Source organism: Delftia sp. DT-2 (assembly GCF_028401915.1).
Taxonomy (GTDB): Bacteria; Pseudomonadota; Gammaproteobacteria; order Burkholderiales; family Burkholderiaceae_C; genus Comamonas; species Comamonas tsuruhatensis.
In genome coordinates, this window is sequence record NZ_JAQOTI010000006.1 from 1 (window position 1) to 227,412 (window position 227,412).

Sequence of the window (227,412 nt, forward strand, 5' to 3'; positions counted from 1 at the left end):
GGGCCGGCGCCGCCGCAGGGGCTGCCGCCGGGCGTGGGGGTGCAGGTGCCGCCGCCCGAGCCGCCACCGCCACCGCCGAGGTCGATGCCGCCGCCCGTGCCGGGGGCGCAGCTTTGCACGGTGGGGTCGCATTTGCTGGAGCCGCCGCCCAGGTTGGGGGCGGCAGTCGCCAGGGTGGGCGTGGCCTGGGCCAGCAGTGCAGCGAGGCACAGCAGGGCGCTGTGCAGCAACTGAATGAGGTACGTCCTAGTGAGCATCATGCTTTCCCCTCGCAACTGGGGCATTCGGCCCCTTTGCAATCCTTGTCGTTTCCATCGCCATCGCCTTCATTGCCTCCATCTCCATCTCCGTCACCGTCACCGTCTTCTTCACCCTCATCGCCCGGCCCCGGCGGCCCGACCGTGGTGCAGCCCACGGTTTCGCAATCGGGCGGTTCACCGGGTTCCGATGTATCGGGCTGGCCTGGGTCCTGCGGATTGCCCTTGTTGCCTGTGTCGGGGATGGATACCGTGGCATCGCTTTCCATAGCGTCGCTTTGCATGTGCAAGGTGGCCTGCGCGACGATGGGCAGCCGTCCGTGCCGTATGAGTTCGGTGTGGAAGGGGTCGCTGCCGTCGTCCAGCCAGCGCAGGTAGTGCTGGTAGATGCCGCGCACCAGCGGGATCTTGAGTTCGTAGCCGTGGGTGACGCGGATCTTGAGCAGGTTGGCGTCCTGCACGCTCTGGCCTGACTTGTTGCCTATGTTTTTGTCCCGGTGTGCCAGGCCGGCGTTGGGAATGGCTCGCACGCCGTATTTCTGCTTCAGGTGTGGAGCGCTCCAGTCGTCGAAGCTCTCGCGCGTGGGGTTGATGAGGTCGATGCGCAGGTGGCCTTCAAGGTCGGCCTTGGCCTTTGTCTTGGCATCCGCCAGTTCGGTGCTGTTGCTGCCACCGCCATACAGCGGAACCATGGCGCGCAGATAGGCCTCGCGGATATCGTCCATGCGCGCATGGGCCATGGTGCCCGCGCGGGCGGCCATGAAGCTGGCGTGATTGATCTGGTTCTTGTTGAAGAAAACCAGGCCGTACTGCAGCAGGGCCAGCCCCAGCAGGGTGATGATGGGGCCGACCACGGTGAACTCGACCATGGCGCTGCCGCGCTGGCGCGGCCTGCGGTATGAGGTGCTCTGGCGCATGAGGATGCCTGCAGGTTTGCGGCCAGCGGACGGGCTTGTATCCACCCGCTGGCCATGCTTCAGGGCCTGTTTGGGTGTGGCAGGGGGATGTGGATGGGCACGTCCGGTCCGGCCTTGTCCTTGCGCATCAGCATCAATTGCATGGTGCCCTGGGGGCCAGCGCCGAGGATGTGGATGATCTCGGCGTGCTTGCCGGTGATTTCGCCTTCGAGGCCATCGAGGGTGTAGTCCTGCCGGGTGAGGGGTGTGTCGGGCCGGGGGGCATCTGCGCGGACGTCGCTCGCAGGGCCTTCCAGCACGACGTTGATGCGTTGGCTGCGCGAGTCAGGGACCAACTGCGAGTTCACAAACGTCAGTTCGGGCACCTCCATCACCGTGCGCCTCCGGCTGACGGGATCCATGTGGTCGATCTTCACGCCAGTGAGCTTGCCCGTGGCGGTATTGAATTCCGCCTCGTAGTTGACGCCGGTGTCCAGTATGTCGGTGGTGTACGGGTCCAGCCGTTGTGCCGTGCCGGCCAGCGTGCTGACACTGCCGATATAGGTCACGGTCGGCTCGCTCGGCGCCTGGCTCTGGTCGGTGAGCAGTCTGATGGCGGAAATCCAGATGGTGTTTTCGCTGCGCATGTTGGGCATGCGGCCGACCATGCTGAGGTTCTGGCCTTCCGAGAAGGTGGTGCCCCAGATGCCTTCCTCATGCTGGTCCGGTGGTCCTACGAGGAAGATGACGCCTGCATCGCCGCTGATGTTCTTGTAGTGGCTCTGGCCCGCCTCCGGGTAGTGCGTGACCTGCGGGTACTGCCTGCCCTGCACGATGAAGGTGTTGCGCCCGACCTGGAAGTCGCGCCTTGCCATGCCGTAGGAGCTGTAGATGAAACTGCTTTCGATGGCCTGGCCCGGCTGCTGGCTATAGGTGAGTGTGGTGTTGTGGATCACACCCATGCCGCTGAAATCGATCAGCGGCGTTTGTTTGTCGGGGTCGATGATGAGTTTGATCAGGTCAGACTCCTCAATGGCCGATGAGGTGGGTTGCAGACAGTTGCCCGTGCTGCTGAGTTTGGTGCACAGCGGGCCTGAGGGGGCGATGAAGACGCCGGAACTGGTGGTGCCTCCGGGGCCTGGGTCTCCCGTGCCGCCTTCGTTGCCGGAGCCGCCACCGCAGGCGGTCAGGGCCAGGCCAGCGGCGCAGGCCAGCAGCCAGGATGCTGGGTATGTCAGCCGCGTGTGCGTGGCACCGTGGTCTGTGGGAGAGGTGATGGATGGATGGTGCATGTCCGTCGGTTTTTTCAATGCGTAGTGGAGGAAGGCCGGCAGGGCCGGCTGGCAATTCACTTTGGTGTGTTCTGGGCAATGCGTTGTGTGGGCACCTCCTCGGCGTTGCATTAGGAGTTGGACCCGTCAGGGGTGAAGGCGCAGACGTTCAGCGCAGCCCCGGCACCTTCGATGGGCCAGGGCTGCAACTGCATGCCCGGCACCAGGCCCTGGCAGGCGATGGCACCTGCACGCATCTCCAGCACATGCCTGCTGCCGCGTTCGCCCCGGCTGAAGCGCCAGGGGACAACGCCAGGGCGCAGGCCGGTGATGCGGCCCTGCCGGTCGAGGTAGACGATGTCGATGGCCTGCCGCATGAAGCAGGTGTGCACGCTGGTGCAGCGCGCGATGAGCAATGCGCAGCGGGCGGCGGGTTGGGCCTGGCCCATGAGGCCGGCAAGGCGCTGCCAGAAGCCGCAGGCCTGGCGCACCAGGAAGGGGGAGGGCGGCATCTGCATCACAGTCCCGAGTTCAGCAGCTTCATCGCTATGGGGAACAGCAAGACGATGAAGGTGCAGGGAAAGATGAAGGCGATCAGTGGAAAGAGCATCTTCACGGGCGCTTCCATCGCGAGTTTTTCCGCGCGCATGAAGCGTTCGGAGCGGCGCTGATCGGCCTGCGCCCGCAGCACGGGGCCGAGGTTCATGCCCATGCTCTCTGCCTGGATCACGGCGGAGGTGAAGTTGGCGACGCTCGGTTCGTTCAGGCGCTCGGCCATGCCGCGCAGGGCTTCGGCACGCGCCTTGCCGGCGCGTATGTCGCGCAGCACGCGCTGGAATTCGTCGCGCACCAGTCCCTGGGGGCCTTTGGCCACGGCCTGGGTCATGGCGCCCTGCATGTTCAGGCCGGCTTCCACGCACAGCGTGATGATGTCCAGGAAGAAGGGCAGCATGCGCAGCAGTTCGCGCCGGCGCACGGCGATGCGATCCCTGAGCCAGATGGCGGGGTAGGTCCAGCCCAGCAGTGCGCCTGCGGCCATGGCCTGCAGATAGATGGGCAGGGCGATGTGGCGTGTACCGCCATCGGCGCCCCGGGGCAGGCCGTCGAAGCTGGAGACCAGCCACCAGGCCGCCAGCGCGGCCACCCCGGCGCCGACGATGCGGCTGGCGATGAACTGCGCAGGACTGAGCGCATAGTCCAGTCCCGCCTGTCGCAACCGCAATTGCACGGCTTGCGCGGTTCTGCCCGTTCCGAGCCGGGGCGACAGGTGGTGGCTGATCCACTGGATGGGCCACCAGACCATGCGCAGGGCCAGTGGCGGCGGATCCTTGTAGCTGCGGTCCTCGGCGGGAACGCTGCTCATCGAGTGGCCCAGGAGCCAGGCCACCAGGGCAGCACTGAGTCCGGCTGCCACAGCGATCAGGGCGAGTATCACGGTGTTGGAGTCCATGGTGCGGCCTTCAGACGTCGATGGCGACGATCTTTCGGATGACATAGATGCCCATGGCCTCGAAGCAGGCGATCACGGCCAGCGCCCCCCAGCCCACGCGGGAGTGCCAGAGCATGGACATGGCTTCAGGCTCCATCCGGTCGAGGATGAGCATGAGGACCAGTGGCAGGGCGCCGACGACCCAGGCCTGCAGCTTTCCCTGGGCGGTGAGGGAGCCGATCTTGGCTTCCATTTGCAGCCGGCTGCGCACGGTGGAGGCGGTGCGCTCCATGGTTTCCGCCAGGCCGCCACCGGTTTCGCTGGCGATGCGCATGGCCGATGTGATGAGCACCGTGCTTTGGGTGGGCACGCGCAGGCTCAGGTGGTTGAGCGCCTGTTCCAGGGATACGCCCAGGCGCTGCTCGCGCAGCATCAGCGAGAACTCCTGGCTCAGTGGCGGGCGGGACTCGGCCACAAGCTGGGCGATGGCGCTGCTCAGGCCCAGGCCAGCGCGCAGGCCCCCGCTGAGCATCATCAGCGCATCGGGCAACTGCTCTTCAAACTTGCGCAGCCGGCGCTTGCGCATGTGCCGGTACAGCAGCCGGGGCAGCAGCCCCAGCGCGAAGAAGGCGGGCACCGCCAGCAGATGGCTGCCGCTGACCAGCCACACCAGGACGCCGCCCAGCGACATGACTGCCAGATTGGCCAGGAAGAGTTTGCGCGGGTCGATGAAGAGGAAGAATTCCGCGGCCTGAAAGCCGGCGCGCTCCGTGAAGCCGGCCCGGTAGCGCCTGAGCGTGGAGCCTCCCAGGTCCAAGGCCAGCCATGTCAGCAGACCGACGCAGAGGGCGACCACGGCCGTGATCAGGGCCAGGACGGTGTCTGGCGAGAGCCCGCTCATGGCCGCTCTCCGGCATGCAGGTCCGCGCTCTCGGAGCCCGGACGGAAGATATCCAGGTCCAGCGCATGGCCGCTGGCGCGCAGTTCGTCGTAGAAGTGGGGAACGACATCGCAGCCGGTGAACAGGCCCTGCACCTTGGCCAGGCCGTTGGCCTGGGCGGCATAGCCTTTGTTGGCAAAGCGGAACAGCTCCTGCAGCTGGATCTTTCCGCTTTCCATGCCGCTGACTTCGCAGATGTGGGTGACCAGGCGTGTGCCGCAGGCAAAGCGGGTCTGCTGCACGATGATGTCCACGGCGCTGGCGATCTGCTCGCGTATGGCCGCCAAGGGCAGTTCCATGCCGGCCATCAGCACCATGGTCTCCAGCCGGGCGAGCCCGTCTCGCGGGGTGTTGGCGTGCAGCGTGGTCAGAGATCCCTCATGGCCCGTGTTCATGGCCTGGAGCATGTCCAGCGCCTCGGCGCCGCGGCATTCGCCGACCACGATGCGGTCCGGGCGCATGCGCAGGGTGTTGCGCACCAGTTCTCGGATGGGCACGCCGCCCTTGCCTTCGACATTCGCGGGGCGCGACTCCAGGCTGATCAGGTGCTCGTGGGCCAGCTTGAGTTCGGCGGCGTCCTCGACGGTGATTACGCGTTCGCCGGACGGGATGAAGTTGGACAGGATGTTGAGCAGCGTGGTCTTGCCAGACCCCGTGCCGCCCGAGACGATGATGTTCTTGCGGGCCTCCACGCAGATGCGCAGGAAGTCGGCCATGGCCGGGCTGAGCGCGCCGAACTGCACAAGGTCGGCGGCATTGAGCTTGCGCCTGGCGAACTTGCGGATGGTCAGCGTGGAGCCCTTGAGCGCCAGCGGCGCGATGATGGCGTTGACGCGCGAGCCGTCCTTGAGCCGTGCATCGACCATGGGCGAGGATTCGTCGATGCGCCGGCCCAGCGGTGCCACGATGCGCTCGATCACGCCCATGACGGCGCGATCGCTGGTGAAGCTCAGGGCATGCTTTTGCAGGCGCCCCGCGCGCTCGACATAGATTTCGTCGAAGCGGTTGACCATGATTTCGCTGACCGTTTCGTCGGCCAGCAATTCCTCCAGCGGCCCCAGCCCCACGGCCTCGTCCAGAACCTGCCTGCGCAGCGCGTTGCGGTCCAGCTGGGCCGGTATCTCGTCGTCCATGTCCTGCAGCGTTCTGGCGATGAGCCGGTCCGCCTCGGCGCGCAGGTGTTCGTCGGACATGCTGGAGACGTCATGGCGGCGCAGGTCCATGGTGTCGATGAGCTTGGTGTGCAGGCGCTTGCGCCATTCGAATTGCAGCGCCTGAAAGTGGGCTTCCCCGGGCTCGGCTGCCGCAGGCTCGGGCGCGTCGGCAGGCACTGCCAGCGCCGTGTCCTGTGTGCTCTGCATGGGCGCTGTGGTGGCGGCATGCGCTGCGGCCGGTACAGGAAAAGGCGCGGCTTGCGGCTCTTCACCGCTGTTCAGGATGCGCAACTGGAACGGGCCAATGCCGATGAGGTCGCCGTTTTGCAGAGGGCCGTATTGGGCGGTGATGCGCTGACCGTTGACCAGCACGCCGCCGAAGCTGCCTGCGTCGTCGATCAGCACGCCCGAGGGGCTGGTGAAAAGGCGTGCATGCTCCTTGGCAAGGCGCCAGTTGTCCAGGCGGACTTCGCACTGGGAGCCTTTGCCGATGGAGCACATATCGGGCACGCTCAACGGCTGGCGCCGGCCGTCGGGGTGGATGATTTCAAGGTCGATCATGGGGGGCTGCCGGTTGCGGAGGTCAGGGGAGAAAGCCACTGGGTCTCGGCCCAGCCCAGCCGGTCATTGATGCGCACGGCCGAGAACTGGGCCTGCGGGGCCTGGGGCAGCACTTGCAGCAGGCTGCCTGCAGGCAGGCTTTGGAGGACTGGGGCGTTGATGTCGGGGGACACGCGCCTGAGGGGAGACAAAGGCGATTGCTCTGAGTCCAGGGTGAGCTGCTACGGCTTCAGCGGCGCAAGATCGACCTGTACAGGTCGGTTTCGACGTCCGGTCTTGCCATCGCCCAACTGACCGGAGTAGTTCAGACCCCAGGCCCATAGGCGACCTTGCTCATCGAGCGCCAAAGTGTGGTAGCTGCCTGCTGCAAACGCAACGACCTTGCTGCCATCCAACGGTGCAAGGTCCACCTGCACGGGCCGGTTTCGAGCTACGGTCGTGCCATCCCCCAACGTACCGTCGTGGTTATAACCCCAGGCCCATAGACGACCTCGCTCATCGAGCGCCAAAGTGTGGAAGGTGCCTGCTGCAAGCGCCACGACCTTGCTGCCGTCCAGCGGTGCAAGGTCCACCTGCACGGGCCGGTTTCGATCTATGGTCGTGCCATCGCCCAACTGACCGTAGGAGTTCTCACCCCAGGCCCATAGACGGCCTTGCTCATCGCGCGCTAGGGTGTGGGAGCCGCCTGCAGCAACTTCCACGACTTTGCTGCCATCCAGCGGCGCAAGGTCCACCTGCACGGGCCGGTTTCGATAGGCGTTCGTGCCATCGCCCAGTTGGCCGTAGGAGTTCAGACCCCAGACCCATAGACGGCCTTGCTCATCGTTCGCCACAATATGGTCGGCGCCTGCTGCAAGCACCACTACCTTGCTGCCGTCCAGTGGTGCAAGGCCCACCTGCACGGGCCGGTTTCGATCTATGGTCGTGCCATCGCCCAATTGACCACCGGAGTTCCAGCCCCAAGCCCATAGACGGCCTTGCTCATCGAGCGCTAGAGTGAAGTTGTCGCCTGCAGCAACTGCCACGACCTCGTTGCCATCTAGCGGTGCAAGGTCCACCTGCACCGGTCGGTTTCGATCGATGCTCGTGCCATCGCCCAACTGACCGGCGTAGTTCCTACCCCAGGCCCATAGACGGCTTCGGTTATCGAGCGCCAGAGTGTGGTTGCTGCGTGTAGCAAGCGCCACGACCTTGCTGCCGTCCAGCGGTGCGATGTCCATCTGCACGGGCCGGTTTCGCTCAGTGCTCGTGCCATCGCCCAACTGACCGAGGTTGTTCCCACCCCAGACCCATAGCACACCTTCACCATTCAGGATCAAAGAATGCGTTTCCCCCGCTACCAGCCTGCTGCCCTGGCCTGCGTCACCACAGAAAAGCGACTTTTCGCCCAGCAAGCGCGATGCAAACCCCGACAGTGGGTCCACGGCCCACAGTTGTACGGCACCATGGCGCGCCCAGGCATTGCCCAATTTCGCCCAGGCAGGGTCGGGCGTTTCGCACTGCACATCCACCGAAACCTCCAGACCGTCTATTGCCGCCAAGCTTTGCTTCAAGGCACCGGCACTGCCTGCGCTAAAGAAAGCCGAAGCGTCGCGTGGCGGTCGAATCGTCAGCATGAACTGGCCCTTGCCCCTTTGGTGCGCCACCTGGTACGCCTGCCGAAAGCCTCTGCCGGGGTAATCCGGGAGGCTGGCTCTTGCGCCCATGGACGACAGCACATACATCGGTAGATCCACACCGGGGGTCACCAGCTTGTCGGCCATGGCGTTCAGATCTGCGGTATTGGCGTAGTAATGCTTGATCAGTTCGATGGAGCCGGACAGGCCCACATCGTGGATGCAGGCTTCGCGGTAGTAGCCCTTCAAGCCCGCGCAAGCAATTTCGCCCGATGTGCGTTGCTTGTCGCTCAACACCACGGCCTTCTCTGGGAAGCTTGGCTGGGCCATGCAGCCGCTGCCAAACAAGCACTCCTGCGGCTTGACCAGCCAGTCGCCGCCAAACAGCGCATACAGCGCCGTCCAGCTCAAGGTGCTGCCATGCGCCAGCACCTCGCCATTGCGGCGGATAAGGTCGTTGCCGGGGCTGCCGTCGTTGTTGCCCAGCATGCCCCGGGCCGCGCCCTGCGCCGCCGCCGGCCGGATGATCTGAACCTCTATCAGCGAAAAGCTGTCTGCCTTGGCTGTGCCTTGTTCAAAATACGGCGTCGATAGCTTGACCGCATATTCCGCAAACGGGCCATTCTGCGGCCACAGCACCGTGACGGCGCGGGGCACCCAATAGGCACCGCCGCCACGTCCGGCAAAATCATCAAAATAGACCAGTCCGCCAGACGGCAGGTTTTGCACCCGTGTGCGGCGCAATCCGTTCCAAAAGCCGTCGTCGCTCAGGCTTGCCAACAGCTGCCCATTGACATGCAGCTCCAGCGTGTTGACATATCCGGCCCACTCCATTCCCGCTGGAGCGAACGGAACTGCCCGCACTTCCACCACATCATTGCCCACCTGCATGGCTGCCGCCTGCGGCCATGAAACGTCGTAGCCAAGCAAAAAACGGGACTGTACTTCAAACCCATGCACTGGCTCTTCATCGGCATCGTGCACGCGCGCCAGGATGTAGTCGCCGCTGGCCACATAGTCGTAGGCAAGGCCGTCGGCCGTCACCAAATGGGGCGAGGCCCAGGTGCGGTCGCAGTCCTTGCTGCCCGGCTCGCAGTTGCATACCAAGGTGTTCGGCTGCTCATCCGCCACCTTGCCGCCTACCGATAGCTGTATCTTGCCTTGGGTTACGCCGCGCGCGGTGCATGCCGCGCTGGCGCTAAAGCTTTGGCGGCCGCCACCGGGCAGCGTGAGCACGGCTGGCGCCGGCCGCAGCGGCGAGCCGGCCAGGCTTGCATTGACGCTTGCCGGTCCCTGGGTGCCAGCTGTGCCCGTGGCGCTGGCCGTATCGCCCACATAGGCCGATGCCATCACCGGCGACACCCAGGTGGCCTTGCAGAAATCAGCATTCCTTTCGGCCTTGCCGCAAAACAGGCCGCCCTTGCAGGCCACCAGCGGCGTGCTGATGGTGCCGCCCCGGGTATCGCATTCGTCCAGTTCGTAGGTGATGTTGCCGGTGGGGTCGTTGTATACCGAGCTGTTCTGCAGGCTGGCATAGCCCGCAGTGCTGCCGGCAAAAATGGATTTCAGCACCGACGGCAGCGTCAGTTCTTTGAATGACACCGAGCCTGTGCCGTCGCCTGCATCCTTTACCTCCTGGATGGCATAGTTAGCCTCTACTTTGCTATCGATGAGCTTGAGGGAAACGCCTGCGCCCACCTCGGCCTTCAGCCCCAGGAAGCTCAAAAAATCCACAAAACCTGATGATGCCAGCACGCTGACCTCGGGCTTGAGGCTGAACGATGCATTCGACGCATCGCTCCACTGCTTGACCGCCGCCGCATTGCGGTTGTCCACCGCCGTGCCCATGCCCAGTTCGGCCTTGGCCTCCAGGCTCACCACCTGAAAGGTGCCGCCAAAGAGGGAGAAAGGCTCAAGTTTGAGCGCCACGCCCACGCCCACACCGCTGCCCAGACCTACGTCCAGCCCCCAGGGCGCGCCGTCCAGTCCCTTGCCGCTGGCGGCGTCACCGCCGCTCATCTGCACTTGGGGCGATGCCATGCCGCCGCGATAGCTCACTTGGCCCGTTTGGCTGAAAAACACCGCCACCCCGGTGTCGGACTTGGGCGTCAGCCCGATCTTGGCCTCGCCATAGGGGCCGGCTTCGAGCTTAATCCCCACCAGCGACGCCAGACGCGCCAGTGGCAGCCCCGTGGATAGCGAGGAGACAATATCTGTTGCGCCATCGATCTTGGCCGAGCATTCCACCTTGGTACCGTTGGCCGCGACGGTGTATTCGATGCCCACGTCAACCTGCGGCGAAATCTGCAATATGGGGGTGAACGTCAGGCTCATGCTGCCGCTGGCATTGCAGCTGGGGGCCACGCTGATCTTGGCTTGCGCCAGTACATTGCCGTCCTGCCAGGCCTCTCGGGCCTTGATGCCGCTGCGCTCCTCGGGGCCAAAGTATTCCAGTTCGGGTTCGCTCATGTCCCCTGGGGCCTGCTGCGACGGCCCCTGGCGGTAGGTGACAAACTCGGGCATGACCCCTTCCCTCACCAGCGGGTCCCCCGGCAGCAGTTCATAGGTGGCGGCCAGGTCAAAGTCCAGAATGGCCAGTTGCTGTCCGCCACTGCCCTCCACCACGCGCAGCACCCTGCCGCCGTAGGGGTAGCTGCCTCCTTCGGGGTGCGGAATGCGTGCATCCACCAGCTGGCCTTCGGCCAGGCCGGCGCCCGCCACTACCAGCGGCTTGAGCAGGACTGCGCCCGGCAGCGCGGCATAGGCTTGGCGCAGGTGCTCGGCAATCTCGGGCATGCTGAAGGCGCTGCCTGGACTGGGCTGTATGCCTTCGCTGAAACGGGCCGGGTAGAGGATGCGGCCCACCTCGATCGGCCGTACGCCCGCACGCCTGGGCCATACCTCAACCACCAACGGCACGCTCCAGCGCTCGGCAATGGCGTTTTGCCCCTTGTCGCCCAGGTCGGGACGAATGCCGATGAGCAGGCGCCCCTTTTGCATGCCGGCTGGCACGCCGATACGCAAGCGGCCGGGGTTGGCGTCGTCCCAGCGCAGGTAGTCTTTGTGGGTATGCGCGGGCACGTAGTCAACTGTGCCGCTGCTTTGTTGCACACGCAGCTCAAAGCGCAGCCGCGCCTGATCGGCCTTGCGCAACGGGCCCAGGCTTTGGCCTGCCGGGTCGATTCTGGCAAGCTCGACCGCATAGCTGCCGCCCGGCTCGGCCACGATAAAACTGGTGCTGATCTGCGTTTTGTGCCAGCGGGGTTCGGGATCGACGGCCGCCAGTACCAGGCTGTGATTTCGCCGCAGGCGCTGACTGCGCGCGGCGCTGCCGGGGGTTTTGTCGGTCTTGAAGGATTGTTCGAGTTGCTCGGGCGTGCTGGGGGGCAGGCGCGAGTCTCCGTCGGCCAGCGCTTGGGCGCGGTCGGCAAAATCGTCAGGACCTTGCGGGTTATCGATAAAGCCACCGCTGCCACCACCGCCGCCGCCTCCTCCGGTGCCACCGCCGCCACCACCACTAGTGGTGTGTGTCACCTCCACGGCGCAACTCGCCTCGTTCTGCAGCCGCAGGCCTGGCTTGCAGATGGTCGTGGTGATGCTGTATTCGTTGGCACTGTCATCGCCCAGGCCAATGCTTCTCAGCACCACGGGATGGCCTGTTTTGTTGCGTACCAGCACGCTGTTATTCTGACCTGGCTGTATCTGCAGCATTGCGGGGCTGCGGCGCAGATCGAGCGTTTGCTGCGGAAGCTGCGCGCGCACCGTATCCATGCCCAACAACCCGGCAGCCACCGCCAAGGCGGCCATGCACGGCAAGGCGCCTGAACCGCGCAGCTTGCCCATGCGGGCCAGAACCAGTGCCAGCAGCATCACGCCCAAGGCTAAAAACAGGTGCGACGGCCCCAGAGGCACGGCCACCGGGGCGGGGCCAAAGGTGACGATGACCTGGGGTGGCAAGACCTGCGCCAGGGCCGAGCCGGGCGCGCTGACCGCCAGCGCAGCCACTGTCCCGGACAAGGCGGGGCTCCAGGCCGGGCGGGGGGTGGCGTGGGCAGCATTCATGGAAGTACCTTTCTTGAAACTCGTGACCATTCGCGGTCAGCCACCACCGTCAACTGCCGGGATTGGCCCAGGCACCGGCGTGCCTGCAAGATCGCGTTTTGCAAGTACATGGGCGCATCCAGCAGGTTCTGGGCCTGCTGCATGGTCTGTTTGTTGATCTCTACGGCTGAGACGGTTGCCTGGACCAGCGGCGGCGCCATTTCGGCCATTGGCTGGATGCACTGGCCCGCATGCTGTACGGTGGCGTTGCACATGAGTGCATACACGAGGCCATAGCGGGAAGCCGCGCCAATCGCAGAAAACGTGGAAAAGGGAAAACGCAATTCAGGCCGAAGCGGGCACCAGGGCGTTGGTTGGCGGTTCTTCCGAATTGCGCATGCGCAGGGAATCAGCCGTGCCCAGGCACAGGGCCTTGGCGTCAGCGCACTGCGTCAAGGCGCTGAATGAAAGCGATGCATGGATGGTCTCTCCCTCAAGGTTGGCGGTGGACTGCCGCTTTGGCGCTGCGCGCCAGGACAGTTCTGCGTGGGGCATTGGCAGGAAAAAGGCACCTGCCTATGCCTGACTTTCAGGCGGCGATTCATTGCTGCCTGAAGTCATTTCTTGTGCCGCCAAGCCTATGAACTTTTTTCTCGCTTGTCTCTAAGACAACTCCTGACGATGTTTCTGAATGCATCGACGGAGATTTTTGCTGCCATTTCAATAGCAAGCTATTTAGTGAATTCCGTGTTTTCGACGATCCATCCGTGGCAGATAAATCGAGGCGAAATAGGCTCAAATAGGGTGATCTGAAAAGTCAATCTGAATCGATGCAGGACGATTCCTGTTTTTCAGAATTCAGGTGCGGGCCGCCGACAGGAGCCTGGGCGCGGGGCTCGATGGGCAGGAGTGCGGGCATGCCGCTGCGGCGTCGGCATGCCGGTGAAAAGCTTGAAATGACGGCCGGCCTGAGGATGGCCGGCCGCCTCTTTTACTGCCGTGCAGAGCGCACGTTGGCCGGCAGCGCGCCAGGATGGCTGGTGCGGAATGGGTTGATGTCCAGGCCGCCACGGCGCGTGTAGCGTGCGTACACCGAGAGCTTGATGGGGCGGCAGCGGGTCCAGATGTCCATGAAGATGCGTTCCACGCATTGCTCATGGAATTCGTTGTGGTTGCGGAAGCTCACCAGGTATTGCAGCAGGCCTTCCTGGTCGATCTGCGCGCCGCTGTAGCGGATCTGCACGCTGCCCCAGTCGGGCTGGCCTGTGACCAGGCAGTTGCTCTTGAGCAGGTGGCTGACGAGGGTCTCGGTGACGGGCGCTTCCTCGTGGTTGGCGTGCAGCAGCTCTGGGGCGGGCTGGTACTGCGTGCATTCCACGTCCAGGCGGTCCAGCAGCAGGCCGTCCAGTTCCTGCACCATTTCCTGGTCGAAGCGGTCCAGGCCGATGATCTTCACGCCGATGCTGCCCTTTTGCTCGCTGCCTCGCCATAGCGCTTCGGCCAGGTCGGTGCGAAGGCGTGCCTGGACTTCGGCAGCGTCGGACAGGCGGGTGTTGTTGAAGCTGTTGAGGTAGAGCTTGAACGACTTGCTTTCGATGAGATTGGGGGTCTCGCAGGGGATCGTGAAATGCACGAGAGCCACCTGCGGCTTGCCGCGCAGGTTGAGCCAGGACAGTTCGAACGCCGTCCACAGGTCGGCGCCGAAGAAGGGCATCTGGCTTCCCTGAATGCCGATTTCCTCGCGCTTGGGCGCGCGGGGCAGGGGGAACAGCAGCGAGGGGGCGTACTGGTCGATGTAGGCAGAGCTTTTGCCCAGCTGGGATTGTTCGGGAGTGTTCATGGAAAAAGGGCCGGCCGTGCCGGCGCTGGTCAGGCCTGGACGGTCCGCGCGGAGCGCGTGGACCCAGGCTTTGAAGCTAACTGAATTTCCATGCCCGCAGGCATGGGCGGCCATATAAGGTCAATAAGGGTGGGTACGCCCGGGTTCGCTGGCTCTTCAGTGGAATTCGCGCTCGCGCAGCCATTTGGTGGCGATCCATTTTTCGCCGGCCAGCACGGGCGCGCCGCCGTGCAGGGTGCGCGTGGAGGGGTCGGGGCGTTCGTAGCTGAAGAAGACGGCGTTGCCCCGGCGCGGAACCACTTGCAGTGGCACTTCGGGAAAGATGGTGGCGCCGCCGCGCTCGGGCTCGTTCAGGTAGATGACCAGGGTGCCCACGCGCTGGCCGCCGCGCTTGAGGATGGTAGGCGTGCCGGGTTCGCCGGGCGCGAAGTAGTCGTGGTGGGGCTTGTACTCGGCGCCCGGGCCGTAGTGCAGCACCTGCAGGCCTTCGCCGTGGTCCAGCGGCCAGCGCAGCAGGCGGGCGATGCGTTCTTCCAGCTGGCGGACGATGCCGGTTTCCCCGCGCTGGAAGAACATGCCGTTGCTGGTGCGGTCGTCATTGATCTCTTCACCGCCGCTTTGCGTGGCCACGGTGAGCGAGCGCGCCATGCGCGGACGCGCGGCGGCGATGATGGCGTCGCACTCCTCATGCGAGAGCAGGTTGCCGAAGACCACGATGCGCGGGTTGCGCATGCTGACCAGTACCTGGACCTTGCGGTCGCCGACATCGATGCTGGTGGGGTCCTGGGAGAGGTCCGGCTCGGGCAGCGAGGAGGCCGAGACGACGACGGCCGGTGGCGCCGCTTCGCCTTGGTGGGGCAGGTCCAACGCCCGCCGGGCCAGTTCTTCGCTCCAGCCCACGTCGCGCATGGAGCGCAGCAGGGCCGCAGGCCCTATGCCGGATGCGCGCTGGTCGCGTACCCATTGCATGAGTTCAGGCGTGAGACCCGCCGGCAGGTCCTGCGCGGTGCTCGGGGAATCTGGTGAGGATTTGAGGCTCATGGCGTGCAGTGCGGCCCTTGCCGCAGTGAATGGACTCCAAAGGCATCGAGGCCGGGGCCGGCCGGTGGCCGGCGAGGCTCAGTCAGCGGTCTTGCGGCGGAACACCAGGCGCGCAGGCGTCGAGGAAGCTGGCGCCAGTGCGTAGCCTTCCAGATCGAAGGCTTCGAGTTCAGCCGCGCTGCGAGCGCGTTGCTGTATGGCAAATCGTGCCATCAGCCCGCGCGCGCGTTTGGCATGGAAGCTGATGATCTTGTAGGCGCCGTTCTTGTAATCCTCGAACGCGCATTCCACCACCGGGGGCTTGAGGTGCTTCAAGTCTACCGATTTGAAGTATTCCTGCGAAGCCAGGTTGACGACGACGCGCTCGCCCGCCGGCTGCCGGGCCGCGCGCTGGTTCAGGTACTCGGCAATGCGGCTGCCCCAGAACTGGTAGAGGTTGCTGCCATGCGCGGTCTCCAGCCGGGTGCCCATTTCCAGGCGGTAGGGCTGCATGCGGTCCAGCGGACGCAGCACGCCGTACAGGCCGCTGAGGATGGCGATGTGCTGCTGCGCCCAGTCCAGGTCTTCGGCGTCCAGGCTGCGCGCCTGCAGGCCTTCATAGACATCACCGTTGAAGGCCAGCAGCGCCTGGCGGGCATTTGTGGCCGTGAAGCGAGGGCTGAAGGCCTCGTAGCGCGCCACGTTGAGCGCAGCCAGCTTGTCGCTGATGCCCATGAGTTCCGACAGTTGCTGCGGCGATTGGCGGCGCAGCACTTCGATCAGCTCCAGCGGCTGTTCGGAGAAGACGGGAAGCGTGTGTGGCAGCTTCGGCGGCAGCGGTGTGTCGTAGTCCAGCGATTTGGCGGGGGAGAGCAGCAACAGCATGGCGGGACGCAAGCTCCAGGATAGAGAGGGAGAAAAGACAGATGGACGGGGGTGGCGGCAGAAACAAACAGGGGCCGCGAGGGCCCCTGTGTCGTCACTGTCTGTGGTCAGACATGGGCCACGCCCTGCGGTTGCTGCTCGAATGGCAGCTGCAGGTCGCTCAGGTCCTTGCGTGTTTCCACGAGGATCAGAGGACCGTCATCCAGCACGACCATGGGCGGGCGCTCGCGCACGACGCGCTCGGGCTGCGGTTCGGCCGCGATGGCTGCCTGCGCAGCGGCCACCTTGTCGGCATCGGAGCCCACCCATTGCAGGCCCGAGGCGGCGGCCAGCGCCTGCAGCTCGGACACGGGCAACTGGTAGGCCTGGACCTTGGGCAGGCCGCGTTCTGCGGTTGCCTCAGCGGCCTTGGCTGCAGCGGGCTCGGCTGCGGCAGAAGCAGCAGAAGCGGCAGGTGCAGCAGGTGCTGGCACGTCTGCCGTCACGGCAGGGGCCGCCACAGGGGCCGGTGCGACCGGCGCGAAGGCCGCGCTCTGCTGCTCGGGCACCGCGACGGGTTGCTGCACTTCCACAACTGCCGCAGGCTGTGCGGCCACTGGGGCTTCGGGGGCCTGGACTTCGGCAGCAGAGTTGGCGGCGTTGAAGTAGCTGCGACGGGCTGGCTGCTGGTCCTGCTCGGGCACGGAGGCCTCGAAGGACTGCACGGCTTCGCCTTCGGCTTCACGCGGTGCGCGCTCTGCACGGTCACCGCGATCGCCACGCTCGCGGCGGTCACGGCCGTAGCGGTCGCGCGAACGACGCTGGCGCGGCTGCTCTTCGCCGGAGGCGGGAGCAGCGTTGTCCAGGGACTGGTCCTGCTGCTGGCCCTGGTTGTCCAGCTTTTCTTCGGACTCGGGCGCGACTTCGAACTGACGGGGCTGGCGCTCGCTGCGTTCACCGCGTTCGGCGCGATCTCCACGCTCGCCTCGTTCACCGCGCTCGCGGCGGCCTTCGCCGCGTTCCTGGCGGTCGCCACGCGGCGCGCGCTCGGGGCGCTGCTCGAGGGTGCTGCCATCTGCCGCCAGGGCTGCGGAGGCGTTCACGGCCTCCAGCGGCTGGCGGTTTTCGCCGTCGCGGCTGCGCTCGCCTCGGCCGCGGCGTTCGCCGCGGTCGGTGCGTTCACCGCGCTCGCCACGATCCGGGCGCTCACCACGTTCACCGCGTTCCGTGCGCTCGCCACGCTCGGCATTGCGGCGGTTGCGATCACCACCGCCAGCCTGGCGCTCGGCGTTGGGGGCGCCGGCGCGCTCACCGCTGCGCTCGGTGCGTTCACCACCACGCTCGCCATTGCGTTCGTTGCGGCGGCCACGGCTGTCGTTGCGGCCGTCACGGCGACCTTCGCGTGCGGGGGCTTCGGCAGCCGGCACGGGCGCTGCGACCGGCGCAGGTGCCGCGCCAAAGCCGAACAGGCTCTTGAGCCAGGCAAAGAAGCCTTGTTCGCGGACCACGACGGGGGCGGCGGCCGGTGCGGGCGCTGCCGCCGTGGCTGCAGGCTTGGCGTCGCGCTGCTGGCCGTTGGCCGGGCGGTTGCGGCTGCCTTCGGGACGAGGCTCGGCAATGGGAGCCGGCATGTCCGGCAGCACACCCTTGATCATGGGTGTCTGCTTGTTGGTGGGCTCCTGCGAGCGGCGTGTCACCGTGGTTTCGGTGTCCAGCTCTTCGGCCAGCTTGTAGCTGGCTTCCATGCTTTCCAGGCGCGCATCGTCGTGCTTGAGGCGCTCGAGCTTGTAGTGCGGCGTGTCCATGGACTTGTTGGGGACCATGATCACGTTGACGCGCTGCTTGAGTTCGATCTTGGTGATCTCGCCGCGCTTTTCGTTGAGCAGGAAGCTGGCCACTTCCACGGGCACCTGGCAGTGCACGGCGGCCGTGTTGTCCTTCATGGACTCTTCCTGGATGATGCGCAGGATCTGCAGCGCAGAGCTTTCCGTGTCGCGGATATGGCCGGAGCCGCCGCAGCGCGGGCAGTTGATGTGCGCGCCTTCGGACAGGGCGGGCTTGAGGCGCTGGCGGCTCATTTCCATGAGGCCGAACTTGCTGATGGTGCCGAACTGCACGCGCGCACGGTCCTGGCGCAGCGCGTCGCGCAGGCGATTCTCGACTTCGCGGCGGTTCTTGCTCTCCTCCATGTCGATGAAGTCGATGACGATCAGGCCGCCCAGGTCGCGCAGGCGCATCTGGCGCGCGACTTCGTCGGCGGCTTCCAGATTGGTGCGGGTGGCGGTTTCCTCGATGTCGCCGCCCTTGATGGCGCGGGCCGAGTTCACGTCGATGGAGACCAGGGCCTCGGTGTGATCGATGACGATGGCGCCGCCCGACGGCAGGGTCACGGTGCGCGCGTAGGCCGATTCGATCTGGTGCTCGATCTGGAAACGGCTGAACAGGGGGGCATCGTCGCGGTAGCGTTTGACGCGGGCGGCATGCTCGGGCATGACGTGCTGCATGAACTGCTGCGCCTGCTCGTAGATGTCGTCGGTGTCGATGAGGATGTCGCCGATGTCGCCGTTGAAGTAGTCGCGGATGGCGCGGATCACCAGGCTCGATTCCTGGTAGATCAGGAAGGCGCCCTTGGCCGACTTGGCTGCGCCGTCGATGGCGTTCCACAGCTTGAGCAGGTAGTTCAGGTCCCACTGCAGCTCGGGCGCGGTGCGGCCGATGCCGGCGGTGCGCGCAATGATGGACATGCCCTTGGGGTACTCGAGCTGGTCCATCGCCTCCTTGAGTTCGGCACGGTCCTCGCCCTCGATGCGGCGCGAGACGCCACCGCCGCGCGGGTTGTTGGGCATCAGCACCACATAGCGGCCGGCCAGCGAGATGAAGGTGGTCAGGGCCGCGCCCTTGTTGCCGCGCTCTTCCTTCTCGACCTGGACGATCAGTTCCTGGCCTTCACGGATGACTTCGTTGATGCGGGCCTGGCTGGGCGAGACGCCTTCGGCGAAATACTGCTTGGAGATTTCCTTGAAGGGCAGGAAGCCGTGGCGGTCCTCGCCGTAGTCGACGAAGCAGGCCTCAAGGCTGGGCTCCACGCGCGTGACCACGGCCTTGTAGATGTTGCCCTTGCGCTGCTCGCGTCCTTCGATCTCGATCTCGTAGTCGAGGAGCTTTTGTCCATCGACGATGGCAAGGCGCCGCTCTTCCGACTGCGTGGCGTTGATGAGCATCCGTTTCATGATGCGTTTCCTTTATTCGTTTTCTCTGGGGCGCGCCGGGGTGCAGCCTCTGCTGCCAGACCGTCACGCCTTTGACTTGTAATCAAAGACAGGCTCGCGAGGGAGCCGAGATGCCGGACTGACGCATTGAAACGAAAGGAATCGCCGAATGCCTTGCTTCTTGAGACCTGGCTCAAGTCAGCAATGGGGGCAAGGGCAGGGGGACGAGAGCGATGAGAGAGGCACGCCGTCCAGCTTCAAGCGAAGCTGCTGCACGTGCAGGGCAGGCGGGAGGCTTGGGGGCGGCAATGATCCTGGGCGCAGGCGTTTTCCTGCTCCACAGCGTGACCATCCATGCCCAAAAGATCCACATGCTCGCTTTTGATCCGCTGGCAGCGGCGGACGCCGGGTCCGACCCCTTCTGCCAGCTTGAGATTCCGTATCAGTGTTTCAATTCGTCAGCCACAACCGATGCAACGACGAACTTCGCAGGCCATCTTTTCCTGCTGTTTCGCGTGCATGACACCGGATGGCATCGACCTGCCTGTGCGGGGAAATGGTTGTTTGGACTAAACTCCATGAGAATCAACCACTTATAAATAGTTCGGCACAGGTGAAACACATTATAGAGGGCAAACCGGCAGACGACCGTTCCCTGAACGCAGCCACTGCCGCAGTGCGGCTGATCGAAGTCGATGACGATTCGGCCGGACAGCGGTTGGACAACTTTCTCATACGCCATCTCAAGGGCGTTCCCAAAACCCATGTCTATCGCATCATCCGCAGTGGAGAAGTGCGCATCAACAAGGGACGCGTCAGTGCGGAAACCCGCGTCTCGACCGGCGATGTCGTTCGCGTGCCGCCCGTGCGCATTTCCGAAAAAGTCGCCGAAAAGGCCGAGCGGCCTGCACCCGCCAGGGACTTCCCCAGTCTGCTGGAAGACGAGCATCTGATTGCCATCGACAAGCCTGCCGGTGTGGCCGTGCACGGGGGCTCGGGCGTGAGTTTTGGCGTCATCGAGCAATTGCGCCAGGCGCGGCCGCAAAGCCGCTTTCTGGAGTTGGTGCATCGGCTCGACCGCGAGACATCCGGCATCTTGCTGGTGGCCAAGAAGCGCTCGGCGCTGACGCATCTGCAGGACCAGTTCCGCGAGCGCGAAACCGGCAAGACCTATCTGGCGCTGGTCCAGGGCACCTGGCCTGCCAATCGCAAGGTGGTTGATCTGCCGCTGCACAAATACCTGCAGGCCGACGGCGAGCGCCGCGTGCGGGTGACCACGGCCGATGATCCTGACGGCATGCGCTCCGTCACGCTGGTGCGCGTTCGCAGCACGCTGGCGCCCCAGCCCCTGCTGGGTCTGCCGGCCATGAGCCTGCTGGAGGTGACCATCAAGACCGGGCGCACGCACCAGATCCGCGTGCACCTGTCCAGCCAGGGGCACCCGATTGCGGGGGATGACAAGTACGGGGACTTCGACCTGAACCGCCGGTTGCAGAAACAGGGGCTCAAACGCATGTTCCTGCACGCATGGCGGCTACAGTTCACACACCCGTCCAGTGGTGAGCGGGTGGAATTGCGCGCCGAGCTTCCCGAGGAGCTGGCCCGTTTCGCCGGCTGACGCCGGATTTGACTCCTTGCAGACATGACAACTCCTGGTTCTTCCGAGATATACCGTGCGCGCCGCTTCGACCTCATCGCCTTCGACTGGGATGGGACGCTGTCGGATTCCACCGCGGTGATCGTCAAGTGCATTCAGGCGGCCGTGGCCGATGTGGGAGGCACGCCCCCCAGCAATGAGGCGGCCTCCTATGTGATCGGCATGGCGCTGATGCCGGCATTGGCGCGTGCGGCGCCCGATGTGTCGCCCGAGAAATACCCGGAGTTGGGCAACCGCTATCGCCACCATTTCATCAAGCACCAGGACGACATCAGCCTGTTCGTCGGCGTGCTGCCCATGCTGGCGGCGCTGCGCGAGCGCGGCCACCTGCTGGCCGTGGCCACGGGCAAGAGCCGGCGCGGTCTGAACGATGCGCTGCAGGACCCGCAACTGCGCGGCATGTTCGACAGCTCGCGCACGGCGGACGAAACCGCCGGCAAGCCCAACCCGCTGATGCTGCAGGAGCTGATGGCCGAATTCGGCGTGGAGCCTGGCCGCGTGCTGATGATCGGCGACACCACGCACGATCTGGAACTGGCCCGCAATGCTGGCTGTGCCAGCGTGGGCGTGGGCTATGGCGCGCATCCCACCGACGGCTTTGGCGTGCTGCAGCCGTTGCATGTGGCGCAGAGTGTTGCGGATTTGCATCAGTGGCTGCTGGCCCATGGTTGAGTCGTCATGCCCGCGTCAGCGCGGGAATCCATGCTTGTGAGGTGCGCTGGTGACCGTTGATCGCATCGTTTTGTGTGCCAGCGAGGCCTTGCAGGAAGGTGCGAATGCCGTGCCTTTCGACGTGGTCTACGCGGGGCATGCCTGCCGCGCATTCGCCATCCGCTTCGAGGGACAGGCGCATGCCTATCTGAACCGCTGCACGCACGTGGCCATGGAGATGGACTACCAGCCAGACCGCTTTTTCGATGATTCCGGGCGTTGGTTGCTGTGCGCAACCCATGGTGCGGTCTATGCGCCGGACAGCGGCGCCTGCGCTGGCGGCCCCTGCCGTGGCGGCCTGGTGAAAATCTCCCTGAGCGAAAGCGCGGGGGTGGTGCACTGGCATACTGCCGATAACCTGAAACCCGTCGAGTTCTGACATGACTTCCCCCATACCCCCGGAAAATCCTGGCTCCGCATCGCACCCTTCCCCGGGTGCGGACCTGTGGGCCCGGGCCACGCCCGCCGCGGCGGCTGCCGATGCGCGAACGGCGGCATCGAGCGGCTGGGAGCGGGACGTGCTGGAAAAGCTGGTCTTCGCCACCATCAACGAGCAGCGCGCCTCGCGCCGCTGGCGCCTCTTCGGCCGCCTGCTGTGGACGGCACTCATCCTGGTGGTCCTGTGGGTGCTGTTTGCCAAGGACACGGCGACCACGACCAGCTCCTCTCCGCATACCGCAGTGGTCGAGGTCAAGGGCGAGATCGCTGCAGGCGCCGACGCCAGCGCGGAATTCGTGGTGGCCGCCATGCGCAGCGCCTTCGAGGACTCGGGCTCGCGTGCCGTCGTGCTGCTGATCAACTCGCCAGGCGGCAGCCCGGTGCAGGCCGGCATCATCAATGACGAAATCGTGCGGCTCAAGGGCAAGTACGACAAGCCCCTGTATGCCGTGGTGGAGGAAACCTGCGCTTCGGCTGCTTATTACATTGCTGCCGCGGCCGACGAGATCTTTGTCGACAAGGCCAGCATCGTGGGCAGCATCGGTGTGCTCATGGATGGCTTCGGCTTCACGGGCGCCATGGAAAAGCTGGGCGTGGAGCGCCGCCTGCTGACGGCTGGCGAGAACAAGGGCTTCCTGGACCCGTTCAGTCCCATGTCCGAAGCACAGCGCGCCCATGCCCATCAGATGCTGGGTCAGATCCACTCGCAGTTCATCAACGTGGTCAAGGCCGGCCGTGGCGATCGCCTGCACGAGACGCCCGAGACGTTCAGCGGCCTGTTCTGGACGGGTCAGCAGGCCGTGGAGATGGGCCTGGCCGACAAGCTGGGCAGTCTTGACTACGTGGCCCGTGAAGTGGTCAAGGCGGAAGAGGTGGTGGATTACACGCGCCGCGACAACGTGGCCGAGCGCCTGGCCAAGCGTTTTGGCGCGGCCTTCGGTGGAGGTGCCGTTCAGGCGCTGCGCTCCAGCCTTCCGTCTCTGCGCTGATTTCCCTGGCGTCTGCCAAGATGCAAAAAGCCCGCCTTCTTGTGGAAGGCGGGCTTTTTTTGCTCATCGAGTAAGACAGTCTCAGCGACCGATGGAAAACACCACCGGCGTGCGGTTGTCCGGCACTTCCTTGTGCTGGCGCCATTCGCGCACCAGACGGCTTTCGATGCGGGCGCTCTCCAGTGTCAGGCCGCAGGCCAGCGCCAAGCGCGTATGGGGTTGCAGCGTCTGCAGCAAGGCCTGCCACAGCGCGGCGTTGCGGTAGGGCGTCTCTATGAACTGCTGGGTCTGGCCTTGGCGCAATGCCAGGGTTTCAAGCTCCTTGATGCGCTGAACCCGCCCGTCAGCGTCCTGCGGCAGGTACCCCACAAAAGCATAGTTCTGTCCGTTGAGTCCGCTGGCGGCCAGGGCCAGCAGCAACGACACCGGACCGATCAGGGGCACGACCCGTATGCCCAGATCATGCGCGGCGCGCACGATGGAGCTGCCGGGGTCGGCCACGGCGGGCATGCCGGCTTCGCTGACCAGTCCCATGTCGTGGCCCAGCAGCAAGGGGGCGAGCAGTGGCTTGGCATCGAAGACCGCCGCGCCCTTGTCGCCGTGGTCGCCCTTCTTGTGGGCCTCGCGCGGCAGTTCTGTGATCTGCTGGGCTTGCAAGGGCTGGGCCAGGGCGTGCAGTGCGTCAATGCGCTTCAGGTAGGCGCGCGTGCTTTTGGCGTTTTCGCAGATCCAGTGGGTCAGGCGTGCAGCGGTGCGCAGTGTTCCATCGGGCAGGACCTGCGTCAGCGGCGTTTGCTCGTCGCAGCCGAAGTCCAGCGGCGCGGGCACCAGATAGAGCGTTCCTCTGGTGGGTTGGGTTGCAGCATCGTTCATGGCAGCACGGCTCCTGCGGCGCGCAGCAGCTGGCAGGTGCGGATCAGCGGCAGGCCGATCAGCGCCGTGGGGTCGTCGCTGACGATGGCATCCAGCAGCGCGATGCCCAGTCCTTCGCTCTTGGCGCTGCCTGCGCAGTCATAGGGCTGTTCGGCGCGCAGGTAGCGTTCGATCTCCGCGTCGTTGAGATCACGAAACCGGACCTGGACGGTGACCACATCGGTCTCGGCAAAGCCGCTTTCCCGGCAGACCACGCTCACGGCGGTGTGGAAATTCATCTGGCGCCCGCTCATCTGGCGCAGTTGTTCGGTGGCGCGCTCGTGGGTGCCGGGCTTGGACAGCGGCATGCCATCCAGCTCGGGTACCTGGTCGGAGCCGATGACGACGGCGCCCGGGTGCAGCGCCGCCACGGCCTGTGCCTTGGCCAGGGCCAGTCGCAACGAAAGTGCATGCGGTGTTTCGCCGGTCAGCGGTGTCTCATCGACTTCCGGGGACACGGTCTGGAATGGTAGTTGCAGCCGCTCCAGAAGTTCGCGGCGGTAGCGTGAGGTGGAACCAAGGATCAGGGGGCGTGCCAGGCCGGGAGCCTGGGCTAAGGCGAGGTGGGAAGCTTGCATGCCCGGATTCTCTTACACTGCCCGCATGAGCAAGGAATTTTCTGCGGCCCGTCTCGATGTTCGCGCTTTTGCGCAATCGGCGGGCCATCTCCAGGGTCAGTCGGCGCTTTCGGCCTTTCCTCGTCTGGCCGAGGATGCGCAGCCGGATGCCGCTGATGGGCACGGCGAGGTGCACTGGCAGGCTGACGGCGAACTGGTCGAGCAAACCGGCGGCTCGGGTCAGGTCTGGCTGCATCTGCAGGCCGATGCTGTCGTTCCGATGGTGTGCCAACGCTGCCTCACTGTGGCACCCATCTCCCTCCAGGTCGATAGGTCTTTCCGCTTTGTTGCGGACGAGACCACGGCCGAGTCCGAGGATGACGAGAGCGACGAGGACCTGCTGGTGCTCAGCCGCGAATTCAACCTGCTTGAACTCATAGAGGATGAGCTGCTCATGGAGTTGCCCGTGGTGCCACGCCACGACAGCTGCCCCGAGCCGGTGAGCATGCAGTCCAGCGACGCAGACTTCGAGCAGGCCAGCGAGGACAAGCCCAATCCATTTGCCGTGCTGCGCGGGCTGGATGTGGGCAAGTCAGCCGACTGATTGCGATGTCCGGAAAAAAGGCCGAGGCCGGGAAAAGCGATTGCGCTATAATCAAGGGCTTCGCGCGAAACCCCCTCGTGTCTTTAATGGGCTGATCGCGTTTTTTACCAACCCTTTTCAGATACACAGGAGCCATCATGGCTGTTCAGCAGAACAAGAAGTCCCCCTCCAAGCGCGGTATGCACCGTTCGCACAACGCACTGAATGTGCCTGGCATTGCCGTGGAACCCACCACCGGCGAAACCCATCTGCGTCACCACATCAGCCCCAACGGCGTGTACCGCGGCCGTCAAGTGCTGAAGAACAAGTCCGAAGCCTGATCTTCGACCGTTCCCGCAGGGCCCGCGGCTACAGTTTTCGTAGCGCGGGCTTTTGTTTTTTCTGATGGTTGCTCCTATCTTTCCAGGCCTTGCAACAGGCTTGCCAGTCGCACATGATCACTTTGGCCGTTGACTGCATGGGGGGTGATCACGGCCCCCGCGTCACGCTTGCGGCGTGCCGCCAGTTCCTCGATTCCCACCCCGATGCCCGGCTGCTGCTGGTCGGCCAGCCCGATGCGCTGGCTGGCTTTGCGCATGAGCGCGCCAGTGTGGTGCCGGCCTCGGAAGTGGTCGGCATGGATGATCCGATCGAGATGGCGCTGCGCAGGAAGAAGGATTCCTCCATGCGCATCGCCATCCAGCAAGTCAAGGATGGCGCGGCTGCCGCTGCTGTGTCGGCTGGAAACACGGGTGCGCTGATGGCCATCTCGCGCTACCTGCTCAAGACACTCGATGGCATTGATCGCCCTGCCATCGCACCCCAGTTGCCCAATGCCAAGGGCGAGGCCACAACGGTGCTGGACCTGGGTGCCAATGTGGACTGCTCGGCCGAGCATCTGCTGCAGTTCGCCGTCATGGGCTCGGCCCTGGTGTCTGCCCTGAACAACGAAGAGGCACCCTCGGTGGGTTTGCTCAACATTGGCGAAGAGCAGATCAAGGGCAGCGAGGTCATCAAGCGCGCTGGCGAACTGCTGCGCGCGGCCGGCAAGGCCGGTCATCTGAATTTCTACGGCAACGTCGAAGGCAACGACATCTTCAAGGGCACGACCCAGGTCGTGGTCTGTGATGGCTTTGTGGGCAACGTGGCTCTCAAGTCTTCCGAGGGCGTGGCGTCCATGATCTCCAATGCCCTCAAGCAGGAGTTCAAGCGCAACATCTTCACCAAAATGGCAGCCATCGTTGCCTATCCGGTGCTAACTGCTTTGATGAGGCGCGTGGATCATCGCCGCTACAACGGCGCGGCGCTGCTGGGCCTTCGCGGGTTGGTCTTCAAAAGCCATGGATCGGCCGATGCCTTGGCTTTCGAGCACGCGCTGAAGCGCGCGTATGATGCGGCCCGCAACAACCTGCTCGACCGTGTCCGTACCCGTATCTCCGCAGCCCTGCCTCTGTTGCTGGCTGCGCAGTCGGAATCGGGACCGTCGGCGCCCTAATACAGATGAGACGCTACGCACGCATCACCGGCACGGGCAGTTACCTGCCACCCCGCCGACTCACCAATCACGATCTGGCAGCCGAACTGGCCCAGCGCGGCATCGAGACCTCGGACGAGTGGATCGTCGAGCGCACCGGCATCCATGCCCGACACTTTGCCGCGCCAGAAGTGGCCAGCAGCGATCTGGCCTTGGAGGCATCGAAGAAGGCGCTGGAAGCCGCCGGCTGCCAGCCGCAGGATATCGATCTGATCATCGTCGCCACATCGACGCCGGACATGGTCTTCCCATCCACGGCATGCATCCTGCAAAACAAGCTCGGCGCCAATGGCTGTGCGGCCTTTGATGTGCAAGCCGTATGCAGCGGCTTTGTCTACGCCCTCACCGTGGCCGACGCCATGATCCAGTCCGGCGCTGCGAGCCGCGCGCTGGTGGTGGGCTCCGAAGTATTCAGCCGCATCCTGGACTTCAACGACCGGACGACCTGCGTGCTGTTCGGTGACGGTGCCGGAGCCGTGGTGCTGGAGGCGTCCGAGCAGCCAGGCATCCTGGCTTCCGACCTGCATGCCGACGGCAAGCATGTCGGCATCCTGTGCGTGCCAGGCAATGTCTCCGGTGGCCAGATCCTCGGTGATCCGCTGCTGAAGATGGATGGGCAGGCCGTGTTCAAGCTGGCGGTCGGCGTGCTGGAGAAGGCCGCTCGCGCCACGCTGGACAAGGCAGGGCTCACCGATGCCGACATCGACTGGCTGATCCCCCATCAGGCCAACATCCGCATCATGCAAAGCACGGCGCGCAAGCTCAAGCTGTCCATGGACAAGGTGGTGGTGACGGTGGACCAGCATGGCAACACGTCGGCTGCCTCGATCCCCCTGGCGCTGGACCACGGCGTGCGCAGTGGCCAGGTCAAGCCCGGTCAGACCGTGCTGCTGGAAGGTGTTGGCGGCGGCTTCACCTGGGGTGCGGTACTTCTCAAGATGTGATGCGGGATGCCTGCCTGAGGGCAGGCGCCCATGGCGCGGCCTTTATTTTTGAAAATCATGAAGAAGTTTGCATTCGTCTTTCCTGGTCAGGGTTCGCAATCGGTGGGCATGCTCGACGGATGGGGTGACCATCCCGTCGTGGCCCAGACCTTGGTCGAAGCCTCCGATGCCCTCGGCGAAAACATCGGCCAGCTGATCCAGCAGGGGCCGAAGGAAGCTCTGGCGCTCACCACCAATACCCAGCCTGTGATGCTGGTGGCCGGTGTGGCTGCCTGGCGCGTCTGGCAGGCCGAAGGCGGCGCGCTGCCCGACGTTGTGGCGGGCCACTCGCTGGGTGAGTACTCGGCCCTGGTCGCGTCAGGTGTGCTGACCCTGGCCCAGGCTGCGCCGCTGGTGCGGCTGCGCGCGGCTGCCATGCAGGAGGCCGTTCCCGTGGGAACCGGTGCCATGGCTGCCATCCTGGGGCTGGATGCCGACAAGGTGCGCGCAGGCTGCGCAGAAGTCACGGCGGCATTGGGTGGTGCGGAAGTCGTCGAGGCCGTGAATTTCAACGACCCCTCGCAGACCGTGATTGCCGGCAGCAAGGCGGCTGTCGAGAAGGCCTGCGAGGCCCTCAAGGCCGCAGGCGCCAAACGTGCGCTGCCGTTGCCGGTGTCGGCGCCTTTCCATTCCAGCCTGATGAAGCCTGCGGCCGAAAAGCTCAAGGCGGCGCTGGCTGCCACCGTGCTGGCTGCACCGCGCATCCCAGTGCTCAACAACATCGACGTGACAGTGCAGCAGGATGCCGACGCCATTCGCGATGCGCTGTATCGCCAGGCCTTCGGTCCGGTGCGCTGGGTGGAATGCGTTCAGGCCATGAAGGCCCGCGGCGTCGTCCACCTCATCGAGTGCGGTCCCGGCAAGGTGCTGATGGGCCTGACCAAGCGGATTGACGCGGACCTGACGGCCGCTGCCCTCTATGACCCGGCCACGCTGGCCGACGTGAAAGAATCCCTCGCATGACTGACAACCAGAACAAGCCCCAGGTTGCCCTGGTGACGGGTGCCTCGCGCGGCATCGGTGCCGCCATTGCCCAGGAGCTGGCAGCACGCGGCTACCGCGTGATCGGCACGGCCACCACCGATGGTGGTGCCGAGAAGATCAGCCAGGCCCTGTCGGCCCATGAAGGCTGCCGTGGCGTGAACCTCAATGTCACGGACGTGACCGCCGTCGATGCCCTGATCGACAGCATCGTCAAGAATGACGGTGGCCTGCATGTGCTGGTCAACAATGCCGGCATCACACGCGACACCCTGGCCATGCGCATGAAGGACGATGACTGGGATGCGGTGATCGACACCAATCTCAAGGCGGTTTTCCGAGTCAGCCGTACGGCCATTCGGCCCATGATGAAGCAGCGCTTCGGACGCATCATCAACATCACCAGCGTCGTTGGTGCCTCCGGAAACCCCGGTCAAGCCAACTATGCAGCTGCCAAGGCCGGCGTTGCCGGCATGACGCGTGCGCTGGCCCGTGAACTGGGCAGCCGCGGCATCACGGTCAATTGCGTGGCTCCGGGCTTCATCGCCACCGACATGACGGCGGAGCTGCCTGAAGAGCAGAAAAATGCCCTGAAATCGCAGATCGCCATGGGTGATCTGGGCCAGCCCAGCGACATCGCCCATGCCGTGGCCTATCTCGCATCGGCGGGCGCAGGCTACGTCACCGGCCAGGAATTGCACGTCAACGGCGGCATGTACATGTAAGCGCTGCGGCGGCTGCGGGCAGATCCCTGCCAGAAGCCGCCGTTGCTTGCAACCGAAGAGGCCGTTTCCTCGCGACGGCCGGCTGAAGAGGGCGTAAGGTCCGAAACGGCTAGAATCGCGGGTTCATTCACAACCCCCAGAGGGAAACCATGAGCGATATCGAAGCACGTGTCAAAAAAATCATTGCCGAACAACTCGGCGTTGAAGAGTCTCAAGTCACCAACGAAAAGGCCTTCGTGGCTGATCTGGGTGCTGACTCCCTGGACACGGTGGAGCTGGTGATGGCCCTGGAAGATGAATTCGGCATCGAGATCCCCGACGAAGACGCGGAAAAGATCACGACGGTGCAAAACGCCATCGACTACGCCAACACCCACCAGAAGGCCTGACAGGGCCCTGACCCGAGCGATCAGCAGAAGGTTTTACGCATGAGCCGTCGTCGCGTTGTCGTGACCGGCCTGGGTTGCATCTCCCCCGTGGGTAACACGGTGGGCGACGCCTGGGCCAATCTTTTGGCCGGCCAGTCCGGCATTGACCTCATCACCAAGTTCGATGCCTCGAACTTTGCCTGCAAGATTGCGGGCGAGGTCAAGGGATTCGATGTGGAGTCGTACATGAGCGCCAAGGATGCGCGCTCCATGGACACCTTCATCCATTACGGCATCGCTGCTGCGGCGCAAGCCGTGCAGGACTCAGGTCTGCCCACGGGCGAGGCCTTGTCGGATGATCTGGCTACGCGCATCGGCTGTGTGATCGGTTCGGGCATCGGCGGCTTGCCGCTGATCGAGAACACCCACGCAGAACTGGCTGCGCGCGGACCGCGCCGCATCACGCCGTTCTTCGTGCCTGCCTCCATCATCAACATGGTGGCTGGCCATGTGTCCATGCGGTTTGGCTTCAAGGGGCCGAATCTCGCCGTGGTGACTGCCTGCACGACCGGGCTGCACTGCATAGGCGAAGCAGGACGCATGATCGAATACGGCGATGCCGATGTGGTGGTGGCTGGTGGCACGGAAGCCACGGTCTCCCCGCTGGGCGTCGGCGGCTTTGCCGCCATGCGCGCACTGTCCACGCGCAATGATGATCCCAAGGCCGCCTCGCGTCCCTGGGACAAGGACCGCGACGGCTTTGTGCTGGGCGAAGGTGCAGGCGTGCTGGTGCTGGAAGAGTACGAGCATGCCAAGGCCCGCGGTGCCAAGATCTATGCTGAACTGTGCGGCTACGGCATGAGTGCCGATGCCGGCCACATGACGGCGCCCAACATGGACGGCCCGCGCCGCGCCATGCTGTCAGCTCTGCGCAACGCCGGCATCAACGCCGACCAGATCGATTATCTGAATGCGCACGGCACATCCACGCCGCTGGGCGACCTCAACGAGACCAATGCCATCAAGGCGGCTCTGGGCGATCACGCCAAGAAAATCGTTGTCAGCTCGACCAAGTCCATGACCGGTCACCTGCTGGGTGGCGCTGGCGGCATCGAGAGCGTCTTCACCGTGCTGGCATTGCACGAGCAGAAGATTCCCCCGACCATCAATCTGGACAACCAGGATCCCGAGTGCGATCTCGACTACTGCGCCAACACGGCACGGGATGCGAAGATCGAAGTGGCAGTGAAAAACAACTTCGGGTTCGGCGGCACCAACGGAACGCTGGTGTTCAAGCGAATCTGAGGCCTGCACGCCTCACCATGAAAAGCCCGCCCCGCAAGGGAGCGGGCTTTTTTATTTCTCCCATGGGTCAGGGCGCGTCCGGCAGGGGTGGGATGCATGTCAGACACGCTGCGGTTTTGCGACACTGCAGGCATGATGTCACGCCATGCCCCGCCCGCAGTCCGCCATCCGCTGAATCCACCGCGTGGGTCGGTCGCATGCCTGTGCGCGCTTTGGCTGCTGGCGGCCATGCTTTTGCTGGCGTGGGCGCTTGATCTACAGTCCGGATGGGGGCCTGCCGTCGTGGCTGTCACGGGTTCTCTGGTTGCAGCTGCAGGCATGTGGCATGGATGGCGCGCCCTGGGCAGAGGCTTTGTTGCATGGGATGGCGCGCAGTGGTGGCTTGGTGAGGCAGCCGCTGCCCACGATGCGCAGCCGGTGCTGCTGCAGGTGCGCGCTGACGGTGGTCAATGGCTATGGGCGCAGGCCCGACCCGTTTCGACGGGGTCTTTGCGCTGGCGAAGTTCCCGCTGGCTGCTGCTGTCTTACAGGCAGAGTCCTGAAACCTGGGGTGATTTGCGGCGTGCTGTATATTTCCCGCCCAGACCTACAGAACGCGCGCAGTGACTGCGCCAGGGCCGCCACGGCCCGTCTTCACCGATTTCATGACGCCTCCCGAATTCCCGCCTTCTTCTGCCGACAGCGACCTGGCTCTGGTCGAGCGCACCAACGCAGGAGACATGCGGGCCTTCGAGCTGCTGGTCATCAAGTACCAGCGCCGCATCGAGCGCCTCATTGGCCGCATGGTGCGCGACGTGGACCTGGTGCCTGACATTGCGCAGGAAACCTTCATCCGGGCCTATCGGGCGCTGCACCAGTTCCGGGGTGATGCCCAGTTCTACACCTGGCTGTATCGCATCGCCGTGAATACTGCCAAGAAGGCGCTGCTGGACATGAAGCGCTCGCCGCTGATCACCGAAAGCGCGTTACACAACGGGGATGACGATGATGAAACTTCCCGGCTCAGCCAGGAACTAACCACCGAAGAAACACCCGAAACGATCCTGGCGGCCCAGGAGATTGCCCAGGCAGTCAACGCCGCCATGGAGGCCTTGCCCGAAGATCTCCGTCAAGCCGTCACGTTGCGGGAAATCGAAGGCCTGAGCTACGAGGAAATCTCGAGCGCCATGGGTTGTCCCATAGGCACCGTGCGTTCACGCATCTTCCGTGCACGCGAAGCGATTTCAGCGAGAGTCAAGCCTTTGCTGGAGCGCCAGTCTGGCAAGCGGTGGTAGCAACGGGTGATGGCCATCGGGTGGCGCATTTTTTGGGTACAGGGTCTCAGAGCAGACAGGCAGGTGATTGATCATGAATGACTATCTGACGAAGCGCGAACAATTGTCGGCATTGGCTGATGGCGAACTTTCTGCCGCGGAGCTGCAGGCCGCGCTGGCCTATGCGCAAAGCGATGCAGGCCAGCAGGAATGGCGCATGTACCACCTGGTGGGCGATGTGCTGCGCTCCCCTGAGCTGGCGCACCACAGCCGGCACGATCTGCTTTCCGGAATCCGCTCCCAGTTGGCCAACGAGCCGCGCCGCCCCCTGGTTCCCGTCGCCGCAGACGAGCTGGAGCAGGTCGCGCGCCCGGCGCACGGCAGGGCCGTCGTCAATGGCGCGCCGCTGCACGATGCAGCCAATGCGTCGGTATTCCGCTGGAAGATGGCTGCGGGTTTTGCTTCCGTGGCGGCCGTGGCTGCCATTGGCTGGAGCGTGATGCTCGGCGCGCCTGCAGGCCCCGGTGCGGCGCCGGGCCGGGCATTGGCCGCCCTGGAAACGGGGGCGCCTGCAGCGGCTGCTGTCGCTGGAAATGCCCAGGACTTCCCTCTCGGAGATACGGCCCAATCCTCTTCGGTGGTGGCTGTGGCAGGCCCTTACGGCCAAAGCGTCATGCTGCGTGATCCGCGCCTGGATGCGCTGCTGGCCTCCCATCCGCAATACAGTGGTCCGGCCACGTTGCAGATGCCGGCCAGCTTCCTGCGCAATGCCAACTTCGCCTCGGCACCGCGCGCGAACCAGCGCTGAATCCCGCAGGAGAGCATGGCTCTCCTGCCTTCTTTTGCACCCGCGTCCAGCCGTTCGGCATTGAAATGGACGCGGGTGCAGTCATTTGTGGCCCATGCACGGCGGTTCGCGCCGCATGCATGCTGCCGATTCGGGAACTAACAGCGTCTTTCAGGCTTCTGAGCCATCGTCTGGCCGGTGAATGCCGGGACTGCGCCAGAATGTGGCGTTCGTCCGAGATGCAAGTCGGCACCGCGTATCTGAACAGGCCGCCCGGGCGCAATGGGCACGGGGGCAACACAATGATTGAGAAGGAAAGGATCACCATGACCACAGTTCGATGGAAGACGCTGCAGTCCTGCACACTGGCAGGCGTTCTGGCGCTGGCTGCTGGCAGCGCCTCAATGCTGGTGCCGGTGAGTGCCGCTCATGCGCAAAGCGGTGCCGTGGTGCGGGGTCTGCCGGACTTCACCGACCTGGTCGAGCAGGTAGGGCCTTCCGTGGTCAACATCCGCACGTTGGAGAAGGCGTCGGCCAACTCTGCCGAGGCGCTGGGCATGGATGAGGACATGCTCGAGTTCTTCCGCCGCTTCGGCCTGCCCGTGCCCAATGTGCCGCGCCAACGCCCCCAGCCGCGTTCACAGCCTGACGAGGAACAGCCGCGTGGCGTGGGGTCGGGCTTCATCCTGACGGCGGACGGCTTTGTGATGACCAATGCCCACGTGGTCGAAGGTGCTGACGAGGTCATCGTCACGCTGACCGACAAGCGTGAGTTCAAGGCCAAGATCGTGGGCAGCGACAAGCGCACCGACGTGGCTGTGGTCAAGATCGATGCCACCGGACTGCCCGCCGTGAAGATCGGCGACGTGAACCGTCTCAAGGTCGGTGAGTGGGTGATGGCCATCGGATCGCCCTTCGGCCTCGACAACTCGGTCACCGCAGGCATCGTCAGCGCCAAGCAGCGCGACACGGGAGACTATCTGCCCTTCATCCAGACCGATGTGGCCATCAATCCCGGCAACTCGGGCGGCCCGTTGCTGAACATGCGCGGCGAGGTCGTGGGCATCAACAGCCAGATCTATTCGCGTTCCGGCGGTTTCATGGGGATCAGCTTCGCGATTCCGATCGACGAGGCCGTGCGCGTCAGCGACCAGCTGCGCGCCACCGGCAAGGTCACGCGAGGGCGCATCGGCGTGCAAATCGGGCAGGTCACCAAGGACATTGCCGAATCCATCGGCCTGGGCAAGGCTCAGGGTGCGCTGGTCTCTGCCGTGGAACCCGATTCCCCAGCCGCCAAGGCCGGCGTCGAGGCGGGTGACGTGATCATCAAGTTCGATGGGAAGGCCATTGAGAAGGTCGCCGACCTGCCGCGTCTGGTGGGCAATACCAAGCCCGGAACGCGCAGCACCATCACGGTATTCCGCCGCGGAGCCGCCAAGGATCTGACCATGGTGATCGCCGAAGTCGAGCCCGATGGCGCTCCCCAGGCAAAGGCTGCAGGCAAGGGCAGCACCCTGGTCTCTCAGTCGCTGGGCCTGACGCTGGCCGAACTCACGGATGCCCAGAAAAGGGAATTGGGCATCAAGGGCGGTGTCCGCGTGACGGCCGCTGTCGAGGCGGCAGCACGCGCAGGCCTGCGCGAAGGTGATGTGATCCTGCAACTGGCCAATGTCGAGATCACGGGGCTCAAGAGCTTCGAGGCCACGCTGGCCAAGGTGGACAAGAGCAAGCCGGTGAACCTTCTGGTGCGCCGCGGCGAATGGGCACAGTACGTGCTCATCCGTCCTGCCCGTTGAGGGGCTGGGGCAGGCCGGTTTTTCGGGGTCCTGGGGAATACCCTCGGAATCCGGATCAAGGCCTGCCCATGCCCCTTGGGGCATTGGGTAAAATGCCCCACCAAAGCGTGACGGCTCAAGGCGTCAGAAACCTGTTTTCAAAGAGGATTGTTGCGGTGCAAAAGCACCGCACTATCCGGTGATCGACGGGCTAGAAATGGCTTGTCGGGTCTGTTGATAAACTGTTGATAAATAATTGTGACAGATCAAGCCCGGAGCTTTGCAGGCCTTGTCAGGGCTTGGTTTCCAGCCCTTTTTGCCTACAATAAAGTCCCAACTATCGCAGTTGCCAGAGATTGTTGGTTCGGGGCGCGTCGTTCATGGACGCGCCCTTTTTTCTTGCGCGCCGACCCTGTCGTTTTCCACTTTCACTAGCAGTCCTTCTCGTTGATGAACCACATCAGAAATTTTTCCATCATTGCGCACATCGACCATGGCAAGTCGACGCTGGCCGACCGCCTGATCCAGCGTTGCGGAGGCCTGGCTGACCGTGACATGGAAGCCCAGGTGCTGGACTCGATGGATATCGAGAAAGAGCGCGGCATCACCATCAAGGCGCAGACGGCTGCCCTGCAGTACAAGGCCAAGGATGGTCAGGTCTACAACCTCAACCTCATCGACACGCCCGGCCACGTGGACTTCTCGTACGAAGTCTCGCGTTCCCTGTCGGCCTGCGAGGGAGCGCTGCTGGTGGTGGACGCCTCTCAGGGCGTAGAGGCACAGACCGTGGCCAACTGCTATACCGCGCTGGATCTCGGCGTGGAAGTGACGGCCGTTCTCAACAAGATGGATCTGCCGCAGGCTGACCCCGACAACGCCAAGGCAGAGATCGAGGACGTCATCGGCATCGATGCCAGCGATGCCATTCCCTGCTCGGCCAAGACCGGCATGGGCATCGACGAGATCCTGGAGGCCGTGGTTGCCAAGGTGCCGCCGCCCAAGGGCAATCCCAATGGCCAACTGCGCGCCATGATCATCGACAGCTGGTTCGACACTTACGTGGGCGTCGTGATGCTGGTGCGCGTGGTCGATGGTGAACTCAAGCGTGGCGAGCGCTTCAAGATGATGGCTTCGGGCGCTGCCTACGAAGCCAACAACCTGGGCGTGTTCACTCCGGCCGACGTGCCGCGCGACGCGCTGCGCGCCGGCGAGGTGGGTTACATCATCGCCGGCATCAAGGAGCTCAAGGCAGCCAAGGTGGGCGACACCATCACGCTGGAAAAGAAGCTTCCCAACAATCTGGGCCCTGCCACCGAGGCCCTGCCCGGCTTCAAGGAAATCAAGCCCCAGGTGTTCGCGGGTCTGTACCCCACCGAAGCCAGCGAATATGACCAGCTGCGCGATGCGCTGGAAAAGCTGCAGCTCAACGATTCGTCCCTGCAGTTCGAGCCTGAAGTCTCTCAGGCGCTGGGCTTCGGCTTTCGCTGCGGCTTCCTGGGCCTGCTGCACATGGAAATCGTGCAGGAGCGCCTGGAGCGCGAATTCGACCAGGACCTGATCACCACCGCGCCCAGCGTGGTCTACGAAGTGGTCAAGGGCGATGGCGAGGTCATCCAGGTCGAGAACCCGTCCAAGATGCCCGATGCCGGCCGTATCGAGGAGGTGCGCGAGCCCATCGTCACCGTCCACCTGTACATGCCCCAGGACTATGTGGGCCCGGTGATGACGCTGGCCAACCAGAAGCGTGGCGTGCAGATCAACATGCAGTACCACGGTCGCCAGGTGATGCTGACCTATGAGATGCCGCTGGGCGAGATCGTGCTGGACTTCTTCGACAAGCTCAAGTCGGTCTCGCGCGGCTATGCCTCCATGGACTACGAGTTCAAGGAGTACCGCGCCTCCGACGTGGTCAAGGTGGACATCCTGCTCAACGGCGAGAAGGTCGATGCGCTGTCCATCATCGTGCACCGCTCCCAGGCCACGTACCGCGGCCGGGCCGTGGTGGCGAAGATGCGCGAGATCATCAGCCGCCAGATGTTCGACGTGGCCATCCAGGCCGCCATCGGGGCCAACATCATTGCTCGGGAAACCGTCAAGGCCATGCGCAAGAACGTGCTGGCCAAGTGCTATGGCGGCGACATCACCCGCAAGCGCAAGCTGCTGGAGAAGCAAAAGGCCGGCAAGAAGCGCATGAAGCAGATCGGTTCGGTGGAAGTGCCTCAGGAGGCCTTCCTGGCCATCTTGCAAGTGGAGGATTGATGCAAGCCATGCAATGGATTACGGCCGTCGTGCTGGCGGCTTTCGTGGGCTATATCGGCGCCTGGTACACGGGCTTCATCGAGGGCAACTTCGCGTTGCTGCTGTTCCTGGCCACCGTGGTCACTGGCCTGTACTGGGTGGCCGAACGGCTGTATTTCCTGCCCCGCCGCCGCCGCGCCGCCGTGGCCATCGAGGAGGCTGCCGTGGCGCGCCGCGCAGAACTCGACCGCATGGGCATCGCCAAGACCGACATCGAGGTGTCGGAAGAGGCCAAGGGCCGCATCCTAATGCAGCCCTGGTGGCTTGACTGGACCGCGGGCCTGTTCCCCGTGATCGCCATCGTCTTTGTCCTGCGCTCGTTCCTGTTCGAGCCGTTCAAGATTCCCTCGGGCTCCATGATTCCCACGCTGCTCGTGGGCGACCTGATCCTGGTGAACAAGTTCACCTACGGCGTGCGCCTGCCGGTGATCAACACCAAGATCACCCAGGGCCAGCCGCTGCAGCGCGGCGATGTGGTGGTGTTCCGCTATCCTCCGCAACCCAGCCTGGACTACATCAAGCGCGTGGTGGGCCTGCCGGGTGACGAGATCTCCTATCTGAACAAGCGGCTGACGGTCAATGGCAAGGAAGTCCCGGTCAGCGAACTGCCGGACTTCTTCGACAAGGACGCGATGCGCTACTTCAAGCAGTACGAGGAGTCGCTGGGCGACAAGCCGCACCGCATGATCGTGAACCAGGACGTGCCCGCCTTCATCCAGGGTGCCAGCGGCTTCGAGTTCCGCGAGAACTGCCGCTACAGCGTCGAAGGCATCACCTGCAAGGTGCCCGAGGGCCAGTACTTCATGATGGGCGACAACCGCGACAATTCGCTGGATTCCCGATACTGGGGCTTTGTGCCCGACAAGAACATCGTTGGCCGGGCCTTCTTCGTCTGGATGAACTTCGGGGATTTCAAGCGCATCGGCGGCTTCCATTGATCACATGCATGCCTGAGGGCCGGATGCCCCCAGGCATGCGCGAGGGATTCACATCGGAGGAGGAAAAAGCATGTTGACATCGAACAACCGGCGTTCGCGCCAGCGCGGTCTGTCCTTTCTGGGACTGGTGTTTGTGATTGCCCTGGGCGTGGGTGTGGTGGCCGTGGGCGCACAATCCGTGCCGGTCTTCCTGGAGTACCAGGCCATCGTCAAGGCCGCCAACAAGGCGGCCCGCGAAGGCAATTCCGTGGCTGACGTTAAAGCCGGCTTCAATCGCTCAGCCCAGATCGACGACATCAAATCGATTACGGGGGAGGACCTCGAAGTGACCAAAATCAATGACCGTGTGGTGGTGGGGTTCGAATATTCGCGCGAGATCCATCTCGTGGGCCCCGCCTACCTGACTTACCGTTTTAAGAAGCAGACCCAATAGGTGCCTCCCTTACTGAATGCGCTGCAGCTGAGGCTGCAGCATCAATTTGCCGAGCCTGCATTGCTGCAGCGTGCCGTCACGCACCGCAGTTTCTCGGCAGACAACAACGAGCGCCTGGAATTCCTCGGTGACTCGGTGCTGAATCTTGCCATTTCCAGCCTGCTCTACCAGCGGCTCAGTTCCATGCCCGAGGGCGATCTGTCCCGCGTGCGCGCCAACCTGGTCAAGGAAGGCACGCTGCACCAGATCGCGCTGAGGCTGCAGTTGCCCGATCTGCTGCGCCTGGGCGAAGGCGAATCCAAGTCGGGCGGCAAGCAACGCCCCTCCATCCTGGCCGATGCGGTCGAGGCCCTGATCGGCGCAGTGTATCTGGACGCCGGCTACGCTGCGGGCGAGAAGGTGGTACACCATCTCTTCGAGGGCGTGGACATCAACCCCCACATGCGCGCAGCCGAAAAGGATGCGAAGACGGCCCTGCAGGAATGGCTGCAGGGGCGGCGCATGAAGCTGCCGCAGTACGAAGTGGTTGCCACCACGGGCGCCGCCCATCGCCAGACCTTCGAGGTGGCCTGCGCGATTGCCGAGTTGCAACTGCAGGCCCGGGGAACGGGTGCCTCGCGCAGGGCCGCCGAGCAGACGGCTGCCACAGCCATGCTGGAACTATTGAAAGCAAGACACGCATGAACCAAGACAAACCCCCGGCGCCGGCACAGACCGCCGCCGAACTCGACGCCCTGCTGGCTGCGGCCAAGCCCGGCGCTGGCGCAGCTCGCACGGCATCCGCTGCTGATGACACCCCGGCACCCGAGGTGCCGACCGGCCCGCAGCGCTGCGGCCTGATCGCCATCGTCGGCAAGCCCAATGTGGGCAAGTCCACGCTGATGAATGCGCTGGTGGGCCAGAAGATCAGCATCACCTCGCGCAAGGCGCAGACCACGCGCCACCGCATCACGGGCATTCGCACGCGCGCTGCGACGCAGTTCATCTTTGTCGATACGCCGGGTTTCCAGACCAAGCACAGCACGGCACTGAACAAGTCGCTCAACAAGACCGTGATGGGCGCCATCGGCGACGTGGACCTGATCCTGTTCGTCGTGGAAGCCGGCCAGTTCACGCTGGCCGATGCCAAGGTGCTGTCGCTGTTCAAGCCTGGCATCCCCACGCTGCTGATTGCCAACAAGCTGGACACCGTGGGCCGCCGTGCCGAGATCGCCCCCTGGCTCAAGGGCATGCAGGAGCGCCATCCGTTCGCCGAGTTCGTGCCCATGTCGGCCAAGAACAAGGGAGACATCGAGCGCCTGTTCGGTATCTGCGAGAAGTACCTGCCCGAGCAGGACTGGATGTACGCCGCCGACGAGCTGACCGACCGCAGCGAGAAGTTCCTCGCCTCGGAGACCGTGCGCGAGAAGCTGTTCCGATTCACGGGCGACGAGCTGCCCTACACCTCCACGGTGGTCATCGACAAGTTCGAGGAAGAGGCCAGCAAGCAGCACAAGCGTTTCATCCGCGTGGCGGCCACCATCGTGGTCGAGCGCGACGGCCACAAGGCCATGATCATCGGAGAGAAGGGCGAGCGCCTCAAGCGCATCAGCACCGAGGCGCGCCAGGAGCTGGAAAAGCTCATGGATGCCAAGGTCTTCCTCGAAGTCTGGGTCAAGGTCCGCTCCGGCTGGGCCGACGACGAAGCCCGCGTGCGTTCGTTCGGCTACGAGTGAGCACCCTTACCGCAAGGCCCTGGGTCCATGGCTAGCGCCAAGCGTGTCTCGGACGAGCCGGCCTTCGTCCTGCACAGCTACGACTGGAGCGAGTCCAGCCTGATCCTTGAGGTCTTCACGCGTCACCGGGGCCGCGTGGCGCTGGCGGCCAAGGGCGTCAAGCGGCCGACCTCGAACTTTCGCCCCGTGCTGCTGCCGCTGCAGCCGCTGAGCCTGAGCTACAGCCTGGGCGGCGAGGGCAATGGCGAGATCCATACCCTCAAGGGCGCAGAGTGGGTGGGCGGGCATGTCATGCCCCAGGGTGACGCCCTGCTGTCGGGCCTGTACCTCAACGAGCTGCTGATGCGCCTGCTGGCGCGCGACGATCCCTACGCGGCGCTGTTCGACATCTATGCCGGTGTGGTGCGCGTGCTGGCAGGCCAGCATGGCGATGCCATCGAGCCCGTGCTGCGCACCTTCGAGCTGCTGCTGCTGCGCGAACTGGGCCATCTGCCTGCCTTGAATGAGGAAAGCGCCACGCTGGCGCCGCTGGCCGAGGGGCGTCGCTATGCGCTGGTGGCCGAAGGCGGCCTGCGCCCGGCGCTGCAGGGCGAGCGCGCCGTGCTGGGCGCTGCGCAATGGCAGGCCATTGAGAGCGCGCTGCAGGCACGGCAGGCCTTCAACGCCACACTGCATGTGGTGGCCCAGCCCGAGGCGGCGCTGGCCCTCAAGCCCCAACTGAGGGCCTTGCTGCAATACCATTGCGGCAGTCCCATGCTGCGCACCCGCCAGCTGATGATGGATCTGCAATCGCTATGAATCTTTCCCACGCTTCGCAGCGCACGGCGCTGTCGGTCAATGTCAACAAGGTTGCGCTGCTGCGCAACACGCGCCATCTGGGCATTCCCAGCGTGACGCGCGCCGCGCGCATCTGCCTGGAGGCCGGTGCCCAGGGCATCACCATCCATCCGCGTCCCGACCAGCGCCATATCCGCAGCGAAGATGTCTATGAACTGCATGCGCTGATGAAGCATTGGCCGCAGGCGGAGTTCAACATCGAGGGCAACCCGACGCAGAACCTGATGGACTTCATCCGGGCCACGCGCCCGCACCAGGCCACCTTCGTGCCCGACAGCGAGGACCAGTTCACCAGCGACCATGGCTGGAACTTCCCGCAGGATGCCGAGCGCCTGAAGCCGCTGATCGCCGAATGCCGCCAACTCGGCGTGCGCGTCAGCCTGTTCATGGACCCGGTTCCCGCACAGATGGCCGCTGCGCGGGCCGTGGGCGCCGACCGGGTCGAGCTGTACACCGAGCCCTATGCGGCCGCCTGGGGCACGGCAGACCAGGAAGTTCAACTGCAGGCCTACGCGGCGGCGGCCCAGGCTGCGCTGGACGCCGGGCTGGGCATCAATGCCGGCCATGACCTCAGCCGCGACAACCTGGCCGCCTTCGTGGCGCGCGTGCCGGGCCTGCTCGAAGTCTCCATCGGCCATGCGCTGATCGCCGACGCGCTGGAGCTGGGCTACGCCCAAACCGTGCGCGCCTACCAGCAGTGCATAGACCAGGGCATGGCGGCGCGCGCCTGAAGCTTTCGCGGAGCGAATCCATGATCTACGGCATCGGTACCGACATCTGCGACGTGCGCCGCATCCGCGCCAGCCTGGAGCGCCATGGCGACCGTTTCGCCGAGAAGGTGCTGGCCGAAGGCGAACTGTCCACCTGGCGAGCCCGCCGCGCGCGCTGGCCCGAGCGCGGCATCCGCTTCGTCGCCACGCGCTTTTCCGCCAAGGAGGCCTTTTCCAAGGCCATAGGCATGGGCATGGTCATGCCCATGACCTGGCGTAGCTGCGAGGTCGTCAAGCTGCCCAGTGGCCAGCCAGCCATCGTGCTGCACGGCGCGCTCAAGGAATGGTTCGAGGCGCGCAACCTGCAGGTGCACCTGTCCGTGACCGACGAGAGCGACTACGCGGCCAGCTTCTGCGTGGTCGAGCGCCGCGCCTGACACCCGGCCGGCGCAGCGCTGGCTTTTTTGACTCCACAGGATTCATAGCATGACCGAGCACGCACCCCTGATCATCGACATCGCCGGCAAGGCGCTCACCGACGCGGACCGCCGGCGTCTTGCGCATCCGCTGGTCGGCGGCATCATCCTCTTCGCCCGCAACTGGGAAAGCCGCGAGCAACTGGTGCAGCTGTGCGCCGATATCAAGGGCGTCAAAGCCGACCTGCTGATCTGCGTGGACCACGAGGGCGGGCGCGTGCAGCGTTTTCGTGCCGACGGATTCACGCATCTGCCGCCCATGCGCGCCTTCGGCCAGATGTGGATGGACGACGGCAAGGGCAGCAAGCAGCGCGAAGGCAGCGGCGCCCTGGCTGCCATGAACGCCGCCACGGCGGCCGGCTACGTGCTGGGCACCGAACTGCGCGCCTGCGGCGTGGATTTCAGCTTCACCCCGGTGCTGGACCTTGACTACGGTGCCAGCAGCGTCATCGGCGACCGCAGCTTCCACCGCGACCCGCGCGTGGTGGCGGCGCTGGCCCGCAGCCTCATGCACGGCCTGCTGCAGGCCGGCATGGGCAACTGCGGCAAACACTTTCCCGGCCACGGCTTCGTCAAGGCCGACTCGCATGTGGACATTCCGGTCGATGGCCGCAGCCTCACCGCCATCCTGGGCGAGGACGCCGCGCCCTATCCCTGGCTGTCCAGCGTGCTCACGGCCGTGATGCCGGCCCATGTGATCTACCCCAAGGTCGACAGGCGCCCGGCCGGTTTTTCCGCCAAGTGGCTCAAGGACATCCTGCGCAGCCGCCTGCGCTACGACGGCGCCATCTTCAGCGATGACCTGAGCATGGAGGGCGCGCGCCGCATCGACGGGCAACTCATCGGCTACACCGACGCAGCCCTGGCCGCGCTGGAGGCCGGCTGCGACATGGTGCTGCTGTGCAACCAGAGCCTGGGCCTGGGCGAGCATGTGGACGAGCTGCTGGCCGGCATGGAGGCCGCGCAGCGCAGTGGCCGCTGGCAGCCCGATGCCGACAGCGAATCGCGCCGCCTGGCCCTGCTGCCGGAGACCGTGCCCCAGCCCTGGGACGACCTCATGCGCCAGCCGGCCTACCTCCAGGCGCTGGACCTGCTGCCTTGATGGATTGACGAGCGCAGCGGCTGGCCGGCTGAGGCCTGGCGGGCTTTGCAAAGGCTGTGCGGGCCATGGAGGACGCGCACGCCAAGTGTTTTCACAGGAGAGTTTTCCCATGCGCGTTGGCGTGCTGACCGGAGGTGGCGACTGCCCCGGCCTGAATGCGGTGATCCGTGCGGTCACCAAGTCCCTGATCAACCACGGCCAGTGCGAGGTGCTGGGCATTGCCGACGGCTTCGAGGGCCTGATGCTCGACCCGCCCGGCGTCAAGCCCCTGGGCTGGGACGAGGTCTCGGGCATCCTGCATGTGGGCGGCACCATCCTGGGCACCAGCAACAGCGCCAACCCCCTGCGCGATGCGGCCACGCTGGAGCATGTGGGCCGCAATGTCCGGGCACTGGGCCTGGACGTGGTGGTGGCCATCGGCGGCGACGGCACCATGAGCCTGGCGCATGGCCTGGCCGAACAGGTGGGCCTGACCTGCGTGGGCGTGCCCAAGACCATCGACAACGACATTGCCAATTGCGAGCGCAGCTTTGGCTTCGACACCGCCGTGGCCACGGCCACCGAGGCGCTGCGCCGCATCGAGAGCACAGCCAACAGCCACCACCGCGTGATGATCGTCGAGACCATGGGGCGCCATGCCGGATGGCTGGCGCTGGAGGCCGGCATTGCCGGTGCGGCCGACGTCATCCTGCTGCCCGAGATCGACTACGACCTGCAGGCCATCGTGGATTTCTGCCGCATGCGCGAGCAGCGCCAGCGCTACACCATCATCTGCATCGGCGAGGGCGCCAAGGAAAGCGGTGCCAGCCTCACGGTGCGTGAGCGCATAGAGCAAAGCCCGGACCCCGTACGCCTGGGCGGCGTCGGCCATGTGCTGCGCGAGCGCCTGCAGCCCCATCTCAGGAGCGAGGTGCGCACCACGGTGCTGGGCCATGTGCAACGCGGCGGCGACCCCACTCCCTTTGACCGCGTGCTGGCCACCCAGTACGGCCACCATGCGGCGCAGCTGGTGCTGTCGGGGCGCTTCGGCCGCATGGTCACGCTGCAGGGTGGCGAAATCGGCAGCGTGGAAATCTCCCGCGTGGCCAACACCCAGCGCACCGTGCCGCTGGACCACGGCCTGCTCACCATGGCGCGCGACATAGGCATTTGCCTGGGCGAGCCCCGCAAGCCTGCTGCGTCGCCGGCCGCCGCTGGCCGCCACTGAGCCCGCCATGCGGCAACAGGGGCGCATCACCGGCTGGAAGGACGAGCAGGGCTTCGGCTTCATCGAGCCCGATGGCGGCGGGGCGCCGGTCTTTGTCCACATCAAGTCCTTCACCGATCGCCGCCGCAGGCCCGAGGGGGGCGAGCGCGTCAGCTACGTACCCGGCCGCAATGCCCAGGGGAAATGGCGCGCCCAGGATGTCGCCTTCATTGGCGAGTCCAGGAGCGGCCATCCGCAGCCTGCGCGGCGACGCCGTGCCGGCATGTCCTCGCGGCCTCAGTCAACTGTGCGAGGCCAGGTGGCAGTGGGGCTGGCCGCTGCCTTCTTCTGCGTGCTGATGGCCGTTGCCTGGATTGGCCGCATGCCCTGGGCACTTGTCGGCCTGTATGCGGCGGCAAGCCTGGTGACCTTCATGGTCTACGGATTCGACAAGTCCGCCGCCGTGCACGACCGCTGGCGTACCAGCGAAGGCCGCCTGCACCTGCTGGCGCTGCTGGGCGGCTGGCCTGGCGCGCTGCTCGCGCAAGGGCTGCTGCGGCACAAGTCCAGCAAGGCCTCGTTCCAGTTGGTATTCTGGATCACCGTGGGGATCAACTGCGGCCTGCTGGCCTGGCTGCTGTCACCGGCGGGTGCGCCGTTGCGGGCTCTGGCACCCGGCATCTTCTGAAGACCCAAGGAGCAGGCGATGACCCAGGCTGGACCAGGGGCCGAAATGCCCAGCGCAAACGATGCATCGCTGCAGACCTGGCAGGCGTCTTGGGATAGCGCCTGGTCCGCACTGGGTGCCAGCGCACCGCAGCCTGTGCTGGCCGAGCTGCTGCAAAGCTACAGCGAGCCCCAGCGCCACTACCACACGCTGCAGCACTTGGGCGAGGCCCTGGCCTTGTTGCAGCCGGCGCTGTCTCTGGCCGAGCACCCCGGCGAGGTGGCACTGGCGCTGTGGTTCCATGACGCTGTCTACCAAACGCAAGCCAAGGACAACGAGGCGCGCAGCGCCGACTGGGCCGCCGCCGTGCTGCGTGAACAGGGTCTGCCTGCCGATGTGGCCGGGCGCGTGCACGGCCTGATCATGGCGACCTGCCACGCGGCACAGCCGTCCGGGATCGACGCCCAACTGCTGGTGGATGCCGACCTGGGCATTCTCGCGGCCGACCCTCTGCGGTTTGCCGAGTACGAGTTGCAGGTGCGGGCCGAGTACGAATGGGTGCCCTTGCCGCTGTACCGCGCCAAGCGCCGCGAGGTGCTGCAGGGCTTCATGCAGCGCGAGGCCATCTACTGCACCGACTGGTTCGGGCAACGGCTGGAGGCGCGGGCGCGGTGCAACCTCGCGCAGGCGCTGGGTTTGTAGGCGGCGCCTGTGTCGGCATCCTATGATCGGGGGCTGCTGCGGGCCGTGCAGGCCTGCCTCCCTCTCTTTCTTATCTTGCCCAGGCTCTGCCTGGCTCACCGGACGCGCAGATGACCACCCTTGGAACCCCTTACTCCCCCCATGCCACCAAAGTCATGCTGCTGGGCAGCGGCGAACTCGGCAAGGAAGTGCTGATCGCGCTGCAGCGCCTGGGCGTGGAAACCATTGCCGTGGACCGCTACGAGAACGCGCCCGGTCAGCAGGTGGCCCACCACGCACGCACCATCACCATGAGCGATCCGGCCCAGCTCAAGGCCTTGATCGAGGCCGAGAAACCCCACCTGGTCGTGCCCGAGATCGAGGCCATTGCCACGCCCATGCTCGAAGAGCTGGAAGCGGCAGGCGTGGTCACCGTGATCCCCACGGCCCGCGCCGCGCGCCTGACCATGGACCGCGAAGGCATTCGCCGTCTGGCCGCCGAGACGCTGGGCCTGGCCACCAGCCCTTACCGCTTCTGTGATTCGCAGCAGGAACTGCAGGCTGCCATCGACGGCACGGATGGCCAGCCCGCCATCGGTTTCCCCTGCGTGGTCAAGCCCGTGATGAGCAGCTCGGGCAAGGGCCAGAGCAAGCTGGACGGCCCGGACGACGTGGCCAAGGCCTGGGACTACGCCATGGCCGGCGGCCGCGTGAGCCATGGCCGTGTGATCGTCGAAGGCTTCATCGACTTCGACTACGAAATCACCCAGCTCACGGTGCGCGCCAAGGGTGCGGACGGCCAGGTGCAGACGCATTTCTGCGATCCCATCGGCCACATCCAGCAGTCCGGCGACTATGTGGAAAGCTGGCAGCCCCATCCCATGCACCCGGCGGCGCTGCAGAAGTCGCGCGACATCGCCAAGGCGGTGACCGATGACCTGGGCGGCCTGGGCCTGTTTGGCGTGGAGCTGTTCGTCAAGGGCGAGCAGGTCTGGTTCAGCGAAGTCTCTCCGCGCCCGCACGACACGGGGCTGGTCACGCTGGCCACGCAGTGGCAAAGCGAGTTCGAGTTGCATGCGCGCGCCATTCTGGGCCTGCCCGTGGATGCCTCGCTGCGCAATCCCGGCGCCAGCGCCGTGATCTATGGCGGGCAGGATGCCGAAGGCCTGGTGTTCGACGGCGTGGACGAGGCCCTGGCCGTGCCGGGCACGGACCTGCGCCTGTTCGGCAAGCCAGAGAGCTTCGTCAAGCGCCGCATGGGCGTGGCCCTGGCGCGCGCCCAGGATGTGGAGCAGGCGCGAACCAACGCCAAGCTGGCCGCCAGCAAGGTCCGGCCGCGCAAGCCCTGAGGCGCTGCCCAATGACAAAGCCGCCGTCCCTTTGCCGGGCGGCGGCTTTTTTCATGGGGTGCCGGCCTTAGTTGGTCGTGTGCATGGGAGGCTGCGAGGGCTGGGCATCATGCGGCGTGGTCAGCCGGATGGCGCGCTCCTCCTCGCCATGGCTGGCATGCTCGCCATCCGCGCCCAGGCCCCCCTTCCAGCGCCGGACCACGCGCTGGAAGATCAGCGAGTTGGGGATCTGCAGCAGATTGGGTGAGCCATCGGGCGCATGGGCGTCCTGCAAGGTGGTGTAGAGCATGTTGATGTCGATCACGCGGCCCTTGGCACCGGGCTTTTCGGCCGTGTCCAGCACCTCGATGTAGTCGCCCAGGCGAAAGGGCCCGACGATGACGATGAGCAGGGCGCAGAACAGGTTGGACAGCACGCTCCAGGCCGCAAAGAAGGCCACGGCGCCCACGGTGGCAAAGCCGGTGAAGGCCGTCCACAGCACGGTGGCCGAGACGCCCAGGCGCTCCAGTACCAGCGGCACGGTGGCGGCAATCAGAATCCAGCGGAACACGCCGCGCAGCGGCACCAGCAGCTCCGGCGGTAGGCCGTAGTGCCTGCCCGCGCGTGCGATCAGCCGGCGAACCAGGCGATTGAGCAGCCAGGCCGCACCGATGATCAGCAGGATCTGGGCACCGGGGATGATGAACTCCAGCCAATCCTGCATCCAGGCGGGCAGGTGCGCTTGAAAACGACGCATAACTTCAAACATTCAGGAAACAGGAATCCGCTTTCGGGACCCGGATGCGCAGCTCGCGCGCGCCCGGCATTGAGCTGCGATCGTAAGCGCAGGCGCAAGGCCCGGCAGTCAGGTGCGGCGCTGCTCCACCGTGTCCATCTGCATCTCGAAGCTGAAGAAGCGGTCGCGCCCCTGCGCCTTGGCCGCGTACAGTGCCTGGTCGGCGCGCATGAGCATGGCTTCGGCGCTGGTGTATTCGTCGGGGACGCAGGTGGTGATGCCGCCCGACAGCGTGAGACCCGATTCATGGGGTGAGTCGGGGTGGCGTATGCGCAGCACGCGCAGCATCTGGCCCACGGCGCGCGCAAACGTCATGGCGCCCGAGCGTGGCGTGCGCGGCAGGATGAGCGCGAATTCCTCGCCGCCATAGCGCGCCGCCACGTCACGGGGGCGTACGCAGACCTCGCGCAGCAGGCGTCCGATCTGTTTCAGGCATTCATCGCCATGCACGTGGCCATAGGTGTCGTTGTAGCGCTTGAAATGGTCCAGGTCGCAGAGCATCAGCGTCAGCGGCTGGCCTTCGCGGCGGGCCGAGGCGATCTCGGCATGCAGGATGCGGTCGAAGCCTCGGCGGTTGACCAGGCCCGTGAGCTGGTCGAGCTCGACCATTTCGTTGAGCTTCTGGTTGGCCTCATGCAGCTCGGCCGACAGCGATACCAGGCGCCTGCGCATGTCCAGCAGGCGGCGCATGGCGCGCAGCTTGGCCACGAGCACGATGGGCTTGACGGGCTTGACCAGGTAGTCGTCGCCTCCGGCCTCGATGCCGCGCCACACATCCAGGTCATTGTCCAGGCCGGACAGGAAGATGACGGGCGTCCACTCGCCGGGCTCTGCCTCGCGCAGCTGGCGGGCGACCCAGTAGCCATCCTCGCCGGGCAGGCGGATGTCCAGCAGCACCAGGTCGGGGCGCTGCTCGCGGAACAGGACCAGGGCGCTGGGGCCATCGGCAGCCTCCAGCACGCGGGTCACGCCCGCGTGCAGCAGCTCGCTGACCAGGCTGGTGCGCACCGAGGCCTGGTCTTCCACGACCAGCACGCAAAACGGCGATGCCTCGTCCGTCGGCTTGGCGAAGCGCGCTCCGGTGGGCTCGATGGCGGGAGAGTCGGTGCTGTCGGTGGGCGAAGGTGGTGGGGCAGCGGGCATGGCCTTCAGGGTTGTGAGACCAGAAATGGGTCAGGGGGCTGCGCAGTACGCGGCATGGGGGTGGCGCCAGTGTAAGTCGGTCGTTGTATTCGTGTGCGATTGTGGATGCCCGGCTTTCTTCAGGCCAGGGGCAGGTCCGTGCGGGCCCGGCTGGCTTCGTCGTGCCATTGCACGAAGGCGTCGGCGGCCGCACACAGGCGTGGGTTGCCAAGTTGCTGCAGCAGCCTGCAAGCTGCAAAGCCCTGGGCTTTTTCGTCATAGGCAAGCGCCCACTGGCGGCGCTCTTGCCGCGTCTGCTCGGGCTGGGGCCAGCGGCGCAGCGAGGTGGACAGTCCGGTCAGGCCCATGCGCCAGGGCTTGCCCGATACGCGGGCGCGAAAGCACTGCTGGCGCTCGCACAGCAGGGCATAGAGAGGGTCCACCTGCAAGGCGTCGAACAGCTGCGTGACGGCAGGGTCGTCGGGTGCGAAATCGATATGCGTGACGATGACACGCAGGCCCTTGGGCGTTTCATAGACGCGCAGCCCCCAGTCGGCATGGCTTTGGTGGAAGGCCTGCACGCGCTCCATGGCGCGTGCGGACGGCGAGTCCGTGGCCGCGCGCCGGCGCGCCTGCCGCGCCTCCCACCAGCGCTGCACGCGCCGCATGGCCAGGAACAGCAGCAGCACGACCAGCGCTGTGGCCACCATCCTCGAATTGTTCTTGTGCGGTGCCAGCCGGGCCAGCCAGGTGGCGGCCGAAGCCAGCAAAAGCAGGGTCACGACGGGAAAGCGCACAGCGCTCGGCGGCTCGGGCAGGTCGATATCGGCGATGGCCACGCGCTCGGTGTTCAGGCAGTGGGCGCCGTAGCTGTTGCGCGTCATCACCGTGCCGTCGCGGCGCTGCAGGACTTCTTCGCGTATGGGGGTGGTGACGCCGTCGAGCGCGTACTCGTTCTTCCATTCCATGCGCGGCTCGCCTGGGGGCAGCGCCGCATTGCGGGCGTCTTGCAGGGCCTTGGCGGCACGCTCCTGGGCGTGGGCCTGGGCAGCCTCCTGGCTGGTATCGGACCATCCCCAGCGCTGGACGGTGATGCCGTGGGTGGGGCGGCTTTCATGCCGCAGGCGCGCCTGCGCCCAGTAGGTGGGGATTTGCATGGCGAGCCAGTATAGGGAAAAGCCGCCTGGCTCCCAAGGGAACGCAGGCGGCTTCAGTTGGCCATGCGCGCAGGCGCTGGATGCCGGGGGTTTACTGTTCGCGGCGCAGGGCGGGGAACAGGATCACGTCGCGGATGCTGGCGCTGTCGGTCAGCAGCATCATCAGGCGGTCGATGCCGATGCCGCAGCCGCCCGTGGGGGGCATGCCGTACTCGAGGGCACGCACGAAGTCGTGGTCGAAGTACATGGCTTCGTCGTCGCCGCCGTCCTTGGCCTGGACCTGGGCGTTGAAGCGCGCGGCCTGGTCCTCGGCGTCGTTGAGCTCGGAGAAGCCGTTGCCGAATTCACGGCCCGTGATGTACAGCTCGAAGCGCTCGGTGACTTCGGGGCGCTCGTCATTGGCGCGTGCCAGCGGCGAGATCTCGGTGGGGTGCTCCATGATGAAGGTGGGCTGCCAGAGCTTTTCCTCGACCACTTCCTCGAAGTACAGCACCTGCAGGCTGGCCAGGGTACGGGTGGACAGGCGGTCCTTTTCTTCCGTCATGCCCAGCTTGCGCAGGGCATTGGTCAGCCATTCGCGGTCGGCCACCTTGTCACCGGCTTCGGTGAACTTGACGATGGCCTCGGGAATGGTCAGGCGCTGGAAGGGCTGGGACAGGTCCACGGGCTTGCCGCCGTAGGTCAGCTGCAGCGTGCCCACGGCCTTTTGCGCGGCGTCGCGCACCAGTGCCTCGGTGTAGTCCATCAGGTCGCGGTAGTTCCAGTAGGCCGCGTAGAACTCCATCATGGTGAACTCGGGGTTGTGGCGCACCGAGATGCCTTCGTTGCGGAAGTTGCGGTTGATTTCGAACACGCGCTCGAAGCCGCCGACCACCAGGCGCTTGAGGTACAGCTCGGGCGCGATGCGCAGGTACATCTCCTGGTCCAGCGCGTTGTGGTGGGTGACGAAGGGCTTGGCGTTGGCGCCGCCGGGAATGGGATGCAGCATGGGCGTCTCCACTTCCAGGAAGCCGTGCTCCACCATGAATTCGCGGATGCCCGAGACGGCCTTGCTGCGCGCGATGAAGCGGCGGCGGGCCTGCTCGTCCATCATCAGGTCCACATAGCGCTGGCGTACCTTCTGCTCCAGGTCGGCCATGCCGTGGAACTTGTCGGGCATGGGGCGCAGGCTCTTGGTGAGCAGGCGCAGCGTCTGCACCTTGACCGACAGCTCGCCGGTCTTGGTCTTCATCAGCGTGCCCTCGGCGCCCAGGATGTCGCCCAGGTCCCAGCGCTTGAAGGCCGCATAGACCTCCTCGCCCACGGTGTCGCGCGTGATGTACAGCTGGATGCGGCCGTGCGTGGGGCCCAGCGATCCGTCCTGGATGGTGGCAAAGCTGGCCTTGCCCATGACGCGCTTGAGCATCATGCGGCCGCCCAGGCTGACCTGCACGGATTCGGCGTCCAACTGCTCGGCGCTCTTGTCGGCATGGGCCTGCTGCAGCGCCTCGGCGCGGTCGGCCGGCTTGAAGTCGTTGGGGAAGGCCACGCCGCCCTGTTCACGCACCTGTTCGCGCAGGGCCTTGAGTTTTTCGCGGCGCTCGGCGATGAGTTGGTTTTCGTCCTGGGGAGCGGTCTGGTCCGCTGCAGATGGTGTGTTGTGTTCGGTCATGACAATGAGCGCCAGCGCAAAACGCCGAGGGGCCGGAAAAAAGCCGGAGGGGAAATCGGGGAAAGCCGAAAAAAAGCCAGGCGGGAAGGGCTGGAAAATGCAGCGGCAGCAGCAAATGCCACCGGCAGGCCCCGCAGCTGGCGGGCTGAATCCGCGATTTTAAGTTTTTTGCCGCGCTTTCGGTGCGTGGTGCCGTCAATGTGCCGGACCTTGCTGCGGTATGACGCCGCAGGACCGCCAATTCGTCAGTGCGCAGCGGGCGGGGGGCCGGGCGCCGTCCCCTGCGAATTGCCTATGCCGCTGCGTTCCAGCACATCCGCCACCAGCTCCAGCCGCACCAGCGGGCTGTCTAAGGCCATCAGTTGCTGCTTGATGGACACGGGCAGGGGCAGCAGCTCGGTCCAGCGGTTGGCCACCCAGCCGCAGTCGCCCATCTGTTCGGCGCTGGGCAGCCGGGCATGGTCGGCGTCGGTGGATCGTGCGTGCAGCTGCATCAGCACCTGGGCCAGGGCCTGGGCCGTGGCGAGCAGGTGATCGGGGACGGGGACGGCGGTGTCGGCAGGCAGCAACTGCACATCGGCCACCCACAGGCCGTGGGGCAGCTGCCGGTGATCCTGCATGCGAAAGCGCTGCGTGCCCTCGCACTGCAGGTGCAGCAGGCCGGGCTGGGGCTGCTGCAGCTGGACGATGCGTGCCAGCGTGCCCACGGCATGCAACTGCTCGGCGGCCGCACCGGCCTTGCGCACTTCGCTGCCGGCCTGCAATGCCACCACGCCGAAGGGGGCTCCCGTGCGCTCGCACTTGCGGATCATGTCGAGGTAGCGGACCTCGAAGACGCGAAGGCTCAGCAGGCCTTGGGGAAAAAGGACGCTGCCCAGAGGGAAAAGCGGCAGGGAGTGCAGTGCGGTAGGGGCGGTCATGTGATGGGCGGGATGCGGCAGCTATCATCCCATGCTGTGCCAAGGCCGGCTGGCCGTGGTCCGATCTTCCTCTCGCAGTCCTACAACGCCATGCTTTTTCAGATCGTTTCCTTTTTGCTCGACGTGGTCGTTGGCCTGCTGACCGGCGTCTGCCTGTTGCGCATGTACATGCAGGCCCAGCGCATTCCCTTCGGCAACCCGGTCGGCCAACTGGTGTTTGCGCTGTCCGACTGGATCGTGATGCCGCTGCGCCGCGTCATCAAGCCGGCCGGGCGCTGGGACATGTCCAGCCTGATCGCGGCCTTCCTGCTGCAGATGCTGCAGTTCGTGCTGCTGTGGCTGCTGATGGGCGGGCAGTCCAATGTGCTCGCCCTGCCGTGGCTGGCCCTGTGCGGCCTGGCGCGCGTGGCGCTGTCGGGCATGGTGGGCGTGCTGCTGATCTATGTCATCTTGTCGTGGGTGCAGCCGCAGTCGCCGATGTACGGCGTGCTGCAGCGCCTGTCCGAGCCCATGCTGCGGCCTATTCGCCGCATCGTGCCCCTGATCGGCGGTATCGATCTGTCGGCACTGGTGGCTCTGGTGCTGCTGCAGATTGCGCTGATGGTGCTGGGCTATATCCAGGGCTCGGGCCTGATGCTGCTGGCCTGATTTCCCCAGTTTCCCGGACGTGAAAAAGCCGCCGCAGGCACCCACCTGCGGCGGCTTTTCTGTGTCTGCGCGAGGCTTTACTGAACAGCGTCGGCCGGCAGGCGCTGCAGCATGGCAAGCGATGCGGCGATGCGGTCGCGCAGCTCGCGGCGGTCCACGATCATGTCCACGGCGCCCTTGTCCTGCAGGAACTCGGCGCGCTGGAAGCCTTCGGGCAGCTTCACGCGCACGGTGGTCTCGATCACGCGCGGGCCGGCGAAGCCGACCAGTGTCTTGGGCTCGGCAATGACGATATCGCCGACGAAGGCAAAGCTGGCGGAGACGCCGCCGAAGGTGGGATCGGTCAGCACCGAGACGTAGGGCAGGCCCTTCTTGGCCAGGCGCGTGAGCGCTGCATTGGCCTTGGCCATCTGCATCAGGCTCAGCAGGCCTTCCTGCATGCGCGCGCCGCCGGTGGCGGTGAAGCAGATGAAGGGGACCTTCTGCTCGATGGCGGTCTCGACGCCACGCACGAAGCGCTCGCCGACCACGGAGCCCATGGAGCCGCCCATGAATTCGAACTCGAAGCAGGCTGCGACCACGTTGACGCTCTTGATGGCGCCGCCCATGACGACCAGGGCATCGGTCTCGCCGGTGTTCTCCAGCGCTTCCTTGAGGCGCTCGGGGTACTTGCGGCTGTCCTTGAACTTCAGGGCGTCGACAGGAATGACTTCCTGGCCGATCTCATAGCGGCCTTCGGCATCCAGGAAATGGTTCAGGCGGGCGCGCGCGCCGATGCGGTGATGGTGGCTGCAGCTGGGGCAGACGTTCTGGTTTTTCTCCAGATCGGCCTTGTAGAGCACGGTCTCGCAGCTCGGGCACTTGATCCACAGACCTTCGGGGATCTGCTGGAGGCGATCCGTAGGGTTGGTTTGCTGGATTTTGGCAGGCAGGAGTTTTTCAAGCCAGGACATGGTGTTTCCTTTTCAGGCGCAGGGCATGCGGCACCGGGCCGCATGCAAGGGCTGCATTATGCGACCTACGCGTCGAGTGCCTTGCGCACGCCGCGCAGGAAGTCGATGGTCAGGGGGACGATCTTTTCGTGGGGTTGGCCGTCCAGCATCTCGATGATGCGGCTGCCGATCACCACCGCATCGGCCACGCGGCCGATGGCCTGTGCCGTGGCCGCGTCGCGGATGCCGAAGCCCACGCCCACGGGAATGCTCACGTGCTCGCGGATGCGCGGCAGCATGGCTTCCACGGCTGCCGTGTCTAGCGCGCCCGAGCCGGTCACGCCCTTGAGCGAGACGTAGTAGACATAGCCGCTGGCCACGCGCGCCACCTGCTGCATGCGCTCGGTGGTGGACGTGGGTGCCAGCAGGAAGATGAGGTCCATGTCGCGCGCGCGCAGTTGCGCGGCGAATGCCTCGCACTCCTCGGGCGGGTAGTCCACGATGAGCAGGCCGTCGACGCCGGCTTCGGCCGCATCGTCCACGAAGCGGTCCTTGCCGTGGATCTGGTCGTAGCGCTCCACCGGGTTGGCATAGCCCATCAGCACCACGGGCGTGGTCTGGTTCTTCTGGCGGAACTCGCGCACATAGGCCAGCACCTGCACCAGGCCCACGCCGTTGGCGATGGCACGGTCGCCAGCCTTCTGGATGGTGGGGCCGTCGGCCATGGGGTCGGAGAAGGGCACGCCCAGCTCGATCACATCGGCGCCAGCCTCCACCATGCCGTGCATCAGCGACGGCGTGATGGCCGCGAACGGGAAGCCCGCGGTGATGTAGGGGATCAGGGCCTTGCGGCCATCTTCCTGAAGTTTGGTGAAAGTCGTGGTGATGCGGCTCATTGAGCTGCTCCTCCCTTGACCGTGAGCCCGCGCATGGAGGGACGGTCGTAATAGTCGGCGCCCGAGAGATCGGCCACGGTGCCGATGTCCTTGTCGCCGCGACCGGACAGGTTCACGAGGATGGACTGGTCGGCGCGCATGGTCTTGGCCAGTTGCATGGCATAGGCCACGGCATGGCTGGACTCCAGGGCGGGAATGATGCCTTCGGTGCGGCACAGGTAGTGGAAGGCGTCCAAGGCCTCCTGGTCCGTGATGCCCACGTATTGGGCGCGGCCCAGTTCCTGCAGCCAGGCGTGCTCGGGGCCGACGCCGGGATAGTCAAGGCCGGCGCTGATGCTGTGCGTCTCGGTGATCTGGCCGTTCTCGTCCTGCAGGATGAAGGTGCGGTTGCCGTGCAGCACGCCGCTGCTGCCGCGCTGCAGCGAGGCCGAGTGCTTGCCGCTGTCCAGGCCCTCGCCCGCAGCCTCCACGCCGATCAGGCGCGTGTTCTCGAACGGGATGTAGGGGTGGAAGATGCCCATAGCATTGCTGCCGCCACCCACGCAGGCGACCACGGCGTCGGGCTGGCGGTCGGCGCCCAGGAACTCGGGCATCTGCGTGAGGCATTCCTCGCCGATGACCTTCTGGAAGTCGCGCACCATCGCGGGATAGGGGTGGGGGCCGGCCACGGTGCCGATGATGTAGAAGGTGTTGTCCACGTTGGCCACCCAGTCGCGCATGGCCTCGTTGAGCGCATCCTTGAGCGTGCGGCTGCCCGATTCCACCGGCACCACGGTGGCGCCCAGCAGGCGCATGCGGTAGACGTTGGGGCTTTGGCGCTTCACGTCCTCGGAGCCCATGTAGACGATGCACTCGAGGCCGTAGCGCGCGCAGATGGTGGCCGTGGCCACGCCGTGCTGGCCGGCGCCCGTCTCGGCAATGATGCGGGGCTTGCCCATGCGCCGGGCGAGCATGGCCTGGCCGATCACGTTGTTGATCTTGTGCGCGCCCGTGTGGTTGAGGTCTTCGCGCTTGAGGTAGATCTGCGCGCCGCCCATCTCGCGCGACATGCGTGCCGCGTGGTAGACGGGCGAAGGGCGGCCGACGAAATGGGCCAGCTCGGACTGGAATTCGGCAACGAATTCCGGGTCGTTCTGGTACTTGGCGTATGCGTCGCGCAGCTCGGTCAGAGCGTGTGTCAGGGTTTCGCTGGCAAAGCTGCCGCCGAAGCGGCCAAAGTGGCCAGATGCGTCAGGGTACTGGTATTCGAACATGGCTTGTCTGCAAAAGTTGGTCATCGGCCGCGCGCACGGCGGCGATGAATCGGTGTATCTTGCCGGCGTCCTTGATGCCCCTGAGGGGCTTGCCGTCGGGACCATCGGCCTCGACGCCGGAACTGACATCAACGGCCAGCGAGAGTCCTCGCGGGCGCACTTGCAAGATGCCATCGGTCACGTTTGCAGGCGTGAGTCCACCAGACAAAACGAGGTGAGAGGCGACGTTTGGTGGAAGGAGTGACCAATTGAATGCTTTTCCGCCACCACCATAGCCGTCGACATGGGCGTCGAGCAGTATGGCCTGGGCTTTCGAGTAACGCTGGGCATATTCTACGAGGTCGAAGCGCGCGGCATCGGGACCAAGGGGAATGCGCGCGGCGCGCAGGAAGGCGCGGGTGCCGCCCGATGTGGCGGCAAGGCAGTCCTCGGGCGACTCGTCGCCGTGGAACTGCACGCAGGCGCCCGGGATGGCGGCACAGGCGGCCATCACGTTGGCGGCGCTTTCATTGACGAACAGCAGCACCGGTGTCACGAAGGGCGGCAGGCGCCGCGCCAGCTCGGCGGCACGCTGCACCGTCACGGCGCGCGGGCTGGGGGCGTAGAGAACAAAGCCCACGGCGTCGGCGCCGGCGGCCACGGCTGCGTCCACATCCTGTTCGCGGGTGAGTCCGCAGATCTTGATTCGGGTGCGCTGCATGGGGGCTGAAGAATGGGGGAAGGCCTGCTCGTTCACGGGAGCCAATCATAGGCCGGGCTGCGCGAAGGAAGGCCCCATGAAGGATCGTATACGGGACCCAGGAAGTACAGGCCGTCCGGCGAGAAGGTGGGCGCGGCGGCATCGCGGGAGCGCGCCTCCAGCACCTGTTGCATCCACTGCGGCGCGTGTGTGCCCTGGCCTACGGCGAGCAGGCAGCCCATGATGTTGCGCACCATGTGGTGGAGGAAGGCGCTGCCCTCGAACTCGAATCGCCAGTAGCAGCATTCCATGGCTGCATCCCCGGGACGCATGGAGCTGGCCGCGGCCATCTGGGCGCCGTCGCCTGCCATGCGGCGGGTGATGGACAGGCGGTGCAGTGTCTTGACGGGGGATTTGGCCTGGCAACCCGATGCGCGGAAAGAGCTGAAATCGTGCTCTCCCAGCAGGTGCTGGGCGGCGGCCTGCATGGCGTCACCATTGAGTGCATGGAACACCCAGCCCACACGCCCGGCCTCCACGCTGGGCCGCACGGGCGACTGCAGCAGCACATAGGCATAGCGCCTGGCTGTGGCGCAGGCCCGTGAATGGAAGGAGTCGGGCACGGGCTGGGCCCATTGCACGGCGATGTCCGGCGGCAGGAAGGTGTTGGTGCCACGGACCCAGGAGAACGGGGCCCTGTCCAGCGGCGTGTCGAAGTGGACGACCTGCATGAGGCCGTGCACTCCGGCATCGGTGCGGCCCGCACAGAGGGTGTGGACCTCCTGAGCGGCAAAGCGGCCCAGGGCCGCTTCGAGATGGTCTTGAATGGTGTTGCCAGACAGCTGGCTTTGCCAGCCGCTGTAGCGCTGGCCGTTGTAGGCGACGCCGAGGGCTACGCGCATTACGAGGCCTCCGGCATGGGTTGGGTGTGCATCAAGTTGTCAGTTTTCCATGGTGGCATGTACCACCCTGTCACGCGAAACCGGCACGCGGCGCCTGGGCAGGCGCCGTCGGGCTTCAGTCTATCTCGGCAAGGAGGCGCTGGGCTTTGGCCTTGAGATCGCCGTGGGCCTCGGAGATCACTTCCTCGATGAGTGTACGGGCTCCGTCGCTGTCGCCGATGGCATTGAATTCCTGGGCCAGGGCGAGCTTGGTGGCCAGCGGGTCCTCGGGCGCCGAAGGCGGCGTTGCGGCCGTGGGAGTGTCATTGCCCAGGTCCAGGGACAGGCTGCCCAGGTCGAATTCCAGCGATTCGGCCGGTTCCGGCTTGGCCTTGGCCGCCGTTTCCAGCACGCCGCCCGAATGCGCTGCTGCCGGCGCTTGGGCTGGCGCCTCGGTGCCCAGGTCTTCCAGGTTGAACTCCATGGCGTCCAGCGACAGCAGATCGGTACTGGCGTGGCTGTCGTCCGTGGTGGAACCGGTCAGGGGCGAGGGTTCGGTGGCCGGGAAGCTGTCCGTGACCTGCCGTGTGACGGGCATGTCCAGCGGCAGCATCTCGGTCGGCTGCATGTCGCTCATGGCGCTGCTGTGGTTCAGGGCATCCGTCAGCGAGGCATGGGCCGTGGGCTGGAAGCCGGCCATGTCCAGCGATGCAGCAGGCGGCTCCACGCGGGGATCCATGCGAGGCGCCTCGCTTGCTGCGGGCTGCATGGGCTCCAGTGGTGCGCGCAGCGTGGGCTCCAGCGCAGCGAAGTCCTGTTCGCTGGGCATGGGGGCCGGTGCGGGCAGCGGGCTGGCGTGCTGCGCGGGCAGGCTGGCGTCGGCCAGGCCGCCGGGCAGGTCCATGTTGAGGTCCATGTCCAGGTCCATGGGCAGGGTGGCAGGGCCTTCGCGGTGCGCCTCCATGTCCAGGGGGCGGCTGGCCAGCGAGGCGGCCGCCAGTCCGGCAGCTGCCGCTGCGGCGCCGCCGGCAACGGCGGCAGCAGACAGGGGCGCGGCGCCGGCAGGCTGGTAGAGGGCGTTTTCCGGGTCCAGGATGCGGCCCTGGTCGGCCAGGCGCTGCCAGTCCACGCCCTTGCCCTGGGTCAGGCCGTGCAGGGTCTGCGCGACGGCCTCGAAGGCCTTGCGGTCATGGCGCTTGGCGTAGATGTCGGCCAGCTTCTGGTGCAGTGCGGTGCGGCTGGGATCGGTGCGCAGGGCTTCCTTGAGGATTTCCTCTGCCTGCAGGTCGCGGCCATAGGCCAGGTAGACATCGGCCTCGGCCACGGGGTCCACATCGCCGGCATCGAGCTGACTGGGCGAGTAGTGCATGGAGGTGCCCGACAGCTGGCTCGATGTGCCGGTATCCACGCGTTGGCCGCCGCTGGCGCCAAAGAAGGAATCGGCCGCGAGCTGGCTGTCGCCAAAGGCGCTTTCGCTGGAGGCTGCGGCAGCGCGGCGGCGCTGCATGACGCGGTAGCCACCATAGCCCAGCAGCAGGGCCAGCAAGGCGGCGCCGGCCAGCGGGATGGTGGGATCTTCCATCAGCGTATCGATGAAGCTGGGCTCGGCGATCGGTGCGACGGGGGCGGGTGCCGGCTTGGGCTTCGGCGGCTCGGCAGGAGCGGGCGTGGCGGGCACGGCTTCTGCCGCGGGCGCTGCCGGGCCGGCAGCATTGGCTGCGGCGTCTGGAGCAGCGGTGGCGGCAGCGGCCGCAGCGGCCGCAGCAGCTGCATCGGCAGGCGCTGCCGGGGCCGCGGGAGTTGTCTGGGGTGCTGCAGCTTCAGGCGCTGCAGGCACGGTCGGCGCGCCCGGCACAGCCACGCCGTTTGCCGTGCCGCTGGCTGCCGAGGCAGGTGCTGCAGCAGCACCTTCGGCGGGCTTGGCGGCGGCGGCGATCTGGCTCAGCTCGGACATGTTGCGCTGCAGTTCGGCCGTGCGCGATGCCTGGTCGTCGGACTGCTTTTGCTTGGCCAGGCGCTCGTCTGCCTCCACGCCCTTGACAGCACCTTTGGACAGGGTGAGCTTGTCGGGTGCGGCAGTGGACGGCTTGCGGTCTTCGACCTGGGCCTGGACGCTGCCCGATGCTTCACGATTGGCCGATGCCACGGGCGCGGCTGGTGCGGCGCTGGCCAGCTGGCGGCGGAACTGGTTGAAATCCCGGGACTGGGCTGCAACGATCTGGCGCGCCTCGCGCGGCGAGGTGGCCTGTGCCGTGGCCTCGTCAGGCACGGTGAGCACGGCGCCGGAGCGCATGCGGTTCACATTGCCGTTGATGAAGGCCTTGGGATTGGAGCGCAGCATGGCCACCAGCATCTGGTCCAGCGAAACGCCTGCGGGCAGGTGGGCGGCGGCAATGCGGCCAGCCGTGTCTCCGGTCTTGATGCGGACCTCGGATGCTTCGGACGGCGCCGGCGCTGCAGCAGCGCGCTCGCGGGCTGATGCGGTGCTCCGGCGCGGGGCTGCCGGAGCAGGGGCTGGACGGCTTTCCTCGGTGTTGCCTGCGGCAGCTGGCGAGGGGGCCGGCGCGGCGCGGCGCGGTGCGGCGCCCGGTTCGGGGGCGGAGGCCTGGGCCGCAGCCGTCACGGCAGGCGGCAGCTTTTGCAGGGTGGGCGGATCCAGCAGCAAGGTGTAGTTGCGCTGCAGGTTGCCCGAGGCCCAGCTGGCGTCGATCACCAGATCGACAAAGGGCTCGTTGACGGGCTGGGTGCTTGTGAGTCGCAGCACGGCCGATCCGTCCGCGCGACGCTGCACGCTGACGCGCACCTGGCTGGCCGTGGCGTTGTACTCCATGCCCTGGGTGCGGAAGACGCCGGGAGAGGCCACGCCCACGCGCAGGCCTTCGGCTTCAGCCGCCGTGATCTGGGGGATTTCGACTTCGGCACGCAGGGGCTCGCCCAGGGCCGATTGCACGTTCACCCGGCCCAGAGCCAGTGCCCAGGCCTCGGAGGCGGGCAGTGCGACCGAGACGACGGCCGCAGCGGCCAGCACAGAGAGTTTCCAACGATGCATAAAGCGTCAAACCTGTGTGGATGCAATTGGGCGGGCACTATTGTTATTGTGAGGATGCCCGCGTTTGCACATGTAATTGAAATTTACCCGGGGATAGATGGCACGCCATATACCAAGGTGCTTGGGTCGCATTGTCGGCCACGCTATAGGATCGCAAGCGTCTGGTTGCCGGTGAACGCTGCCAGTTGTTGTCGAACGGCAACGAGAAGAAACACAATGTATCTTCGGTGATTGTAGGCAACCGCCTACAGTCAGGGGACAAGAGACTTGGGCATTGTGCCCAATCGCACAGGGTTTAAAGCCGAAAAAAGCGCCATGTCCCGGGCCAGGACATGGCGCTTTTTGTGTTGGCTCAAGCCGGCGGTGCTCAGGCGGCCAGCAGGATGCGCAGCATGCGGCGCAGCGGCTCGGCGGCGCCCCACAGCAGTTGGTCGCCGATCACGAAGGCCGACAGGTATTCGGGGCCCATGTTCAGCTTGCGCACGCGGCCCACGCCGACTTCCAGGCCGCCGGTGATGGCGGCGGGCGTCAGTTCCTTGACGGTGATGGCGCGTTCATTGGGCACCCACTTCACCCAGGGGTTGCCGGACTTGATGATGGCTTCCAGCTCCTGCAGGGGCAGGTCCTTCTTGAGCTTGAGGGTCAGCGCCAGGCTGTGGCAGCGCATGGCGCCGATGCGCACGCACAGGCCGTCGACGGGAATGGTCTGCTCCGTGCCCAGGATCTTGTTGACCTCGGCCTGGCCCTTCCACTCTTCCTTGGACTGGCCGTTGTCCAGCTGTGCGTCGATCCAGGGGATCAGGCCGCCAGCCAGAGGCGCGCCGAAGAATTCGGTGGGCACATCGGTGCGGATGGTCTGGGCCACCTTGCGGTCGATATCCAGGATGGCGGAGGCGGGCGTGGCCAGCTCGTCGGACACGGCCGCATGCACCACGCCCATGCCCTTGAGCAGTTCGCGCATGTGGTTGGCGCCGCCACCGGAGGCTGCCTGGTAGGTCATGGAGCTGACCCATTCCACGAGACCGGCCTTGAACAGGCCGCCCAGCCCCATCAGCAGGATGGAGTTGGTGCAGTTGCCGCCAATCCAGTTCTTGCCGCCCGCGGCGAGCTTGGACTGGATCAGGCCTTCATTGACGGGGTCGAGCACGATGACGGCATCGCCTTCCATGCGCAGCGACGATGCGGCATCGATCCAGTGGCCGTTCCAGCCCGAGGCGCGCAGCTGGGGGAAGACTTCCTTGGTGTAGTCACCGCCCTGGCAGGTGATGATGATGTCGCACTTGGACAGCTCGGCAATGTCGTTGGCATTGCGCAGCTCGGTGTGGGTCTTCGCCATGGCCGGGGCCTTGCCGCCGGCGTTGGAGGTGGAGAAGAAAACGGGCTCGATCAGGTCGAAATCGCCCTCTGCCTGCATGCGGTCCATCAGCACGGAGCCGACCATGCCGCGCCAGCCCACCAGGCCTACCAATTGCTTGCTCATTTTTGAAACGCCCTTTCAGTGTGAAAACAGTGCTGGATCAAGACTGTTGTCGCCCGGCTCGTCTGGGCCAGGTGAGGGCGCACGACGAACCGGGCTGGGTCAGCCTTTGATTGTCGTAATGGTTGTGGATGTGATTGCGCGCACTGCCACACCAGCCTGGGCGGCGGGTGCAATGTTCAGCAGGAGGAACGGGCAGGCGGCAAACATAAGAGCAGTCATTCTAGCGAATACGCCAGGAAAGAGAATGTCTGTTTGATGAATATCTTCGTCGAAATGGCGAAAAGCAGACGTCTGTTTTGACGCTTTGCCAAGTTCTGGAAAATCCTGGCCAGGCCGGGCAGCCGCAAGCCCGGAGGCTCGCGGCTGTCGTGGACGTCAGGCCAGCGCGGCCACCACGGCGTCGCCCATCTCTCGGGTGGAGACCTTGGTCGTGCCTTCGCTGTGGATGTCGGCCGTGCGCAGGCCCTGGGCCAGGACCTTTTGCACGGCGGCTTCGATGCGCTGGGCGGCGGCTTCCTGGTTCAGCGAGAAGCGCAGCATCATCGCGGCCGACAGGATGGTGGCCAGCGGATTGGCAATGCCCTTGCCCGCAATGTCGGGGGCCGAGCCATGGCTGGGCTCGTACAGACCCTGGCCCTTGGCGTTGAGCGAGGCGGAGGGCAGCATGCCGATGGAGCCGGTGAGCATGGAGGCTTCATCGGACAGGATGTCGCCGAACATGTTGCCCGTGACCACCACGTCGAAGCGCTTGGGTTCCTTGACCAGCTGCATGGCGGCGTTGTCCACGTACATGTGGTCCAGTTGCACGTCGGGGTACTGCTGGCCCACCTCGGTGACCACGTCCTTCCAGAACTGGAAGGTTTCCAGCACGTTGGCCTTGTCCACGCTGGTCACGCGCTTGCTGCGCTTTTGCGCGGCCTGGAAGGCCACGTGGGCGATGCGCTCGATTTCGGGCTTGGAGTAGCGCATGGTGTCGAAGGCTTCCTCGGCGCCGGGGAAGTGGCCGTCGGTGGCCACGCGGCGGCCGCGCGGCTGGCCGAAGTAGATGTCGCCGGTCAGCTCGCGGATGATGAGGATGTCCAGGCCTGCGACCAGTTCGGGCTTGAGGCTGGAGGCATGGGTCAGCTCCGCATAGCAGATGGCCGGGCGGAAGTTGGCAAACAGACCCATGTGCTTGCGCAGGCCCAGGATGGCCTGCTCGGGGCGCAGCGGGCGGTCCAGCGTGTCGTACTTCCAGTCGCCCACGGCGCCGAACAGCACGGCGTCGGACTCCATGGCCAGCTTCAGCGTGGATTCGGGCAGCGGGTGGCCGGCAGCTTCGTAGGCAGCGCCGCCCACGGGGGCGGTCTGCATGTCGAAGTCCAGGCCCAGGGCGCCCAGCACCTTCACGGCTTCCGCAACGATTTCGGGGCCGATGCCATCACCGGGCAAGACTGCGATTTTCATGGTGTTCCTTTTGAGAGACTGTTCGGATGGTGGAAGGCCGCCGGCGGCTGGTTCAGCAACGCCCGCGGCCCATTGATGCACGCAAGTGGAGATCGATCAGCGCTGCACCAGCGTGTGGGCCAGCCAGGGCTTGGTGGCCAGGCGCTCGGCCTCGTAGGCGCGGATCTTGTCGGCATGGCGCAGGGTCAGGCCGATGTCGTCAAAACCGTTGAGCAGGCAGTACTTGCGGAAGGCAATGACGTCGAAGGGGATCTCCTCGCCCTGCGGGCGCACGATCACCTGGCGATCCAGATCGATGGTCAGCTCGTAGCCGGGGAAGGCGGCGATCTCGTTGAACAGCATGTCGATCGTGGCTTCGGGCAGCACGATGGGCAGCAGGCCGTTCTTGAAGCAATTGTTGAAGAAGATGTCGGCGAAGCTGGGTGCCAGGATGGCGCGAAAGCCGTACTGGTCCAGGGCCCAGGGCGCGTGCTCACGGCTGGAGCCGCAGCCGAAGTTCTTGCGTGCGACCAGGATGGAGGCGCCCGCATAGCGCGGCTGATTGAGCACGAAGTCGGGGTTGGGCTTGCGCGAGGCCGGGTCCTGGCCGGGTTCGCCATGGTCCAGGTAGCGCCACTCGTCGAACAGGTTCACACCGAAGCCGGTCTTCTTGATCGACTTGAGGAACTGCTTGGGAATGATGGCGTCGGTGTCGACGTTCTCGCGGTCCATGGGGGCGACAAGGCCCTTGTGCACGGTGAATTGTTGCATGGCAGTATCGAATTCAGGGTTCAGCGGGCGGCGCGTTCGATGGCGCTGCCCGCGCTTTGCACGTCCTGGCCAATGCCCTTGACGGTATTGCAGGCGGCCAGGGTGAAGGCCAGGCCGATCAGGAGGATCGAGAAGGAAGGCTTCATGGTGTGCTGGCGGGGCAGTTGCGGGTTCAGGAGAATCTGCGGATGTCCACGAAGTGGCCGTGGATGGCCGCGGCAGCGGCCATGGCGGGGCTCACCAGGTGGGTGCGTCCGCCCGCGCCCTGGCGGCCTTCGAAGTTGCGGTTGCTGGTGGAGGCGCAGCGCTCGCCGGGCTCCAGGCGGTCGGCGTTCATGGCCAGGCACATGGAGCAGCCGGGTTCGCGCCATTCAAAGCCTGCCGCCTTGAAGATCTGGTCCAGGCCTTCGCGCTCGGCCTGCTCCTTGACCAGGCCCGATCCGGGCACCACCATGGCCAGCTTGATGTTGCGTGCCACCTTCTGGCCCAGCTTCTTGACCACGGCGGCGGCTTCGCGCATGTCTTCGATGCGGCTGTTGGTGCACGAGCCGATGAAGACCTTGTCCACGAAGATGTCGTCGATGGCCTTGCCGGGTTCCAGCGCCATGTAGGTCAGCGCGCGCTCGATGGCGCCGCGCTTGCTGGCATCCTTTTCCTTGTCGGGATCGGGCACGCGGGCATCCACGCCCAGCACCATTTCGGGCGAGGTGCCCCAGGTGACCTGCGGCACGATGTCGCTGGCCTGCAGCTCGACCACGCGGTCGAACTTCGCATCGGCATCGGAGTGCAGCGTCTTCCAGTAGGCGACGGCGGCGTCCCATTCGGCGCCGGTGGGGGCCAGCGGGCGGCCCTTGACGTACTGGATGGTCTTATCGTCCACGGCCACCAGGCCGGCGCGTGCGCCGCCTTCGATGGCCATGTTGCAGACCGTCATGCGGCCTTCCATGCTCAGGTCGCGGATGGCCTCGCCTGCGAACTCGATGGTGTAGCCCGTGCCGCCGGCCGTGCCGATCTTGCCGATGATGGCCAGCACGATGTCCTTGGCCGTGATGCCGGGCGCCGCCTTGCCGCTGACGTTGATCAGCATGTTCTTGGCCTTCTTGGCCAGCAGGGTCTGGGTGGCCATCACGTGCTCGACCTCGGAGGTGCCGATGCCGTGGGCCAGTGCGCCGAAGGCGCCATGCGTGGACGTGTGGCTGTCGCCGCAGACCACGGTCATGCCGGGCAGGGTGGCGCCTTGCTCGGGACCCATGACGTGGACGATGCCCTGGCCCTTGTCCATGAAGGGAAAGAAGGCCGCAGAGCCGAACTCGCCGATGTTGGTGTTCAGCGTAGTGATCTGTTCCTTGCTGATGGGGTCGGCAATGCCGTCATAGCCGCGCTCCCAGCCGTCGGTGGGTGTGTTGTGGTCGGCCGTGGCCACCACGGAGCTGATGCGCCACAGCTTGCGACCGGCCATGCGCAGGCCTTCGAAGGCCTGGGGGCTGGTGACTTCGTGCACCAGGTGGCGGTCGATGTAGAGGACGGCGGTGCCGTCATCCTCGGTGTGGATGACATGCTCGTCGAAGATCTTGTCGTAGAGGGTGCGTCCCATGGCGTTCTCGAATGGTTGGTGTCGTGGGGAAATTCTTGGATGTGCATCCGGCTGGCAAGGGGCCTTCAGGATGCGCTGGCCGGCGGGCTCAGGTGCTCCACCAGCAGGCGGGCCGTAACGGGTAGCGCGTCGAAGTCGCGCGCCACGATGCTCAGCTCGCGCCGTGCCCAGTCGTCGCTGAGCTCCAGGGCGCGCAGATGGCCCACGCCGTGCATGAGCTCGAAGGCACGGTCGGGGATCAGTCCCACGCCCAGGCCGTTGTCGATCATGCGGCACATGGCATCCAGGCTGGTGACCTGGATGCGCTGGTGCAGCGCATGCCCGGCCTGGGCCGCAGCCGCACGCATGGCCAGGCTGATGGAGGAGCCGGCCTGCAGGCTGACGATGTCCCATTCGAGCACATCGGCAAAGGCCACGCTGTCGCTGTGCGCCAGCGCGTGCTGCTCGGGCACCACGACGACCAGCCGGTCCTCGCGGTAGGGGCGGTGCTGCAGCGCGGGAGTGGCCTGGCCATTGCCCAGCGGCATGTATGCCATGGAGCAGATGCCGATGTCGGCCGTGCCTTCCTGCACCGCCGCCAGCACGGCGGGGCTGAGCTGCTCCTGCAGGTCGATCTTGACCTGGCCATGCTTGCGCGCGAAGACGCCCAGATCTTCCGGCAGGAACTGCACGATGGCCGACATATTGGCGTGGATGCGTACATGGCCACGCACGCCATCGGCGTACTCGGACAGCTCGCCCTGCATGCGCTCCAGGCCATACAGCACGTTGCGCGCGTGGTGCAGCAGGCTTTCGCCGGCAGGAGTGAGTGTCACGCCACGGCTGTGGCGATACAGCAGGGCCGTGTCCACGGTGGCCTCGAGGTCGGACAGGCGCTTGCTCACCGCCGAAGCGGCGATGAACTCGCGCTCTGCCGCTCGTCCGATGCTGCCAAGTTCGCAGACAGCCACGAACAGCTGCAAGGAGGTAAGGTCTATGCGCCGTGCAAAACTGCGCTCTGAATTCTTCATGTGGTGGGGTTAAGGCTTCTCATTAGGAGAAGTTGAATGGATTTTCTCGCACAAGTCATCGATCTGTCATCTTCAAGCGCGATGTCTTTGGTGATGTCGTGCGATTTCATGGAGATGGGGGTCATGCCTCGTGGCGATGGCTGCGGGCAGCCATGCCCGCCGGAACGCCGGTTGCATACTGAAAGAATTTGTCAATCTTTGCGCCAGTCGCCTGCATGGATTGCTGCAAAAATAAGAGCATATGAACGATCGATACCCGACGGGCCTGCGAGCCCTGCCTGCAGGCCTGTCATTGCTGCTGGCCGCAGCCCTGTCCTGCATGGCCGTCCCGGCGTCTGCCAAGCCGCAGCCACCGGCGAAGAACACGGCCAAGAGCGGCGCGAAGGCCCCCGCCAAGCCTGCGGCCAAGGCAGCTGCGAGGCCGACAGGCAAGACCGCCGTCAAATCCAAGGGCAAGCCGGCACCTGCCACCACCCGCAGCGCACCTGCCAAGGCGGCCGCCGCTGCAGGCGTGGTGGGCGGCGCTGCCGCAGCGGGGGCTGCAGCTGCAGCCGCAGGTGGCGGCGCGTCCAAGGGTGAGTCCGGCCTGAGCGCTGCCGAGCTTGCAGCGCTGCAGCAGCATGCCGAGCAGGGCGAGGCCAGCGCCCAGTACGCGCTGGGCTCGCTGTACAAGCGCGGCCAGGGCGTTGCCCTGGATGCGGAGACTGCTGCCCGGTGGTATGAGAAATCGGCCCAGCAAGGCTATGCGCCGGCTCAGTCCGACCTGGGTTTGATGTACGCCAATGGCCGTGGCGTGGTGCGCGACGATGCGCAGGCCGTGCAGTGGTATCGCAAGGCGGCCGAGCAGGGTGACGCCGTGGCACAGAACAACCTGGGCCTGATGCTGGCCGAGGGGCGCGGAGCCGTCAAGGATCCCGTCCAGGCCGTGCAATGGTTCCAGCGCTCGGCCGAACAGGGGGAGGCGGCCGGCCAGTACAGCCTGGGCGTGATGTATGCCACGGGCCGGGGCGTGGCCGAGGATGTGGCGCAGGCGCTGCGCTGGTTTGTGGCGGCGGCAGGCCAGGGCCATGTCGATGCGCAATTCAACGCCGGCATGCTCTATGCCGAGGGTGGCGTGGTCGATCGCGACATGGCGCAGGCCGCACACTGGCTGGAGAAGGCGGCCGAGCAGGGCAGTGCCGCAGCCCAGTCCAACCTGGGCGTTCTGTATGCCAATGGCCAGGGCGTGCCTGCCAGCGACAAGCAGGCCGCGCGCTGGCTGGAGCGTGCCGCCCAGCAGGGCGACGCGCTGGCGCAGTCCAATCTGGCCAGCCTCTATTCCTCGGGCAAGGGCGTGGAGCGCAGCCCGTCACAGGCCTATTTCTGGATGCTGCTGGCAGCGGGCAAGGACAGCTCTCTGGCGGCCAAGCGCGACAGCATGGCCCAGCCGCTGAGCGCGGCAGAGCGCGCACGTGCGGAGCGGCAGGCGGCGGCCTGGAAGGCCAAACCCGCTCCCTGAGCCCTGTTGAGGATGCACCAATGAAAAACGCCTCGGAAGAGGCGTTTTTTTTGGGGGGCTCAGTGCTGCATCAGCTGAAGAAGCTCTTGAGCCTGTCGGTCCAGCTCTCGCCGCTGGGCGAATGCTTGGCGCCGCCCTTCTTGAGCGATTCCTCCAGCTCGCGCAGCAGCTTGCGCTGGTACTCGGTCAGCTTGACGGGCGTCTCGACCACGATGTGGCAGTACAGGTCACCGGGGTAGCTGGAGCGCACGCCCTTGATGCCCTTGCCGCGCAGGCGGAACTGCTTGCCGGCCTGGGTGCCTTCGGGGATGTCGATGGCCGCCTTGCCCGAGAGGGTGGGTACCTCGATCTCGCCACCCAGCGCCGCCGTGATGAAGCTCACGGGCACGTTGCAGTGCAGATCGTCGCCATCGCGCTCGAAGATGTCGTGGTCCTTGATGCGGATCTCGATGTAGAGATCGCCTGCAGGCCCGCCATTGGTGCCGGGTTCGCCATTGCCCGAGGAGCGGATGCGCATGCCGTCGTCGATGCCTGCGGGAATCTTCACTTCCAGCGTCTTCTGGCGCTTGACCTTGCCCTGGCCGCCGCAGCTGGTGCAGGGTTCGGGAATGATCTTGCCGGTGCCTCGGCAGTGCGGGCAGGTCTGCTGCACGCTGAAGAAGCCCTGGCGCATCTGCACGCTGCCCATGCCGTTGCAGGTGGTGCAGGTCTTGGCGCTGGTGCCGGGCTTGGCGCCGCTGCCGTGGCAGGTGTCGCAGCTGTCCCAGCTGGGGATGCGTATCTGCGCATCCTTGCCGTGGGCAGCCTCTTCCAGCGTGATCTCCATGGCATAGCTGAGGTCGTTGCCACGGTAGACCTGGCGGCCGCCACCTGCGCCGCCGCGCCGCCCGCCCTGGTTGAACATGTCGCCGAAGATGTCGCCAAAGGCCTCGGCAAAGCCGCCAAAGCCTTCTGCGCCGCCGCCCATGCCGCGGTTGGGGTCCACGCCTGCGTGGCCGTACTGATCGTAGGCCGCGCGTTTGTTGCTGTCGGAGAGCATCTCGTAGGCCTCCTTGGCCTCCTTGAATTTCTCTTCCGCCTCGCGTGCGGCATCCCCCTGGTTGCGGTCAGGGTGGTACTTCATCGCCAGCTTGCGATAAGCCTTCTTGATGTCGTCGTCCGAGGCGTTCTTGGCAACGCCGAGGACCTCGTAAAAATCGCGTTTGGACATGGTGTTTGCTAGCCAGTCAGTGAGAACAGGAACGCCGCGTCAGCCCCTTGGCAGGGCCGAGCGCGGCGGCAAGCGGTCGTCAAGGGACCACGCGCTGGGTTCAGTCCTTCTTGACTTCCTTGACTTCGGCGTCGACGACGTTGTCGTCAGCGGCTGCAGCACCGGCCGAGGCACCTGCAGCACCGGCGGCTGCTGCGGCGGCGGCTGCCTCGGGGGCGCCCGCTGCCTGTGCATCGGCGTACATCTTCTCGCCGAGCTTCTGGCTGACCGTCATCAGCGCCGTGGTCTTGGCGTCGATGGCGTCCTTGTCCTCGCCCTTGAGCGCTTCTTCCAGGTCCTTGACGGCGCTCTCGATGGCGGTCTTCTCGCCAGCGTCGAGCTTGTCGCCATGCTCGCCCAGGCTCTTCTTGACGCTGTGCACGGCAGCCTCGCCCTGGTTGCGGGCCTGGACCAGTTCCAGCTTCTTCTTGTCGTCGGCGGCGTTCAGCTCGGCGTCCTTGACCATCTTCTGGATCTCTTCCTCGGACAGGCCGGAGTTCGCCTTGATGGTGATCTTGTTTTCCTTGCCCGATGCCTTGTCCTTGGCGGACACGTTCAGGATGCCGTTGGCGTCGATGTCAAAGGCCACTTCGATCTGGGGCACGCCACGCGCGGCCGGCGGGATGCCTTCGAGGTTGAACTCGCCCAGCATCTTGTTGCCCGAAGCCATTTCGCGCTCGCCCTGGAACACCTTGATCGTCACGGCAGGCTGGTTGTCGTCGGCCGTCGAGAAGGTCTGTGCGAACTTCGTCGGGATGGTGGTGTTCTTGGTGATCATCTTGGTCATCACGCCACCCAGCGTCTCGATGCCCAGCGACAGCGGTGTCACGTCCAGCAGCAGCACGTCCTTGCGGTCACCCGACAGAACCTGGCCCTGCACGGCGGCGCCCACGGCCACGGCTTCGTCGGGGTTCACGTCCTTGCGGGGATCCTTGCCGAAGAATTCCTTGACCTTTTCCTGCACCTTGGGCATGCGGGTCATGCCGCCGACCAGGATGACGTCATCGATGTCGGACACGGACACGCCTGCGTCCTTGATGGCCGTGCGGCAGGGCGCAATGGTGCGCTCGATCAGGTCCTCGACCAGGCTTTCCAGCTTGGCGCGGGTCAGCTTGATGTTCAGGTGCTTGGGACCCGAGGCATCGGCCGTGATGTAGGGCAGGTTGATGTCGGTCTGGGCCGAGTTCGACAGCTCGATCTTGGCCTTCTCGGCGGCTTCCTTCAGGCGCTGCAGCGCCAGCACGTCCTTGGACAGATCGACGCCCTGTTCCTTCTTGAACTCGGTGATGATGTAGTCGATGATGCGCTGGTCGAAGTCTTCGCCGCCCAGGAAGGTGTCGCCGTTGGTCGACAGCACTTCGAACTGCTTTTCGCCGTCCACATCGGCGATTTCGATGATGGACACGTCGAAGGTGCCGCCGCCCAGGTCATACACGGCGATCTTGCGGTCGCCCTTGTCGGTCTTGTCCAGGCCGAAGGCCAGGGCCGCCGCCGTGGGTTCGTTGATGATGCGCTTGACTTCCAGGCCGGCGATGCGGCCGGCGTCCTTGGTGGCCTGGCGCTGGGCGTCGTTGAAGTAAGCGGGCACGGTGATCACGGCCTCGGTCACGGGCTCGCCCAGGTAGTCCTCGGCGGTCTTCTTCATCTTGCGCAGCACTTCGGCGGAAATCTGCGGCGGGGCCAGCTTCTGGCCGCGCACTTCCACCCAGGCGTCGCCGTTGTCGGCGCGCGAGATGGTGTAGGGCATCAGGTCGATGTCCTTTTGCACTTCCTTCTCGTCGAACTTGCGGCCGATCAGGCGCTTGGCGGCATAGATGGTGTTGCGGGGGTTGGTGACCGCCTGGCGCTTGGCCGAGGCGCCGACGAGGATCTCGCCGTCTTCCTGGTACGCAATGATCGACGGCGTGGTGCGCGCACCTTCGCTGTTCTCGATCACGCGCGTGGTGTTGCCGTCCATGATGGCCACGCAGCTATTGGTGGTGCCCAGGTCAATACCGATGATTTTTCCCATTTTGAGTTCTCTCCGCGTTCTGTGAAATGTTTGAATGACTGCTAACTTGTGGCCGGCTCGCGCAGCTTCAAGGGGCTTGTCCCCTTTTTTGTCAGTGCTGCCGTGAGTGCCCGCTTACTGGGGCTGGGCCACGGTCACGAGGGCCGGGCGCAGGATGCGGTCGGCGATCAGGTAGCCCTTTTGCAGCACCGATACCACGGTGTTGGCTTCCTGCTGTGCAGGCACCATGCTGATCGCCTGGTGCAGGTTGGGGTCGAATTTCTCGCCGGCAGCCGGATTGATGGTCACGACCTTGTTGCGCTCAAGGGCCGAGGTCAGCTGGCGCAGCGTGGCGTCGGCGCCTTCGCGCAGCTGTTCCGGCGTGGCCTGTTGAATGGCCAGGGCGGCATCCAGGCTGTCGCAGACAGGCAGAAGGCTTTCGGCAAAGCTCTCGATGCCGAATTTGCGCGCCTTGGAGACTTCGTCTTCCGCGCGGCGGCGCACATTCTCGGCCTCGGCCTTGGCGCGCAGGAACTGGTCTGCCAGCTCGGCGCTCTTGGCCTTGAGTTCGGCCAGCTCGGCCTGCAGGCGCTGCAGCTCGTCGGCTGCATTGGCCGCCATGGCGGCTTCGATTTCTTCCGGGGCTGCGTCTTGCAAGGGGTTGGAGTTTTGTTCAGACATGGATAGAGACTTCAGCTACAAAACAAAGCGGTCGCCAGACTGGAGGCCAGGCGATTGCACGATCTTGAATCGAGATGCGAGCGGATCGGTGTATTTTCAAGGGCTTTGTGCATGTGCATCCGCGCGGCAGAGGTACACGGTGAGGGCAAAAGCCGGGCGACGGGGCAAAAGCCCCACACAGATCCGGGGTCTCGGGCAGTGCGAAGTGTACAGATGGAAGAGGGCTGCGCTAGAATCCAATGCTTTGCCTTGCCGCACCGCTACAAGACGCAGTGGGCGGCGTTTTCCCAAAAGGAGTCGATATGCGTCATTACGAAATCGTTTTGTTGATCCACCCGGATCAGAGCGAGCAGGTTCCCGCCATGCTGGAACGCTACAAGGGCATGATCACCGCTGGCGGTGGCAAGGTCCATCGCGAAGAAGACTGGGGCCGTCGCCAACTGGCTTACATGATCAACAAGCTCGCCAAGGCCCACTACCTGTGCCTGAACATCGAAGCCGACCAGGCTGTGATGGCTGAGCTGGAGCATGCCTTCAAGTTCAACGATGCCGTGCTGCGTCACCTGACGGTTCAGAAGAAGAAGGCCGATACGGCTCCTTCCTCGATGATGAAGACCGTCGAGCGTGAAGAGGCCCGCAAGGCCAGCCAGACCGAACAGGCCTGAGCCCAGCCCTGTCAGAACCTGAAGGAGTGGAGAACCACGTTGTACTGACGGCCGCCATCGCAGAGCTTCAAGCACTGCGCTACACGCCGGCAGGGCTGCCAGCCCTTGAACTGCGACTCGAGCATGCGTCGCGGCAGAAAGAGGCGGGAAGCGAGCGCAGCGTGACGGCATCTGTCAAGGCGGTGGCCTTTGGTGCGCTGGCTGAAAAGCTGGCCCGCCAGGCGCTCGGCAGCCAGTGGAAGTTCCTAGGCTTCCTGGCAACGCCCCGCAACGGCAAATTGCTGGTTCTTCACATCCAGGACATTCAACAAAACTAATTTTCAAGAGGTCCAGAAATGGCCACGTTCAAGAAATTCAACAAGGACAAGCGCCCCAAGCGCAACACGCAGTCGCTGCTGTTCAAGCGCAAGCGCTTCTGCCGCTTCACCGTCGCCGGCGTCGAAGAAATCGACTACAAGGATGTGGACACCCTGCGTGACTTCATCGGTGAAAACGGCAAGATCGTCCCCGCTCGCCTGACCGGCACGCGCGCCATCTACCAGCGTCAGTTGAACACTGCCATCAAGCGCGCCCGCTTCCTGGCTCTGGTTCCTTACTCTGACCAGCACAAGATCTAAGGAATACAACCCATGCAAGTCATTCTGCTCGACAAGGTTGTGAACCTCGGTGGCCTCGGCGATATCGTCAAGGTCAAGGACGGCTACGCCCGCAACTTCCTGATCCCCACGGGCGCTGCCCGTCGCGCCACGGCTTCCGCCAAGGCCGAGTTCGAAGCCAAGCGCGCCGAACTGGAAAAGCAAGCGGCTGAAAAGCTGGCTGCTGCCCAGCAACTGGGCGAAAAGCTCAACGGCGTGAACGTCAAGCTGACCCAGAAGGCTGGCGTTGACGGCCGCCTGTTCGGTTCGGTGACCAATGCCGACATCGCCGAAGAACTGACCAAGGCCGGCTTCGCCGTTGCCAAGTCGCAAGTTCGCCTGGTCAACGGTCCCATCAAGACCGTGGGCGACGCCACCGTGGTCGTGGCACTGCACACCGACGTCAGCGTCGAAGTGTCGGTGTCGGTCTACGGCGACCACTCCTGATCCGGGGCTTGTCCCGTATCACCAAAAAGCCGCCTTCGGGCGGCTTTTTGCTTTGCCGCGCCCGGGTGATGACGCCGGGTGGCGCGGCCTTTTGCCAGCCGCTACGATGGCGGGCTCATCTCCAGGAATTCCATGTCGTCCGTAATGCCCCCGCTCGATCTCGATGATGCGTTCGCACCGCTGCTGCCCGCTGGCGACCAGCAGGTCGCGCAGTTGCGCGTGCCGCCGCATTCGATGGAGTCCGAGTCCAGCGTGCTGGGTGGCCTGCTTCTGGACAACAGTGCCTGGGACCGCGTGGGCGATCTGCTGGTGGATGGTGATTTCTACCGCCATGAGCACAAGCTGATTTACGAGGCCATCGGCAAGCTGATCAATGCCAGCAAGCCGGCCGACGTGATCACGGTGTACGAGCATTTGCAGGGCATGGGCAAGGCCGAGGAAATTGGCGGCCTGCTGTACCTGAACCAGCTGGCGCAGTACGTGCCCAGTGCCACCAACATCCGGCGCTACGCGGAGATCGTGCGCGAGCGCTCCATCCTGCGCAAGCTGGTGACGGCCAGTGATGACATCGCCACCAATGCCTTCAATCCGCAGGGCAAGACGGTGGACCGCATCCTTGACGAGGCCGAGCAGAAGATCCTGGCCATCGGCGAGGAGGGGGCGCGCAACAAGCAGGGTTTCCAGTCGCTCGACACGCTGGTGGTGGACCTGCTGGACCGTGTCCAGGAGATGGCCGACAACCCCATGGACGTGACCGGCGTGCCCACGGGCTTCGTCGATCTGGACCGCATGACCAGTGGCCTGCAGGCTGGCGACCTGGTGGTGCTGGCCGCACGCCCCTCGATGGGCAAGACCTCGTTTGCGGTGAATATCGCCGAGCACGTGGCGCTCAACGAAGGCCTGCCGGTCGCTATTTTCTCCATGGAAATGGGCGCGGCCCAGCTGGCGGTGCGTATCGTCGGCTCCATCGGCCGCGTCAACCAGGGCAATCTGCGCACGGGCAAGCTCAACGATGACGAGTGGCCGCGCCTGACGGAAGCCATCGAGCGGCTGCGCACGGTATCCCTGCACATCGACGAGACGCCAGGCCTGTCGCCTACGGAGCTGCGCGCCAATGCGCGGCGCCTGGCGCGTACCTGCGGCAAGCTGGGCCTGATCGTGGTCGACTATCTGCAGCTGATGAGCGGCTCGGGTTCGGCCGCCAGTTCCGACAACCGTGCGACCGAGCTGGGCGAGATTTCGCGGGGCTTGAAGATGCTGGCCAAGGAGTTGCAGTGCCCGGTGATTGCCCTGTCCCAGCTCAACCGTTCGGTGGAGCAGCGCACCGACAAGCGCCCCATGATGTCCGACCTGCGCGAATCGGGCGCCATCGAGCAGGATGCCGACATCATCATGTTCATCTACCGCGATGACTACTACAACAAGGACAGCAAGGAGCCCAACATTGCCGAAGTCATCATCGGCAAGCAGCGTAACGGCCCGACCGGCACGGTCAAGCTGTTCTTCCAGAAAAACCAGACGCGCTTCGAGAACCTGGCCGTGGGCTACGGTGGTGGCGACGAGTACTGATTGCAGCACTTGGCTTTCAGGCTTTCCATGAAAAACGGCCCCGAGGGGCCGTTTGGTTTTTTTGCAGTGGGCGGTCTATGTACGCCAGGCATGGATCAGCAGACCTGCCACGCAGGCGCCGAGGATGGCGCAGGCCCAGGCCAGCCGCTGGGCGCCCATGCGCAGCGCACCCACGGTGGCCACGATCTGGGCATTCTGCTCGGCCAGCTTCTCGATCAGTTCCAGCGACTGGCGCTGTGACTGCTCCAGCTGCGTGATGCGGGCTTCCTGGGCCTGGATCAGCAGCAGAGCCTGTTCGCCAGCCGAGCGCGGGGCTGCCAGCGGCTCGCCGGCTGCAGCCGGCTGCGCGCCGACCGCCTGCTCCGCATCCTTTTTGCGCAGCAGGCTCTTGGCTGCCTTGACGACCTGGGGGGTGGCCTCGATGACATCGCCCCAGGGCACCAGCTTCAGCGCCGTGATCCAGCTGATCGCCATGGCTTACAGCACCTCGCTGGCGAAGTCGGCCAGGCGCGAGCGCTCGCCGCGCGCCAGCGTGATGTGGCCGCTGTGGGGCCAGCCCTTGAAGCGGTCCACGGCGTAGGTCAGTCCCGACGAGCCCTCGGTCAGGTAGGGCGTGTCGATCTGCGCCAGATTGCCCATGCAGATGATCTTGGTGCCGGGGCCGGCGCGCGTGATCAGGGTCTTCATCTGCTTGGGCGTCAGGTTCTGGGCCTCGTCAATGATGACGTACTTGTTCAGGAAGGTGCGGCCGCGCATGAAGTTCATGCTCTTGATCTTGATGCGGCTGCGGATCAGCTCGTTGGTGGCGGCGCGGCCCCATTCGCCGGCATTGCCGCCATCGCCCTTGGCCAGGAATTCGAGGTTGTCGTCGAGGGCGCCCATCCAGGGGCCCATCTTCTCTTCCTCGGTGCCGGGCAGGAAGCCGATGTCCTCACCCACGCTGACCGTGGCGCGCGTCATGATGATCTCGGTGTAGCGGCGGTCGTCCAGCACCTGGGACAGGCCGGCGGCCAGGGCCAGCAGGGTCTTGCCCGTGCCGGCCGTGCCGGTCAGCGTGACCAGGTCGATGTCCGGGTTCATCAACAGGTTCATCGCGAAGTTCTGTTCGCGGTTGCGCGCCGTGACGCCCCAGACGGCGTACTTGGGATTGCCGAAGTCCTTGAGCGTCTTGAGCACGGCCGTCTTGTCGCGGATCTCGGTCACGCGCATGAACAGGCTGGGCTCGCCCGGTGCCTCGTGGTAGACGAACTGGTTGATCATCAGCTGGTCGACGATGGCGCCGCTGATGCGGTAGTAGGTGATGGCGCCTTCCTGCCAGCTTTCGACGTTCTTGCCGGCCTTGGCCCAGAAGTCCTGGGGCAGGGCCAGGGCGCCTGCGTACAGCAGGTCGCCGTCGTCCAGTACCTTGTCGTTCTGGTAGTCCTCGGCCGCAAGGCCCAGGGCGCGTGCCTTGACGCGCATGTTGATGTCCTTGGACACCAGCACGACTTCACGCTCGCTGAACTTCTTGCGCAGCGCGGCGACCACGCCCAGGATCTGGTTGTCCGCCTTGCCCTGGGGCAGGCTGTCGGGCAGCGAGGTCTCCAGCGGTTCCGTCTGGAAATACAGCATGCCGGTGGCGCTGCGCTGGCCCGTGGCATTCAGCGGCAGGCCCTTGTCCAGCGTCTCGGAGGGCTGGGAGGCGACCAGTGAATCCAGCGTGCGGCTGACCTGGCGGCCGTTGCGCGCCACTTCGGTCATTCCCTTCTTGTGGCCGTCGAGCTCTTCCAGCACCACCATGGGCAGGAAGATGTCGTGCTCCTCGAAGCGGAACAGGCTGGTCGGGTCGTGCAGCAGCACGTTGGTGTCGAGCACGAACAGCGTCTTCGGGCCTGTGCGCGTGCGGCGTGGGCGAACCGGTGCTGCCAGCAGTGCTGCCGGCTTGGCTTCCGTGGCCGACCTGTTGGCCGACCGGGCGCTGGACGGCGCTGCCGTTGCGTTGGAATTGTCGGTTGCGCGGCGCTGCCGATTGGCAGGGGCTGCAGTTGCGGGCGCAGGAGCCGGTGATGCGGCCTTGGTGTTGCGGCCGCGCGCCGGTGCGGGCTTTGCAGCTGTGGTGGTGGTGTTGGAGGCGGAGGCCGGGGCCGGCTTGCGCTTGCGTGGCGCGGCGGCAGCTACGGCCTCGACTGCATCGGGAAGATCGTCAGCGGGCAGGGGGTCTGCGTGCTGGGCACCGCGCACGGGAAGAAAGGCTTCGGGGGAGAGCTTGGCGGCACGGCGGCCGGGTGCGGGGGGCAGGGGCATGGTGGACGAACCGTTCCTCAACAAGGATCAAAAAGCACAAAGCCGCCTGGAAACCGAGGCGGCTTTGGAGGGGTGACAGGGAAAAGCGTCTTTGCTAAGAGGCATTGCCCCATTATGCATAGGCGGACGGCCTGAATATGTCGGCCGGCACTCTGTCACCTGTCGGATTGTTGCTATCAGGCAGCCTGCTTCAATGCCTTCAGGGTCTTGACAGCCTTGAGCACCTCGTCAACGTGGCCGGGAACCTTCAGGCCGCGCCATTCCTGCACCAGCAGGCCATCGGCTCCGACCAGGAAGGTGGAGCGCTCGATGCCCTTCACCTTCTTGCCGTACATGATCTTGTTCTTGACCACGCCGAACATGTGGCACATCTTCTCTTCCGTATCGGCGATCAGCTCGAACGGCAGTTCCAGCTTTTCCTTGAAGTCGTCGTGCGACTTCATGTTGTCGCGCGAGACGCCAAACACGGTGGCGCCAGCTTTCACGAAGTCCTTGTACTTGTCGCGGAACTGCATGGCTTCGGTGGTGCAGCCAGGCGTATTGTCCTTGGGGTAGAAATACAGGATCAGAATCTGGCCCGTGTGGGAGGTGTTGGTCACCTTGATCCCGCCGGTAGCGTTGGCTTCAAATTCGGGAAGGGGTTTGTTGACAACGATCGCCATGCGCTTATATCTCTCGGGTGTAGTCGTTGAAATGCCGAGGGCCGTGTTTGTGTTTTTGCTTTTATCGGAAATGCCCCCAACCGCAACCTGCAATTTTACCCTGAAAACGGAATTTCTCCCAATCAGGGGGGCAGGAGTCTACTCCAAGAGTAGGGCCGCGACGACGTTACGGCCTTCGCTGGCAAGGATGTTGTAGGTGCGACACGCGGCCTGCGTATCCATGCTTTCCAGGCCGATGCGTCGGGCCATGAGCGGGCGCAGCCAGGCCGCTGGCGGGAAGCGGTTGCGCTGGCCGCTGCCCAGGATGATGACCTCTGCATCCAGCTGGGACAGGGCCTCGAAATGCTCAGGCGTCAGGTCTTCGAAGCGGGCACAGTCCCAGGCCTGGCGCAGGCCTTTGGCGCCGACAAGCAGGCTGTGTTCGAACTTTTCCCGGTCCACGGCGACCCAGCCGGGGCCATAGCCCGTGATGCTCTGTGCTTCGGATTTGTCGGCGTGGAATTTCATGGATGAGGGTGGCGCGGTCTGCGCGATGGGGGTGGCCGCCACATGGGTCGGGGCCAGGGCGATGCTGCATTGCGGAACTGTGGTCAAATTATAGGTTTCACCAGGGTGCATGGGGCACTTTGGCGTGCATGAAGGCCGCAAGCCCGCGCCGGCCACTTTCATATTCTCAGCATGAAAACCGTTCTCAAATCCGCAAAACTAGCCAACGTCTGTTATGACATCCGCGGGCCCATCATGGACGCGGCCAAGAAGATGGAAGAGGACGGCCAGAAGATCATCAAGCTCAATATCGGCAATCTGGCCGTGTTCGGCTTCGACGCTCCTGAGGAAGTGCAGCAGGACATGATCCGCAACCTGCCCAATTCGGCAGGCTACTCGGACAGCAAGGGCATCTTCGCGGCGCGCAAGGCCGTGATGCACGAAACCCAGCGCCAGGGCATCCTGGGCGTGACGCTGGACGATATCTACCTGGGCAATGGCGCATCCGAGCTGATCAGCCTGGCCACGAACGCGCTGCTGGACGACGGCGACGAGATGCTGCTGCCGGCGCCCGACTATCCGCTGTGGACCGCCGTGACCAGCCTGTCCGGCGGCACGCCCGTGCACTATATGTGCGACGAGTCCAACGGCTGGATGCCCGACCTGGACGACATCCGCGCCAAGATCACGCCGCGCACCAAGGGCATCGTCGTCATCAACCCCAACAATCCGACAGGTGCCCTGTACAGCAAGCAGCTGCTGCAAAGCATCGTGGCGCTGGCCCGCGAGCATGGCCTGGTGATCTTCGCCGACGAGGTCTATGACAAGGTGCTCTACGACGACGTCGTGCATACGCCGCTGGCCAGCCTGTCCACCGATGTGCTGACGCTGACCTTCAACTCGCTGTCCAAGGCCTATCGCAGCTGCGGCTACCGCGCCGGCTGGATGGTGGTCTCGGGCGACAAGAAGGCGGCCAAGGACTATATCGAGGGCCTGAACATGCTCTCCAACATGCGCCTGTGCGCCAATGTGCCTGGCCAATGGGCCGTGCAGACGGCGCTGGGCGGGCATCAGAGCATCGACGAGCTGGTGCAGGAAGGCGGCCGGCTGCGCGTGCAGCGCGACCTGGCCTACCAACTGATCACCGAAATCCCCGGCGTGAGCTGCGTCAAGCCGCAGGCCGCGCTGTACATGTTCCCGCGCCTGGACCCCGAGATCTACCCGATCAAGGATGACCAGGCGTTCTTCCTGGAAGTGCTGCAGGAAACCAAGGTCATGCTGGTGCAGGGAACAGGCTTCAACTGGCCGCACCCCGACCATTTCCGCATCGTCTTCCTGCCGCACGACACCGACCTGCGCGAGGCCATCCGCCGCCTGGCCGTGTTCCTCGAGAAATACCGCAAGCGCCACGGCACGGACCGCGGCTGAGCTGTGCGGGGGCCGGCGGGGGAGAGGGCCTTGCGCCGACCATCGCTTTTTACCGGCTGCCGGCGCGCACCCTCTGGGCGCCGCAGCATTTTTTGACTGGCAAGTAGTTTATGAAACCGATCCAAGTAGGCCTTCTGGGCATTGGCACCGTGGGCAGCGGCACCTTCAACGTGCTGCAGCGCAACCAGGAAGAGATCCGCCGCCGCGCGGGCCGCGGTATTGAGATTGCCATGGTGGCCGACCTGGATACGGAACGCGCACGCTCCGTCGTGGGCGACACGGCCAAGGTGGTCGGCGATGCGCGCGAGATCATCGCCAACCCCGAGATCGACGTGGTGATCGAGCTGATCGGCGGCTACGGCATTGCCAAGGCCCTGGTGCTGGAGGCCATTGCCGCCGGCAAGCATGTGGTCACGGCCAACAAGGCCCTGCTGGCCGTGCATGGCAGCGAAATCTTCAAGGCCGCCGCCGAGAAGGGCGTGATGGTGGCCTACGAAGCAGCCGTGGCCGGTGGCATTCCCATCATCAAGGCGCTGCGCGAAGGCCTGACGGCCAACCAGATCCAGTGGGTGGCCGGCATCATCAACGGCACGACCAACTTCATCCTGTCCGAGATGCGCGACAAGGGCCTGGACTTCGACGTGGTGCTCAAGGAGGCCCAGCGCCTGGGCTATGCCGAAGCCGATCCGACCTTCGACATCGAAGGCGTGGACGCCGCCCACAAGGTCACGCTGATGAGCGCCATCGCCTTCGGCATTCCCGTGCAGTTCGACAAGGCGCATGTGGAAGGCATCACCAAGCTGTCTGCGGCCGACATCAAGTACGCCGAGCAACTGGGCTACCGCATCAAGCTGCTGGGTATCACCAAGCGCACGGACAAGGGCATCGAGCTGCGCGTGCACCCCAGCCTGGTGCCGACCAAGCGCCTGATCGCCAACGTGGAAGGCGCGATGAACGCCGTCGTCGTCCATGGCGACGCCGTGGGCACGACGCTGTACTACGGCAAGGGCGCGGGCTCCGAGCCCACGGCCAGCGCCGTGATTGCCGACCTGGTGGACATTGCCCGCCTGCACACGGCCGACCCCGAGCACCGTGTGCCCCCGCTGGCCTTCCAGTCGAACACGCTGGTCGCCGCAGGTGGCGAGCTGCCCGTGCTGCCCATGAGCGAGGTGGTCACCAGCTACTACCTGCGCATCCGCGTGGCCGACGAAGCCGGCGTGCTGGCCAAGATCACCAGCATCCTCGCCGGTGCCGGCATCAGCATCGATGCCCTGCTGCAGCGCGAGGCTGGCGAGGTGAGCGGCGACAGCGAAGGCAGCCAGGGCGTGCCGCAGACCGACCTGATCATCCTGACCCACGCCACGCGCGAAGGCGACATGGATGCTGCCCTGGCGCAGATCCAGCAGTTGCCCACGGTGCTGGCCCCTATCAACCGCATCCGCAAGGAAGAGTTGAACTAAGACACCCCCTGAGCGGCTGCGCCGCTTCCCCCTCTCTCGCACGCGGGAGGGGGACGACGCCCTCGCTGCGGGGCGGCCCTTGCTCGGCATCCCTGGCATCGGCCGCGCCCCGTCTCACAGAATACTGACGAGGAAGCGACATGCTTTATCTTTCCACGCGCGGCCACGCGGACCGCAAGCGCTTTTGCGACATCCTGCTCGAGGGCCTGGCGCCCGATGGCGGGCTGTACCTGCCCGAGCGCTATCCGCAGATCGATGCCGCCCGCCTGGGCGAGCTGCGCAGCATCTACAAGGAGCAGGGCTACGCGGCCCTGGCCTTCGAGATCCTGAGCCTGTACATCGACGACATTCCGGCCGAGGATCTGCGCGCCCTGTGCGCCAAGACCTATACGCAGCAGGTGTTCGGCACGGCCGAGATCACGCCGCTGCGCCCGCTGGAAGACGGCCTGTGGCTCGAAGCCCTGTCCAACGGCCCCACGCTGGCCTTCAAGGACATGGCCATGCAGCTGCTGGGCAACCTGTTCGAGTACGAACTGGGCCGCCGTGGCGAGGAGCTGAACATCCTGGGCGCCACCAGCGGCGACACCGGCAGCGCGGCCGAGTACGCCATGCGCGGCAAAAAGGGCGTGCGCGTGTTCATGACCAGCCCGCGCGGCCGCATGAGCCCCTTCCAGCAGGCCCAGATGTTCAGCCTGCAGGATGCCAACATCCACAACATCGCCATCGAGGGCGTGTTCGACGACTGCCAGGACATCGTCAAGGCCGTCTCCAACGACCACGCCTTCAAGGCGAAGTACAAGATCGGCACGGTCAACTCGATCAACTGGGCCCGCCTGCTGGCCCAGGTCGTCTACTACTTTGCCGGCTACCTGCAGGCCACGCAGAGCAATGACCAGAAGGTCAGCTTCACGGTGCCCAGCGGCAACTTCGGCAACATCTGCGCCGGCCATGTGGCGCGCCAGATGGGCCTGCCGATCGAACGCCTGGTGGTGGCGACCAACGAGAACGACGTGCTCGACGAGTTCTTCCGCACGGGCGCCTACGTGGTGCGCGGCAGCGAGCACACCTACGAGACATCGAGCCCCTCGATGGACATCTCCAAGGCCAGCAACTTCGAGCGCTTCGTGTTCGACCTGCTGGGTCGCGATGGACAGGCCACGCGCGAGTTGTTCGCCGAGGGCGTGGCACGCCAGGGCCGCTTCGACCTGGGCGGCAATCCGCTGTTCCAGGAAGCTGCTGCCCGCTACGGCTTCGTCAGCGGCAAGAGCACGCATGCCGACCGCCTGGCCACCATCCGCGATACCTTCGAGCGCTTCGGCACCATGATCGACACGCACACGGCCGACGGCGTCAAGGTGGCGCGCGAGCAGCTGCAGGCCGGCGTGCCCATGATCGTGCTGGAGACGGCACTGCCCATCAAGTTCGCCGCCACCATCGAGGAGGCCCTGGGCCGCCTGCCCGATCGCCCGGCCAAGTTCGAAGGCATCGAGGACCTGCCCAAGCGCGTGACCGACTTGCCGGCCGACGCCGAGCAGGTCAAGGCCTACATCGCCCGGCATTGCGACTGATGCCACGGCCGGGCTGTCCGCAGGTCCGCAGCTGGAGTGCATGGCGATGAAGGTCATCGGCTTCGCCGGCTACTCCGGCTCGGGCAAGACCAGCCTGGTGGAGCCCCTGATCACGCTGATGCGTGCGCAGGGGCTCAGCGTTTCGGTGGTCAAGCATGCCCACCACCATTTCGATGTCGATCACGAGGGCAAGGACAGCTGGCGCCACCGCAAGGCGGGTGCCTATGAGGTGGTGCTGGCTTCCGATCGCCGTCTGGCGCTGATGCGCGAATTCCCCCGGCCCACGGAGCTGTCGGTGCACGACATGCTGGCCGAGCTGGACCCCCTCGTGGACTGGGTGCTGGTAGAGGGTTTCAAGCACGCCGACCTGCCCAAGATAGAAATCTGGCGCGAGCAGCCCGAGCGCACCAGCGCCGGCAAGACCCAGGCGCCTTTGTTCCCGCACGATCCCCATGTGCTGGCCGTGGCAACCGATGCGCCGGCCCGCCTGCCCGAGCCGCCGCGCCAGCCCGTGCTGGACCTCAACGCGCCAGCGCAGATACTGCAATGGCTGCTGGATCAGGGGGAGCGCCTGCGCTACCGTGCACCTGACAGCGGCCAAGACTAGGAGAAAAACCATGCGAGCCCCGCTCAAGCCCCTCGATGAAGCGCTGGCCGAACTGCTGGCCCAGGCACTGCCGCTGGCTGGCGATGACACCGTGGACTGCTTTGACGCCGATGGCCGCGTGCTGCGGGCCGACGCCGTCTCGCCGCTGCAGGTGCCGCCCCAGGACAACAGCGCCATGGACGGCTACGCCGTGCGCAGCGCCGAATGCACGCAGGGCAATGCCGAGCTGCCCGTCTCGCAGCGCATCCCCGCAGGCGCCGTGGGCCAGCCGCTGGCCGTGGGTACGGTGGCGCGCATCTTCACGGGGGCTCCGGTGCCCGAAGGTGCCGATGCCATCGTCATGCAGGAAGACTGCGAAGTCCTGGAAGACGGTCGCGTGCGCATCAAGGCGCGGCCCGAGGCCGGGCAATGGATACGCCGCTCGGGCGAAGACATCCGGCGCGGCGCCACCGTCATCGCGGCCGGTACGCGCCTGTCGCCGGCCGAGCTGGGCCTGGCCGCCAGCATCGGCCTGGCCTCTTTGCGCGTGGCACGCAAGCCGCGCGTGGCCCTGTTCTCCACAGGTGACGAACTGGTCATGCCGGGCACCGTGGCGCCCGAGCAGATGCCGCCCGGCAGCATCTACAACAGCAACCGATTCTTCCTTCGCGCCCTGCTGCAGCGCATGGGCTGCGAGGTCACCGACTTCGGCATCGTCCCCGACCGGCGCGAGGCCACTGTGGATGCTTTGCGCGAGGCGGCCCGCGCGCATGACCTGATCCTGACCAGCGGCGGGGTGTCTGTCGGCGAAGAGGACCATGTCAAGCCCGCCGTGCAGGCGCTGGGCCAGCTCGACCTCTGGCAGATCGCCGTCAAGCCCGGCAAGCCCTTCGCCTATGGCCGCGTAAACCGCGAGGGCGAAGGCTTTGCCCACTTCATCGGCCTGCCCGGCAACCCGGTCTCCAGCTTCGTCACCTTCCTTTTGCTGGTGCGCCCCTTCGTGCTGCGCCTGCAGGGCGTGCAGCAGGCGCTGCCGCGCTCGGTCGAGGTGCGCGCCGACTTCCATTGGCCGCGCGGGGACAAGCGCCGCGAATTCCTGCGCGTGCGCTACAACGACAGCGGTGGCCTGGAGCTGTTCCGCAACCAGAGTTCGGGCGTGCTGACCTCGGCAGCCTGGGGAGATGGCGTGGTAGACAACCCGCCAGGCCAGGCCATTGCGCCGGGCGACCGGGTGCGCTTCATCGCCTTTTCGGAGCTGCTGTCATGAGCCAGGCCGTCCCCATCGCCATCACCATCACCGTGCGCTATTTCGCCTCCATCCGCGAAGCCCTGGGCACGGGCAGCGAAACCCTGTCCACCGAGGCCGCCACCGTGGGCGCGCTGCGTGAGGAACTGATTGCGCGTGGCGGTGCAGCCGCCGAAGCGCTGGCCCCTGGCAAGGCCGTGCGCATGGCGCTGAACCAGGTCCTGTGCGATGCCGGTGCCGCCATTCGCCAGGGGGACGAGGTGGCTTTCTTCCCTCCCGTGACCGGAGGTTGACCCAAATGACCACCGACAAGCCCGTGGACCAGGCCATCAGCGCGCGCACGCGCAAGGCCCTGTCCGAAGCCAAGGCGCGCGGCGTGCAACTGGGCCGCGCAGGCGCAGACAACCTGCGCGCCACCGTGGAAAAGCGCAAATCCACGGCCGATGCCTTCGCCCAGCAGCATGAGGCGCTGTTCGCCGAACTGCAGGCGCGCGGCCTGACGCACCGCGCCATGGCCGCCGAACTCAATGCGCGCGGCATTGCCGCGGCCCGGGGTGGCGAGTGGACGCACGGTCAGGTGCAACGCATCCTGAACCGCTATGCCGACCTGCGCTCTGCAACACCGTCTGCAGACGGCAGCAGCGGCAGCTGAATCCCGGCCAGCCGCTGCGCCAGCGCGGCCGATGCAGCCTGCATGGGCGCCCGCAGCGTTGCCCGCATTCGGCCCTGCTGCGCCAGCAAGGCCTTGATGGGTGCGGGATTGGGCTCGGCAAAGCAGGCGGCGATGTGCGGCTGCAGCGGCTGCCACAGCGCACGGGCAGCGGGCAGGTCGCCACGCTCCAGGCATTGCATCAACTCGACGAAGTGCCGTGTATGCGCGTGCGCGCTGGCAGCAATCGCTCCCGCACCGCCCAGGGCCAGCGTGGAAAAGATCTGCGCGTCTTCGCCAGCCAGCACCTGCAGCTGCCCATCGGCGATCAGTGCCTGGGTCTTGGCGGCATCGCCCCCGCAATCCTTGATGGCCACGATGCGCTCATGGGCGGCCAGCGCACGCAGCGTGGCCAGCTCCAGCACCACGCCGGTGCGGTAGGGAATGTCGTAGATGATGACCGGATGGGCGCTGCGCTCGGCAATCGTCGTGAACCACTGCAGCAGCCCCGCCTGCGACGGGCGTATGTAATGTGGCGCGGGCACCAGAATGCCGGCCAGCGGCAGGGCGTTCAGTGTCTGGACACGGGCCAGCGCATGCCCCAGGTGGCAGTCAGAAACTCCCATGACCACGGGCATGCCCTGGGCCGCTGAGAGGATGGTGGACAGGGCGGCATCGTGCTCCGCTTCGCTCAGCGCGGCGGCCTCGGCGGTCGAGCCGCAGGCCACGTAGCCGGCGATGCCGGTGGCGTTGTAGTGCTGCACCAGGGCGCGCAGAGCCTCGTGGTCCACTGCCGTCTCATCTCCAGGAAGAAAGGGCGTGACCAGCGGAAGCCACAGCCCCTTGAATCGGGCTTGCGGCGAGGTGGTGGAAGGCAAAGACATGGAAGATCCCTTCGGGTGATTCAAACAATGAACGACCGTACGCAGCCACCGGCCAGACCGAGGGCGGAAAGGCAGGCGCCTGAAGGGATGCGGGAAGGGGAGATGGAGGCTGCCGGGCCGGTTCCGTCGCTCATCTGGACGGAACCTCAGCTCCGGTCAGACGAGCTGGGGTTTGCAGGCTTTGCCCAGGCACAGGCGCACGGCATCACCGTGGCATGTGGGGAAGGCAAAGATTGAAGGCATGGCGCGCAGTGTAGCGCGCCTGAGCGCCTGGGTGAGGGGTGGTGGGTGACCTTCAGGCCGCGCCTTCGGCGCCGGGAGGGGGTGATGCATCGGGCAGCAGCGGTGCCTGCCACTCCAGCAGCTCGGCCAGGCGCTGCACGATCCAGCGCGCCTCGCCAGGGCTGACGATGGAGCCCTCGGCCGCCAGGCCCGCGTGCATGCCCAGCAGCACGCCTTGCTCCGAGGAGTTGCCGGAGTGATAGAGCGTCTGCGCCTGCTCGACCAGGTGGCTGGCCAGGTCCTCGCACAGTTCATAACGTCCGACCACGTCTGCAATCGATGCCTTGAGCCGGCCGTGCCGGTCGGCATACAGGGCGGCAAAGCTCGGCGGCGGCTGTATCTGGCTGGTCTCGTCCATGGCGCGCCTCAATCGGGTTCGAACAAGCGCTCGAAGCGTGCAAGGTCCTCGGCCAGCTCGCAGCTCACGAGCTGGCCCATCTTGCCGTCGGCCAGGCGGTGGGCTGCGAACAGCGTGGCCTTGCCGCGAAAGTTGTAGTCGGGCAGATGGATGATGGTGTAGGGATGGGACACGAACAGCTGATGCTCGTAGACCACGCGCTGCTCGTTGCGCGGCGACGGGTAGAGCGTGTATTCGGGGGTGGTGATCGTGAGTGTGGCCATGCATGGCCCGCTGCAGCAAAAGGCCGGCGGCGGGGGAGGGCAATGCTACCGCGTTCGCCAGTCCCTGGTGCGCCCTGGTGCGCCGCCGCCCTGCGACAATGCGGGCATGCAAGCAGCCCGTGTATCCATCCAGACCGAGGATTTCGACGTATCGGCCGAACTCGCCGCCCTGCGCGGCGGCGACGCGCGCGTGGGCGCGGTCTGCAGCTTCATCGGCACGGTGCGTGACCGCAACGAGGGCGCCGCCGTGGCCAGCATGGAGCTGGAGCACTACCCGGGCATGACCGAGAAATCCATCGAGGCCATCATCGACGAGGCCGTGCAGCGCTTCGGCATCCATGGCGCGCGCGTCATCCACCGCATCGGCCCGCTGCAGCCCATGGACCAGATCGTGCTCGTGGCCGTCACCGCATCGCACCGGGGCATGGCTTTCCAGGCCTGCGAATACATCATGGACTACCTCAAGTCGCTGGCGCCTTTCTGGAAGAAGGAGCAAACGCCCGAGGGCGCGCGCTGGGTGGATGCGCGCGTCAGCGACGAAGAGGCGCTGGCGCGCTGGCGCCAGTGAGGCGGCGGGCCTTCAGGCCTTGAGCGCGGCGCCCCGCAACCATTGCGGCGGGCGGAACACCAGCAGGTTGCCGAGCATCACCAGCAGCAGGCCACCCACGGCCAGCGGCGTCCACACATAGCCTTCGAAAAGGGCCGAGATACTGAGCGCAACGATGGGGAACAGCACCGTCGCATACGCCGCCTTCTCGGGGCCCAGGCGCCCGACCAGGGTCAGGTAGGCCGTGAACGCGATCACCGAGCCCGGAATGGCCAGGTACAGCCAGGCGCCCACATAGGTCCAGCTGGCATCGAAGCGCCAGGGCAGGCCTGCCACCAGCGCATAGCCTGTCAGCAGCAGCGTGCCGGCCAGCATGCCCCAGGCATTGGTCTGTGCGGGCCGCCAGCCCATGGACTGCAGCGAGGCCGACAGCATGTTCCCGCAGGAAAAGCACAGCGTGCCCAGCACGGCCCAGCCCAGGCCGGGCAGGCTGGCATGCCGGCCTTCTCGCAGCTCGGGCCAGAACAGCGCCACCAGGCCTGCAAGGCCGAAGAGGCTGCCGGCCAGCACATGGGGCGCCAGCCTGCGGCCGTGGATGATGCGCGCCAGCAGCGCGTTCCAGAGATTGGCGCTGGAGAACACCACGGCGGCCAGGCCGCTGGCCAGCGTCTCGCTGGCATGCATGAAGCACACGAAGTTGAAGCTGAACAGGCACAGGCCCTGGGCCAGCACGCGCGGCAGCGCCGGGCCGCGGGGCACGCGCAGCTGGCGCGACCAGGCCAGCCAGGCGAACATCAGCACGGCGGCCAGCGCAAAGCGGTAGGCAATGGACAGCTCCACGGGCACGGCGCCCAGCTGCAGCTTCAGGGCGATCCAGGTCGAACCCCAGATCAGCACGACCAGGGCATAGAGGGTGGCAGTCATGGCCGGTGATGATGGCGCCGCAGGCTGGGCGGGCATGGCAGATTCCTGCGGTTTGATGGCCTGGCGCCATGCGTCGGTATGGCTGCGGGACCACAATCGCTGCCATGACGCCCACGCCGCTGCCCGAGCTGCCCTCCAGCCACCTGTGCCAGGTGCTGTCACGCTCCAAGGCCCGGCTGCAGCGGCGCGTGCGCCTGAGCGAGGGGGTGGAGCTGGCCGTCTGGGCCAATGTGGACGACGAGGTGCGCTACTGCCAGCCCGGTCACCACACGCTGTCGGTCTACCTGGCCGGCGGCGAGGGCTCGCAACTCAAGGCGCGGCCCGAGGCCATGGGGGCGCCGGGGCGCATCTGCATCTTCACGCCAGAGGACGAATCGCACTGGCTGGTGCGATCGCCCGTGCAGTTCCTGCACCTGTATGTGTCCGACCTGGCCTGGGCGGGGCGCGTGGTCCGCATGCTGGATGCCGAGCCCCGCTCGCGCACCTTGCGTGCGCAGATCTACGGGGACGATCAGGCCTTCCACGCCGGTGCCCGTGCGCTGATGCAACTGGACTGGCAGGACCCGCAGCAGCAACTGGCGGCCGATGCCATTGGCCAGCAGCTGGTGGACCGGCTGGTGCTGCAGTCCGCCACGCCGCGCCAGGTGCAGGCGCTGCAGCGGCCGCTGGGCGGGCTCTCTGCGGCCGTGCGGCGCAGGGTGCTTGCCCATATCGAGGCGCATCTGCATGACTCCAAGGCCGTGTCGCTGCCGGCACTGGCGAGACAGGCCTGCCTTTCGGAATTCCATTTCGCACGCATGTTCCGCCAGAGCATGGGCTGCACGGTGCACGAATGGGTGCTGCAGCAGCGCCTGGCACGGGCACGGCGCGCCCTGTCTGCGCGCAACGTGCCGCCGCTGGCCGAGCTGGCGCTGGATTGCGGCTTTTCCAGCGCCAGCCACCTGGTGCGCAGCTTCCGGGCGCATTTGGGCGTTACGCCTACGCAGTTCTCGATCTTTCAGCGCAATGCTTGAGAAGGATGGCCGGCCTCGCCGGCCTTGATCTGGCGCAAGCGTCTGTCCTTGCGGGCCGGGCATGGCTTGAAATTTGCCCTGCCGGTATCAGATAAATCGCAATGACCCTGTTTCAGGAGCGAAAAGAAACACCATGCGAATCGACAAACTGACAACCAAGTTCCAGGAAGCCCTGGCCGACGCGCAAACGCTGGCCCTGGGCGGTGACCAATCCAACATCGAACCCCTGCACCTGCTCGTGGCGCTGCTGCGCCAGGACGACGGTCCGCGCTCGCTCTTGCAGCGCGCCGGCGCCAACGTGGGCCAGCTGCAGGCCGCGGCCGAGAAGGCTCTGGCAGACCTGCCGCGCGTGCAGCATCAGGATCAGGTGCAGGTCGGCTCCGAGCTGGGCCGCCTGCTGCAGGTGACCGAGAAGGAAGCCCTCAAGCGCGGCGACCAGTTCATTGCCAGCGAGCTGTTCCTGCTGGCGCTGACCGACAGCAGCGGCGCCTCCACGCGTGCGGGCCAACTGCTCAAGGAAAGCGGCGTGACGCGCTCCAGCCTGGAGTCGGCCATCAACGCCGTGCGCGGCGGCCAGACCATGGACAGCGCCGAAGGCGAAGGCCAGCGCGAGGCCCTCAAGAAATACACCATGGACCTGACCGAGCGCGCGCGCATCGGCAAGCTCGATCCGGTGATCGGCCGCGACGACGAAATCCGCCGCTCCATCCAGGTGCTGCAGCGCCGCAGCAAGAACAACCCCGTGCTCATCGGCGAGCCCGGCGTGGGCAAGACCGCCATTGTCGAGGGCCTGGCCCAGCGCATCGTGGCCGGCGAGGTGCCCGAAAGCCTCAAGAACAAGCGCGTGCTGTCGCTGGACATGGCGGGCCTGCTGGCCGGCGCCAAGTACCGCGGCGACTTCGAGGAGCGACTGAAGTCCGTGCTCAAGGAAGTGGCCCAGGAAGAGGGGCGCATCATCCTGTTCATCGACGAGATCCACACCATGGTCGGCGCCGGCAAGGCCGATGGCGCCATGGATGCGGGCAACATGCTCAAGCCCGCGCTGGCGCGCGGCGAGCTGCACTGCATCGGTGCGACCACTCTCGATGAATACCGCAAGTACATCGAAAAGGATGCGGCGCTGGAGCGGCGCTTCCAGAAGGTGCTGGTCGAAGAGCCTTCCGTGGAGGACACCATCGCCATCCTGCGCGGACTGCAGGTGCGCTACGAGGCCCACCACGGCGTGGACATCACCGACCCGGCCATCGTGGCTGCGGCCGAGCTGAGCCACCGCTACATCACCGACCGCTTCCTGCCCGACAAGGCCATCGACCTGATCGACGAGGCGGCGGCCAAGATCAAGATCGAGATCGACTCCAAGCCCGAGGTCATGGACAAGCTCGAGCGCCGCATGATCCAGCTCAAGATCGAGCGCGAGGCCATGAAGAAGGAAAAGGACGAGGCCTCGCAAAAGCGCCTGCAACTGATCGAGGAAGAACTCGGCAGCCTGGAGCGCGAGTACGCCGACCTCGAAGACGTGTGGAAGAGCGAGAAGGCCAGCGCCCAGGGCTCCGAGCAGATCCGCAAGGAGATCGACCAGATCCGTATCCAGATCGACGAGCTCAAGCGCAAGGGCGACTTCAACAAGGTGGCCGAGCTGCAGTACGGCAAGCTGCCCTCGCTGGAAAAGCAGCTCAACGAAGCCCAGGCCAGCGAGCAGGGGCAGGGCGGTGCGCCCGCCCACAGATTGCTGCGCACCCATGTGGGCGCCGAGGAGATTGCCGAGGTGGTCAGCCGTGCCACGGGCATTCCCGTGGCCAAGATGATGCAGGGCGAGAAGGACAAGCTGCTGCGCATGGAAGACCGGCTGCATGACCGCGTCGTCGGCCAGGACGAGGCCATCTCGGCCGTGGCCAACGCCATACGCCGTTCGCGCTCGGGCCTGTCCGATCCCAACCGGCCCACCGGTTCCTTCCTGTTCCTGGGCCCCACGGGCGTGGGCAAGACGGAACTGTGCAAGGCGCTGGCCGGCTTCCTGTTCGACAGCGAAGACCATCTGGTGCGCATCGACATGAGCGAGTTCATGGAAAAGCATTCCGTGGCACGCCTGATCGGCGCGCCGCCCGGCTACGTGGGCTACGAGGAAGGCGGCTACCTGACCGAGGCCGTTCGCCGCAAGCCCTACAGCGTGCTGCTGCTCGACGAGGTGGAGAAGGCCCATCCCGACGTCTTCAACGTGCTGCTGCAGGTACTGGACGACGGCCGGCTGACCGACGGCCAGGGCCGCACCGTGGACTTCAAGAATACGGTCATCGTGATGACGAGCAACATAGGCTCTTTGCTGATCCAGGCCATGGTCGGCGAGGATTACGATGATGTGAAAGACGCGGTCTGGGGGGAACTCAAGAACCATTTCCGACCCGAATTCCTCAACCGCATCGACGAGACCGTGGTGTTCCACGCGCTCGACGCGAAGAATATCGAGTCGATCGCAAGGATTCAGCTCAAGCTGCTGGAGCGGCGTTTGGAGAAAATGGACCTTGCGCTGCAGGTGTCCGACCAGGCACTGGCCGAACTGGCCAAGGTGGGCTTCGATCCCGTTTTCGGGGCCCGGCCGCTCAAGCGCGCGATACAGCAGCGGATCGAAAATCCGTTGTCGAAACTGCTGCTTGAAGGGCGCTTCCCGCCCAAGAGCACGATTGCGGTGCATGTGGACCCGGTACAGGAACCGGGCGTATTCCGGTTCGATGCGGCAGACTCCGCCTGACGCACCGGGCCAGCCAAGAAAGGCTTTGCTTTGAACGATTTCGTCGCCACCCTGACCCGCTGGGCCGTTCGCATCCTGCTGATGCTTGTGGGCCTGGTCTTCTTTGTCAGCCTGCTCACCGCAGCGGCGCTGCTGGCCCTGGTCTGGGCCGTGCGGGCGCTGTGGGCCAGGCTCACCGGCCAGCCGGTCATGCCCTGGGCCATGCGCATGAGCCCGCGGGCTGGCTGGCAGACCGTCTACCGCTCCGGCTCCGAGTGGATGGCCCAGCGCCCGCAGCGCGCCTACGGCGCGGCTGAAGGCGGTGGCCGTCGCGCAGGTGCAGGCGCAGGCGTGCTGCCGGGAGCGGGCGAGGTGACCGACGTTCAGCCCCGTGAAGTGCGCGAGCCCTGAAGCGTCTTGCTGCAGCCTTTACGCGGCCTGCGCATCTTCGCGCCCAGGCCGCGCATATCGGCCCGTATAGTCTGTAACCCTCGGGAGCCCGTGCAAGGCTCCCTTTTTTTTCTCCGAGCCGTTCTGGCTGCTTGCCGCCGTATCCAGCCAACCCGCAGGCGGCCTGTGCAGCATGAGAGCGTCTGCCGCGTCTTCTTACCATTGAGCCCTATGACCCAGATGGATCTTCATCGCGTCTTCGAACTTCAGTACCAGGCCAGCCGGGCGCAGGTGGACGTGCCGCTGCTGGTGCGCCGCGAGAGGCTGCTGCGCATGCAAAAGCTGCTGGACGAGCACGGCCCCGTGCTGGCTGCCGCAGTGCAGGCCGACTTCGGCATGCGCTCGCCACGGTTGACCGAGATGGTGGAGCTGTTCGTGCTGCGCAACCTGCTCAAGCACACGCTGCGCCATCTGGCGCGCTGGTCGGGGCGCCAGCGGGTGCGCACGCCGCTGATGCTCATGCCGGGCCGTGGGTGGATAGAGCGCCAGCCGCTGGGCGTGGTGGGGGTGATCTCCCCGTGGAACTATCCGGTGCAACTGGCGCTGGGGCCTGCCATCACGGCCCTGGCCGCGGGCAACCGCGTCATGCTCAAGCCCAGCGAACTCACGCCGCACACGTCGGCGCAACTGGCCGCGCTGGTGGGGCAGTTCTTTGCGCCCGAGGAGTTCGCCGTGATCGAGGGCGATGTGAGCGTGGCCACGCAGTTCTCGGGCCTGCACTTCGACCATCTGCTGTTCACCGGATCGACGGCCGTGGGCCGGCGCGTGGCCCAGGCGGCCGCAGCGCACCTGACGCCGACCACGCTGGAGCTGGGCGGCAAGTCGCCCTGCATCGTCTCCACCGACTGCGACCTGAAGGAGGCAGCGCTCAAGATCGCACATGGCAAGCTCGTCAACGCAGGCCAGACCTGCATTGCCCCCGACTACGTGCTGCTGCCGCGTGGACAGGAGGCCGAATTCGCCGAGGCCTTTCGCGCCGCCGCGCAGCGGCTGTTCCCGCGCTTTGCCGGCAACCCGGACTATGCCGCCATCCTCACCAAGCGCCACCTGGCCCGCCTGCGGCAGATGCTGCGCCAGGCCCAGGGCATGGGCGCCCATGTCGAATGGATGGAGGACGGCGGCGCCAGCCAGGAGGGGGCGGACATGGCCTGGGGTGATGCCGTGGAGCGCCAGATGGCACCGGCCCTGGTCTTCAATGCCACCAGCCAGATGCAGCTCATGCAGGAGGAGATCTTCGGCCCCATCCTGCCCGTGATCAGCTACGACAGGCTGGACGACGTGGTCTCGGCCATCAATGCCGGGCCCAGGCCGCTGGCGCTGTACTGGTTCGGCCGCGACGAGAAGGTGCGTGATGCGGTGCTGTCACGCACCATCAGCGGCGGGGTGACGGTCAATGACACCCTGCTGCACTTCGCGCACGAGAACCTGCCCTTCGGTGGCGTGGGCGACAGCGGTTGGGGTGCCTATCATTCGGAGCAGGGCTTTGCGCGGCTGAGCCATCAGAAGGCGGTGTTCGTGCAGTCGCGCTGGTCAGGGGCCGCCATGCTGTATCCGCCCTATGGTGCGAAGTTCGATCGCATCATGGAACTGATGCGCCGCTGGCTGTGAGCAAGGGCTCGATCGGGCGTGCTGCCGGGCATGCCTGCATCGTGAGGAATTGTCAACTGATTCCTTGGCGAGCCTTGTGTTGCATGCACTAGCTGCTCTTTTTTGAAGAGCACATAGCACATCCGATAGCCGAGGGCAAGAAAACGAGCACAGCCGTACTTGCGTGCATGGCTAAGGGGCTCGATGCACGCAAAAAGCGCGATTCCGGTGAAAATCACGCCCTTCTATTTTCACCTGTTTTCGTTTCGGTTTTTCCATGTCTAGTATCCAGGTTCGTCCAGCCACTCTCCGCGATGCAAAAGCGATTGCCCAGATCCATACTGCTTCCGCCATGGAGGCTTACCGAGGTCTGGTTCCCGATGACCAGCTCAAGAGCATGTCGTCGGTAGAAAAACGCCAGGCCTATTGGCGCGAAGCCATTGAATTTTGCGAGCCCCAGGTTCAGGTCGCCATCGATGGCGACAAGATCGTCGGCTTCGTCGGCTTCGACCGCTCGCGCGATGAGAAGTCGCGCCAGACCACCGGTGAAATCTGGGCCATCTATGCTGCACCTACCCACTGGAATCAGGGTGTGGGCGTGGCCCTGTGGGACGCCGCACGCGACGGCCTGCTTGAAGAAGGCTGCACCAATGTCACGTCGTGGGTGCCGCTGCGCAATGAACGCGCGCTGCGCTTTCACGAGCTCGCCGGCTTCAAGCGCGAAATGTCCACCGCCAAGACGGCCCAGGTGGGTGGTCTCAAGATCGAGGAAGTGCGGCTCAAGCGCGCACTGAACTGATCGGGTCTCCGACCCGCCTTCCCCCTAAATCACTCACGGAGCAGCAGGCCTTGTCCTCTTCCCAGAACTGGTCCCTGCTGCAATGGCAGGAGAACGAGGCCACGCAGGCAGCGCTGTGGCGCGCGGACAGCACCATGACCGCACCGCGCCGCATCGTCATCGCCGACGACAGCCTGTCTGCCGACAGCGCCTACCGCCTGGCCTGCGAAGGCCAGGCGATGCTGTGGCGCGGCGATTTCCAGAATGCCAGGCAATTGCTGTCGGCGCTGGGCCGCCGCCTGGACAAGCCTGCACGTGAGACGTCCGCCAAGGCTCGCCATCGGCGGGCCGGCAAGGAAGACGCCAAGCCTGTCTTTCCCCATGCCTTCCACCTGCACCGCCAGGCGCTGGCGCAGCGGGCACGCATTCTGTCCAGCGTGATGATCGAGCTCGATGCCAGCTGGCATTGCGCCCTGCGCCGCGCACCGGACTGGAGCGAGGCCTGCCGCGAGGCCTGGGGCGACATTCCCGCCGATCAGGGTGCGCGCAGCGTCATCGTTCCCTTGCGTGAACTGCTGGGCGCGCTGGGCGCGCATGAGTGGCGCAAGAAGGGCGTGGCCCTGGCTGTGCCGGGCATGCCGGAGTTCAGCATTCATCCGCACTACGGCGTGTTCTCCCCGGTGCGCGGCGAGTACCTGGATCTGGTGGCGCAGGCGCCCCTGCCGGCCGCAGCCCAGCAGGCCGATGCCGCAGTCTGGGATATCGGCACGGGCACGGGTGTGCTTTCCGCTCTCTTGCTGCACCGTGGCGTGCGGCAGGTGGTGGCCACCGACCTGAGCGACCGGGCCCTGGCCTGTGCGCAGGACAACCTGCAGCGACTGGGATTGGCGCAGCGCGTGAGCCTGCGCAAGGCAGACCTGTTCCCCGAAGGCCGGGCCGCCCTGGTGGTCTGCAATCCACCGTGGTTGCCGGGCAAGGCCAGCTCCCTGCTGGAGCAGGCCGTCTACGACGAAGGCAGCCGCATGCTGCGCGGCTTTGTGCAAGGCCTTGCAGCGCATCTGCTGCCGGGCGGCGAAGGCTGGCTGATCCTGTCGGATCTGGCCGAGCATCTGCAACTGCGCTCGCGCGAGCAATTGCTGGAGTGGATCGAGGCCGCTGGCCTGCAGGTCCTGGGCCGAGAGGACATCCGCCCACGCCATGGGAAGGCTGTGGACGCTGCCGATCCGCTGCACGCCGCACGCGCTGCCGAAGTCACCTCGCTGTGGCGCCTGGCGCCTCGCTGATCGCCGGCACCCACGCTTTCATCCCGGTCAGGCGCCTTGCGCTGCCATTGACTCGTTTGCCTGCTGGGGCAGCAGATGCTGCAGCCGCTCGCGCAGCGCATCCGCGCGCTCGTTGCCGGCATGCTCCTGCACGGTCTGCAGCAGCTGCAAGGCGGCGGCCTGCAGAGCCGCCAGGTCGCGCGCTTCGCGCAGCAGATGGCGCAGCACCTGGGCCTTGTCCTCATGGCGGTTGGCGAACATGCGCTCGCACAGGTCGAACAGATACATGCGTGTGCCGGCCAGATTCAGCGTGGCGGCAGGGCCTGGTGAAGCGGGTTGCCTGGCAGCGGCAGGCGCCATCGCGGGGCCCTGCGGCTGGGGCGATGTTTCGATGGCATTGCCGGCCAGGCGCTGAAGATGGCCGCTGTCTATCAGCTGCTGTACCAGCTCCCTGGCCTGGGCACCCAGCACCTGCTGCAGCTGCTCCTCGGTGCGGCCATCGGCCATCAGCAGCACCGAGCGCTCGCGCAGCGGCAGGCTGCGCCGGCCGGGCTGCAGCTCTTCAAGGGCCTTGGCGGTTTTTTGCAGCAGCATGGTTGGGGCAGGGGAGTCCGACAAGCCCCGATTGCACGTTACATGAATGACCGTGGCGTGAAAAAGCCATGACAACTGGTCCGGTGCAACTTGCTGCGGCAAGGGCACAATCGCCTGCCGCCGCCTTGATGAGGGGCGATTCGAAGGGGCAGGCGGCCAATACGGGCTGCAGGAATATTGTTTGATCTGTAACAGGAAGACGGGGCTGCAGGTCCCGGAACACAGCTGATGAGACTGTTGCTGGCGCCCATGGAGGGCTTGCTTGATTTCGTGCTGCGCGATGTGCTCACGCGCGTGGGCGGTGCGGACCGCTGCGTCTCTGAGTTCATCCGCGTCACGGGGACGCTGCTGCCCGACAAGGTATTCCTGCGCACCATGCCGGAATTGAACAATGGCAGCCGGACGCTGGCGGGGGTGCCCGTGCGGGCCCAGTTGCTGGGATCGGACCCGGACAGCATGGCGGCCAACGCGGCCAATCTGGCGCGCCTGGGGCCGGAGGGCATCGACCTGAACTTCGGCTGCCCGGCTAAGGTGGTCAACCGCCACGGCGGCGGCGCTGCGCTGCTGCAGGACCCGGAACAGATTGCGCGCGTGGTGGGCGCCGTGCGTGCCGCCGTGCCAGCGGCCATGCCCGTGTCGGCCAAGATGCGGCTGGGTTTCAATGACACCGCCCTGATGACCGAATGCGCCCAGGCCATGCAGGCCGGCGGTGCCTGCGAAATCGTCGTTCATGCCCGCACCAAGCTCGATGGCTACCGCCCGCCCGCCTACTGGGAGATGATCCCGCGCATCCGCGAATCCGTGACCGTGCCCGTGGTGGCCAACGGCGAGATATGGACGGTGCAGGAGGCGCTGCGCTGCCGCGAGCAATCGGGTTGCAGCGACCTGATGCTGGGGCGGGGAATCGTTGCCGACCCGGGCCTGGCGCTGGCCATTCGCGCCGCCGTTGAAGGTGAGCAGACCCCGGCCGCCGAGGTGTGCTGGAGCGACCTCGTGCCCCAGGTTCAGCGCTTCTGGGACATGGTCTGCGAGGACTTGGAGCCGCGCCAGCGCGCAGGCCGTCTCAAGCAATGGCTGAACCTGCTGCGCCGCCGCTTTCCCGAGGCCGAGCAGGCCTATCAGGAGGTGCGCACCCAGACCGATCAGCGCGAGATCACCCTCTGGGTCCAGGCGCTGGCTCGGCGCCAGGAGTGGGCGGGGTTGTAGCGCTGTCGTCCGCCTACAGCAGGTGGTCCGGAGCCAGCGGGCCCAGGAGCTTGAGCATCAGGCGCAGGCCCCAGCTGGCATCGGGCTCGCTGTGCTCGTCGGCGCGGTCGCTGTCTTCCGAGGCCCGCCAGACCAGTCCTCCATCCTTGTCGATCTCCACGCGCCAGCTGCCGTCCTGCAGGCCCTCGTCAATACTTTGCGTGGCCAGCCTGCCGAACTCGCGGCTGGCGATGAGCAGGGCGATCTCGGTGTTCTGCAGTTGCGAGCGCAGGTCCAGATTCATCGAGCCGACTGCCACCAAGTGACCATCCACCACCAGCAGCTTGGAATGCAGCATGGCGCGCGAGGCACCCGTGGCGCCTGAAGGACCGCCACCGCCACTGCTGCCCGAGCCAAACGCAGAGCGGACACTGGCCGCTGTGCTGCGCATCTCATAGAGTTCAACGCCCATCTCCAGCAACGCCTTGCGGTGGCGTGCATAGCCGGCATGGGCCAGGGGCGCGTCATTGGAGGCCAGCGAATTGGTCAGGATGCGCACGCGCACCCCGCGTTGCCGCGCGCCGCGAAACGCCTCCATCATGTCCGGACCGGGCACGAAATAGGGCGAGACCACCAGTAGATCGCGTCGCGTCTTGCGGACCAGGGCCAGCAGGCCGTCCACTACCGAATCGGCCTCCAGTACCGGGCGCGCCGCCTGGCGCAAGGCCGGAGTTGGCTGGCCCATGGGCAGCGTGCCAGCAGGCTTGGCCTGCGGGCTGTTCGGGGCGGGTGTGGCTGGCGCAGACGCGTCCGCACTGGTGCTCGGGCTGTCATCCCTGTCCAGCGGGATCTTGGCCGGCTGGTCCACCAGCACGGCGGCCGAGGCCCAGGTCCATGGCGCCTTGCGCAAATCCATGGGCTGCTGGTCCCAGATGATGCGGCTGTGTTCGGCGGCCTGCTCAGCCGTCTTTGCCTCTTTGGCGGCAACGGCTGGCGTAGGGTCCTCGTCCTGCGCCTGATCGCCATCATCGGCAAAGCGCTCGCGCAGCTGCTTGAGCTCCTTGAGACTGATGAGCGACTGAACCGGATAGGCGCGCGGGTTGTTCCAATAGCTGTCGAAGCTGCGTGACAGATCGCCGACCACCGGCCCCGAAGCCAGCACGTCGAGGTCCACGAAATTGCTGGCGCTGTCCGCGTCGAAATACGCATCGCCCAGATTGCGCCCCCCGATCACGCCCATGGCGTTGTCGGCAATGAAGAGCTTGTTGTGCATGCGCTGCTGCGCCCGCTGGAAATCCGTCAACAGCGTATAGGCCCGCCCCAGCACGGAACTGCGTGCGCCCGCCAGCGGGTTGAACATGCGCATCTCTATGCCCGGCACAAAGGCCAGCCGCATGACCTGCGCATTCGCACCCGTGCTGTGGAAGTCGTCCAGCAACACTCGCACCCGCACGCCACGCCGCGCCGCCTCCACCACGCCGCGCAGCAGGCGCTGCGTGCTCTCGTCGGCATGGATGGCGTAGTACTGCAGGTCCAGCGTCTGCTGCGCGCCCTCGACCAGGGCCAGCCGTGCGCCGTAGGCGGCCTGGGCGCCGGACAGGAGGGTGAAGGCAGAGGTTTGAGGCCTGACGCTGGCTGGCCGCAATTGCTGCACCAAAGAGCCCAATGGCGTGCTTTGCGGAGCTTCCAAGGCGGCAGTGACGGGGCGATCGACCTGAGAGGGCAAGCTGCTGGCGCAGCCGCAGACCACGGCGGACACCAGCAGGACAAGCGTGGTCCGCAGGCCTCGGAAGAGGCTGACGGATGGAAGAGGCTGTAGGTTGCGAGCGCCGGACATGATTCGAAGATTTGGCCCAAGGATCGGTCAATCGGGTGTCGGACGGCTGCGCCAGCCGCTGGTCCAGGAAGCTGCTGTCCGCGTCAGAAGCTGGCGCGCCCTTCAACACGAGCAACAACGCGCAGATCCGGCCCTATACGCTGCACATCGTGCAACTCTAGCGCAAGGGCCTCGGACAGCGCGTCCAGCGGCCCGAAACTGGCAATGCCCATGCCACCCGTGCCCAGCAGCTTGGGGGCCAGGTACAGCAGCAGTTCATCGACCAGCCCTTCGCGTATCAGCGAGCCATTGAGCTTGAAGCCTGCTTCCACATGCAGCTCGTTCGTACCGCGCGCGGCCAGGTCACGCAGCATGGCGGCCAAGTCCACCTTGCCGTGCGCGTTGGGCATGTGGATGATCGTCGCGCCAGCCGCCTGCAAATCTTCGGACCGCAAAGTATCCTGACTGCTGGTGTAGATAAGGCAGCCGCCGGGCGTCTTCAGCACCTGGGCGGTGAGCGGCGTGTCCAGCCGGCTATCCACCACCGCGATGCGCGGTTGGCGCTGGGTAGGCACTTCACGCACGTTCAGACGCGGATCGTCTTCCAGCACCGTGCCTATGCCCGTCAGCAGGGTGCAGGCCCTCGCGCGCCAGGCATGGCCGTCGGCACGTGCCTCGGGCGAGGTGATCCATTGGCTGACACCGTTGTGCAATGCGGTTGCGCCGTCAAGGGAACTGGCGGCCTTCATGCGCACCCACGGTATGCCGCGCAGCATGCGGCTGAAGAAGCCGATGTTCAGTTCGCGCGATTCGGCTGCACCTGGTCCCACCTCCACCTGTACACCTGCAGCACGCAGCCGCGCAAAACCTTGGCCAGCTACCTGGGGATTGGGGTCGGTGAGTGCGCCTACCACCTTGGCAACGCCTGCAGCGATCAGGGCATCGCAGCAGGGACCTGTACGGCCCTGGTGCGAGCAAGGCTCCAGCGTCACATAGGCGGTTGCTCCGCGCACATCCTCGCCCTGTGCTGCGGCATCGCGCAGCGCCATCACTTCGGCATGTGGGCCACCAGCCTGCTGGGTGAACCCCTGGCCAACGACCCGGCCATCAGGTGCCACCAGTACGCAGCCTACGCGCGGATTGGGGGAGGAAAGAAAAAGCGCCTGGGCGGCGAGCCCAAGCGCTTGGTGCATGTGTCGAGGGGAATCTGCCATGGCCGGCATGGTAAGGCAGCTTGGCTGTGTGTCTTACTTGCCCCAGCAATCGGCGTTGAATGCCGAGTCCGACGAGACCTTTCCATCGGCGCCGCGCAGCCCGGTGTTGCTCAGCGTATAGGTTCCGCATTTGTCGCCTGTCTGCGGGCCACGGGGCACTGCCGTCAAGGTGTAGCTTGCGTTGCTATTGTTTGCTGCGAATCCGATGGTGTAGCGCTTGCTGTTGTCGCCTGCCCAGGTGAGGGCGGCCGGCAGTGCAGTGGGATAGACGCCCGTGGCGGTAGAAGCCCTTTCCAGCCACTGCTGGGCCTGCAGCAGCCCCGCACGGGCATCGGCCCTGTGTCCGCGGCGTATGTACTCGGAGTAGCTGGGTATGGCAATGGCCGTGAGGATGCCGACGACCGCCACCACGATCATCATCTCGATTAAGGTGAAGCCTTGGTTCTTGCGTTTCATATATGGCTGCTCAACTGGGATGAAAGATAACATCCGCAAGCCTACTTGATGTGGCGCCAACTGGGGCGCAGGGATTCTTCAGGCATGGGTGCGAGCTTCTCCTTCTCGTTTTTCGAATCAATATCGATATTTATCTTGCTGCTGGAGAGCACGGTATGCGATCCCTTGCTGACCTGTGCGCGCGAGACACCGCCATCATTGACATTGAAGAAGCCATCCTTGTTCTTGTCCACGATCTGCACGGTCGGCCGCTTGCCGTCCATGATGTTGATCAGCGTGCGGTACTGGCGCTCCTCATCCACGGAAGTGGACTCGCAGCTTTCTACGCTGAGATCCACGTTCGAACCTTTGGCCGGCACCTGCGAGTACACCGTCAGGATGTTGCTTCCGTCATAGAACTCCATTGGCTTGAGCAGGCGTTCCCCAATGGCGGGCATGTCCATGAACCAGCCGTTGTAGTTGGCCCAGGTTTCCTTCTTAAGTTCGTTTTCCGCATTCCTTGCATCCACCGTGCCGTATTCGCCGTTGCCGAGTTCGCTGATTTTCTGTTCGGCCAGCTTGGCATTGGCTACGCCTTCGCCCAAGGCCAACGGTGAAGGCACGCAGGTGGTTGCTGATGGCGCGCAGACCCCGTCGCCAGGGTGCACCTCCAGGCGCTTGCCTTTGGCGGTGTCGATGATGCGGTAGCGTGTGTTGTCAAGAACTGAGTAAAGGCTTTGCACCTGTACGCTGTTGGGATCGTCCTGGGTGACGTTGCGGCCCGTGCCGAACGCGATCATCATGCCGGTCACGGGGACCGTCTTGGCATTTGTTCCCGTGCCTATCGTCATGGTGCGGTCATTGGTGCGCACCGTAGGTGCGACCGTGATGGGCTGTACATTGGTGCGTGCGGACGAGTTCAGTGCGGTCGGCCCCTTTGCCGTGAATAAGGGCTGACCTCTGAAGGCCACGTTCCAGTTGGAATCGTTGATGCTGGTCACATCGAACTTCCAGAGATTGCCCAGGTTGTCTCCGGCATAGATGACGTCGGGTCGGCCATCGCCGTCGATGTCCACCAGGCGCGGGGCCGACAGGCCGTTGTCTGCCGCCTTGCCTGTGCCAGCCGTTTCCGTGGTGACGGGGATACGCACCAATTCCTGTGCGCCATCCAGATACTGGACCAGCAGCACGGGGCGTTGATTGGCACTGTTGTAGCCATTGCCCATCACCACTGCCCAGCGGTTGTTGTTCATGCGTGTGATCTGCGTGGTGCGCATGGGGTCGTTTTCGTCGAGCACGGGGCGGGCGGTAATATGGCCGATATCCCTGTCCTCTTCCACGGCTTTCAGGCATGCGGCCTTCTCGGACACGCCTATACCCGTTCTTGCGCAGTCAAGCACCGTCTCCCCAGCGCCGCGGGTACGGTCGAGTCTCACCAGTTGCGAGGCATTGGCTTCGGTGAAGCCCAGAGCGCCATCCGTGGTGGTGGCTGAGTTTGGATTGGTGACATCCAGCACGAAGTAGCCCTTGCCTCCGGCGCCAAGGGCTCCCACCAGCAACGTACGCCATTTGGCCGCGTAGTTGATCGCATAGTTAGGATCGTCGGTCGCCTGGATGCCAGTGCCCAGGTCCACATCGCCAGTCATTGGCGAGCCATCCACGAAGTATTTGTGCGTGCTGTTGTAATCGGGAGATGTCAGCAGCTTGAGGTTGGGAATCACGCCGCGGGGGACATAGGCAATTTTCTCGCTGCCGTCGGCGGCCGAAAAACCGTGCAGCATGCCATCGTTGCCGCCCACATAGATCATGGGGGGGCGATCGGCATTGTTGCGTGTGAATTCGGCATAGCCGGTCAGGGCATAGCTGCTCGAAGGTTTGCCGAGATACCACACCACGGAATTGATAATATCGCCCTGGCGGCTCTTGCGTTCGCGGAATGGTTGGGATGTGGTGTAGCCATTGTTGTCGGAGCCTTCCAGGCTGCGGTCACCCCGGATGAAGTTGAGCCGGTTCTGTCCGTTCGTTGCCACGGTGACACTGGTGTCGCTGGGGTTGAACCCCAGCATTGCCTTTTGCGCCGTGCTCAGATTGGCCTCATCGTTGGCCCATTTGAAGGACGTGCCTCCTTTGTATTTGGTGGTGTCCCATTTGTCGCTCCAGCTCAGGATCAGACGGCTAGCCACGCTGGTCAGCGCATCGAGCTTGTCTGCCGTATTTTTTCCGCCCCATCCGGGGGCGGAAATCGTCGTGCCATCCTTTTGCACGGTCTCTGCCGTCACGAAGCCCTTCCAGGCGTTCTGCGGCTCATAGGCACCGGTGAATTTGCCGACATCGTTGCGTGAGGCGTTGGAGCCACTGGTGGCAGTGGATGTCAGGTCGGGTTCGGTCTGCGTGTTGATCTGACCAAAGATCTCACGGAAGGCCTTTTCCAGATCCTCGCCTTTTTCCACGGCATAAAAGCGTCCGCGACCATTGAGTGCCGCATGCCACAGATCCAGGGCATTGCGCGACTCCGTGTTGGCGGTCAGGTCAGGCCAGCCGATGGTGCCGTTGGCCAAGCCTGGGAAACTTCCGTCGTAGCCAAACGGTACCATTTGTGTCGGACGCGTGATGGATGAATAGCTCCATTCGAACGCCATCTTGCTGAAGCCGATGGTGTAGGTCACCATGTGGGGCCAGGTGGCCGGGTTGTAGCGTGGATTCCAATAGCGATCCAGCGTGGCAGAGGTGCCGCTGGCATTGGTGAAGGTTTCGGTGGAGGAGGCCTTGCGGTAGTCGGCGGTAGGCTGCATGGTCCCTGTCAACCCCGAAGTCTGCAGCGGATTGGCCCAGCTGTAGAACGCCCAGTCGGCCAAGGTCGTACCTTTGGATTCGTCACGGTAGAGGGCGGATTTCTTTTGGTCCGCCGTGCTGCCGCCGTACACCATGTTGTCGCTGAACTTCAGGTTGGTCGCATTGTCTCTCCAATTCGTATTGGGGACATTGGTAGCTGTGCCATTCCAGCGGCCATCGGTCATCATGATGTGGTAATTGCGTCGGCAGGCAAGGTAAGGCGCGCCGGTATTGCCTGGATCGCTGGCCCACGGTCCGTCCTTGCTGACTGCGCGGCGCATGTAACTGTCCGCCTGACTGAACATCAGGTGCGACGGTGTGCCGTTGCTGGGGCTCAGGTTGTTGATGAAGGAGATGAAGTTCGTGCGATGCGAACCTTGCAGCGGGCGCATGGAGTTCGTATTCATCTGGACGGCGCTTCTGCCACTGCCGCTGTCCACATTGCCGGCATCGGAAGAGCGACCGTTGTTCCACATGGCCTGCCAGGCCAGTCGGATTTTCTTGTCGGGCAGCAGCGTGGTGTCTCGGAAGATACCGCCGGATCCATTGTTACCGATGAGTGCGTACTTGAGTACGTTGACACGGCGGCTGCTCATGGGCCAAGTACCATCCGAGTTGGGTGTGGTCTGGTTGCTCGCGCCGCTGGTGCTTTCGCTGTCGAGCCGGAAATTCATACTTCCCGAATCGTCAATGGAGATGATGACGTTGGGTGAAACGTAAGGTTCCTTAGTGCCGGGCGGCGACTGCGAAAGATCCAGCGCCATGGCGCCTTGCGGCAGCAGCGCGGCTGCCGCGGCCAGCGAAAGCAAGGTCCGGCGGAAGGTGTGCAGCGAAACGGGGGGCTTGCATTTCATGGCGCTTGCTCCTCTTAGTGTCAATATGGTGAATGTGGAAGGGTTTGCATGCCTTGGCGGATGGCAAGGCGTGTTGGCCTAGTTCTTGCGTTTTTGCTGTGCGTAGGTCTGCTGCAGGACCACCATGGTGTTCGGCTTGCGCCCATAGGCCAGCGCCGTGACGCGATACACCACGAAGGGCTTGAGGTTCAGCGGCAGCAGGTTGTGCGGGCCGCCCATGATGAGGCTGGAATTCTTGTTGTCCTGGTAGGGAAGAACCTCCATCCAGTACCAGCCTCCCCGATTGGCGCTGCCTGTGTCCGTCAGGATGGGGTTGGCGGGCTGGGAACTGGAGCCTTTCGCTGCGCCCGTGTACTGGCCATAGCGCGCACCAACCGTACTGGCCGTCATCTGTGCCAACGTGGGCCCCTGAGATTCGTCCGAGTTGTTCCAGAAATCCTGCTTGCCCGTGCGCTTGGCGCAAAGGCCATTGCGGCATCGGGTGGGCTGTGCTTCCAGTTGGCCCAGCAAAGGAGTGACGTCCTGTGCCTCCAGAGGGATCTTGTCTGCGGTCGTCTTGCGGCAGACATCGCCGCTGCCACTGCATTCCGCGCCGTTGGACTGTTCGCCGCGTATATCCAACTCGGCATCCTGCAGCAGTGCCTGGGCGGCCTCATAGGCGCGCTGGTAATCGGCATCGTTGCCGACCACCATCTCATTGAACAGCGAGGTGCGGGTGGCCCACAATGCCAGGAGCATAGAGAGCATGACGAACACGAGGACGACGAACAGCGCCACGCCACGCTGCCGGCGGTCCTTTGAATAGAGTTGCATGCGCAGGTGCATGGAGGAGTTGGCAAAAAGGGTCACAGCACGGTCCCCACCAGCCCTTGGCTGCGGAGCTGGTAGACACTGCGGAACGTCAGGTGCATGCGTCGGGTCCGAGGGGCGGCCAGCGTCGTCATGTCGACGGCCGCACCGTTGCAGTTCACATAGGTGCTTCCGGCGGGCATGTCCACGGGCTCGTTGCCATAGATCTCCAGGCATACCTCTACCGCTTGCACCTTGCCCCAGTTGTCCACGTTCGTGGCAGTCACATACTGGATCTTGGGTTTGCCCAAGGTCGTGTTGTCCTGCAACGAGTAGCGAACCTGGAAGCTGGCGACGTTCTGCGCCAGGGTCTGAGGGGTTGACCCATTACCCTGACATTGGAGTTGGCTGCCACTGAGCTGGAACACACTTTCCACGCGCTGATCGGTGCTGGCATTGGCAGGGCCTCCCAGGCAATTGCGCGCCAGCGATTGCTCGTCGGCACTGCTGTAGACAGGCTCCTTGTAGCGGCGATAGCCCACCGCGAGTGTGGTCGGGCTGGCTGTGCCCAGAATGGCATTGGTGACCGGATCGAAGGTATTTCCCTTGTTCACTGACTCCGCCTTGGTCTCGAATGCCACCGGAGCGGCGGAACTGTTGGCCGCGATCGCGCTGGTCGGGTTGAGGTTGAGATACAGAGAGCCGGACTGGCGCAGCTGTAGGCCGATGACGCGTAAGGCGTAGGCGGCCTGCTGCTGCAGGCCGCTGGCATCGCTCACTGTGCCGGAGACACCGCGCGACACCATCAGTGCCGCCATGGACACAGCCACGACCAGCAGGCCTATAGCAATGCCCACCATCAATTCAATCAGGGTGACGCCGCGTTGCGCCATGGCGCGCCGAGGGCTTGCAAGCGCGGGCTTAGCACTTAGTGCGCCGGGCCGCGGGGTTTTAAAGAATTGGATTCGTGTGGCCATGGTTAGGCTCCCGGGCAGTAGAACTGGACTGGATTGCCTAGAGGTTGGTAAGGCGCGCAGCGGGCTGCGATGGGGATGTATTGCAGATGGCAGGTGAATCCATCCGGGCAGGTGGCAGCTGTGCCTGCCCCGGAACTGAGGGTGCCGTCGGCTGCCCGCACCTGGGTGGCGTCTATGTTGTCCTTGTAGGTTTTCTTGTCGGCTGCGTTGGCAATGTCCCGCTCGTTTTCACGCCAGCCGACCATAACGCCCAGTTGCCGACGATTCGTGGCGGAAGTATCTGCTGGTGCAATGAACACATTGGCCCGGCCCAGCGGAAGTGTGTCTCTGACGGACTGCTTCCATGAGCCTATGTCGTAGGTGGACAGCAGATCCTGAGTACACGCAGTGTTGCGGCAGTCACCGGGCGAAGGGCTGCTGGAGAAGTCGGAAACGTAGGCGTCAAGACTGGCCAATGCGTTGGGGTTGACCCTCATCCGCTCGCTCAGGTCTTCTATCAGACGAATGGCCTGCGCGCGGCGTAGGGTGGTTTGCGTATCGGTCAGCGTACGCATCTGTGTGCCTAGAATGCCAAGAATGCCCAGGGCAGCCACCACGATGGCCACCAGGGACTCGACCAAAGTGATGCCACCCTGTCGGCGGTGCGGGGTTGGCCGGGTGTGTTTCGGCTGGTGCATGGGATGGTCTCGGGTTGAATTCAGGGACATGCTTCGCTGCCCTTTGCCTGAACGATTCGTCCGCCCATGCCTGCACACAGGCGGATCGCGCTGTTGTCGCTGACATCTTTGCCTTTGGGGACGATGACGAACTCCATGGCCATGGCCGTGGCGTCTGCGCCACCGCTAGTCAGCATGCCCCAGCGGTCCACGGCAATGCTGCCCGTGAGGTTGGTCAGATTGACTTCTACGCGGTTGGGCGCAGAGCTTTGCTGTACCACGGTGCCGCCGCTGGTTACTACACGCCAGCCGCAGTCCCAGGAGGTGTTGCCGACGGTGCTGGTGCAACCATTGCCGCTGGCTAGTTTGTCGATGAGGACGTTGCCGCCGCGCTTGATGGCCTCAGAACGCGCAAGGTAGATCGTTGCTTGCAGGTCCTCAACCACTCCGCGCGCGCGCCAGCGTTCAATGATCAAGGTGAAGCTGGGCACAGCAAGCGCTGTGAGTATGGCCAGGATGGCTACCACCACCATCAGTTCCAGGGTGGTGAACCCTCTGGAGCCCTGTTTGGGAGACCTGGTTCGTGGTGGCCGTCGTGGAGACAATGCATGCATACCCGGATGCTAGGCATTGTGTCCAGAGGCAGGCGAAGGAGCCGGATGAATGGATGCAACCTCGGGATGAGTGGCTGGCGGAACTGCGGGTAGTTCCCGCATCACGAGGGTGCATGGGGCCCGTTGATCGCAATGGACCCTGGGTGATTGCCTGGGAAACAGGGCTGGTATGCGCAGGGTTATCTGCCCCAGCATTCAGCGGCTGTGGTGCTGGAGGCCACATTCGCACCACTGCGCTCTCCGGTATGGGTCAGCGTGAAATCGCCACATCGGTCACCGAACTGGGAGCCGCGGCGTGTGGCGATCAGGGTGTAGGTGTCGTCGTCGTGGCCGCTGGTTGACAGGAAGTCGATGGTGTAGCGCTTGCTGGAGTCGTGGGCCCAGGTCAGATCTGCTGGCAACTCGGTGGGGTAGGTGCCGTTGGCGGTGGCGGCGCGCTCCAGCCATTGCTGGGCCTGGAGCAGGCCGGCGCGGGCGTCGGCGCGGTGGACTGCGCGGATGTACTCGTTGTAGCTGGGGACGGCGACCGTGCCGAGGATGACGATGACGGCCACGACGATCATGAGTTCGATGAGCGTGAATCCTGGGGATCGAGGGCAGCGCATGTGGTGCCTCATTTCATTTGGCGCCAGCTGGGGCGCAGGGATTGCTCCGGCATGCGGGCGAGTACATTGCGGCGGCCTTCGGCGTCGTAGCCGATGGCGTGATGGCCCTTGTGGAGCAAGGCCTGGGATCCCCTGGCGACGCTTGCGCGCGAGACCTCCTCATCTGCCGTGCCGTAGACCCCATCGCCGTTGCTGTCCATCAACGGAACGCCGGGTCGCTTGCCATCCATGATGTTCATGAATGTCAGGAATTGGCGCTCCTCGCTCGCATTGCAGGCGTCGGGCGGGCTTGCGTTTTCGCCGGGGCGCCTGGGGGATCCGGCAGGTATCTGGCTGTAGATCGCGAGGATGTTGCTGCCGTCGTAGAAGCCCATTGGCTTGAGCAGGCGCTCGCCCGGCAGGGGCAGGTCCATGTACCAGCCTTTGTGCCGTGTCCAGTCGAGGTCGGTCGTGGAGTCAACGCGCCAGAAGCCTTGGCCGGCCGCCCCTGCCGGCTGATGGTTCACCGAGCGCCTGGCCAGTTCTCCGATGCCTGAAACGGGTGCCGCTCGCTGTCCGTCAGGCTGCCTGCAGTCCGAATCCTTGCCATCGAGGCAAGCTTGCACTCTGCCGTCCGCGAGCAGCCTGTAGCGGGTGCTGTCGAGGATGGAATAGATGCTCTGGACCGCTGTGTTGCCAGAATCCTGCCGCGTGATGTGGCGTCCGGTACCGAATGCCACCAGCATGCCGCCTGCCGTCAAGCGCTCGCGCCCTTCTTTGGCATTTTTGCTGGCCCTGCGCCGGTCATTGGCGCGTACGGAAGGAGGGGCGGTGATGGCTTGACGCAGGTTGCGAGTGGCCGATGGAGAATTGCCACCCCAGGCTGTGTACAGCGGCCGGCCGTCGAAGGCCACGCCCCAGCGGGAGGAGGCACCGCTGGCGATGAGGAATTTCCACAGATTGCCCTGGATGTCACCTGCGTAGACCACATCGGGCCGGCCGTCTCCATTGATGTCCACGAAGCGCGGGGCGGAGAGTCCGTTGCGGGTGGTCTCGGGGGTGGTGCCGGTTGGGGTATTGCCCGTGGCAACGAGGCGCAACAGCTCCTGGTTGCCATCGAGATACTGGATCAGCAACACGGGCCGCTGGTTGGTGCTGTGGTAGCCGTTGCCCGTCACCAGTGCCCAGCGGTGGTTGTTCAACTGCGTGATCTGAGTGCTGCGTTGCGGGTTGGCATCGTCCAGCACGGGCGCCGCCAAAATATGGCCCAGGTCCTTGTTTTCCTGGCAAGTGGCGCGCTGGCGCATGTCATCCAGGCTGGTGCAGTCGCCGGGATCGCTGTTGCGTGTCTGGGTTCGGTCAAGCAGGACCAGCGAGCTGGCACCGGACTCGCTGAAAGCCTCCGGATGGGTGATGTCCAGCACGAAGTAGCCCTTGGCTCCGGCGCCCGCCATGCCAGCCAGCACAGTGCGCCACTGCGAGGACGCAACGCTGCCCGAGGGGATGTCGCCGCTCATGGCGGAGCCGTCCACAAAGTAGCGATGCCGGGCGTCGTAGTCGGGGTCGGAAAGTCTTGCCAGTCCGGAGATCACGCCTCGTGGGATGTAGGCGATCTTTTCCCTGCCGTCGGTGGCCGAAAAGCCATGCAGCATGCCGTCATTGCCGCCTGCATAGATCATGGGCTGGCGGTTCTGCTGGGCGAGGGTATAGGCGGCATAGCCCGGCAGGGGCCAGTTGTCCACGGGATGGCCGGCATGCCAGATCTGGGAGTTGACGATGTCGCCCTGGCGCGAGCTGCGCTGGCGAAAAGGACGGGTGGGGCCAACGCGCGGCGGTTGTCCCGGCGCTTCCATGCGGCGGTCGCCGCGTATGAAGTTGAGCCTGTGCTTGCCCAGGTTGTCTGCTCTTCCTTCGACATCGATGCCCAGGGAGGCTTTCTGCCGGTGGTCGAGTTCATTCCACTTGAAGGACACGCCTCTTTGCAGTCTGTCGCTCCAGGTCAGGATCAGACGGTCATTGATTGCCTGTTCGTCGCTGAGTGCATCCAGGTGGCCGGCCGTGGTTTTGCCTTGCCAGCCGGCTGTTGCGGTGAGGCTGCCATCGGCCTGGACGGTTTCTGCGCTGATCCAGCCGCTCCAGGCCGCTTTTGCGCTGTAGCGGGCGCTGAATATGTCCACGCCGGCCCGCGTAATCACGCTGCCGCTGGAGGCCATGGAGCTGCTGCGGCCCTTGGCATCTGCCTGTTGTCCGACCGGGCAGTCTTCAATGGGCGCGGCGAATTCGGTGCCATCTGCCTGAACCCTGGCAACTGGAGTGTCTGCCTCCGAGACCTGCTGGACCTGGATGGGTGCCGGCAGGCCAGGCTTTATCGTGACCTTGACTCGGGGCCCAAGCGACGACTGAATCATGTCCATTGCCTGGCTGTTTTGCGCGGCCAGGACTGCAGCGGCCATGGCTGCGGCTGTCGGCGCTGGCAGCAGGATGCGCCGGAGCCAGGGATGGCAGAGGTGGGGCATGTCAGGTGTCCTGAGTCAGTCGCGGCGTTTCTGCCGGGCGTAGGTCTGCTGCATCACCACCTGGGTGTTGCTCTTGCGGCCATGGGCAATGGCCGTGATGCGATAGATCACCTGGGGCTGCATGTAAAGGGCCAGTCGGGGTGATCCGTTGGCGATGACGCCCGAGTTCCCTGCGTTGACGTCATAGGGCAGGATCTCTATCCAGTACCAGCCTCCCTTTCCTGCCTCACGATTTGCCAGGATGGAGTCGCTCTTTCCGCCAGCGATGGCGCCCGTGAACTGGCCGTAGCGTGCGCCGACGTCAGCGGCAGTCATCTGGCCCAGCGTGATCCCTTGGCCTTCGTCCGCGTTGTTCCAGAAGTCCTGAGGTCCCGTGCGCTTGGGGCACAGGCCATCGCGGCATCCAGTGGGTGTGGCCTCAGCGAGGCTGGCCAGCAGCAGGCCGACTTCCCCGGTTTCCCGGGGGAACTGTGCGATGCCTGCACCGCTGCGGCAGACGGATGGCTGGCTGCTGCTGGCGGCGCAGGCGGCGCCGCTGGCCTGTTCGCCCCGAATATCCAGTTCGGCATCCTGCAGCAAGGCCTGTGCAGCCTCCAGGGCACGCTGGTAGTCGGCATCGTTGCCCACGAACATTTCGTTGAACAGTGCGCTGCGCGACGCCCACAGGGCGAGCAGCATGGACAGCATGACCAGGACCACCACGATGAACAGGGCGATGCCTTTTTGGCGCTGCGCTGCGCAGGTGTGGGCATGTCGCATGCCTGCAGCCTTGTGCGTCATCCCGCCAACCCCTGGCTGCGCAACTGGTACACGCTGCGAAAGACCATGTGCAGGCGCCGCGTCCTGGGCGCAGGCAGCGTGGCCATGTGGATGGATTCGGCCGTACCGTCGCTGTCGGCGCAGTCGGTATAGCTGCTGTTGGCGGGCATGTCGATGGCCTCGTTGCCGAAGAGCACCAGGCAGACCTCGGCGCCGACGACGCGAGGCCAGTCCTGGCCTACGGCGGCTGCGTTGACATACTGGATGCGGGCGGCGCCCCCCGGCGCCTGGATCAGGTAGCGCACCTGGAAGTTGGCGACGTTCCTGGCGAGGGGCTGGGCACCCGCGGAGGGCGCTCCGGCGCAGCGCAGGGTGTTTTTACTGGCGTCCAGGACAAAGCGGCTCAGGATGAGGCTGTCGCTGTTGGTCTGTCCCAGGCAATTGCGCTGCAGTGAGGTCTCGATGGCCGATGTGTGCAGCGGCTGCGTGTAATTGCTGTAGCCCACGGCGAGCTTGTATTGGGAGCGCCCGGGTGCATCGAGGCCCTGGATGGTGTCGTGCGCGGGGTTGAAGTCCAGTGCGCCCACCTCGAATGCAACGGGGTCTGCCACGTCAATGGCTTCTGTTGCCTTCTTGTGTGATGCAAGAAGCAGCCGCAGGGACCCCGCCTGCCGGATCTGCCGGCCCATGACGCGGAAGAGATGGGAAGCCTGCTGTTGCAACTGACTGGCATCGCTGATGGTGGCGGACACGGCGCGTGACGCCATGAGTGCGCCCATGGCCACGCCGATGATCAGCAGTCCCAGGAAAAGTCCGACCAGCAGTTCGACGAGGCTCAGCCCGCGTTGACGCGGTCTGGCCGCAATGGCGGTGGCGATGCGATGGGGTTTCATGGGCCTGCGCAGAAGAACTGGACTGCGTTGTTTGCAAGGTAGGGAGCACAGCGAGCGCTGAGTGGGATGTATTGCAGGTGGCAGGTTCTGCCTGCAGGACAGGCCATGGCCTGGTCTCCGTGCATGAGATCGCCATCGCCATCAAGCCCGATGGGGTCCTTGTAGTCGGCCTTGCCGGACTTTTCGTTCTCGCGCCAACTGATCATGATCCCCAGCTGGCGCCCGTTGCCGGCGCTGGCGGCTGCCTCGTTTCCTGCGAGGAAGACCTTGGCGGCCCCGCCTGGCAGCAGTTGGCGAACGGATGCCTTCCATCGTGCGAGGTGGTAGCTGGCCATTGCGTCCGGGCCGCATGCGGCGGCACTGCAGTCGGCGACGGATTCGGGGGCGTGATTCCAGTCGGAAACGTAGCGGCCGATCTGTCCGAGGGAGTTGGGGTTGGCGTGCGTGCGCTCGCTGAGGTCCTCGATCAGCCGGATGGCCTGGGCGCGGCGCACGCCGCTTTGGTTGTCGGCCAGGGTGCGCATCTGCAGTCCCAGGATTCCCAGAACACCCAGGGCCGTGATGACGGTGGCGACCAGGGTTTCGATCAGGGTAAAGCCATTGGGATGCCGATTGCGGGTACGTGTCAGGCGCATGGAATACCCTCCTGGCCGACCACCCGGATGCGTCCGCCGGACGAGACGCAAATGCCTTGGGTTGCGGCGGAAGTGATTCCGGCCGGAGATGGCGCAATGGCGAAACCCATGGCGGTGAGTCCGCCCAACTGACCCCAGCGGTCCACACTGATGATGGAGGCAGACCGGGAGCGGGTGACGAGGGTGCGGGCGGGCGTGTCGAAGCGCTGCAGCTCCTCCTTGGGATCCCAGTGCCTGTTGCCATTGCGGTCGACGAACACCACCCAGCCGCAGCCCCAGTCGGCGTGCTGCGCCGCCAGGGTGCAGCCCTTGGTGCCTTGGGGCAGTTTCTGGATGAAAACGCCGCCACCGCGACGCACGGCTTCGGAGCGCGCGTACTGCAGCGTCGATTGCAGGGCCTCGACGGTCTGGCGAACACGCCAGCGCTCGATGATGAGGTTGAAGCTGGGAGCTGCCAGCGTGGTGAGCACGGCGAGGATGGCGACGACCACCATCAACTCGATGGCAGTGAAGCCTTTGGCGCCCGGGCGAGCCTGAGGCCTGGTCGATGACATCTCTTGAATCCCTCCCCGTCGATTGGCTTGCGCAACGCTGGTTGTTGCTGCTTGTTTCGTGCGCCGCTCAATCTATTGGGGTTGTTCGTGCATGTCTTTCAGACCAATCTGTTTCTTTGGTCAAAAAATAGGAGTTGTGCAGTGAATGGGGCTGAATTCAGGCGTGCAGAGGTGCGAAAAAATCCAATGATGGCAAGGCTTTGCCGGATTTTTGGGTATTCGAGGCCGGCCTAGGACTGTTTCTGGGAGCGTGTCAGCGCTGGCGCCTGCCCGGCGGCTGCCCGGTGTATCCGGCGCATGCTCCGGCGTTGTTCCTGCCCTGGCATTCGCGGTAAAGCCGCTTGTCGCGTTGCTCGGGCGACTCGTCGGAGCTGCTGCGCTGCGTCGGCACCCGGACCCGCTGCCCGCCCTTTTTGCGCTTGTAGCCTTGCGCAGCCGATGCGTCGGCGCGGTGGGACGCAGCCTGGGCAGGCAGGGCCAGGCCCAGGGCCGCGACCAGGCAGAGCAGGGCGCATTGCCGCCGCTGCGCTTGTCGGGTCGATGGAATGAATGAAAAACGCACTGCCATGGCGTGGCCCTCCCTTGGTGTATGGAATGCCTGCGCACCACATATCCGTGCTTCGTGACGGCATGCCTGTGGCGCGGGCTTTGCGGGATTCTGGGCGGGCAGCAGGCCGAAGTGGTAAAGGGCCGCAAATCAGGTGTGGATGCCGGTCCGGGCGTGCTTGTTATAATCCCAGGGTTTTGCATGGTGCAAGACGCACGTCGGGGCCTTTCCAGTCCCGGCGCAAGTAACCAAGGCTGCCTCCTTGCTTTTGTCTTTGAGGCGCCAATTTCCAAGGAAAAAAAATGATCGCATCTTCCGTGAAGGCTGAAGTCGTCAAGTCCAACGCACGCTCTGCCAACGACACTGGTAGCCCAGAAGTGCAAGTGGCCCTGCTGACCGCACGCATCAACGAGCTGACCCCTCACTTCAAGCAACACGCCAAGGACCACCACGGTCGTCGTGGCCTGCTGCGCATGGTGAGCCGCCGTCGCAAGCTGCTGGACTACCTCAAGTCCAAGGACGCTGATCGCTACACCGCACTGATCGCCAAGCTGGGCCTGCGCAAGTAAGCACGGTGGGAGATCGAAACGCCTGAGTTAGCCTGTCTAGCTCAGGCGTTTTTTACTTCGGAGAAAGCAAGACAGAGCGAAGCTGTGTCATTCCATTGCTGCGGATTTGATAGCAAGAAATCCAGCAATGGAATGGCATCGTGTTCTGAATTGCTCTCCATCATGGCCGGATGAGTGCATCTGGCCAACATTCCCTAGGAGCAACAATGTCCATCTTCAACAAAGTCACCAAGACCTTCCAGTGGGGCCAGCACACGGTCACCATGGAAACCGGCGAGATCGCCCGCCAGGCTTCCGGCGCCGTGCTGGTCAACATCGATGACACCGTGGTGCTGGCCACCGTGGTGGCGTCCAAGCAGGCCAAGTCCGGCCAGGACTTCTTCCCGCTGACCGTCGATTACATCGAGAAGACCTACGCCGCAGGCAAGATCCCCGGCAGCTTCTTCAAGCGCGAAGCCAAGCCCAGCGAACTCGAAACCCTGACCAGCCGCCTGATCGACCGTCCGATCCGCCCGCTGTTCCCCGAAGGTTTCTACAACGACGTGCATGTGGTTATCCACACCGTGTCGCTGAACCCCGAAGTCGATGCCGACATCGCCGCCCTGATCGCCACGTCGGCCGCCCTGTCCGTGTCGGGCATTCCGTTCAACGGTCCCATCGGTGCCGCCCGCGTGGGCTGCATCAATGGCGAGTACGTGCTCAACCCCGGCCAGACCCAGCGCAAGGATTCGCAGATGGATCTGGTCGTGGCCGGTACTGAAGCTGCCGTGCTGATGGTGGAGTCCGAGGCGCAGCAACTGCCTGAAGACGTGATGCTGGGCGCCGTGGTCTTCGGCCACGAGCAAGGCCGCATCGCCATTGACGCCATCCATGAACTGGTGCGCGAAGCCGGCAAGCCCGTCTGGGACTGGGTCGCTCCCGCCAAGGATGAAGAGCTGATCGCCAAGGTGGCCGCACTGGGTGACGAAGCCCTGCGCGCGGCCTACCAGATCCGCAACAAGCAAAGCCGCACGCAGGCCTGCCGCGAAGCCTACGCCGCCGTGAAGGCCGGCCTGACGGCCCAGGGCGTGGAGTTCGACGGCGTCAAGGTCGAAGGCATGCTGTTCGACATCGAGGCACGCATCGTTCGCAGCCAGATCCTGGCCGGCGAGCCGCGCATCGACGGCCGCGACACGCGCACCGTGCGCCCCATCGAAATCCGCAACTCCGTGCTGCCCCGCACGCACGGCTCGGCCCTGTTCACGCGTGGCGAGACGCAGGCCCTGGTCGTGTCCACGCTGGGTACCGAGCGCGACGCGCAGCGCATCGACGCGCTGGCCGGCGAGTTCGAGGACCGCTTCCTGTTTCACTACAACATGCCTCCCTTTGCCACTGGCGAAGTGGGCCGCATGGGCTCGACCAAGCGCCGCGAAATCGGCCACGGCCGTCTGGCCAAGCGCGCCCTGGCGGCCTGCCTGCCCAGCAAGGAAGAGTTCCCCTACACCATTCGCGTGGTGTCGGAAATCACCGAGTCCAACGGCTCCTCGTCCATGGCCTCGGTCTGCGGCGGCTGCCTGTCGATGATGGATGCGGGCGTTCCGATGAAGGCCCACGTGGCCGGCATCGCCATGGGCCTGATCAAGGAAGACAACCGCTTCGCCGTGCTGACCGACATCCTGGGTGACGAAGATCACCTGGGCGACATGGACTTCAAGGTGGCCGGCACCACCAGCGGCATCACCGCGCTGCAGATGGACATCAAGATCCAGGGCATCACCAAGGAAATCATGCAGGTCGCCCTGGCCCAGGCCAAGGAAGCGCGCATGCACATCCTGGGCAAGATGCAGGAAGCCATGGGCGAAGCCAAGGCCGAGATCTCGTCCTTCGCTCCCAAGCTGTACACGATGAAGATCAACCCCGAGAAGATCCGTGACGTGATCGGCAAGGGCGGCTCCACCATCCGTGCACTGACCGAAGAGACCGGCACGCAGATCGACATCGGCGAAGACGGCACCATCACCATCGCCTCCAGCGATGCCGCCAAGGCCGACGAAGCCAAGCGCCGCATCGAAGAGATCACGGCCGAGGTCGAAATCGGCAAGATCTACGAAGGCCCGGTCACCAAGATCCTGGACTTCGGTGCTCTCGTGAACCTGCTGCCCGGCAAGGACGGTCTGCTGCACATCAGCCAGATTGCCCACGAGCGCGTGGAGCGCGTCGCCGACTACCTGCAGGAAGGCCAGATCATCAAGGTCAAGGTCATGGAGACCGACGAAAAGGGTCGTGTCAAGCTGTCGCTGAAGGCGTTGACCGAGCGTCCTGCCGGCATGGAGCGCAGCGAGCGCCCCGCGCCTGCCGAGCGTGAGTTCCGCCAGCCGCGTGAGCCCCGCCAGCAACGCGAGTACCGCGAGCCGCGTGAACCTCGCGAGCCCCGTGACGGCGGCCGTCCGGCTGCCGAGGGCGAGCAGCAACAGCAACAGCAGCAGTAATGCCCGGCAAGGCCGTTCCCCAAAAAGGGGGGTGGCCTTGCAGGTGCATGCGGTGACTGGAAAAAGCGCTGACCTGTTCAGCGCTTGTGGCATTTTTGACAGGGATTGCGAGTTCGAAAAATGGAAAAGCAAATCATGCGTGCCGTGGAACTCACGGACTTTGGTGGTCCCGATGTCTTGCGCCTGGGCGAGCGTCCGCTGCCCGTGGCCGGCGCGCAGGAGTTGCTGATCCAGGTCTCGGCCAGCGGTGTCAATCGCCCTGATGTGTTGCAGCGCAAGGGGCACTACGCCCCGCCGCCCGGTGCCTCGGATCTGCCCGGGCTGGAAGTGGCCGGGGTGATCGTGTCGGGTGACGACGACGCCATGCGGCTGGCAGGCCTGCGCGTGGGCGACCGCGTGTGCGCGCTGCTGGCCGGTGGTGGCTATGCGGAGTACTGCGTTGCGCCAGTGGCCCAGTGCCTGCCCATCCCGGCGGGGCTCAGCGAGGTGGAGGCTTCGGCATTGCCCGAAACCTTCTTCACCGTCTGGAGCAATGTGTTCGATCGCGGCGCCTTGCAGGCGGGCGAAACCCTGCTGGTGCAGGGCGGCAGCAGCGGCATTGGCGTGACGGCCATCCAGTTGGCCAAGGCGCGTGGCGCCACGGTCATCGTGACGGCTGGCTCCGATGCCAAATGCGCCGACTGCCTGAAGCTGGGCGCCGACCATGCCATCAACTACCGTACCCAGGACTTTGCCGCGGAGGTGCAGCGCATCACCGACGGCAAGGGCGTGGACGTGATCCTGGACATGGTGGCGGGCAGCTATGTGGCGCGCGAAGTGCAGAGCCTGGCCGAGGATGGCCGTCTGGTCATCATTGCGGTGCAGGGCGGCATCAAGGCGGAGTTCGATGCGGGCCTGGTCCTGCGCCGTCGCCTGCTGGTGACGGGCTCCACGCTGCGTCCGCGTCCTGTCGCCTTCAAGGCGGCCATCGCCCAGGCGCTGCGGCGCGAGGTCTGGCCGCTCATCGAGGCAGGCGGTATCCGCCCTGTGATTCACAGCACCTTTGCTGCCGCTGATGCCGACAAGGCGCACGCGCTGATGGAGTCGAGTCAGCACACCGGCAAAATCGTTTTGACGTGGTAACCATGAAGAAGAAACTCATCGTCGGCAACTGGAAGATGAATGGCAGCCTGGCTGCCAATGCCGTGTTGCTCAAGGCCCTCAAGCAGGGGCTGCCCGAAGGTGGAAATGCGGGTGTGGCGGTGGCCGTGCCGGCCGCCTATCTGGCCCAGGCCCAGGCCGAGCTTGCAGGGTCGTCCATTGGCGTGGCTGCGCAGGATGTGTCGCAGCATGACTCGGGCGCCTACACGGGAGAGCTTTCGGCTGCCATGCTCCAGGATTTTGACGTGCGCTACACCTTGGTGGGGCACTCGGAGCGTCGCCAATACCATGGTGAAACCGATGCCGTGGTGGCCTTGAAGGCGCAGGCTGCGCTGGCCAAGGGCGTCACGCCCATCGTCTGTGTGGGCGAAACGCTGGCAGAGCGCGAGGCGGGGCAGACCGAGGAAGTCGTCAAGCGCCAGCTGGCAGCCGTGATCCATCAGGTGGGGCAGTGCATCAGTGAGCTGGTCGTGGCCTACGAGCCTGTCTGGGCCATCGGCACCGGCAGGACCGCAACACCCGAGCAGGCGCAGCAGGTGCATGCCGTGCTGCGCGCCCAGCTGGCGGCTGCCAGCCGGCAGGCTGACCGCATCCCCTTGCTCTACGGCGGCAGCATGAATGCCTCCAATGCAGCCCAGCTTCTGGCCCAGGCCGACATTGACGGTGGTCTTGTGGGCGGGGCGTCGCTCAAGGCGCCGGATTTCCTGACCATCATCGCTGCGGCCCAGTGAGCCGGAGCAGTTTCTCCATTCGCTTTTTTAGCTCTCGCGTTACTAGCAGGTACAACCAATGAATGCATTCGCAAGCGTGATCCTCGCCGTCCAGATGCTGTCGGCACTCGGCATGATCGGCCTGATCCTGATCCAGCACGGAAAGGGCGCCGACATGGGTGCCTCGTTCGGCAGCGGCAGCTCCGGCAGCCTGTTCGGTGCCTCGGGCAGCGCGAACTTTCTGTCGCGCTCCACGGCAGGCCTGGCCACGGTGTTCTTCGTGACCACGCTGGCGCTGGCCTATCTGAGCAATGCGCGTCCCGTCAGCTCGGGCAGCGTGCTGGAAGGCGCGGCCCCCATCACGGCACCGGCTCCCGCCGTCCCTGGCGCTGCTGGCGAAGTGCCTGCTCCTGCGGCAGGTCAGGCGCCTGCTGCCGGTGCTGAAGGTGCGGCCCAGATCCCCACGAAATAATTTCGAACAAAGCCCTCGGTCCTCCTGGTCCGAGGGTTTTTCAGAGTAGAATCTAGAGATTGTTCGGTAGGCGGAATCTTTGCAACGAAGATAAAGAGCCAGCCGAAATCGAGACGTAGCCGTCGTGGTGAAATTGGTAGACACGCTATCTTGAGGGGGTAGTGGCGAAAGCTGTGCGAGTTCGAGTCTCGCCGACGGCACCAAGATATAACTAAGAGCCTGCCCTGCTGATCAGGCTGATCGGTGCGGGCATGCCTTTCAAGGTAGCCGCACACGATGAACATCGACCAGTATCTTCCCGTTCTCTTGTTCATTCTCGTCGGCATGGGTGTCGGCGTAGTCCCCCTGGTACTGGGGTATGTGCTGGGTCCGAACCGGCCCGATGCCGCCAAGAACTCTCCCTACGAATGTGGCTTCGAGGCCTTCGAAGACGCGCGCATGAAATTCGATGTGCGCTACTACCTCGTCGCCATCCTGTTCATCCTATTTGATTTGGAAATCGCCTTTCTGCTGCCCTGGGCCGTTGCGCTTCGGGACGTGGGTGGGGCTGGTTTCGCCGCTGTCCTGATTTTCCTGACCGTTCTCGTCGTGGGCTTTGTCTACGAATGGAAGAAGGGTGCGTTGGACTGGGATTGATGCGGGTTCACTAAGGAAACACGATGATCGAAGGCGTGATGAAGGAAGGCTTCATCACCACGAGTTACGACTCGGTGGTGAATTGGGCCAAGACGGGCTCGCTGTGGCCCATGACATTTGGTCTGGCCTGCTGCGCGGTCGAGATGATGCACGCTGCGGCGGCGCGTTACGACATTGGCCGCTTTGGCTCGGAAGTCTTCCGTGCCAGCCCCCGCCAGTCGGACCTGATGATTGTGGCCGGCACCCTGTGCAACAAGATGGCGCCCGCCATGCGCAAGGTCTATGACCAGATGTCGGAGCCCCGCTGGGTCATCTCCATGGGCTCGTGCGCCAATGGCGGCGGCTACTACCACTACAGCTATTCCGTGGTGCGTGGCTGCGACCGCATCGTGCCGGTCGATGTCTATGTGCCTGGCTGCCCCCCCACGGCGGAAGCCCTGATCTACGGCATCATCCAGCTGCAGCAGAAGATCCGCCGCACCCATACCATCGCTCGCGTCTAAGGGCTAGATGATGACTGCTATTGCGATTCACCCCGAAGTGCTTCGGGATGTGGTGGCTGCTGCCTTGGGCGACAAGGCGCGCAGCGTGACCGTGGCCCTGGGCGAGGTGACGGTCGAAGTGTCCGCTGCCAACTATCTGGAGGCCATGCAGGTTCTGCACAGCGCCCCGGATTGCCGGTTCGAGGTCCTGGTGGACCTGTGTGGCGTGGACTATTCCACCTATGCGGAAGTCGGCCGCGAAGGGCCGCGCTTTGCCGTGGTGTCCCACCTGCTGTCGATCAGCCTGAACCAGCGCCTGCGCGTTCGCGTCTTCTGTACCGACGACGATTTTCCGGTGGTGGCTTCGGTCACTCCCATCTGGGCCGGCGCCAACTGGTTCGAGCGCGAGGCGTTCGACCTGTTCGGCATCGTCTTCGATGGCCATGACGACCTGCGCCGCATCCTGACCGACTACGGCTTCATCGGCCATCCCTTCCGCAAGGACTTCCCGCTGTCGGGCCATGTGGAGATGCGCTATGACCCCGAACAGCAGCGCGTGGTGTACCAGCCGGTCACCATCGAGCCCCGCGAGATCACGCCGCGGATCATCCGCGAAGACAACTACGGGGGCCTGCACTGAAGGCGCTGCAGGCGCCTTTTTGATGGACGACCATGGCTGAAATCAAGAACTATTCCCTGAACTTTGGTCCGCAGCACCCGGCAGCGCACGGCGTGCTGCGCCTGGTGCTGGAGCTCGACGGTGAAGTGGTGCAGCGTGCAGACCCGCACATCGGTCTGCTGCACCGCGCGACGGAAAAACTGGCAGAGAGCAAGACCTACATCCAGTCGCTGCCCTATATGGACCGGCTGGACTACGTGTCCATGATGTGCAACGAGCACGCCTACTGCCTGGCCATCGAGAAGCTGCTGGGCATCGAAGTGCCCATTCGCGCCCAGTACATCCGCGTGATGTATTCGGAGATCACCCGCATCATGAATCACCTGATGTGGCTGGGCTCCAGCGGCAACGATGCAGGCAGCTCCACGACGCTGATCTATACCTTCCGTGAGCGCGAAGACCTCATGGACATGTACGAGGCGGTCTCCGGCGCGCGCATGCACGCGGCCTATTTCCGTCCGGGCGGCGTCTACCGCGACCTGCCTGACACCATGCCGCAGTACAAGGCCAGCAAGGTGCGCAATGCGCGCTCGGTCGAGGTCATGAACCGCAACCGCCAGGGCTCGCTGCTGGACTTCATCGACGACTTCACGCAGCGCTTCCCCAAGTGCGCCGACGAGTACGAGACCCTGCTGACCGACAACCGCATCTGGAAGCAGCGCAACGTGGACATCGGCGTGGTGACGGCCGAGCGTGCCATGAACCTGGGCCTGACCGGCCCCATGCTGCGTGCCTCCGGCGTGGCCTGGGACATGCGCAAGTCGCAGCCCTACGAGGTCTATGACCGCATGGACTTCGACGTGCCCGTGGGCAAGACCGGCGACTGCTACGACCGCTACCTGGTGCGCGTGGCCGAAATGCGCCAGTCCAACCGCATCATCAAGCAGTGCGTGGACTGGCTGCGTGCCAACCCGGGCCCGGTGATCGTGGACAACCACAAGATCGCCCCGCCGCCGCGCGAAGGCATGAAGTCCAACATGGAAGAGCTGATCCACCACTTCAAGCTCTTCACCGAAGGTTTCCGCGTGCCCGAAGGCGAGGCTTACGCGGCCATCGAACACCCCAAGGGGGAGTTCGGCATCTACATCGTGAGCGACGGGGCCAACAAGCCCTACCGCCTGAAGATCCGTCCGCCGGGATTCGCCAATCTGTCCGCCATGGACGAACTGTGCCGAGGCCACATGCTGGCCGACGCCGTGATGGTGCTGAGTACCCTGGACATCGTGTTTGGAGACGTTGACCGATGATTACCGAAGCGACCAAGGAGCGCTTTGCGCGCGAGGTGGCCAAGTACCCGGCCGACCAGAAGCAGTCGGCCGTGATGGCCTGCCTGTCCATCGTGCAGCAGGAGCAGGGCTGGGTCAGTCCCGAGAGCGAGGCCGTGATCGCCGAGTTCCTGGGCATGGCCGAGATCGCGGTGCACGAAGTCACCACGTTCTACAACATGTACAACCAGCGGCCGGTGGGCAAGTTCAAGCTGAACGTCTGCACCAACCTGCCCTGCCAGCTGCGCGACGGCTACAAGGCGCTGCACCATCTGGAATCCCGCCTGGGCATCAAGATGGGCGAGACCACGCCCGACGGCATGTTCACGCTGCAGCAGTCCGAGTGCCTGGGTGCCTGCGCGGATTCGCCGGTGATGCTGGTGAACGACCGCTGCATGTGCAGCTTCATGAGCAACGAAAAGCTCGACGAACTGATCGACGGCCTGCGCGCCGCGGAGGGCAAGGCATGAACGCCGCCGCACAATCGGTCCTGGCCAGGTTTGCCGCCTCGGGCAGCGAGACCTGCTTCCACGACCGCCACATCAATCCCCAGATCTATGCCGATCTGACCGGCGCCAACTGGTCCATCAAGGACTACGAGGCACGCGGCGGCTACCAGGCGCTGCGCAAGATCCTGGGCAAGGACGGCAGCGAAGGCCTGACGCAGGACCAGGTGATCGCCACCGTCAAGGAGTCGGGGCTGCGCGGCCGCGGCGGCGCAGGTTTCCCCACGGGCCTGAAGTGGAGCTTCATGCCCCGCCAGTTCCCGGGCCAGAAGCACCTGGTGTGCAACTCGGACGAAGGCGAGCCGGGCACCTGCAAGGACCGGGACATCCTGGTGCACAACCCCCACATCGTGATCGAGGGCATGATCATCGCGGCCTACGCGATGGGCATCTCCCTGGGCTACAACTACATCCACGGCGAAATCTTCGAGGCCTATGAGCGCTTCGAGGCCGCGCTGGAGGAAGCCCGCGCTGCCGGCTACCTGGGCGACAACATCATGGGCAGCAGCTTCAGCTTCCAGCTGCACGCGCACCATGGCTTCGGCGCCTACATCTGCGGCGAAGAGACTGCGCTGCTGGAGTCGCTGGAAGGCAAGAAGGGCCAGCCGCGCTTCAAGCCGCCGTTCCCGGCCAGCTTCGGCCTGTACGGCAAGCCCACCACCATCAACAACACCGAAACCTTTGCGGCCGTTCCCTGGATCATCCGCAACGGCGGTGCTGCGTACCTGGAGTGCGGCAAGCCCAACAATGGCGGCACCAAGATCTTCTCGGTCAGCGGCGACGTCAACCTGCCCGGCAACTACGAAGTGCCGCTGGGCACGCCCTTCAGCAAGCTGCTGGAGCTGGCCGGTGGCGTGCGCACGGGCCGCAAGCTCAAGGCCGTGATCCCCGGCGGATCGTCCTCGCCCGTGCTGCCGGCCGACATCATCATGGAATGCACGATGGACTACGACTCCATCGCCAAGGCCGGCTCCATGCTGGGCTCGGGCGCCGTGATCGTGATGGACGACTCGCGCGACATGGTCGAGAGCCTGCTGCGCCTGTCCTACTTCTACCAGCACGAGTCCTGCGGCCAGTGCACTCCCTGCCGCGAAGGCACGGGCTGGCTGTGGCGCGTGGTCAACCGAATCGAGCACGGCGAAGGCCGTCCTGAAGACATCGAGCTGTTGGACTCGGTGTCCGTGAACATCATGGGGCGCACGATCTGTGCGCTGGGCGATGCGGCAGCGATGCCGGTGCGCGCCATGATCAAGCACTTCCGCCACGAGTTTGAAGCGAAGATCCAGAACGCTTCCAAGCAGACGGTCCACGCCGCCTGATCGCGAGAAAAGCATATGGTTGAAATTGAACTGGACGGAAAGAAGGTGGAGGTCGCCGAGGGCTGCATGGTCATGCATGCAGCCGAGAAGGCAGGCACCTACATCCCGCATTTCTGCTACCACAAGAAACTTTCCATCGCCGCCAACTGCCGCATGTGCCTGGTGGACGTGGAAAAGGCCCCCAAGCCCATGCCCGCCTGCGCCACGCCCGTGACGCAGGGCATGATCGTGCGCACCAAGAGCGAGAAGGCGATCAAGGCACAGCAATCGGTGATGGAGTTCCTGCTCATCAATCACCCGCTGGACTGCCCGATCTGCGACCAGGGCGGCGAATGCCAGCTGCAGGATCTGGCCGTGGGCTACGGCAGCTCCGCCTCGCGCTACGAGGAAGAAAAGCGCGTGGTCTTCCACAAGGACGTGGGCCCGCTGATCTCCATGCAGGAGATGAGCCGCTGCATCCACTGCACCCGCTGCGTGCGCTTCGGGCAGGAAGTGTCCGGCGTGATGGAGCTGGGCATGATCAACCGCGGCGAGCACTCCGAGATCACCACGGTGGTGGGCGATACGGTGGACTCCGAGCTGTCGGGCAACATGATCGACATCTGCCCCGTGGGCGCGCTGACCAGCAAGCCCTTCCGCTACAGCGCCCGCACCTGGGAGCTGTCGCGCCGCAAGTCGGTCTCGCCCCATGACTCCACGGGTGCCAACCTCATCGTCCAGGTCAAGAACCACAAGGTCCTGCGCGTCGTGCCCTTCGAGAACGAAGAGGTCAACGAGTGCTGGATCGCCGACCGCGACCGCTTCTCCTACGAAGCCCTGAACAGTGACGAACGCCTGACCCGCCCCATGCTCAAGCAGGGCGGCGAGTGGAAGGAAGTCGACTGGCAGACGGCCCTCGAATACGTGGCCAACGGCCTGCGCCAGATCAAGAACGACCATGGCGCCTCCGCCATCGGCGCGCTGGTCAGCCCGCACAGCACGCTGGAAGAGCTGTTCCTGGCAGGCAAGCTGGTGCGCGGCCTGGGCAGCGAGAACATCGACCATCGCCTGCGCAACGCCGAGTTCACCGCCGCCCAGGGCGTGCAGTGGCTGGGCACGCCCATCGCCTCGCTTTCCAAGCTGCAAGGCGTCCTGGTGCTCGGCTCCAACCTGCGCAAGGACCATCCGCTGTTCGCGCAGCGCATCCGCCAGGCGGCCAAGCAGGGCTGCACCGTGCTCGCCATCAATGAGCGTGTCTACGACTGGGCCATGCCGGTGACGGCGTCCATCGTGGCAGCCCCGGACTGGGCCCAGGCGCTGGCCGATGTGGCCGCCGCCGTGGCGCAGGAAAAAGGTGTTGCCGCTCCCGTGGCCGCCGCCGACGTGCATGCCGAGGCCCAGGCCATTGCCACCGCGCTGCTGCGCGGCGAGCGCAAGGCCATCTTGCTGGGCAATGCCGCTGCGCACCACGCACAGGCATCGACCCTGCTGTCGCTGGCCAACTGGATTGCCGAGCAGACCGGCGCCTCGGTCGGCTACCTGACCGAAGCCGCCAACACGGTGGGCGCGCAGTGGGTGGGCGCACAGCCTGCCGCTTCGGGCCTGAACGCAGGCCAGATGCTGGCCGGCGGCCTCAAGGCCGTGCTGCTGCTGAACAACGAACCCGTGTTCGACTCCGCTGCCGGCGCCCGCGCCGCAGAGGCACTGGGCAAGGCCGAGATGGTCGTGACCCTGAGCCCGTTCAAGGCCAACATGGAATTCAGCGACGTGCTGCTGCCCATCGCCCCGTTCACGGAAACCTCGGGCAGCTTCGTCAACGCCGAAGGCCGCCTGCAGAGCTTCCATGCCGTGGTCAAGCCGCTGGCCGAAGCCCGTCCGGGCTGGAAGGTGCTGCGCGTTCTGGCCAACCTGCTGGGCGTGCAGGGCGTGGACTACGAGACGTCGCAGGATGTGCTCGCAGCCGCCACCGCCGGCGCCACCAGCGTGCCGGCCAACCTGCTGGGCAATGGTGCGCCTGCCGTGAATTCCATCGCCAACGGCGCCGGCCATGCCGCGCCCGTGGTGGCCAGCATTTATCAGCTCGACAGCATCGTGCGCCGCGCGACGTCGCTGCAACTGACGGCAGATGCACGTCAGGCTCGTGAGGGAGGCGCCGCATGATTGACGCACTCAAGACGGCCGGTGCCGGCCTGATCGCCGCCCCCTGGTGGACCGACGTGGCCTGGCCCGTGCTCTGGATCCTGCTGGGCATCGTCGCCATCGTCGCCCCGCTGATGGGCGCCGTGGCCTACCTGACGCTGTGGGAGCGCAAGCTGCTGGGCTTCATGCAGGTTCGCATGGGTCCCAACCGCGTGGGTCCCTTCGGCCTGCTGCAGCCCCTGGCCGACGGCCTGAAGCTGCTGACCAAGGAACTGATACAGCCCACGGCCGCCGCCAAGGGCCTGTTCTACGTGGGTCCCGTGATGGCCATCATGCCCGCCCTGGCGGCATGGGTGGCGATCCCCTTCGGCCCCGAAGTGGCGCTGGCCAACGTCAACGCCGGCCTGCTGCTGATCATGGCCATCACGTCCATTGAAGTCTATGGCGTGATCATTGCCGGCTGGGCCTCCAACTCCAAGTACGCCTTCCTGGGCGCGCTGCGCGCCTCGGCGCAGATGGTCAGCTACGAGATCGCGCTGGGCTTCTGCTTCCTGGTGGTGATCATGGTCACGGGCAGCATGAATCTGACGCAGATCGTGCTGAGCCAGGGCCAGGGCCAGTTCGCCAGCATGGGTGCCAGCGTTCTGTCGTGGAACTGGCTGCCGCTGCTGCCGATCTTCGTGGTGTACCTGATCTCGGCCGTGGCCGAGACCAACCGCCACCCCTTCGACGTGGTCGAAGGCGAAGCCGAAATCGTGGCCGGCCACATGGTCGAGTACTCGGGCATGGGCTTTGCCATCTTCTTCCTGGCCGAGTACGCCAGCATGTGGCTGGTGTCCATCCTGGCCGTGATCATGTTCCTGGGCGGCTGGCTGCCTCCGTTCGACTTCCTGTCGTTCATCCCCGGATGGATCTGGCTGGCGGCGAAGACTTTCCTGGTCGTGTCCATGTTCATCTGGATCCGTGCCACCTTCCCGCGCTTTCGCTATGACCAGATCATGCGTCTGGGCTGGAAGATCTTCATTCCCGTCACCCTGGTGTGGCTGGTCATCGTGGGTGGCTGGATGCACTCGCCTTGGAACATCTGGAACTGAGCGGAGCAAGAATGTCTGCGGTTGCTGCTACCCCATTTTCGATCAAAGATTTCTTCAAGAGCTTCATGCTCTGGGAACTGGCCAAGGGCATGGCCCTGACTGGCCGCTACACCTTCCGCCGCAAGGTCACGGTGCAGTTCCCCGAAGAAAAGACACCTCTGTCGCCGCGTTTTCGCGGACTGCACGCCCTGCGCCGTTATGACAACGGCGAAGAGCGCTGCATCGCCTGCAAGCTGTGCGAAGCGGTCTGCCCGGCCATGGCCATCACCATCGAGTCCGATGTGCGTGACGACGGCTCGCGCCGCACCACGCGCTACGACATCGACCTGACCAAGTGCATCTTCTGCGGCTTCTGCGAGGAAAGCTGCCCGGTGGATTCCATCGTCGAGACGCATATCTTCGAATACCACGGAGAAAAGCGCGGCGACCTGTACTTCACCAAGGACATGCTGCTGGCCGTTGGCGATCGCTACGAACCCGAGATTGCCGCCGCCAAGGCTGCGGACGCCAAGTACCGCTGAAGCGGCTCCTTGATCACTTGAAAAGATTCGATCCATGGACGCCAAAACTGGTTTCTTCTATCTGTTCTCGGTCGTGCTGCTGTTTGCAGCCTTCCGGGTCGTCACGGCGCGCAACCCCGTGCACGCCGTGCTCAACCTGATCCTGGCCTTCTCGCAGGCTGCCGGCATCTGGCTTTTGCTCAAGGCCGAGTTCCTGGGCGTGACCCTGGTGCTGGTCTACCTGGGCGCCGTGATGGTGCTGTTCCTGTTCGTGGTGATGATGCTGGACATCCGCATCGACGCCGTGCGCCAGGGCTTCTGGAAGCATTTCCCCTTCGCTGCCCTGATCGGCGCACTGATTGCCTTTGAAATGGGCATGGTGCTGATGGGCGGCTTCAGCGGCGTCGAGGAGCCCAAGGCCATTGCGGCCACGGTCAACGCTGCCGGCCAGACCGTGCAGTACTCCAACACCCAGGCCCTGGGCAAGCTGCTGTACACCGAATACCTGTACCCCGTCGAGATCGCTGCCGTGATCCTGCTGGTGGCGATGATCGCCGCCATCGCCCTGACCCTGCGCAAGCGCAAGGACAGCAAGGCAGTGAACCCGGCCCAGCAGATCCGCGTGCGCGCAAAGGATCGCCTCGAGCTGGTCAAGGTGCCGGTCACCCAGGCGCCGCAGGCACCGGCCGCCGAGGCAACCCCCGCCGTGGAGACAAAAGCATGACGCTGACTTTGGGCCATTACTTGACGCTGGGCGCCATGCTGTTCGCGCTCTCCGTCGTTGGCATTTTTCTGAACCGCAAGAACCTGATCGTGCTGCTGATGGCCATCGAGCTGATGCTCCTGGCCGTCAACATGAACTTCGTGGCCTTCTCCAGCTATCTGGGTGACATGCACGGACAGGTGTTCGTGTTCTTCATCCTGACAGTGGCAGCGGCCGAGTCGGCCATCGGTCTGGCGATCCTGGTGCTTCTGTTCCGCAACAAGACCAGCATCAATGCGGAAGATCTCAACTCCCTCAAGGGTTGAGTCCGCCGTAACTTGCAAGGTTCTTAAGAATGAGTCAAACACTCTCTGCATCCATGCTCCTGGCGGTGCCGCTGGCACCGCTGGCGGGTTCCGCGCTCGCGGGTATCTGGGGCACGGCCTTCGGCGGCAACAAGATCGGTCGCGGCGGCAGCCATTCCCTCACGATTTTGGGCGTGCTGATCGCCTTCATCCTGTCGGCCATCACCTTCAACAGCGTGATCTTCGACGGGGCGCGCTTCGACCAGTCCATCTACACCTGGATGGAAATCGGCGGGCTGAAGATGGAAGTCGGTTTCCTGATCGACAGCATCACGGCCATGATGATGTGCGTGGTGACCTTCGTGTCGCTGATGGTGCACATCTACACCATCGGCTACATGCAGGAAGATGACGGCTACAACCGTTTCTTCTCCTACATCTCGCTGTTCACCTTCTCCATGTTGATGCTCGTCATGAGCAACAACCTGCTGCAGCTGTTCTTCGGCTGGGAAGCCGTGGGCCTGGTGTCGTACCTGCTGATCGGCTTCTACTACAACAAGCCCTCGGCCATCTTCGCCAACATGAAGGCCTTCCTGGTCAACCGCGTGGGCGACTTCGGTTTCATCCTCGGCATCGGCCTGATCGCTGCCTACACGGGCACCATGAACTACGGCGAGATCTTCGCCAAGCTGCCCGAGATCCAGAACACCCTGCTGCCGGGCACCGGCTGGCTGCTGGTGACGGTGACGGCCATCTGCCTGTTCATCGGCGCCATGGGCAAGTCGGCCCAGTTCCCGCTGCATGCCTGGCTGCCCGATTCGATGGAAGGCCCGACCCCCATCTCGGCACTGATCCACGCCGCCACCATGGTGACGGCCGGCATCTTCATGGTCTCGCGCATGTCGCCGCTGTACGAGCTGTCGGACACCGCGCTGAGCTTCATCCTGGTGATCGGCTCCATCACGGCGCTGTTCATGGGCGTGCTGGGCATCATCCAGAACGACATCAAGCGCGTGATCGCGTACTCCACGCTGTCGCAGCTGGGCTACATGACCGTGGCCCTGGGCGCCTCGGCCTACTCGGTGGCCGTGTTCCACCTGATGACCCACGCCTTCTTCAAGGCCCTGCTGTTCCTTGGCGCCGGCTCGGTGATCATGGGCATGCACCACAACCAGGACATCCGCTGGATGGGCGGCGTGCGCAAGTACATGCCCATCACCTGGATCACGTTCCTGCTGGGCAACCTGGCGCTGATCGGCACGCCGTTCTTCTCGGGCTTCTACTCGAAGGACGCCATCATCGAGGCCGTGCACGCCACCAACCTGCCGGGTGCTGGCTTCGCCAACTTCGCGGTGCTGGCCGGCGTGTTCATCACGGCCTTCTACTCCTTCCGCCTGTACTTCATCGTCTTCCACGGCAAGGAGCGCTACGACCAGAATCCCGATGCGCACCACCATGGCCACGATGACCACCACGCCCATGACGACCACCACGGCCATGGCCACGATGCCAAGCCGCATGAGTCGCCGCTGGTCGTGACCGGCCCACTGATGCTGCTGGCCATCCCCTCGGTGGTGATCGGTGCCCTGGCACTGATGCCCATGCTGTTCGGTGATTTCTTCAAGGGCGTGATCCACGTCGATGGCAGCAAGCACGGCGCCATGGCCGAGCTGGCCGAGAAGATCCACGGCTGGGTGCCCATGGCGCTGCACGGCTTCACGGCCGCGCCGTTCTGGCTGGCACTGGCAGGCGTCGTCGTCTCCTACCTGTTCTACATGGTCAAGCCCGAAGTGCCTGCCGCCATCAAGTCGTCCATGCAGAAGATCGGTGTCTACCAGGCACTGGAAGGCAAGTACGGCGTGGACTGGGTCTACGAGAACATCTTCGCCCGCGGCGCACGCGCCTTCGGCAGCTTCTTCTGGAAGGTTGGCGACCAGGCCATCATCGATGGCGGCATCGTCAACGGCTCGTGGAAGCTCATCGGCCGCATCGGCCAGTGGGTGCGCAAGCTGCAGTCGGGCTATCTCTATCACTACGCGTTGGTCATGCTGCTGGGCGTGTTCGCTCTCATGACGTATTTCGTGTGGCTCAACAAGTAGTAGGGGAAGAACAAAAATGCATTGGTTGAGTCTTTCAATCTGGGTGCCGATCGCCTTCGGCGCTCTCCTGCTGGCCCTGGGCCGCGAGGATCAGGTCAAGGCAGTGCGCTGGCTGGCCCTGGTCGGCGCGCTGGCAGGCCTGGCAGTCACGCTGCCGCTGATACAGCAGTTCGACAACAGCACGGCTGCCATGCAGTTCGTGGAGAAGGCGCTGTGGATCGAGCGCTTCAACATCCACTACCACCTGGGCGTGGATGGCATCTCGTTCTGGTTCGTGCCGCTGACCGCCTTCATCACCGTGATCGTCGTGATCGCGTCGTGGGAGAACATCACCGAGCGCGTGAACCAGTACATGGGCGCCTTCCTGATCCTGTCCGGCCTGATGGTCGGCGTGTTCAGCGCGCTGGACGGCCTGCTGTTCTACGTGTTCTTCGAGGCCACGCTGATCCCGATGTACCTGATCATCGGCATCTGGGGCGGTCCCAACCGCATCTATGCGGCCTTCAAGTTCTTCCTGTACACGCTGATGGGTTCGCTGCTGACCCTGGTCGCCGTGATCTACCTGTACACCCAGTCGGGTGGCAGCTTCGAGATCCTCGACTGGCACAAGCTGCCGCTGTCCATGACGGCCCAGACGCTGATCTTCTTCGCCTTCTTCGCGGCCTTTGCCGTGAAGGTGCCGATGTGGCCGGTCCACACCTGGCTGCCCGACGTGCACGTGGAAGCGCCCACCGGCGGCTCCGCCGTGCTGGCCGCCATCATGCTGAAGCTGGGCGCCTACGGTTTCCTGCGCTTTTCCATGCCCATCGCACCCGATGCCTCGCACAAGTGGGCATGGCTGATCATCGCCCTGTCGCTGATCGCCGTGATCTACGTGGGCGTGGTCGCCCTGGTGCAAAAGGACATGAAGAAGCTGGTGGCCTACTCGTCCGTGGCCCACATGGGCTTCGTGACCCTGGGCTTCTTCATCTTCAATCCGCTGGGCATTGCCGGCGGCATCGTGCAGATGATTGCCCACGGCTTCGTGTCGGGCGCCATGTTCCTGTGCATCGGCGTGCTCTACGACCGCGTGCACTCGCGTGAAATCGCTTCCTACGGCGGCGTGGTCAACACCATGCCCAAGTTCGCGGCCTTCGCGCTGCTGTTCGCCATGGCCAACTGCGGCCTGCCCGCGACGGCCGGCTTCGTCGGCGAGTGGATGGTGATCCTGGGCGCCGTGCAATACAACTTCTGGATCGGCCTGGGCGCTGCCACGGCGCTGATCTTCGGCGCGGCCTACACGCTGTGGATGTACAAGCGCGTCTACCTGGGTCCTGTCACCAATGACAATGTGCGCGGCCTGACCGACATCGGCAACCGCGAGTTCCTGGTGCTGGGTCTGCTGGCCATCGCAGTGCTGTACATGGGCCTGTATCCCAAGCCCTTCACTGACGTGATGGATGTGTCCGTGGCCGAGCTGCTCAAGCATGTGGCCATGAGCAAGCTGCAGTGACCAGACTGAAACGAGAGAATCGAGATGATTGACAACATCAGCTGGCTGGCCATCTATCCGGAGATCCTTCTCCTGGTCATGGCCTGCGTGATCGCCCTGGTGGACCTGGGCGTCAAAAGCCCGCGCCGCACGGGCACCTATGTTCTGACACTGCTGACCCTGGGCGTGGTGGCCGTGCTGCAAGGCATGTATGCCTCCAGTGGCAACACGTTCTATGGCTGGGGCAACATGGTCGTCTCCGACGCCATGGGCAACTGGCTCAAGTGTTTCGCCACCGTGGCCATGATGGTCACCCTGGTCTACGGCCGACCCTATGCCGCCGACCGCGACATGCTGCGCGGCGGCGAGCTCTTCACGTTGGCCATGCTCGCGCTGCTGGGCATGTTCATCATGATCTCGGGCAACAACTTCCTGGTCATCTACCTGGGCCTGGAGCTGTTGACGCTGTCCAGCTACGCCCTGGTGGCGCTGCGCCGCGACCACACGGCTTCGGTCGAGGCCGCGATGAAGTACTTCGTGCTTGGCGCCATGGCCAGCGGCTTCCTGCTGTACGGCATGTCCATGCTCTACGGCGCGACCGGTTCGCTGGACATCGGCCAGGTGTTCAAGGCCATCAACTCGGGCGAAATCAAGCACCAGGTGCTGGTGTTCGGCCTGGTCTTCGTGGTCTCCGGCCTGGCCTTCAAGCTGGGCGTGGTTCCCTTCCACATGTGGGTCCCCGACGTGTACCAGGGCGCTCCCACGGCCATCACCACCATGATCGGTGGCGCGCCCAAGCTGGCGGCCTTCGCCATCGTCATCCGCCTGCTGGTGGACGGCCTGCTGCCGCTGGCCATCGACTGGCAGCAGATGCTGGCCGTGCTTGCCATTGCCTCTCTGCTGATCGGCAACCTGGCCGGCCTGCAGCAGACCAACCTCAAGCGCATGCTGGCCTACTCGACCATCTCGCAGATGGGCTTCGTGCTGCTGGGCCTGATGTCGGGTGTGGTCGACGGCAAGGTCGATCCGGCCACCGTCGAGAACGCCTACAGCTCGGCCATGTTCTACGTGGTGACCTATGTGCTGACCACGCTGGCCGCCTTCGGCGTGATCCAGCTGCTGGCCCGCGAAGGCTTCGAGAGCGAAGAGGTCGCCGACTTTGCCGGCCTGAACCAGCGTAGCCCGCTGTATGCCGGCGTGATGGCGATCTGCCTGTTCTCCATGGCCGGCATTCCGCCCCTGGTCGGCTTCTACGCCAAGCTGTCGGTGCTGCAGGCGCTGGTGGCTTCGGGCCACAGCCTGTACATCGCCCTGGCCGTGTTCGCCGTGGTCATGTCGCTGATCGGCGCCTTCTACTACCTGCGCGTCGTCAAGGTCATGTACTTCGATGAGCCCATCACCGCCACCAGCGTTTCCGCTTCGCTGGACGTGCGCGTGGTGCTGACCCTCAATGGCGCCCTGGTGCTGGGTCTGGGCATCCTGCCCGGCGGCCTGATGGCCCTGTGCGCCGACGCCGTCGTGCGCGCCCTGGCTTCCTGATCCACTTTCCCTGTGCAGGGCCTTGCGCGCAAGGCCCTGCGGTGAGGACATCGGCTTGTCGCAAACCGCTTCGATCTGGCTCGTGATATTGGCTGCCCTTGTGGCAGCCAATTTGCCTTTCTTCAACCCCCGCTGGCTGCAGCTGGGGCCGCTGCGCACCCAGCGCAAGCCGCTGGCCCTGTGCCTGCTGGAGATGGTGCTGCTGTACTTCATCGTCGGCGGCGTGGCGCTGCTGCTGGAGCGCCGCGTGGGGCAGATTGCACCCCAGGGCTGGGAGTTCTATGCCATCACGGGGGCGTTGTTCCTGACACTGGCATTCCCGGGTTTCGTCTATCGTTTCCTGATTCACCGCCGCGGCTGAGGCCGCGGTGCCGGTTGCTTCATGGATGAGGGTGCGCGATGAAAGTGCTCGACCTCCATTGCCCGCAGGGCCACCTCTTCGAGGGCTGGTTCGCCTCGGAAGAGGATTTCCAGAGCCAGCTGCAGCGCCAGCTGGTGCTGTGCCCCGTCTGCGGCCACAGCGACATCACCAAGCGCCTGAGCGCCCCCCGCATCAATCTTGGCGCCAAGCCTGCAAGCTTGCCCCCGGCGGCGGCGGCAGAGCCTGCTGCAGCCGCCTCGGCCGCCAGCGCGGCAGCCGCTGCTTCAACGGCCATGCCGCCCCAGGCGCGTGAGCAATTGCAGGCCATGCAGGCCGCCTGGCTGCAGTGGTCGCGCAAGGTCGCGCAGCAGACCGAGGACGTGGGCGAACGCTTTGCCGATGAAGCCCGCCGCATGCACTACGGCGAGACCGAAGAGCGCGCCATCCGCGGCAAGGCGAGTCCCGAGCAGGCCATGCAATTGCTGGACGAAGGCATTGCCGTGGTTCCATTGGCCTTGCCGCAAGGCAGCAAGGAAACGCTGCAGTAACTTGCTCCGGGCACATGCTGTCTTGGCGGCGACAATTGCGCTCATGGCGATCGATCGCCAATTCCCATGCCAGGCAATCACCTGGTGCTATTAATTGAATAGCGCTTTGAGTCGCTTTGTCGCCATTCAAATGATGGGGCGACAAACCCAAGCATATCCGCGGCTTTTCGCATAGTGACTGAGCAGGCCACAGGGAGATTGCCCACCTGGGTGTTTCCCGTAAGGCAGCAGACATTGGTCGCTGTCTGCCAAGCCGCAAAAAGGGTAGTTTGCTATCTCTTTGGAAGCGCTCTGGCCTTCCGCGTGGGCGTCGCCGGGCCGAGGTGATGGAGAACCCTAGGGCCCGCCTGCAGCCGCGGCGCCTTGCAGCCCCGTGACTGCTTGATTATTTCAAGTGTGAGTGGTTGCTTCTTGTTTTTGCGGCGACTCGTCTTGATGCGCCATGCTGCAGTGCGGGGCAGGGCCTGTGCTTAGGAGCACCTACGTAGGCGTTTTCCCGCTGCGGTGCACAACGTCGGCAAGCCTACGATGCGTCCGACCCTGCACAACGCCCACCAGAGCCTCTGGCGACGCGTTGGCGGCTGGCAGCATCAACGGAGCAGGCGAAGCGCACATGAGCGACGTTATTCTCGAAACCCGGAACCTGACCAAAGAGTTCAAGGGATTTACGGCGGTGAGCAAGGTGGACCTTTCGGTGCGCCGCGGCTCCATCCATGCCTTGATCGGCCCCAATGGCGCAGGCAAGACCACCTGCTTCAATCTGCTGACCAAGTTCCTGGAGCCCACCTCCGGCACCATCCGTTTCAACGGCGAGGACATCACGCAGGAGGCGCCGGCGCAGATCGCGCGCCGTGGCGTGATCCGGTCCTTCCAGATCTCGGCCGTCTTCCCGCATTGCACGCTGCTGGAGAACGTGCGTATCGGCCTGCAGCGCAAGCTGGGCACCGAGTTCCATTTCTGGCGCAGCGAAAAAAGCCTGTCCATGCTCAATGACCGCGCCATGCAGCTGCTGTCCGAAGTCGGCCTGCAGGACCTGGCCGACGAGGTCACCGTCAACCTGCCCTATGGCCGCAAGCGCGCGCTGGAGATCGCCACCACGCTGGCCATGGAGCCCGAGCTGATGCTGCTGGACGAGCCCACCCAGGGCATGGGCCACGAAGACGTGGACCGCGTGACCCAGCTGATCAAGAAGGTCTCGGCAGGCCGCACGATTCTCATGGTGGAGCACAACATGAAGGTGATCTCCACCATCGCCGACCGCATCACGGTGCTGCAGCGCGGCGCCGTGCTGGCCGAGGGGCCATACGAGGAAGTTTCGCGCAACCCGCAAGTGATGGAAGCGTATATGGGCACCACCGACGGCCAGTTGCAGGGGGCGCATTGAGATGACTGCACCGGCATTGGAAATCAAGGGCCTGCAGGCCTGGTATGGCGAATCCCATGTGCTGCACGGCATGGACCTGGTGGTCCAGCCCGGCGAGGTGGTCACGCTGCTGGGGCGCAACGGCGCGGGCCGCACGTCCACGCTGCGCGCCATCATGGGGCTGACGGGCGCACGCAAGGGCTCGATCAGGATCAATGGCGTGGAGGCCATCCACCTGCCCACGCACCGCATTGCCCACCTGGGCGTGGGCTACTGCCCGGAAGAGCGCGGCATCTTCTCCAGCCTCTCGTGCGAGGAGAACCTGATGCTGCCGCCGCCGCTCAAGACCGGCCAGCAGGGCATGAGCGTGGACGAGATCTACGCCATGTTCCCCAACCTGGCCGAGCGCCGCCACAGCCAGGGCACGCGCCTGTCGGGCGGCGAGCAGCAGATGCTGGCGGTGGCGCGCATTTTGCGTACCGGCGCGCGGCTGCTGCTGCTCGACGAGATCTCCGAAGGCCTGGCCCCCGTCATCGTGCAGGCGCTGGCCCGCATGATCACCATGCTGCGCACCAAGGGCTACACCGTGGTGATGGTGGAGCAGAACTTCCACTTCGCGGCGCCGCTGGCCGACCGCTTCTACGTGGTCGAGCACGGCCATGTGGTCGAGCGTTTCGGCGCGGCCGAGCTGCAGGCCAAGATGCCCGTGCTCAACGAACTGCTCGGAGTCTGACCCGGATATCCATCGTGGCTGGCGCCTGGGGCTCGCCGGCTGCATTCCTGCCATGGCCCTGTGACAAAAAACCCAAGACATCAACGCGAAGGAGACACCAATGAAAGCAAAACTGACCGCACTGTCGTGCATGCTGGCCGCCGCCGGCCTGGCCAGCCCGCTTGCCATGGCACAGGAGAAGGTGAAGATCGGCTTCGTGACCGACATGTCCAGCCTCTATGCGGACGTGGAAGGCAAGAATGCCGTCACCGCCATGCAGATGGCCATCGATGACTTCGGCGGCAAGGTGCTGGGCCAGCCCATCGAGCTGCTGAGCGCCGACCACCAGAACAAGGCCGACATCGCCGCCTCCAAGGTGCGCGAGTGGGTGGACACGCAGGGTATCTCGCTGGTGTTCAGCGGCACCAACTCCGGAACGGCCCTGGCGGTGTCGCAGGTGGCCAATGAGAAAAAGCGCGTGCACTTCAACAGCGGCGCAGGCTCGTCGGCGCTGACCAACGAGCAGTGCAATCCCTACACCGTGCACTACGCCTATGACACCGTGGCCCTGGCCAAGGGCACGGGCACGGCCGTGGTGGAGCGCGGCGGCAAGGACTGGTTCTTCCTGACGGCAGACTACGCCTTCGGCCACGCGCTGGAGAACGACACCACGGCGGTGATCAAGGCCAAGGGCGGCAAGGTGGTGGGCGGCGTCAAGCATCCGCTCAATGCCTCGGACTTCTCGTCCTTCCTGCTGCAGGCGCAGGCCTCCAAGGCCCAGATCCTGGGCCTGGCCAATGCCGGTGGCGACACCATCAACGCCATCAAGGCGGCCAAGGAATTCGGCATCAACAAGAGCATGAAGACCGTGGGCCTGCTGGTGTTCCTGACCGACATCCACAGCCTGGGCCTGAAGAACACCGAAGGCATGCAGTTCACCACCAGCTGGTACTGGGACCAGAACGACGCGGCGCGCAAGTTCGCCGAGCGCTTCTTTGCCAAGACCAAGCGCATGCCCACCTCCATCCAGGCCGCCGACTACTCGGCCGTGACCAGCTACCTCAAGGCCGTGCAGGCCGTGAAGTCCACGGATGCCGACAAGGTCATGGCCCATCTCAAGAGCACGCCCATCGACGACTTCTACGGCAAGGGCTCGATCCGTCCCGACGGCACCTTTGCCCACGACATGTACCTGGTCGAGGTCAAGAAGCCCGCCGAGTCCAAGAAGCCCTGGGACTACCTGAAGGTCGTGGCCACGCTGCCCGCCGACCAGGTCTGGACCACCAAGGCCGAGACCAAGTGCGCGCTGTGGAAGTAACGCCGCGCCGCCACTGACCCCCAACCGCCACCCGGCCAACCACGACAGCTGCATCCCATGGAAATCTTTGGTGTTTCCCTGCCAGGCCTGATGAGCCAGCTCCTTCTGGGGCTGGTCAACGGCTCGTTCTACGCCATCCTCAGCCTGGGGCTGGCGGTGATCTTCGGCCTGCTCAATGTGATCAACTTCGCCCACGGCGCGTTGTTCATGCTGGGCGCCATGGTCACCTGGATGGCCATGAGCTACTTCAACATCAACTACTGGGTGATGCTGGTGCTGTCGCCGCTGCTGGTGGGCCTGCTGGGGGTGCTGATCGAGCGCTTCCTGTTGCGCTGGATCTACAAGCTCGACCATCTCTACGGCCTGCTGCTGACGCTGGGCCTGTCGCTGCTGATCGAGGGCCTGTTCCGCTCGGTCTACGGCGTCTCGGGGCTGGGCTATGACACGCCCGAGCTGCTGGAGGGCGCGACCAACCTGGGCTTCATGATCCTGCCCAACTACCGCGCATGGGTGGTGCTGGCCTCCATCGTGGTCTGCGTGGCCACCTGGTTCATGATCGAGAAGACGCGCATTGGCGCCTACCTGCGGGCCGGCACCGAGAACCCGCGCCTGGTCGAGGCCTTCGGCGTCAATGTCCCCGTGATGATCACGCTGACCTATGCCTTCGGCGCGGCCCTGGCCGCCTTTGCCGGCGTGCTGGCGGCGCCCGTCTACCAGGTCACGCCGCTGATGGGGCAGAACCTCATCATCGTGGTCTTCGCCGTGGTGGTGATCGGAGGCATGGGCTCCATCATGGGCTCCATCCTCACCGGCCTGGGCCTGGGGGTGATCGAGGGCCTGACCAAGGTCTTCTGGCCCGAGGCATCGTCCACCGTGGTGTTCTTCATCATGGTCATCGTTTTGCTCATCCGCCCCGCCGGCCTGTTCGGCAAAGAGAAATAACAAGAACGAGGACAAGGGGCCGACCACATGAAATCCAAGACTCTCGTTCAACGCATTGCCCCCTGGGGCTATGGCCTGCTGCTGCTGGGCCTGCTGGCGGCGCCCCTGCTGGGCGCGTATCCGGTGTTCGTGATGAAGCTCATGTGCTTCGCACTGTTCGCCTCGGCCTTCAACCTGCTGCTGGGCTACACGGGCCTGCTGTCCTTCGGCCACGCGGCCTTCCTGGGCGGCGCGGCCTATGTGACGGGCTACGCTATCAAGGGCTGGGGCTTCACGCCCGAGCTGGCCATGCTGGCCGGCACGGCCGGCGGTGCGCTGCTGGGGCTGATCTTCGGCTGGCTGGCCATCCGCCGCCAGGGCATTTACTTCTCGATGATCACGCTGGCGCTGGCCCAGATGCTGTTCTTCGTGTGCCTGCAGGCGCCCTTCACGGGCGGCGAGGACGGGCTGCAGGGCGTGCCGCGCGGCAAGCTGTTCGGCCTCATCGACCTGGCCAGCGACATGACCATGTACTACGTCACGCTGGTCATCGTGGTCCTGGCCTTCCTGCTGATCGTGCGCACCATCCACTCGCCCTTCGGCCAGGTGCTCAAGGCCATCAAGGAGAACGAGCCGCGCGCGACCTCGCTGGGCTATGACGTGGCGCGCTTCAAGCTGCTGGCCTTCGTGATCTCGGCCGCGCTCACGGGCCTGGCCGGTTCGCTCAAGACCGTGGTGCTGGGCTTTGCCACGCTGTCGGATGTGCACTGGACCACCTCCGGCCACGTGATCCTGATGACGCTGATGGGCGGCCTGGGCACGCTGTCCGGCCCCATCCTGGGATCGGCCGTGGTGGTCATGCTGGAGAACAAGATCGGCGAGTTCGGCCTCTTCCTGCAGCGCCTCACGGGCGTGGAGTGGTTCTCCACGCTGGGCGAGTCGGTGACCATCGTCACGGGCCTGATCTTCGTGGTCTGCGTGCTGCTGTTCCGCAAGGGCATCATGGGCGAGCTGATCGTCCGGCTGCAGAAGAAGCGCACCCCCTGAGCGGCTGCGCCGCTTCCCCCTCTCTCGCTGCGCGGGAGGGGGACGACACCCTCGCCGCGAGGCGGCTCTTGCTCGGTGTCCCTTGTTTTAGCCGCGCCAGTTTTGTGGGTTGTGCCCATCATTCGGATTCGATGGGGTGATGCGAAATGCTGCTACATCCGCAGCGGCCGGGCGTAGCCCGTCATCTCCAGGTATCCCTGACCGGCTCGCGCCTCCTGGCCCGGGCCGGTGGGCTTTTGCAGGCTGCACAGGCCCTCCCAGTAGATGGCGCCGGTGGAGGCGCTGCTGTCCAGCTCCTGGTCATCGACCAGGGCGTTCACGGTGAAGCGGCCTGCGGGCGTGTCCACCTGCCATTGCACGGGGTAGCGAGCTCCGCTGGCAGGGCTGCTCCAGTGGCGCAGCGGCGTGAACTGCACTGCATCGTGGGCGAAGACCTGCAGCGTGCCATCCACACCGCGCAGCGAGCCGCCGGCCCACAACGCGCTGCCATCCGCCCGTCGCACGCGAAAGGCCGTGAGCGCGCCGCCGTCGAACAGGTTCATGCCTATCCAGTCCCAGCCCACGGCCTCGGGGTGCAGCAGGGCCTGGCTCCATTCATGGTCCAGCCAGGCGCGGTTGTCGCCGGGCTCGCGTGCGGCTTCTATCGCCATGCGCTGGCCTGCCAGCTCCAGCGTACCGCTCACCTGCAGCTGCGGGCGGCTGTAGTAGTAGCTGGCCTGATCGGGTTCGGGACCCTTGCGCGACAGGCCGGCGCGGCCCTGCAGCAAGGGGGGCAGGTGGGTGTCAAAGCGCAGGTCCAGGGCGAATGTGCTGCTGCGCAGGCGCGTGGTATAGCGCTCGGCAGCGCCTTCATCGGTGCGGGCCAGCGACCAGTCCTGCAGCCGCACGTCGGCATCGGTCTCGCTGGCCTGGGCAATGCCCAAGCCTGCGCGCGCAATGCGCTGGTCGTGGTGCAGGCGGGCGCCCTGCACATCGCACAGCGCCGCGTGGGCAAACAGCAGCTGGCGCGCCGCAAAGGCGGAGCGCAGCTCCTGCGTGGCCTGCACGCGCGACCGGAAGAAGGTGATCTGGAAACCCCAGGCCCGGCCCGCCGCGCGTGCCTGGCCGGTGATGTACCACCACTCGGTGCGCAGCCCGGGGTGGCTGCCGTGGTCGCGCGGGAAGACCAGCGTGCGTGGCGGCAGTGCCTGGGCGGGCAGTCCTGCCGCCCCCAGGCCCAGGCCGGCAGCCAGGCCCAGAAGATGGCGGCGGGGCAGGGGCATCATGGATCAGCCTTGCAGCTGCGCGATGCGCGCCTGGGCCGGCCCGCAGTCGCCGATGCGCTGCATCACCCAGTCCGCATCATGGTAGGTGGGCAGGTAGCGCTCGCCCGCATCGCACAGCAGCGAAAGAATGGAGCCCTGCTCGCCGCGCTGGCGCATCTCGCTGGCCAGCCTGAGCATGGCCACGTAGTTGGTGCCCGTGGACGGCCCCACGCGCCGGCCCAGCAGTGCGGACAGGCTGCGCATGGCGGCCAGGGAATCGCAGTCCGCCACTTCCTCCATGCGGTCCACCAGCGTGCGCACAAAGCTGGGCTCCACGCGCGGGCGGCCTATGCCCTCGATGCGCGAGCCCGGCGCGGTGAGGGTGGCATCGCCCGTGCGGTGGTAGGCGGCGAACACCGAGCCCTCGGGGTCGGCCACGCAGATGCCCGTGGCATGGCGCTGGAAACGCACGTAGCGGCCGATGGTGGCACTGGTGCCGCCCGTGCCCGCGCCCACCACGATCCAGCGCGGCACGGCATGGCGCTCGCGCCGCATCTGGGTGAACATGCTCTCCGCAATATTGTTGTTGCCACGCCAGTCGGTGGCGCGCTCGGCATAGGTGAACTGGTCCATGTAGTGGCCGCCGGCCTGCGCGGCCACGGCGCGTGCCTCGTCGTAGACCTGGGCGGCGCTGTCCACCAGATGGCAGCGGCCGCCGTAGAACTCGATCAGTGCAATCTTCTCCACCGAGGTGCTGCGCGGCATCACGGCCACGAAGGGCAGGCCCAGCAGGCGCGCGAAGTAGGCCTCGCTCACGGCCGTGGAGCCGCTCGATGCCTCGACGATGGTCGATCCCTCGTGCACCCAGCCATTGCACAGCGCATAGAGAAACAGCGAGCGCGCCAGCCGGTGCTTGAGGCTGCCCGTGGGATGGGTGGATTCGTCCTTGAGGTAGAGGTCGATCCCCAGGCCGGCAAAGCCGGGCAGGGGCAGCGGTATCAGGTGCGTGTCGGCACTGCGCTGGTAGTCGGCCTCGATGCGGTTGATGGCTTCATGCAGCCAGGGGGAGGTGGTGTGCGGCATGGCGGCCATTGTCGCAGGCTGCCTCTTACCAATCCTCCTTGACCGCCAGCACTGCCTCGCGCCCTGCAGCCGCACGCCCGGCCAGCCAGGCCGTCAGCGTGCCTGCCGCGATCACGCTGGCAGCCAGCGCCAAAAGGCGGGGCCACGGCAGTGACAGCTCCATGGTCCAGTGAAAGCTTTGCGGATTCACCACATGCACCAGGATCACGGCCACACCCAGGCCCAGCAGGCTGCCGGCGATGGCGCCGGCCGTGGTCCAGGCCATGCCTTCGCCGGCCACCACGGCCAGGATGTCGCGCCGCGTCAGGCCCAGGTGGGCCAGCAGGCCGAATTCCTTGCGCCGCGCCAGCACCTGGGCGCTGAAGCTGGCCGCGATGCCGAACAGGCCGATGCCGATGGCCACGGCCTGCAGCCAGTAGGTCACGGCAAAGCTGCGATCGAAGATGCGCATGGAGCGCTCGCGCAGCGCGCCGCTGCTGGCGAACTCCAGTGCCTGCGCGGCGCCCGGCCCGGTCATCAGCGACTGGATGCGCGCCTGCAGCTGCTGCTCCGTGGCCGTGTCGTCGCCGTCCGGCCAGATGGCGATTTCGGTGGGGCCTGCTGTGGTGGCGCTGCCGTCGGCAAGCCGTTGGTAGTCGTCCCAGTCCATGGCGATGGCGCCGAACTGGCGCACATAGTCGCGCCAGATGCCGGCCACAAACACGCGGGAATCTTCCGACGGCAGGGCCTGGGCCAGCAGCGGCCACTCCTGGCCCGGCCGCACGCCATAGAGTTGGGCCACGGCTTCACTGACATAAACGGGCGTGCTGCCAGCGGGCGCTTGCACGGGGCCTTGTATCCACGGCAACTGCTGGCCCTGGGGGCCATGCAGCGGACGCAGCAGCAGGCTGACGGCAGGGCGATCCGGGCTGAGCCACAGGCTGGTGCTGCGCATGGGCTGGGCGCGCTGCACGCCAGGCAGGGCGGCAATGCGCGCGGCCAGATCGGCGGGCAGGGGCGCGGCATCGGCACGGCCTGCGCTGCCGGCCGTGCGCAGGTACAGCGGGGCGGGCAGCACGGCATCCAGCCAGGCGATCATGCTGTCCCTGAAGCTGGCCACCATCACGGTCAGCGCCACGGCCAGGCTCAGGCTGGCCACCACGCCGCCCACGGCCACCGTGGTGCTGCGGCGCATGCGCCGTGCGCGTTCCACGGGCAGCAGGGCCAGCGGCTGGCGCAGCAGCGATTGCGGCACCAGGCGCAACAGCTGGCCCAACAGCCAGGGCAGGGCGGCCATGCCACCCAGAAGCAGCAGGGCCACGGCGACATAGGCGGCCAGGGGAATGCCGGCCACGGGCGGCACAAAGGCCAGGGCCACGCTGGCTGCCATCAGCAGCAGGGCCGGCAGGCCGCGCGCCGCGCGTTCGGAGCCCGCACCCTGGCCCTTGAGCGTGGCCGCAGGCGGCAACTCCATGGCCTGGCGCGCCGGCCACCAGCCGCCAGCCACGGTGGCGGCCACGCCCAGCAGGCCAAAGGTCAGCGCGGCGCCGGCACTCCACTGCAGCGCGGGCTGCACGCCGGCAAAGTAGCCGCCGCCCAGGTCACCGCCCAGCAGGTGCAGGGCCAGCCAGGCCAGTCCCGCACCCAGCGCAATGCCGGCCGCGCTGCCCACCATGCCCAGCAGCAGCGATTCCAGCAGCACCAGGCCCAGGCGCTGGCGCGGTGTCAATCCCAGCACGGCCAGCAGGGCGAACTGCGGCGCGCGCTGGGCCACGCTGAGCGCCAGCACCGAGAACACCAGGAACGCCCCCGTGAACAGCGCCACCAGGGCCAGCACCGTGAGGTTGACGCGGTAGGCGCGCGACATCTCGGCAATGCGCTGCTGGTCGTCGCCGGGGCGGCTGGCGAGGGCCTGGGCGGGCCAGTCGGGCAGGCGGCGCAGTTCGGCCAGCAGGGACTCGCGCGTGGCGCCTTCGGCCAGCAGCACATCGATGCGGTCCACCTGGCCCCAGCGCTGCAGGCTGTCCTGCAGCGCACCGATGTCCATCACGGCCAGCGGCGGGCCGGATGCGGCCACCGTGCCCGCGATGCGCAGGGTCTGCGCGCGCCCGCCCAGTTGCCATGGCAGGGGCGTGTGCCGCGCCTGCTCCGGCGTCAGGCCCAGGGCTTCGAGTGCCGTTGCATTGAGGAAGACCGCATCGGGCGCGAACAGGTCCAGCCGCCCGCCGCCATCGAACAGCCGGGGCATGAGCGCAGGCGCCACGGGCGCCAGCCGCAGCGCATCGCCGCCCAGCACGCGCAACTGCACCGGCGTGGCGGTGCCGGCCAGGGCCGTGGCTTCGATCCAGGGTGCGGCCAGGCTGACCTGGGGCTGCTGCGCAACACGGCCATACAGCGATTCGGGCAGGCCGCCCTGCATGGCACGCAACTCCAGGTCCGGCTGGCCGCTGACCGTGCGCACGGCGCGCGAGAACTCATCGAGCGCGGACTGGTTGATCACGTGCACGGCAAAGCCCAGGGCCACGCCCAGCATGATGGCCACCAGGGCGGTGGCCGTGCGCCAGGGATGCTGGCGCAGCTCCTGCCAGGAAAAGGTGCGAAGCAGGGCGAGCATGGGCGGATGGTCTCTGGCGCTAGGCGGGCTGCATGCCCTGTGCGGTCAGGCGCAGCAGGCGGTCGGCACGGCGAGCGGCCTCGATGGAGTGCGTGACCAGCACCAGGGCGGCCTGGTGCTCGCGGGTCTGCTGCAGCAGCAGCTCCATGACCTGTGCGGCCGTGCCGGGGTCCAGGTTGCCCGTGGGCTCGTCGGCCAGCAGCAGGGCCGGGCCGTGGACCAGGGCACGCGCAATCGCCACGCGCTGCAGCTGGCCGCCGCTGAGCTGCCAGGGCAGGCGCTGCTCCAGCCCCTGCAGCCCGACGGCCTGCAGCAGTTGCTGAACGCGCTGGCGGCCCGCCGCATCCAGCCGCTGCAGCAGCATCAGCGGCAGGGCCACGTTGTGCCAGACATCCAGGTGCGGCAGCACATGGAAGGCCTGGAACACGAAGCCGACATGGCTGCGCCGCCACAGCGCACGGCCGGTTTCATCCAGGGCCGACAGGTCCTGGCCTTCGTGCAGCACGCGGCCCTGCTGCCACTCATCAAGCCCGGCCAGGCAGTTGAGAAAGGTGGACTTGCCCACGCCCGAGTCACCCACGATGGCCACGAACTCGCCGCGCGCCACGCTGCAGTCCACGTTCTCGAAGACGGCGGTTTCCGTGCCGCCGTCGTTGCGGTAGCGCCGCGCCAGGCCCTGGACCTGAAGCAGCGGCGGCTGAGTCAGCGGCGTGTTGTCCTGGGGCACGGCAGTCATGAAGGCGGTTTCCTGTTCAGCCGTTGCGGGCCTGGGTTGCTGCGGCCACCACGGCCATCGCTGCCTGCAGCAGTTGCTGCTGGGCATCGGGCATATCGCAGGCAATGGCATGGCGGGCGGGCATGCTGCGCAGCCAGGTGATCTGGCGCTTGGCCAGCTGGCGCGTGGCGGCAATGCCGCGTTCGCGCAGCGAGTCCATGGAGTACAGGCCGTCCAGCGATTCCCAGGCCTGGCGGTAGCCCACGCAGCGGATGGAGGGCAGGTCCAGGTGCAGGTCGCCGCGCGCGCGCAACTGCTGCACTTCGTCGATGAAGCCGGCGCTCAGCATGGCGTCGAACCGCTGGGCGATGCGCGCATGCAGCCAGGCGCGGTCCTGCGGCTCCAGCGAGAAGAAGCCGCCGGGGCTGATCAGGCCCTGTGCCGCACCCTTGCCCGCTCGTGTATGAAAGCTGGACAGCGGTTTGCCCGACACCTGCCAGACCTCCAGCGCGCGCTGTATGCGCTGGCTGTCGGCCGGCGCCAGGCGTGCGGCCGTGGCGGGATCGACCTGGGCCAGCAGCGCATGCATGGCGGGCCAGCCGATCTCGGTGGCCTGGGCGTCCAGCCGCTCGCGCACGGCGGGGTCGGCGGCCGGCATGTCGTCAATGCCATCCTGCAGGGCCTTGAAATACAGCATGGTGCCGCCCACCAGCAGCGGCAGGGCGCCGCGCGCGCGGATCTCGGCCACCAGGCGCTGCGTGTCCTGCACGAACTCGGCCGCGCTGTAGGCCTGCAGCGGGTCGCGGATATCGATCAGGTGATGGGGGCTGGCAGCCAGTTCTTCGGGCGTGGGCTTGGCCGTGCCGATGTCCATGCCGCGATAGACCAGGGCCGAGTCCACGCTGATGATTTCTGCGGCCTGGCAGCGTTCGGCCAGCAGCCTGGCCAGGGCCAGGGCGGCAGCGGTCTTGCCGGAAGCGGTGGGGCCGGCGATGGCCAGGCAGGGGAGCGAGGAAGCGGTGGACATTCAAAAAACGCAAACGCAGGAAATGAAAATCAGCGGTGGCCATCGACCCCGCCGTGGCGGCGCACCAGCCCCCAGGCGACCAGGGCCGTGCACACGCCCCAGAACCAGATGCCGAAGGCCATGGGCCGGGTGGACTGGCCGTCCAGGTGCAGGCCCAGCCAGTGTCCCATGGCAAAGGCGATGAGCATCATGGTGAAGCCGTTGAGCGCCGAGGCCGTGCCCGCCGACTGCGGGAAGGGCGCGATGGCATTGCTCTGGCCGCAGGGCATGTGCACGCCATGGGCGATCTGGAAGATATAGAAGGGCAGGGCATAGGCCCAGAGGCTGCGCGCATCGGCCAGCGCCGCAATGCCGATGGCCGTGGCCGACAGCAGGCTGGCCAGCCCGGCAATCTGCACGGCGCGCCGCACATCCATGCGCTGCAGCAGCCAGCGGCACAGGAAGGTGCCCGCGATGTAGCACAGCGCATTGCTGCCCATCAGCAGGCCGTAGCCCGTGCGGCTCACGCCCAGCACATGGATATAGGTGAAGGAAGATGCGGCCAGGTTGGTGAACAGGGCCGCATAGGTGCAGCAGGTCAGCAACTGGTAGGACTGGAATCCCGGGTGGCGCACGATGGTGATCCAGTTGCGCGCCAGGGCCAGCGGCTGCAGCGCCGTGGGATTGGTGCGGGCCAGTGTCTCCGTGAAGCGTAGGGCCACCAGCAGCAGGGCCAGCGCACCCATCACCGCCTGGGCCAGCATGGTGGCGCGCCAGCCCAGCGAATCCACCAGCAGGCTGCCGCTGACGGGGCTCAGGAAGGCGATCACGCCCAGCCCGGTCAGCGCCTTGGACATGACCTGGGCGCCCAGGTGCGGCGCGAACAGGTCGCGCACCATGGCGCGTGCGCACATCACGCCGGCGCCCAGCGATGCCCCCTGCAGCGCGCGCCAGGCAATCAGCGATTCCATGGTCTCGGCGCTGGCGCTGCCCAGCGCGGCCAGCACATAGATGGACATGCCTGCCAGCAGGATGGGCCGGCGCCCGAAGCGGTCGGACAGCGGCCCCCAGGCCAGCTGCGAGCAGCCGAAGGCCAGCAGGAAGGCCGTCAGCGTGAGCTGCACCTGGGACACCTGGGTGGAGAAGGCTGCCTGTATCGAGGGCAGGGCGGGCAGGTACAGATCTGTGGCCAGCGGCTGAAGCCCCAGCAGCAGGCCGAGCAGGATGACGACCAGGACGGGGGACATGGCCGGCTGCGCTTGCGCGACGGCGGGAGACAGGGGCGCTGACATAGGCGCCCGAGGGTAGCAGAGAACCCGGGGTGCCGCTGTCCATGCCTTGGCGGCGCATATCCATCTGCGGATTGCGCAGTTGGGAACCGGCCCGCCCCTGCCTACATTGCATTGCAGAGCAACCCGACCCCAACCGAGCAACCAACGCAACTGCGAACAAAGGACCGTGATGGCAACGCCGACCGCTTTCTCCACCATCCCCGCCACCCTGCGCCAGGGTGCCTGCACCGTGCTGTACGTCGCGGCCCTGATCGGCGGCACGGCCCATGCCAATGCGCCCGTTCCCGAAGGTCCGCTGGTCAGCACCGAATGGCTGGCGGCCAACCTCAACCGCGCCGACGTGCGCATCGTCGAAGTCAGCGTCAACCCCGGCCTGTACGAGCGCTCCCATGTGCCGGGCGCGGTCAATTTCTCGTGGCACAACGATCTCAACGACAAGGTGCGCCGCGACATCGTGGGCAAGGAGCAGTTCGAGAAACTGCTGTCGCAGGCCGGCGTGAAGGACGGCACCACGGTCGTGCTGTACGGCGATACCAACAACTGGTTCGCGGCCTGGGGGGCCTGGGTCTTCGACATCTATGGCGTGCAGAACGTCAAGCTGCTGGACGGCGGCCGCAAGAAGTGGGAGGCCGAGAACCGCCCCCTCAACAACCGCGCCCCGGAATATGCGGCCACCACCTACCGCGTGGGCAAGGTCAACACCGCGCTGCGCGCGCGCCTGACCGATGCGCTGGCCTCGGCCGAAGGGCGCAGCGACGCCAGGCTCGTCGACATCCGCTCGGCCGACGAATACCAGGGCAAGGTCTTCGCCCCGGCCGGCGTGCCGGAGCTGGCCATCCGCGCCGGCCACATTCCCGGCGCCGTCAACGTGCCCTGGGGCCAAGCAGTGCGCGAGGACGGCAGCTTCAAGTCCGCCGAAGAACTCAAGAAGCTCTATGCGGGTGTGGGCATCGACGGCAGCAAGCCCGTCATCACTTACTGCCGCATCGGCGAGCGCTCCAGCCACACCTGGTTTGCGCTGTCCAAGATCCTCGGCTACCAGGTGCGCAACTACGACGGTTCGTGGACCGAATACGGCAACTCCGTGGGTGTGCCGATCAACAACCCGGCCGGCACGGTCTGGGCCGCGAAATGAACCTGCAGTCGATCAACCTGTCTTGAAGGCGGGGGCCGGGCGAGGGGTGTCAGTGCTCTTGGTTCGACGGATCAGGTGCGTGACGTGTGGCTTTGGCAAAAGCTCGGCTCCTTTGGGGCCCGCAGGCTGCGGGCCCCTTTTTTATGGGTGGATGGCAACAAAAGGGGGAAGCAATGACAAGCGTGACCGGTGAGCACACGCAGAACGTGAATGGCAGGCACAGGGCAAGGGACTGGACCAGATGGCTGCCCTTGGCCGCCGTGCTGGCCGCAGCCTGGCCTGTGGCGGCGCAGCTGCAGCTGCAGCTGCAGCTGCAAGGCGGCGGGCGCACCCTGGTCTTTGCGCTGGCGCTGGGCCTGCTGCTGGGGCTGGTGCTGCAGCGCTCGCGCTTTTGCTTTTACTGCCATGCGCGCGACTGGTTCGAGTTCGGCGACCCGCGCGGCGTGCTCTCCATCCTGCTGGCGCTGGCCGTGGGATCGGCGGGCATGACCGTGGTGCTGGGCAGCTGGGTGGCCGTGCCCCAGCCGGGCCAGTTGCCGCCCGACATGCACATAGGCCCCGTGAGCTGGGTGCTGGTCCTTGCGGGCCTCGCCTTTGGCGCGGGCATGTCGGTCTCGGGCTCGTGCATCAGTGCCCACTGGTACCGGCTGGGCGAGGGCTCGCCCGTGGCGCCGTTTGCCCTGGTCGGCACGGGCCTGGGCTTCGTGCTGGGGTTTCGCAGTTGGAACCCGCTGTACAGCCTGGCCATTGCCGATGCACCCGTCATCTGGCTGCCGGCCCATCTGGGCTATGGCGGCGCGCTGGCGCTGCAACTGGCCGTGCTGGGCCTGCTGGCGGCCTGGGTCTGGCGCATTCATGGGCGCTCGGGCCGCGCACGGCCCCGGCCTGCGGCAGAACCGGCGCAGCCACCGGGCCTGTGCCAGCTGTGGCTGTCACTGTGGCAAGGCCGCTGGAACGCCGCGCTGGGCGGCCTGGCCGTGGGCCTGATCGCGGCCGCCGCCATCGTGCGCATGCGGCCGCTGGGCGTGACCACCACGCTGGGCAGCACCGTGCGTGGCTGGGCCCAGGCAGGCGGCTGGGTGCCCGAGCGCCTGCATGGCCTGGATACCCTGGGCGGATGCGCCACGGCCGTGCTCAACAGCCTGCTCACGCCCCATGCCGTGCTGCTGCTGGGCCTGGTGGCCGGTGCCTGGGGCGCCGCCGTGGCCAGCCGCCAGTGGACGCCACGCCGCCCCACCTGGCGCGATGCGGCTCGCGGCCTGGCCGGTGGCGCCTTGCTGGGCTGGGGCGCCATGACGGGGCTGGGCTGCACCATCGGCACGCTGCTGTCGGGCAGCATGGCGGGCGCGCTGTCGGGCTGGGTCTTTGGCGCGGCCGTGTTCACGGCGCTGTGGCTGGGTTTCGTGCTGCGGCGCTGGCAGGCCAGCCGGGACTGAGGGCCTTCAGCCGGCAGCCACACCCAGCAGCAGATCCGCGATCTCCTCCGGATACCGCTGCCGACGTCCGTCGATGAGCACGCAGCCGGGCGCCTCGGGGTCGGGCCTGGCCAGGGGCATGCCGTGGTCCAGCAGGGCCTGGGCGCAGCCCAGCCAGTCGCCGCCGCCGGGTTCCGTGGATTCGGGCCGGTTCAGCGATGCCCAGCACAGGGTTCCTGCGCAGTTGTCGCCATAAGCGTGGCGTTCGGTCCACTGTGCGCCGTGCTCCAGCAGGAAGCGCGCCATGGCGGCATCGCCACGGAAAACGGCCTGGTTCAGTGCGGATGCATCCCAGTCGCCGCCGCGCGCAGCAATGGGCCAGCCCAGTTCCACCATGCAGCGCACGGCCTCCAAGCGGCCCAGGGCTGCCAGTTCGGGCAGCATGCGCAGCTGCTCGTGAGACAGTCCTTGCAGCAGACCCGGGTGGGACGCGAGAAGCCCTCCGGCCCGGGCCCGGTCGCCCATGGCGCAGGCGGCAACGAACTGTTCTTCGGGCGTGGCGGTTTCAGCGCCCGTGGCCTGTTCCAGCAGGACGGCCACGTCTGCCAGGCCAAAGCGCCGTGCCAGGCGGGCGGCGCCCAGGCCTTGCGGTGTGCGGGTGGCCGGGTCGGCTCCTGCATCCAGCAAGGCCTGCACGTGGGCGGGCGAGCGCAGCCGGCGTATGGCCCACAGCAGCGGGCGGCCCCATTCGCCCTGGCCGTTGTCCTCGTTCGGATCGGCGCCGTGGTCCAGCAGCAGGCGCAGGGCCTGCACATCGTCCATGTCCAGCACGCGGAACAGGGCATTGCTGCCCTCCACGCGCGCGCCCGCCTGCAGCAGCAGCCGCGTGCATTCGCGGCTGGCCGGCGTGCCTTCCAGAGAGTGGTAGAGCGATTCGCCGTCGTTGGGGTCGGCCCCGGCCTGCAGCAGCATCTGCGTCAGTTGCGCATCATGGTTCTGGCCTGCTGCGCCATAGAGTGCTGACAGCCGCTCGGTCTCGGAGGGCGCCTGCAGCGAGGCCGGCGGCCAGCGATTGCCCACGGTCTGCAGCGGGTCGGCTCCCGCGTCCAGCAGCCAGCGCGCGCAGGCGCGCAGCGGCTCGGCGAACTCGGGCAGACGCAGCAGGCACGAGTGCGTGACGGCGACCAGCGGCGGCAGTCCCAGCGGCCCGCCTGCGCGCTGCAGCCAGCCGGGATCTCTGTGCGTGGCTTCGCGCAGCGCGGCCAGGTTGCCGATGGCGCAGGCCATCCAGGGATCATTGCCCGGCAGCTCCGGCCGCTCGTCCAGCAGGCGCCGGGCCAGCGCGGGCTGCGCGCGGTGCGTGCCGCCCGCCACATCGCCGGCATAGACCAGGGCCAGCCAGTGCAGCCGGGATGTCTCTAGGTCCGCCGCCAGGCGCTGGCATGCCTCGACGTAGCCTGACAGCTCGCTCCATGAGGCGAAACCGTGCTCGCGCGCCACGGCGGACTGGGCGTCGTGCAGCCGCAGGTCCATGGCGGCCAGCGCTTCATCCGTGCGACCCCGGGCAGCGGGCAGGTGGGCGCGCAATTGCTCCATGGCCTGGGCCGAGCCTGCGCGATAGGCGGCCAGCAGTTGCTTGGCCTGTTTCTTGAGATGGCCCATGTCGGGCCGGGCGGGGATGCGTTTCACAGGGATACCTCCGTGCACGAAGGCCAATGACCTGCAGCTTGGCGCACAAAGGCATGTGGCAAGAGAAAAACGCCGAGAGGCGCATACAGGTGGGTTCAACCCTTCCCGCAGGTCCGGGTGCGGCCTGCACCGCAAGCGCGGATGTTATCGCAAGGCGACAGTCATCTGGGTGACAGCCGGCAGCCCCTGCTTGCGGGTTCCTACCCGCATGGCGGGCCAGTTGTCTGGCATAGGCTGCGTCGGCACTCCCCCTTGAAACGGATTTTTTGCGCGCGTTCCCCTTCAAACCTTCATCCCAAGGAGACAGTCTTATGCGAGCCCTGCGTTGGAATCGTTGGAAGTATCTCGGTCTGCTGGCGGTCACGGGCCTTGCGGCCTGCGGCGGGGGGGACGGTGATGCGCCCGAGGAAACCCGGGCCCAGGACAGCCGCAGCTTTGCGCCGGCCAATCCTTCTGCCACCACGTTCGATGCGCTGGCGGCTGCCGCTGGCGACACGGTGGACAATGCCAGCACCAGCCGCTGGGCCGGAGTGCTGGAAGGCGCGGCCTACCGCATCGAGGTGCCGGCCAACTGGAATGGCCGCCTGGTGATGTATGCCCACGGCTATGCGGGCGAGGGCAGTGCGCTCAACGTCACCAATCCGTCCATACGCCGCTACCTGATCCAGAACGGCTATGCCTGGGCGGCGTCCAGCTACAGCAGGAACTACTACGACGTGCGCGCCGGCGTGGAGGACACGAATGCGCTGGCCCTGGCCTTCAACCGCCTGGCCGCATCCCACGGCCGGCCGCTGGCGCAGCCGCAGCGCCTGTACATCACCGGCCATTCCATGGGCGGCCATGTCACGGCGGCGGCCATCGAGGCCGAAGCCCAGTCAACGGCCCGCAACAAGGTGCGCTACCAGGGCGCCGTGCCCATGTGCGGCGTGATGGGCGATACCCAGCTGTTCGACTACTTCGCGGCGGCCCAGGTCACTGCCCAGGCCCTGGCGGGCGAGGCCCAGCATACCGTCACCGACTGGGCGGCCATCCAGGGCAAGGTGACATCGGCCCTGTTCACGACCTTCCCGTCTGCACCTACCGCGACGGGCCGCGCCTATCTGTCGGTGATCCAGAATCTCACGGGCGGTCCGCGCCCGCTGTTCGACCTGGGTGTGGCCGTGGGCGGCTCGTTCGCTCCGGTCTGGGGCGTGTTCGGCAGCGACGGCTCGGTCAACGGCATCCTGAACCGCAACGTGACCGATACCAACCGCTTCACCTACCGCATCGATGGGGATGCAGCGGCCTCGGCCGCGCTCAATGCCGCCGCGCAAAAGCGCACGGCCGCGCCCGATGCCAACCGGCTGCGCCGCGACGGCCTGCGCTGGATTCCCGTGAGCCCAGGCGACATCGGCATTCCCGTGGTGACGCTGCACACGCTGGGCGACCTGTATGTGCCGTTCAGCATGCAGCAGATCTACCAGCGACGTGTGGCCGACAAGGGCAAGGACCGTTGGCTGGTGCAGCGCGCCATCCGCGGCGCATCGCACTGCGACTTCACCGTGGCCGAGCAGGTGGAGGCCTTCGATGCCATGGTGCAGTGGGAGCAGGGCGGCGCCAGGCCGGGCGGTGACGATGTGCAGACGGCCGCCACGGTGGCCGCGCCGACCTATGGCTGCCGCTACACGCGCAACACCCTGGGCCCGGATGACAGCACCACCACGCGGCAGTTGCGCGCCGTGATCTCGCAGAACGCGGCAAGCTGCCCGTAGCGCGGAAGGCGGCGCAGGCTGCGCCGCTCAGCGCGGGCTTGCTGGCGCGGTGGGCGCCTGTGCGAGCAGGCGCAGGCCGAACAGCTCGCCCAGCGCCTGCCGGTACTGCTCCATGGCGCGCGACTGGGTGTTGTGGTGGTTGCCGCCTTCGATGAGCACGAAGCGCTTGGGCTCGCTGGCCGCGTCGAACAGCTGGCGGCCCAGCGTGGCGGGGATCAGTGGGTCGGCGCTGCCGTGCACGACCAGCAGCGGCGAGCCTATGCCGGCCACCTTGTCGATGGAGGCAAAGCGCTGGGTGATCAGCGGCCCCACGGGCAGCCAGCCCCAGCGGAAGCTGCGGACCACGTCGGGAATGCTGGTGAAGGTGGCCTCGACCATGACGCCGGCCTCATCCTGAACGCTGCGCGCCAGGTCGATGGCGATGGCGCCGCCCAGCGAATGGCCGAAGATGAAGCGCGGCCGGTCCGGAGCGTGCCGGCCCAGCCAGTCCCAGCCGGCGCGGGCATCCTCGGCGGCCGATTCCTCGGACGGCAGGCCGGCGCTGCTCTTGCCGAAGCCCCGGTAGTCGATGGCCAGCACCGAAAAGCCCAGCTCGTGCAGCCGCCGGATGCGCGGCGAGGAGCCGGCAACGTTCCAGCGCGCGCCATGCAGGTACAGCAGCACGGGGGCGTTGCCGGCCGTGGCCGGCTGGGGCAGCCACAGCGCATGCAGGCGGGCGCCGTCCTGCGTTGGCATGTCGATCCAGACATCTTCCATGCCGGCCGTGTTGGCGCCGGGCCAGCTGCGGTCGCTGGGCTGGAAGATCCATTCGCGCTGCTTGGTATCCAGCACGGAGCAGCCGCTGGCCGCCAGCAGCGCGGCCACGCCCAGCGCTGCCGTGAGCCGGTGCAGGCGCCGTCGGGGCCACAGGTGGGAAAGCAGTGAGGGCATGACGCAACAATGGATGCACGGGCCGGCCAAAAGTTCAGCGCCGCTGCCGTGCCGGCCGGCGTTGTCATGGATTGGCGCTATTCTTGCCGCTGGTCCGCAGGCTGTCCTGGCTGCACGGGCCTCTCCCCACTGTTGATGAGTGAACCTGTATGCCGATACGCCTGGGCCTGGCCGCCAACCGAATCCACCACCAAACCGAGGATGCCGCACTGTTCGGCTGGCTGCGCGCCTGCGAGTCCGGCATCCGCGAGCTGCAGCTGGGCCTGCATGCCGTGGGCCGCACCTTCGATGCCATCCAGGCGGCCGGCATGCTGGCGTCCTACCGGGGCCTGCGCCGCTATCCCTATGGCCGCGAAGGCGGGCTGATGAAACTGGTGGCCGAGGTGGTGGGCGTGGAAGGTGACGAGCGCACCATCGACGGGGCCATCTATTTCACCGACCCGGTGGATCCGTCCTCCATCTTTCCCGAGGCCGTGGCGCTCAAGCGCCAGTGCGTGATCCATGGCAAGCCCTTCCTGTCCACCGTGGCCTCGGCGCGGGACTGGGTCGAGATGGAGCGCATCCAGGCAGGTCTGCCCAAGGATGCCGGTGCGCAGCGCTTTCACGACTACGCACAGCAGACGCTGGCGCTGATCGCCCACGATGCGCTCAAGCCCACCATGCTGGATTTCGCGGCGCGCAACTTCGAGCTGCTGTCGCGCTTTGGCCGGCGCGTGGGCACGGGCACCACGGGACAGAGGCTCAACGAAATGGCCTGGAGCCGTGGCTGGCCCGAGGACCGGCCCTGGGTGGACCGCTACAACAGCGGCCCGCTGGGCGGCGATGCGCAGATCGCCGACCTGGTGCTGGACCGCCGCTGCCAGCGCGTGATCTTCTTCGAGGACCCGCATGTGGCGCGCCAGCACGAGGCCGACATCCAGCTGCTGGAGCGCGCCGTGACCACGGTGACGCACGACACGGTCTGCACCACTTCTCCGGCCGTGGCGCAGCGCTGGTGCGATGCGGCCTTGATGCGCCGCTGAAACCTTCGTCACGCAGACGACAGCCCGCCGGCCTGCGGGTGGGCGAACACCCGTGACCGGCCGAGGGCTTTCTGCAAGACTGGCCGTTTCCAAAAACCAAGGAGACAACGATGGTCAGTCCGCTCTTTCGGCGTTCCCGGCATGCCATGGCCCTGCTGGCACTGCTGCCCGGCTGGGTGGCGGCCCAGGCACAGGCCCCCGCAGCGCCCGCGCTGCCGCCGCCCGACAGCGTGCGCCTGGAGCAGCTGGGGCTGATGCAGGGCTTTCCGCCGGCCGCCGACAAGCGCGTGGACGTGTCCAACGGCTACCGCTATCCGCAGCTGCGCTGGGTGGTGCAGCACCTGCGCGAAATCCAGCCCACGCAGAACATCCGGCGCGGCGCGGCGGGGCCCTCGGCACTGCCCGAAGCGCCCATGGCCCTGGGCGGCCTGCGCTTTGACGACGACAAGGGCCAGCCCATCACCGTGGACCAGTGGCTGGACCGCACCTATACCGACGCCATCGTGGTGCTGCACAAGGGACGGGTGGTCTTCGAGCGCTACCAGAACCAGATGCAGGCCAGCTCGCCCCACCTGCTGTTCTCGGTCACCAAATCGTTCACCGGCCTGATGGCCGCGCAACTGGCCCACGATGGGCGCATCGATCCCCAGGCCCTGGTCACTAAATACGTGCCCGAGCTGGAAGGCTCTGCCTGGGGCGACATGACGGTGCGCCAGGTCATGGACATGACCGGGGCCGTGCGCTTTCGCGAGGACTACACCGACCCCAGGACCGAGATCTTCGGCTACTCCTGGGCCTCGGGCATGCTGCCGCGTCCGCCCGGCTACGCGGGGCCGACCAATGTGTACGACTTCCTCAAGACGCTGCCCAAGGAAGGCACGCATGGCGAGGGCTTTGTCTACCGCACCGTGCATTCCGAGGTGCTGGGCTGGATCGTCTCGCGCGTCACGGGCCGGCGCTGGAGCGATCTCATGAGCGAGAACATCTGGCAGAAGCTGGGCATGCAGGAAGACGCCTATGTGATGGTGGACAGCACCGGCACGCCGCTGCAGGGCGCGGGCCTGAACGCCACGGCGCGTGACCTGGCGCGCGTGGGCGAGATGCTGCGCCTGGGCGGCAGCTTCAACGGCCACAAGGTCTTCGACAAGGCGGTGCTGGACGACATTGCGCGCGGCGGCGACCGCGAGCAGTTCAAGTTCCGCGGCATCCAGGCCGCGCGGCCCGGCTACAGCTACCGCAACCAATGGTGGGTACTGCACAACGCCGATGGCGCCTACGAGGCCGCCGGCATACACGGCCAGTTCATCCACGTGAACCCGGCCGCGCAGATGGTGGTGGTCAAGCTGTCATCGCACCCGGTGGCGGGCGCGGCCTTCACGCATGCGCTGACGCTCAAGGCCTGGGCGGCGCTGGCCGATGCGGTGCGCGACAGGTAAGGCGCGCGAATCCATCTCTTTCAATGAAAAAAGCCCATGCAGCAGGCTGCATGGGCTTTCGTCAGGGATGGGGAGCGCTGATGCTCAGATCACGCCCTGGGCCAGCATGGCATCGGCTACCTTGACGAAGCCGGCGATGTTGGCGCCGTCGATGTAGCTGACCGTGCCGTCCTCGCGCTTGCCGTACTTCAGGCAGGCGGCGTGGATGCCTTGCATGATCTGCAGCAGGCGGGCATCGACTTCCTCGGCGGGCCAGGACAGGCGGGCCGCGTTCTGGCTCATCTCCAGGCCCGAGGTGGCCACGCCACCGGCATTGCTGGCCTTGCCCGGTGCGTACAGCACGCCGGCCTTCTCGAAGGCCTTGGCGGCTTCGATGGTCGAGGGCATGTTGGCGCCTTCGGCCACGCAGACCACGCCGTTGGCGATCAGCACCTTGGCATCTTCCTCGGTCAGTTCGTTCTGCGTGGCGCAGGGCAGGGCCACGTCCACCTTCAGGTGCCACGGCGTCTTGCCGCGCAGGAACTCTGCGCCCACCAGCTTGGCGTACTCGTCCACGCGGCCGTAGCGGTGGTTCTTCACGTCCATCAGGATGGCCAGCTTCTCGGTGGTGAAGCCGTCCTGGTCATACACGGTGCCCGAGGAGTCGGAGACCGACACCACCTTGGCGCCCAGCTGCATGGCCTTTTCCACGGCGTACTGGGCCACATTGCCCGAGCCGGAGATGGAGACGGTCTTGCCTGCGAAGGACTGGCCGCGCGTGGCCAGCATTTCCTGGGCGAAGTAGACGGTGCCGTAGCCGGTGGCTTCGGGGCGGATCAGCGAGCCGCCGAAGGACAGGCCCTTGCCCGTGAACACGCTGGCGGCGCTGTTGGACAGCTTCTTGTACATGCCGGCCATGAAGCCCACTTCGCGGCCGCCCACGCCGATGTCGCCTGCCGGCACGTCGGTGTCCGGGCCCACGTGGCGGAACAGCTCGGTGACGAAGGCCTGGCAAAAGCGCATGACTTCAGCGGGGCTCTTGCCCTTGGGATCGAAGTCCGAGCCGCCCTTGCCGCCGCCCATGGGCAGCGTGGTCAGCGCGTTCTTGAAGGTCTGCTCGAACGCCAGGAACTTGAGCACGGACAGCGTGACCGAGGGGTGGAAACGCAGGCCGCCCTTGTAGGGGCCGATGGCCATGCTGTGCTGGATGCGGAAGCCGCGGTTGACCTGCACCTGGCCCTTGTCGTCGGTCCAGCTCACGCGGAACATGACCACGCGCTCGGGCTCGACCAGGCGCTCCAGCAGTCCGTGCTCGGCGTACTTGGGGTTCTTCTCGATGAAGGGCCACAGGCTTTCCATCACTTCGGTGACGGCTTGCAGGAATTCGGGCTGGCCGGGATTGCGTTGCGCGACTTCATCAAGGAACTGGCCGACGGACTCGTACTTCATGGAAAAAACCTCTGACTAAAAACGGCTGCGGGAAGGGGTGAGTGCAAACCAAGATTATGCCTAAAAGTTATGCCGTCATGCATCGTTTTGGTGAACGGCGCCCGAGCTTGGTGCCTTCGTGCCGTGTTTCGGTGCATCTTCAGAGGAGGTTGACGGTATTTGGTGCATGGCAGAAAGCTGCGTGCAGCAGTGGGCGGGCAGGCAGGCTCCTGGATCGGCCGTATCCGGTGGCGTGCATGGTCATGGCGAATGGGAATGGCTGGCGCCATGCCCGCTGACATGAAGAATGGCTAGGAAGGCCTTGCAGCCGGACGGGGCTTGGGCCCGCCCGGCCATCCCATCGCCGGCCTTTCAGCTGCGCTGCAGCTGGGGATGGCGCGCGAACAGGTCGGCCGCCCAGTCCACGAAGGCCCGCACCTTGGCGCTGAGGTGGCGGTTGGGCGGGTAGACCACGTGTATGGGCAGCGGCGGCTGGGTCCAATCGGGCAGGACCTCGACCAGTTCGCCGCTGTCGATCAGCGGCTGGGCAAAGGCCGTGACCAGCTGCGCGATGCCAAAGCCCGCCAGCACGGCGGCCGTGTAGGCATTGCTGTCGTTGGCCGCGATGCGGTAGTTGCCCGCCACCTCGATGGATTCATCGCCCCGCTGGAATTCCAGCGGGTACATGCGCCGCGTATGGCCCGAGAAGAAGGCGACGATCTGGTGCTTCGTATCCAGTTCGGACGGATGCTGGGGCACGCCATGGCGTGCCAGGTAGGCGGGCGAGGCCACGGTGACCCAGTTCATCGAGCCGATGCGCCGCGCCACCAGGGACTGGTCGCTGAGCTCGCCCCCGCGGATCACGCAGTCCACGTTGTCGCTGATCAGGTCCACCAGGCGGTCGCCCACGCCCAGGTCGATCTGTATGTCGGGATAGCGTTCGCAGAATTCGGTCAGCGCCGGAATGATGATCAGCCGGGCCATGGAGCTGCCCACGTCCAGCCGCAGCCGCCCGCTGGGCGCGGTCTGGGTGTTGACCATGCTGGCTTCGAGATCGTCGAAGTCGTTGAGCAGGCGTGCCGCGCGTTCGTAGTAGGCGGCGCCATCGGGCGTGACGGTGACGCGCCGCGTCGTGCGGTTGAGCAGCTTGACGCGCACGCGCGCCTCCAGCGCCTGGATCTGTTTGGTGACCGTGCCCTTGGGCAGGTCCAGCGAATCGGCGGCGCGGGTGAAGTTGCCGGCTTCCACCACGCGAACGAAGACACGCATGGCCTGGATCTGGTCCATGGAAAGTTGCTCCTGCAGCGCCCGGCAAGGGAATGCCGGCTCGGCGGAATTCTCACACGCGCCGTGTCGGGCGATTGTTCGTGAAACGGAAACAGAGCGATGGCTGCGTTGCTATTTCAGACATGGCCGGCGCCGCCTATATTCCAACCATCGACCATTGCCGCAGGTTCGCGCCATGTCCACTTCCTCGTCGCCTCCGAACGGCCCCGCCGCCGGGGCGCAGATTGCCGAAACAGAATTCTCCATCGAGCTGCCCGAGCACGGCACCGTGGCTGCGCGCGCCTATGGCCAGCGCAGGCCCGGCACGGTTTCGCCTCTGGTGCTGCATTTCCATGGCGGCACCTTTGTCTGCGGCACGCTGGACAACGGCCGCTACATCGGCCGGCTGCTGGCCGAGGCGGGCGCCGTCGTGGTGTCGCTGGCCTATCCGCTGGCGCCCGAGCATCCGTTTCCCCAGCCCATCGAGGTGGGCTACGCCGTGCTGCAGTGGCTGTACAAGCACCGCGTGAAGATGGCGGGCAAGGGCGCGCCGCTGTTCCTCGCGGGTGAAGAAGCCGGCGGCAACCTGGCCGCCGCCGTGGCCGTGATCTCGCGAGACCGGGGCCACCCTCCGCTGGCAGGCCAGATCCTGGTGTCGCCCATGCTCGATCCCTGCACCGGCACCGCCTCGCAGCGCGAGGCCACGCCCGAGGCCGGCGAATGCCGCTGGGCCACGGGCTGGCGCGAGTACCTGAGCTGCCCCAAGGACGCCATGCATCCCTATGCCGTACCCGGCAGCTCGCTGCGCCTGGCCCAGCTGCCGCCGGCTCTGGTGCTGGTGGGCGGTGACGACCCGCTGCGCGACGAGGCCCAGGCCTATGCGGCCCGCCTGCGCGCGGCCGGCGTGACGGCCAGCAGCCATGTGCTGCCCAGCGCGTCGAACTGGCCGCAGGCCCTGTCCGAGGCCGAGGCCTGTACGGCCTGCAGCGCCGCCGTGTTCCAGCATGTGCATGACTTCTTCGAGGCCGCCATGAACAAGCCCGCAGCACCGGGCTAGGCCCCGCGCCGCCGCAGCCGGCGAACCTTGCTGCCCCCGTTTTCCCATTTCGATTCCGCCTTCCCGGCGCGTTCAGGCGCCGGGCGGGCATCGTGTTCCCTGAATTACGCAAAAAAACACCATGTCCACCCAATCCACCTCATCCTCCTCATCCTCTTCTTCCGCCTCGGCCCAGCGCAAGGGCTGGAAGCTGCCGGCCGCCGCTGCAGCCATCCTCGCCGTCAGCGCCGGCCTGTTCGGCCTGCACGGCTTCGATGCCAAGGCCGATGACGCGCCCGCCAGCGCCCAGCCCGCCGCCACGCCCGTGTCGGTGGCCACGGTCGCCGAAAGCGAAGTCACCGCCTGGGACGAGTTCTCGGGCCGCCTTGAAGCCGTGGAGCGCGTGGACATCCGCTCCCGCGTGGCCGGCGCCGTGCAGGCCGTGCACTTTCGCGAGGGCGCGCTGGTCAAGCAGGGCGATCTGCTGATCACCATCGACCCCGCACCGTATGCGGCCGAGGTCGAGCGGGCCGAAGCGCAGGTGGCCTCGGCCCAGGCACGCCAGTCCTATGCGCGCAGCGAGCAGGAGCGTGCACGCCGCCTGTGGGACGAGCGGGCGATTGCCCAGCGCGAGCTGGACGAGCGCATCAACGCAGGCAGCGAGGCCGAGGCCAATCTGCGCGCGGCCCAGGCGTCCCTGCAATCGGCGCGGCTGAACCTGGGCTACACCCAGGTGCGCGCCCCCGTGTCGGGCCGCATCGGCAAGCGCGAGATCACCGTGGGCAACCTGGTGGCCGCAGGCCCGGGCGCGCCGGTGCTGACCACGCTGGTCTCGGTCAGCCCCATCTACGCGAGCTTCGATGCCGATGAGCAGGTCATCACGCGCGCGCTCAAGGAGCTGGGCGGCGGCGCGGGCAACCGCACCAGGATCGACAGCATTCCCGTGCAGATGGGCACGGCCACGGCCGGCAGCACGCCCTTCGAGGGCCGGCTGCAGCTGATCGACAACCAGGTCGATGCCCGAAGCGGCACCGTGCGCGTGCGCGCCGCCTTCGACAACAAGGACGGCGCCCTCATGCCCGGCCAGTTCGCCCGCATCCGCATGGGCCAGGCGCGCGACAGCAGCATGCTGCTGGTCAGCGAGCGCGCCATCGGCACGGACCAGAGCAAGAAGTACGTGATGGTGGTGGGCGGCGACAACAAGGCCGTCTACCGCGAGGTGGTGCTGGGCGCCTCGGTCAACGGCCTGCGCAACGTGACCCAGGGCCTGCAGCCCGGCGAGCGCGTGGTGGTCAACGGCCTGCAGCACATCCGCCCCGGCGCCCTGGTCGCGCCCAAGGAGGTGTCCATGGATGCGCGGGCCGATGCCCGCCAGCCGGGCACCCGGCAGGCAGCCGAACAAGTGGCTGACGCAACCAAGTCCTGATCTAGCCGCACACCTTTCCTGCCTCTGAAATGCCGCCTGACCGCAGGCGGCATGGGCCGCGCTTTGCCGTGGCGGAGCCAAACACCATGAACCTATCCAAATTCTTCATTGACCGGCCGATCTTCGCGGGCGTGCTTTCGCTGCTGATGCTGATCGCCGGCCTGATCGCCATGGGCGGGCTGCCGATCTCGGAATACCCCGAGGTCGCGCCGCCATCCGTGGTGGTGCGCGCCCAGTACCCGGGCGCCAATCCCAAGGTGATCGCCGAGACCGTGGCCACGCCGCTGGAAGAGCAGATCAACGGCGTCGAAGGCATGCTCTACATGGGCAGCCAGGCCACCAGCGACGGCGTGATGACGCTGACCGTCACCTTCCGCCTGGGCACCGACCCCGACAAGGCGCAGCAGATGGTGCAAAACCGCGTCTCGCAGGCCGAGCCGCGCCTGCCGGAAGAGGTGCGCCGCCTGGGCATCACCACGGTCAAGAGCGCACCCGACCTGACCATGGTGGTCCACCTGGTCTCGCCCAACCAGCGCTATGACATCAACTACCTGCGCAACTACGCGGTGCTGAACGTGAAGGACCCGCTGGCGCGCATCGAGGGCGTGGGCCAGATCCAGATCTTCGGCGGCGGCGACTACGCCATGCGCGTGTGGCTGGACCCGCAGAAGGTGGCGCAGCGCGGCCTGTCGGCCAGCGATGTGGTGGCCGCCATCCGTGGCCAGAACGTGCAGGCTGCGGCCGGCGTGGTCGGCGCCTCGCCGGGACTGCCGGGCGTGGACATGCAGTTGTCCATCAACGCCCAGGGCCGGCTGCAAAGCGAGGAGGACTTCGGCGACATCATCGTCAAGAGCGGCGCCGACGGCGCCGTGACCCGCCTGCGCGACATCGGCCGCCTGGAGATGGGCGCGGCCGACTATTCGCTGCGCTCGCTGCTGAACAACGACCCGGCCGTGGGCATGGGCGTGTTCCAGGCGCCGGGCTCCAATGCGCTGGAGATCTCGGCCAATGTGCGCAAGACCATGGAGGCCCTGAACAAGAACATGCCCGAGGGCCTGGAGTACCGCATCGCTTACGACCCCACGCAGTTCGTGCGCGCCTCCATCGAATCGGTGGTGCACACGCTGCTGGAGGCCATCGTGCTCGTGGTGCTGGTGGTGATCCTGTTCCTGCAGACCTGGCGCGCCTCCATCATCCCGCTGCTGGCCGTGCCGGTGTCGGTGATCGGCACCTTTGCCGTGCTGCATCTGCTGGGCTTTTCCATCAACGCGCTGAGCCTGTTCGGCCTGGTGCTGGCCATCGGCATCGTGGTGGATGACGCCATCGTCGTGGTCGAGAACGTGGAGCGCAACATCGAGGCCGGTCTCACGCCGCGCAACGCCACCTACCGCGCCATGCGCGAAGTGTCCGGGCCCATCATCGCCATCGCCCTGGTGCTGGTGGCGGTGTTCGTGCCGCTGGCCTTCATCAGCGGCCTCACGGGCCAGTTCTACAAGCAGTTCGCGGTGACCATCGCCATCTCCACGGTGATCTCGGCCATCAACTCGCTGACCCTGTCGCCCGCGCTGGCGGCCCTGCTGCTGCGCGGCCACGATGCGCCCAAGGACGCGCTGACGCGCGGCATGGACCGGGCCTTCGGCTGGCTGTTCCGCGGCTTCAACCGCATGTTCCACCGGGGCTCCGAGGCCTACAGCGGCGGCGTGGGCCGCGTGATCTCGCGCAAGACGCTGATGCTGGCCATCTACCTGGCGCTGATCGCCGTGACCTTCGGCCTGTTCAAGGCCGTGCCTTCGGGCTTCGTGCCGGCGCAGGACAAGCAGTACCTGATAGGCTTTGCCCAGCTGCCCGACGGCGCCACGCTGGACCGCACGGACGAGGTGATCCGCCGCATGGGCGAGATCATGAAGGACAACCCCAACGTGGAGGACACCATCGCCTTCCCGGGCCTGTCCATCAACGGCTTCACCAACAGCTCCAACTCGGGCATCGTCTTCGCCACGCTCAAGCCCTTCGACGAGCGCAAGCGCGCCGACCAGAGCGGCGGCGCCGTGGCCGGCCAACTGAACCAGGCCTTCGCAGGCATCCAGGACGCCTTCATCGTCATGTTCCCGCCGCCACCCGTGGCGGGCCTGGGCACGACGGGCGGCTTCAAGCTGCAGCTGGAAGACCGCGCCTCCCTGGGCTATGACCAGATGGATGCGGCCGTGAAGGCCTTCATGGCCAAGGCCTACCAGACGCCCGAGCTGACCGGCATGTTCACCAGCTGGCAGGTCAACGTTCCCCAGCTGTATGCCGACATCGACCGCACCAAGGCGCGCCAGCTTGGCGTGCCGGTGACGGACATCTTCGACACCATGCAGATCTACCTGGGCAGCCTGTATGCGAACGACTTCAACAAGTTCGGCCGCACCTACAGCGTCCGCGTGCAGGCCGACGCGCCCTACCGCGCGCGTGCCGAGGACGTGGGCATGCTCAAAGTGCGCTCCAGCTCGGGCGAGATGATTCCGCTGTCGGCGCTGATGAAGGTGGACTCCAGCTTCGGCCCCGAGCGCGCCATGCGCTACAACGGCTACCTCACGGCCGACATCAACGGCGGTGCCGCACCGGGCTTCTCTTCGGGCCAGGCGCAGGATGCCATCAAGCGCATCGCGGCCGAGACCCTGCCCAAGGGCATAGCCTTCGAATGGACCGACCTGACCTACCAGGAAATCCTGGCCGGCAATTCGGCGGTGATCGTGTTCCCGCTGGCCCTGCTGCTGGTCTTCCTGGTGCTGGCCGCGCAGTACGAGAGCCTGACCCTGCCCATTGCCATCATCCTGATCGTTCCCATGGGCCTGCTGGCGGCCATGACCGGCGTCTGGCTGTCGGGTGGCGACAGCAATGTCTTCACGCAGATCGGGCTCATCGTGCTGGTGGGGCTGAGTGCGAAGAACGCCATCCTGATCGTGGAATTCGCACGGGAGCTGGAGTTCGAGGGCCGCACGCCCATACAGGCCGCCATCGAGGCCAGCCGGCTGCGCCTGCGCCCCATTCTGATGACCTCGCTGGCCTTCGTCATGGGCGTGCTGCCCCTGGTGCTGTCCACGGGCGCGGGCTCGGAAATGCGCCGTGCCATGGGCGTGGCCGTGTTCTCGGGAATGATCGGGGTGACGGCCTTCGGCCTGTTCCTCACGCCCGTGTTCTACGTGCTGATGCGCCGCCTGGCAGGCAACCGGCCGCTCAAGCAGCATGGTCCAGAGATGGAGGAAGAGGCCCCTGCACAGGCACCCGCCCACGGCCATGCCTCGGGTGGTGGCGCACTGCCCATGCCCTCTGCTGCGCGTGGCGAGCATGAATGAGCCCACACCACAAGAACAGGAACCGATCATGAAGATCCCATCGCTTTCGAAACTGTCCAGGCGTCTGCTGCCCCTGGTGGCGGCGCTGGCCCTGGCCGGCTGCGCCAGCGTGTCCCAGAGCCTGCCCGAGCTGCCGGCCGCCCCCGCCTTCAAGGAGCAGGGCGCCGCGCCGCAGGCGGGCTGGACCCAGGCCCTGCCCGTCGAAGCCCAGGCACGCGGCCAATGGTGGCTGGCCTTTGCCGACCCGGCGCTGGACGCGCTGGTGGACAAGGCCACGCTGGACAACCAGAGCATCCAGGCCGCGGCCGCACGCTTGGCCGAGGCCCGCGCCCTGGCGCGCAGCGCCAATGCCGAGCGCATGCCCCAACTGGGCCTGGGCGCAGGGGCCACGCGCGGCGCGGGGCTGGACAAGGCCTCGGGCACGCGGCCTGCCACCCTGGTCAATGCGGGACTGAACCTGTCGTACGAGGTCGATCTGTTCGGCCGCATTTCCCAGGCGGCCGACGCATCGCGGCTGGACGCCGAGGGCCGCGAGGCCCTGCTGCAAAGCACGCGGCTGGCCGTGCAGGCCGAGGTCGCGCAGACCTATCTGCAGCTGCGCGCGCTGGACGCCGAGCGCGCCCTGATGCGCGAGACCGTGGAGGCCTACCGCGACACGCTGCGCCTGTCGGAGCGAAGGCTGCAGGCCGGCGACATTGCCGAACTGGACGTGGCGCGCATCCAGGCCGAGCTGTCGGCCACCGAATCGGACGCGCTGGCGCTGGACCGCCAGCGCGCCCAGGTCGAGCATGCGTTGGCAGTGCTGGTGGGCGACTCGGCCTCGCGCTTCGGCCTGGGCGAAGGCGCCTGGACCACGGCTCTGCCCGCCATCCCAGCCGGCGTGCCGGCCACGGTGCTGATGCGCCGGCCCGACATCTCGGCCGCGCAGCGCGCCGTGTTCGCCGCGCAGTCGCGCGTGGGCGTGGCGAAGACGGCATGGTTCCCCAGCATCTCGCTGACCGGCGCGGCCGGCCACGCCTCGCCCGAGGTCGGTGACCTGTTCAAGTGGTCCATGCGCTCCTGGGGCGTGGGCGCCCTGCTGTCGCTGCCGCTGTTCGACGGCGGCCGGCGCGAGGCCGGCGTGCAGGCTGCCGGCGCACAGCTCGATGCCGCGCTGGCCGCCTACCGCCAGCAGGCGCTGGTGGCCTTCCAGGAGGTGGAGGACCAGCTGTCTTCCATCCGCATCCTGCAGGAGCAGTCCACCGTGCAGGGCCAGGCCGTGGTGGCCGCCCAGCGCGCCACCAGCCTGTCGGACACGCGCTACCGCAATGGCTACGTCAGCCAGCTGGACCTGCTGGATGCGCGCCGCAGCGAGCTGCGCAACCGCCGCCAGGCGCTGCAGGTGAAGTCCGCGCAGTACCAGGCCGCCGTGGGCCTGATCCGCGCGCTGGGCGGGGGCTGGGATGTGCCGGCTGACGTGCCGGCCGGCGAATCGGCGAACGTGCCGGTGGCCCAGGCCACGTTGCGCTGAGGCACCCTCAGGCCAGCACGTCAATGGAGCGGAACACGCGCTGCAGCACCGGGTCCGGGCTGTGGCGGCAGGCGTGGACCTGCTCCATGAGGTGGTGCACGAAGCGCTCGGCCACCCAGGGCAGGGGGCCGTGGCCGCGCTGGACCACGCCCACCGTGTGGGGCTCGAACTGCTCGCGCAGGGACAGCGGCACCAGGGTGCCCTGGGGCACGCCCGATTCGATCAGCGGCCAGGGGCACAACGAGAGCATGTCGCTGTGCGCGATCAGGTGCAGCAGCAGCGATGCCGAATGCACCAGGTGGATGTGGCCCACGGGCACGGGCAGGCCGTGGCGCAGGAACAGGCGCCGCACCAGGTCGTCTTCTTCAGGCGGCGTGTAGTTGAGCAGCCAGTCGCAGTCCATCAGCTCGGCCAGTGAGCGGGCGCCTGCCAGCGGATGGCCCGTGCGGGCCACGACGGTGGCGTCGTAGCGGAACAGCGGCGTGCCATGCAGGTCGCCGCCCGAGGGGCCCGAGGGCACGCGGCCGATCAGCAGGTCCAGCGTGCCTTCGCGCAGGCGCGGATGGGCCACGGCCGACAGGCCCTCGAACAGCTCCAGCCGCACCTGGGGCAGTTCGGCGCGGAAGGCGCGCAGCACATGGGGCAGCAGGCTCTGGCCCACCCAGGGCGTCACGCCCACGGACAGGCGCGCCACGGCGCAGGTGTCGCGCAGGCGGGCCATTTCATCCTCGGCCTGGGCCATCTGCCCGGTGATCAGCTGGGCATGGCGCAGCAGCGTGCGCCCGGCCGGCGTGAGGACGATGCCGCTGCTTTGGCGCTCGAACAGCGCAAGGCGGTGGCCTTCCTCCAGTTCGCGCAGGGCCTGGGTGATGGCCGACTGGGTGATGCCCAGCGCGCGTGACGCGGCGCGCACGCTGCCGCAGCCGGCCACTGCGACGAGGTAGCGCATCTGGTGCAGCTTCATGGCGGGACCGGCATCGGGGTGGGGCTGGGAATTCATGGGCCGATCTTGCAGGTTTCGTGCCATGTGTGCCATGCCCGTGATTGGCGCGTGCAGGTGTTCAGGGGATGACAGGCAATGCCTGGCAGGGCAGGCGCTGGCGGTCTTCCGCCCGCTGCCCACGCTTCCTAGACTGCGGGCATGAACATTGACCCGCCCGTTTCCACCACGGCCGAAGCCGCCGATCCGGTGCTTGCCGGCATTCGTGCCACGCAGGCCGAGATGGTGGCCCTGCGCCATCACCTGCATGCCCATCCCGAGCTGGCCTTCGAGGAGTTCGCCACCAGCGACTTGGTGGCCGAGCGCCTGGCCTCCTGGGGCTACGAAGTGCGCCGGGGCCTGGGAGGCACGGGCGTGGTCGGCACGCTGCGCTGCGGTACGGGCACGCGGCGCCTGGGCCTGCGCGCCGATATGGATGCGCTGCCCATCCACGAGCAGACCGGCCTGCCCTACGCCAGCCGCCATGCGGGCCGCATGCATGCCTGCGGGCACGACGGCCATACCGCCATCCTGCTGGCCGCCGCGCGGGAGCTGGCCCAGGCACGCGGCTTCGACGGCACGCTGCACCTGATCTTCCAGCCGGCCGAGGAGGGCCTGGGCGGCGGCCGCAAGATGGTGGAGGACGGCCTGTTCGAGCGCTTCCCCTGCGATGCCATCTTTGCGCTGCACAACATGCCGGGCTTTGCCGAGGGGCAGTTCGGCTTTCGCGAGGGCTCGTTCATGGCCTCGTCGGACACGGTGATCATCACCGTGCGCGGCAAGGGCGGCCATGGCTCGGCCCCGCACCTGTCGGCCGACCCGGTGGTGGCGGCGGCCCACCTGGTGCTGGCGCTGCAGACGGTGGTCTCGCGCAATGTCGATCCCCGCGACATGGCCGTGGTCAGCGTGGGCGCCATCCATGGCGGCGATGCGCCCAACGTGATCCCTGGCGAGGTGGAGCTGCGCCTGTCCGTGCGCGCCTACCGGCCCGAGGTGCGTGCCCTGCTGCGCGAACGCATCACCGCGCTGGCCCATGCCCAGGCCGCCACGCTGGGGGCCGAGGCCGTGGTGGACTACCGCTGGCGCTATCCGGCCCTGGTCAACGATGCGGCCAGCACGGCCTTCGCCCGCGAGGTGGCGCGCGACTGGCTGGGCGAGCAGGCGCTGATCCCCGGCCTGCAGCCGCTGACGGGCAGCGAGGACTTCTCCTTCATGCTCGAACAATGCCCGGGCAGCTACCTGATCGTGGGCAACGGCGTGGGCGACACCCATGGCACGGGCGGCTGCATGGTCCACAACCCCGGCTACGACTTCAACGACCGCATCCTGCCGCTGGCTGCCACCTACTGGGTGAAGCTGGCCCGGCGCTTTCTGTCCGCCGCCTGAGGCGCCGCGCCCGCACCGGATTCCTTTCACGACTTCACCTGCGATTGCCACCATGCGCACTGCATTTCCTCTCTCCTCCGAGGCCCGCCAGGTCCTGAGCCGCCGCAGCCTCCTGGGCGCGGCCGCGCTGGGGCTGGTCCTGCCGGCCGCTGCTCAGGGCAGCTTCCCCTCCAAGCCCTTGAAGCTGGTCGTCGGATACCCGGCCGGTGGTTCGGTGGACCTGGCCGCCCGCGTGGTGGGGGATGGGCTGGCCGCGCGGCTGCGCGGCACGGTGGTGGTGGACAACGTGGGCGGGGCGGCCGGCGCCATTGCGGCCCAGCGCGTGGCCTCGGCACCGGCCGATGGCTACACGCTGCTGGTGGGGGCCAGCAACGAGCTGGTGGCCACGCGCATCGTCAACCCCGCGCAGCGCTATGACGGGCGCCGCGATTTCACGCCGCTGGGCCTGGTGGCCACCAGCCCGCTGATCCTGGCCGCACGCCCCGGCCTGGGCGTGAAGACCCTGGCCGAGCTGCTGGAGCTGGCGAAGCGCCAGCCCGGCAAGCTCAGCTACGGCAGCTCGGGCGTGGGATCGACCCTGCATTTCGCGGGAGAGCTGCTCAACCAGCGCGCGGGCATCTCCATCGCCCATGTGCCCTACCGCGGCGTGGCGCCGCTGACCAGCGACCTGGCGGGCGGCAGCCTGGACCTGGCCGTGCTCTCGCCCACGGCGGCGCAACCGTTCCTGCAGAGCGGGCGCATCGTGCCGCTGGCGGTCACCAGCGCGCAGCGCCTGTCCGCCTTGCCCCAGGTTCCGGCCATGGCCGAGCTGGCGCCGCTGCGCGGCTATGAATTGGTGGGCTGGTTTGCGCTGATGGCGCCGCGCGCCCTGCCTGCGGACACGGCCCAGCGCATCACCGCTGCGCTGCAGGAGGCGCTGGCCGAGCCCGCCGTGCGCAAGCGCCTGGAAGATGCCGGCATGGTGCCGGCCACGGGCCGCGAGGACCTGGCGCGCCTGATCGCCGAGGAAGACCGCAAGTACGAGCAACTCGCGGCCTTCGCAAAAATGCGTGACTGAGTGTTGCCGGGGCGGTTTACCGGCCGCGCAGGAACAGCGCGTCCAGCTCCTTCATGCTCATCTGCCGCCAGGTGGGGCGGCCGTGGTTGCATTGGTCGGAGCGTTCGGTGACTTCCATCTGGCGCAGCAGGGCGTTCATCTCGTCCAGCGTGAGGCGGCGGTTGGCGCGCACGGCGCCGTGGCAGGCCATGGTGGCCAGGATCTCATTGCGCGCGCGCTGCACCACGGTGCTGGCGTCGTGCTGGGCCAGCTCGGCCAGCACGCTGCGCGCCAGCTCCACGGCATCGCCCTGGGCCAGGGTGGCGGGCACGGCACGCACGGCCAGGGTCTTGGGAGAGAAGGGCGAGACTTCCATGCCCAGCGCCTGCAGCGTGTCGCCATGGGCCTCGGCCGTGGCCACTTCCTCGGGCGTGGCGGCGAAGGTGGCGGGAATCAGCAGCGGCTGGCTGGGGATCTGTTCTGCCGTATTGACGGCATTCTTGAGCTGCTCGTAGACGATGCGCTCGTGCGCCGCATGCATGTCCACCACGACCATGCCCTGGGCATTCTCGGCCAGGATGTAGACGCCGTGGATCTGGGCGACGGCGCGGCCCAGGGGCCAGACGGGCTCGTCGGACGCTGCCGGGGCCGCTGCGGATGATGTGCGGGGCGCAGAGAAATCCGCAGGAGCAGGCTCGGCAACGGCAACAGTCGGGGACTGGACGGCCGGCGCGTAAGCCGGGGGCGCGTAGCTGACGGGGGCCAGGGCAGCAGTGGGCACAGCGGGTACGGCGAGCACGGCTGGCTGCTCGGCGGCCAAGGCCTGGGCCGGACTTGCAACCGTTGCGGCTGCGGACTCGCGCATGGGGGCCCACAGCCCCGCCATATTGCTGACCTTGTGGCCGCCTTGCTCATCGCCAAAGCTCATGCGGGCCTGGGGCCAGGCGGGCATGGATGCCTTGGGCGCCGTGGCCGGCGCTGCCGCAGCGGCGGGCGCAAGCTCGGGCGTGCGTGCGGCCTCTTCGGCAGCCGCAGCGGCTGCTGCGGCGGCACGCGGTGCGGCCAGCGCGTTCTCTATGGCGTGGCGCACGGCCTGGTGCACCTCGCGGCTGTCGCGAAAGCGTACTTCGATCTTGGTGGGGTGCACGTTCACGTCCACGCGCGCGGGGTCGATCTCCACATACAGCGCATACACGGGCTGCTTGTGGCCGTGCAGAACATCCTCGTAGGCGCTGCGCGAGGCGTGGGTCAGCACCTTGTCGCGCACGAAGCGGCCATTGACGTAGCAGAACTGGTGGTCGGGACGGGAGCGCGCCGCATCGGGAATGCCCGCGCGGCCCGTGACATGGACGGCGCCCGACCAGTGCTCCACGGTCACGGAGTTCTGCACGAAGGCGTCGCCCAGCACATCGCCCAGGCGGCGCGCAAGGGCTTCGTCCGACATGCTGCCGGCGGCACGCCACTGCTCGACCAGCTTGCCTTCGTGCCAGATGGCAAAGCCCACGTCGGGCCGGGCCAGGGCATGGCGGCGCACGGACTCTATGCAGTGGGCCAGCTCCGTGGCATCGCTCTTGAGGAATTTGCGGCGGGCCGGCGTGGAGAAGAACAGCTCCTTGACCTCGACCGTCGTGCCCTGGTTGCGCGCGGCGGGGCGCAGCTCGCCGCTGCGCGCGTCGAGCAGATAGGCCGAGTCCTGGCCCGCAGGGCGCGAGAGGATGGACGCCTCCGACACCGAGCAGATGGCCGCCAGCGCCTCGCCGCGAAAGCCCATGGTGGCCACGGTCTCCAGGTCGTGCAGATCGGTGATCTTGCTGGTGGCATGGCGGCGCAATGCCACGGGCAGCTCATCGCGCGGGATGCCGCCGCCGTCGTCCTCCACCGAGATCAGCCGCACGCCGCCGGCCAGCAGCCGCACGTTGATCTGGCGGGCGCCCGCATCCAGTGCGTTGTCCACGAGTTCGCGCACCACCGAGGCAGGACGCTCGACGACTTCGCCGGCCGCGATCTGGCTGATCAGCTCGTCGGGCAGGTCGCGGATGGGGCGGCGGGGGAGGGTGTCGGAGGAGGGGATGGATGCGTTCACGCGGCAATTCTAGGGGCTCGCATCCACCGCTTGCGGGCTGTGGGAATGGGGGTGTGCGGCGCCGGCACCCTCAAAAAAAAGGAGCCGCGAAAGCGGCTCCAAGAGGCGTCCCCGGCAACAAAAGCCGGAGCCGGGGGCACTCTTTGAATGAGGGTGGCTGCAGGGTCAGCGGCGGCGGCCTGCGCGGTCGCTATTGCTGCCCATCTGGTTGCCGACCAGCGCACCGGCCGCGGCGCCGCCCACGGTGCCCAGCGTGGTGCCGAACAGCGCGCTGCCCAGCACACCACCGGCCACGGCACCCACGCCCGTGCCCAGTTGCGCGTTGTTGGGACGGTGGGCGCAGCCGCCCATCGCGAGCGCGCCGGTCAGCAGGGCGGCGATGGCCAGGGTGCGGCCCATCGTGGAGCCGGACTGGCGTTCGGACTTGTGCGCGAAAGTGCGAAGGGTCTTGTTCATGGCTTGCTTCCTTGTGTCTTGGCGATGGTGGTGAGGCCGGGCCGGCATTGCCGACGGCATGGAAGCACTTTGCCTGCAAAAAGCTGACGCACTCATGAGTTTTTCGTAGAGTTTTATCAAGTTGTGTAACAAAACAAGCTTGATTTCAAGCATTTGTAGATTCCTGCAAGCGCCGGTGTGTGCGATGGCGTAACCGGCTCCGGCTCGGCCGTGGGGGCATGCCGGCGAAGTACAGTACGGGCCGGTGCGGCGCCCGCCGCGGAGGACTCTCTTTTGGAAATCATTCAGTTCCTGATCGACTTCATCCTGCACATCGACAAGCATCTGGAGGCCTTTGTCGTGGCCTATGGACCCTGGGTGTATGCGCTGCTGTTTCTCATCGTCTTCGTGGAGACGGGCGTGGTGGTCATGCCCTTTCTGCCCGGCGACTCGCTGCTGTTCATCGTCGGCGCGCTGTGCGGCGTGGGGCTGATGGACTATTCGATCGCCTGCACCGTGCTGCTGGTGGCGGCCGTGCTGGGCGACCAGTGCAACTACACCATAGGCCGCTACATAGGGCCCAAGGTGTTCCAGTGGGAGGATTCGCGCTGGTTCAACCGCCGCGCCTTCGACCAGGCCCATGCGTTCTACGAGCGCTACGGCGGCATCACCATCGTGCTGGCGCGCTTCATGCCGTTCATTCGCACCTTTGCCCCCTTCGTGGCCGGTGTGGCTGCCATGGACCGGGGCAAGTTCACGGCATTCAACGTGGGCGGAGCCATTGTCTGGGTGTTCGGCATCAGCGCCGCCGGCTATTTCTTCGGCAACCTGCCCTGGGTGCGCGAGAACCTGGAGAAGATCATCTGGGGCCTGATCCTGGTGCCGGGCCTGATCGCCATCTTCGGCGCATGGCGCGCGGGCCGCGCGCCCAAGACGGCTTCCTGAGCCTTCAGCGCCCAGCAAAAAGCCCCTTGCGCCATGATGGCGCAAGGGGCTTTTTCGTTCAGTGGCCGAACGGCGGCGGCAGCGGTCAGCGGCGGTCGTTGCGCTTGCCCACCTCGTTGCCGATGAGTGCGCCGGCGGCTGCGCCGCCCACGGTGCCCAGCGTGCTGCCGAACAGTGCGTCACCCACCACACCACCGGCCACGGCGCCGACGCCGGTACCGATCTGGGCGTTGCTGGGGTTGGTGGAACAGCCGGCAGAGAACAAGGCAATGGCGGCAGCGGCGGCAATGGAATAAAGGCGTGTCTTCATGTTCATCTCCTGTCGTGGCCTGCGTTGCTTCGGCGGATGGATGGTGGCGCAAGCATTGTGTGGAACATGTTGGCATGCTCTCATTCACGGCCTGCGGCCGTGGTAGGAGAGTTGCCCGAGCTGGGGCCGGGCGGTTTGGAAGCGTCCGGTCCTGCCTGTCCGACAGCGGCGGCGGACGGCATGCCGCCGTGCCTGTGGTAACCCTCGCGGCTCAGACGGAGCGGCTGCGGGCCAGCGGCGGGTTGTGCGCGAAGTAGTTGCGGATGCCGCGCATCAGCGCGTCGGCCAGCTGCACCTGGTAGGCGCTGCTGCGCAGCCGGGCTTCTTCCTCGGGGTTGCTGATGAAGGCGGTCTCCACCAGCACGCTGGGGATGTCGGGCGCCTTGAGCACGGCAAAGCCGGCCTGCTCCACGCGCGGCTTGTGCAGCTTGGCCATGTTGCCGATCTCGCCCAGCAGGGCGCCGCCGAGCTTGAGGCTGTCCTTGATCTGGGCCGTGGTGCTCATGTCCAGCAGCATGCGCTGCACGTGCTGGTCCTGCGAGCCCATGTTCAGCCCGCCCACGAGGTCGGACTGGTTTTCCTTGTTGGCCAGCCAGCGCGCGGCCGTGCTGGAGGCGCCCTTGTCGCTGAGCGCAAAGACGCTGGCGCCACGCGCGGCCGGCGTTGTGAAGGCATCGGCATGGATGCTGATGAAAAGGTCGGCCTGAACGCGCCGGGCTTTCTCGACGCGGGTGGCCAGCGGCACGAAGAAGTCGGCGTCGCGCGTCATGAAGGCGCGCATGGGGCTGCCGCCGATGCGGGTGTTGTTGATGCGGTCGCGCAGCAGGTGGGCGATCTTGAGCACCACATCCTTCTCGCGCGTGCCGCTGGGGCCGGTGGCGCCGGGGTCCTCGCCGCCGTGGCCCGGGTCCAGCGCCACGATGATGATGCGGTCGGTCTGGCGCGAGGTGGCGATGTTGGGCGCGGCAATGGGGGCAGGGGCCGGAACGGGTGCAGGCGCTGGGGCAGGAGGACGCGGCGCAGCCGCGGGAGCCGGCGCCTGCGCGATCACGGCAGGCGGCGGCGCAGGCGTCTTGCCGCCCGTGCCGCCGCTGTGCTGGGCGATCAGATCGCCCAGGGGGTCGGGGGCCGGCGCCGCGGCGCCTGGGGGGCGGGGCATTGCGGGTGCAGGAGGTGGTGGAGGTGCCGACGCCACGGCGGTGTCGTCGCCGGAGGCATCACGCAGGCGCTCGCTGATCAGCGCCTCCAGCGGGTCCACGGCCTTGGCCGGGTACAGGTCGAACACCAGCCGGTGCTTGTAGGCCGCCACCGGCTGCAGGGTGAAGACCTGGGGCTTGGCGGGCTGCTTGAGATCGATCACCAGGCGCACCACGCTGGGCGAGTTCTGGCCCACGCGGATGGATGCGATGTTGGGGTCGTCGGAGCGCACCTTGGCGACCAGCTCGCGCAGCGCGGGATTGAGGTCGATGCCTTCGATGTCCACGGCCAGCCGAGGCGGCTGGTCCACGAAGAACTGCTTGGCAGCCAGCGGCCGGTCGGACTCGATGGTCACGCGCGTGTACTCTGGCGCAGGCCAGACGCGCACGGCCACGATGGTGGCGCCGTGCGCAATGTGCTGGCGGCCCAGCAGCAGCACGATGGAGCCCGCCTGCAGCAGGTTGCGGCGCGACAGGCCGGACGGATAGGAGAAGGGTTGGGCGTCGCTCATGCCTTGAGTGCTTGGATCACGGCGCGGCCGACGGGCGTGCCGGCGATCAGGCTCACCTGGCGCTGCGTCTCGTCGATTGCTTCGATATGAATAGCTATATCTGCCGCAGGCGTAAGCGCTGCGGCCTTTTCGGGCCATTCTGCCAGCTTGAGACCGGGGCTGGCGAAAATATCGCGAAATCCTGCATCCTCCCACTCGCGCGGATCGTCGAAGCGGTAGAAGTCGAAATGCCAGATGGACAGGCCCGGCGCCTCATGCGGCTCCACCACGGCATAGGTGGGGCTTTTGATGCGGCCCTGCACGCCCAGTGCGCGCAGCCAGTGCCGCACCAGCGTGGTCTTGCCGGCGCCCAGGTCGCCGTGCAGCGTGACGTAGGCATTGCGCAGCGCCGGATGGTCCGCGAGCTGCTGCGCAAACCGCTGCGTGTCTTCCTCGCTGCTCCATATCCAGCGATGGCCCGCAGTTTCCGCATCCTGCGGCCGGGCGCTTTCTACAATCGAGGGAGTATGTTGTGCAGCAGTCAATTGGTTCCTTTGATGCAAGGCTGGGCCCGCGAACTGGGATTTTCCCAAATTGGCGTGGCTGGCGTGGATTTGTCGTCTGCGGAGCCGGGTTTGATGCAGTGGCTGGCCCAGGGGTTCCATGGCGAGATGGACTATATGCAGGCCCACGGACTGCGCCGCGCGCGGCCTGCCGAGCTGGTGCCAGGCACCGTGAGCGTGATCACGGCCCGCATGGACTACCTGCCGCGCGACACGCCCGCCGACGCGCCCGGCGCCTGGCAGGCCATGGAGTGGGAGAGGCTGCAGCGGCCCGCCGAGGGCATCGTCTCCGTCTATGCCCGGGGCCGTGACTACCACAAGGTGCTGCGCAACCGGCTGCAGAAGCTGGCAGAGCGCATCGCCCAGGAGGTCGGCCCCTTCGGCCACCGCGCCTTCACCGATTCCGCTCCCGTGCTGGAGGCCGAGCTGGCCCGGCGCAGCGGCCAGGGCTGGCGTGGCAAGCACACGCTGGTGCTCAACCGCGAGGCAGGCTCCATGTTCTTCCTGGGCGAGATCTATGTGGATCTGGCGCTGGAGCCCACGGCGCCGGTGACCGCGCACTGCGGCAGTTGCGCAGCCTGCATCACGGCCTGCCCCACGGGCGCCATCGTGGCGCCGCACAGGGTGGACGCGCGGCGCTGCATCTCCTATCTGACCATCGAGCACGCGGGCGCCATTCCCGAGGAGCTGCGGCCGCTGATGGCCAATCGCATCTATGGCTGCGACGACTGCCAGCTGGCCTGCCCCTGGAACAAGTTCGCCCAGCCCAGCCGCCTGCCTGACTTCGATGCGCGCGAGGCCCTGTCCGGCGGGCAGCTGGTGCACTTCTTTGCCTGGGACGAGCCGACCTTTCTGCGCCTGACCGAAGGCAGTCCCATCCGGCGCATAGGCCATGCGCGCTGGCTGCGCAATGTGGCCGTGGCGCTGGGCAATGCCTGGCGTGAAACCGGCAACGCGGCATTGCAGCAGGCGCTGGCCAGCCGCGCCGAACATCCGGACGCCCTGGTGCGCGAGCACGTGGCCTGGGCGCTGTCGCAAAGATCGGATTGAGCTGATAAGACCAGGGCGCTTGTGTGTGAAACAATTGTTGCGCTCTGTCGGAGTGCCCCCCGGCGGCCTGTTGCGGGCCACTGCCCTTGAAGGCGCGGGGCCTGTGTGACTCAACATGATGTTTGATATGCGCGCAAAGCCTCCCCGCAGCCTGTCCCGCCTGCTGAACGCAGAACCGCTGACCCAGACCACTGTGGCCGTCTGGGTGGGCCTGTGCTGCGTGCTGCTGGCCACGGTGGCGTACTGGACGGTGCTGGTGGACAGCCACCGCACGCAGCGCAGCTTTACCGAGTCCCAGTCCTGGCTGCGGGTGGGGCAAATGTCGCATGCGGTGTCGGTGCAGGTGCAGACCCTGCTGTCCGGCCTGGACTACACCATGCGCGGGCTGGAGTCCGACTTTGCCGATGGCGATGTCGACGGGTTCCGGCGTGCCGTGCAGACCACGTTCGACGCCTACCCGGCCGGCACCTTCCTGCAGATCGCCGTGGCCGACGAGAACGGGGACATCGTGTATTCCAACCTCCAGCAGGAGGTGCAGACGCGGGCTGCCAAGGTCTCCATCCGGGACCGCGAGCATTTCCAGGTGCATGCCAACCGCGAGAACATGGGCATGTTCATCGGCCGCCCCGTACAGGGGCGTGTCTCCCACAAATGGACCATACAGCTGAGCCGCGCGCTGTACCGCCAGGGGCAGTTCTCGGGCGTGCTGGTGCTGTCGCTGTCGCCCGAATACATCTCGCGCTATTTCCAGTCCATCTTCGATGGCGCCAACGACGTCATCCTGCTGCTGCGCACCGATGGAGCCTACCTGGCGCGTTCGCAGGGGCAGGAGCAGGTGATGGGCCGCTCGGTCTCCGATGTGCGCGTGGCGCGGTTCGCACCGGCCCTGGAGCGCGGCACCTACGAGGCCGAATCGTCCGTCGATGGCGTGCAGCGCATGTATGCCTGGAGCCGGGTGGAGGGCTATCCGCTGATCGTCAGTGCAGGGCTGGACAAGGAAGCCATCTTCGAGTCGCTGGAGGCATCGCTGGAGCGCGGCCTGCTGCGCAACGGCATAGGCACGGCCGTGCTGCTGCTGGGCATGCTGCTGACGCTGTGGCTGGCGCGCCAGCGCCAGCTCAGCGAGCGCATGCGGCTGCAGGGTGAGCGGCGCTTTGCGCGGCTGGCGCAGGAGGTGCCGGGCGGGCTGTTCCAGTTCCGCATAGGCGCGGATGGACAGTTCCGGTTCCCTTTCACCAGCCCCGGATTCTTCGAACTGCATGGCGCCAAGGCCGATGCCGCCCGGTTTGCCGACCATGAACTGCTCAAGCGGGTCCACCCCGAGGATTTGCCGGCCCTGGCGGCCTCGGTGCAGGCCAGCGTGGGCAGCAAGGGTGTCTGGGAGCACAAGTACCGCGTCTACGGCCCTGCAGGCGAGCTGCGCTGGCTGCATGGTCACGCCCGGCCGCAGCAGGAGGAAGACGGCTCCCTGCTGTGGCATGGCTATGTGCACGATGTGACGCAGGACCAGGCCATGCAGGAATCCATACGCCACAGCGAGGAACGCCTGCGCCTGACCGTGGGCGCCGTGCGCGACGGCCTGTGGCAGTGGGACTGCCGCAGCGGCCATGTGGAATGGGATGCCCGCTGCTACCAGATGCTGGGCTTCGAGGCCGCGCAGTTCCCCATGAACTATGACGCCTTCTGCGCGATGGTCCATCCCTCGGACAGGGCGCGGATGCTGGCGCGGCTGCAGCGCCATGCCGAGGCCGGGGCCGATTTCCGCGTGGAGATGCGGCTGCGTAGCTCGGCCGACAGCTGGCTGTGGGTGGAGTCGCGCGGCGAAATCACCCAGCGCGATGCCGACGGCAAGCCCGTGCGCATGCTGGGCACGCACACCGACATACAGCAGCGCGTGGAGCAGTCCCGGCTCATCAAGGCCTTGCTGGACCGGGGAAGCGCCCTGATCGTCATGGCCGGTCCCCAGCGCGAAATCCTCTATGCCAACGAGCGCGCGGTGCAGACCTTCGAGATCGAGACAGACCGGCTGCCCGGCGGCGTGAACTTTCGCTCCCTGCATGTCAGCGACGAGAGCTCCGAGCGCTTCGGCCAGCTCTACGGACAGCTCAACGCACGCGGCACGGTGCGCACGGAATGGATTTTGCGCATGCCTTCGGGCTCGGGCCACTGGTTCGACATGCAGGGCTCGCTGCTGGACCCCGACGAGGACGACGGCCGCGTCATCTGGACCATGATCGATACCGACGCGCGCCGGCGCGCCGAGACCGCGTTGGCCGAGACCCAGCACCGGCTGGAGGCCATCATCGACCGCTTTCCCGCCGGCATTCTGGTCACCGACGCCCAGGGCCGCCAGGTGCTGGCCGCCAACCGCATGCTGGCGGCCGCGCTGCGGCTGGACATGGCGCCTGCCGCCCTGGTGGGGCTGGGCATGCCGGCGCTGATCCAGCTGCTGCCGCCTTCGGTGGCTGGCGTGCTCAGCGCGGGGCCCGTGGCTGGCCGGTCCCTGCATGCGCTGCCCGACGACCACTATGTGGAGATCGAGGGCATGCAGCTGCGCGACGGTGATCGCTCCATCGGCCACTGCTGGGTCTTCCACGATGCGACGGAGAGGCAGCAGCGCGAATCCCAGCTGGAAACGCTGGCGCTGACCGATGCGCTGACGGGCATTCCCAACCGCCGCGCCTTCCTGGAGCGGCTGGCGATGGAGCTGGACCATCTGCGCAGCGGCCTGGTCGCGCATTCCACGCTGATCATGCTGGACATAGACCACTTCAAGCAGGTGAACGACGGCTACGGCCATGCGGTGGGCGATATCGTGCTCAAGGAGCTGCTGGCCTCGGTGGCGCAGGAAATGCGCAAGGAAGACATGGTGGGCCGGCTGGGCGGCGAGGAGTTTGCCGTGCTGCTGTCCGACACCGATGCCGAGGTGGGCCTGCGCCGCGCCGAAAGCCTGCGCGAAACCGTTGCCGCGCGCGCCATCGATGCGGGCCTGGCCGGCGACCTGCGCATCACCATCAGCCTGGGCGTGTACGAGCTGCAGCGCAGCGATGCCTCGGCCCAGGGCTGCCTGGAGCGTGCCGACGCCGCGCTGTACTACTCCAAGCGCAACGGCCGCAACCAGTCCACGCTGTGGAGCGAGCGGCTGCCTGCCATCGCGCGGTGATCCGGGCCGCTTCGGCGCAACGGCCTAGGAATTCATCCCGGTCGACTGCCGATTTTCAGAATGGTCCAATGGCCTGATGGCGCCGGAATCCCGAAAATCCAGGGTTCATGCTGCCGCGTGGCCCTGTCGTCGGTCCGTCTGCCCGAGTCCCCGGGGCGCGATCGACTTCCCCGCACAGCCCCTCACAAAAACAGGCCGCGCGCTGCGCGCCGGGCGAGGAATGTATGACATACAACCGGTGGTCCACGATGCATGTCGCCCCCCTGGGGCGAGCGCAATTCTGGAGCGATGCCAGCCGTGAGGCGCAGATGCCGCACACGCCCCTGGTGGCGCGGCCCGAGCGCTTCGAGGCCGTGCTCACATCGCGTGGCGTGGGCGCGGTGGTGTTCAACCGCATCCAGATGGCGGCGGGCCACGGTATGCAGCGCCTGCAGGCGGGTTGCCAGCGCGCGAGCCCGGCCAGCCTGCTGTGCCTGCTCTACCTCAAGGGTCGCGCCCGGGTGTCTGCGCTCGATGGGCCGGGCGCGGCGGTTGCGGGCGGCGAGTCGCATGCGCAGCCCGGCCAACTGTTCCTGTTGGACGAGCGGTGCGGCTACCGCATCTGGCAGGACGAAGCCGTGGACCTGCTCGTGCTGGCCGTGCCGCTGGCGCTGATCGATTCGTGCGCAGGCATGGCTTCGCAACTGCTGGCACGCAGCCTGCCTGACTGCGCGTCGTTGCAGCTGCTCGTCCAGCAGATGCAACTGATCCATGCATGGCAGGCGCCCCTGCCCGAGGGCGAGTCCGCGCAGCTGTCCGATCTGGTCATCAACACCTTGAAGACCGTGCTGCAGGCCGGGGCCGAAAGGGCTGCAGCCCGGCCTGACGCGCCCATGCACGTGCTGTTGTGCCGGGTGCGCCAATTGATCGCCCGCCAATATCCGGACCCGGCGCTGGGGCCGGAGCGCGTGGCATCGAGGCTGGGACTTTCCGTGCGCTCGCTGCAATCGCGGCTGTCGCGCGAAGGCACCAGCCTCAGCGCCGAACTCATGGACTATCGACTGGAGCGCGCCCATGCGCTGCTGCGCGCAGCGAAGCCGGGAACGCTGGGCGTCACGGAAATCTCGCAGCGCTGCGGCTTCAACTCGCTCGCGCATTTTTCCCGGCGCTTCAGGGCACGCTACGGCAGCACGCCGCTGGAGCTGCTGCGTGAGCCGGGGGCGGAGGGCATGGGGCCGTCCACCTGGCACGGGGACGGGGCGGGCACCTAGACAGGGCTTGCGGCGCCTCGGTCAGCGTGGCGTGCGCAGATCAGGCTGAGGATTTCGAACAGCATCTGCGCGCCCGCATGGGCGGTGTTGGTGGTGGCGTCGTAGGCGGGCGAGACCTCGACCACGTCACCGCCCACGATGTGGATGCCGGCCAGGCCGCGTACCATGGCCTGGGCTTCGCGCACCGTCAGGCCTCCCACCTCGGGCGTGCCCGTGCCGGGCGCAAAGGCCGGGTCCAGGCAGTCGACGTCGAAGGAGACGTAGACGGGCGCATCGCCCACCACCTCGCGTGCGCGGGCAATGACGCCGTCCACGCCCAGCGCGGGAAGGTCCTCTGCGTGGATCACCGTCATGCCCGACTCGTAGGAGAACTCCCAGAGATATTCGGCCGCGCCGCGTATGCCGATCTGGATGGTCCGCGTGGGGTCGAGCACGCCATCCAGCACGGCCTGGCGAAAGGGGCCGCCGTGGTGGAAGCGGCTGCCGTCGAAGGGGCCGCCAGTATCGCAGTGGGCATCGAAGTGGACCAGGGCCAGTGGCCGGTCGCGGCCCAGCGCGCGCAGTATGGGCAGGGTGATGGAGTGGTCTCCGCCCGCAGACAGCGGAATCACGCCGGCCGCATGGATCTTCGCGAAGGCCGACTCTATGTCGCGGTGCGACTGCTCCAGGCTGTAGCGGCTGGACAGCGGCACGTCGCCGATGTCCGCCACGCGCAGCTCGCGCGTGGGCGCGGATCTGAGTACATGGTTGTAGGGGCCCACGCGCTCTATCGAGCGCAGCGCCCTGGGCCCGAAGCGGCAGCCGCTGCGGTTGCTGATGCCCAGGTCCATGGGCACGCCGATCAGCGCGGCCTGCAGTTCGCCGAAGTCCGGGCGGCTCCAGTCCATGGGGTGCATGGGGGCATCCAGCAGCGTGGGAATGCCTGCGTAGGGTGCGCTGCGCGTGCCGCTGGCGTCGATGATGTGGGCGGCCACGGTGCGGAAATGCGGATCGTGGATGACGGACTCGTTGTCTCCGCCGAAGCGCGCACGCAGCGCGGCCAGCCTGTCTGCAGTAAAGAGGGTCATGGGTGTCCCTTGGTTCAGGATTGGATGCCCGACAGGGAGCGCTGCTGCGAGCGCTGCGCCAGGCTGATGAGGATGAAACTGGCCGTGCTCATGGCCAGGCTGGCGTAGATCGGCGTGTTGGCGGCCAATCCGTCGCGGACCATGAAGACCACTGCCGTGGCGCAGCCCAGCAGCATGCTGGCAATGGCGCCCGCCGTGGTGGCCCGGCGCCAGTAGATGGCGCCGATCAGCGGCACCAGCATGCCGCCCACGAGCAGGTTGTAGGCGGTGGTCAGGGCATTGAGCACGTCGTCCACCACCAGGGCGATGCCGAGCACGGCAAGGCCCACCAGCAGCGTCAGCAGCCGGTGCCAGCGCACATCGGCCAGCGGCTTGCCTTGCCGCAGCAGGGGCACGAGGTCTTCGGCCAGCACGGTGGAGCCCGCCAGCATGGCCGCGCTGGCGGTGGACATCATGGCGGCCAGCGCGGCAGCGATCACCAGGCCGCGGACGCCGTCCGGCAGGCTGGCCTGCACGATGGCGGCAAAGGCGTTGTTGGGGTTGTCCAGTTCCGGCAGCAGCACCCGCGCCGCCATGCCCACCAGGGCGCCGACCAGCCCGTAGACCACGCAGTACAGGCCGGCGAGGCTGCCCGCCACGGCGGCCACGCGTTCGCTGCGGGCCGTGAACACGCGCTGCCACACGTCCTGGCCGATCATGATTCCGAAGAAATAGATGACGAAGTAGGTGGCGATGGTGTCCCAGCCGATGTGTGTGACATCGAAGCTGGACGCAGGCAGCCGTGCAACCAGCTGGTCCCAGCCGCCCACGCGGTACAGGCAGATGGGCAGCAGGATCAGCATCAGGCCCGCGGTCTTGATCACGAACTGCACGATGTCCGTCAGCGTCAGCGACCACATGCCGCCCACGGCCGAGTAGATGACCACGACGCCACCGCCCACCAGGATGGAGATCCACAGAGGCAGGTCGAACAGCACCTGCATCACGGTGCCGATGGCGATCACCGACGTGGCCGCCAGCATCAGCGCATAGGCCAGCATCACCAGTGCGCTGGCCTGTTGGGTGCGGGCGCTGTAGCGCCGCTCCAGCACCTGGGTCACGGTGCAGATGCGCAGCCTGAGCAGGGGCTTGGCCAGGAACAGGTTCAGCACCAGCAGGCCCGCACCCAGAGCCGCGCACAACCACAAGCCCGAGATGCCGTACACGTAGCCCAGGCGTACCGTGCCCACCGTGCTGGCCCCGCCGATCACCGTGGCAGCCATGGTGCCCATGTACAGGCCCGGCCCGAGGTTGCGGCCCGCCACGAGAAAATCCTCCTGCGTCTTCGCGCGGCGCATGCCGTACCAGCCCAGCAGCAGCATGGCTGCCGCGTAGATCACTACCACCGAGATATCAAGCACCATGGTCTCTCTCCCCTTTTTGTTCCGACCCCGTGTGCAGGGTCCTTCTGAAACAGCGGTATTCACGCAAGTGAATGTCACGGACCGCCCCTCTTGTTCTGCGCTGGCGGCGTGCTCCGGTGAACCGAAGCGCGCCGCAACAGCCGTGAATGCTAGACAGCAGCCGGGCTTGCATCCATTTCAAGTTCCATCTACAAACATCGATGAACATCGATCTTTGCTGAGTGAAAACCCCATGCTCCATACCGTTTCAGATCTCGACCTGCGGCTGCTGCGCGTTTTTCTGGCCATCGTCGACGCGGGCGGTGTATCGGCTGCGCAGGCCATTCTTGGCGTGGGGCAGTCCACGCTCAGCAGCCAGCTGTCCACGCTGGAGACACGCCTGGGGTTCAGCCTGTGCGAGCGCGGGCGCGGCGGCTTTCGCCTGACGGCCAAGGGCCGGCGCTTCGTCGACCTGGCCCGCGCTGCGCTGCAGGGCCTGGAAGGATTCAGCGCGCAGGCGCGCAACATGCACCGGCAGCTGGTCGGCAGCCTGGCCATCGGCCTGATCGGCAATGCACCCACGGAATACAACGCGTTGATGGGGCGGGCCATACAGCGCTTTCGCCAGCGCGACGAGGCCGTGCGGCTGTCGGTGCTGGTGCGCGGGCCGCGCGAGCTGGAGGAAATGCTGCTGCGCGATGAGCTGCAGGTCGCCGTGGGCTATTTCCTGCACCGCGCCCCGGCGCTGGAATACACGCGGCTGTTCAGCGAAAGGCAGGTGGCCTATTGCAGCGCCAGCCATCCCTTTGCCGCGCGCGCGGGCCGCATCGGCGCGCAGGAGGCGGGCGAAGCCGACTGGACCTGGCGCACCTATCCGCTGCCGCAGGCGCCGCTGACGGGGCGCCCGCGCCATGTCACCTCGGAGGCGGACAACATGGAGGCGGCCGCCATCCTCATCCTGTCAGGTGCCCACCTGGGCTACCTGCCCGAGCACTACGCGGCGCCCTATGTGGCTGCCGGCCTGCTGCATGCGCTGGACGAATCCCTCTTCAGCTATGACGTGGACATCACCCTGGTGGCCAGGAAGCGCGCACGCCAGGACGACATCACGGCCGCCTTCACGGACGACATGCGTGCCGTGCTGTAGGGGAGCCGCGGCCCAGCGGCATCAGAACTGCAGCAGGCTCAGCGCAAACGGCAGGCTGAGCACGCCCAGCAGCGTGGACAGCGTGACCAGCCCCGCAACATATGAGCCGTTGTAGCCCATGCGCGCGGCCAGCACATAGCACGACGATGCGGTGGGCAGGGCCGAGAAGGCCATGAGGATCAGGGCCTGCGCACCGCTGAGGCCAAATGCCCGCACCATGGCATAGGCGATCAGCGGCTGCACCAGATGCCGCACGGCCAGCAGGCACACGGCCAGCAGCTTGCCGGCGGCCAGCGCGCCGAACTGCATGCCGGCGCCGGCCGACATCAGGCCCAGCGCGATGGAGGCTGCGCCTATGCGGGAGATCGAAGGCTCGATCAGCGCGGGCAGCTTCAGCCCCAGCGCGCTGAACACCAGGCCCGACAGCGTGCCCACGATCAGCGGATTGCGCACCAGTTGCCCCAGGAAATGCTGGTTGCTGCCGCGCGCCATGGGCCAGACGGCCGCGATATTGCACAGCGGCACGCTCACGCCGATCAGCACCGAGACGAACAGCAGGCCCTCAGGCCCCGCCAGCCGGCTGGCCAGCGCCAGGCCGATGAAGGAGTTGAAGCGAAACGCCACCTGCACGGCGCCGGCATGCTCGCGCACATCGATGCGGCCGCGCAGGCCCGGCCACCAGGGCAGGCTGTAGGCCAGGCCGATGCCGACCAGGGCCGCACACACGCCAGCGGCCAGCAAGTGGGAGGTGGCACCCCAGTCCACCGGGCTCTTGACGATGGAGTGGAACAGCAGCACGGGGAACAGCAGGTAGTACACCAGCGCCTCCACCGCCTGCCAGACCGTGCGGTTGAGCTGTGTGAAACGGCACAGCACGTAGCCAAGCACGATGAGCGAAAAATCGGGGAAGAGCAGCACGGCGTAGTTCACGGGGGCTGAGCATAAGCGCAACCCCGCAGTCGCCGCGTCTCCCGAGAAACCATGGCGCGAGGCTAGGGGTAAACACCGGGAAATCAGTGCTGCGACAAACTGTGACAACCGGGCCCCGGGCCTTAGCATCGCTGGGGTCCACACAGCCGATCCGAAAGCGCAGGTCCTGACGACCGTCAAGCGCGCAGCGGGCTCCAGGCCCCAACATGGCTGTTCCGTGGCAGCGTTTGCGAGCCTTCATTTCGCAGACCATCCATCCGCAGGCACGGCCTTGCGGATGTCCATGAAAACCTCTTCGTCAACACGACCCCCAAAAGGAGATCCTGTATGAATCGTCGCAGCTGGATGGGACTGACCCTGGTCCTCGCAAGCACCGGAGCCCTGGCCCAGGCCTACCCCACCAAGCCGATCAAGCTGGTGGTGCCCTTCGCCCCCGGTGGCACGACCGACATCATCGCCCGCGTGATCGCCGAACCCCTGACCAAGGAACTGGGCCAGCCCGTGGTGGTGGACAACCGCGGCGGCGGCGGTGGCGTCATCGGCGCCATGGAAACCGCGCGCTCGCAGCCCGATGGCTACAGCCTGGGCATCGCCACGGTCTCGACCACGGCGACCAACCCCGCGATCAATCCCAAGATCTCCTACAACACGCTGACGGACTTCACGCCCATCATCAACGTGGCGGCCACGCCCAACGTGATCGCGGTGAACCCCAAGTTCCCCGCCAAGGACTACAAGAGCTTCGAGGCCGAACTCAAGAAGTCCCAGGGCAAGTACTCCTATGCGTCCTCGGGCACGGGCGGCATCCAGCACATGCTGATGGAGCTGTACAAGAGCCTGACCAACACCTTCGTCACCCACATCCCCTACCGCGGCGCGGGCCCTGCGCTCAACGACGTGGTGGCGGGCCAGGTGCCCATGGTGCTGGACAACCTGCCCTCGGCCCTGCCGTTCATCAAGGACAACCGCCTGGTGCCCATCGTGGTGGCCGCGCCCCAGCGCCTGGCCGTGCTGCCCAATGTGCCCACCTTCAAGGAAGTGGGCCTGGAGCCGGTGAACCGCATGGCCTACTACGGCATCCTGGGCCCCAAGAACATGCCCAAGGACGTGGTGGACAAGATCAACGCCGCCGTGCGCAAGGTGCTGCAGGACCCGGCCGTGCGCAAGCGCATCGAGGACACGGGCTCCCTGGTCATCGGCAACTCGCCTGAAGAGTTCGCCAAGCAGATCAAGGAAGAGTACGAGACCTACAAGAAGGTGGTTGCCCAGCAAAAACTCACGCTGGAGTAAGCACCGCCCTGAGCGGTTGGATCAGAGCCCGAGGTTCCTTGCGGACCTCGGGTTTTTTCGTTGTAGGCTTGATGGGATGTCCCAAGTGCCCGCCGCTTCCATCGTGTCCCCCTCGGCTGCCGAAGCCGAACCTGCTGCCGATCCTGCATCCTGGCCCGCGCCGCTGCCGGCCAGCCTGGATGCGCTGGACCTGTTCATGGATGCGCTGCTGCTGGAGGACGGGCTGTCGCGCAATACGCTGGCGGCCTACCGCCGCGATCTGATGGCCTGGGGCCGGTGGCTGGCGCACCAGCGGCCGCCGCTGGCGCTGGATGCGGCGGGCGAGCTGGAACTGCAGGGCTATTTCGCGGTGCGGGTGGAGCAGACCAAGGCCAGTTCTTCCAACCGGCGGTTGACGGTGCTGCGCCGCTACTACCACTGGGCGCTGCGCGAGCAGCGCATTGCGGCCGATCCCACGGTGCGCATGCTGGCGGCACGGCAGCCGCCGCGCGTGCCGCATACGCTGACGCAGGCTCAGGTGGAGGCGCTGCTCAAGGCGCCCGATGTCGATACGCCGCTGGGCCTGCGTGACCGCGCCATGCTGGAGCTGATGTACGCCAGCGGCCTGCGCGTGAGCGAGCTGGTGGATCTGCCGATGCATGGCATCGATCTGCGCTCGGGCGTGCTGCGCGTGACCGGCAAGGGGCAAAAGGAAAGACTGGTGCCTTTCGGTCAGGAGGCACATTGGTGGCTGGAGCGCTATCTGGCCACGGCACGCGGCGCCATCCTGGGCGGGCAGCGCAGCGATGCGGTCTTCGTGACCCAGCGAGGGGCTGCGATGAGCCGCGTGATGTTCTGGGTCATCGTCAAGCGCTGTGCGCAGATGGCCGGCATTGCGGCACCGCTGTCGCCGCACACGCTGCGCCATGCCTTCGCCACGCATTTGCTCAACCACGGCGCTGACCTGCGCGTGGTGCAGATGCTGCTGGGCCATGCCGATATTTCCACCACCACCATCTACACCCATGTGGCGCGCGAGCGGCTCAAGGCCCTGCACGCTTTGCACCATCCGCGTGGTTGATTGGATGTGGTCGGTTCGCCGGATTGCCTATTTCTGGCGTTGAAACCGTCGAAGTGGCAAAGCCCGCCTCGGGGATATGTGCTTTGCACAACAATCACCGCCGTGTTCGATGTGTTTCTGCGGAGTTCTCGATGACTGATTTCCTGCGCCGGCATGTGCTGGTGACTTCCATGCTGGCGGCGACGGTGGCTGCCGCGGCCCTGCCGATGTCTGCGTCGGCTGCCGATGCGGCATGGCCCAGCCGGCCCATCCGCGTGGTGGTTTCCTACCCGGCCGGCGGCGTCAGCGATGTGGTAGCCCGCGCCCTGGGCGAGAAGCTGGCCGCCCGCCTGGGCCAGCCCGTGGTGGTGGACAACAAGGCCGGCGCCGGCGGCGCCATCGGCCTGGACCTGGTGGCCAAGGCCGCACCCGATGGCTACACGCTGGGCTTTTCCTCCATCAGCCCGCTGACGCTGAGCCCGCACCTGGGCAAGCCCCTGTTCGATCCGCAGCGCGACCTGGTGCCCGTGACCAGCGTGATGTACTCGCCCGTGCTGCTGCTGGGCACGGCCCGCTCCACGGCGGCCGACTTCAATGCGCTGGTGGCCCAGGCCAAGGCGCAGCCCGGCGAAGTGCGCTGGGCCACGGCCGGCCTGGCCTCGCTGGGCCACATCATGCTCGAGCAGATCATGCATGCCTCGCAGGTCCGGATCACGCACATTCCCTACAAGGGCGGCGGGCAGCAGCTCAATGACGGCCTGAGCGCGCAGTTCGAAGTGCTGTCCACCAATGCCGGCCCGGCCGTTTTGCAGCACATCAAGGCGGGCAAGTTCAAGGCCCTGGCCGTGGGCGCACCCCAGCGCCTGGAGTCGCTGCCCGGCGTTCCCACGCTGGCCGAACTGGGCTACAAGAGCGCCAACATGACCTCGGTGTTCGGCATCTTCGCGCCCGCTGGAACGCCTGCGCCCGTGCTGCAAAAGCTCAATGCCGAGATCAACCAGGTGCTGGCCCAGCCGGACATGCGCGCCAAGCTGGAGGCCACCGACAACGTGGCCATGGGCGGCAAGGCCGAGGACTTTGCACGCCAGATCGAGGCCGAGTCCCAGTCCAACGCGCGCATCATTCGCGCAGCCGGCATCAAGCTCAATTGATGGAGCGCAGGGCGCCACCGGCGCCCATGCAAAAAGGGCTTGCAGCCGTCATGGCCGCAAGCCCTTTATCTTTGGTGCCGGATGTGCGGGGCCCGCCTATGCCATGGGCTCGTCCGCCGTGAGATTGTCGGCCCAGGCCAGGGCCTGCAGATGCGCCCAGTTGACCTGGTGGTTGGACAGCTGCAGTGCATTGGCTGCGCGCGCGAAGCCTTCGTCATCGCCGCTTTCGCAGGCACGCGTCAGCTCCAGGAAGGGAGCGAACACGCCCTTGTTGTGCACCAGCGCATCGATCACGGGCTGGGGCAGGGCGATGGACTCCAGCGCCTTTTCCATGGGCTGGCCCAGCATCACGTCCAGCAGCGAGAACACGCCGACCACGAAGGCGTTGTCGCACTCCTCGGGCGAGAGCAGCTCGGCCGTCAGCAACTCCATCAGGCGCCCGCGCACCACGGCGGTCTGGCCCACGGCCGGCGGCGTGCCGCCCGCGCGCGAAGTGGTCAAAAGCAGGGCCGCCCAGCGGAACAGCTTCTTGAGGCCCAGGATCATCACCGCGTGGCGGAACGAGGTGATCTCGCACGACAGGCCGAAGCCCGAGGAGTTGATGAAGCGCAGCAGGTTGAAGGACAGCGTGGGATCCTTCTTGAGCAGGGCTTCGATCTCGTCCGTGCTGGCCTGCTGGCGCACCAGATTGATCAGCTGGATGATGGTGGCCTGCGTGGGGCGGATGGTGCGCGCCTGCACGAGTTGCGGCTGGGCGAACCAGAAGCCCTGGAACAGCCGCACGCCCAGGTCGCGCATGCGCTCGAACTGCTCGGAGGTCTCGACCTTTTCGGCCACGATCTGGGCGTTGGTATGGGCGCGCGCAAACTTCACCAGGGTCTCGGCATCGGCCAGTGCGAAGGTCTGCATGTCCAGCTTGATGAAGGCGGCCGCAGGCAGCCAGCTGGCATAGGCGCGGCGCAGCAGGTGCTGGTTGAAGGCCAGGCGGAAGCCGCGCTGGCGCAGGGCCTGGAAGGTGGGCAGGCGTTCCTCGATATCGGCAGCCGTGGCGTTCTCGCCCAGCGTGGGCACCTCCAGCACCACCTTGTCGGGGTGGATCAGTTCCAGGTGGCCGCCGGCCAGGCTGTCATGCGTGCAGTTGATGAAGACTGTCTTCTTGCCCACCAGCGCTTCGGCGCCCGCATACGACAGCGCGTTGAAGAGCAGGGCGGCATCGGAGGCAGCCGTGTGCGCATGCTGGGCCGTGGAGCGGTCGAAAAGCTCATAGCCGAAGACATCGCGCGCCTCGTTGACGATGGCCTGGCGCGCAATGACGGCCACCTGCCCGTCCTCCACCCCGGCTGGCAGGGGGGGCGGCGGAGCGGAGGAGTTGTCGTTGGTAGTCATTTGGAAGCTGAGAAAGATGGATGAGCGATGGCTTTCGATGGCGTTCTATAGCTTATAGCTATAGCGAGCTGTCTGCCAGTTGGTCGGTCCAGGCCAGGGCCTGCAGATGGGCCCAGTTGATCTGCTGGCTGCTCAGGCGCAGCGCGCCTGCGCTGCGGTGGAAGGCTGCATCGTCGCTGGCTTCGCAGGCCTGGGCCAGGATCAGCAGCTCGCCCAGCACGCCTTCGTGGCGCAGCACGGCGGCGGAGACGGCGTCGGGCACGGGGATCAGGCTCATGGCCACGTCCTGCGGCAGGTCCAGCATGCTGCCCAGCAGCGAGAAGATGCCGACGACGAAGGCCTGGTCGGAGTCTTCCTCGCTCAGCGATTCCTGGGCCAGCAGCTCCATCAGCCGCCCGCGGATCACGGCGGTCTGGCCGATGGCCGGCGGCGGGCCGCCGTTGCGCGATGCGGTCAGCAGCATGGCCGCCCAGCGGAACAGCTTCTTGAGGCCCATGAGCATCACGGCCTGGCGGAACGAGGTGATCTCGCGCTGCACGCCGAAGCCCACGGAATTGATCAGGCGCATCAGGTTGAAGGCCAGGCCCGCATCCTTCTTGAGCACATCCTCGATGGCATCGGTGCTGGCCTGCTGGCGCACCAGATTCAGCAGCTGGACAATGCTTTGCTGCGAGGGTGACAGCAGCTTGGTGCGCACCACCGTGGGCCGCGCGAACCAGAAGCCCTGGAACAGCTGTATGCCCAGGCGGCCCACCTGCTCATGCTGCTGGGCGCTTTCCACCTTCTCGGCGATCAGCTCGGCGCGCGTGTGGCGGCCGGCAAAATTGACCAGCACGGCCAACTGGTCAGGGGCCAGCACGGACAGGTCGAACTTGATGTAGTCGGCCAGGGGCAGCCAGGCTGCATAGGCGGACTCCAGCACCGTGTGATTGAAGGCCAGGTTGAAACCGCGTGCGCGCAGATTGCTGAGGATGGGCAGGCGGGCCTGTACCTCCTGCTGGGCGGCCAGGCCCAGCGGAGGTATCTCCAGCACCACCTTGTCGGGGTTGAGCAGCTCCAGATGCCCGCCGGCCAGGCTTTCATGCGTGCAGTTGACGAACATCAGCTTGGTGCCAACCAGATCTTCTTCGCCCGCATGCGACAGGGCCGTGAACACCAGGGACACATCCGAGGCCGCCGTATGGTCCGGGTAGGCGCGCGAACGGTTGAAAAGCTCATAGCCGATGATCTGCTGCACCCCGTTGACGATGGCCTGGCGCGCAATCATTCCCCGATCCGTGGACGCGGGGCTGGCCACAGGGGCATCGTTGAAGAGATGGACAGGCAATTCGGTCATGGAGTGTTCGGTCGAAGGGACACGGGAAGCAGCAGATCTGATTGTAGGAATGTTCTGAATAAATATGCCGACAGGCAGTGTCTGCTGGGACAAGTCCGATTGCGGAGTCGGACCCATCCTAGTTTGTAAACCATTGTGTGGCTTCACGAGCGGCCTGGGCCTGTCCGCAAGGCGCAGGCAGGCTTTCTTCAGACCTGATGCAACCAGGCCAGTTCAGTATCGGTGAAGCCTGCGGCGCGGCGTGCGCGTTCGTTGAAGGGCGGGCGCAGGCGCGGCGCCTCGTAGCGCAGGGTCAGCGCCTGGTAGTGGGCCTCGGGCTCCAGGCCTTCGCGCTCGCACAGCCAGCGGTACCAATGATTGCCTATGGCCACGTGGCCCACTTCCTCGCGCAAGATGATGTCGAGGATGTCCACCGCCGCCAGCGCATCGGGCGCGCGCGTGTTGCGCAGCTTGTTCTGGATCTGGGGCGTGGCGTCCAGGCCGCGCGCCTCCAGCGTGCGCGGCACCAGGGCCATGCGGGCCACCACGTCATGGGCGGTCTTCTCGCACATGGTCCACAGGCCCTGGTGGGCCGGGAAATCGCCGTAGTCGTGGCCCAGGTGCGCACGCAGATGCTCGCGCAGCAGGCGAAAGTGCTTGGCCTCCTCGGCGGCCACCTGCAGCCAGTCCAGGTAGTACTGCTGCGGCATGCCGTCAAAGCGCCAGACGGCGTCCAGCGCCAGATTGATGGCGTTGAACTCGATGTGGGCTATGGCGTGGATCAGCACGGCCCGGCCTTCCGGCGTCGCCGGCGAACGCCTTGCAACGGCGGTGTGGTGGCGCAGCTCGGGCCGCAGCGGGCGGCCCGGCAGGTCCGGCACGGGATCCGGCAGGGCCGGTGCCTGCGGTGCTATTGAATAAAGCGCCTGCCGCGCATACATGTCCAACGCGGCGGCGGCCTTTTCTTCGGGGTCCGTGAGGCACAAGACCTCAAGGGCGCGGTGACGTAACTCCATCCCTACAATTCTAGGTTTCCTGCCATCACCAATAATTGACGGAGACAAAGACCCATGGCGATCTATGAACTGGATGGAGTGGCCCCTGAAGTGGCGGCGTCGGCCTGGGTGGCCGACAGCGCCGAAGTGATGGGCAATGTGCAGCTGGCCGAAGACGCCAGCATCTGGTTCGGCGCCGTGCTGCGCGGCGACTGCGAGAGCATCACCATCGGTGAGGGCAGCAACATCCAGGACGCGAGCGTGCTGCATGCCGACCTGGGCAAGCCGCTGGTCGTGGGGCGCCACGTGACCGTGGGCCACCAGGTCATGCTGCATGGCTGCACCATTGGCGACGAGTCGCTGATAGGCATCGGTGCCGTGGTGCTCAACGGCGCGAAGATCGGCCGCAACTGCCTGGTCGGCGCAGGCGCCCTCATCACCGAAGGCAAGGAATTTCCCGATGGCTCGATGATCATCGGCAGCCCGGCCAAGGCCGTGCGCCAATTGACGCCCGAGCAGATCGAGGGCTTGCGCCGAAGCGCCCAACACTATGTCGACAATGCGCGCCGGTTCAAGACCGGGCTGCGCAAGCTGGGCTGAGCGAGGCCCGGCACTTTTTTACGGAATCCATCAGCGTGTCTGAACTGCATAAATTCATCTTCGAAGGCCTGCCCGTGCGCGGCTCCATCGTTCGCCTCACCGATGCCTGGCAGGAAATCCTGCAGCGCCGCGCGGGCAACGGCGAGACCGGCGCCTACCCCGCTGCCGTGAGCGAACTGCTGGGAGAAATGGCGGCTGCGGGCGTGCTCATGCAGTCCAATATCAAGTTCAACGGCGCCCTGGTCTTCCAGGTCATGGGCGATGGCCCGGTCAAGCTGGCTGTGGCCGAGGTGCAGTCCGATTTCGGCCTGCGCGCCACCGCCACCCTGATCGGCGACCCTCCCGAAGGCGCCACGCTGGAACAACTGCTCAATGTGCACGGCGGCGGCCGCTGCGCCATCACGCTGGACCCCAAGGGGCGCCAGCCGGGCCAGCAGCCCTACCAGGGCGTGGTGCCGCTGCAGGATGCGCAGGGCCGGCGCTTTACCAAGGTGTCCGACGCGCTGCAGCACTACATGCTGCAGTCGGAACAGCTGGACACCGTGCTGGTGCTGGCGGCCGACGACCAGGTGGCCGCCGGCCTGCTGATCCAGCGCATGCCGGTCAAGGGTGAGGCCAACCTGGCCGCTGCCACCGAAAGCGAGCAGTCGGGCCAGGATGCCATCGGGCTGAACGAGGACTATAACCGTATCGCCACGCTGGCCTCCAGCCTCACGCGCGACGAGCTGCTCACGCTGGATGTGGAGACCATACTGCGCCGCCTGTTCTGGGAAGAGAAGCTGATGCGCTTCGTGCCCCAGCAGGACGAGGAGCATCCGCGCTTTGCGTGCACCTGCAGCCGTGACCGTGTGGCGTCCATGCTGGTGTCGCTGGGCTCCGAAGAGGTGGAGAGCATCCTGGAGGAGCGCGGCAGCATCGAGGTGGGCTGTGACTTCTGCGGCAAGCAGTACGAATTCGATCCCATCGACGCAGCTCAGCTGTTCACCGAGGCCGGCAAGCAGCCGCCGACCTCGACGAACGTCCAGTAAATACGCCCGGCTTCAGTCTCGCCCGCTGCGCAGCGCGTCGAACAATCGCCGCTCGCAGTCCGGGTCGCTGCATTGCTCGCAGCCGTAGGGGCGAAGGCGGGCGCCGCGTTGCGCGGGGCTTGCGGGTAGCCAGGACCAGTCCATTTGCGGAGCCTTGAGCCTGAGCGACTCGGCCAGCTGTTGCCATTGCCGGGCGGTATTGCCGTAGAGCACCACGTAGTCGCGTGACTGGCTTTGCAATTGGTCGCGCCAATGCTGGAGCTGTGCGGCAGGGCCATCGCTCACCCCTTCGTGCTCGGTGACGGAGGCTCTCCAATCCAGTCCCAGCAGGTAGACGGCCCCATGTTCCGGCAGAGACTGCCCCGGCTCGGCCGCCAGGCATTGCCAGTCGGCAGGAGATGCTCCGTGGTGCCGCCAGGCCTGGCGCAGTGCATGGGCCATGGAAAGCGCTAGCGCGGGTGGCGATCCCAGAAGAATCACCGGGGGCGGGGGCAAGCGGTCTGTGTCCAAGTACCTGTCTCGGCTTGCGCGCAGGCCCGGGCAAGGGGCGCAGGCGCCTTGTTGCAAAAGCACAAGGCCGGCATGAAGCCGGCCTTGGTGCAGGAAATCCCAATCCTCAGCGCCGCACGATCTGCACGAAGATCTCGTTGGGCTTGACCATGCCCAGCTCGCTGCGGGCCTTTTCCTCGACCATGGCCAGGCCGTCCTTGAGGTCGTTGACCTCGGAGGCCAGGCGGTCATTCTCGGCTTTTTCCAGCGCGTTGGCCACGTTCTGGTCGTGGATCTGCTGCTGCAGTTCCTTGACGTAGGCCACGCTGCCATGGCCCAGCCACAGCTGCGCGTGCACGGCGGCGAGCAGGGCGAGCAGGACAAGGGGGACGACGCGGTTGACCATGGCAGCAGATGTTGCGGAAAGGAAAAAGGCTTGCAGGCCGGATGGCTTGCAAGCCTAACGCTTTTCAGCGCAGGTTGTAGAAAGCCTCGCGGCCGGGGTAGTGGGCGATGTCACCCAGGTCTTCCTCGATGCGCAGCAGCTGGTTGTACTTGGCGATGCGGTCCGAACGGCTCAGCGAGCCGGTCTTGATCTGGCCTGCGTTGGTGCCCACCGAGATGTCGGCAATCGTCGAATCCTCGGTTTCACCCGAGCGGTGCGAGATCACGGCCGTGTAGCCGGCGCGCTTGGCCATTTCGATGGCGGCGAAGGTTTCGGTCAGCGTGCCGATCTGGTTGATCTTGATCAGGATGGAGTTGGCGATCTTCTTGTCGATGCCTTCCTTCAGGATCTTGGTGTTGGTGACGAACAGGTCGTCGCCCACCAGCTGGACCTTGGCGGCCAGACGGTCGGTCAGGATCTTCCAGCCATCCCAGTCGCCTTCGGCCATGCCGTCCTCGATGGAGATGATGGGGTACTTGTCGCACCAGCCGGCCAGCATGTCGGTCCACTGGGTGGCGGTCAGCGTCAGGTTGCCTTCACCGGCCAGCACGTACATGCCGTCCTTGTAGAACTCGCTGGCGGCGCAGTCCAGGCCCAGGGCGATCTGTTCGCCGGCCTTGTAGCCTGCGTTTTCGATGGCCTGCAGGATCAGCTGGATGGCGGCTTCGTGGTTTTCCACGGAAGGCGCAAAACCGCCTTCGTCGCCCACGGCCGTGCTCATGCCCTTGTCGTGGATGATCTTCTTGAGCGCGTGGAAGACTTCGGCACCCCAGCGCACGGCTTCGCGGAACGAAGGCGCGCCCACGGGGATGATCATGAATTCCTGCAGGTCCAGGCTGTTGTTGGCGTGTGCGCCGCCGTTGATGACGTTCATCATCGGCACGGGCAGCTGCATGCCGCCCATGCCGCCCAGGTAGCGGTACAGCGGCAGGCCGGCCTCTTCGGCGGCGGCGCGGGCCACGGCCATGGAGACGGCCAGCATGGCGTTGGCGCCCAGGCGGCCCTTGTTGTCCGTGCCGTCCAGGTCGATCAGGGTTTTGTCCAGGAAGGCTTGCTCGGAGGCGTCCAGGCCCAGCACGGCTTCGGAGATTTCGGTGTTGATGTGCTCGACGGCCTTGAGCACGCCCTTGCCCAGGTAGCGGCTCTTGTCGCCGTCACGCAGCTCGATGGCTTCGCGCGAGCCGGTGGACGCGCCCGAAGGCACGGCGGCGCGGCCCATCACGCCCGATTCCAGCAGCACGTCGCACTCGACGGTGGGGTTGCCGCGGCTGTCCAGCACTTCGCGGCCTACGATGTCAACGATTGCACTCAATTTTTACCTCTTGTCAGAGAGTTGGAGAATACGATTAATAAGGCTGACCGTTCCGGGTCAGTTCTTCAGTTGTCAAGATGGTCTTGCCAGTGCCATCATCCATCTTGATGAGTATTCCTTTATAGATCCATTCGCGGTGTGTGCTGTAATTGAATCTGCAGGCAGTGACCGATCTGGATCCAATGGCTACTGCATTTTTTCCTTCAAAAACCACCTCTATTTCAGTGCTGATGTCCTTGCTCACCGGGATGGAGCTACTGATGGAGGATGTTGTGCTATTGCCGGCTATGGAATATTTCAGAGATTCGCCTTGCTTTAGCTTGAATTTTTTATCTGTCCACGCGGGGGTGTAGATTACTTTTTCAAATGATTTTAATTGCGCTGCGGTAAATTCTGATTCTTTTCCATGAGTTGTAAGCTCCTTTTCTGTTATTGGGCTTAGGTAGCTTGTCTGGAGTGAGCTACCAAATCCCATTGGCAGATATTCGGTAGGACTTCTCATCTCCTCATATGCAAGAAGATCCGATTTTCCATTGAATGTGGCATTGGTGCTTGCAATGCTGATCGAGAGAGATCTTCCTGGTGGGCTTGACCTCGTATCCTCGTATTTTTGCTGGATCGCGCTCCCAGGGGAATACGTTGCGATGTCAAAACAGCTTTCCGCAGATACTGTCTCGTGAGGACCATCGCTGCCGCCGCCGCAAGCGGCCAGGATGAAGGCAATGCTCGTCGATGAAATAATTTTTGTGGCTTTTTTCAATGTGTCCTCCTCCGGAAGTGATGGATTGATTGATCTGGTCAGACACCCTCGACGCAGACCATGCGCATGATGGCCGCGCCTTCGCGGGCTTCGCGGGCACGCAGGTACTCGGGCGTGTCGTAGAAAGCCTTGGCGGCCTCGAAGCTGGGGAACTTGAGGATCACGGTGCGGCCGGGATTCCAGTCGCCTTCGAGCACTTCGACCTTGCCGCCGCGCACGCAGACTTCGGCACCATGCGCGCGCATGGCCTCGGTGCTCCACTTGCGGTACTCCTCGTACTGCTCGGGCTTGGTGACGGTGACGGACGCAATGATGTAGCCGCTGGCCATGGGTCAGACTCCAAAATCGTTTTCGAGGAAGCCGTTCTTCTTGGTCACGTCGTCGAGCGCGACCAGGGTTTCGAGCAGGGCCTTCATGTGCTTGAGTGGCACGGCGTTGGGGCCGTCGCTGAGGGCGCAGGGAGGATTGGGATGGGTTTCCATGAACAGTCCGGCCACGCCCACGGCCACGGCCGCACGCGAGAGCACGGGCACCATCTCGCGCATGCCGCCGCTGCTGGTGCCGTTGCCGCCGGGCAGCTGCACGCTGTGCGTGGCATCGAAGACAACGGGCGCACCGGTCTCGCGCATGATGGACAGGCTGCGCATGTCCGAGACCAGATTGTTGTAGCCGAAGCTGGCGCCGCGCTCGCAGGCCATGAAGCTGTCCTCGGGCAGGCCGGCCTCCTTGGCGGCGGCGCGGGCCTTGTCGATGACATTCTTCATGTCATGCGGGGCCAGGAACTGGCCCTTCTTGATGTTCACCGGCCGGCCCGACTGGGCCACGGCACGGATGAAGTCGGTCTGGCGGCACAGGAAGGCCGGCGTCTGCAGCACGTCCACGACCTGGGACACGGCCGGGATTTCGGACTCGGTGTGCACGTCGGTCAGGATGGGGACCTGCAGGTCCTTCTTCACCTTGGCGAGGATCTCCAGGCCCTTGTCCATGCCCGGGCCGCGAAAGCTGGCGCCCGAGCTGCGGTTGGCCTTGTCGTAGCTGCTCTTGAAGATGAAGTGGATGCCCAGGGCCGCCGTGATTTCCTTGAGCTGCCCCGCCACGTCCATCTGCAGCTGTTCGGACTCGACGACGCAGGGGCCTGCAATGAGAAAGAAGCGCCGGTCGAGGCCGACGTCGAAGCCGCAGAGTTTCATGGTGGGGATTCCTTGGGAAATGGTGGGCGGCGTTGCGGGGCTCAGGACTTGCGCGGTGCCTTCTGGCGCTCGATCGCAGCCTTCACGAAGGCATTGAACAGCGGGTGGCCGCTCCACGGCGTGGACTTGAACTCGGGGTGGAACTGCACGCCGATGTACCAGGGGTGAACTTCCTTGGGAAGTTCGACGATCTCGGTCAGCTGCTCACGCTGGGTCAGCGCCGAGATCACCAGGCCCGCTTCGCGCAGCTGGTCCAGATACTGGACGTTGGCTTCGTAGCGATGGCGGTGGCGCTCGGTGACCACGTCACCGTAGATGCTGTGGGCCAGCGTGCCGGCCTGCACGTCGGAGGACTGCGCGCCCAGGCGCATGGTGCCGCCCAGGTCGGAGTTCTCGTCGCGGGTCTTGACCGTGCCGTCGGCATCCTTCCACTCGGTGATCAGGGCGATCACGGGGTTGGCGGACTTGGGGTCGAACTCGGTGGAGTTGGCGCCTTCGAGGCCGGCCACATGGCGGGCGTATTCGATGGTGGCCACCTGCATGCCCAGGCAGATGCCCAGGTAGGGCACCTTGTTTTCGCGGGCGTAGCGGGCCGTGGAGATCTTGCCTTCCACGCCGCGAGAGCCGAAGCCGCCGGGCACGAGGATGGCGTCGTACTGCGAGAGCTTGTCGCGCGCATTGGCGTCGCTGATGGTCTCGGAGTCCACATGGGTGATCTTCACGGCCACATGGCTTTGCATGCCGGCGTGCTTGAGCGCCTCGTTGACGGACTTGTAGGCGTCCGACAGCTCGACGTACTTGCCGACCATGGCGATCTTGACCTCGCCCTGCGGGTGCTCGGTCTCGTGGACCAGGTCATCCCAGCGCTTGAGGTTGGTGGGCGGCGTGTTCAGGCGCAGCTTGTCGCAGATCAGGCCGTCCAGGCCCTGCTCGTGCAGCATGCGGGGCACCTTGTAGATGGTGTCCACGTCCCACATGGAGATCACGCCCCATTCGGGAACGTTGGTGAACAGCGAGATCTTTTCCTTTTCCTCGTCCGGCACGCGGTGCTGGGCGCGGCACAGCAGGGCGTCGGGCTGGATGCCGATCTCGCGCAGCTTCTGCACGGTGTGCTGCGTAGGCTTGGTCTTGAGCTCGCCAGCCGTGGCGATCCAGGGCAGGTAGGTCAGGTGCACGAAGGCCGTGTTGTTGGGGCCCTGCTTGAGGGCCAGCTGGCGCACGGCTTCGAGGAAGGGCAGGGACTCGATATCGCCCACCGTGCCGCCGACTTCACAGATGGCCACGTCCACGGCATCCGGCGTGCCGATGCCGGCGCCGCGCTTGATGTACTCCTGGATTTCATTGGTCACGTGAGGGATCACCTGCACGGTCTTGCCCAGGTAGTCGCCGCGGCGCTCCTTCTCCAGAACGCTCTGGTAGATGCGGCCGGTGGTGAAGTTGTTGGACTGCTTCATGCGCGTTTCGATGAAACGCTCGTAGTGGCCCAGGTCCAGATCGGTCTCTGCGCCATCGTCGGTCACGAACACTTCACCGTGCTGGAAGGGCGACATGGTGCCCGGGTCCACGTTGATGTACGGGTCCAGCTTGATGAGAGTGACTTTGAGGCCGCGCGATTCGAGGATCGCAGCAAGGGAGGCTGAGGCGATTCCCTTGCCCAGGGAAGACACCACACCGCCTGTGACGAAGACAAATTTGGTCATGTCTTTTATTGGTGGTGGTAAAGCAGGATTATAGATGCGCCGCCGAATTCGCCGCGCCGCGCGGGGCTGCTCGGATGCTCCGGCTCTGCTAAATTGCGCGCCATGACTGAAGTGTTCGCAGGTAAACATCTGGTGCTCGGCCTCTCCGGAGGCGTGGCTTGTTACAAATCTGCCCAGCTGGTGCGCCTGCTGGTGCAGGCCGGGGTCACCGTGCAGGTGGTGATGACCGAGGCGGCAGAGCAGTTCATCACGCCGGTGACCATGCAGGCGCTGTCGGGCCGTCCGGTCTATGGTTCGCAGTGGGACGCGCGCGAGCCCAACAACATGCCCCACATCAACCTCAGCCGCGAGGCCGACGCGATGCTGATCGCGCCCTGCAGCGCCGACTTCATCGCGCGCCTGGTGCAGGGCCGCTCCGACGAGTTGCTGAGCCTGATGTGCCTGGCGCGCCCCATGGACCGCGTGCCCCTGCTGTTGGCTCCGGCCATGAACCGCGAGATGTGGGCACACCCGGCCACGCAGCGCAACCTGGCGCAGGTGGCCGCCGACGGCGCACTGGTGCTGGGCGTGGGAACGGGCGACCAGGCCTGTGGCGAGGTGGGCGACGGCCGCATGCTCGAGCCCGAGGAAATCATGGAGGAGCTGGCCGCCTTCTTCACGCCCAAGCTGCTGCAGGGCCGCCAGGTGCTGGTCACGGCGGGCCCGACCTTCGAGGCCATCGACCCCGTGCGCGGCATTACCAACCATTCCAGCGGAAAGATGGGCTTTGCCATTGCGCGCGCCGCACGCGAGGCGGGCGCCCAGGTGACCCTGGTGGCCGGGCCCGTGCACCTGCGCACGCCGCGTGGCGTGCAGCGCATCGACGTGCAGTCGGCGCAGCAGATGTTCGATGCCGTGCAGCAGCAACTGCCCCAGGCTGGCGTGTTCATCGCCACGGCGGCCGTGGCCGACTGGCGCCCGGCCACGGCGTCAGACCAGAAGATCAAGAAGGACGGCTCGGGCCAGACCCCCACGCTGACCTTCGTCGAGAACCCCGACATCCTGGCGGCCGCCGCGCAGTCCGAGCCCGCACGCAGCGGACGGCTGTACTGCGTGGGCTTCGCCGCCGAAAGCCATGACCTGCTGCAGCACGCCAGCGCCAAGCGCCTGCGCAAGCAGGTGCCGCTGCTGGTGGGCAATATCGGTCCCGCAACCTTTGGGCGGGATGACAATGCCCTGCTGCTGATCGACGAGTCCGGCACCCAGGAGCTGCCGCACGCCTCCAAGTCCCTGCTGGCGCGCCAGCTGGTGGCCGAGATCGCCCGGCGCCTGCCACCCGTCCGTTGACACCACCGAAGGCCCGCATGTCACAGAACACCTACGAAGGCCCCCGCCACGGCGACTATGTGCGCTATGTGGATGAGCTGCTGCGCGCCAGCCCCCTGTACCGCTCTGCGGCCCACGGCTGGATGGCGCAGGGACGCAGCGATTTCACCGATGCGGTGGCCACGCCGGGCGCGCAGTCCCAGTCCGTGGTCGAGCGCGTGCGCGAGCAGGTGCAGGCTGCGGCCGAGAAGGCGCGCATCGCCGCGCAGCAGGCTTCGGTGCCCGCCTTGCCGGGACGCCAGCCGTCTGCAGGCGACAGGCATGGCGACAGGAACGGCGATAGAAATGGTGGCAGGGCCGATCGCGGCCGGCAGGCGGCCCGGGCACAGCAAGCCCAGGCCTCCTCCGCCGCCAAGGCCGTCAAGAAGACGGTCTTCAAGATAGGTCCGGGCCAGTTGCTGGGTATCGTGATCGGCCTGATCCTGGCCGTGGTGATTCCGGGCATCGGCCCCTTCATCCTGCTGCTCACCATCATCAATGCCATCGTCAAAGGCTTTCGCAGCGGGCTCAAGTCGTCCGGGTGACGGCGCGGGGCACAATGCGCGCTTTGCTTTTCAAGAGAGCCTGCCGTGAGGCGCTCCCCAGATTGTTTCCATGAACGTTGATATCAAGATCCTTGACGCGCGCCTGCGCGAGAACATGCCCGCCTACGCCACGCCGGGAAGCGCGGGCCTGGACCTGCGCGCCTGCATCGATGCGCCGCTGACGCTGGAGCCCGGCCAATGGCAACTGGTGCCCACGGGCATGGCCATGTACCTCAAGGACCCCGGCTACGCCGCCATGATCCTGCCGCGCTCGGGCATGGGCCACAAGCACGGCATCGTGCTGGGCAACCTGATCGGCCTGATCGACAGCGACTACCAGGGCCAGCTCATGGTCAGCGCCTGGAACCGCTCGGCCACGGCCTTCACGCTGCAGCCCATGGACCGCCTGGCCCAGCTGATCATCGTGCCCGTGGTGCAGCCCAGCTTCAATGTGGTCGAGGAGTTCGAGTCGGCTTCCGAGCGCGGTGCGGGCGGCTACGGCTCCACCGGCAAGCAATAAGGCTTTCCGCCAGACATCGCCCGCAGCTGCGCTGCCAGGGCATCGCTTCAGGGAGGAGTCCGCATGGCCAGGCCATCCCGGCGCACTCGCCATCGCCCATCCGCGTCGTGGACGCGCGTGGTGCTCACGCAGGAAGACCGCATGCGCCGCCGCCTGCAGCAGCGCCACTGGCTGCGACTGCATGCGGCGTTGACGGGCGGCCTCAGCCTGGCCGGCATGTCGCTGCTGAGCCTGGCCTTGCTGCATGCGGGCGTGCACAGCATGGCGCTGCGCTACGGCGTGGCCCTGGTCTGCGGCTATCTGCTGTATCTGCTGCTGGTACGCCTGTGGGCCGAGTGCATGCTGCGCCGCGACTGGGATGGGCCGGATGTGCCCGATGCCGCGCCCGGCGGCAGCGGTTCTTCACCGGCCCGCACGCCCGGGGCTGGCGGATTCGAGAGCGGGCAGGGCGGCTCTTATGGCGGCGGTGGCTCCAGCGGCAGCTGGGACGACGGCGGTGCCATGTCCGAGGCCGCTTCCTCGGCGTCGCAAGGCTTTGACGTGCCCGGCATCGATGGGCTGGACGAAGGCGCTGTCGTCCTGGTGCCGGTGCTGCTGGTGTTTGCCGCGCTGCTGGTCGCGGTCACGGGGGCAGGGTCGCTGCTGTGGCTGGTCTTTGGGGCCGACCTGTTCCTGGCTGTGGCGGTGGAGGTGGCCTTTGCGCTGCTGATGGCGCGCACGCTCTACGTGGTGGAGCGCGAAGGCTGGCTGCTGGCCGCGCTGCGCCTGAGCTGGAAGCCGGTGCTGGGCGCGCTGGTGGGCGCCGTGGCGCTGGGCGCTGCGGCCGACTGGCTGTTTCCCCAGGCAGACACCCTGGTGCAGGTGCTGCGAGCGCTGAGAGGGGGGTGAGCCGCTGCCCTGCGGCCTCCCGCGCTCATGCCTCTCGTCGCGCTCCGGGCAGGTGCAACTGCATGCGCAGGCCGCCCAGCGGCGAGCGGCTGGCTGCAATGCTGCCGCCATAGGTCTGCACCAGGTCACGCACGATATCCAGGCCCAGCCCTGCGCCGGGCCTGCGCTCGTCCAGACGCTCGCCGCGCTCGAAGATGCGGTCGAGGTCGGCGTCTTCGATGCCAGGGCCGTCATCGTCCACCGTCAGCAGCAAGGGGCCGCCGGCCTGATCGTGCTCCAGGCCCTGGACTTCCAGGCTCACGGCCTGGGCCGCCCATTTGCCGGCGTTGTCCAGCAGGTTGCCCAGGATTTCCATCAGGTCCTGGCCGTCGCCCAGAAAGTCCCAAAGCTGCGCATCCCCCTTCAGCGTGAAGCGGATGCCGCGTCCGGCATGCAGGCGCTCCATGGTCCGCACCAGCGAGGCCAGCGGAGGCTCCAAGGGCGTGCGCAAGCCGGTGGCCTGGCGCGCTGCGGCGCGGGCCCGGGCCAGATGGTGGTCCACCTGGCGGCTGGCGCTGGCCACCTGCTCGCGCACCAGTTCGGCCAGCGCTCCGCTTTCCTGCGCGGCGGCGTTGCCAAGAATCGACAGGGGCGTGTTCACGGCATGGGCCAGATTGCCGGCCTGCGTGCGCGCGCGCTGGACCATGTCGGCGTTCACATCCAGCACATGGTTGAACTCCTGCACCAGGGGGCGCAGTTCCTGCGGAAACCGGCCTTCAAGGCGCGGCGTGGCGCCCTTGCGCACGTCGGTCAGGCCTGTGCGCAGCAACTGCAGCGGCCGCAGCGCCAGGCGCAGCTGCAACACCACGGCCAGCACCAGCCCGGCCGCCAGCGTGCCCAGTGCGGCGATCAGCATGGTGGTGAAGCGCTGCATGGGCTCGGCCAGCAGGGCGCTGTCGGCCGCAACGATCAGGCGCAACGGCGGCGCCTCGGCTTCGGGCAATTGCAGGGGGCGTGCCACGGCCACGAGCGGGTGGCCCTGACCATCGGGCAGCATGCCCGTGCTCAACGCCGTGTCTTCCCGGTGTTCGCCGGGATTGCCGGTATCGGCACGGAACTGGCGCCAGTCCAGCGTCTGGTCCCACAGCGAACGAGAGCGCAGCAAGCCGGCCTTCTCGGGCGGACCCGCACCATCGCTCACCTGGTCGATCTGCCAGTACAGGCCCGACAGCGGCTGCGCCAGGCGCGGGTCGCCCACGGCCAGTCCGACTTCGATGCGCCCTCCGGGCAGGCTGTTGACGGCTGCGCTGAGCTGGTCGAGCTGCAGCACCAGCTGCGCCTGCAACTGCTGCGCGATGTGGTCGCGGAACAGGCCGCGCAGCCCCCAGCCGGCCAGCAGCACGGCCGCCAGCACCCAGGCCAGCGTGCCGGCCAGCAGGCGCAGGCGCAGCGAATCACCGAGCCGGGATACCTGTCCTTCCTGTGGTGCGTTCATGCAGCGGGCGCGCCTTCCACCAGCCGGTAGCCCATTCCGCGCACGGTTTCTATGCTGCCGGCCGGCAGTTTCTTGCGCAGGCGGCCGACGAAGACCTCGATGGTGTTGGAGTCGCGGTCGCTGTCCTGCGGGTAGATGTGTTCGGACAGCTCGGTGCGCGATATCACCTGGCCCACGCGCTGCATCAGCAGGGCCAGCACCTTGAATTCATGGCTGGTGAGCGTGAGCGGCTGGCCGGCGACGCTCACGCGGGCATGGCGCGAGTCCAGCACGATGGGGCCGCATTGCCACTGGGCGCTGGCGTGCGGGCTGAGCCGGCGCAGCAGGGCGCGCAGGCGGGCCATCAGCTCTTCCATGTGGAAGGGCTTGGCCAGATAGTCGTCGGCGCCGGCATCCATGCCGGCCACCTTCTCATGCCAGGCGCCGCGCGCCGTGAGGATCATCACCGGCATGACCCGCCCTTGTTCGCGCCAGGCGCGCAACACCGTCAGGCCATCGCGCACGGGCAGGCCCAGGTCCAGCACGGCGGCATCGAACTCCTCGACCTCGCCCAGGTACTGGGCCGTTGCGCCGTCCGCGGCCGTCTCCACCGTATGGCCTGCCTGCTGCAAGGCCTGTACCAGTTGCCCGCAGAGCGTGGGCTCGTCTTCCACCACGAGGATTCGCATCTGCGTCTAGTCCTTGCGCTTGAAGCTCAGCACCTTGCCATCGCGTGCATCGATCTTGAGCTTGGCCACGCGGCCGCCCGATTGCAGCAGCCGGATCTCGTAGATGAAGCGGCCGTCGTCATGCTCGAACTCGACCTTGATGACCTGGCCCTGGTAGTCGCGCTCGACCTGGTCGAGCACGGTGCGCAGCGGCAGCACGCGGCCTTGCTGCAGGGCCTGGCGAGCGAGTTCATGGTCGCTGTCGCCGGCATCCGAGGGCGTGGTCCAGGAGGCCAGGGCCGCCGCCATCAGCAGCAGTGCGGCCAGCAGCATCCAGGACCTGCGAGGAATGGAGAAGGATGGAGTGGGCATGGAAAACTTTATAGCCCAGCGTGGATGAACCTCGGATGAACGGCTGCTTCAGCTTGCGTTCATGGCCTGCATCGAACAATGGCTGCACGCCGTCGCAATCCACCGGAAACGAAGGCGCAGCAGCCGGCAGATGCGGTCTTTTCAGATGCATCGCCGACCCAATCGCCGACCTTCACATGCCAAGGAGAACCTCATGCCTTCCATCCGACAACTGATTTCCCGCGCTGCACGCCATGGCCTGACGGGCCTGGGCATTGTTCTGATCGCCACTGCCGGGCTGGTCGCCCAGGTGCAGGCTCAGGCCGCCGCCACGGGCGGTCCTTCGGTGACCGTGCAGGCCGGCGAAGCCGTGGCCACCACGGTGGCCTCCGTGCGCGGCGCCTTCCAGGGGCCGGGCCTGAGCATCCGCGAAGTCTTCGAGCGCATGGAAGGCCTGGGCTACCGCGACCTGCGCGAGATCGAGTGGGAAGACGGCCTCTACCAGGTCAAGGGCCAGACCGGCGATGGCCGTCCCGTGAAGCTCTATGTCGATGGCAACAACGGCAACGTGCTCAGCATTCGCGCACGCAATTGAGGCCGGGCCGGCGGGCTGATTTTTGTCAGCAAGTGTTCAGTCCGGTCGGCGCACATGCAGCCTGGGGCGTTGCAGTGGTATGCAGCCGCAGGCCGGGTCGGCGGCTGCCCTTGATCGATCCACGGACAGTACACAGGAGATTTCCATGCCCCCTTCCATTCATCGCTTGGGCGCCATCGGCACCAGCTGCATTGCAGCGCTGATGCTCAGCGCCTGCGCGGGCTATCCACAGCAGGGCGGATATCCGGGTGGCGGCTACCCTGCAGGTGGCTATCCCGCTGGCGGATATCCCGCCGGGGGCTACCCCAGCGGGGGCTATCCCGCCAGCGGCCAGCCCGGCACGGCCTACCCGGGCGGCGGTGGCTATGTGCAGCAGGGGCGCGTGACCAATGTGCAACTGGTTCAGATCCAGCAGCCCAGCGGCATCGGTGGCTCGGGCATAGGTGCCGGGGCCGTGGTGGGTGGCGTGGTCGGCGGGGTGCTGGGCCGTCAGGTGGGCAAGGGCAGCGGGCGCGACATCGCCACCATTGCGGGCGTGGTGGGCGGTGCCATGGCGGGCAATGCCATCGAGAAGAACACTGGCCCTGGCGACCTGCGCGATGTCTACCGTGTCACCGTGCAGTTGAACGACGGCAGCATGCGCGTGTTCGACTACCAGAGCAATCCGCAGCTGCGCGTAGGCGAGAGCGTGCGCGTGGACAACAACCAGCTTCTGCGCTGAGTACCAGGCTCGCTCCATGCAAAAGGGCTCCCCGAAGGGAGCCCTTTGCCATTTCAGCGCGGCAATTTCAGTGCAGCGTGTCGTTGCCCGGTGCCATGGGCTGGATGCGGAAGAAGCCGGTGCCGGCCGAGCCGCGGCCGATTTCCTCCTCGGTGGCTTCGCGCACGCCTTCGACCTTCAGGTGCAGGCGCAGCGCGATGCCGGCCAGCGGATGGTTGCCGTCCAGCACCACATGCTCGGGATAGATTTCCGTGACGGTGTAGAGCAGGTCGGGCTGCACGGCGCTGCAGCCCTTGGGCAGGGCGCTGGCCTCGAAGCTCATGCCTTCCTCCAGCTCGGCCGGGAACAGGGCGCGCGGCTCCAGGAAGATCAGGCTTTCGTTGTAGTCGCCGAAGGCTTCCTCGGGCTCCAGGTGCAGGTCCAGGACCTTGCCCTGGCCGTGGCCCTGCAGGGCCTCCTCGATGCGCTTGAGCAGATCGTCGCCGCCGACCAGGAACTCCACGGGCTCATCGAGCACGTCCAGTTCCTCGCCCAGGGTGTCCTTGAGGGTCCAGGTCAGAGCGACCACGCATTGTTCTGTGATTTCCATGGTGTGCAGCTTGTGCGGCCCATGCCGCAGTGGGGAAAAAGAAAGACCGCCGCGCGCGCCCGTGTTTGACGAAGGCGTGCCGGCGGCCGCGTTGGCGCGATTTTCCCACGGCGGCCCGGCCGCTGCGCAGGCCGGGCGGCGAGTCCTGCCGATCAGAACGGGTAGTGGCGGGGCGCGGTCTGCATGGTGATCCAGCGCGTCTCGGTGAAGGCGTCGATGCCTGCCTGGCCGCCGAAGTGGCCGTAGCCCGAGTTTTTCACGCCGCCAAAGGGCATCTGTGCCTCGTCATGCACGGTGGGGCCGTTGACGTGGCAGATGCCGGCCTCGATGCGCGCGGCCACGCGCCAGCCGCGTGCAGTGTCGCGGGTGTAGACGGACGAGGACAGGCCGAATTCGTTGTCGTTGGCCATGGCGATGGCCTGCTCCTCGCCGCGTACGCGCACGATGGCCTTGACGGGGGCGAAGGTTTCCTCGCGGAAGATGTCCATCTCGGGCGTGACGCCGTCGATCAGCGTGGCTGCCATGAGCGTGTTGGTGGCCTTGCCGCCGCACAGCAGTTTTGCGCCCTTGGCCAGCGCGTCGTCGATCAGGCGGTTGGCGCGCTCCACGGTGGCCATGTCCACCACCGAGCCCAGCACCACGGGACCCTTGCGCGGATCGCCCAGCGGCAGCGAGGTGGCACGGGCCACCAGCTTGTCCAGGAAATCCCCGGCCACGGCCTCGTCCACGATGATGCGTTCGGTGGACATGCAGATCTGGCCCGAGTTGGCAAAGGCACCGAAGGTGCAGCCGGCCACGGCGGCGTCGATGTCTGCATCGTCCAGCACCACGAAGGGCGCCTTGCCGCCCAGCTCCAGAATGGCGGGCTTGAGGTACTTGGCGCAGGTCTGGCCGATGATGCGGCCCACGCGCGTGGAGCCCGTGAAGTTCACGCGGCGCACGGCCGGGTGGGCCACCATGGCCTCGACCACGGCGCCGGCATCTTCGGGCGCATTGGTCACGAAGTTGACCACGCCGGGCGGCAGGCCGCCTTCCTGCAGGGCCTCGATGATCAGGCCGTGCGTGGCGGGGCACAGCTCCGAGCCCTTGAGCACCACGGTGTTGCCGCAGGCCAGCGGCGTGGCGATGGCGCGCACGGCCAGGATGACGGGCGCATTCCAGGGCGCAATGCCCAGCACCACGCCAGCGGGCTGGCGCACGGCCATGGCCAGGCTGCCGGGCACGTCCGAGGGAATGATCTGGCCATTGATCTGGGTGGTCAGCGATGCGGCCTCCAGGAACATGTTGGCGGCCAGGTGCACGTTGAAGCCGGCCCAGATGCCCGAGGCGCCCGTCTCGGCGGCCATGGCGGCGGCAAAGGCCTCGGTTTTGGCCTCCAGCGCCTGCGATGCCTTCATCAGCATCTGGCGGCGCTCGGTCGGGCCCAGCGCGGCCCAGGCGGGGAAGGCCTGTTGCGCGGCTTCGACCGCGCGCACGGCATCCTGCGGCGTCGCGGCCGGTGCGCGCGTGGCCACCGATCCGTCCAGCGGATTGCGGCGCTCGAAGGTGGCGCCGTTGCCGGCCTGGACGGCCTGGCCTGCGATGAGCATGGTTTGTTCGATCATGACTGTCTCCTTGGTATGCGGTTGTGGCCTGGGCGTTGGCGCAGCCGGGCGTGCCGGTCATCGTAGAAGCAGGCGATGGCGCAGGCAGCCCGCTGGGCGCACAAAGCGCATGACGGATCGTGCACGGGCTCCGGGGTTTACCCTTGTCCTGGCTGTCCGCGGGGAAAGCCATGGGGCGCGACGGGCCTGCACTTTCCCATAATCACGTCCATGGCCGCACACAGATCCTTCACCCGTGCGGCGATCAGGAGAGACCGCACATGACCGATGCCATGGTGTTGAGCACCGACGGACTGCCGCCCGGCGAGACGGCGTCGGCCTGGCATGCCTGGATGTCGAGCCTGTTTGCAGGCCTGGATACCGATGTCTATGGCGAACGCCTGTTCGAGGGCCATGTGCGCGTGGCCAATGCCGGCGATGTGGTCCTGACCCGGCTGGAGGCGGGCCGCCACCGCGTCATGCGCAGCATGCAGGGCCTGCGTGCCCATGAGTCGCCCTATCTGAAGATCGTCGCGCCCTGGGAGGGCGTGGCCAGCGTGCGCCAGCACAACCGCGAGGCCAGCGTGCGCAAGGGCAGCTGGGTCATCTATGACACGGCGCAGGAGTACGAGGTGGCCAATCCCGAATGGTCGGAGCACCTCATCGTGATGCTGCCGCGCCAGGCCATCGTGGACCGGGGCGTCCGGCTGGAAGGACTGATGGGGCGCAACGTGGGCGGCAGCTCGGGCATCGCCCGCATCGCGCTGGAGACCATGCGCAGCACCTACCAGGAGCTGCCCGGCATGGCCCCGCATCTGGCGCGCCGCGCGGGCGAGCTGCTGGTGGACATGGTCCACCTTTCGCTGCAGGAGCTGGCCGGGCAGGGCACGGCAGGCACCCAGCAACTGGCGCTGCAGGACCGCATACGCGCCCATGTGGTGGCCCATCTGCGCGATCCGGGCCTGTCGGTGGAGTCCGTGGCCGCCGCGCTCAACTGCAGCAAGCGCCATTTGCACAACGCCTTTGCGGACAGCCAGACCAGCCTGGGCGCCTTCATACAGCACAGCCGGCTGGAGCTGTGCATGCGCGAGCTGCTGCTGCCCGAGCACGCGCAGCGTACCATCACCGAAGTCGCCATGGACTGCGGTTTTGGCAGCAGCGCGCATTTCAGCCGGGCCTTCAAGGCCTATACGGGCCTGGCGCCCTCGGATTTCAGGGCCATGCGCAAGGCTGCGGGCTGAGCGTCGTCCGGCCATTTCGGGCCGGCTTGCGCTGGCGCCAGGACAGGGCAATGGCCGCATAGGACAATGCCGCCCTGTCTTTCTGCTCATTTCGGACCATTCCATGGACACCAACACCCCGCTTGCCCTGCTGGGCGGGCTTACCGCTTCCCAATTCATGCGCCGCCACTGGCACAAGAAGCCCTTGCTGGTGCGCCAGGCGATCCCGGGCTTCAAGCCCCTGATTCCGCGCGCCAGGCTGCTGGCCATGGCAGGCGAGGACGGGGTGGAATCGCGCCTGATCCAGCAGCACGACGGCGGCAGCTGGAAGCTCAGCCAAGGCCCGCTGTCGCGCCGCAGCCTGCCTTCGCTGCAAAAGCCCGGCTGGACCGTGCTTGTGCAGGGCGTGGACCTGCACGACGACGGCGTGCACCAGTTGATGCAGCAGTTCCGCTTCGTGCCCGAGGCGCGGCTGGACGACCTGATGATCAGCTTTGCCACCGACCAGGGCGGCGTCGGCCCGCATTTCGACAGCTACGACGTCTTCCTGCTGCAGGCCCATGGCCGCCGGCGCTGGCGCATCGGCCGCCAGAAGGACCTGTCGCTGCAGCCCGATGTGCCGCTGAAGGTGCTCTCGCATTTCGAGCCGGAAGAGGAATTCGTGCTCGAGCCCGGCGACATGCTCTACCTGCCCCCGAAGTGGGCCCATGACGGCATCGCCGAAGGCGAGTGCATGACGTACTCCATCGGCTTTCGCTCGCCCGCGCGCGACGAGCTGGCCCGCGAGCTGCTGCTGCGCATGTCCGACGAGCCCGATGAGCCCGAAGTGCCGGTCGTCTACCGCGATCCCGACCAGCCGGCCGTTGAAGCCCCGGGCGAGATTCCCGCCAGCCTGCACGATTTCGCCCGCAAGTCGCTGGAACGCGCGCTGGCCGAGCCGCTGGCGCTGGAGCGCGCTCTGGGCGAGTACATGACCGAGCCCAAGGCCAATGTGTGGTTCGAGCATGGCGAGGAAAACGGCATGTTCGAGAGCGTGGTCCTGGACCGCCGCACCCGCATGATGTATGACGCCAGGCACATCTTCATCAACGGAGAAAGCTATCTGGCCGGTGGCCGCGATGCCACCCTGATGCGCAAGCTGGCCGATACGCGGGCCCTGTCACGCGCCGATCTGGCCAAGGCCAGCGATGACGCGCTGGAGCTGCTGTCCTCCTGGTTTGACGCCGGCTGGGTGCGAGGCGGGCCGCTGTCCTGATCCGGGTAGACGCTGTGACTCAGTCATGCTAAGTTCGGGCATTCACCGTTGACAGCGTTCTGTTGATTCAAGGCGGACTCCGATAGATTTGTAAAGAATTGTCTTGGGTTCGTCAGTAAATTGACAGCAACCTGGTTTTGTTACACAGTGGACGCCAAGGTAGCTTCTTGCTGCCCCATTCGGACTTGGCAAGAGGATTTGTGCGGAATTGTTCAGAGGTTGTCAGTTTCAGTCAGCCTCGAAAAAATCTCCCTATAATTCGTTCCAAGTCGAATGAATGTGTTTGACGTGGCCTGGCCGCCGCGTACCGGTTGCCCGCATCCGGTGGCGCAAGTGGCGGGGCCCCTCCTGTGTACTGTCTTCTTACCTACTCTCTAGGAAACTGTGATGAAGAACTCTCTGATCCTGGCTACCGTGATCGCTGCTGCAGCTCTGGCCGCTTGCGGCAAGAAGGAAGAGGCTCCGGCCCCCGCTCCCGCACCCGCCGTTGAAGCTCCCGCACCGGCAGCTCCCGCTCCCGCAGAAGCCGCTCCTGCTGCTCCCGCCGCCGACGCAGCTGCTCCCGCAGCGCCCGCCGCTGACGCAGCTGCACCTACAGCGGTTGCTCCTGAAGGCGCTGCTGCAGACGCCGCCAAGGCGGCTGCCGACGCTGCCGCCAAGGAAGCCACCAAGCAGTAATCCGGCCTTCGCCGATGGCACAGGCTTAGGCTTGTGCTGCGAAAAAACCGCATCCTTCGGGCTGCGGTTTTTTTTCGTCCACCGGGGCCCGGTCATGCAAATCCATGGTTTATGCACGACGGCCCGGATGCAAAAAAGCCACCGGCAAGTGAATGCGCGGTGGCTGCAGGCGAGGGCTGCCGCCTTAATCCCGACGTGAGGATCGCCTACTTCATGTCGTCGGTGATGACGCGCACGATGCGCTGGGCATTGGCCGAGGTCTCTGGCTGGCCCTGGGTGTTGAGCACGGTGACCGTGGACTTGTCGCCCTCGCTGCGCACCTGGATCTGGTACTTGACCGGCGCGGCCGCGTCGGGCGAGCGGCTGAACAGCTTGCTGAAGAATCCCTTGGGCTCGACCTTGGCATCGGGCGCCACATAGCGCACGAAGTAGATGCCGCGGCTGCGGTCGCGGTCTTCCACGGTGAAGCCCGTGCGGTCCAGGGCCACGCCGACACGGCGCCAGGCGCGGTCAAAGCCTTCGTCGATCTGCAGCACGGGCTGTCCGTTGGCGGATTCCATGCGCACGCTGCCGGTGGCGGCTGCCGTGGTGGTGTTGGCCTTGGCCACGGCGTCGGCCTGCTCCTGGCTCACGCCGAGCTTGACCATCAGGCGGCGCAGGAATTCGGTTTCCAGTTCCGGATCGGAGGGGCGCGGCTGCCAGATGGTCTGGTCCTTCTGGGCGCTGGTGTACACCTCCTGCATGCCGCGGTGCGTGATGTAGACCTCGGTGGAGCCGTCGGCCGAGCGCTCCAGGCGGGTGCGGAACCTGTCGCGCTCGCTGGTGGAGTACAGGCCGTCGAAGACCTTGCCCAGCGTCTTGCGGATCACGTCCTGCGGGATCTTGGCGCGGTTCTCGGCCCAATCCGTTTCGATGATGCCGAGCTGGCGGTCTTCAGTAGTGAAGATGAAGCCGTTTTCCAGCCAGAAGTCGCGCACGGGCTCCCACAGCTGGTCGGCCGGACGCTTGATCACCAGCCAGCGCTGCTCGCCATTGCGCTCGATGCGCACATCGCCCAGGGCGGCGGTGGCCGTTCGGCCCTCTGCCGGCTTTTGCGCCTTGGAGTTGGCTTCCATGGCGGCGGCGGAGACCACGCCGCCGGGCACGGCGTAGCGGGAGTCCGTGGACAGCTGTGTCAGGTCTGGCGGGACTTCCAGGGTGGGCGCCTGCTGCTTGCCGGCGCTCTTGTAGTCGATCTTGCTCTCTTGGAACGTGGTCGTGCAGGCTGTCAGGCCGATGGCCAGGCTCAGCAGGCTCAGACGTGCAATGGGCTGTTTCACGCGAATATCCTTGGTGCGTTCGGTCGGTGGGGCGGGGCGCCTCACAGCAGGCCAGCGGAGCTCAGGGCGGCTTCCACGGTGGCTTCCAGATTCTTGCTCAGGGGTGTCATCGGCAGGCGCATGGCCGGGCCGCAAAGGCCCAGGCGGGCTGCGGCCCACTTGACGGGAATGGGGTTGGCCTCGACGAAGAGGTTCTTGTGCACAGGCATCAGGCGCATCTGGATGTCCATGGCGGTGCGCACGTCGCCGGCCAGGGCCGCCTTGCACAGATCGCTCATCAGGCGCGGCGCCACGTTGGCCGTGACGCTGATGTTGCCGTGGCCGCCGCACAGCATCAGTGCCACAGCGGTGGGATCATCGCCGGAGTACACGCCGAAGCCTTCGGGCACTTCACGGATCAGCCACTGGGCGCGTTCGATGTTGCCCGTGGCTTCCTTGATGCCGATGATGGCGGGAATCTGTGCCAGGCGCAGCACGGTGTCGTGCTGCATGTCGGCCACCGAGCGGCCGGGCACGTTGTAGAGCACCACAGGCAGGTCGCCCACCGCTTCGGCAATGGCCTTGAAATGCTGGTACTGGCCTTCCTGCGTGGGCTTGTTGTAGTAGGGCACGACCTGCAGCTGGCTGTCGGCACCGACCTTCTTGGCGTAGCGGGCCAGCTCGATGGCCTCGTGCGTGCTGTTGGCGCCGCAGCCTGCCATCACGGGAACGCGGCCCGCAGCCTGCTCGACGGACACGCGGATGATTTCGCAGTGTTCCTCCACGTTGACGGTGGGGGATTCGCCTGTCGTTCCCACCACGCCGATGCAGTCCGTGCCCTCGGCCACATGCCAGTCGATGAGTTTTCGCAGCGCCGGGTAGTCAACACTACCGTCCTCGTGCATGGGCGTGATGAGGGCAACGATGCTGCCAGTGAGAGCGACGGAGGAGGATGTCATGTCCGCAAGAAAAAACGGGAAAGGATCATTCTAACGAGTGTCGGAGGCAGGCCCAAGGCGGTCGCCTGTAGGGATTCAGGCGATTGCAGAGCCTGACGCCTTCTGATGCGCCAGCATGGCCACGGGTTCCCGGCCTGTTGCATCGGGGCGCAGTGCCGCAATGCGCTGGACCACGCGATCGGGCTCGCCCAGCTGGCCGTGCTCGTAGGCCACGATGTGCCAGCCCGCGCAGGCCTGCAGCAGCTCGCCGGGCGCCAGCAGGAAATCGGGCCGGGAAGGCTTGCCGAAGGCCTCGTTGCCCTGGGCAAAGGTTTCGTACAGCAGCACGCCGCCGGGGGCCACGCTGTCCAGCAGCGACGGCCACAGCGGGCGCCACAGATAGTGGGTCACGACCACGGCGCCGAACTGCCTGCCGGGCAGGGGCCAGGGGCCGTTTTCAATGTCGGCGCACAGCAGCTCGCCCACGCCCTGCAGGCCGGCCAGGGCCTGGGCGTCGCGGTCCACGCCCGTCACTGCATGGCCGCGTGCATGGAACCAGCGCATGTGGCGGCCAGGGCCGCAGGCCACGTCGAGCACGGTGGCCTCGGGTGCCAGAAGATGCGACCAGCGTTGGATCCAGGGCGAAGGCGGCGTGGCTGCGTGCATGTGAAATTTCGGAAATGAATTGAAAGCGGCCGCCATTGTGCCGCCAGGCCTTTGCCGCGCTTCAATTTCAGAAGCAGGCCCAGAGCTGGTCGGCCATGCCCAGCATGAACTCGGGCTGCAGATAGAGCATGAAGACCAGGCCTAGCACCAGCAGCACGGCGGCCCACAGCGCCAGCCTGCGCAGCAGCTGTGGGCGGGGCGTGGTGGCTGTCGTCATGTCAGGCCGCCGCCTGCGCCGCGCGCGGCCTTGCCACCGGGGCTTCGCGTATCGGCAGGTTCAGCAGGCCGGCGGCCACGCCCAGGCCGATGGCCAGGTACCAGACCACCTGGTAGCTGCCGGTGTGGTCATACAGATAGCCGCCCAGCCAGACACCCAGAAAGCTGCCGACCTGGTGGCTGAAGAACACCATGCCGCTCAACATGGACAGATGCTGCACGCCGAAGATCTGGGCCACGGTGGCATTGGTCAGCGGCACGGTGGACAGCCACAGCAGTCCCATGGCGGCCGAGAAGATGTAGACCGACCAGGGCGTCAGCGGCGCGAGCAGGAAGAGCACGATCACCACCGAGCGCGTGAAGTAGATGGTGGACAGCAGGTAGCGCTTGGGCAGGCGCTGGCCCAGGTTGCCGGCCACGTAGGTGCCAACGATGTTGAACAGCCCCACCAGCGCCAGCGAGATGCTGGCCACCTGCGGTGCCAGGCCGTAGTCCTTGAGGTAGCTGGGCATGTGCACGCCGATGAACATCACCTGGAAGCCGCAGACGAAGTAGCCGGCCGTCAGCAGCACGAAGCTGGGCGTGCGCAGCGCTTCGGCGACGGCCTGGCCCGCGCTCTGGTCGCGCACGGGTCGGGTATTGCCGGCCGTGAAGCCCGGCTCGCGCAGGCCGAAGGCCAGCGGAATGATCATCAGGGCGCACAGCGACAGCAGCAGCAGGGCGTTGGACCAGCCGAAGTTCGAGATCAGGCTGCCTTCCACGGGCACCATGAAGAACTGGCCGAAGGAGCCCGCCGCCGCCGTCACGCCCATGGCCCAGCTGCGCCGCGCCACGGGAATCTGGCGGCCCAGCACGCCGTAGATCACGGCATAGGTGGTGCCGGCCTGGGCTGCACCTATCACCACGCCGGCCGTCAGGGCGAACCAGGTTGTCGTGGGCGCCATGGCCATGCCGGCCAGGCCCAGCGCATACAGCAGCGCGCCCACCAGGAGCACGCGGAAGGCGCCGAAGCGGTCGGCCAGCATGCCGCCGAAGATGCCGAGCACGCCCCAGGATAGGTTCTGGATGGCAATGGCCAGCGCGAAGGACTCGCGCGTCCAGCCCATCTCCTGGGTGATGGGCTGCAGCCACAGGCCGAAGCCGTGCCGGATTCCCATGGACAGCGTCACGACTGCGCCCCCGCACAGCAGTATCTGCACCATGGACATGGGTTGGTTGTTTTTGTGCATGCGGCAAACTTTAGCGAAACTCCGGGTTTTGCGCTGCGACGCGTGGGTCGCCCATGCGCCAGCGCGGCACTTCGTAGCCCTTGGCGGCACTGGCCTTTTCGGGATAGTCAATGTCAATGACTGTGAATGTATCCAGCACTGAGCCGGGCCGCGCACTACAATCCGCCCCCATGGCAGTCAAACCATCTCCCACTTCCGCCAGCGAATACTCCGAAGGCTCGATACGCGTGCTCAAGGGCCTGGAGCCCGTCAAGCAGCGTCCCGGCATGTACACGCGCACCGACAACCCCCTGCATGTGCTGCAGGAGGTGATCGACAACGCGGCCGACGAGGCGCTGGCCGGCTTCGGCAAGAAAATCCGCTTCACCCTGCATTCCGACGGCTCCTACAGCGTCGAGGACGACGGCCGGGGCATCCCCTTCGGCATGCACCCCGAGGAAAAGGCGCCCGTGGTGGAGCTGGTCTTCACCCGCCTGCATGCGGGCGGCAAGTTCGACAAGGGCAAGGGCGGCGCCTACAGCTTCTCGGGCGGCCTGCATGGCGTGGGCGTCTCGGTCACGAATGCGCTGGCCACGCGCCTTGAGGCCTGCATCCACCGCGAGGGCAAGGTGGCCACCATCGCCTTCTCGGGCGGCGACGTGGTCGAGCCCCTGCAATCGCGGCCGCTGGCCGCGGGCGAGCGCAAGCAGGGCACGACCGTGCGCGTGTGGCCCGATGCCCGCTACTTCGAATCCTCCCAGCTGCCCATGGGCGAGCTGATGCATCTGCTGCGCAGCAAGGCCGTGCTCATGCCCGGCGTGTCGGTGACCCTGGTCAACGAGAAGACGCGCGACACTCAGACCTGGCAGTTCAAGGGCGGCCTGCGCGACTATCTGCAGCAAAGCCTGCATGGCGAGGCCGTCATCCCCCTGTTCGAAGGCGAGGGCTTTGCCGACCGCAACCACGACAGCTTTGCCGAAGGCGAGGGCGCCGCCTGGTGTGTGGCCTTCACCGAGGATGGCGCGCCGCTGCGCGAAAGCTATGTCAACCTGATCCCCACCACGGCCGGCGGCACGCACGACAGCGGCCTGCGCGACGGCCTGTTCCAGGCGGTCAAGGCCTTCATCGAGATGCATTCGCTGCTGCCCAAGGGCGTCAAGCTCATGCCTGACGACGTCTTCGCGCGCGCCAGCTACGTGCTCAATGCCAAGGTGCTGGACCCGCAGTTCCAGGGCCAGATCAAGGAGCGCCTGAACTCGCGCGATGCCGTGCGCCTGGTCAGCGGCTACGTTCGCCCTGCGCTGGAGCTGTGGCTCAACGAGCATGTGGAATGGGGCCGCAAGCTGGCCGAGATCGCCATCAAGGCCGCCCAGACCCGCCAGAAGGCGGGCCAGAAGGTCGAAAAGCGCAAGGGCTCGGGCGTGGCCGTGCTGCCCGGCAAGCTCACCGATTGCGAAAGCCGCGACTTGAGCCTGAACGAGGTCTTCCTGGTCGAGGGCGACTCGGCCGGCGGCAGCGCCAAGATGGGACGCGACAAGGAAACCCAGGCCGTGCTGCCCCTGCGCGGCAAGGTGCTCAACACCTGGGAAGTCGACCGTGACCGCCTGTTCGCCAACAACGAGATCCACGACATCTCGGTGGCCATCGGCGTGGACCCGCATGGCCCCCATGACACGCCCGACCTGTCCGGCCTGCGCTACGGCAAGATCTGCATTCTTTCGGATGCCGACGTGGACGGCTCGCACATCCAGGTGCTGCTGCTCACGCTGTTCTTCCGCCACTTCCCCAAGCTCATCGAGGCCGGCCACATCCATGTGGCGCTGCCGCCGCTGTTCCGCGTCGATGTGCCTGCGCGCGGCAAGAAGCCAGCAGCCAAGATGTACGCGCTGGACGAGGGCGAGCTGACCGCCATCCTCGACAAGTCCGCCAAGGATGGCGTGCCGCGCGAGAAATGCCAGATCAGCCGCTTCAAGGGCCTGGGCGAGATGAATGCCGAGCAGCTGTGGGAAACCACGCTCAACCCCGACACGCGCCGCCTGCTGCCCGTGCAGTTCATGAATCTGGACTTTGCGGCGGCCGAGCAGGTCGTCACCAAGCTGATGGGCAAGGGCGAGGCTGCGGCGCGCCGCGAGCTGATGGAGTTGCACGGCGACGCCATCGAAGTGGATATCTGATCCCCATGCCCCTGCGCCCGGCTGCCCCACAGCACCTTCCGCACCTTCCGCACCGCCCGCACCCTGCGCGCGCCGCTGCCGCGCGCGCGCTTGCAGCGCTGGGCGCGGCCCTGGCGCTGTGGGGGGTGGCGCAGCCCGCGCATGCCGATCTCTGGGCCTTCGTGGACGAGCGCGGCATCACGCACTTCGCCGCGCAGGCGCTGGACGAGCGCTACAAGCTCTACTTCCGCGGCTCGCTGTATGACAGCACCGAGCAGGGACTCAAGCCCCCGCTGGTGGAAGCCGAGGCCGCTGCCGACGATGACGGCGGCAGCGATGCCGGGCGCAGGCTGCAGGCGAGCACGCGGATGCAAAGCTTCTTCGACATCTCGCCGCGCTACAAGAGCGTGCGCGGCCACCTGCGCAAGGCGGCGGACCACACGGGGGTGGACTACGACCTGCTCAAGGCCGTGATTGCCGTCGAGTCGGGCTTTGACGCGCAGGCCATCTCGCCCAGGGGCGCAGTCGGCCTGATGCAGTTGATGCCCGCCACGGCCCAGCGCTTCGGCGTGGAGGCCAGCCGCCAGCGCAGCGTGCAGCAGCAACTGGCCGACCCGGCCGTCAACGTGCCGGCCGGCGCGCGCTACCTCAACCATCTGATGGGGCTGTTCCCCGGGCGGCTGGACCTGGTGCTGGCCGCCTACAACGCGGGCGAGGGTGCCGTGCGGCGTGCGGGGCAGGCCATTCCTCCCTATCAGGAAACCCGCAATTACGTGAAGGCCGTGCTCGGTATCTACGAGCAGCTGCAGGGCGGGCGCCAGCGTGCGGGCCAGGCAGCGCCTGCGGTGGCGGCACAGCCTGGCACAGCGCCCCGGATACGGATGACCTTGTCCACAGGGCTGCCATCGCCGCGATGAGCGGCCTTCACTGCATTTATTGAGATCACGAATTTCTTCATGAGCGATCAAAACACTCTGGATCTGGCCCAACAGGCGGCCGGCGATGCCCTGGACCTGGGCCAGTACGCACAGCGCGCCTACCTTGAATACGCACTGTCGGTCGTCAAGGGCCGGGCACTGCCCGATGTCACCGACGGCCTCAAGCCCGTGCAGCGGCGCATTCTGTATGCCATGGACCGCATGGGCCTGAGCTACAGCGGCCCCAACCACAACACGGCGGCCAAGCCGGTCAAAAGCGCGCGCGTGGTCGGCGATGTGCTGGGTCGCTTTCACCCGCACGGCGACCAGTCGGCCTACGATGCGCTGGTGCGCATGGCCCAGGACTTCAACCAGCGCTATCCGCTGGTCGATGGCCAGGGCAATTTCGGCAGCCGCGACGGCGACGGCGCAGCGGCCATGCGCTACACCGAGGCGCGCCTGTCCAAGATCACGGGCCTGCTGCTCGACGAGATCGACATGGGCACGGTGGACTTCGTGCCCAACTACGACGGCAGCACGCAGGAGCCGCAGCAGCTGCCCGCGCGCCTGCCGTTCGCCCTGCTCAACGGCGCCAGCGGCATTGCCGTGGGCCTGGCCACGGAAATCCCCAGCCACAACCTGCGCGAGGTGGCCGACGCCTGCGTGGCCCTGATCAAGCGGCCGCAGCTCAGCGACGAGGAGCTGTTCCAGATCATCCCCGGCCCCGACTATCCGGGCGGCGGGCAGATCATCAGCAGCGCCTCCGACATCCAGGATGCCTACCGCACGGGGCGCGGCAGCCTCAAGCTGCGCGCGCGCTGGAAGATCGAGGAGCTGGCGCGCGGCCAGTGGCAGATGGTGGTGACCGAGCTGCCGCCCGGCGTCTCGGCGCAGAAGGTGCTCGAAGAGATCGAGGACATCACCAATCCCAAGGTCAAGACCGGCAAGAAGGCGCTGAGCCAGGAACAGACCCAGCTCAAGGCCAGCATGCTGGCCGTGCTCGACGGCGTGCGCGACGAGTCCAGCAAGGATGCGCCCGTGCGCCTGGTCTTCGAGCCCAAGACCGGCAAGGTGCCGCAGCAGGAGCTGGTCACGGCGCTGCTGGCGCACACCAGCCTGGAGTCGTCCAGCTCCATCAACCTGACCATGATCGGCCTGGATGGCCGGCCGGTGCAGAAAAGCCTGCGCCTGATGCTCGAGGAATGGATCGCCTTCCGCCAGACCACGGTCACGCGGCGCAGCCAGCACCGGCTGGCCAAGGTGCTGGACCGCATCCACATCCTCGAAGGCCGTCAGGCCGTGCTGCTGAACATCGACAAGGTCATCGCCATCATCCGGGCCAGCGACGAGCCCAGGCAGGCGCTGATCGATGCCTTTGCGCTGTCCGAGCGCCAGGCCGACGACATTCTGGAAATCCGCCTGCGCCAGCTGGCGCGGCTGGAGGCCATCAAGATCGAGCAGGAACTCAAGGAACTGCGCGTCGAGCAGGGCAAGCTCGAAGACATCCTGGGCAGCGAGAGCGTCATGCGCCGCCTGATCTGCAAGGAGATCGAGGCCGACGCCAAGCAGTTCGCCGATGCGCGCCGCACGCTGATCCAGGAAGAAAAGAAGGTGGTCGCCGAAGTCAAGGTGGTCGATGAGCCCGTGACGGTCATCATCTCGGACAAGGGCTGGGTGCGCACGCGCCAGGGCCATGGCGTCGATGCGGGCACGCTCAGCTTCAAGGCCGGCGACAGCCTGCACGGCACCTTCGAGTGCCGCACGGTGGACCAGCTGCTGGCCTTCGGCAGCAATGGCCGGGTCTATTCGGTGCCGGTGTCGCAGCTGCCCGGCGGGCGCGGCGATGGCCAGCCCGTGACCACGCTCATCGAGCTGGAGGCCGGCACCCAGATCCTGTACTACTTCGCGGGAGCCGAAGGAACGGCGCTGCTGCTGTCGGGGTCGGGCGGCTACGGCTTCGTGGCCATGGTGGGCGACATGGTCTCGCGCCAGAAGGCGGGCAAGGCCTTCGTGACGCTGGCCGACGGCGAGACGCTGTGCGCCCCGTCCACGGCCTACGGCGTGCCCATGGGCGCACGCGCCGAGCCGCAGGAAGGCGAGCAGGGCGCGGGCCTGCTGCTGCCGGCCACGCATGTGATCTGCGCCTCCACGGGCGGCCGCATCCTCACCTTCGAGATCGCCAGCCTCAAGCACATGGCCAAGGGCGGTCGCGGGCTGATGCTGCTCGACCTGGAGGACAAGGACACCCTGGCGGGCGCTGCCGCCTACACGCGCAGCATCCGCATCGATGGCCTGGGCCGCGGCGGCAAGGAGCGCAGCGAGACGCTGGAGATCCGCAGTCTCAACAATGCCCGTGGCACGCGCGGCCGCAAGGGCAAGTCGGCCGACCTGGGCTTCAAGCCGCAAAGCGTGACGCGCGTGGAGTAAAGAGCGCAACTGCCCCTGCAATGCCTTCCGCGAAAGGGGTGGATCAGGGGTTTTCTCTGGGTTTTTCCGACCTCCGGGCCCTGCTGCAGGCCTCAACATGGAGTCTTCCAACATGAGGGAGACTGGATATGCTGCGACTTCGCATGGCACACAAGCTGTGGCTTGCCGTGGCCGCCATCGTGGTGGCGCTGGTGGGCGTGGTCGGCTTGTCGGGTTATCGCTCGGCCCAGGTCCAGGCCCGGTCCGAGGCCGTCACCCAGGAGATGCAGGCGCGGGTCCAGGCCGCCGTGCGCTGGATGGGGCTGACCGAAACCAATGCGGCCCGCACCCAGGCCCTGGTGGTCAGCAGTGATGCTGCCGTCGAGGCCGAGTTCAAGGACGTGATCAGCGCCACCTCGGCGCGGATCACCGAAGTGCAGAAATCACTGGAAGCCATGCCCCTGTCCGACGCAGACAAGGCGCAGATGGCCAGGATTGCGGCAGCCCGCAAGACCATGATCGAACTGCGTGCCCAGGCACGCCAGCTCAAGGCCGATGGCCGGCAGGAGCAGGCGTTGGCCTTGGTCAAGCAATCCTACAACCCTGCCGTGGATGCCTATCTGCAGTCGCTGCGCGACTTCGTGCAGATGCAGGAGCAGGTGGTGCGCAGCAGCCAGGAAGAGACGGCAGCCTCGCGCAGGCTCACCGTGGGTTTTGCCGCTGCGGCCGTGGGCGTGCTGCTGCTGTGCATCGTCATCGGCGCCCATTTCCTGATTGCCAGCATCCGCCGCCCCCTGGCCCAGGCCAGGGAACTGGCCGAACGCATTGCCGCAGGCGACCTGAGCGCAGCGGCGCAGGGACAGACACAGCGCGCTGACGAATTCGGCGACCTGCTGCGCTCGCTGCAGGCCATGAGCGAATCGCTGTCGGGCATGGTGCAGCAGGTGCGCCAGAGCACGGACAGCATTGCCATCGCCAGTGCCGAGATTGCCACCGGCAACCACGACCTGTCCGTGCGCACCGAGCAGACCTCCAGCAACCTGCAGGAGACCGCAGCCGCCATGGAGCAGTTCACCAGCACGCTGCAGCAAAGCGCCCGCAGTGCACAGCAGGCCAGCAGCCTGGCGGCGGGCGCGTCACAGGTGGCCCAGCGCGGCGGTGAGGTCGTGGCCCGGGTGGTCGAGACCATGAAAGGCATCAACGACAGCAGCCGCCAGATTGCCGACATCGTCGGCGTCATCGACTCCATTGCCTTCCAGACCAATATCCTGGCGCTGAACGCCGCCGTGGAGGCGGCCCGCGCAGGCGAGCAGGGCCGGGGCTTTGCCGTGGTGGCCAGCGAGGTGCGCACGCTGGCCCAGCGCAGCGCGGCGGCTGCCAAGGAGATACGCCAGCTCATCGGCGCTTCGGTGGAACGGGTGGAGGACGGCGCCCGCCTGGTGGGCGATGCCGGCACCACCATGGAGGGCATCGTGCAGTCCGTGCAGCGCGTGGCCGACACCATCGGCGAGATCACGGCGGCCTCTTC

Annotated in this window: 208 protein-coding genes, 1 tRNA gene and 1 pseudogene (1 of these 210 only partly in view); 111 read left to right on the plus strand and 99 right to left on the minus strand. The window is 66.1% G+C overall.

The window, feature by feature from the left end; genetic code table 11:
- The 14 genes and pseudogenes from PO605_RS11525 to PO605_RS11590 form a co-directional block, all read right to left on the minus strand.
- Positions 1–257, minus strand: a pseudogene (locus PO605_RS11525) (hypothetical protein); the annotation flags it as partial.
- Entirely contained in the window at positions 257–1,174 is a 918-nt protein-coding gene (locus tag PO605_RS11530; protein ID WP_047473665.1) for a TadE/TadG family type IV pilus assembly protein, read from the minus strand. The pseudogene PO605_RS11525 and the gene PO605_RS11530, both read right to left, overlap by 1 nt.
- Positions 1,175–1,233: 59 nt before the next feature.
- Entirely contained in the window at positions 1,234–2,445 is a 1,212-nt protein-coding gene (locus PO605_RS11535; RefSeq protein ID WP_052195846.1) for a hypothetical protein, read from the minus strand.
- Between the two features lie 110 nt (positions 2,446–2,555).
- Positions 2,556–2,936: a DUF192 domain-containing protein gene (locus PO605_RS11540; RefSeq protein WP_272206513.1), complete on the minus strand. Its 381-nt coding sequence runs from the start codon at positions 2,934–2,936 to the stop codon at positions 2,556–2,558.
- Positions 2,937–2,941: 5 nt separating this feature from the next.
- Entirely contained in the window at positions 2,942–3,874 is a 933-nt protein-coding gene (locus tag PO605_RS11545) for a type II secretion system F family protein (protein WP_047473667.1), read from the minus strand.
- Between the two features lie 10 nt (positions 3,875–3,884).
- Complete coding sequence (locus PO605_RS11550; protein ID WP_047473668.1) at positions 3,885–4,754, minus strand: type II secretion system F family protein; 870 nt, start codon at positions 4,752–4,754, stop codon at positions 3,885–3,887.
- Positions 4,751–6,508, minus strand: a complete 1,758-nt coding sequence (locus tag PO605_RS11555) for an ATPase, T2SS/T4P/T4SS family (protein WP_047473669.1) — start codon at positions 6,506–6,508, stop codon at positions 4,751–4,753. Before PO605_RS11555 ends, PO605_RS11550 begins: the two co-directional genes overlap by 4 nt.
- Positions 6,505–6,699 carry a hypothetical protein gene (locus tag PO605_RS11560; protein WP_272206514.1) on the minus strand — a complete coding sequence of 65 codons (195 nt, stop codon included), beginning with the start codon at positions 6,697–6,699 and terminating at the stop codon, positions 6,505–6,507. The genes PO605_RS11555 and PO605_RS11560 overlap by 4 nt, the downstream gene beginning before the upstream one ends.
- 30 nt (positions 6,700–6,729) lie before the next feature.
- Positions 6,730–12,186: an RCC1 domain-containing protein gene (locus PO605_RS11565; protein WP_272206515.1), complete on the minus strand. Its 5,457-nt coding sequence runs from the start codon at positions 12,184–12,186 to the stop codon at positions 6,730–6,732.
- A complete protein-coding gene (locus PO605_RS11570) occupies positions 12,183–12,440 on the minus strand; it encodes a hypothetical protein (RefSeq protein WP_047469956.1) in 258 nt (85 codons plus the stop codon). Before PO605_RS11570 ends, PO605_RS11565 begins: the two co-directional genes overlap by 4 nt.
- 716 nt (positions 12,441–13,156) lie before the next feature.
- On the minus strand, positions 13,157–14,005 hold the full coding sequence (gene queF, locus PO605_RS11575) for an NADPH-dependent 7-cyano-7-deazaguanine reductase QueF (RefSeq protein ID WP_043791423.1): 849 nt from the start codon (positions 14,003–14,005) through the stop codon (positions 13,157–13,159).
- 156 nt (positions 14,006–14,161) lie between these two features.
- Entirely contained in the window at positions 14,162–15,046 is an 885-nt protein-coding gene (locus tag PO605_RS11580; protein ID WP_016447807.1) for a 2OG-Fe(II) oxygenase, read from the minus strand.
- A 78-nt stretch (positions 15,047–15,124) separates the two neighbouring features.
- Complete coding sequence (yaaA, locus tag PO605_RS11585) at positions 15,125–15,910, minus strand: peroxide stress protein YaaA (protein ID WP_016447806.1); 786 nt, start codon at positions 15,908–15,910, stop codon at positions 15,125–15,127.
- A gap of 107 nt (positions 15,911–16,017) precedes the next feature.
- Positions 16,018–19,119, minus strand: a complete 3,102-nt coding sequence (locus tag PO605_RS11590) for an Rne/Rng family ribonuclease (protein WP_272206516.1) — start codon at positions 19,117–19,119, stop codon at positions 16,018–16,020.
- Positions 19,120–19,711: 592 nt separating this feature from the next.
- On the opposite strand from PO605_RS11590, the gene PO605_RS11595 reads away from it, so the two are divergent.
- From PO605_RS11595 to PO605_RS11610, 4 genes are read left to right on the plus strand one after another with little or no spacing between them, the layout of a single operon-like run.
- On the plus strand, positions 19,712–20,716 hold the full coding sequence (locus tag PO605_RS11595; protein ID WP_082001524.1) for an RluA family pseudouridine synthase: 1,005 nt from the start codon (positions 19,712–19,714) through the stop codon (positions 20,714–20,716).
- 24 nt (positions 20,717–20,740) lie between these two features.
- Entirely contained in the window at positions 20,741–21,427 is a 687-nt protein-coding gene (locus PO605_RS11600) for an HAD family hydrolase (RefSeq protein ID WP_047471131.1), read from the plus strand.
- A 49-nt stretch (positions 21,428–21,476) separates the two neighbouring features.
- Positions 21,477–21,845 carry a Rieske (2Fe-2S) protein gene (locus PO605_RS11605; RefSeq protein WP_016451170.1) on the plus strand — a complete coding sequence of 123 codons (369 nt, stop codon included), beginning with the start codon at positions 21,477–21,479 and terminating at the stop codon, positions 21,843–21,845.
- A 1-nt stretch (position 21,846) separates the two neighbouring features.
- Complete coding sequence (locus PO605_RS11610; RefSeq protein ID WP_016451171.1) at positions 21,847–22,893, plus strand: S49 family peptidase; 1,047 nt, start codon at positions 21,847–21,849, stop codon at positions 22,891–22,893.
- Positions 22,894–22,974: 81 nt separating this feature from the next.
- Here PO605_RS11610 and PO605_RS11615 read toward each other — a convergent pair whose 3' ends face one another.
- Together PO605_RS11615 and PO605_RS11620 are read right to left on the minus strand one after the other, a co-directional pair.
- The gene (locus PO605_RS11615) at positions 22,975–23,766 is read right to left on the minus strand and encodes an SAM-dependent methyltransferase (RefSeq protein WP_047471133.1); all 792 of its coding nucleotides are present in this window, start codon (positions 23,764–23,766) and stop codon (positions 22,975–22,977) included.
- The gene (locus PO605_RS11620) at positions 23,763–24,383 is read right to left on the minus strand and encodes a Maf family nucleotide pyrophosphatase (RefSeq protein ID WP_016447799.1); all 621 of its coding nucleotides are present in this window, start codon (positions 24,381–24,383) and stop codon (positions 23,763–23,765) included. Before PO605_RS11620 ends, PO605_RS11615 begins: the two co-directional genes overlap by 4 nt.
- 25 nt (positions 24,384–24,408) lie before the next feature.
- On the opposite strand from PO605_RS11620, the gene PO605_RS11625 reads away from it, so the two are divergent.
- From PO605_RS11625 to purT, 24 genes are all read left to right on the plus strand, one after another.
- Positions 24,409–24,966, plus strand: a complete 558-nt coding sequence (locus tag PO605_RS11625) for a YceD family protein (RefSeq protein WP_047217386.1) — start codon at positions 24,409–24,411, stop codon at positions 24,964–24,966.
- A gap of 137 nt (positions 24,967–25,103) precedes the next feature.
- Positions 25,104–25,286 carry a 50S ribosomal protein L32 gene (rpmF, locus tag PO605_RS11630; protein ID WP_012207072.1) on the plus strand — a complete coding sequence of 61 codons (183 nt, stop codon included), beginning with the start codon at positions 25,104–25,106 and terminating at the stop codon, positions 25,284–25,286.
- Between the two features lie 113 nt (positions 25,287–25,399).
- Entirely contained in the window at positions 25,400–26,440 is a 1,041-nt protein-coding gene (plsX, locus tag PO605_RS11635; RefSeq protein WP_016451174.1) for a phosphate acyltransferase PlsX, read from the plus strand.
- A 5-nt stretch (positions 26,441–26,445) separates the two neighbouring features.
- Positions 26,446–27,423, plus strand: coding sequence for a beta-ketoacyl-ACP synthase III (locus PO605_RS11640; protein ID WP_016447796.1), 978 nt, complete (start codon positions 26,446–26,448; stop codon positions 27,421–27,423).
- Positions 27,424–27,480: 57 nt separating this feature from the next.
- A complete protein-coding gene (fabD, locus tag PO605_RS11645; protein WP_047471135.1) occupies positions 27,481–28,425 on the plus strand; it encodes an ACP S-malonyltransferase in 945 nt (314 codons plus the stop codon).
- Entirely contained in the window at positions 28,422–29,168 is a 747-nt protein-coding gene (fabG, locus tag PO605_RS11650; RefSeq protein WP_016447794.1) for a 3-oxoacyl-ACP reductase FabG, read from the plus strand. The genes fabD and fabG overlap by 4 nt, the downstream gene beginning before the upstream one ends.
- 149 nt (positions 29,169–29,317) lie before the next feature.
- Positions 29,318–29,557: an acyl carrier protein gene (gene acpP / locus PO605_RS11655; protein ID WP_003058049.1), complete on the plus strand. Its 240-nt coding sequence runs from the start codon at positions 29,318–29,320 to the stop codon at positions 29,555–29,557.
- Positions 29,558–29,596: 39 nt separating this feature from the next.
- Positions 29,597–30,841, plus strand: a complete 1,245-nt coding sequence (gene fabF, locus PO605_RS11660) for a beta-ketoacyl-ACP synthase II (protein WP_016447793.1) — start codon at positions 29,597–29,599, stop codon at positions 30,839–30,841.
- Between the two features lie 644 nt (positions 30,842–31,485).
- Entirely contained in the window at positions 31,486–32,115 is a 630-nt protein-coding gene (gene rpoE / locus PO605_RS11665) for an RNA polymerase sigma factor RpoE (RefSeq protein ID WP_047471139.1), read from the plus strand.
- 73 nt (positions 32,116–32,188) lie between these two features.
- The gene (locus tag PO605_RS11670; RefSeq protein ID WP_047471141.1) at positions 32,189–32,902 is read left to right on the plus strand and encodes a sigma-E factor negative regulatory protein; all 714 of its coding nucleotides are present in this window, start codon (positions 32,189–32,191) and stop codon (positions 32,900–32,902) included.
- A gap of 305 nt (positions 32,903–33,207) precedes the next feature.
- Positions 33,208–34,677 carry a DegQ family serine endoprotease gene (locus PO605_RS11675; protein WP_026062374.1) on the plus strand — a complete coding sequence of 490 codons (1,470 nt, stop codon included), beginning with the start codon at positions 33,208–33,210 and terminating at the stop codon, positions 34,675–34,677.
- Positions 34,678–35,106: 429 nt separating this feature from the next.
- Entirely contained in the window at positions 35,107–36,915 is a 1,809-nt protein-coding gene (gene lepA, locus PO605_RS11680; protein ID WP_016447789.1) for a translation elongation factor 4, read from the plus strand.
- On the plus strand, positions 36,915–37,892 hold the full coding sequence (lepB, locus tag PO605_RS11685; RefSeq protein ID WP_016451178.1) for a signal peptidase I: 978 nt from the start codon (positions 36,915–36,917) through the stop codon (positions 37,890–37,892). The genes lepA and lepB overlap by 1 nt, the downstream gene beginning before the upstream one ends.
- A 70-nt stretch (positions 37,893–37,962) precedes the next feature.
- On the plus strand, positions 37,963–38,325 hold the full coding sequence (locus PO605_RS11690) for a DUF4845 domain-containing protein (protein ID WP_016447787.1): 363 nt from the start codon (positions 37,963–37,965) through the stop codon (positions 38,323–38,325).
- Positions 38,326–39,009 carry a ribonuclease III gene (rnc, locus tag PO605_RS11695; RefSeq protein ID WP_012207060.1) on the plus strand — a complete coding sequence of 228 codons (684 nt, stop codon included), beginning with the start codon at positions 38,326–38,328 and terminating at the stop codon, positions 39,007–39,009.
- Entirely contained in the window at positions 39,006–40,040 is a 1,035-nt protein-coding gene (era, locus tag PO605_RS11700; RefSeq protein WP_016447786.1) for a GTPase Era, read from the plus strand. Before rnc ends, era begins: the two co-directional genes overlap by 4 nt.
- Positions 40,041–40,067: 27 nt before the next feature.
- Positions 40,068–40,838: a DNA repair protein RecO gene (gene recO / locus PO605_RS11705; RefSeq protein ID WP_016451180.1), complete on the plus strand. Its 771-nt coding sequence runs from the start codon at positions 40,068–40,070 to the stop codon at positions 40,836–40,838.
- A complete protein-coding gene (locus PO605_RS11710) occupies positions 40,835–41,608 on the plus strand; it encodes a pyridoxine 5'-phosphate synthase (protein WP_047471146.1) in 774 nt (257 codons plus the stop codon). The genes recO and PO605_RS11710 overlap by 4 nt, the downstream gene beginning before the upstream one ends.
- A 20-nt stretch (positions 41,609–41,628) precedes the next feature.
- Positions 41,629–42,024, plus strand: coding sequence for a holo-ACP synthase (gene acpS / locus PO605_RS11715; protein ID WP_016447783.1), 396 nt, complete (start codon positions 41,629–41,631; stop codon positions 42,022–42,024).
- A 49-nt stretch (positions 42,025–42,073) separates the two neighbouring features.
- Positions 42,074–43,165, plus strand: a complete 1,092-nt coding sequence (gene nagZ, locus PO605_RS11720) for a beta-N-acetylhexosaminidase (protein ID WP_016447782.1) — start codon at positions 42,074–42,076, stop codon at positions 43,163–43,165.
- A gap of 109 nt (positions 43,166–43,274) precedes the next feature.
- Positions 43,275–44,372: a 6-phosphofructokinase gene (locus PO605_RS11725; RefSeq protein ID WP_047471148.1), complete on the plus strand. Its 1,098-nt coding sequence runs from the start codon at positions 43,275–43,277 to the stop codon at positions 44,370–44,372.
- A 7-nt stretch (positions 44,373–44,379) separates the two neighbouring features.
- The gene (locus PO605_RS11730; protein WP_016451183.1) at positions 44,380–45,039 is read left to right on the plus strand and encodes a DUF1294 domain-containing protein; all 660 of its coding nucleotides are present in this window, start codon (positions 44,380–44,382) and stop codon (positions 45,037–45,039) included.
- A gap of 18 nt (positions 45,040–45,057) precedes the next feature.
- Positions 45,058–45,720: an HD domain-containing protein gene (locus PO605_RS11735; RefSeq protein WP_047471151.1), complete on the plus strand. Its 663-nt coding sequence runs from the start codon at positions 45,058–45,060 to the stop codon at positions 45,718–45,720.
- Positions 45,721–45,830: 110 nt separating this feature from the next.
- Positions 45,831–47,048 carry a formate-dependent phosphoribosylglycinamide formyltransferase gene (purT, locus tag PO605_RS11740; RefSeq protein WP_016447778.1) on the plus strand — a complete coding sequence of 406 codons (1,218 nt, stop codon included), beginning with the start codon at positions 45,831–45,833 and terminating at the stop codon, positions 47,046–47,048.
- A 67-nt stretch (positions 47,049–47,115) separates the two neighbouring features.
- On the opposite strand, the gene PO605_RS11745 is transcribed toward purT, so the two are convergent.
- The 5 genes from PO605_RS11745 to PO605_RS11765 form a co-directional block, all read right to left on the minus strand.
- Positions 47,116–47,784: a mechanosensitive ion channel family protein gene (locus PO605_RS11745; RefSeq protein WP_174538860.1), complete on the minus strand. Its 669-nt coding sequence runs from the start codon at positions 47,782–47,784 to the stop codon at positions 47,116–47,118.
- Between the two features lie 108 nt (positions 47,785–47,892).
- Complete coding sequence (locus PO605_RS11750; protein WP_047471153.1) at positions 47,893–48,966, minus strand: GGDEF domain-containing response regulator; 1,074 nt, start codon at positions 48,964–48,966, stop codon at positions 47,893–47,895.
- Between the two features lie 119 nt (positions 48,967–49,085).
- Positions 49,086–50,102, minus strand: coding sequence for a hypothetical protein (locus tag PO605_RS11755; protein ID WP_047471155.1), 1,017 nt, complete (start codon positions 50,100–50,102; stop codon positions 49,086–49,088).
- A 91-nt stretch (positions 50,103–50,193) separates the two neighbouring features.
- Positions 50,194–51,753 carry a lysine--tRNA ligase gene (gene lysS, locus PO605_RS11760; RefSeq protein WP_016447774.1) on the minus strand — a complete coding sequence of 520 codons (1,560 nt, stop codon included), beginning with the start codon at positions 51,751–51,753 and terminating at the stop codon, positions 50,194–50,196.
- A gap of 245 nt (positions 51,754–51,998) precedes the next feature.
- A complete protein-coding gene (locus tag PO605_RS11765; protein ID WP_047471158.1) occupies positions 51,999–52,673 on the minus strand; it encodes an LON peptidase substrate-binding domain-containing protein in 675 nt (224 codons plus the stop codon).
- A 90-nt stretch (positions 52,674–52,763) separates the two neighbouring features.
- Between PO605_RS11765 and PO605_RS11770 the strand changes: the two genes are divergently transcribed.
- Positions 52,764–53,321 carry a YggT family protein gene (locus PO605_RS11770; protein ID WP_016447772.1) on the plus strand — a complete coding sequence of 186 codons (558 nt, stop codon included), beginning with the start codon at positions 52,764–52,766 and terminating at the stop codon, positions 53,319–53,321.
- Positions 53,322–53,398: 77 nt separating this feature from the next.
- On the opposite strand, the gene accD is transcribed toward PO605_RS11770, so the two are convergent.
- From accD to PO605_RS11830, 12 genes are all read right to left on the minus strand, one after another.
- Positions 53,399–54,274 (minus strand): acetyl-CoA carboxylase, carboxyltransferase subunit beta, encoded by an 876-nt coding sequence (gene accD, locus PO605_RS11775; RefSeq protein WP_016447771.1) that lies wholly within the window; start codon positions 54,272–54,274, stop codon positions 53,399–53,401.
- 65 nt (positions 54,275–54,339) lie between these two features.
- Complete coding sequence (gene trpA / locus PO605_RS11780; RefSeq protein WP_016447770.1) at positions 54,340–55,149, minus strand: tryptophan synthase subunit alpha; 810 nt, start codon at positions 55,147–55,149, stop codon at positions 54,340–54,342.
- Positions 55,146–56,402, minus strand: coding sequence for a tryptophan synthase subunit beta (trpB, locus tag PO605_RS11785; RefSeq protein ID WP_016447769.1), 1,257 nt, complete (start codon positions 56,400–56,402; stop codon positions 55,146–55,148). Before trpB ends, trpA begins: the two co-directional genes overlap by 4 nt.
- Complete coding sequence (locus PO605_RS11790) at positions 56,380–57,102, minus strand: phosphoribosylanthranilate isomerase (RefSeq protein WP_016447768.1); 723 nt, start codon at positions 57,100–57,102, stop codon at positions 56,380–56,382. Before PO605_RS11790 ends, trpB begins: the two co-directional genes overlap by 23 nt.
- A 32-nt stretch (positions 57,103–57,134) precedes the next feature.
- On the minus strand, positions 57,135–57,983 hold the full coding sequence (gene truA / locus PO605_RS11795; RefSeq protein ID WP_016447767.1) for a tRNA pseudouridine(38-40) synthase TruA: 849 nt from the start codon (positions 57,981–57,983) through the stop codon (positions 57,135–57,137).
- Positions 57,984–58,098: 115 nt separating this feature from the next.
- Complete coding sequence (locus tag PO605_RS11800) at positions 58,099–61,011, minus strand: FimV/HubP family polar landmark protein (protein ID WP_272206517.1); 2,913 nt, start codon at positions 61,009–61,011, stop codon at positions 58,099–58,101.
- A gap of 367 nt (positions 61,012–61,378) precedes the next feature.
- On the minus strand, positions 61,379–62,491 hold the full coding sequence (gene asd, locus PO605_RS11805; protein WP_034363802.1) for an aspartate-semialdehyde dehydrogenase: 1,113 nt from the start codon (positions 62,489–62,491) through the stop codon (positions 61,379–61,381).
- Positions 62,492–62,866: 375 nt separating this feature from the next.
- Positions 62,867–63,937 (minus strand): 3-isopropylmalate dehydrogenase, encoded by a 1,071-nt coding sequence (gene leuB / locus PO605_RS11810; RefSeq protein ID WP_016447764.1) that lies wholly within the window; start codon positions 63,935–63,937, stop codon positions 62,867–62,869.
- A gap of 96 nt (positions 63,938–64,033) precedes the next feature.
- Positions 64,034–64,687 (minus strand): 3-isopropylmalate dehydratase small subunit, encoded by a 654-nt coding sequence (gene leuD / locus PO605_RS11815; RefSeq protein ID WP_016447763.1) that lies wholly within the window; start codon positions 64,685–64,687, stop codon positions 64,034–64,036.
- Between the two features lie 20 nt (positions 64,688–64,707).
- Complete coding sequence (locus tag PO605_RS11820; RefSeq protein ID WP_012207035.1) at positions 64,708–64,833, minus strand: entericidin A/B family lipoprotein; 126 nt, start codon at positions 64,831–64,833, stop codon at positions 64,708–64,710.
- Between the two features lie 26 nt (positions 64,834–64,859).
- Positions 64,860–66,281: a 3-isopropylmalate dehydratase large subunit gene (gene leuC / locus PO605_RS11825; protein ID WP_047469104.1), complete on the minus strand. Its 1,422-nt coding sequence runs from the start codon at positions 66,279–66,281 to the stop codon at positions 64,860–64,862.
- A gap of 65 nt (positions 66,282–66,346) precedes the next feature.
- Positions 66,347–67,291 (minus strand): LysR substrate-binding domain-containing protein, encoded by a 945-nt coding sequence (locus PO605_RS11830; protein WP_016447761.1) that lies wholly within the window; start codon positions 67,289–67,291, stop codon positions 66,347–66,349.
- Positions 67,292–67,532: 241 nt separating this feature from the next.
- Here PO605_RS11830 and PO605_RS11835 point away from each other — a divergent pair, with 241 nt between their 5' ends.
- On the plus strand, positions 67,533–68,789 hold the full coding sequence (locus PO605_RS11835; RefSeq protein WP_272206518.1) for an SEL1-like repeat protein: 1,257 nt from the start codon (positions 67,533–67,535) through the stop codon (positions 68,787–68,789).
- A gap of 70 nt (positions 68,790–68,859) precedes the next feature.
- Here the strand turns inward: PO605_RS11835 and dnaJ are convergent, their stop codons facing one another.
- The 3 genes from dnaJ to grpE form a co-directional block, all read right to left on the minus strand.
- Positions 68,860–69,999, minus strand: coding sequence for a molecular chaperone DnaJ (gene dnaJ, locus PO605_RS11840; RefSeq protein WP_017405356.1), 1,140 nt, complete (start codon positions 69,997–69,999; stop codon positions 68,860–68,862).
- A gap of 100 nt (positions 70,000–70,099) precedes the next feature.
- Positions 70,100–72,049, minus strand: a complete 1,950-nt coding sequence (dnaK, locus tag PO605_RS11845) for a molecular chaperone DnaK (protein WP_016447758.1) — start codon at positions 72,047–72,049, stop codon at positions 70,100–70,102.
- A gap of 114 nt (positions 72,050–72,163) precedes the next feature.
- Positions 72,164–72,709, minus strand: a complete 546-nt coding sequence (gene grpE, locus PO605_RS11850) for a nucleotide exchange factor GrpE (RefSeq protein WP_016447757.1) — start codon at positions 72,707–72,709, stop codon at positions 72,164–72,166.
- 302 nt (positions 72,710–73,011) lie between these two features.
- Between grpE and rpsF the strand changes: the two genes are divergently transcribed.
- The 5 genes from rpsF (at position 73,012) to dnaB (ending at position 76,025) form a co-directional block, all read left to right on the plus strand.
- Entirely contained in the window at positions 73,012–73,374 is a 363-nt protein-coding gene (gene rpsF / locus PO605_RS11855) for a 30S ribosomal protein S6 (RefSeq protein ID WP_012207028.1), read from the plus strand.
- A 26-nt stretch (positions 73,375–73,400) separates the two neighbouring features.
- Positions 73,401–73,691 (plus strand): primosomal replication protein N, encoded by a 291-nt coding sequence (gene priB, locus PO605_RS11860; RefSeq protein WP_047469148.1) that lies wholly within the window; start codon positions 73,401–73,403, stop codon positions 73,689–73,691.
- Positions 73,692–73,709: 18 nt separating this feature from the next.
- Positions 73,710–73,991, plus strand: a complete 282-nt coding sequence (rpsR, locus tag PO605_RS11865; RefSeq protein ID WP_012207026.1) for a 30S ribosomal protein S18 — start codon at positions 73,710–73,712, stop codon at positions 73,989–73,991.
- 12 nt (positions 73,992–74,003) lie between these two features.
- Positions 74,004–74,456, plus strand: coding sequence for a 50S ribosomal protein L9 (gene rplI / locus PO605_RS11870; protein ID WP_016447755.1), 453 nt, complete (start codon positions 74,004–74,006; stop codon positions 74,454–74,456).
- A 132-nt stretch (positions 74,457–74,588) separates the two neighbouring features.
- Positions 74,589–76,025 (plus strand): replicative DNA helicase, encoded by a 1,437-nt coding sequence (gene dnaB / locus PO605_RS11875; protein ID WP_016447754.1) that lies wholly within the window; start codon positions 74,589–74,591, stop codon positions 76,023–76,025.
- 75 nt (positions 76,026–76,100) lie between these two features.
- Here the strand turns inward: dnaB and PO605_RS11880 are convergent, their stop codons facing one another.
- The 4 genes from PO605_RS11880 to PO605_RS11895 form a co-directional block, all read right to left on the minus strand.
- Positions 76,101–76,499: a hypothetical protein gene (locus PO605_RS11880; RefSeq protein WP_047469151.1), complete on the minus strand. Its 399-nt coding sequence runs from the start codon at positions 76,497–76,499 to the stop codon at positions 76,101–76,103.
- A 3-nt stretch (positions 76,500–76,502) separates the two neighbouring features.
- Positions 76,503–78,308: a PhoH family protein gene (locus PO605_RS11885; protein ID WP_047469152.1), complete on the minus strand. Its 1,806-nt coding sequence runs from the start codon at positions 78,306–78,308 to the stop codon at positions 76,503–76,505.
- A 176-nt stretch (positions 78,309–78,484) separates the two neighbouring features.
- Positions 78,485–78,970, minus strand: a complete 486-nt coding sequence (locus tag PO605_RS11890; RefSeq protein WP_012207021.1) for a peroxiredoxin — start codon at positions 78,968–78,970, stop codon at positions 78,485–78,487.
- Positions 78,971–79,108: 138 nt separating this feature from the next.
- A complete protein-coding gene (locus PO605_RS11895; RefSeq protein ID WP_017407848.1) occupies positions 79,109–79,477 on the minus strand; it encodes an Mth938-like domain-containing protein in 369 nt (122 codons plus the stop codon).
- Between the two features lie 171 nt (positions 79,478–79,648).
- Between PO605_RS11895 and PO605_RS11900 the strand changes: the two genes are divergently transcribed.
- The 7 genes from PO605_RS11900 to PO605_RS11930 all read left to right on the plus strand — a co-directional run bounded on the left by PO605_RS11900 (position 79,649) and on the right by PO605_RS11930 (position 86,396).
- Complete coding sequence (locus tag PO605_RS11900; RefSeq protein ID WP_016447750.1) at positions 79,649–80,884, plus strand: pyridoxal phosphate-dependent aminotransferase; 1,236 nt, start codon at positions 79,649–79,651, stop codon at positions 80,882–80,884.
- Positions 80,885–80,994: 110 nt separating this feature from the next.
- A complete protein-coding gene (locus PO605_RS11905) occupies positions 80,995–82,344 on the plus strand; it encodes a homoserine dehydrogenase (RefSeq protein WP_016447749.1) in 1,350 nt (449 codons plus the stop codon).
- Positions 82,345–82,484: 140 nt separating this feature from the next.
- Positions 82,485–83,912, plus strand: coding sequence for a threonine synthase (gene thrC, locus PO605_RS11910; RefSeq protein ID WP_016447748.1), 1,428 nt, complete (start codon positions 82,485–82,487; stop codon positions 83,910–83,912).
- Between the two features lie 46 nt (positions 83,913–83,958).
- Positions 83,959–84,519, plus strand: coding sequence for a molybdopterin-guanine dinucleotide biosynthesis protein B (gene mobB, locus PO605_RS11915; protein ID WP_016447747.1), 561 nt, complete (start codon positions 83,959–83,961; stop codon positions 84,517–84,519).
- A 10-nt stretch (positions 84,520–84,529) separates the two neighbouring features.
- Entirely contained in the window at positions 84,530–85,765 is a 1,236-nt protein-coding gene (locus tag PO605_RS11920) for a molybdopterin molybdotransferase MoeA (protein WP_047469157.1), read from the plus strand.
- Positions 85,762–86,037, plus strand: coding sequence for a molybdopterin converting factor subunit 1 (gene moaD, locus PO605_RS11925; protein ID WP_013801032.1), 276 nt, complete (start codon positions 85,762–85,764; stop codon positions 86,035–86,037). Before PO605_RS11920 ends, moaD begins: the two co-directional genes overlap by 4 nt.
- 5 nt (positions 86,038–86,042) lie before the next feature.
- Positions 86,043–86,396, plus strand: a complete 354-nt coding sequence (locus PO605_RS11930; RefSeq protein WP_016447744.1) for a recombinase family protein — start codon at positions 86,043–86,045, stop codon at positions 86,394–86,396.
- Here the strand turns inward: PO605_RS11930 and dapA (PO605_RS11935) are convergent.
- From dapA (PO605_RS11935) to PO605_RS11945, 3 genes are all read right to left on the minus strand, one after another.
- A complete protein-coding gene (dapA, locus tag PO605_RS11935) occupies positions 86,342–87,277 on the minus strand; it encodes a 4-hydroxy-tetrahydrodipicolinate synthase (RefSeq protein ID WP_047469161.1) in 936 nt (311 codons plus the stop codon). The two genes, PO605_RS11930 and dapA (PO605_RS11935), sit on opposite strands and share 55 nt — an antisense overlap.
- A 295-nt stretch (positions 87,278–87,572) precedes the next feature.
- On the minus strand, positions 87,573–87,917 hold the full coding sequence (locus PO605_RS11940) for a hypothetical protein (protein WP_013801035.1): 345 nt from the start codon (positions 87,915–87,917) through the stop codon (positions 87,573–87,575).
- Positions 87,918–87,925: 8 nt separating this feature from the next.
- Positions 87,926–88,180: a hypothetical protein gene (locus tag PO605_RS11945; protein WP_012207010.1), complete on the minus strand. Its 255-nt coding sequence runs from the start codon at positions 88,178–88,180 to the stop codon at positions 87,926–87,928.
- Positions 88,181–88,286: 106 nt separating this feature from the next.
- Here PO605_RS11945 and PO605_RS11950 point away from each other — a divergent pair, with 106 nt between their 5' ends.
- On the plus strand, positions 88,287–88,748 hold the full coding sequence (locus PO605_RS11950; RefSeq protein WP_047469218.1) for a molybdenum cofactor biosynthesis protein MoaE: 462 nt from the start codon (positions 88,287–88,289) through the stop codon (positions 88,746–88,748).
- 12 nt (positions 88,749–88,760) lie between these two features.
- Here PO605_RS11950 and PO605_RS11955 read toward each other — a convergent pair whose 3' ends face one another.
- A complete protein-coding gene (locus PO605_RS11955; protein WP_231574345.1) occupies positions 88,761–89,651 on the minus strand; it encodes a DMT family transporter in 891 nt (296 codons plus the stop codon).
- Between the two features lie 104 nt (positions 89,652–89,755).
- Between PO605_RS11955 and PO605_RS11960 the strand changes: the two genes are divergently transcribed.
- From PO605_RS11960 to PO605_RS11985, 6 genes are all read left to right on the plus strand, one after another.
- Complete coding sequence (locus PO605_RS11960) at positions 89,756–90,664, plus strand: AraC family transcriptional regulator (protein ID WP_017404082.1); 909 nt, start codon at positions 89,756–89,758, stop codon at positions 90,662–90,664.
- 133 nt (positions 90,665–90,797) lie between these two features.
- Entirely contained in the window at positions 90,798–93,410 is a 2,613-nt protein-coding gene (clpB, locus tag PO605_RS11965) for an ATP-dependent chaperone ClpB (RefSeq protein ID WP_047469168.1), read from the plus strand.
- Positions 93,411–93,440: 30 nt separating this feature from the next.
- Complete coding sequence (locus PO605_RS11970) at positions 93,441–93,800, plus strand: hypothetical protein (protein WP_016447736.1); 360 nt, start codon at positions 93,441–93,443, stop codon at positions 93,798–93,800.
- 210 nt (positions 93,801–94,010) lie between these two features.
- Positions 94,011–95,447, plus strand: a complete 1,437-nt coding sequence (locus PO605_RS11975; RefSeq protein WP_016447735.1) for an aldehyde dehydrogenase family protein — start codon at positions 94,011–94,013, stop codon at positions 95,445–95,447.
- Positions 95,448–95,703: 256 nt separating this feature from the next.
- A complete protein-coding gene (locus tag PO605_RS11980) occupies positions 95,704–96,225 on the plus strand; it encodes a GNAT family N-acetyltransferase (RefSeq protein WP_026062042.1) in 522 nt (173 codons plus the stop codon).
- 50 nt (positions 96,226–96,275) lie between these two features.
- Complete coding sequence (locus PO605_RS11985) at positions 96,276–97,487, plus strand: N5-glutamine methyltransferase family protein (RefSeq protein ID WP_047469171.1); 1,212 nt, start codon at positions 96,276–96,278, stop codon at positions 97,485–97,487.
- Positions 97,488–97,514: 27 nt separating this feature from the next.
- Here PO605_RS11985 and PO605_RS11990 read toward each other — a convergent pair whose 3' ends face one another.
- A complete protein-coding gene (locus PO605_RS11990) occupies positions 97,515–98,060 on the minus strand; it encodes a hypothetical protein (protein ID WP_047469175.1) in 546 nt (181 codons plus the stop codon).
- Positions 98,061–98,288: 228 nt separating this feature from the next.
- Here PO605_RS11990 and PO605_RS11995 point away from each other — a divergent pair, with 228 nt between their 5' ends.
- A complete protein-coding gene (locus tag PO605_RS11995; RefSeq protein ID WP_016447731.1) occupies positions 98,289–99,266 on the plus strand; it encodes a tRNA dihydrouridine synthase in 978 nt (325 codons plus the stop codon).
- Between the two features lie 13 nt (positions 99,267–99,279).
- Here PO605_RS11995 and PO605_RS12000 read toward each other — a convergent pair whose 3' ends face one another.
- The 15 genes from PO605_RS12000 to PO605_RS12070 all read right to left on the minus strand — a co-directional run bounded on the left by PO605_RS12000 (position 99,280) and on the right by PO605_RS12070 (position 115,941).
- Positions 99,280–101,082, minus strand: coding sequence for a phospholipase D family protein (locus PO605_RS12000; protein ID WP_047469178.1), 1,803 nt, complete (start codon positions 101,080–101,082; stop codon positions 99,280–99,282).
- A gap of 83 nt (positions 101,083–101,165) precedes the next feature.
- Entirely contained in the window at positions 101,166–102,284 is a 1,119-nt protein-coding gene (gene ribD, locus PO605_RS12005; RefSeq protein WP_082001475.1) for a bifunctional diaminohydroxyphosphoribosylaminopyrimidine deaminase/5-amino-6-(5-phosphoribosylamino)uracil reductase RibD, read from the minus strand.
- Between the two features lie 24 nt (positions 102,285–102,308).
- Positions 102,309–102,731 (minus strand): type IV pilin protein, encoded by a 423-nt coding sequence (locus PO605_RS12010; protein ID WP_016447728.1) that lies wholly within the window; start codon positions 102,729–102,731, stop codon positions 102,309–102,311.
- Positions 102,732–102,772: 41 nt separating this feature from the next.
- A complete protein-coding gene (locus PO605_RS12015; RefSeq protein WP_047469181.1) occupies positions 102,773–106,396 on the minus strand; it encodes a pilus assembly protein in 3,624 nt (1,207 codons plus the stop codon).
- Between the two features lie 78 nt (positions 106,397–106,474).
- Positions 106,475–107,221 (minus strand): pilus assembly PilX family protein, encoded by a 747-nt coding sequence (locus PO605_RS12020; RefSeq protein ID WP_034363848.1) that lies wholly within the window; start codon positions 107,219–107,221, stop codon positions 106,475–106,477.
- Between the two features lie 20 nt (positions 107,222–107,241).
- Entirely contained in the window at positions 107,242–108,162 is a 921-nt protein-coding gene (locus PO605_RS12025; protein ID WP_016451205.1) for a PilW family protein, read from the minus strand.
- Positions 108,163–108,164: 2 nt separating this feature from the next.
- Complete coding sequence (pilV, locus tag PO605_RS12030) at positions 108,165–108,839, minus strand: type IV pilus modification protein PilV (RefSeq protein WP_047469186.1); 675 nt, start codon at positions 108,837–108,839, stop codon at positions 108,165–108,167.
- A 20-nt stretch (positions 108,840–108,859) separates the two neighbouring features.
- Positions 108,860–109,432: a GspH/FimT family pseudopilin gene (locus PO605_RS12035; protein ID WP_080649845.1), complete on the minus strand. Its 573-nt coding sequence runs from the start codon at positions 109,430–109,432 to the stop codon at positions 108,860–108,862.
- A gap of 179 nt (positions 109,433–109,611) precedes the next feature.
- Positions 109,612–110,037 carry a type IV pilin protein gene (locus PO605_RS12040; RefSeq protein WP_082001477.1) on the minus strand — a complete coding sequence of 142 codons (426 nt, stop codon included), beginning with the start codon at positions 110,035–110,037 and terminating at the stop codon, positions 109,612–109,614.
- 8 nt (positions 110,038–110,045) lie between these two features.
- A complete protein-coding gene (locus PO605_RS12045) occupies positions 110,046–112,469 on the minus strand; it encodes a pilus assembly protein (protein ID WP_272206519.1) in 2,424 nt (807 codons plus the stop codon).
- A 78-nt stretch (positions 112,470–112,547) separates the two neighbouring features.
- Positions 112,548–113,312: a pilus assembly PilX family protein gene (locus PO605_RS12050; RefSeq protein ID WP_272206520.1), complete on the minus strand. Its 765-nt coding sequence runs from the start codon at positions 113,310–113,312 to the stop codon at positions 112,548–112,550.
- Entirely contained in the window at positions 113,309–114,184 is an 876-nt protein-coding gene (locus PO605_RS12055; protein ID WP_047469194.1) for a type IV pilus assembly protein, read from the minus strand. Before PO605_RS12055 ends, PO605_RS12050 begins: the two co-directional genes overlap by 4 nt.
- The gene (pilV, locus tag PO605_RS12060; RefSeq protein ID WP_047469196.1) at positions 114,181–114,819 is read right to left on the minus strand and encodes a type IV pilus modification protein PilV; all 639 of its coding nucleotides are present in this window, start codon (positions 114,817–114,819) and stop codon (positions 114,181–114,183) included. Before pilV (PO605_RS12060) ends, PO605_RS12055 begins: the two co-directional genes overlap by 4 nt.
- A complete protein-coding gene (locus PO605_RS12065) occupies positions 114,810–115,373 on the minus strand; it encodes a GspH/FimT family pseudopilin (protein ID WP_082001476.1) in 564 nt (187 codons plus the stop codon). The genes pilV (PO605_RS12060) and PO605_RS12065 overlap by 10 nt, the downstream gene beginning before the upstream one ends.
- A 253-nt stretch (positions 115,374–115,626) precedes the next feature.
- The gene (locus PO605_RS12070) at positions 115,627–115,941 is read right to left on the minus strand and encodes a hypothetical protein (RefSeq protein ID WP_047469201.1); all 315 of its coding nucleotides are present in this window, start codon (positions 115,939–115,941) and stop codon (positions 115,627–115,629) included.
- A 281-nt stretch (positions 115,942–116,222) separates the two neighbouring features.
- Between PO605_RS12070 and rpsO the strand changes: the two genes are divergently transcribed.
- The 27 genes from rpsO to PO605_RS12205 all read left to right on the plus strand — a co-directional run bounded on the left by rpsO (position 116,223) and on the right by PO605_RS12205 (position 142,265).
- Positions 116,223–116,489, plus strand: coding sequence for a 30S ribosomal protein S15 (gene rpsO, locus PO605_RS12075; protein WP_012206984.1), 267 nt, complete (start codon positions 116,223–116,225; stop codon positions 116,487–116,489).
- 206 nt (positions 116,490–116,695) lie between these two features.
- The gene (gene pnp / locus PO605_RS12080) at positions 116,696–118,957 is read left to right on the plus strand and encodes a polyribonucleotide nucleotidyltransferase (RefSeq protein ID WP_272206521.1); all 2,262 of its coding nucleotides are present in this window, start codon (positions 116,696–116,698) and stop codon (positions 118,955–118,957) included.
- 120 nt (positions 118,958–119,077) lie between these two features.
- Positions 119,078–120,079 carry an NAD(P)H-quinone oxidoreductase gene (locus PO605_RS12085; protein ID WP_017404093.1) on the plus strand — a complete coding sequence of 334 codons (1,002 nt, stop codon included), beginning with the start codon at positions 119,078–119,080 and terminating at the stop codon, positions 120,077–120,079.
- Between the two features lie 2 nt (positions 120,080–120,081).
- A complete protein-coding gene (gene tpiA, locus PO605_RS12090) occupies positions 120,082–120,828 on the plus strand; it encodes a triose-phosphate isomerase (RefSeq protein ID WP_017404094.1) in 747 nt (248 codons plus the stop codon).
- 58 nt (positions 120,829–120,886) lie between these two features.
- Positions 120,887–121,279, plus strand: coding sequence for a preprotein translocase subunit SecG (gene secG / locus PO605_RS12095; protein WP_016447712.1), 393 nt, complete (start codon positions 120,887–120,889; stop codon positions 121,277–121,279).
- 118 nt (positions 121,280–121,397) lie between these two features.
- A tRNA-Leu gene (locus PO605_RS12100) sits at positions 121,398–121,482 on the plus strand.
- Positions 121,483–121,555: 73 nt separating this feature from the next.
- Complete coding sequence (locus PO605_RS12105; RefSeq protein WP_012206979.1) at positions 121,556–121,915, plus strand: NADH-quinone oxidoreductase subunit A; 360 nt, start codon at positions 121,556–121,558, stop codon at positions 121,913–121,915.
- A gap of 23 nt (positions 121,916–121,938) precedes the next feature.
- Complete coding sequence (locus PO605_RS12110; RefSeq protein ID WP_012206978.1) at positions 121,939–122,418, plus strand: NuoB/complex I 20 kDa subunit family protein; 480 nt, start codon at positions 121,939–121,941, stop codon at positions 122,416–122,418.
- A 10-nt stretch (positions 122,419–122,428) separates the two neighbouring features.
- Entirely contained in the window at positions 122,429–123,037 is a 609-nt protein-coding gene (locus tag PO605_RS12115; protein ID WP_026062051.1) for an NADH-quinone oxidoreductase subunit C, read from the plus strand.
- 32 nt (positions 123,038–123,069) lie between these two features.
- Complete coding sequence (locus PO605_RS12120; protein ID WP_016447710.1) at positions 123,070–124,323, plus strand: NADH-quinone oxidoreductase subunit D; 1,254 nt, start codon at positions 123,070–123,072, stop codon at positions 124,321–124,323.
- Positions 124,320–124,811, plus strand: a complete 492-nt coding sequence (nuoE, locus tag PO605_RS12125) for an NADH-quinone oxidoreductase subunit NuoE (RefSeq protein ID WP_016447709.1) — start codon at positions 124,320–124,322, stop codon at positions 124,809–124,811. Before PO605_RS12120 ends, nuoE begins: the two co-directional genes overlap by 4 nt.
- Positions 124,808–126,166: an NADH-quinone oxidoreductase subunit NuoF gene (gene nuoF / locus PO605_RS12130; RefSeq protein WP_016447708.1), complete on the plus strand. Its 1,359-nt coding sequence runs from the start codon at positions 124,808–124,810 to the stop codon at positions 126,164–126,166. The genes nuoE and nuoF overlap by 4 nt, the downstream gene beginning before the upstream one ends.
- 15 nt (positions 126,167–126,181) lie before the next feature.
- Positions 126,182–128,305, plus strand: a complete 2,124-nt coding sequence (nuoG, locus tag PO605_RS12135) for an NADH-quinone oxidoreductase subunit NuoG (protein ID WP_016447707.1) — start codon at positions 126,182–126,184, stop codon at positions 128,303–128,305.
- Positions 128,302–129,378 carry an NADH-quinone oxidoreductase subunit NuoH gene (gene nuoH / locus PO605_RS12140; protein WP_016447706.1) on the plus strand — a complete coding sequence of 359 codons (1,077 nt, stop codon included), beginning with the start codon at positions 128,302–128,304 and terminating at the stop codon, positions 129,376–129,378. Before nuoG ends, nuoH begins: the two co-directional genes overlap by 4 nt.
- An 11-nt stretch (positions 129,379–129,389) precedes the next feature.
- Complete coding sequence (nuoI, locus tag PO605_RS12145; RefSeq protein WP_016447705.1) at positions 129,390–129,899, plus strand: NADH-quinone oxidoreductase subunit NuoI; 510 nt, start codon at positions 129,390–129,392, stop codon at positions 129,897–129,899.
- Positions 129,900–129,933: 34 nt separating this feature from the next.
- Positions 129,934–130,602 carry an NADH-quinone oxidoreductase subunit J gene (locus PO605_RS12150; RefSeq protein WP_012206970.1) on the plus strand — a complete coding sequence of 223 codons (669 nt, stop codon included), beginning with the start codon at positions 129,934–129,936 and terminating at the stop codon, positions 130,600–130,602.
- Positions 130,599–130,907, plus strand: a complete 309-nt coding sequence (gene nuoK / locus PO605_RS12155; protein ID WP_016447704.1) for an NADH-quinone oxidoreductase subunit NuoK — start codon at positions 130,599–130,601, stop codon at positions 130,905–130,907. The genes PO605_RS12150 and nuoK overlap by 4 nt, the downstream gene beginning before the upstream one ends.
- 29 nt (positions 130,908–130,936) lie before the next feature.
- The gene (gene nuoL / locus PO605_RS12160) at positions 130,937–132,985 is read left to right on the plus strand and encodes an NADH-quinone oxidoreductase subunit L (RefSeq protein ID WP_026062052.1); all 2,049 of its coding nucleotides are present in this window, start codon (positions 130,937–130,939) and stop codon (positions 132,983–132,985) included.
- 16 nt (positions 132,986–133,001) lie between these two features.
- The gene (locus PO605_RS12165; protein ID WP_016451214.1) at positions 133,002–134,477 is read left to right on the plus strand and encodes an NADH-quinone oxidoreductase subunit M; all 1,476 of its coding nucleotides are present in this window, start codon (positions 133,002–133,004) and stop codon (positions 134,475–134,477) included.
- Between the two features lie 24 nt (positions 134,478–134,501).
- Positions 134,502–135,995 (plus strand): NADH-quinone oxidoreductase subunit NuoN, encoded by a 1,494-nt coding sequence (gene nuoN / locus PO605_RS12170; protein ID WP_047469209.1) that lies wholly within the window; start codon positions 134,502–134,504, stop codon positions 135,993–135,995.
- Positions 135,996–136,050: 55 nt separating this feature from the next.
- On the plus strand, positions 136,051–136,356 hold the full coding sequence (locus tag PO605_RS12175) for a DUF2818 family protein (protein WP_016447700.1): 306 nt from the start codon (positions 136,051–136,053) through the stop codon (positions 136,354–136,356).
- Between the two features lie 38 nt (positions 136,357–136,394).
- A complete protein-coding gene (locus PO605_RS12180) occupies positions 136,395–136,904 on the plus strand; it encodes a DUF1178 family protein (protein ID WP_034363788.1) in 510 nt (169 codons plus the stop codon).
- A 613-nt stretch (positions 136,905–137,517) separates the two neighbouring features.
- The gene (locus tag PO605_RS12185) at positions 137,518–138,288 is read left to right on the plus strand and encodes an ABC transporter ATP-binding protein (protein WP_016447698.1); all 771 of its coding nucleotides are present in this window, start codon (positions 137,518–137,520) and stop codon (positions 138,286–138,288) included.
- 1 nt (position 138,289) lies between these two features.
- A complete protein-coding gene (locus PO605_RS12190; protein WP_016447697.1) occupies positions 138,290–139,000 on the plus strand; it encodes an ABC transporter ATP-binding protein in 711 nt (236 codons plus the stop codon).
- A 100-nt stretch (positions 139,001–139,100) separates the two neighbouring features.
- On the plus strand, positions 139,101–140,297 hold the full coding sequence (locus PO605_RS12195; RefSeq protein WP_016447696.1) for an ABC transporter substrate-binding protein: 1,197 nt from the start codon (positions 139,101–139,103) through the stop codon (positions 140,295–140,297).
- Positions 140,298–140,354: 57 nt separating this feature from the next.
- Positions 140,355–141,239: a branched-chain amino acid ABC transporter permease gene (locus PO605_RS12200; protein WP_012206960.1), complete on the plus strand. Its 885-nt coding sequence runs from the start codon at positions 140,355–140,357 to the stop codon at positions 141,237–141,239.
- Positions 141,240–141,266: 27 nt separating this feature from the next.
- On the plus strand, positions 141,267–142,265 hold the full coding sequence (locus PO605_RS12205) for a branched-chain amino acid ABC transporter permease (protein WP_016447695.1): 999 nt from the start codon (positions 141,267–141,269) through the stop codon (positions 142,263–142,265).
- A 152-nt stretch (positions 142,266–142,417) separates the two neighbouring features.
- Here PO605_RS12205 and PO605_RS12210 read toward each other — a convergent pair whose 3' ends face one another.
- From PO605_RS12210 to PO605_RS12235, 6 genes are read right to left on the minus strand one after another with little or no spacing between them, the layout of a single operon-like run.
- Entirely contained in the window at positions 142,418–143,530 is a 1,113-nt protein-coding gene (locus PO605_RS12210; protein WP_047469212.1) for a lipocalin-like domain-containing protein, read from the minus strand.
- A gap of 3 nt (positions 143,531–143,533) precedes the next feature.
- Complete coding sequence (locus PO605_RS12215) at positions 143,534–144,601, minus strand: PLP-dependent cysteine synthase family protein (RefSeq protein ID WP_016447693.1); 1,068 nt, start codon at positions 144,599–144,601, stop codon at positions 143,534–143,536.
- A 16-nt stretch (positions 144,602–144,617) separates the two neighbouring features.
- Positions 144,618–147,185, minus strand: a complete 2,568-nt coding sequence (locus PO605_RS12220) for an FtsX-like permease family protein (protein WP_272206522.1) — start codon at positions 147,183–147,185, stop codon at positions 144,618–144,620.
- A 19-nt stretch (positions 147,186–147,204) separates the two neighbouring features.
- The gene (locus PO605_RS12225) at positions 147,205–147,921 is read right to left on the minus strand and encodes an ABC transporter ATP-binding protein (protein ID WP_047472928.1); all 717 of its coding nucleotides are present in this window, start codon (positions 147,919–147,921) and stop codon (positions 147,205–147,207) included.
- Positions 147,922–147,937: 16 nt separating this feature from the next.
- Positions 147,938–148,927: a tRNA (adenosine(37)-N6)-dimethylallyltransferase MiaA gene (miaA, locus tag PO605_RS12230; protein ID WP_047472927.1), complete on the minus strand. Its 990-nt coding sequence runs from the start codon at positions 148,925–148,927 to the stop codon at positions 147,938–147,940.
- Between the two features lie 29 nt (positions 148,928–148,956).
- Positions 148,957–150,153 (minus strand): multidrug effflux MFS transporter, encoded by a 1,197-nt coding sequence (locus PO605_RS12235; RefSeq protein ID WP_047472926.1) that lies wholly within the window; start codon positions 150,151–150,153, stop codon positions 148,957–148,959.
- 214 nt (positions 150,154–150,367) lie between these two features.
- Between PO605_RS12235 and PO605_RS12240 the strand changes: the two genes are divergently transcribed.
- Both PO605_RS12240 and PO605_RS12245 read left to right on the plus strand, forming a co-directional pair.
- A complete protein-coding gene (locus PO605_RS12240; RefSeq protein ID WP_017407485.1) occupies positions 150,368–151,333 on the plus strand; it encodes a sulfurtransferase in 966 nt (321 codons plus the stop codon).
- A gap of 173 nt (positions 151,334–151,506) precedes the next feature.
- The gene (locus PO605_RS12245) at positions 151,507–152,769 is read left to right on the plus strand and encodes a YeeE/YedE family protein (RefSeq protein WP_272206523.1); all 1,263 of its coding nucleotides are present in this window, start codon (positions 151,507–151,509) and stop codon (positions 152,767–152,769) included.
- A 6-nt stretch (positions 152,770–152,775) separates the two neighbouring features.
- On the opposite strand, the gene PO605_RS12250 is transcribed toward PO605_RS12245, so the two are convergent.
- Positions 152,776–154,437, minus strand: coding sequence for an ankyrin repeat domain-containing protein (locus tag PO605_RS12250; RefSeq protein WP_272206524.1), 1,662 nt, complete (start codon positions 154,435–154,437; stop codon positions 152,776–152,778).
- Positions 154,438–154,748: 311 nt separating this feature from the next.
- Here PO605_RS12250 and PO605_RS12255 point away from each other — a divergent pair, with 311 nt between their 5' ends.
- Positions 154,749–156,188, plus strand: coding sequence for an alpha/beta hydrolase family protein (locus PO605_RS12255; RefSeq protein WP_047469517.1), 1,440 nt, complete (start codon positions 154,749–154,751; stop codon positions 156,186–156,188).
- 27 nt (positions 156,189–156,215) lie between these two features.
- On the opposite strand, the gene PO605_RS12260 is transcribed toward PO605_RS12255, so the two are convergent.
- A complete protein-coding gene (locus tag PO605_RS12260) occupies positions 156,216–157,118 on the minus strand; it encodes an alpha/beta hydrolase (protein WP_047469514.1) in 903 nt (300 codons plus the stop codon).
- Between the two features lie 149 nt (positions 157,119–157,267).
- Here PO605_RS12260 and PO605_RS12265 point away from each other — a divergent pair, with 149 nt between their 5' ends.
- Entirely contained in the window at positions 157,268–158,140 is an 873-nt protein-coding gene (locus tag PO605_RS12265; RefSeq protein WP_016447679.1) for a methylglyoxal synthase, read from the plus strand.
- A gap of 110 nt (positions 158,141–158,250) precedes the next feature.
- Complete coding sequence (locus PO605_RS12270; RefSeq protein WP_047469511.1) at positions 158,251–159,576, plus strand: serine hydrolase domain-containing protein; 1,326 nt, start codon at positions 158,251–158,253, stop codon at positions 159,574–159,576.
- 84 nt (positions 159,577–159,660) lie between these two features.
- Here the strand turns inward: PO605_RS12270 and gdhA are convergent, their stop codons facing one another.
- The gene (gdhA, locus tag PO605_RS12275) at positions 159,661–161,004 is read right to left on the minus strand and encodes an NADP-specific glutamate dehydrogenase (RefSeq protein ID WP_016447677.1); all 1,344 of its coding nucleotides are present in this window, start codon (positions 161,002–161,004) and stop codon (positions 159,661–159,663) included.
- Positions 161,005–161,355: 351 nt separating this feature from the next.
- On the minus strand, positions 161,356–162,270 hold the full coding sequence (locus PO605_RS12280; protein WP_016447676.1) for a LysR family transcriptional regulator: 915 nt from the start codon (positions 162,268–162,270) through the stop codon (positions 161,356–161,358).
- Between the two features lie 175 nt (positions 162,271–162,445).
- Between PO605_RS12280 and PO605_RS12285 the strand changes: the two genes are divergently transcribed.
- From PO605_RS12285 to PO605_RS12300, 4 genes are all read left to right on the plus strand, one after another.
- The gene (locus PO605_RS12285; protein WP_047469508.1) at positions 162,446–163,306 is read left to right on the plus strand and encodes an alpha/beta hydrolase; all 861 of its coding nucleotides are present in this window, start codon (positions 162,446–162,448) and stop codon (positions 163,304–163,306) included.
- A 121-nt stretch (positions 163,307–163,427) separates the two neighbouring features.
- Entirely contained in the window at positions 163,428–164,711 is a 1,284-nt protein-coding gene (locus PO605_RS12290; protein ID WP_047469505.1) for an efflux RND transporter periplasmic adaptor subunit, read from the plus strand.
- Between the two features lie 86 nt (positions 164,712–164,797).
- Positions 164,798–168,049: an efflux RND transporter permease subunit gene (locus PO605_RS12295; RefSeq protein ID WP_047469501.1), complete on the plus strand. Its 3,252-nt coding sequence runs from the start codon at positions 164,798–164,800 to the stop codon at positions 168,047–168,049.
- A gap of 28 nt (positions 168,050–168,077) precedes the next feature.
- Entirely contained in the window at positions 168,078–169,559 is a 1,482-nt protein-coding gene (locus PO605_RS12300) for an efflux transporter outer membrane subunit (protein ID WP_272206525.1), read from the plus strand.
- A gap of 7 nt (positions 169,560–169,566) precedes the next feature.
- Here the strand turns inward: PO605_RS12300 and PO605_RS12305 are convergent, their stop codons facing one another.
- The gene (locus PO605_RS12305; RefSeq protein ID WP_047473514.1) at positions 169,567–170,586 is read right to left on the minus strand and encodes a LysR family transcriptional regulator; all 1,020 of its coding nucleotides are present in this window, start codon (positions 170,584–170,586) and stop codon (positions 169,567–169,569) included.
- 114 nt (positions 170,587–170,700) lie between these two features.
- Here PO605_RS12305 and PO605_RS12310 point away from each other — a divergent pair, with 114 nt between their 5' ends.
- Entirely contained in the window at positions 170,701–171,924 is a 1,224-nt protein-coding gene (locus tag PO605_RS12310; protein ID WP_047473509.1) for a M20 aminoacylase family protein, read from the plus strand.
- 52 nt (positions 171,925–171,976) lie between these two features.
- Entirely contained in the window at positions 171,977–172,981 is a 1,005-nt protein-coding gene (locus tag PO605_RS12315) for a Bug family tripartite tricarboxylate transporter substrate binding protein (protein WP_047473512.1), read from the plus strand.
- A gap of 16 nt (positions 172,982–172,997) precedes the next feature.
- On the opposite strand, the gene mutL is transcribed toward PO605_RS12315, so the two are convergent.
- Both mutL and PO605_RS12325 read right to left on the minus strand, forming a co-directional pair.
- On the minus strand, positions 172,998–175,043 hold the full coding sequence (mutL, locus tag PO605_RS12320; protein WP_272206526.1) for a DNA mismatch repair endonuclease MutL: 2,046 nt from the start codon (positions 175,041–175,043) through the stop codon (positions 172,998–173,000).
- 165 nt (positions 175,044–175,208) lie between these two features.
- Positions 175,209–175,499 (minus strand): glycine zipper 2TM domain-containing protein, encoded by a 291-nt coding sequence (locus PO605_RS12325; protein WP_013801089.1) that lies wholly within the window; start codon positions 175,497–175,499, stop codon positions 175,209–175,211.
- Between the two features lie 273 nt (positions 175,500–175,772).
- On the opposite strand from PO605_RS12325, the gene PO605_RS12330 reads away from it, so the two are divergent.
- Positions 175,773–176,423 carry a DedA family protein gene (locus tag PO605_RS12330; RefSeq protein ID WP_016447666.1) on the plus strand — a complete coding sequence of 217 codons (651 nt, stop codon included), beginning with the start codon at positions 175,773–175,775 and terminating at the stop codon, positions 176,421–176,423.
- Positions 176,424–176,508: 85 nt separating this feature from the next.
- Here the strand turns inward: PO605_RS12330 and PO605_RS12335 are convergent, their stop codons facing one another.
- The 3 genes from PO605_RS12335 to tsaE form a co-directional block, all read right to left on the minus strand.
- Positions 176,509–176,733: a glycine zipper domain-containing protein gene (locus PO605_RS12335; RefSeq protein ID WP_016447665.1), complete on the minus strand. Its 225-nt coding sequence runs from the start codon at positions 176,731–176,733 to the stop codon at positions 176,509–176,511.
- Positions 176,734–176,944: 211 nt separating this feature from the next.
- Positions 176,945–178,441: an N-acetylmuramoyl-L-alanine amidase gene (locus PO605_RS12340; protein ID WP_272206527.1), complete on the minus strand. Its 1,497-nt coding sequence runs from the start codon at positions 178,439–178,441 to the stop codon at positions 176,945–176,947.
- On the minus strand, positions 178,438–178,965 hold the full coding sequence (gene tsaE, locus PO605_RS12345) for a tRNA (adenosine(37)-N6)-threonylcarbamoyltransferase complex ATPase subunit type 1 TsaE (RefSeq protein WP_047474875.1): 528 nt from the start codon (positions 178,963–178,965) through the stop codon (positions 178,438–178,440). The genes PO605_RS12340 and tsaE overlap by 4 nt, the downstream gene beginning before the upstream one ends.
- 12 nt (positions 178,966–178,977) lie before the next feature.
- Between tsaE and queG the strand changes: the two genes are divergently transcribed.
- From queG to PO605_RS12360, 3 genes are all read left to right on the plus strand, one after another.
- Positions 178,978–180,033, plus strand: a complete 1,056-nt coding sequence (gene queG, locus PO605_RS12350; RefSeq protein WP_047474873.1) for a tRNA epoxyqueuosine(34) reductase QueG — start codon at positions 178,978–178,980, stop codon at positions 180,031–180,033.
- Between the two features lie 115 nt (positions 180,034–180,148).
- A complete protein-coding gene (locus tag PO605_RS12355; protein ID WP_047474870.1) occupies positions 180,149–183,196 on the plus strand; it encodes a diguanylate cyclase in 3,048 nt (1,015 codons plus the stop codon).
- A 224-nt stretch (positions 183,197–183,420) separates the two neighbouring features.
- Positions 183,421–184,446: a helix-turn-helix transcriptional regulator gene (locus PO605_RS12360; RefSeq protein WP_197065202.1), complete on the plus strand. Its 1,026-nt coding sequence runs from the start codon at positions 183,421–183,423 to the stop codon at positions 184,444–184,446.
- On the opposite strand, the gene speB is transcribed toward PO605_RS12360, so the two are convergent.
- Positions 184,443–185,513 (minus strand): agmatinase, encoded by a 1,071-nt coding sequence (gene speB, locus PO605_RS12365; protein ID WP_047474867.1) that lies wholly within the window; start codon positions 185,511–185,513, stop codon positions 184,443–184,445. The two genes, PO605_RS12360 and speB, sit on opposite strands and share 4 nt — an antisense overlap.
- 14 nt (positions 185,514–185,527) lie before the next feature.
- Positions 185,528–186,916 (minus strand): sodium:solute symporter, encoded by a 1,389-nt coding sequence (locus PO605_RS12370; RefSeq protein ID WP_046240921.1) that lies wholly within the window; start codon positions 186,914–186,916, stop codon positions 185,528–185,530.
- Positions 186,917–187,148: 232 nt separating this feature from the next.
- On the opposite strand from PO605_RS12370, the gene PO605_RS12375 reads away from it, so the two are divergent.
- A complete protein-coding gene (locus PO605_RS12375) occupies positions 187,149–188,042 on the plus strand; it encodes a LysR family transcriptional regulator (protein ID WP_047474865.1) in 894 nt (297 codons plus the stop codon).
- A gap of 21 nt (positions 188,043–188,063) precedes the next feature.
- Here PO605_RS12375 and PO605_RS12380 read toward each other — a convergent pair whose 3' ends face one another.
- Entirely contained in the window at positions 188,064–188,972 is a 909-nt protein-coding gene (locus PO605_RS12380; protein WP_047474864.1) for an AEC family transporter, read from the minus strand.
- Between the two features lie 327 nt (positions 188,973–189,299).
- On the opposite strand from PO605_RS12380, the gene PO605_RS12385 reads away from it, so the two are divergent.
- The 3 genes from PO605_RS12385 (at position 189,300) to PO605_RS12395 (ending at position 192,452) form a co-directional block, all read left to right on the plus strand.
- Positions 189,300–190,262 (plus strand): tripartite tricarboxylate transporter substrate binding protein BugE, encoded by a 963-nt coding sequence (locus PO605_RS12385; RefSeq protein ID WP_016447654.1) that lies wholly within the window; start codon positions 189,300–189,302, stop codon positions 190,260–190,262.
- 76 nt (positions 190,263–190,338) lie between these two features.
- Positions 190,339–191,322, plus strand: coding sequence for a site-specific tyrosine recombinase XerD (gene xerD / locus PO605_RS12390; RefSeq protein ID WP_052195886.1), 984 nt, complete (start codon positions 190,339–190,341; stop codon positions 191,320–191,322).
- Positions 191,323–191,453: 131 nt separating this feature from the next.
- Complete coding sequence (locus PO605_RS12395) at positions 191,454–192,452, plus strand: Bug family tripartite tricarboxylate transporter substrate binding protein (RefSeq protein WP_016447652.1); 999 nt, start codon at positions 191,454–191,456, stop codon at positions 192,450–192,452.
- Positions 192,453–192,548: 96 nt separating this feature from the next.
- Here PO605_RS12395 and PO605_RS12400 read toward each other — a convergent pair whose 3' ends face one another.
- From PO605_RS12400 to PO605_RS12410, 3 genes are all read right to left on the minus strand, one after another.
- Positions 192,549–193,838: an EAL and HDOD domain-containing protein gene (locus tag PO605_RS12400; protein ID WP_016447651.1), complete on the minus strand. Its 1,290-nt coding sequence runs from the start codon at positions 193,836–193,838 to the stop codon at positions 192,549–192,551.
- 58 nt (positions 193,839–193,896) lie between these two features.
- A complete protein-coding gene (locus PO605_RS12405) occupies positions 193,897–195,174 on the minus strand; it encodes an EAL and HDOD domain-containing protein (RefSeq protein ID WP_016451246.1) in 1,278 nt (425 codons plus the stop codon).
- A 188-nt stretch (positions 195,175–195,362) separates the two neighbouring features.
- Positions 195,363–196,169, minus strand: coding sequence for a ferritin-like domain-containing protein (locus PO605_RS12410; protein WP_047474861.1), 807 nt, complete (start codon positions 196,167–196,169; stop codon positions 195,363–195,365).
- A 54-nt stretch (positions 196,170–196,223) separates the two neighbouring features.
- Between PO605_RS12410 and PO605_RS12415 the strand changes: the two genes are divergently transcribed.
- Positions 196,224–196,748, plus strand: coding sequence for a gamma carbonic anhydrase family protein (locus tag PO605_RS12415; protein ID WP_016451248.1), 525 nt, complete (start codon positions 196,224–196,226; stop codon positions 196,746–196,748).
- Positions 196,749–196,783: 35 nt separating this feature from the next.
- Positions 196,784–197,776 carry an Hsp33 family molecular chaperone HslO gene (gene hslO / locus PO605_RS12420; protein ID WP_017404370.1) on the plus strand — a complete coding sequence of 331 codons (993 nt, stop codon included), beginning with the start codon at positions 196,784–196,786 and terminating at the stop codon, positions 197,774–197,776.
- Between the two features lie 12 nt (positions 197,777–197,788).
- On the opposite strand, the gene PO605_RS12425 is transcribed toward hslO, so the two are convergent.
- The 7 genes from PO605_RS12425 to PO605_RS12455 all read right to left on the minus strand — a co-directional run bounded on the left by PO605_RS12425 (position 197,789) and on the right by PO605_RS12455 (position 203,672).
- The gene (locus tag PO605_RS12425; RefSeq protein WP_046987553.1) at positions 197,789–198,217 is read right to left on the minus strand and encodes a hypothetical protein; all 429 of its coding nucleotides are present in this window, start codon (positions 198,215–198,217) and stop codon (positions 197,789–197,791) included.
- 175 nt (positions 198,218–198,392) lie between these two features.
- The gene (gene ftsB, locus PO605_RS12430) at positions 198,393–198,671 is read right to left on the minus strand and encodes a cell division protein FtsB (protein ID WP_012206908.1); all 279 of its coding nucleotides are present in this window, start codon (positions 198,669–198,671) and stop codon (positions 198,393–198,395) included.
- Between the two features lie 64 nt (positions 198,672–198,735).
- Positions 198,736–200,022, minus strand: coding sequence for a phosphopyruvate hydratase (gene eno, locus PO605_RS12435; RefSeq protein ID WP_012206907.1), 1,287 nt, complete (start codon positions 200,020–200,022; stop codon positions 198,736–198,738).
- A gap of 34 nt (positions 200,023–200,056) precedes the next feature.
- On the minus strand, positions 200,057–200,782 hold the full coding sequence (locus PO605_RS12440) for a hypothetical protein (protein ID WP_156136153.1): 726 nt from the start codon (positions 200,780–200,782) through the stop codon (positions 200,057–200,059).
- A 38-nt stretch (positions 200,783–200,820) separates the two neighbouring features.
- Positions 200,821–201,111: a DUF1330 domain-containing protein gene (locus PO605_RS12445; RefSeq protein WP_016447644.1), complete on the minus strand. Its 291-nt coding sequence runs from the start codon at positions 201,109–201,111 to the stop codon at positions 200,821–200,823.
- Between the two features lie 3 nt (positions 201,112–201,114).
- On the minus strand, positions 201,115–201,972 hold the full coding sequence (kdsA, locus tag PO605_RS12450; RefSeq protein ID WP_016447643.1) for a 3-deoxy-8-phosphooctulonate synthase: 858 nt from the start codon (positions 201,970–201,972) through the stop codon (positions 201,115–201,117).
- A gap of 41 nt (positions 201,973–202,013) precedes the next feature.
- The gene (locus tag PO605_RS12455) at positions 202,014–203,672 is read right to left on the minus strand and encodes a CTP synthase (protein WP_016447642.1); all 1,659 of its coding nucleotides are present in this window, start codon (positions 203,670–203,672) and stop codon (positions 202,014–202,016) included.
- Positions 203,673–203,774: 102 nt separating this feature from the next.
- On the opposite strand from PO605_RS12455, the gene coaBC reads away from it, so the two are divergent.
- The 4 genes from coaBC (at position 203,775) to PO605_RS12475 (ending at position 206,969) form a co-directional block, all read left to right on the plus strand.
- Entirely contained in the window at positions 203,775–204,998 is a 1,224-nt protein-coding gene (coaBC, locus tag PO605_RS12460; protein WP_047474857.1) for a bifunctional phosphopantothenoylcysteine decarboxylase/phosphopantothenate--cysteine ligase CoaBC, read from the plus strand.
- 17 nt (positions 204,999–205,015) lie between these two features.
- Positions 205,016–205,561, plus strand: a complete 546-nt coding sequence (locus PO605_RS12465) for a hypothetical protein (protein WP_013801107.1) — start codon at positions 205,016–205,018, stop codon at positions 205,559–205,561.
- A 70-nt stretch (positions 205,562–205,631) separates the two neighbouring features.
- A complete protein-coding gene (dut, locus tag PO605_RS12470; RefSeq protein WP_047474856.1) occupies positions 205,632–206,081 on the plus strand; it encodes a dUTP diphosphatase in 450 nt (149 codons plus the stop codon).
- Between the two features lie 63 nt (positions 206,082–206,144).
- Positions 206,145–206,969, plus strand: a complete 825-nt coding sequence (locus tag PO605_RS12475) for a hypothetical protein (protein ID WP_047474855.1) — start codon at positions 206,145–206,147, stop codon at positions 206,967–206,969.
- A 25-nt stretch (positions 206,970–206,994) separates the two neighbouring features.
- Here PO605_RS12475 and PO605_RS12480 read toward each other — a convergent pair whose 3' ends face one another.
- From PO605_RS12480 to PO605_RS12490, 3 genes are read right to left on the minus strand one after another with little or no spacing between them, the layout of a single operon-like run.
- Positions 206,995–208,443 carry a sensor histidine kinase gene (locus PO605_RS12480; protein WP_047474852.1) on the minus strand — a complete coding sequence of 483 codons (1,449 nt, stop codon included), beginning with the start codon at positions 208,441–208,443 and terminating at the stop codon, positions 206,995–206,997.
- Positions 208,440–209,111 carry a response regulator transcription factor gene (locus PO605_RS12485; protein WP_047474850.1) on the minus strand — a complete coding sequence of 224 codons (672 nt, stop codon included), beginning with the start codon at positions 209,109–209,111 and terminating at the stop codon, positions 208,440–208,442. The genes PO605_RS12480 and PO605_RS12485 overlap by 4 nt, the downstream gene beginning before the upstream one ends.
- A 6-nt stretch (positions 209,112–209,117) precedes the next feature.
- On the minus strand, positions 209,118–209,423 hold the full coding sequence (locus PO605_RS12490; RefSeq protein WP_012206897.1) for a PepSY domain-containing protein: 306 nt from the start codon (positions 209,421–209,423) through the stop codon (positions 209,118–209,120).
- 232 nt (positions 209,424–209,655) lie between these two features.
- Between PO605_RS12490 and PO605_RS12495 the strand changes: the two genes are divergently transcribed.
- Complete coding sequence (locus PO605_RS12495) at positions 209,656–210,036, plus strand: PepSY domain-containing protein (RefSeq protein ID WP_047474847.1); 381 nt, start codon at positions 209,656–209,658, stop codon at positions 210,034–210,036.
- A gap of 145 nt (positions 210,037–210,181) precedes the next feature.
- Positions 210,182–210,757 carry a glycine zipper 2TM domain-containing protein gene (locus PO605_RS12500; protein ID WP_047474845.1) on the plus strand — a complete coding sequence of 192 codons (576 nt, stop codon included), beginning with the start codon at positions 210,182–210,184 and terminating at the stop codon, positions 210,755–210,757.
- 67 nt (positions 210,758–210,824) lie between these two features.
- On the opposite strand, the gene PO605_RS12505 is transcribed toward PO605_RS12500, so the two are convergent.
- A complete protein-coding gene (locus tag PO605_RS12505; RefSeq protein ID WP_272206528.1) occupies positions 210,825–211,346 on the minus strand; it encodes an FKBP-type peptidyl-prolyl cis-trans isomerase in 522 nt (173 codons plus the stop codon).
- A gap of 152 nt (positions 211,347–211,498) precedes the next feature.
- Entirely contained in the window at positions 211,499–212,950 is a 1,452-nt protein-coding gene (locus PO605_RS12510) for an aldehyde dehydrogenase (RefSeq protein WP_047473835.1), read from the minus strand.
- Between the two features lie 260 nt (positions 212,951–213,210).
- Here PO605_RS12510 and PO605_RS12515 point away from each other — a divergent pair, with 260 nt between their 5' ends.
- The 3 genes from PO605_RS12515 to PO605_RS12525 all read left to right on the plus strand — a co-directional run bounded on the left by PO605_RS12515 (position 213,211) and on the right by PO605_RS12525 (position 216,082).
- On the plus strand, positions 213,211–214,170 hold the full coding sequence (locus tag PO605_RS12515; RefSeq protein WP_047219400.1) for a helix-turn-helix domain-containing protein: 960 nt from the start codon (positions 213,211–213,213) through the stop codon (positions 214,168–214,170).
- 103 nt (positions 214,171–214,273) lie between these two features.
- Positions 214,274–215,404: a JmjC domain-containing protein gene (locus PO605_RS12520; RefSeq protein WP_047473834.1), complete on the plus strand. Its 1,131-nt coding sequence runs from the start codon at positions 214,274–214,276 to the stop codon at positions 215,402–215,404.
- Positions 215,405–215,791: 387 nt separating this feature from the next.
- On the plus strand, positions 215,792–216,082 hold the full coding sequence (locus PO605_RS12525; protein WP_082001612.1) for a hypothetical protein: 291 nt from the start codon (positions 215,792–215,794) through the stop codon (positions 216,080–216,082).
- A gap of 206 nt (positions 216,083–216,288) precedes the next feature.
- Here PO605_RS12525 and bamC read toward each other — a convergent pair whose 3' ends face one another.
- The 5 genes from bamC to PO605_RS12550 all read right to left on the minus strand — a co-directional run bounded on the left by bamC (position 216,289) and on the right by PO605_RS12550 (position 220,429).
- Positions 216,289–217,401, minus strand: coding sequence for an outer membrane protein assembly factor BamC (gene bamC / locus PO605_RS12530; protein ID WP_016447628.1), 1,113 nt, complete (start codon positions 217,399–217,401; stop codon positions 216,289–216,291).
- Between the two features lie 41 nt (positions 217,402–217,442).
- Entirely contained in the window at positions 217,443–218,339 is an 897-nt protein-coding gene (dapA, locus tag PO605_RS12535) for a 4-hydroxy-tetrahydrodipicolinate synthase (RefSeq protein WP_016447627.1), read from the minus strand.
- 75 nt (positions 218,340–218,414) lie between these two features.
- Complete coding sequence (locus tag PO605_RS12540) at positions 218,415–218,984, minus strand: class I SAM-dependent methyltransferase (RefSeq protein ID WP_047219397.1); 570 nt, start codon at positions 218,982–218,984, stop codon at positions 218,415–218,417.
- Positions 218,985–219,051: 67 nt separating this feature from the next.
- Positions 219,052–219,201, minus strand: coding sequence for a hypothetical protein (locus PO605_RS12545; RefSeq protein ID WP_016447625.1), 150 nt, complete (start codon positions 219,199–219,201; stop codon positions 219,052–219,054).
- Between the two features lies 1 nt (position 219,202).
- Positions 219,203–220,429 (minus strand): MFS transporter, encoded by a 1,227-nt coding sequence (locus PO605_RS12550; RefSeq protein WP_017404391.1) that lies wholly within the window; start codon positions 220,427–220,429, stop codon positions 219,203–219,205.
- Positions 220,430–220,599: 170 nt separating this feature from the next.
- Here PO605_RS12550 and PO605_RS12555 point away from each other — a divergent pair, with 170 nt between their 5' ends.
- The 4 genes from PO605_RS12555 to PO605_RS12570 all read left to right on the plus strand — a co-directional run.
- The gene (locus tag PO605_RS12555) at positions 220,600–222,582 is read left to right on the plus strand and encodes a DNA topoisomerase IV subunit B (RefSeq protein WP_016447623.1); all 1,983 of its coding nucleotides are present in this window, start codon (positions 220,600–220,602) and stop codon (positions 222,580–222,582) included.
- 5 nt (positions 222,583–222,587) lie between these two features.
- Positions 222,588–223,478 (plus strand): lytic transglycosylase domain-containing protein, encoded by an 891-nt coding sequence (locus PO605_RS12560; RefSeq protein WP_272206529.1) that lies wholly within the window; start codon positions 222,588–222,590, stop codon positions 223,476–223,478.
- A 39-nt stretch (positions 223,479–223,517) separates the two neighbouring features.
- Complete coding sequence (gene parC, locus PO605_RS12565; RefSeq protein ID WP_016447621.1) at positions 223,518–225,905, plus strand: DNA topoisomerase IV subunit A; 2,388 nt, start codon at positions 223,518–223,520, stop codon at positions 225,903–225,905.
- Between the two features lie 128 nt (positions 225,906–226,033).
- On the plus strand, positions 226,034–227,412 hold the 5' portion of the coding sequence (locus tag PO605_RS12570) for a methyl-accepting chemotaxis protein (RefSeq protein WP_272206530.1). It continues 391 nt past the right edge of the window; 1,379 of the gene's 1,770 nt are visible here — the first part of the coding sequence; its start codon is at positions 226,034–226,036; its stop codon lies off the right edge, out of view.

Excerpts from the sequence above, each read along its gene's own strand:
- nuoN (WP_047469209.1), top strand. The coding sequence starts at position 134,502 with ATGATTGACAACATCAGCTGGCTGGCCATCTATCCGGAGATCCTTCTC.
- PO605_RS12495 (WP_047474847.1), top strand. The coding sequence starts at position 209,656 with ATGCCTTCCATCCGACAACTGATTTCCCGCGCTGCACGCCATGGCCTG.
- PO605_RS12040 (WP_082001477.1), bottom strand. The coding sequence starts at position 110,037 with ATGCGCTGCCCTCGATCCCCAGGATTCACGCTCATCGAACTCATGATC.
- PO605_RS11885 (WP_047469152.1), bottom strand. The coding sequence starts at position 78,308 with ATGCCCCTGCCCCCCGCACCCGGCCGCCGTGCCGCCAAGCTCTCCCCC.
- PO605_RS11625 (WP_047217386.1), top strand. The coding sequence starts at position 24,409 with ATGAGCAAGGAATTTTCTGCGGCCCGTCTCGATGTTCGCGCTTTTGCG.
- PO605_RS12515 (WP_047219400.1), top strand. The coding sequence starts at position 213,211 with ATGACCGATGCCATGGTGTTGAGCACCGACGGACTGCCGCCCGGCGAG.
- PO605_RS11820 (WP_012207035.1), bottom strand. The coding sequence starts at position 64,833 with ATGAAGCCTTCCTTCTCGATCCTCCTGATCGGCCTGGCCTTCACCCTG.
- PO605_RS12400 (WP_016447651.1), bottom strand. The coding sequence starts at position 193,838 with ATGACTACCAACGACAACTCCTCCGCTCCGCCGCCCCCCCTGCCAGCC.
- PO605_RS11940 (WP_013801035.1), bottom strand. The coding sequence starts at position 87,917 with ATGGACGAGACCAGCCAGATACAGCCGCCGCCGAGCTTTGCCGCCCTG.
- pnp (WP_272206521.1), top strand. The coding sequence starts at position 116,696 with ATGTCCATCTTCAACAAAGTCACCAAGACCTTCCAGTGGGGCCAGCAC.
- PO605_RS12180 (WP_034363788.1), top strand. The coding sequence starts at position 136,395 with ATGAAAGTGCTCGACCTCCATTGCCCGCAGGGCCACCTCTTCGAGGGC.
- acpS (WP_016447783.1), top strand. The coding sequence starts at position 41,629 with ATGATCTACGGCATCGGTACCGACATCTGCGACGTGCGCCGCATCCGC.
- rplI (WP_016447755.1), top strand. The coding sequence starts at position 74,004 with ATGCAAGTCATTCTGCTCGACAAGGTTGTGAACCTCGGTGGCCTCGGC.
- kdsA (WP_016447643.1), bottom strand. The coding sequence starts at position 201,972 with ATGAAACTCTGCGGCTTCGACGTCGGCCTCGACCGGCGCTTCTTTCTC.
- rpmF (WP_012207072.1), top strand. The coding sequence starts at position 25,104 with ATGGCTGTTCAGCAGAACAAGAAGTCCCCCTCCAAGCGCGGTATGCAC.
- PO605_RS12300 (WP_272206525.1), top strand. The coding sequence starts at position 168,078 with ATGAAGATCCCATCGCTTTCGAAACTGTCCAGGCGTCTGCTGCCCCTG.
- tpiA (WP_017404094.1), top strand. The coding sequence starts at position 120,082 with ATGAAGAAGAAACTCATCGTCGGCAACTGGAAGATGAATGGCAGCCTG.
- parC (WP_016447621.1), top strand. The coding sequence starts at position 223,518 with ATGAGCGATCAAAACACTCTGGATCTGGCCCAACAGGCGGCCGGCGAT.
- PO605_RS11930 (WP_016447744.1), top strand. The coding sequence starts at position 86,043 with ATGACCACCGACAAGCCCGTGGACCAGGCCATCAGCGCGCGCACGCGC.
- PO605_RS12265 (WP_016447679.1), top strand. The coding sequence starts at position 157,268 with ATGCCGATACGCCTGGGCCTGGCCGCCAACCGAATCCACCACCAAACC.
- leuB (WP_016447764.1), bottom strand. The coding sequence starts at position 63,937 with ATGAAAATCGCAGTCTTGCCCGGTGATGGCATCGGCCCCGAAATCGTT.
- PO605_RS12225 (WP_047472928.1), bottom strand. The coding sequence starts at position 147,921 with ATGACTGCCGTGCCCCAGGACAACACGCCGCTGACTCAGCCGCCGCTG.
- PO605_RS11570 (WP_047469956.1), bottom strand. The coding sequence starts at position 12,440 with ATGTGCAACGCCACCGTACAGCATGCGGGCCAGTGCATCCAGCCAATG.
- PO605_RS12550 (WP_017404391.1), bottom strand. The coding sequence starts at position 220,429 with ATGCACAAAAACAACCAACCCATGTCCATGGTGCAGATACTGCTGTGC.
- PO605_RS11920 (WP_047469157.1), top strand. The coding sequence starts at position 84,530 with ATGCGAGCCCCGCTCAAGCCCCTCGATGAAGCGCTGGCCGAACTGCTG.
- dapA (WP_047469161.1), bottom strand. The coding sequence starts at position 87,277 with ATGTCTTTGCCTTCCACCACCTCGCCGCAAGCCCGATTCAAGGGGCTG.
- PO605_RS12105 (WP_012206979.1), top strand. The coding sequence starts at position 121,556 with ATGAACATCGACCAGTATCTTCCCGTTCTCTTGTTCATTCTCGTCGGC.
- grpE (WP_016447757.1), bottom strand. The coding sequence starts at position 72,709 with ATGTCTGAACAAAACTCCAACCCCTTGCAAGACGCAGCCCCGGAAGAA.
- coaBC (WP_047474857.1), top strand. The coding sequence starts at position 203,775 with ATGACTGAAGTGTTCGCAGGTAAACATCTGGTGCTCGGCCTCTCCGGA.
- PO605_RS12220 (WP_272206522.1), bottom strand. The coding sequence starts at position 147,185 with ATGCTCGCCCTGCTTCGCACCTTTTCCTGGCAGGAGCTGCGCCAGCAT.
- PO605_RS11945 (WP_012207010.1), bottom strand. The coding sequence starts at position 88,180 with ATGGCCACACTCACGATCACCACCCCCGAATACACGCTCTACCCGTCG.
- accD (WP_016447771.1), bottom strand. The coding sequence starts at position 54,274 with ATGTCCTGGCTTGAAAAACTCCTGCCTGCCAAAATCCAGCAAACCAAC.
- PO605_RS12065 (WP_082001476.1), bottom strand. The coding sequence starts at position 115,373 with ATGTCATCGACCAGGCCTCAGGCTCGCCCGGGCGCCAAAGGCTTCACT.
- pilV (WP_047469196.1), bottom strand. The coding sequence starts at position 114,819 with ATGCGCCTGACACGTACCCGCAATCGGCATCCCAATGGCTTTACCCTG.
- nuoI (WP_016447705.1), top strand. The coding sequence starts at position 129,390 with ATGTCTGCGGTTGCTGCTACCCCATTTTCGATCAAAGATTTCTTCAAG.
- PO605_RS11555 (WP_047473669.1), bottom strand. The coding sequence starts at position 6,508 with ATGATCGACCTTGAAATCATCCACCCCGACGGCCGGCGCCAGCCGTTG.
- leuD (WP_016447763.1), bottom strand. The coding sequence starts at position 64,687 with ATGCAACAATTCACCGTGCACAAGGGCCTTGTCGCCCCCATGGACCGC.
- miaA (WP_047472927.1), bottom strand. The coding sequence starts at position 148,927 with ATGTCCACCGCTTCCTCGCTCCCCTGCCTGGCCATCGCCGGCCCCACC.
- PO605_RS12555 (WP_016447623.1), top strand. The coding sequence starts at position 220,600 with ATGGCAGTCAAACCATCTCCCACTTCCGCCAGCGAATACTCCGAAGGC.
- PO605_RS12455 (WP_016447642.1), bottom strand. The coding sequence starts at position 203,672 with ATGACCAAATTTGTCTTCGTCACAGGCGGTGTGGTGTCTTCCCTGGGC.
- pilV (WP_047469186.1), bottom strand. The coding sequence starts at position 108,839 with ATGCACCAGCCGAAACACACCCGGCCAACCCCGCACCGCCGACAGGGT.
- PO605_RS12110 (WP_012206978.1), top strand. The coding sequence starts at position 121,939 with ATGATCGAAGGCGTGATGAAGGAAGGCTTCATCACCACGAGTTACGAC.
- PO605_RS12290 (WP_047469505.1), top strand. The coding sequence starts at position 163,428 with ATGTCCACCCAATCCACCTCATCCTCCTCATCCTCTTCTTCCGCCTCG.
- leuC (WP_047469104.1), bottom strand. The coding sequence starts at position 66,281 with ATGGGACGCACCCTCTACGACAAGATCTTCGACGAGCATGTCATCCAC.
- PO605_RS12310 (WP_047473509.1), top strand. The coding sequence starts at position 170,701 with ATGAACATTGACCCGCCCGTTTCCACCACGGCCGAAGCCGCCGATCCG.
- PO605_RS12010 (WP_016447728.1), bottom strand. The coding sequence starts at position 102,731 with ATGAAACGCAAGAACCAAGGCTTCACCTTAATCGAGATGATGATCGTG.
- PO605_RS12270 (WP_047469511.1), top strand. The coding sequence starts at position 158,251 with ATGGTCAGTCCGCTCTTTCGGCGTTCCCGGCATGCCATGGCCCTGCTG.
- dut (WP_047474856.1), top strand. The coding sequence starts at position 205,632 with ATGAACGTTGATATCAAGATCCTTGACGCGCGCCTGCGCGAGAACATG.
- PO605_RS12410 (WP_047474861.1), bottom strand. The coding sequence starts at position 196,169 with ATGGAGTTACGTCACCGCGCCCTTGAGGTCTTGTGCCTCACGGACCCC.
- PO605_RS11590 (WP_272206516.1), bottom strand. The coding sequence starts at position 19,119 with ATGAAACGGATGCTCATCAACGCCACGCAGTCGGAAGAGCGGCGCCTT.
- PO605_RS11895 (WP_017407848.1), bottom strand. The coding sequence starts at position 79,477 with ATGAAATTCCACGCCGACAAATCCGAAGCACAGAGCATCACGGGCTAT.
- PO605_RS12370 (WP_046240921.1), bottom strand. The coding sequence starts at position 186,916 with ATGGTGCTTGATATCTCGGTGGTAGTGATCTACGCGGCAGCCATGCTG.
- PO605_RS12055 (WP_047469194.1), bottom strand. The coding sequence starts at position 114,184 with ATGAAACCCCATCGCATCGCCACCGCCATTGCGGCCAGACCGCGTCAA.
- PO605_RS12545 (WP_016447625.1), bottom strand. The coding sequence starts at position 219,201 with ATGACGACAGCCACCACGCCCCGCCCACAGCTGCTGCGCAGGCTGGCG.
- PO605_RS11890 (WP_012207021.1), bottom strand. The coding sequence starts at position 78,970 with ATGGCGATCGTTGTCAACAAACCCCTTCCCGAATTTGAAGCCAACGCT.
- nuoG (WP_016447707.1), top strand. The coding sequence starts at position 126,182 with ATGGTTGAAATTGAACTGGACGGAAAGAAGGTGGAGGTCGCCGAGGGC.
- PO605_RS11535 (WP_052195846.1), bottom strand. The coding sequence starts at position 2,445 with ATGCACCATCCATCCATCACCTCTCCCACAGACCACGGTGCCACGCAC.
- purT (WP_016447778.1), top strand. The coding sequence starts at position 45,831 with ATGACCACCCTTGGAACCCCTTACTCCCCCCATGCCACCAAAGTCATG.
- PO605_RS12000 (WP_047469178.1), bottom strand. The coding sequence starts at position 101,082 with ATGTCCGGCGCTCGCAACCTACAGCCTCTTCCATCCGTCAGCCTCTTC.
- rpsO (WP_012206984.1), top strand. The coding sequence starts at position 116,223 with ATGATCGCATCTTCCGTGAAGGCTGAAGTCGTCAAGTCCAACGCACGC.
- PO605_RS12425 (WP_046987553.1), bottom strand. The coding sequence starts at position 198,217 with ATGGCCCATGCACTGCGCCAGGCCTGGCGGCACCACGGAGCATCTCCT.
- PO605_RS12340 (WP_272206527.1), bottom strand. The coding sequence starts at position 178,441 with ATGAGCGACGCCCAACCCTTCTCCTATCCGTCCGGCCTGTCGCGCCGC.
- PO605_RS11990 (WP_047469175.1), bottom strand. The coding sequence starts at position 98,060 with ATGCTGCTGCAAAAAACCGCCAAGGCCCTTGAAGAGCTGCAGCCCGGC.
- PO605_RS12165 (WP_016451214.1), top strand. The coding sequence starts at position 133,002 with ATGCATTGGTTGAGTCTTTCAATCTGGGTGCCGATCGCCTTCGGCGCT.
- moaD (WP_013801032.1), top strand. The coding sequence starts at position 85,762 with ATGAGCCAGGCCGTCCCCATCGCCATCACCATCACCGTGCGCTATTTC.
- PO605_RS12185 (WP_016447698.1), top strand. The coding sequence starts at position 137,518 with ATGAGCGACGTTATTCTCGAAACCCGGAACCTGACCAAAGAGTTCAAG.
- PO605_RS11710 (WP_047471146.1), top strand. The coding sequence starts at position 40,835 with ATGAATCTTTCCCACGCTTCGCAGCGCACGGCGCTGTCGGTCAATGTC.
- PO605_RS12485 (WP_047474850.1), bottom strand. The coding sequence starts at position 209,111 with ATGCGAATCCTCGTGGTGGAAGACGAGCCCACGCTCTGCGGGCAACTG.
- PO605_RS12305 (WP_047473514.1), bottom strand. The coding sequence starts at position 170,586 with ATGGCACGAAACCTGCAAGATCGGCCCATGAATTCCCAGCCCCACCCC.
- PO605_RS11975 (WP_016447735.1), top strand. The coding sequence starts at position 94,011 with ATGACCCAGATGGATCTTCATCGCGTCTTCGAACTTCAGTACCAGGCC.
- PO605_RS11800 (WP_272206517.1), bottom strand. The coding sequence starts at position 61,011 with ATGCATCGTTGGAAACTCTCTGTGCTGGCCGCTGCGGCCGTCGTCTCG.
- PO605_RS11675 (WP_026062374.1), top strand. The coding sequence starts at position 33,208 with ATGACCACAGTTCGATGGAAGACGCTGCAGTCCTGCACACTGGCAGGC.
- PO605_RS12500 (WP_047474845.1), top strand. The coding sequence starts at position 210,182 with ATGCCCCCTTCCATTCATCGCTTGGGCGCCATCGGCACCAGCTGCATT.
- PO605_RS11880 (WP_047469151.1), bottom strand. The coding sequence starts at position 76,499 with ATGGCGATCAGCTGGATCACGGCGCTGAAGCTGGTGCCCTGGGGCGAT.
- PO605_RS12035 (WP_080649845.1), bottom strand. The coding sequence starts at position 109,432 with ATGCATGCATTGTCTCCACGACGGCCACCACGAACCAGGTCTCCCAAA.
- nuoF (WP_016447708.1), top strand. The coding sequence starts at position 124,808 with ATGAACGCCGCCGCACAATCGGTCCTGGCCAGGTTTGCCGCCTCGGGC.
- PO605_RS11790 (WP_016447768.1), bottom strand. The coding sequence starts at position 57,102 with ATGCAGCGCACCCGAATCAAGATCTGCGGACTCACCCGCGAACAGGAT.
- PO605_RS12525 (WP_082001612.1), top strand. The coding sequence starts at position 215,792 with ATGAAGAACTCTCTGATCCTGGCTACCGTGATCGCTGCTGCAGCTCTG.
- PO605_RS11735 (WP_047471151.1), top strand. The coding sequence starts at position 45,058 with ATGACCCAGGCTGGACCAGGGGCCGAAATGCCCAGCGCAAACGATGCA.
- PO605_RS12015 (WP_047469181.1), bottom strand. The coding sequence starts at position 106,396 with ATGAAATGCAAGCCCCCCGTTTCGCTGCACACCTTCCGCCGGACCTTG.
- PO605_RS12445 (WP_016447644.1), bottom strand. The coding sequence starts at position 201,111 with ATGGCCAGCGGCTACATCATTGCGTCCGTCACCGTCACCAAGCCCGAG.
- PO605_RS12045 (WP_272206519.1), bottom strand. The coding sequence starts at position 112,469 with ATGGCCGCTGCAGTCCTGGCCGCGCAAAACAGCCAGGCAATGGACATG.
- PO605_RS11600 (WP_047471131.1), top strand. The coding sequence starts at position 20,741 with ATGACAACTCCTGGTTCTTCCGAGATATACCGTGCGCGCCGCTTCGAC.
- PO605_RS12490 (WP_012206897.1), bottom strand. The coding sequence starts at position 209,423 with ATGCTGCTGGCCGCACTGCTGCTGATGGCGGCGGCCCTGGCCTCCTGG.
- PO605_RS12210 (WP_047469212.1), bottom strand. The coding sequence starts at position 143,530 with ATGATGCCCCTGCCCCGCCGCCATCTTCTGGGCCTGGCTGCCGGCCTG.
- PO605_RS12260 (WP_047469514.1), bottom strand. The coding sequence starts at position 157,118 with ATGCCCTCACTGCTTTCCCACCTGTGGCCCCGACGGCGCCTGCACCGG.
- PO605_RS12245 (WP_272206523.1), top strand. The coding sequence starts at position 151,507 with ATGACAAGCGTGACCGGTGAGCACACGCAGAACGTGAATGGCAGGCAC.
- mobB (WP_016447747.1), top strand. The coding sequence starts at position 83,959 with ATGAAGGTCATCGGCTTCGCCGGCTACTCCGGCTCGGGCAAGACCAGC.
- dnaB (WP_016447754.1), top strand. The coding sequence starts at position 74,589 with ATGTCGTCCGTAATGCCCCCGCTCGATCTCGATGATGCGTTCGCACCG.
- PO605_RS11670 (WP_047471141.1), top strand. The coding sequence starts at position 32,189 with ATGAATGACTATCTGACGAAGCGCGAACAATTGTCGGCATTGGCTGAT.
- PO605_RS12415 (WP_016451248.1), top strand. The coding sequence starts at position 196,224 with ATGGCGATCTATGAACTGGATGGAGTGGCCCCTGAAGTGGCGGCGTCG.
- PO605_RS12465 (WP_013801107.1), top strand. The coding sequence starts at position 205,016 with ATGTCACAGAACACCTACGAAGGCCCCCGCCACGGCGACTATGTGCGC.
- PO605_RS12560 (WP_272206529.1), top strand. The coding sequence starts at position 222,588 with ATGCCCCTGCGCCCGGCTGCCCCACAGCACCTTCCGCACCTTCCGCAC.
- PO605_RS11770 (WP_016447772.1), top strand. The coding sequence starts at position 52,764 with ATGCTTTTTCAGATCGTTTCCTTTTTGCTCGACGTGGTCGTTGGCCTG.
- PO605_RS12510 (WP_047473835.1), bottom strand. The coding sequence starts at position 212,950 with ATGATCGAACAAACCATGCTCATCGCAGGCCAGGCCGTCCAGGCCGGC.
- PO605_RS11690 (WP_016447787.1), top strand. The coding sequence starts at position 37,963 with ATGTTGACATCGAACAACCGGCGTTCGCGCCAGCGCGGTCTGTCCTTT.
- PO605_RS12190 (WP_016447697.1), top strand. The coding sequence starts at position 138,290 with ATGACTGCACCGGCATTGGAAATCAAGGGCCTGCAGGCCTGGTATGGC.
- PO605_RS11835 (WP_272206518.1), top strand. The coding sequence starts at position 67,533 with ATGAACGATCGATACCCGACGGGCCTGCGAGCCCTGCCTGCAGGCCTG.
- PO605_RS11610 (WP_016451171.1), top strand. The coding sequence starts at position 21,847 with ATGACTTCCCCCATACCCCCGGAAAATCCTGGCTCCGCATCGCACCCT.
- fabD (WP_047471135.1), top strand. The coding sequence starts at position 27,481 with ATGAAGAAGTTTGCATTCGTCTTTCCTGGTCAGGGTTCGCAATCGGTG.
- PO605_RS12355 (WP_047474870.1), top strand. The coding sequence starts at position 180,149 with ATGATGTTTGATATGCGCGCAAAGCCTCCCCGCAGCCTGTCCCGCCTG.
- PO605_RS11830 (WP_016447761.1), bottom strand. The coding sequence starts at position 67,291 with ATGAAGAATTCAGAGCGCAGTTTTGCACGGCGCATAGACCTTACCTCC.
- truA (WP_016447767.1), bottom strand. The coding sequence starts at position 57,983 with ATGCGCGTAGCCCTCGGCGTCGCCTACAACGGCCAGCGCTACAGCGGC.
- PO605_RS12120 (WP_016447710.1), top strand. The coding sequence starts at position 123,070 with ATGGCTGAAATCAAGAACTATTCCCTGAACTTTGGTCCGCAGCACCCG.
- rpsF (WP_012207028.1), top strand. The coding sequence starts at position 73,012 with ATGCGTCATTACGAAATCGTTTTGTTGATCCACCCGGATCAGAGCGAG.
- trpB (WP_016447769.1), bottom strand. The coding sequence starts at position 56,402 with ATGTTCGAATACCAGTACCCTGACGCATCTGGCCACTTTGGCCGCTTC.
- gdhA (WP_016447677.1), bottom strand. The coding sequence starts at position 161,004 with ATGAAGTACGAGTCCGTCGGCCAGTTCCTTGATGAAGTCGCGCAACGC.
- PO605_RS12150 (WP_012206970.1), top strand. The coding sequence starts at position 129,934 with ATGGACGCCAAAACTGGTTTCTTCTATCTGTTCTCGGTCGTGCTGCTG.
- PO605_RS12200 (WP_012206960.1), top strand. The coding sequence starts at position 140,355 with ATGGAAATCTTTGGTGTTTCCCTGCCAGGCCTGATGAGCCAGCTCCTT.
- PO605_RS11750 (WP_047471153.1), bottom strand. The coding sequence starts at position 48,966 with ATGCCCGCTGCCCCACCACCTTCGCCCACCGACAGCACCGACTCTCCC.
- era (WP_016447786.1), top strand. The coding sequence starts at position 39,006 with ATGAACCAAGACAAACCCCCGGCGCCGGCACAGACCGCCGCCGAACTC.
- PO605_RS11545 (WP_047473667.1), bottom strand. The coding sequence starts at position 3,874 with ATGGACTCCAACACCGTGATACTCGCCCTGATCGCTGTGGCAGCCGGA.
- PO605_RS12325 (WP_013801089.1), bottom strand. The coding sequence starts at position 175,499 with ATGAACAAGACCCTTCGCACTTTCGCGCACAAGTCCGAACGCCAGTCC.
- PO605_RS12085 (WP_017404093.1), top strand. The coding sequence starts at position 119,078 with ATGGAAAAGCAAATCATGCGTGCCGTGGAACTCACGGACTTTGGTGGT.
- PO605_RS12375 (WP_047474865.1), top strand. The coding sequence starts at position 187,149 with ATGCTCCATACCGTTTCAGATCTCGACCTGCGGCTGCTGCGCGTTTTT.
- PO605_RS12020 (WP_034363848.1), bottom strand. The coding sequence starts at position 107,221 with ATGCACCTGCGCATGCAACTCTATTCAAAGGACCGCCGGCAGCGTGGC.
- PO605_RS11900 (WP_016447750.1), top strand. The coding sequence starts at position 79,649 with ATGAAAACCGTTCTCAAATCCGCAAAACTAGCCAACGTCTGTTATGAC.
- PO605_RS12295 (WP_047469501.1), top strand. The coding sequence starts at position 164,798 with ATGAACCTATCCAAATTCTTCATTGACCGGCCGATCTTCGCGGGCGTG.
- PO605_RS11950 (WP_047469218.1), top strand. The coding sequence starts at position 88,287 with ATGCAAGCAGCCCGTGTATCCATCCAGACCGAGGATTTCGACGTATCG.
- nagZ (WP_016447782.1), top strand. The coding sequence starts at position 42,074 with ATGACCGAGCACGCACCCCTGATCATCGACATCGCCGGCAAGGCGCTC.
- fabG (WP_016447794.1), top strand. The coding sequence starts at position 28,422 with ATGACTGACAACCAGAACAAGCCCCAGGTTGCCCTGGTGACGGGTGCC.
- PO605_RS11615 (WP_047471133.1), bottom strand. The coding sequence starts at position 23,766 with ATGAACGATGCTGCAACCCAACCCACCAGAGGAACGCTCTATCTGGTG.
- PO605_RS12480 (WP_047474852.1), bottom strand. The coding sequence starts at position 208,443 with ATGAACGCACCACAGGAAGGACAGGTATCCCGGCTCGGTGATTCGCTG.
- PO605_RS12240 (WP_017407485.1), top strand. The coding sequence starts at position 150,368 with ATGGCAACGCCGACCGCTTTCTCCACCATCCCCGCCACCCTGCGCCAG.
- PO605_RS12505 (WP_272206528.1), bottom strand. The coding sequence starts at position 211,346 with ATGGAAATCACAGAACAATGCGTGGTCGCTCTGACCTGGACCCTCAAG.
- lysS (WP_016447774.1), bottom strand. The coding sequence starts at position 51,753 with ATGACCGAACACAACACACCATCTGCAGCGGACCAGACCGCTCCCCAG.
- PO605_RS12235 (WP_047472926.1), bottom strand. The coding sequence starts at position 150,153 with ATGTCCCCCGTCCTGGTCGTCATCCTGCTCGGCCTGCTGCTGGGGCTT.
- nuoK (WP_016447704.1), top strand. The coding sequence starts at position 130,599 with ATGACGCTGACTTTGGGCCATTACTTGACGCTGGGCGCCATGCTGTTC.
- lepA (WP_016447789.1), top strand. The coding sequence starts at position 35,107 with ATGAACCACATCAGAAATTTTTCCATCATTGCGCACATCGACCATGGC.
- PO605_RS12285 (WP_047469508.1), top strand. The coding sequence starts at position 162,446 with ATGTCCACTTCCTCGTCGCCTCCGAACGGCCCCGCCGCCGGGGCGCAG.
- PO605_RS12405 (WP_016451246.1), bottom strand. The coding sequence starts at position 195,174 with ATGACCGAATTGCCTGTCCATCTCTTCAACGATGCCCCTGTGGCCAGC.
- PO605_RS11550 (WP_047473668.1), bottom strand. The coding sequence starts at position 4,754 with ATGAGCGGGCTCTCGCCAGACACCGTCCTGGCCCTGATCACGGCCGTG.
- plsX (WP_016451174.1), top strand. The coding sequence starts at position 25,400 with ATGATCACTTTGGCCGTTGACTGCATGGGGGGTGATCACGGCCCCCGC.
- PO605_RS12395 (WP_016447652.1), top strand. The coding sequence starts at position 191,454 with ATGACTGATTTCCTGCGCCGGCATGTGCTGGTGACTTCCATGCTGGCG.
- queG (WP_047474873.1), top strand. The coding sequence starts at position 178,978 with ATGCAAGGCTGGGCCCGCGAACTGGGATTTTCCCAAATTGGCGTGGCT.
- ribD (WP_082001475.1), bottom strand. The coding sequence starts at position 102,284 with ATGCCGGCCATGGCAGATTCCCCTCGACACATGCACCAAGCGCTTGGG.
- dapA (WP_016447627.1), bottom strand. The coding sequence starts at position 218,339 with ATGACATCCTCCTCCGTCGCTCTCACTGGCAGCATCGTTGCCCTCATC.
- PO605_RS11565 (WP_272206515.1), bottom strand. The coding sequence starts at position 12,186 with ATGAATGCTGCCCACGCCACCCCCCGCCCGGCCTGGAGCCCCGCCTTG.
- secG (WP_016447712.1), top strand. The coding sequence starts at position 120,887 with ATGAATGCATTCGCAAGCGTGATCCTCGCCGTCCAGATGCTGTCGGCA.
- PO605_RS12215 (WP_016447693.1), bottom strand. The coding sequence starts at position 144,601 with ATGGCCGCCATGCCGCACACCACCTCCCCCTGGCTGCATGAAGCCATC.
- PO605_RS11730 (WP_016451183.1), top strand. The coding sequence starts at position 44,380 with ATGCGGCAACAGGGGCGCATCACCGGCTGGAAGGACGAGCAGGGCTTC.
- clpB (WP_047469168.1), top strand. The coding sequence starts at position 90,798 with ATGCGAATCGACAAACTGACAACCAAGTTCCAGGAAGCCCTGGCCGAC.
- yaaA (WP_016447806.1), bottom strand. The coding sequence starts at position 15,910 with ATGCTGTTGCTGCTCTCCCCCGCCAAATCGCTGGACTACGACACACCG.
- lepB (WP_016451178.1), top strand. The coding sequence starts at position 36,915 with ATGCAAGCCATGCAATGGATTACGGCCGTCGTGCTGGCGGCTTTCGTG.
- nuoL (WP_026062052.1), top strand. The coding sequence starts at position 130,937 with ATGAGTCAAACACTCTCTGCATCCATGCTCCTGGCGGTGCCGCTGGCA.
- PO605_RS12335 (WP_016447665.1), bottom strand. The coding sequence starts at position 176,733 with ATGAAGACACGCCTTTATTCCATTGCCGCCGCTGCCGCCATTGCCTTG.
- PO605_RS12520 (WP_047473834.1), top strand. The coding sequence starts at position 214,274 with ATGGACACCAACACCCCGCTTGCCCTGCTGGGCGGGCTTACCGCTTCC.
- fabF (WP_016447793.1), top strand. The coding sequence starts at position 29,597 with ATGAGCCGTCGTCGCGTTGTCGTGACCGGCCTGGGTTGCATCTCCCCC.
- acpP (WP_003058049.1), top strand. The coding sequence starts at position 29,318 with ATGAGCGATATCGAAGCACGTGTCAAAAAAATCATTGCCGAACAACTC.
- PO605_RS12070 (WP_047469201.1), bottom strand. The coding sequence starts at position 115,941 with ATGGCAGTGCGTTTTTCATTCATTCCATCGACCCGACAAGCGCAGCGG.
- nuoH (WP_016447706.1), top strand. The coding sequence starts at position 128,302 with ATGATTGACGCACTCAAGACGGCCGGTGCCGGCCTGATCGCCGCCCCC.
- PO605_RS11755 (WP_047471155.1), bottom strand. The coding sequence starts at position 50,102 with ATGCAAATCCCCACCTACTGGGCGCAGGCGCGCCTGCGGCATGAAAGC.
- dnaK (WP_016447758.1), bottom strand. The coding sequence starts at position 72,049 with ATGGGAAAAATCATCGGTATTGACCTGGGCACCACCAATAGCTGCGTG.
- rpsR (WP_012207026.1), top strand. The coding sequence starts at position 73,710 with ATGGCCACGTTCAAGAAATTCAACAAGGACAAGCGCCCCAAGCGCAAC.
- PO605_RS11530 (WP_047473665.1), bottom strand. The coding sequence starts at position 1,174 with ATGCGCCAGAGCACCTCATACCGCAGGCCGCGCCAGCGCGGCAGCGCC.
- PO605_RS11980 (WP_026062042.1), top strand. The coding sequence starts at position 95,704 with ATGTCTAGTATCCAGGTTCGTCCAGCCACTCTCCGCGATGCAAAAGCG.
- PO605_RS12195 (WP_016447696.1), top strand. The coding sequence starts at position 139,101 with ATGAAAGCAAAACTGACCGCACTGTCGTGCATGCTGGCCGCCGCCGGC.
- speB (WP_047474867.1), bottom strand. The coding sequence starts at position 185,513 with ATGACCCTCTTTACTGCAGACAGGCTGGCCGCGCTGCGTGCGCGCTTC.
- PO605_RS12255 (WP_047469517.1), top strand. The coding sequence starts at position 154,749 with ATGCGAGCCCTGCGTTGGAATCGTTGGAAGTATCTCGGTCTGCTGGCG.
- thrC (WP_016447748.1), top strand. The coding sequence starts at position 82,485 with ATGCTTTATCTTTCCACGCGCGGCCACGCGGACCGCAAGCGCTTTTGC.
- ftsB (WP_012206908.1), bottom strand. The coding sequence starts at position 198,671 with ATGGTCAACCGCGTCGTCCCCCTTGTCCTGCTCGCCCTGCTCGCCGCC.
- nuoE (WP_016447709.1), top strand. The coding sequence starts at position 124,320 with ATGATTACCGAAGCGACCAAGGAGCGCTTTGCGCGCGAGGTGGCCAAG.
- PO605_RS12475 (WP_047474855.1), top strand. The coding sequence starts at position 206,145 with ATGGCCAGGCCATCCCGGCGCACTCGCCATCGCCCATCCGCGTCGTGG.
- queF (WP_043791423.1), bottom strand. The coding sequence starts at position 14,005 with ATGAACACTCCCGAACAATCCCAGCTGGGCAAAAGCTCTGCCTACATC.
- PO605_RS11905 (WP_016447749.1), top strand. The coding sequence starts at position 80,995 with ATGAAACCGATCCAAGTAGGCCTTCTGGGCATTGGCACCGTGGGCAGC.
- PO605_RS12025 (WP_016451205.1), bottom strand. The coding sequence starts at position 108,162 with ATGGCCACACGAATCCAATTCTTTAAAACCCCGCGGCCCGGCGCACTA.
- PO605_RS11540 (WP_272206513.1), bottom strand. The coding sequence starts at position 2,936 with ATGCCGCCCTCCCCCTTCCTGGTGCGCCAGGCCTGCGGCTTCTGGCAG.
- PO605_RS11725 (WP_047471148.1), top strand. The coding sequence starts at position 43,275 with ATGCGCGTTGGCGTGCTGACCGGAGGTGGCGACTGCCCCGGCCTGAAT.
- PO605_RS11745 (WP_174538860.1), bottom strand. The coding sequence starts at position 47,784 with ATGCGTCGTTTTCAAGCGCACCTGCCCGCCTGGATGCAGGATTGGCTG.
- PO605_RS12205 (WP_016447695.1), top strand. The coding sequence starts at position 141,267 with ATGAAATCCAAGACTCTCGTTCAACGCATTGCCCCCTGGGGCTATGGC.
- trpA (WP_016447770.1), bottom strand. The coding sequence starts at position 55,149 with ATGAGCCGCATCACCACGACTTTCACCAAACTTCAGGAAGATGGCCGC.
- PO605_RS11580 (WP_016447807.1), bottom strand. The coding sequence starts at position 15,046 with ATGAGCCTCAAATCCTCACCAGATTCCCCGAGCACCGCGCAGGACCTG.
- PO605_RS12360 (WP_197065202.1), top strand. The coding sequence starts at position 183,421 with ATGACATACAACCGGTGGTCCACGATGCATGTCGCCCCCCTGGGGCGA.
- xerD (WP_052195886.1), top strand. The coding sequence starts at position 190,339 with ATGTCCCAAGTGCCCGCCGCTTCCATCGTGTCCCCCTCGGCTGCCGAA.
- PO605_RS11995 (WP_016447731.1), top strand. The coding sequence starts at position 98,289 with ATGAGACTGTTGCTGGCGCCCATGGAGGGCTTGCTTGATTTCGTGCTG.
- asd (WP_034363802.1), bottom strand. The coding sequence starts at position 62,491 with ATGAGCAAGCAATTGGTAGGCCTGGTGGGCTGGCGCGGCATGGTCGGC.
- rpoE (WP_047471139.1), top strand. The coding sequence starts at position 31,486 with ATGACGCCTCCCGAATTCCCGCCTTCTTCTGCCGACAGCGACCTGGCT.
- PO605_RS11640 (WP_016447796.1), top strand. The coding sequence starts at position 26,446 with ATGAGACGCTACGCACGCATCACCGGCACGGGCAGTTACCTGCCACCC.
- PO605_RS12115 (WP_026062051.1), top strand. The coding sequence starts at position 122,429 with ATGACTGCTATTGCGATTCACCCCGAAGTGCTTCGGGATGTGGTGGCT.
- PO605_RS12280 (WP_016447676.1), bottom strand. The coding sequence starts at position 162,270 with ATGGACCAGATCCAGGCCATGCGTGTCTTCGTTCGCGTGGTGGAAGCC.
- PO605_RS12540 (WP_047219397.1), bottom strand. The coding sequence starts at position 218,984 with ATGCACGCAGCCACGCCGCCTTCGCCCTGGATCCAACGCTGGTCGCAT.
- dnaJ (WP_017405356.1), bottom strand. The coding sequence starts at position 69,999 with ATGTCCAAACGCGATTTTTACGAGGTCCTCGGCGTTGCCAAGAACGCC.
- PO605_RS12385 (WP_016447654.1), top strand. The coding sequence starts at position 189,300 with ATGAATCGTCGCAGCTGGATGGGACTGACCCTGGTCCTCGCAAGCACC.
- PO605_RS12050 (WP_272206520.1), bottom strand. The coding sequence starts at position 113,312 with ATGACGCACAAGGCTGCAGGCATGCGACATGCCCACACCTGCGCAGCG.
- PO605_RS11765 (WP_047471158.1), bottom strand. The coding sequence starts at position 52,673 with ATGACCGCCCCTACCGCACTGCACTCCCTGCCGCTTTTCCCTCTGGGC.
- recO (WP_016451180.1), top strand. The coding sequence starts at position 40,068 with ATGGCTAGCGCCAAGCGTGTCTCGGACGAGCCGGCCTTCGTCCTGCAC.
- PO605_RS11960 (WP_017404082.1), top strand. The coding sequence starts at position 89,756 with ATGACGCCCACGCCGCTGCCCGAGCTGCCCTCCAGCCACCTGTGCCAG.
- PO605_RS11620 (WP_016447799.1), bottom strand. The coding sequence starts at position 24,383 with ATGCAAGCTTCCCACCTCGCCTTAGCCCAGGCTCCCGGCCTGGCACGC.
- PO605_RS12315 (WP_047473512.1), top strand. The coding sequence starts at position 171,977 with ATGCGCACTGCATTTCCTCTCTCCTCCGAGGCCCGCCAGGTCCTGAGC.
- PO605_RS11955 (WP_231574345.1), bottom strand. The coding sequence starts at position 89,651 with ATGACTGCCACCCTCTATGCCCTGGTCGTGCTGATCTGGGGTTCGACC.